Raw genomic sequence first — 214,925 nt, 5'->3', positions numbered from 1 at the left:
TTGTAAAAGCCTTGTAGGTTTTGGTTTTGATGTTGGTTTTGATGTTGGTTTTGACGTTGGTTTTGAACTCGATGTCGATCACGACGAGGCAGTTTTCTCGCGCAAAGCGAGCACGACCATCTCGCTGGTTCCAAGGCTTGGCTTGGTCTTGACCTTGAATTCCGCATAAAAAGATCGCTGCCAAAAACCGGGTGCGGCAAGAGGATCAGAAGCCCGCACTGTCTGAGCGTAGCGAGTTTGCGGGCTTCCCTCTTGCCGTACCCGGTTTTTGGGAACCCGTAGGGCAGCGGTCTTGCGGTCGCCTTTTTCTTGGTTACTGCTTTTTGGCGAAGCAAAAAGAAGTGACCGGCTGCCGGGCCGCACCCGGCTTGCATCAACGGAGCGCAACCCGTTTTAGCTACCGAAGAAGGCAGACGGCAGACGGCGGACGGCCAACCGCCAAGGAAGCTTGACGCATGTTGGGCTTCGCAGCCCAACCTACGATCGGCGGTTCCGGAACCGGCCACCGGCCCATTTCCGAATCGATGACGAAGCACTAACCAACCAAAGGAAAATGATGAGCATGTTGGGACAATACATATTCAACGGACTGATGCTCGGCGTGATCTACGCCATGGTCGCCGTTGGCTTCACGCTGTTTTTCGGCGTCCTCGACGTGATCAAGTTCTCGCACGGCGACACGCTGATGGTCGGCGCCTTCGCCGGTCTGGCCACCTCGCTGTGGGTCACCTCGCTGGGCATCACCTCACCCTGGGTGCAACTGATCGCAGTCGTGATCAGCGCCGTCTGCGTCACCGGATTGCTCGGCGCAGTGATCGCCCGCTTCCTGATTTTGCCGCTGCATAAAGCGCCACCGCTCAACACGCTGCTGGCCACGCTGATGCTGGGGACGGTACTGCGCGAAGCGGTCCGGCTGTTTTATCCGGATGGCTCGAACCCGAAACCGTTCCCGGCATTGCTGCCCACCGGCGCGATGCAGTTCGGCAGTTTTTCATTGCGTGCCGATAGCGTGATCCTGCTCGTCAGCGGCATTGCCGCCATCGCCGGCGTGCACTTCCTGATTACCCGCACCCGCCTAGGCATGGCGATTCGCGCCGTGGCGCAGGATGGTGAAACCGCACGTCTGATGGGGATTAATTTCGAGGCAGTGGTGCTGATGACCTTCGCACTCGGCTCGGGCCTGGCCGCACTGGCCGGTGTCATGAACGGCCTGTATTACAGCGAGATCAATTTCAATGTCGGCCTGCTGCTGGGTGTGATCGGCTTTGCCGCCGCCATTCTTGGCGGGCTAGGCAATATCTACGGTGCGATCCTCGGTGGCTTCCTGTTCGCCGCGCTGCAGGTCTTCGGCAGCGCCGCACTGCCTGCACTGTTTCCCCATATCGCCAGCGCCTACAAGGATGTGTTTGCCTTCGCGGCAGTGATCATCCTGATGGCCTGGAAACCCACCGGCCTGATCGCCGAGAAATCCAGCGAGCGCGTCTGATGACTACTTCCCCGACTTCCCGCCGCCCTGCCCTCGTGCTGGCACTTGCGACCATCGCAATCACCGTCTACATGTGGCTGTTCCTGCATGCCGAAACCCAGCTCGGCGTGGCCATCCTGCTGATCACCGCCGTCGCCGCGACCGTCCTCAGTCGCCGCTCCGGTGCGATGCATCAGATCGAACACGCTGCCGCCCACCGTCCCGGCATGGCACGCCTGTGGGCGCTCGGCGGCATCCTCGCGCTGATCGCGGCTTTCTACAATGCGCACTTTGCCCTGCTGATGATCTGCGCCGTGCTGCTCTACACCACCGCCTGTCTGGGCCTGACGCTGCAGTTCGGTTTTTCGGGCGTGGCCAACTTTGCCGGTGCGGCGTTCTTCGGCATCGGCAGCTACACCACGGCCGTGCTGGTCACCCATACCGGCCTGCCGCACCTGCTGATCATCGTGCTGTCGGGCGTGATGGCGGCACTGATCGGCTCGATGCTGATCCTGCCGGTGCTGCGGACCCGCGGCCACTATGCGGCGCTGGTGACGATCGCCTTCGGCATCCTGTTCAAGACCTTCATCGAAGTCAACGATGTGCTGGGCGGGCCGCAAGGCTTGCAGGTACCCGGCATGACGCTGTTCGGCTATGCGTTCAATGACGGCTTCAGCCTGTTCGGCATCGACTTTTCGTTTTACGTCAGCTATGCACTACTCAGCCTGGCGATGGCGTCCGGTGTGTTCGTGATCGTGAAAGCACTGGAACGCTCGTGGATTGGTCTCAGCATGGATGTGGTGCGCACCGATGAAACCGCCGCCGCGACCTTCGGCCTGCACATCGCGCGCTGGAAAGTGGTGGCCTTCATGATGGGCAATTTCTTTGCCGGAATCGCCGGCAGTGTCTACGGCATGCTGACCGGTTTTGTGGCACCGAACAACTTCACGTTTGCCGATTCGCTGCTGATGCTGTCGATCGTGATTCTGGGTGGACTGGGCAATCCGCTTGGTCTGATCCCGGCCGCCGTGATCGTGCTGGTGCTGCCGGAAAAACTGCAGTTCATCCAGGAGTACCGCTACCTGTTCTACGGCGCACTGGTGATTGCGATCCTGCTGTTCCGGCCCGATGGCTTGTTGCCGCGCAAGACCCGACTGTTCTTTCAGACCAAGGCCAAGCCATGATTACCGTCACCGACCTGACCATGCGCTTCGGCGGACTGACTGCGCTGGACCACCTGAACCTGACCATCCACGAGGGCGAAATCCTCGGCCTGCTCGGACCGAACGGCTCCGGCAAGACCACCTTCTTCAACGTGCTGACCGGCTTGTACAAAGCCAGCGGCGGCAGCATCACGCTCGATGGTGCCGAGGTGATCGGCAAGTCGCCGCAGGACATTTATCGCAGCGGCGTCGCGCGCACGTTCCAGCGTTCGCGCCTCTCGTTGCCACTGACCGTGTTCGATAACATCGTCATCGGCGACTACCAGCACATGCAGCACGGGCTGGTGTTCAACCTGTTCCGGCGCAAGGCTTTTCGGGCCGAATACGATGCGTATGTCGAGAAAGTGACCGCGCTGCTGAACATCTTCAGCCCGCCGCTGGTGGCGCAATTGTTCGAGCCGGTCGAGACGTTTTCGATGATAGACCGGCGCCGTATCGAAGTCTGCCGTGCCCTGATCAGCCAGCCGCGCCTGCTGCTGCTGGACGAACCTTCGGCCGGCATGACCCACGATGAAACCGATGCGTTGATGGACGATATCCTGCAGGTCCGCAGCAAACTGCCCAGCCTGTCGGTGGTGCTGATCGAGCACCAGATGAATGTCATCAAGCGCATTACCGATCGCTGCCTGGTACTGAACTACGGCAAAAAAATCGCCGAAGGCAGCTACGCGGAAATCACCGCCAATCGCGATGTCCAGACCGCCTATCTCGGAGAGGAAACCGCATGACCACGCTGACCGCACTCACCGTCAAGGGACTCACGACCGGCTACGACAAGGTCAATGTGCTGCACGATGTCAGCATCGATGTCGCCCCCGGCAAGATCACCTGCATCCTCGGCGCCAACGGTGCCGGCAAGAGCACGCTGATTCGTTCCATCCTCGGCCTGACGCCGCCACGCCAGGGCACCATTCACTGGCAGGGTCGCAACCTGGCCGGTGAAAAAACCCACAAGATCATCGGCAGCGGCATCGCCTGCATCCCGGAAGGCCGCAAGGTATTTCCGCGCATGAGCGTGGCCGAAAACCTGGCGCTGGGCGCGTTCCTGGAAACCAATGCGGCGCGCGTGCGCGAGCGGCTGGCGCGCGTGTATGAAATTTTCCCGCGCCTCAAGGAACGTGCCACCCAGCTGGCCGGCACCATGTCGGGTGGCGAACAGGCGATGGTCTCGATCGGTCGCGGCCTGATGGCCGAACCGACCCTGCTGATCATCGATGAACCGTCGCTCGGCTTGTCGCCGCTGTTCGTGCAGGAGAACTTCAATGTGATCAAGCAGATCAACACGCTCGGCATCACCGTGCTACTGGTCGAACAGAATGCGCGCCAGACTCTGGCGATTGCGCACTACGGTTACGTGCTGTCGCAGGGCCGGGTGGTGGCACAAGGATCGGCGGCAGAACTGGCCGGCAATGACGAAGTACGCGCCGCGTATTTCGGCTGACAAGGAGACCAGACTATGAACAAACTGCTTGCACTGCCCCTGCACGAACTGGTGCGCAAGATCAGCGCGCGCGACATCACTGCCGAAGCGGTGGTACGCGCCTGCATCGCACGCATCGAGGCCGACGAGCCGCGTATCCGGGCCTGGCAATTTTTTGATCCGGCGCTGCCGTTGCAGCAGGCCCGACTGCTCGATGCCGGTGCTGCCAGCGGCGCGCTGCACGGGCTGCCGATCGGCGTGAAGGATTTGATGGATACCGCCGACATGCCGTCCGGTTACGGCTCGCCGATCTATGCGCAACACCGACCTGCCACCGATGCCGCCTGCGTGGCACTGAGCCGGGCGGCGGGCGCAATCGTCATGGGCAAGACCGTCACCACCGAGTTCGCCACCTTCAAACCGGGACCGACCTGCAACCCGCGTGCGCCGGTCGAGACGCCGCACACGCCGGGCGGCTCGTCGAGCGGTTCGGCGGCGGCAGTCGCGGCGGGCATGGTGCCGGTGGCGTTCGGTTCGCAAACCGCCGGCTCCATCGTCCGGCCAGCGGCGTACTGCGGCATCGTCGGCTACAAACCGACCCACGGCACCTTGCCACTGGCGGGCATCAAGCCGTTGTCGCCCAGCCTCGACACGGTCGGTGTACTGGCCCGCAGCGTCGAGGATGCGGCGTTCTTCGTCGGGTCGCTGGCGCGCCTGTCGTTGCAGGCCTTCGATCATCCGCGCCTGCGCATCGGTATCTGCCAGACCCCGCACTGGGAACGCGCCGGCAGCGACACCCGCGCCGCGATGGCGACTGCGGCACGCCTGCTCGAACTGGGTGGTGCGGCAATCGGCGAACTGGTTTTGCCGACTGCCTGCGCCGGCTTGACCGAAGCGCAAATCGCCATCATGGGGTATGAAGCCAGTGCCGCGTTTGCGCCCGAACTGCGGTCGCACGCAGATGGACTGAGCGCAGCGTTCACCACCCTGCTGGCATCCGGTCAGGCAATCGATGGCCAGCGGTTTTTTGCGGCACAACAGCTGGCGGCCAACGCGCGCCATGCTTTCGATGCATTGTTCGAGCAGGTCGATATCGTGCTTGCACCCAGTACCGAGGGCGAGGCACCGGCCGGCCTGAACGCCACGGGCGACCCGATTTTCAATCGCATGTGGACCCTGCTCGGCAACCCGTGCGTGCATGTGCCGCTCGGCACCGGCGCCAACGGCATGCCGGTCGGCGTGACGCTGATCGGACCGCGCTGGGGCGATGCACAGACACTGGCTGCCGCACGCCAACTTGCGCGGCTGTTTTCATGACCTCACCACGACATCACCGGAGACTTTCTTGAACCTACCTCATAGCGTCGCCGAACGCGCCCAGGACCATGTCAACAACGACCGCCTGCAAGCCGCGATTGCCGCACTGGCACGTTTCGGTGGCCGCGATGATGGCGGGGTTGCGCGCGAAACACTGACCGAGATCGATCTGGCGTCCCGCCGCCACCTGATCGACTTGGCCCGCGCACTCGGTTGCGAAGTCAGCATCGATGACTGCGCCAATCTGTTCTTCCGCCGCCGCGGCAGCACCGACCTGCCGCCGGTCCTGACCGGCAGCCACGGCGACACGCAGCCGGTCGGTGGCAAGCTCGATGGCGCCTATGGCGTGCTGGCCGGGCTGGAAGTCATCGCCGCGCTCAACGATGCCGGTATCACAACGCTGCGCCCGATCGACGTCGTCGCATGGACCAATGAAGAAGGCAGTCGCTTCGGTCCCGGTGCGATGGGTTCCAGCGCGTATGTCGAACCGGCGCGCCTGGCGCAGTACCGCGAATCGCTGGACCGCAACCAGATCAGTTTTGGCAGCGCGCTCGATGCGGCGCTGGCGGCCGTCGCCGATGTGCCGCGACGGCCGATGCAGCAGCCCATGGCGGCCTGCGTCGAGCTGCATATCGAACAGGGCCCGGTGCTCGAACGCGCCAGTGTGCCGCTCGGCGTGGTCACCGGCATTCAGGCAGTACGCTGGTTCGAAGTCACCTGCACCGGCATGGCCGCACATGCCGGCACCACCCCGATGGACGAGCGGGCCGATGCCATGGCGGCAGCGGTCGGCATCGCCCAACGCCTGTACAGCCTCGCCGCGCGCGAAGCGACCAGCCAGTTGCGATTGACGCTGGGTCGCTGGCAGGTCGGGCCGAATTCCATCAACACGATTCCCGGCAAGGTCACCTTCAGCGTGGATGTACGCTGTGTCGACGATGCGGTACTGGCGCGCTTCGAACATACCCTGCGCACCATGACGCAGGCCGCCGACTGGCGCGGCAGCATGACGGTCGCGTGCATCTTCCAGCGGGCGCCGACACTGTTCCCGGATGGCATGCTGAGGCTGATCGAACAGGCCTGCACCCGTGCCAGCCAGAGCCCGCCACTGCGCCTGACCTCGGGGGCTTTTCATGATGCGATGTATCTGGCCGAGCACTGCCCGACGGCGATGATTTTTGTGCCCAGCAAAGGCGGCATCAGCCACAATGCCGCCGAAGAGACCGCGCCGCATGAGCTGTTGCTCGGCGTGCAGGCGCTGGCCTATACGGTAGCGGCACTGGCCAATCAGTAAATTTCGAGGAGGATCGCTTGACGACTTTGCGCAAACGGGTAATGGCATTGGACTCTGCTACACCGGGCACGCCGGGCACCACCAAAGCGGTGGCGACGACGCTCGGCCTGAAGCTACATCACGCCCGGCTGGTGGCCGGTTTCACGCTGCTGCAACTGGCGCAGAAAGCCGGCTGTTCGGAAAGCCTGATCTCGAAAATCGAACGTGGCCTGGCGACACCGTCGCTGACCATGCTGCACAAACTGGCCGTCGCACTCGACACCAACATCGGCATCCTCACCAGCGAAGAAATCCCGACCAGCGGTCCCATCATTCGTCACAACGAACGTCCGGTCATCAAGGCTGGCGGCATCGCGCTGGAGCGGCTGGTGCTGCCCAAGCGCGGAGGCCTGCTGCAGGCCAATATCCACATAGTCTCGCCCGGCGAAGGCAGCGACGGGCTAATCGAACACAGCGGCGAAGAAGTCGGCTATGTGCTCGAAGGCACACTCGAACTGACCCTGGGCGAGGTGCGGTACGACATCGGGCCGGGTGATGCGTTTTCATTTCCGAGCAACGTCCCGCACGGCTACCGGAACACGGGCAGCGATATCGCCCGGGTACTGTGGGTGAATTCTCCGGCAACCTTCTGACACAGCGATGAACTATCTGGCCTTGCCAGCCGGACGGGCTTCGCGGATACCGGCCTTGGCCAGAATCTCGACGTACGCCTCATTGCCACCCTTGCTGGCGACGGTATCGAGATGCGCCATCAGCTCGGCCAGCGGCACTGACTTGGCGGTTTCCTTGCTGGCACCGAAGCGGCAATCGAAGTCCAGGAAGTCGGCGTCTTTCGGCAGATCACGGCTGCGTTCACGCTTGAGATACTTGCGGATGTCGTGTTTTACGGCGTCGAGCACGCGGTCACGGTGCAGGCCCTCTTGGGTCAACTGGAAAATTTTTCTCATGATGGTCGGATGCGCGTGCCGCGCTGGTAAAAGGATGAAGGGCGCGATTATACGCGTCAGGGTATTCTGAGCGGCATATGACAATCCACGAACAACTCCCCACCCGGAGCAAGGAAGAAATCGCCCTGCTCGACCCCTTCGAACGCCTCGGACTCGACCGCATCGTGCTGATAAAAACCGCCGCACAAGCGCGTGAAGCCTGTGCAGCACTGAGCGACCACGCAGTCTGGGGCTTCGATACCGAATCCAAGCCGACCTTCTTCAAGGACCAGGTGTCAGATGGTCCGCACATCGTCCAGCTCTCGACGGTCGAGCGCGCCTGGGTATTCCAGTTGCACGACCCGGATTGCTGCGCGCAGGTCGCTGCCTTGCTGGCGCACGGAGGACATGTCAAGGCCGGATTCGGACTGGGTGACGATACCCGGCGCATCATCGCCAAACTGGCCATCCGGCCAGCCGGAGTGCTGGACCTCAATAGCGTCTTTCACGCGCGTGGCTATCGCAAGGACATGGGTGTCAAAGGGGCGGTAGCCGTGCTGTTTGATCGGCGCTTCATCAAATCAAAAAAGGCCGCGACATCCAACTGGGCCAATCAGAACCTGACGGATGCCCAGTTAATGTACGCGGCCAATGATGCGTATGCCGCAGCGCGGGTGGTTGCCGCGCTGGGATTGGACTGATCAGAAGTCGACCGTGACACCCGCGCCGATGCTCTTGTGCGAGTAGTTGTAATCGATCAGCGTCTGGCCATAGCCGGTGAAGGCCTGGACATAGCCTTTCAGATTACGGGTCAGCGGGAAGGCCCAGCCTAGCTGCGCCGCGCCACGATTGGTCGAGAAGTTCTGGCGTGCGACGATCGAAAAATCATGACCTCCCTGGCGGTAATCGGCTTGTATATCGCCATGTCCCATGTAGGCAATGATGTCCGGATTGTCATCGTCCGTGCCGCCGCCATCGAGCCGTTTCCAGACCCGCGCCAGCACCGTGAACCCGCCCTCTTCCAGCCCGATCTGGGCATAGGCCCGATTCCAGCTGCGTGACAGCGTGCCGGTCTGGCCGTTCGACTGATGCACCACGCCGAAGTTGAGGAAGCGCGCAGTCATGCCCGGCAAACGAAAATTGACCGGTACCACGGCCATGACTTCAGGCTGGTAGTTGGTTTCGCGGAACGGGCTGGAGGCCATCTTGTTGAATGCCTGCCAGTAGCTTTGCTGGGTATAGCCAAACCAGAGGTCGAACGGGCTGCCTGCCACATTCTCGACCATCTTCATTTTGAAACCGAGCTGGAACGTCAGTTCGGCATGTTTGATGCGGCGACCTTCCAGACCGGCATCACCGGCGGCGGTTTTGAATGGCGCGTAGTTTGGTGCACCGCTGTAATTGGCCAGCAAAAGATAGTTGGCGCGGTACGGACGGAAGTTGTAAGTACCCCGATTGAGGTCGTTGCCCAGTTCCCATTCCTGCGCCAGCAGCGAGGTCTGCCTGGTGGCAGGTTCATCGGCTTTGAGCAGCGCCGGTGCTGGCACTGCCACGGCCGGCGCGACCGGATCGACCTGCTTCATGGCACCCGCACTAAGACGATCAAAACAGGCAAGACGCTTGTCGGGATCAGCCAGCTGCGAGCAAATTGCCAGCGTACTGATCTCGATGGCGGCGTGGGTGGTCAGTGGCAACAGGAGGCCGAGGATCGGCATTGCAAAGCGAAGAGTCGAGGTCATGATGGGCGCCGGGATGGTTTCTGAATTGGAATTGCGCCGAATTTTCGCATGTTCTTGGCATGCACGCCGGTCATCAATTGCGCACTACCGTGTATTGCTTGTGTGAGGTGGTATTCCAGCATGGCTTGCGGATCACTTTACACGCTGCTTCACCGGCACCGTCGCCAGCAACACGCCCGCCAGCGCCAGCGCAAAGGCCAGCAACTGTATGCCGCTCAAACGTTCGCCCAGCACCAGCACGCCGACCAGCGCAGCACTGATCGGCAGCATCACGGTAAACACGCCGGCCTGCGCGGCTGGCACGGACTTCAGGCCGGTCATCCACAACCATACCGTCCAGACGCTCGCGGCCAATCCGTAGAACACCAGCAGCGCCCAGATCGGCATGCTCACTGCGGCGAAATCAAAGCGCCATGCCGCGATCACGCCCATTGGCGTCATCAGCAAAAAGCCCCACAGATTGATGATCGCGCTGATGCGTTTCGGGCTGAGTACGGTCGTCAATTTTTTACCGATGACGGCGTAGGCGGCTTCGCAAATGACCGCGCCAAAAATCAACAGGTTGCCCAGCCAGGCTTGCTGGTGGGCGGCATCCGGCGCGGCCGATTTCGATAGCGCCAGCAAGCTGATCCCCAGCGCACCGCAAGCCACCGCAGCCCAGACGCGCAAGCCGATGCGCTCCTTCAAAAAGGTCCAGCTCATCAGGGCCACCACCGCCGGAATTGCCGACATGATGACGCCGGCCGACACCGCGCTGGTCATGCTGACGCCCGTGATCATGCACAGCGTGAACAGAAAATTGCCGAAGAATGATTCCAGAAAAACCAGCCGGCGCATAGGCCAGGACAGTGGCAATTCGGTTGCCGGCTTTTTCAGCCAGGTGATCATCGCCAGCCCGCCTATGCCAAAGCGCAGCCACGCCAGCAAAAAGACCGGAAATACCAGAACCAGCGGTTTGCTCAGGGCGACGTAACTACCGACCAGCGCCATGCTGAGGGCGAGGCAGGCGCAGGCGACGAGGCGGTTCGGGCCGGAGGTCATGGGGTGCATTCCGCAGGCGCTAGCGCGGCGGCCGGAATGCGCCGGCTTTCAGCTTGGGCTTCTTCGGCTTCTTGACAACCTGCCCGCTGGCATTGGTTTCCGGCACCCGATGATCGGCTTCGAAACCGCGTTCCTCGATGCGTTGCAGATTCTGTTTGGTCAGCATTTCGATCGCCGCCAGCAACGGTGCTTCATCGGCACAAACCAGCGACACCGCGATCCCGGAAGCACCAGCGCGACCGGTGCGGCCGATCCGGTGGATGTAATCTTCGGCCACGATGGGCAAATCGAAATTCACGACGTGCGGCAAGTCGTCGATATCCAGTCCGCGCGCGGCAACGTCGGTGGCGACCAGTATCTGCACTTCGCCGGCCTTGAAACTTTCGAGGGCCCGCAGTCGCGCCGGTTGCGGTTTGTCGCCATGGATCGCATCGGCACGGATGCCTTGCGCCAGCAGGATATCGACCAGTTCATCGACCCCGCGACGCGTCTTGACGAAGACCAGCACCTGGCCCCAGCGGTGCTTTTTCAGCAGATGCAGGAATAGTTCGGGCTTGCGCTTCTTGTCGAGCGGGATGGCCCATTGCTTGATGGTCTTGACGGTGGTGTTGCGCGGGCTGATTTCGATGCGCACCGGGTCTTTCAGCAGCGTGGTCGAGAGCGCCCGGATCTCGTCGGAGAAGGTCGCCGAGAACAGCAACGTCTGGTGTTTTTTTGGCAGCGCCTCAAAGACTTCATTGAGCTCGCGCGAGAAGCCCAGGTCCAGCATCCGATCCGCTTCATCCAGCACCAGCGTTTGCAACTGCTCGAACTTGACCGCGTTCTGGCGATACAAATCGAGCAGGCGACCCGGCGTGGCGACCAGCACATCGAGCCCCTTGCGCAGCTTCATCATTTGCGGATTGATGCTCACGCCACCATACGCCACGTGGGTGCGCAATGGCAGCGACGCGCCGTATTCGCCGAACGCCTGATGCACCTGCTCGGCCAGTTCGCGGGTTGGCACCAGGACGAGGACGCGCACGCAATTGCTGTTGACTTGCGGACCTTCCATCGTCAGGCGCTGCAACAATGGCAGCGCGAAGCCGGCGGTCTTGCCGGTGCCGGTCTGGGCCGCGGCCATCAGGTCGCGTCCGGCCAGCACCGCAGGGATCGCCTGCGCCTGTACCGGAGTGGGCGTGCGGTAGCCCAGGGAGTCGAGATTGCGCTGCAACTGGTCGATCAGACCGAGCTTGGAAAATGTCATGGAGAGGTCGATTACTGCGCGATGAATGCGCTGTTGGTACGATGAGGGAAAAACACTGCGCGGAGGTGTTCGCTGGCACGCGACCACCTCCGTTGAAATCTATCTGCGCGCCTGCTGATGCAAGGCCACGAACAACTTCGCCAGTGCCGCCAGCACCGCGTCGAAATGCTGTTCCGGTTCGATGCGGTCCCAGATGTAATGCATCATCACGGCTTCGAAGCGATTGCCGCGGCGCTTGTTGCTGGCTGCATGGGCACGCGAGATCGCCTTGATGAACTGGCGCCGCATGTTCGGCAACACCGGCACATGTTCGCTGTCATCGAGGAACTCGAAACCGGATGGCAACGCTGCGCCCTTGAAGTCGGATTCGATCAGCTCGAACACGCCGGCCGGCATTTTTTCGATCAGCTCGCAGGCGCTGGCTTCGAGCTTCAGGGTCAGCGTGAAACCGGCCGGATACACTGCGCCGTCGTCGTCGCGTTCCGGCAGGAATACCGCCATGCGCAGCGAGTACTCGGCGCCATGCGCATCATCCCAGGCACTGTGCTGCATCGTGCGGGTGCCGGGCCAGAAGAACATCGTGCCGGGCGTGCCGGGCTCATCCTTGTCCGGAAAAAATTCAACGGCCACATCGTCGGCTTCGGCACCGGCACTGGCCAGCATTTGCAGGACCGGCACCGCCAGGTCACTCAGCGTGGAGGCAGCAATCGCGGCGGTGGTCACCATGTCGGCGTTCGACAGGTCTTCGACGATATAGGTGTTGAGGGTAGTCAGCAGGGTGTTGGGCTTGAGTACGGAAATTGGATTCATGATCACAGTGGAAGGCTGTTGATAATTGACGGGAACGCTGATCGTAACCGATGAATGCGCTATCGGACGCTACTGGCAAAACGCAACCGGCAAATTAGGGGGCCGGAATAACGGGCCGAAAACGCAAAAGCCTGAACTCATGACAAGTTCAGGCTTTTATGTTTGGTTGCGGGGACAGGATTTGAACCTGTGACCTTCGGGTTATGAGCCCGACGAGCTGCCAGACTGCTCCACCCCGCGTCTGAGTCCAAGAGAATAGCAGAGATCACGAAAAACACCAGCATTCATTTTGGATCGACCACGTTCGCCGTCCTTATTTGCCGGCCAGCGGGTCCGGCAACGCACGGTCACGCAGTGCATCGAGTGCGAGCGCGTCGGCCAGTCCGGGCCCGTCAGTGCTGGGCTCGGCGTCATCCGTGTCGGGATTTTCCATGCTGCCGGAGGCCGGTAAAAAGCCGCCGGCCTGCTTGCTCCACAACTGAAAATAATTTCCGCGCTGGGCCAGCAATTGCGCATGCGTGCCGTCTTCGACGATGCGACCGCCATCGAACACCAGTATCCGGTCCAGCTGCGCAATCGTCGACAGCCGATGCGCGACCACGATGACGGTCTTGTTCTGCATGACCTGATCGAGCGTGTCCTGGATTAAGCGTTCAGTGATTGAATCGAGGCTGGACGTGGCTTCATCCAGGATCAGGATCGGTGCGTCTTTCAGGATCACGCGCGCAATGGCAATCCGCTGGCGCTGGCCACCGGACAATTTCACGCCGCGCTCGCCGACCATCGACTGGTATTGCTCGCCAATCTCGCTGATGAATTCATGCGCATGGGCTTGCCGCGCTGCTGCGATGACGTCGGCGTCGCTGGCGTCCAGCCGGCCATAGCGGATGTTGTCCATCAGCGAGCGATGAAACAGGCTCGGGTCCTGCGGGATCAGGCTGATCTGCTGATGCAGGGCATCCTGCTGCATGCGGCGGATATCCGCGCCATCGATCAGGATCTGACCACCCTGCACATCGTACAGTCGCAGGATCAGGCTGACGAACGTCGATTTACCCGAACCCGAAAAGCCGACCAGCCCGACCCGTTGTCCGGCCGGGATCGTCAGGCTCAGGTGATCGAACACGATGCGGTCGGGCGTATAGCCAAAGGTGACATCGCGCAGCACGATCTCGCCATGCCGGATCGGCGCATCGACGGCATCGGTAGCGTCGATCGCATCGACCAGTTCATGCGGACGCACGATCACGTTGACGCCATTGGCCACATTGCCGATATATTCGAAAAACTCCAGGAAGCGCCGGCTCAGGTTGCGTGCTTCATTGATGATCAGCAGCGCGAGGCTGACTGCCATCACGAAGTCACCGACCGAAATTTCACCCTTGCCCCACAGCGTTAGCGCGTAATACAGCACGCCGATCTTGAGGATCGCCGCGGCACTGAACTGGAACCAGCGCACCCGTTCGTTGTAGGCGTTCGAGGTACGGATCGCGCGCATTTCGGTACCGAGCGCGTGCTCCAGATTCTCGCGCTCGAAGCCGAGCCGCGCAAACAGCCGCGCACTGGTCAGATTGGTCACTGAATCGACGATGTGCCCGGTGGTATCGCTGCGCGCCGCCGAGGCTTTTAGTGCATACGGCTGGCAGCGGCGTGCCAGCAAATAACTAATGCCGATGAACAGCACCGACCACACCAGCACGAAGCCGGCCAGCTGGATGTGGGTTTGCAGCAGCAAGGTAATCGAGACCACGAACACGATCAGCACCGGATAGAACTCGGTGATCAGCGACCACAGCGTTTGCGTGACACCGAGCGAGGTTTCGCTGATACGGTGCGCCAGCGCGCCGGCGAAATTATTCCCCAGATAGCGCTGCGAATGATTCTGCAGATAGTGATACAGCGCCCGCGTGACGTTCTGACGCTGGCGCGGTCCGAGCCGGATCTGGATGCCGCCGGCGAGCCGCCCGAACACCAGTTCGCCGACACAAAATGCCACGAACAGCATCAGCGGCACATGCAGCGTGGCGACGATATCGGTCGCAGGGCCGGTCGCCGACGTGACCGCCTTGACGATGCGTCCGAGTGCGTACGGCAGCATGATGCCGCAGGTGGCGTTGACGGTTTCCAGCAGCACGATCGCCAGATACCACCAGCGATAGCGGCGCACAAAAAACAGGATGAAACGGAATGGCGTGTCCGGCAGCGCCGGGGTGCCGGGAGCGCGTTGCGCAGGTGTCGAAGTGGTCATGGCGATACGGCTATGGGAAGGCCTGCATTATCGGCGATGCCGGTGATTCGCGCCGCCGGTCATCACGACAGCGCCCGAAAAATGGCATGATGCGGCTCCTGCGTTTTTCCTTTTACATCGCCATTGCGGCCATTCCCATGACACTTCCTGCGCCAGTTTCTCTACCGTCGCACCTGATCCGCTTGCACGCCAGCGATGGTGCGCAAATCGCGGTCTCGCTGCACGGTGGCCATCTGTGCTCCTGGCGCTCTGCCGATGGCATCGAGCGCCTGTTTCTCAGTCGCCGGAGTGCGTGGCAGGATGGCGTCGCAATCCGTGGCGGCATGCCGGTGATCTTTCCGCAATTTGCCAACCAGGGACCGATGACCAAACATGGCTTCGCGCGTGACTTGCCGTGGACCTTGCTGGCCAGCGAAGTCGATGCGACCGGTGCCGGCGTGATGCGATTGGGCCTGACGGATTCGGCGCAGACGAGCGCGCTGGCAGGGCAATTTTCACTGGAATTGGTGCTGCGATTTTCAGGCAGCCAGCTGATCAGCACGCTGCAGGTCACCAATACCGGCACGACCGGTTTCAGCTTCACCGCCGCATTGCACACGTATCTGCAAACGCCGGTTGCCTCCACCCGGATCGGCGGACTGCATGGCCATCGCTATCGCGATTCCATCGATCAGGCACGTAGCAAGATCGAGATGCAAGCGGCGCTGCAGATCACGCAGGAAATCGATCGTATCTACACGCAAGTCACCGCGCCGGTCACGCTGACCAGCGACACTGGCCGCCTCGACATCGGCCAGACCGGCTTCGAGGATGTCGTGGTCTGGAACCCGTGGATCGACAAGGCCGCGAGCCTGTCCGACATGCAGCCCAGCGAATACCAGGAATTTGTCTGCATCGAAGCCGCGCTGATCGAGCAGCCGTGTACGCTGGCGCCGGGCCAGACATGGCAGGGCCAGCAAACGCTGCTGGCCAGCACCACACCTTTCACACCTGTTCAGGAAACCACACCATGAGTCATTTGTTTGCGCCGTACGCACTGGGTGCGCACCCACTGAAAAACCGTATCGTCATCGCACCGATGTGCCAGTACTCGGCCATCGACGGATTGGCGACCGACTGGCACATGATCCATCTGGGCCACCTCGCGCTGTCCGGTGCGGCCTTGTTATTTACCGAAGCCACTGCGGTCTCGCCCGAAGGACGCATCACACCGGCCGACCTGGGCCTGTATTCCGACGAAACCGAAGCGGCCCTGCGGCCGGTGCTGCAAGCGATCCGCCGTTACTCGCCGATCCCGGTGGGCATGCAACTGGCCCATGCCGGTCGCAAGGCATCGTGCGCGGTGCCATGGGAAGGCGGACAGTGCCTGAGCACCGCCGAGGGTGGCTGGCAGACCGTGGCACCATCGGCGCTGCCGCATGCCGCTACCGATACCATCCCGCTGGCGCTCGATACGACCGGCCTGCAGCGCATTCAGGATGCGTTTGTCGCCAGTGCCCTGCGCGCCCACGCGCTCGGGATCGATTTGCTGGAACTGCATGCGGCGCACGGTTATCTGCTGCACGAATTCCTGTCGCCACTGGCCAACCAGCGCACCGATGAATACGGTGGCAGCCTCGAAAACCGGATGCGCTTTCCGCTCGCGGTGTTCGACGCAGTGCGTGCCGCGGTGCCTGCCAGCATGCCGGTCGGCGTGCGGATTTCGGCCACCGATTGGGTAGACGGTGGCTGGGACATTGAACAGAGCGTGGCGTTTTCACGCGCACTGGAACAGCGTGGCGCCGCCTTTATCCACGTCTCCAGCGGCGGCATCTCGACGCTGCAGAAAATCCCGGTCGACCCCGGTTACCAGGTGCCGTTTGCCGCCCGCATCCGCGAAGAAATCGAGATGCCGGTGATTGCCGTCGGTCTGATTACCGAAGCCGACCACGCCGAAAAAATCCTCGCCGACGGCGACGCCGATCTGATCGGGCTGGCCCGCGCCATCCTGTACGACCCGCGCTGGCCGTGGCATGCGGCAGCGCAGCTGGGCGAGACGGTGGACGCACCTCCGCAATACTGGCGCTCGCAGCCGCACGAGTTCAAGAAGCTGTTCGGGGATACCTCGCCGAAGAAAAAATAGGCCGTCAAAAGCAGCATGGAAGCACAAGCAAAAAAGGGACTTCTCCGGTTGGAGAAGTCCCTTTTTTCATGCGGCACGGCGACCTGCCGTGCGCGATTACTTCACCGGTGTCACGCGCCAGATCGTGTTGCCGACATCATCCGCCACCAGCAATGCACCCTTGCGATCAAACACCACGCCGACCGGGCGGCCCATCGCCTCACCTTCCGCATTCAGGAACCCTGTCAGCACATCATCCGGCATGCCGTTCGGTGTGCCATTGGCAAACGGCACGTGGATCACTTTATAACCGCTGCGTGGCTTGCGATTCCATGAGCCATGCTGGCCGACAAAGGCACCACCGGCATATTTTTTAGCCAGCAGGCTGCCTTCATCGAACGCGAGTCCCAGCGATGCGGTGTGGGAGCCCAATGCGTAATCCGGGACCAGCGCGGTGGCGACCAGCTCGGGGCGTTGTGGCTTGACGCGGATGTCGACATTCTGGCCGTAGTAGCTGTAAGGCCAGCCATAAAACGCGCCGTCCTTGACCGACGTGATGTAGTCGGGAACCAGATTGTTGCCCAGCTCATCGCGCTCGTTGACGGCGGTCCAAAGCGCACCGGACTGCGGCTCCCACGCCAGGCCGTTCGGATTGCGCAGTCCTGACGCGAACACACGCGACTTGCCACTGGCCGGATCGATTTCCAGGATGGCGGCACGCTGGTCTTCATTCTCCATGCCGTTTTCGGCAACATTGCTGTTCGACCCCACGGTGGCATAGAGCAACTTGCCATCGCGGCTGGCAATGATGTTCTTGGTCCAGTGATGGTTGATGGTACCGGCCGGCAGGTCTGCCACCTTGACGCCGGGTTCGTTGATTTCGGTCGCGCCCTCGGTGTAATTGAAACGCATCACTGCGTCGGTATTGGCGACATACAGGGTATTGCCTACCAGCGTCATGCCGAACGGCGAGTTCAGGCCCTGCAGAAACACCGTACGGGTGTCGGCGATGCCGTCACCGTCCTTGTCACGCAGCAGCATGATGCGGTTTGCACTCGGCACCCCGGCACCAGCGCGCTTCATCACCATTTTCATGATGAAGCCCTTGATGCCCTTGCCGTCATCCGGCTTGGCCGGTGAATTGGTTTCGGCGACGAGAACGTCACCGTTGGGCAGCACGTACATCCAGCGCGGATGGTCGAGCTGACTGGCGAAGGCATTGACGGCGAGTCCGGCGGCCGGCGTTGGCGTCACGCCTGCCGGCCAGCCTTTGGCCGGCGCGATATTCACGGTCGGGATGAAGCTGTCGACTGGCTGCGGCAACACCGGGTTCGGGCCGATGCCGGGATCGGCGGCAGCGTCTGCAGCCATCACGAACGGTGCATACACCAGCATGATCAAGAGCGGAATAATTCGGTAATTTGTCATGGCAGCTTTCGGTAAGGTGAACAAAAATGGCGCGACAGGAGAGGCAGTGCAATCGGCGAAACCGATGCACGGGCTCAGCCTCGACGGCTAGGCAGCCGACGGGATTCGCCCCTGCATGCGCCAGGTACGGCGACGGTCTCCCAGCAGACTGCGCAATTCGTCGAAACCAATCTGGGTGGCTTCGTGCATCAGAATAAGTACACCCCCGGCCACCGGTCGTCGTCCCTCGCGTATCTGGACAATCAGCGCACGAGAGATATGCAGTGCTTTGGACAGGTCGGCGTCACTGGTCAGGTTGAGATGCTCTTTCAGAAACTCAAGTAGCCGTTCAGGGTCGTAATGTGCGTGGGTCAACATAGCGGACGTGGTTGAAATCGTGACCAAGGTACAGGTCAATCGAAAGCGCGTCTGACGACTGGCGCACATAGCGCACCGAATTCGTCAACAAAGAATCGCACCTGCGGGCCGCCGCTCGCGCGCAAGGCCGCTCGGGAAATGTCATCAAACGGTCACGCGATCACCAGTATGATGCAGACTCACGCCTCAACGTCGAGATGCCACGCCGATGTATACCAATAACGACCGCCTGATTATTTTTGATGCCGACGGCACGCTGATCGACGCATTCAGCGCGATCGACCGCACTTTTTCTCTGAATGGCATGGACATCGGCAAACTGGAAAATTTCCAGCGGCGCCGCAAATTGCTGAAGTATTTGGGTGGGATCAAGGAGTTTCCGATTAATTTGCGCAAGCAGTTCGGCAAGCAGAATCGCAAGGCCTTGCGCGAGACGCTGACCGAGGTCTACCGCGAAGAAGCGCTGCTCTATCCGGGCCTGGCGCAACTGATGAAAGATGCGCTGGCCGTGCCCGGCCTGCGGGTCGGCCTGGTCACCCGCAACGTCACGATCGAACCGGCTGTCACGCTGGGAAGACTGTTCGCACGGCATGACATCGACCTCGACGCGCTGGATTACGTAGCGTATGTGCCGCTGGGCGAACCCAAGTCCACGGCATTTCGCGAAGCCCGCCAGCGCTTTGACATCAACCCGGCGCGCGCCTATGCCTGCGGCGACGAACACAAGGATTATCTGGCGGCGATCGAGACTGGACTTCATCCGTTCGTGGTCTCGTACGGATTCGAGGATCACCTGCGCCTTACCGAAAAATTCCTGGTGCCGGAAGAAGTGATTTCGCGCACACCGGCCGATGTCTGCGATTGCATCCGGCATGGACTTGAAATAACAAGCGGTGCATGATTGATGCCCTTTGATGTTCGTTGAATATCATGCAACAGGAGATCATGATGACACCGGTTAAAAAAGGCGGCCAGCCCGTCGACACCGCAATACATCCCCGGCCCGACCCGGCCGCCGAAGTCGACGATCCGACCAGAGAGTCTGGCGATCCATCGCAATTCACGCCCGATGAAGACGTCCTGGAATCCGAGGAGCCAATCGAAAACGCGCTGGAAAAAAGCTTTCCGGCGAGTCCAACGCGGAAGAAGACCTGAACAGGGAATGCGCAGCACGTGCAGCGCCACCCTTCGCGCATCGACAATGACGCGTGCACAGCGCCATTGCTCCCACCTTTCCTGTTGCCTGACTGCCCGCCATCGGGCGTATCAGTGCGCACCCCGGCCGTTCGGAGCCACATGAAAAGACCCCACCCAACCGCGCAATTCAGGCTGATCCTGTTCGTCGCCCTGACGTTGACGATTCCCGCTTTCTACCTGCTGCTGGTAGGCGCCACCACGCTCCAGCGCACCATGGGCAGCGTGCTGTATGGCATCAGCGCCGTGCTGTTTGCGGCCGATATCTGGCACCAGCAACGGCAGCACCGGGCCTCGCGCCGCATTGCCGCGCCATCGGCGCTCGATGTCGTGATCCTGCTGGGTGCGATCGCCAGCATCTGGCCATCAATGCCGACCTGGTCGCCCGTCGAGTGGGGTTGCCGCCTGGCGTTCAGTGCCCTGGTATTCCTGCGCTATCCGAAATTGCTGGTCAGCTGGATGTTTCCGCATCATCTGATGCAGGTGCTGGGCATGGCCGTGGTGTTGCTGGCGATTGCCGGTGGTGGTTTCTATTGGCTGGAACCAAAGGTGCTGACTTACGCCGATGGCTTGTGGCTGGCGTTCACCACCGGTGCGACGGTCGGCTACGGCGACCTGGTGCCGTCCACCCATGCCTCGCGCATCTTTGCAGTGTTCATCGTCCTGCTCGGCTATGCAGTTTTTTCGGTAGTCACCGCCAGTATCGCGGCGCTGTTTATCGGTGAAGACGAAAAGCGTTTTCAAAAAGAATTGCATGCGGACATACGGTCATTGCGGCACGAGATTGCCGGCTTGCGGGAAGAACTGCATCGGTCGACGACCGATACGCCAGCGAAGTAAGGCGCTGCGGGTCTGCGCCAGCAGACGTGCCAAATTGTCAAGACAACTGAAGGGCGATAAGCTCTTGCGAGAAAGAATTATTCCTTTACGCGAAAGCGCACCCGATGATGCTTTCCGTTTCCGGCACGACCTCCAGGGCGAGTTTCAGTGCGAACCTCAGCACGAATCTCATGCTGTACGACGCCGTCGCACTGACGCCCGCCATCATCCTGGCGTCCGTGCAGGAGCAGGACCTGCGGTGCCCGATGTTCGGTCGTTGCCTGCAAGGCAGACCCGCTTCAGACAGAGCAGCGAACAAATGGATTGCATCGCAAAAATGGCCTCTTTTACATGATTTCTGAATGGTATCATTGCATTTAAATAACTAAATGCTCTGCGCTCATGCAGGGACTATGAGAGCGCACAGATGATCTGGTCAATGGCTGAGCAGGGTACAAGGCGGTGCGCAATCTGGTTGAATGGCCTCGCCGGCCTGCCACGGCAATTAGCCCATCATTTCCGGGAAGACGCGCGCGCAGGTTTTTTTGCGGCCGCGCTGGCGGTGATTGCCGAGCATGTCGGGCTGCTGGCGATCCTGACGAAACTGTCATTGCTGGTGGTGGCCAATATCGCCGTCCAGCCCGCGGACAGCCTGACCGACCAGGGCCCGGTGGTCCTGTATCTGACGGAGTCGCACTGGCAGGACCGCTATCTGGAGCGCTCACCGCTGAACCGCTGCCTGCTGGCCGACGACCTCGGCACGATGCTGCAACGGCAGCCAAGAACACTCACTGTCGACTTCGACCTGTCTCCGGCAGCGCTTGACAGCGAACCGTCCTGCCAGCGCCAACTCGACGCCCTGCTCGACCAGCACGGCAGCACACTGGTGTTGCTGGCACCAATGAAGGTCTCATCGGATCGTCTGGTCGGATTGAAAAAAGCCTGGATGCAGGCCCGCTGCAGCGCCGGCGTGGCGTTCGGTGACGGCACGCTGGAAGAATCCCTGGGCGTGGTGATCGATGCCCATCCGGACGACAACAGCCTCGCCAGCATGGTCGCAAAGCGCAGCGAAGGCACCATCTGCAAAGACTTGTCGACTCTGGCCGGCGCTGAACAGTGGCTGAAAAAAACCGAGACGCCGCGCGAGGAAACGGAAGAAGCTCTGCCGATCAACTTTGCCAGCGCCAGCCAGCAACTCAGCACCTTGGCCATGGATGATCCGGCACTGGCCAACATCCGCAACTGGCATCAGCGCGACGTGCTGTTCGGTGGCTTTTACGGCGCCAGCAAGGATGACTCGTTCCTCACGCCGCTCGGTGCCTTGCCCGGCATTGCGGTACATGCAGCGCGGGTCGTGACGCAACAGCATCCCGTGACGTCGCCGCCGCACGGGGTAGGCGTGACAATCGATATCCTGATTGCGTTCTTGTTCTCGATCGGCATTACCTTGTTCTGGCACCTGTATGCCCATTTCCAGATTCGCGGCGTCGGGTTCCGGCGTGAATACGGCGCGTTGATGGTGACCGGATTCCTGATCTTTTACAGCGCCCTCGTGTATCTGTTCTTTGCGCTGGCGGCTGATTTGTTTGCCGTCGGTATTCTGATTGCGCCACTGCTGATTGCCGCCAGCATGCTGATTGATGGCTTTATTACCGGCCCGATCGCCGCGACCATCGACGTCGCCAAAGTGCCACGCGAACCCTACGTCACCAGCGGCAAGTTTTGTGTCTTCATTGGCCTCCTTGGCGCTATCGGGTTGTGCGCGGCCACCCTGCACGTCGGGTCCGCAGCGCTCATGGCTGTCGTCCTGGCACTGATTGCCGTACCGCTCGACCGTTACCTTTCCAGCAGCATCGCCGAAGCGCATCACGCCCATCAAGCCCACCACTCGCAGCCGGATGCCACGACTCCAAGGGTCGGCCTCGGCGTGCTCTGGCTGCTAGTGTTCGCGGCACTCCTGTTTGCGGCCAGCATGGATTGGTTGCTGCCGTTGTCACGCTGGTTCACCACGGCGTTCGTCGCGGTTCTGGGCCTGATGTGCCTGATGCTGGCAGTCGGACTGGTGATCGGTCTGCATAGGCCGCAGCGGCGACACGCGCCGCCCGGCACCACCGGAACACACCGCCTGCTGGGCCTGCTCGGCCTGCGCCTCGGTTCCGGAGCACGTCCGGCCGGCCCCGGGCTGGCCATTTATCTGATTCGGCAAACCCTGTTCTGGCTGACCATGTGCTACGCCACGGTTCTGCTGGTCAGTCACTAACCATCACTCCATGAGGAACCCCATGTTGCGACTTGTATTTGCCAGCTGTGGCCTGCTACTTTCACTGACCGCGCATGCGCAGTCGGACTGCCAGATCCCGGCATTACCGCAAAGCGAAAAGACACCGCAGGTCGCGGCGCTTGCAAAAACCTTGCGCGCTACCAATCCCTGCAAGGTATTGCCGGGCATGAATGCCAAGTCGCTCTCGACCGTCTGGGCCAGCCTGCTGTCGAACAAAAAACTGGGCGGACGCCGACTCGATACCGAAGCGCCGACTAGCCTGCCGCAAGGCGTCGTCGCGGGCGAAAAACGTCAGGTGCATTTCGACTTCAGCGAGAGCGCTGCCGAAGGCCTGGCCAGCCTGCGTATCGAGGTCGATGGCAAGCCGGTACTGAACATCAGCAACCCGCCGCCGCAATTCGACTTTCCGGTGGATCGCTACACGCCAGACCAGACCATGAGCTGGACGCTGGTGACGCGCATCGCCGCATACCGCGCGCAATTTACGCTGATGGCCGAGCCCGACCGCAAGGATCTCGAGCAGAAGCTGGCGCATCTCGCAGCCGAGCCCGTGGACCCGGTCACCCGACTGGTCTACAAGGCAGCGATTTACGACGAGGCCGATCTGTTCTCCGAGCGCGATCTGACCTTCCTCGAAATTCGGCGTCTGGTGAGCCTTTAAACAAGACAGTCCATCCGGATCTACCGGCAGGCGACGGCAAGTCAATGCAGTAAAGTCAATGCAGTAATCACCAGGGAAGTACGATGAAATTATCCTGTATGAAGAAATCGGCCAGCGCGCTGTTGCTGCTGTCGCTGCTATGTACGCTGGAGGTTGCAAAGGCAGGCGACGCCGACATGTCCGCGCCCGAATCACCGACGTCCGCCGCACCTGCAGACGCGGGCCCGAACATGCTCGATCGCGCCAAGTCATTCTTTGGCAAAAGCGACGCGAGTGGCGATGCGGCATCACCGCCCGGCGCAGCAGCGGAACCGGGGAAAGAAAAATCATTCTTTGGCGGACTGGGAAAAATGTTCAACCGCGACGGCGCTGATGCACCATCCGGCAAGCTCAAGATCAAATCGATCGATCTGGTGTTCACGAACTCCGCCACCGAATTCGATCCCGAATGCAAGTCGCTGGTCGAGCCCTTTGGCGTGACCGACAATATGGCGTCACTGCTCACGCTGGCAGCAAAACTGGCGCTGAACAATGCGTTGCAGCCGATCGCTGGCGGCGCCAAACAGGATCTGCGCAGCACCCTGCGCATGGCTGGAAAGAATCTTAACTGGCTACCGATGGAAGCCGAGCGACTACTGGGCGAGCGCATGCATCAGGAGCAACTGGCGTCGATCATGGACCCGGCGCGTGCCAGCGGAAAAAAACCGACGGACCAGGCCAATGCGCTCCTGAAAAAGATCGCGGCCCAGATTCAGGAAGAAACACCCTACCACTTCGAAATTTATGTCCGGCGCAATGCCGGCCACAATGCCAAAGCCTTGCCCGGCGGCTTTCTGTATCTCGACCAGAGCCTGGTCACCGACAAAAAAAATGACGACCTTGCCGCGTTTGCGCTGGCGCACGAACTGGCCCACGTACTGCAGCGCCACGAAACCCGCGCGACGCAGGCGCGCCTGACCGATGGCATCGACAGCGTCGACGGCATGCGCAAATTGCTCGAAGGCGCCAGTGCAAACCCGGCTGCGATCGTTGCTTATTCCAATGATTTGATGACCCGCTTCGTGACGTTTTCCAAAGCCCAGGAACTGCAGGCCGACGCTTGCGCGGTACGTCTTCTCGATGGCATGTATCCGGACAAAAAACGTCTGGCCCAGGTCATTCGCGGTTTTAAATCCAGCCTGGCACCGCCAGCGGTCGAAACAGCGGTCACGAATCAGCTGGAGATGTTTGTACAGAACATGCAGAAAATGGACAAACTCGATGAGCAGCATCCGAACTCGATCGAGCGCTCGGCGAATCTGGAGAAGATGCTGGCGGAAGTCGGTAAGCCGAAAAAAGTAGTCGCATCGAACGACAGTGGATCGGCCAAAGTGGGTGTCGTGCCACGCTAGAAAAACGGCAAGCGACGAGACCGGTTCGGGACGCCGTACGCCATGCAATCCGGACAACGTCAGCGGTCATAACACCGCCGACTGTCTGTTCCTATGACCCTTTCTGGTCGCTGGATTTAAACCGTGTCACTTCGTCGCCGCGCAACGCCAGATGCTTGGTCTTGCGTCCCGTGACACGCGCGCGCCACATCGTGAAGCTGGAGCGTTTCATGTGCTTGCGCATGAGCTTGATGACCTCGGCTTCGGCCACGCCAAACTGCGTCTTGATGGTGTCGAATGCGGTGCGATCTTCCCACGCCATCTGGATGATGCGGTCGATGTCTTCCGGCGAGAGCGTGGTCACGGCCATTGCGGCGGTCCTTCAAATGCATTGTGCGCGATCGAATCGCGCACAAGCGGGTTCAGTCAGGTAACGATTTTCGGGAACGCGTCCCGTCGATCGGCTTACTTCGAGTTCAACTGCACCCGAATTTCGCCACCCGGATGCGCGGCCGAATGCACGTTGACGTACATGTTGCCAGCCTGGTAGCTCGCATATTGTTCATCGGTGAGTTTCGCGCCGGCAGGCACGGAGAAGGAACCGTCTGCATTTTTGGTCAGGCCCACGATCACCGGACCATTGACACCCGATGCCGCCTGATGGATGTGCGCAGCCTTGCTGTCGATGCCGGTCGTGGTCACGGTACCAGTGACCGATTTGTCAGCCGCCACCATGATGGACGCGTTGCCGGACGCAGCGGTCATCACGGGTGGCACTTCCTGGCTGCCGCTGAGTTTGGCGCTGCCGCCGGGTGACATGCCGCCCATGCTGCTGCAACCTGCAGCGAGCAGAACAGTGAAGGTGAGTGCGGCAAGCGCTGTAAGTCGGTGCTGATTCTGTTTCATGTTTTTTCCTTTTGCAGTGCTGCTATGTTGACATGGGAGTGACCGACCTGTCGAACCGACAAGGGCCAGGAGACAGTCTAGATCAGATTTCGGAATGGCATACGGACCATGCACAGCAGCTGCAAACCGCAGCCGGCAACCCGATAACCGGGATCAACTGCGCGTGACAGTGCTCTCGGCAACACCGGACAGTTTGTCGGTAAGAAATTTACTGTTGAACGTAAAGTAGCCCGCCAAAAACAACGCCAGCGCGATCGCAAACTGCTTCCAGAAATTCTTGTTCATGGTGTGTTCCGTATCATCAAATTACCCCGTCAGTGCGCAATTGCGCGATCGCTGCGTCGTCATAGCCCAGCTGCTGCAGGACTTCGTCATTGTGCGCACCCAATGCCGGCCCGAGCCAGCGGGTGACACCGGGCGTAGCCGACAGCTTCGGTGAAATCGCCGGCAGCTTGACCGGCGTGCCGTCGGCGAATGCATGTTGTTCGAACATCTGGCGCGCCAGGAACTGCGGGTCGCGCATCATGTTGCGTACCGAATAAATCTTGCCGACCGGGACATCCGCGCCCTGCAACACCGCCAGCGCCGAATCGATCGTCTGTGTCGCGCACCAGGCCTGGATCGCGCCATCGATCTCGGCAGTGCGCGGCACCCGGCCATCATTGCGCACGAGCTGCGGATCGGCGGCCAGGTCGGCACGGTCGATGGCCAGCATCAGGCGCTTGAAAATGGCGTCGCCGTTGCCGGCGATGACGATGTTTTCTCCATCGCCGGTGGTGTAGGTGTTCGATGGCACGATGCCCGGCAAGGCACCACCGGTGCGCTCCCGGACGACGCCCGCATGGTCGAATTCAGGCACCAGCGATTCCATCAGGTTGAATACCGACTCATACAGCGCCACGTCGACCATCTGGCCCTGCCCGGCGATGCAGTCGTCGCCCTGCTTGCCATTCCAGCGACCACCGCTGACATCGCGATGGCGCAGCGCCATCATCGCGCCGATGACACCATGCATGGCCGCGACCGAGTCGCCGATCGAAATCCCGACCCGCACCGGCGGCCGGTCGGCGTGACCCGAGACGTAGCGCAGGCCACCCATCGATTCGCCGATGGCCCCGAAACCCGGCAGGTCTTTCATCGGTCCGGTCTGGCCGTAACCGGACAGGCGCACCATGATCGTGGCGGGGTTGAGCGCTTTGAGCTGGTCGTAGCCAAGCTGCCATTTTTCGAGCACGCCGGGACGGTAGTTCTCGATGATGATGTCGGCGTCCAGTGCCAGCCGGCGCGCAATGTCTTGCGCCCTCTTGTCCTTCAGGTTCAGCGTCAGGCTTTTCTTGTTACGCGCCTGCACCGACCACCAGAGCGAGGTGCCATCTTTTAGCACCCGCCACTGGCGGATCGGGTCACCGCCATCGGGCGATTCAATCTTGATCACGTCGGCACCGAATTCGGCCAGCATCCGCGCACAAAACGGGCCGGCAATCAGAGTACCAAGTTCCAGCACCTTGATGCCGGCCAGCGGACCTTTTGCGGTGTCCGTCATGTTGCCCGCCGGTCCAGCATCGCGCGCGCGATGGTGCCGGCGTCGACATATTCGAGCTCGCCACCGACCGGAACGCCACGCGCGAGCCGACTGACTTTCAGGCCGCGCGCTTTCATGGTTTCGGAAATGTAATGGGCAGTTGCTTCGCCTTCATTCGTGAAGTTGGTCGCCAACACCACTTCGGTGACGACGCCATCGCCGGCGCGCAGGATCAGCTTGTCGAGATGAATGTCTTTCGGGCCGATGCCATCGAGTGGCGACAAGCGCCCCATCAGCACGAAGTACAAACCCTTGTAGGTCAGGGTCTGCTCGATCATCAGCTGATCGCCGGGCGTTTCGACCACACACAGCAGGGTCGGATCGCGCTCGCTATCGAGGCAGGTTTCGCAGACCGGATTTTCGGTGAAGGTATTGCACAGGTTGCAGTGCCGGACCCGCTCGACCGCCTGCGTCAGTGCGCGCCCGAGCAAGGCCGCACCATCGCGGTCATGCTGCATCAGGTGATAGGCAATCCGCTGCGCCGACTTGGGGCCGACGCCGGGCAGGCGGCGCAATGTCTCGGTCAGGAAATCGAGACTCGAAGGCGTCTTCATCGATCTGGTTCGACTGAATTAGAACGGCATCTTGAAGCCGGGAGGAATCGGCATGCCCGCCGTCACGCCCGCCATTTTTTCCTGGGTCAGGGCTTCGGCCTTGCGCACGGCGTCGTTGAACGCGGCGGCAACCAGATCTTCCAGCATGTCCTTGTCATCGGCCAGCAGCGACGGATCAATGACGACGCGCTTGACGTCGTTCTTGCAGCTCATGGTGACTTTCACCAGACCTGCGCCGGACTCGCCTTCGACGTTGACCAGAGCCAGTTCGTCCTGCATTTTTTTCATGTCGTCCTGCATGGTCTGGACTTTTTTCATCATGCCAGCCAGTTGGTTCTTCATCATGGTGTTGCTCCTGTGGGTTCGTGAAAAGGGTCAGTGTGGTTTGATCGAGCCGGGCACGATGGTGGCGCCAAATTCACGCATCATCGACAGCACGAACGGGTCGGTCTGGATTTGTTCTTCGGCCAGTTGCTGGCGCGCTGCGCGCTCGGCTTCGGCGTTGGCATTCGCGGTGTGACGCGCGATACCGAGTTCGGTTGTGACACGCAGCGGTTGGTCGAAATGGGCCTGCAGCGCGGTGGCCAGCTTGTCGGTATTGGCCGGCGAGGCCAGCGTTTCGAGCGGTACGCGCAGGTGCAGGACGATGCCGTCGGTGGTGTCGCAGCGGACCAGTTCGGCTTGCAATGCCAGCTGCTGGACCACGCCGCGTACGGCCAGTTGCGCGGCCAGTTGCGGCCAGTCGCCGTCCCAGTTCAGTTCGGCTACCGGGATCAGGATCATGGGTGCAAGCGGCGCGACCACTGCACCTCGCGCAGCCCGCGGCGCGCTGACCACCGGAATGGGCGCTGCTGTCTGGGCTACGAGATGCGATTCAGTTTTTTTTTGAGCAGGCGCCGGATCGCTGTCAGCCGCATCGGGAAATTCTCCCATGGGTGGCATGTTGTCGTCCCATGGCGCAGGTGCCTGCTGTGCTTGCTGCGCTGGCCGCGCGACCGGCTTGGGTTCCGGTCTGGATACCGGCTTCGGTTCCGGCCGGGCTTCCGGTTGCCGCGCCGTCGACGGATTCGGCACACCACCGTTGGGCCGCGTCATCCCGCGCGCGGCTTCGAGCGCGGCCCGTGCCGGACTGATCGCACCGGCAGGACGGGCTAGCGGCACGCTGCTGGCGACTGCCTGTGCTGGTGCTGCGGCCAGACGTGCTGCGGGTGCTCCGGGTGTCGCCACTGCTGCGACCGGTTTCGCCACAGCCGGGATTGTCGACACAGCGGTCGACACAGCCCCCAGTGCCGCTGGCCGGAACGCCAGCATGCGCAGCAGCGTCATCGAGAATCCCGCGTACTCATCCGGCGCGAGGCCGAGTTCATTCCGCCCATGTACGGCGATCTGATAAAACAACTGCACTTCTTCGGTATCGAAAAGTCCCGCCAGACGCAAAATATCCGCGCGTTCCGGCAAGTCCTCGGGGACTGCCGCCGGCACCGACTGCGCCAGCGCGATCCGGTGCAGCAGACTGCCAAGATCCCGCAGGGCACCGTTGTACGACAGGCTGCGCGCGGCCATTTCATCGGCGATGGCGAGCAGACCGGCACCGTCCTGAACGGCCAATGCATCCAGCAGGCGCACCAGATACGACTGGTCGAGCGCACCGAGCATGCCTTGCACTGCATCCAGCGTGACGGTGCCGGCGGCATACGCAATCGCCTGATCGGTCAGCGACAGCGCGTCGCGCATCGAGCCATGCGCACCTTGCGCCAGCAAGCGCAGCGCCGGGGTTTCGAAGGCAATGCCTTCCTGGCCGAGTATGTCGTCGAGATGCGCGACGATATGCCCGGGCGGCATTTGCTTGAGGTTGAATTGCAGGCAGCGCGACAGCACCGTGACCGGAATTTTTTGCGGATCGGTGGTGGCGAGGATGAACTTGACGTGTTCGGGAGGTTCTTCCAGCGTCTTCAGCATGGCGTTGAAGGCGTGGTTGGTGAGCATGTGGACTTCATCGATCATGTAGACCTTGAAGCGCGCATTCGATGGTGCGTAGACCGCCTGTTCCAGCAGTTGCGCCATTTCTTCGACGCCGCGATTGGAGGCTGCGTCCAGTTCGATGTAATCAACGAAGCGACCGGCATCAATGGCGGTACATGCATCGCAGACACCGCATGGTGTCGAGGTAATGCCGCCGTTCCCATCGGCGCCGATGCAATTGAAGGACTTGGCCAGGATGCGCGACAAGGTGGTCTTGCCGACGCCCCGGGTGCCCGTGAACAGGTAGGCGTGGTGCAGTCGCTGCGTGTCGAGCGCATGCGTCAGTGCGCGCACCACGTGCTCTTGCCCGACCAGCGTATCGAAGCTGCGGGGGCGATATTTTCGGGCAAGAACTTGATAGGACATGGGAAATGGGTCGCGCGGCAAAGCGCAATTTTACCCCACATCCCGGCCCATTTTTAGCTGCTTGCTCAGATGTCCGCGCGACCCGACAGCAGGCTTTTCGAGCGCTGGTAAAAGCCCAGCTCGTTGATCGTGACGATGCCGCGATTGCTGGTGAAGAGCTTCTCGACCCGGGTCATCTGGGTCTTGGCCTGGGCGCTGGCACCGCGTTTGGCAGCAACGTAACCCAGCACCGCCCACGGGTAATCATCGTAACGACCGTCCTGCCAGTTCGGCGTAACACGGTTCATGTAATTGAAGGCCTTGTCGTAATACGACGATAGCTCACTGAGTCCGAACGCCTGCGGAAATACCTGGCAAGTGGCATCCGCATAAAACGCGGTACCGGCGCGAGTCTCCGCATCGCTCGACATGAAGCCACTGCGTGCGGTGTCGAACATGCTGGCGCTGATGCGCGCGACGATGCCATTGGCGAAACTGTCGTAATAATTGGCGTCGACGGCTTCACCACGCTCACGCAACAGCGCCGCGTAATCACGCAAGCCACGATAGACTTCGCAGTTATCCATCAGGTAACCGATCGAATTGGTTTGGCTGCGCGGCGACTGAAACACACTGGTCAGGCCATTGGCTTTTACGGCACACGTCAGATTGCGATATGCCATGGTTTTCAGCTTCGCCTTGTTGGCATCCCACCAGGCCCAGTTCTGGCTGGCGTGCAAATACCGGGCAACGACGGATAAGGTCGTCGCGGCATAGGAATCATCCGAATCCGCCAGTATCAATTGAAACGCTCCGGTCGGCGTGGTCGTGAAATTAATATCCTGAATCGCTGAATTGGCTTCCAGTCGGCGCAGATACAGGTCGAGATAAGTACGGATATACAGATCCAGATCCGTCGCGCTCAGATACTGAATGATCGGCAAAATACCGAGGTTGGTGAAATACCAGTTAATCCGTCCGGCAGGCGCAATCAGAAAGGCGCCAGTGAAGGTGCCGGATGGAATGCGGAGTTTTTTGATTTCAGCAACTGGATCGAGCAATCCCACGGATTGTGCAAAGCTTTCGGAACTGAAGCTCAGCAGCGAGGCGTTAAGCAGGACGGCAGCTGAGCTGGTGATAAATTGGCGGCGTTTCATGAATATTCCCATCGAAATAAAAAAGACGAATCAGTTCAGCGCAAGAGCGCGCGGTTTTTCGCATGCGGCGCCGGGTCGGCATGGTTCAGACATAGCGCGGCCCGGAGCGGGCGGAGAGCCCGTTCAACATGCGTCTTGTTAGCGGTAAGGTTGGTGGCGAAGAACCCGCTGCTTAATCGGAAAACTGCCTTGGTGGAAACTGTCTTGGTGAAAAGTGCTTGAGCTGGGTAAAACCGGATTAATAAAATTGGCGTTGCCTGCCAGACAAATACGTACTGATTATGGTCACCAGTTCCTTGTCCAACGGAGTGAACTGCAAGCCAAACTGTTAAATTACATGACTTATTTTAGTCACAGAATTTACCGAAGGCAATAAAACTCTTGGTAACCCGGAGAAATATTTATGCAAATCAACAGGAACTATTGAAACGTGTTTCGTCTATGAGCACTTCACTACGAGTTAGTCATATCAACTTCACATGTGATTATCCTGGGCAATGACTTTCAGGTAATTCATTGTGACTTTTTCAGTTTTTCAGGTGCATGATTGCGCATTGATTAACTCATTGCCCCACGTCATCTTCAACTGCAAAGATTGCTTTTTAGCCGGAGAAAACCATGACCACGCATGCTGTAACCAATCAGGTTACCGAATTAACGGATTACAACGTCTACCGCACCGACCCAATACTGCACGCGGCCATTTTGCGTAGCGATGCCGCCTGGATCGATGCCGACCTGCTGCGCTTTGGCGCAACGCTGGGCTCGGGCGAGGTCGCGCTCTGGGCGACACTGGCGAACCGGCATGGGCCGGAACTGGCCACCCATGATCGCAACGGCAATCGCATCGACCAGGTCGCTTTCCATCCGGCGTGGCACGATCTGCTTGGTCTGCTGCGGCGCGAGGGACTGCATGCGCTACCGTGGATCACGCCGCGCAAGGGCGTCCACATGGCGCGTGCCGCCGGCTATTTTTTACAGGCGCAAATCGAGTCGGGGGCGCTCTGCCCCACCACGATGACCTTTGCCGCCATTCCGGTCTTGCACAATGAGCCCGCGCTCTATAGCCAGCTTGCGGCGCAACTGCTGTCGCGCGAACACGATCCGCGCGATCTGCCGCTGGCGCAAAAGACGTCGATCCTGATCGGCATGGGCATGACCGAAAAACAGGGCGGATCGGATGTGCGCAGTAACACCACGGTGGCACAGGCAATGGGTACCGCCGGGCGCGGTCAGCCGTATGCGCTGACCGGCCACAAGTGGTTTTTTTCGGCGCCGATGGCCGACGCGCACCTGGTGCTGGCGCGTTGCGACGCGGGCCTGTCGTGCTTTTTTGTGCCACGCTGGCGCCCCGATGGCAGCAAGAATCCGATCCTGATCCAGCGCCTGAAAGACAAACTCGGCAACCGCTCGAATGCCAGCAGCGAAGTCGAGTTCGATGGCGCCTATGGGGTGCTGGTCGGTGTCGAAGGGCGCGGCATTCCGACCATCATCGACATGGCCAATTCCACCCGGCTCGATTGCGTGATTGGCAGCGCGGGCCTGATGCGACAGGCCTTCGTGCAGGCGGCCCATCATGCCCGCCACCGTATGGCGTTCGGCAAGCCACTCGATCAGCAGCCGCTGATGCGCAATGTACTGGCTGACCTGGCGCTGGAAAGCGAAGCCGCCACGCTGCTGATGCTGCGATTGGCCCAGGCCTGCGATAACCCCGACGATCCGCTGGAGCGTGCCTGGCGTCGCATCATCACGCCAGCTGCAAAATTCTGGATCTGCAAGCGGGCACTCGAATTCGCCGGCGAGTGCATGGAAGTCCTGGGTGGCAATGGCTATGTCGAGACCGGCGCCATGGCGCGTCTGTACCGCGAGGCGCCGGTCAATTCGATCTGGGAAGGTTCGGGCAATGTGATGTGCCTGGATGTGCTGCGTGCCATCGAACGGGACGCCGACGGCTTTGCCCTGTTGCTCGATAGTCTGGCGCAGCACGATCCCGACGTGAAGAACATGGCGATGGCGTTGCGCCTGGCGCTGGGCGCGACGCCCGATGAACGCGAGATGCTGGCGCGGCGGCTGGTGCAGCAATTGGTGTTGCTGGTCCAATGCAGCCTGATGCGCGAGCAGGCGCCGACCGCCAATGCCGATGCCTTCATTGCCAGCCGCATCGATGCGGGTTGCGGTCGGGTATATGGAACGCTGGGAACGCTGGGAACGCTGGGAACGCTGATGTCAGCGTCGGTGCAGCGCGCCATCCTGGAGCGCGCCTGGCCGGTTTAAGCTGACGACGTCGGAGCGACCCGGGTCGGATGTACCTGGCCCTGTGCTTCCATTTCCGCGCGATCGAACTGCATCGGCCCCGATCCGCTGAACCGGTCCAGCACCAGATAGATCACCGGGGTAATGAACAGCGTAATGACTTGCGACACCAGCAAACCGCCGACGATGGCGACACCGAGCGGCTGTCGCAATTCGGCGCCGGCGCCAAGGCCGAACGCAATCGGCATCGCACCCACCAGCGCCGCCAGCGTGGTCATCATGATCGGCCGGAAGCGCAACAGGCAGGCCGAACGAATCGCGTCGAATGGCGTGGCGCCCTGCTCCCGCTGGGCTTCAAGTGCGAAGTCGATCATCATGATCGCATTTTTCTTGACGATGCCGATGAGCATCAGGATGCCGATGGTGGCGATCAGGGTCAGCTCAAAATTGAATAGCCGCAGCGCCAGCAGTGCGCCGACCGCCGCCGATGGCAGACCGGCCAGGATGGTCAGCGGATGGATGTAGCTTTCGTACAGCACGCCCAGCAGGATGTAGATCACGACCACCGCCAGCAATAGCAAGGTCAGCTGGCTGCCCTGTGACGACTGGAACACCGCGGCGTCACCCGCGTACGAGGTAATCACCGTCGGCGGCATCTGCAGTTCGGTCTTGATCCGGTCTATCGCGGCGCTGGCGTCACCCAGCGGGACATCCGGCGCCAGGTTGAACGTCACCGTGACGGCCTGCAGCTGCCCCTGATGATTGACCGAAATCGCACCGGCAGTGCGCTTGACACTGGCCAGGCTCATCAACGGCACCAGTACGCCGCTCTTGCTGCGCACAAAAATCTTGCTCAGGTCGGCCTCGTCCTGCTGGCCCGATTCGCTGTCCTGCAGAATCACCTGATAGCTGTTGCTGCTCGTAAAAATAGTCGAGACCTGGCGGTCACCAAACGCGCTGTAAAGCGCGGTGCGGATATCCTGGATCTGCACGCCAGCCTCGTTGGCGCGATCGCGATTGATGTCCACCACGGCCTGCAAGCCGCGCAATTGCGAATCGCTGGTGACGTCACGGAAGATCGGATTGGCGCGCATGCGAATTTGCAGTTGCTCGGACCAGCCGGTCAGCTCGTCGGCCTTGACGCTCTGTAACACGTACTGGTAACGGCTTTTGCTGGAACGTCCACCCAGGCTCAGGTTTTGGACTGGCGTCAGATAAACCGACAGGCCGGGGATGGCGCTGACCTTGCCACGTAATTGTTCCAGCACGCCATCCATCGGGAGTCGCTCGCTGCGCAGCTTGAGTCCGATGAACAGCGCGCCACTGTTTCCGCCAGTCACACGTGAGGTGACGGAGAGCACGTTGCTGTCTTGCTGGATCACCCCTGCGGCGGCTTGTACCAGCTGCACCATGGCCGGATAGGAAATATCCTGCGGGCCTTCGATGGTGGCGCGGATCTGGCCGATGTCTTCGGTCGGGAAAAATCCCTTGGGAATCTCGACAAACAGAAAGCCGGTCAGCAAAAACGTGGCGAGCGCACCCAGCATGACGGTTTTTGTACGGCCAAGACACCAGTCCAGGCCAAGGCTATAGCCGTCCAGAACGCCATGAAATCCGCGCTCGAATTTTTTGCTGAGCCAGCTATCGTCCTCGGGGTCCGTGTGTTTCAGGAAGCGGCTGCATAACATCGGCACCAAAGTCAGCGACACCAGCGCCGACACCATGATGGCCAGCGCCACTACCGCGGCGAACTCGCGGAACATCAAGCCGATGACGCCCGGCATGAAAAAGATCGGAATGAACACGGCGACCAGCGAGATGGAAATCGACAAAATGGTGAAGCCGACCTCGCGCGACCCCTTCAAGGCAGCGGCCATCGGCGTCATGCCCTGTTCGACATAGCGCACAATGTTTTCCAGCATGACGATGGCGTCATCGACCACCAGACCCACGGCGATGGTGATACCGAGCAGCGATATGTTGTCGAGGCTGTAGCCGAACACGTACATCAATGCACAGCAGCCGATCAATGAAATCGGCAGCGTCACGACCGGAATGGCGGTCGCCGACAAGCGTTTGAGGAACAGGAAAATCACCAGGATCACCAGCACCACCGTCAGCACCAGCGTGTGCTTGACGTCGGCAATCGCGTCACGGATCGATACCGAGCGGTCGTTGAGTTCGCGGATCTCGATCGAGGCCGGCATTTGCGCCTTGAACTTTGGCAGCGTCGCCTTGATCGCATCGACCACCGCCACCGTATTCGCGTTTGGCTGGCGCTGTACCGCGAGCACGATGGACGGCTCGCCATTGGCCCAGCTGCCGCTTTTGGCGGACTCGACACTGTCTTCGACAGTGGCTACATCTTTCAGGCGGGTGGCGTAGCCATCGCGGCTACTGATGACCAGCTCGGAAAATTCGGCGGCGTTGCGCAGTTGCCGGTTGGCTTCCAGCGTCAGGCTCTGGCGCGGCCCGTCCAGCACACCGACCGGACCGTTGGTGTTGGCGGCACGAATGAGTCCGGCCAGTTCATCCAGCGTGATGTTGCGCGCCGCCAGTTCGTCCGGGCGCACCTTGACGCGCACGGCAAAACGCCGCTGGCCGTACACCAGCACTTGCGCTACACCGTCGATGGTGGAGAGCGATGGCGAAATCAGGTTCTCGGCATAGTCGTTCAGGTCGGCGAGCGACATCGACGGCGAGGTCAGCGCCACCAGCAGTACGGCGGCATCGGCCGGATTGACTTTGCGATAGGCCGGCAACGAGGTCAGCTCCACCGGCAGGCTGCGTTGTGCACGCAGCAGCGCCGCCTGCACATCCACGGCGGCGGCATCGATATCGCGATCGGAATTGAATTCGAGGGTGATGGACGTATTGCCCAGCGTGTTGCTGGAACTGATCGTAGCCAGCCCGGAGATGGTGGAAAACTGTTTTTCGAGAGGCGTCGCAACAGACGCCGCCATGATCTCCGGACTGGCACCCGGTAGCGCGGCGGTGACGTTGATGACGGGCGTGTTGTAGGTCGGCAGTGCGGCGATGGGCAACTTGGCGTAGGCAAACAGACCAATCACCACGATGGCAATCGATAACAGCACGGTCATGACCGGGCGGCGGATACACAGTTCGGAAATATTCACGATATCAGTTCAGAAGTGATGCGGTCGGGGAGCAGCGAAGGCGGTGTTGCTGGTGCGATTAACGCCGCCATTGCTCGCGTCAAATTCAAGGCAAATCCGCTTCAGGGTGCCGGCGCGCGTGGTGCGCTGGTGTCGCCAGTGCCACCGCCACCCGCACCGGTTGCAGCAACTTGCAACTCCTTGACCTTGATGCCAGACCGCAAATTCTGGGCGCCTTCGACGACTATCCGGGCACCTGCCACAATGCCGCTCACGGCAGCTTTGCCGTCTTCGATCGCGACAACATCCACCTTTTGCATGAGGACACTGTCATCGGACTGCACCAGATAGAGGAACTTGTCGACCGGGCCTGTCACGATCGCCTGAGCCGGCACCACCACCGCATCCGGCAGCGTGCGCGACACCAGCCGCACCGACACGAACGTGCCTGGCCACATGAGGCGATCAGGATTGGTAAAACGGGCTTTCATGCGGATCGTGCCACTTTGCGCATCGGCTGCATTGTCGATAAAAATCAACCGGCCCGCGACTTCCTTGCCACTGGCAAGACGAGCCAGCACGGGCGCATCGCCATTCGGATAGGTCGTGCGTAGCGTGCCCAGCTCACGCTCGGGCAAGGTAAAACTGACGGCGACAGGATCGAGCTGGGTGATGGTCATCATCGCAACAGCAGCAGGTTGGGCGAGACTGCCAGGGTGGACATTGATGATGCCGATGCGGCCGCTGATGCTGGCTTTAATCAAATTGTAGTCGAGCGAGATACGGCTCGATTTGACCGCAGCCTGGCTGGCAGTGAGCGCACTGCGCAGCACCTCAACCTTGCTGCGCGCGGTATCGACTACCGCCTGTGCCACAAATTTGCGCCCCAACAATTCTTCATTACGCTTCAGTGTCACATCGGCATCGAGCAAATCGGCGCGATCGCGTGCCACCTGGGCCAAAGCCTTGTCGACACCCGACCCGTCGAGGCGCTGATCCAGCGTAATCAGCAGCTGGCCTGCGCGTACCTCCTGCCCTTCTTTGACGTGTACTTCTCGCACGATATTTTGTACCTGAGGCCGTACGTCGACGGTATTGATCGCAGTCACGTAGCCGTTGGCGAGCAGGTTGATCGGCATCGACTTTTGTTCAGCCTGGCTGATACGGACCAGTTGCGTTGTGTCAGCTTTCGGCTTTTTTGCGCCGGCAATTTTGGCCTGGTACCAGACATAACCAGCGCCGCACGCACCGGCTGCGGCAAACAGGATGAGAGTGGTTTTTAATTTTTGGTGCATGGACAATCGCTGGTCAGGTTGGTACATCGAACCGGCGGACCTGGCTCAATGAACGAAGTAGCTGGCGCCCTGTGCAGGTTACGTGCCACAGGACAGGCTACTTATTATTACGCATTTGCTGCGTTGACGCGTTAAGCGCCGGGTGTCACGTCGAGCTCTTGTGCGTGAGGGAAGAAAACGTCGAGTGTGAGGTAGTCATTTTTTTCATCTCTGCCGTGAACCTGAAGGTCCGGAACTTCACCGGCAAAAATCATTCTTGCTTTTTAAAATGGACCAATCGCCGCCGAATTTTGGAAGGCTTTTGAAAACCCGGCTCTACTTGCGATACAGCGGAGCATTTGCTCGTCGTATGGTCACGGGAACGACTGCGCGGGGCGCGGGGCGAGGGCCAAGGGACAAGGGACAAGGAGCGAGGTCATCACCTGCTAACAAAAAGTAATTTCTAAAAATATTGCCATTTACATAACCAAAATACGGGAATGTTGTCTGCATTTTGTGATGGTGGTCAACTGGAAAAACCAGATGATTGAGAACTCTGTTTCTGGAAGTTTCTGAAATATCTGGCGCAGACCGCAGAATCTGCACCAACCGGTATTTATAAGGGGGGTCTCGCCAATAAAAATCCCGCATACGGACGCTGCCGTTGCGGGACTGAGAGGCAAAACAGATTGCACTCTGATTTTCAACAGATTTACTTGATGATGTACAGATCGCGATCTTTACCGGCTATCCAGCGTGGCGGCTTTCCGCGGCCGGACCAGGTTGAGCCCGACTCAGAATCGCGGTATTTCGCTGCAACCGGCTCTTTGGCTTTACTTGCTTTCTTGACGCCACCTGCGAGGCCGAGATCGGCCAGAGTAATGCCATAGTCTTTCATTTTTTCTTTAATATCAGCAATTGCATCGGCGATCTCGCTTTGACGAGCGTGCGCAGCCTGTTTTTGCAGAGTCTCGATTTGCGCTGTTAATTCTTTGTAAGTTGACATAGTGAAATTCCGGTGAGTGTAAAGTGATAATAAATATTCAGACAGCCTGATTTCAGTCATATGGATACATGCTGATGACACAAATCCGGATATTTGAAACTGTCTTTCGGTTTCGAAATCTGATTTATATCGTGAACATCGACCGATAATACGCGATTTGCTCCTGAGGTGCGTCAATCATTTGTACCGGCCATTTATTATGTTGCTGCTTTCACCTAAAAACATCCTCTAAAAAACCACATTTTTATTTCACATTGATCAAATGAATACCGGACTGCGACGACCACACTGGCTGATGTCCTGAATAGCGACATTACTTTCTTTGTTCCAGATTGAATGGAAACGCAATCATGACGCTGCGCTTGGTGCAGAAATACCATGTGTCTTGCAGAATTAACTTTTAACATCACAACTACACCAAAACTGAGGATTTATTTCCTCTACAGGTCATGCATAAAAAACCTCGCTGACGTTCCTAAAATAAATTAAGTGGCGCACGCAACCACGGCAAAGCGAATGACAGGAGCGGCCGGATAACTGGAATGAACTGCGATGATGGCTTGTCGCCTGAGCGTGCAGAGGCAGGAATCTCTTTTGGATTTGGTCATTGCAACGCCAACCAGTGCGGTTGAACACGCCGATGCGCATTGCCAAAAAAGGCACATTGGCGAGGTAATTGCTTATGCCGCGCAAAGATTGACTCAGTTGTTTACAGGCCACCACATTATTCTGGAATAGGACCAGTCAACCCGACACTGGCATGCAGTGACCCGCAAACGTTCTTCATTTGTACCGGTCAGCAGCATCCACGTCCTTGTCCGTCATACCGTGCCGCTTGGCGATCTCGAAAAAACTCGTCGTAACTCATCGGTATCTTGGTCGGATGTTCACGCTCCATGTGACTGAGATACGCGTCGTATTCGGGCAGACCCACCATTAACCGAAGGGTCTGCCCGAGATAACGACCCGCTTTGACAAGATCGTCCAGCATCGCTATCGCAGCCCTGAACGCAGCCCGCCCGGCTGGAGAACAGGCTGAATGCGCACTGACATCGCCTCGAACGGCACCTCATCCACGCTAGGGCGGTTCGCACGTCTCGCTGCGATCACCGTGCGTATGCTGAAAAACAGGACGCTGACCACCACCAGCATGAACACCATGGCCAATGTGGCGTTTATCCAGTCGTTGACGACGACATGTTGCATCTGCGCTAGTGATTTTGCGGGGGCGAGGATGGTACCGCTATCGATGGCCGACTCGTAGCGCGTTGCATGCGCAAGAAAGCCAATGTTCGGATTGGGATCGAATATTTTTTGCCAGCCTGCCGTCAGCGTACAGATCAGCAGCCAGAGGGTGGGTACGGCTGTGACCCATGCATAGCGATCGCGCTTCATCTTAAACAAAACACATGTTGCCAACATCAGGGCAATTCCTGCCAGCATCTGGTTGGAGATTCCGAATAATGGCCACAAGGTATTGATACCGCCCAAAGGATCGACGACGCCCTGATGCAGGAAATATCCCCAGCAAGCGACACAAATTGCGGTTGTAGTGACGTTGGCGAAGACCGAATCAGTCCGCTTCATGGATGGCGCAAAACTGCCAAGCAAATCTTGCAGCATGAAGCGACCGGCGCGCGTACCAGCGTCGACGGCTGTCAGAATGAACAGTGCCTCGAACAGGATCGCGAAGTGGTACCAGAAGGCCATCATGGATTTGCCGCCGATTACGCTGGACAGAATTTGCGCCATGCCGACGGCCAACGTGGGTGCGCCACCGGCACGCGACAGGATCGTTGTTTCCCCGACATCGATGGCTGTTTGATGTAATACATCGGGCGTGACAAAAAAACCCCATTGCGAGATGACTTGTGCCGCTGCTTCGGGTGTGGTGCCGATCAGCGCTGCCGGACTATTCATGGCGAAATAGATGGCTGGATCGATACATGACGCCGCCACCAGCGCCATGATGGCCACGAACGATTCCATCAACATTGCGCCGTACCCGATCAAGCGCACGTGTGTTTCATTGTCGATCAGTTTCGGCGTGGTGCCAGAGGCAATGAGCGAATGGAACCCGGATACAGCGCCACAAGCGATGGTAATAAACAGAAACGGAAACAAATTGCCTGACCACACCGGCCCTGAGCCATCGATGAATTTGGTCACCGCCGGCATCTGCAATGACGGTGAGACGATCAGGATGCCGATCGCCAGCCCAACAATGGCGCCGATCTTGAGAAACGTCGATAAATAGTCGCGCGGTGCCAGCAACAGCCATACCGGAAGCACTGAGGCGACGAAGCCATATGCGACCAGAAGCCAGGTCAACTGGACCGCAGAAAACGTCAACATGGGCCCCAGCACCGGATGCCGCTGCACCAGATCGCCCCCGGCTATCGCCAGCATCAACAGCACAAAACCGACGACAGAAATCTCGCCAATACGCCCTCTCCGGATGTAGCGCATATAGATACCCATGAAAATGGCAATGGGAATCGTGGCCATCACGGTAAACGTACCCCAAGGCGACGCCGCCAGCGCCTTGACGACAATTAGTGCCAGTACGGCGAGAATAATCACCATGATCAGGAAGGCACCAACGAGCGTGATGATCCCGGCCACTGGCCCGAGTTCCGATTTGATCAGGTCGCCCAGCGATCGGCCGTTGCGTCGCATGGAAATGAATAACACCATCGAATCCTGTACCGCGCCTGCAAACACCACGCCGGCGAGTATCCACAGCATGCCCGGCAAATATCCCATCTGCGCAGCGAGCACGGGTCCCACCAGAGGACCAGCACCGGCAATTGCCGCAAAATGGTGCCCAAACAGGACATACCGATTCGTCGGTACATAATCAAGACCGTCATTGAGTCGGTGGGCTGGCGTCATCCGATTCCCATCAAGTCCCATGACCCGCGTGGTAATGAACAAACTGTAATAGCGGTACGCAATCAGATAAACACAAATCGCCGCAACGACGATCCAGACTGCACTAATCGGCTCTCCGCGCTGCAAGGCAATGGTGCCCATCGCAAAGGCACCCAGTATTGCGAATAGAATCCAAGGTAAGTGATGTTTGATAATCGTCATGTCTCGCTCTCTTGTCGAAATCAGTGAGCCTCGGAAAACCTCAGCGGTTGATGGCGCTTCCGCGCCAATCTACTGGCTGTATATCAGCTGAGGAATGGTTTATCAGGCGCACCAAATGGGAAAAGCGCCGCAGACTGGCGCCGGTACAGAGCCTTTATCCTGGATAAACGAGTCGAGTCCCGATTCGCGTGAAAACGATTCAGGAAAGCACGTTTGACCGGTTAATTGGACTGCGACGACAACAGATACCACTACTGCAACGTGTCTCAACGATATAAGAACAACCAGAGTGACATTTGACTTAGCTCACCAGAACAGGCGATGACAGAAAATGGATTAATAAGCGGAGCCATTACGGCAGTCCTCGTGATGCACGAACAGGCGTCGCCACGCGAATAATCAATGAGAAGAAAATTGAAAGGGAGATGTTGAAGCGGAAGGAGCAACCGGTTTTTCTACCGGTATTTGTCGAATCGATTGATTCGACAAACTGATTATCCCTCATACACCAGAGAAAATCTGGAAAGATTTAAGGAAGGCGAGCCTTGTCTGCGGCACTTATGGGAAATGGCTGTGGCTGCTTCGTTCCCGACCTGACCAGGTTGGCCATGCCACAATGCGCAGGGGCCCGCCGGGGCGAATTTTACCAGCAAAGCTTTTGTCGTGGGCTTTTTAAACCAAGCAACATCAGCTTTTATCCGCAACCTTGCCGACCAGACTGCCAAGGTCAAGCTGATCCCATATGGCATCGACGCGCGACTTGACCTCGTCGCTCATGCTGATCGTGGTTCCCCACTCGCGATTCGTTTCCCCAGGCCATTTATTGGTCGCATCGATACCCATTTTGCTTCCTAGTCCGCTGACCGGCGAGGCGAAATCAAGATAGTCGATCGGCGTATTGTCGACCAGCGTGGTGTCGCGCAACGGATCGACCCGTGTCGTAATCGCCCAGATCACCTCTTTCCAATCGCGGATATCTACATCCTGATCCACCACAATGATGAACTTGGTATACATGAATTGCCTCAGGAAACTCCAGACCCCGAACATGACACGCTTGGCGTGACCCGGATACGATTTTTTCATCTGCACCACGGCCATCCGGTAACTGCATCCTTCAGGCGGAAGATAGAAGTCGGTGATCTCCGTGAATTGCTTTTGCAGCAACGGGATAAACACTTCATTGAGTGCAACGCCTAGAATGGCTGGTTCGTCGGGCGGCTTGCCGGTGTAGGTCGAGTGATAGATCGGATTCTTGCGCATCGTGATACGGTCGATCGTCAGGACCGGGAACATGTCCTGCTCGTTGTAATAGCCGGTGTGGTCTCCATACGGACCTTCCAGCGCATGTTCGTAACCTGACGGGTGTTGCGGATCAGGATAGATGTGCCCTTCGAGCACAATTTCTGCAGATGCGGGCACGCGCAGTTCGCTGCCAATTGCCTTGATCAGTTCTGTGCGGCTACCGCGCAGCAAACCGGCGAACTGATACTCGGACAAGCTGTCGGGCACCGGAGTGACTGCACCGAGTATCGTCGCAGGATCAGCGCCAAGAGCGACACAGATCGGATACGGCTGACCTTTGTTGACGAGCGCATGCTCACGAAAATCCAGCGCGCCGCCACGTTGCGCCAGCCAGCGCATGATGACTTTGTTGCGCGACAGAACCTGCTGCCTGTAAATACCGAGATTCTGCCGCTTCTTGTGCGGCCCTTTTGTGATCACCAGCCCCCATGTAATCAGTGGCGCGGCATCACCCGGCCAGCAATGCTGGATCGGCAGCTTGCCCAGATCAACCGCATCGCCTTCGTGGATCACATCCTGACAGGCCGCAGAGCGCAACTCTTTGGGTGCCATGTCCCACAAGGATTTCACTAGTGAGGTTAGCCCGAGCAAGTCCTTGAACCCTTTCGGCGGCTCGGGCTCCTTCAGCATGGCCAGTACATGACCAATCTTGCGCAACTCGCTGACTTCTTCCGCGCCCATGCCCAGGGCTACCCGTCTGGGTGTGCCAAACAAATTGGCAAGTACCGGGATCGATTGACCATCGACGTGCTCGAACAGCAGCGCCGGGCCACCGGCACGTAGGGTGCGATCACAGATTTCCGTGATCTCCAGATAGCTGGACACCGGGAAAGTGATACGTTTTAGCTCACCAATTGATTCCAATTGATTAACAAAATCCCTCAAATCCGAATATTTCATCTTTTTTTGCGCAGTTACACTGCGGCCTCTTCAATTTAGGGAATAAATACAAGTAGTTGATTTTGTTGAACTATGTACTAGCAGCTGGATTTGCTTTAGATCAAACTGTAATGCTTTCTTTCATTTTCAGTATTGACTCGATATAAAACCGCACCTAAACTCCGACGACTTGAAAAGGAAGGCACTTGGCGCGAAGTTCGCCCACTGCAACAGAAAACCAAATCATTTCACGGGGTCGGGGCCCCACACGACATTTTAAGGAGTGTTTTCAAAAGGCGTCAGCCTTACCCCCGCAAAAAGTTGTCTGCCACTGTAGCGGTGCGAAAGCATACCCACAGCATCAAGCAGCAGCTCCGACGTTGTCAGACCGCACCAAGCGGACGACAGCGATGTATCTGATTCACGACTTGTACGGGGGCCTGGCGGCAATTGGCCCGAAGCACCGTATTGAGTCGCGGCAATTCAGGAGGTTCAATTGCACAATCGATTTACCCGGACGACGCGCGACTGCGCCCGACACGTACAGAAGCATTCCAGCAGTATCAGCACCTTTGCCCGCGACACACTTAGCGGATTTTTCACCACTGCGCACCATACCCTGATGGTTTCGGGCATTGCCGCGCTATGCACCCTGGCACTCATGTTCTACCGTCCGGACATGATTCAAAAACTCAAATCGATGTCACCGTTCGGCGCTGGTGCGACCGTCGGCCAAACTACCGAAATACAGGTCGGCCAGGTGCCAATGGACACACCGCGCACCCCTTTTGGTTCGCGCGCCTACCTGCTTGATACCGCAGGCATCGAAGCGCAACAAAACCCATCAGAGCCCGCCACCAGCAAGGCAACAGGTACGGAGCGTCAGCAGCAATGGGTGACCAACTGGCTGTCCAAGCGCTACCGCGTAGCCAGCGACGCTACCGACATGCTGGTATCGGCTGCTTACACGACCGCCAAGGATATCAAGATTGATCCTCTGCTGATCCTCGCGGTGGTGGCAATCGAATCGGGTTTCAACCCGTTTGCCGAGAGTGCAGTGGGCGCACAGGGCCTGATGCAGGTCATGTCAAAAATCCATCATGAGAAATTCCAGAATTTGGGCGGCGTCAAGGCGGCGTTGAACCCGGTTGCCAACATCCGCGTCGGCTCGATGATTCTCAAAGACTATGTGTCCCGCGGCGGCTCGCTCGAAGCTGGCTTGAAAATGTACGTCGGCGCAGCAGCTTTTGACAACGATGCTGGCTACGGATCCAAAGTACTTGCGGAGTACAACCGGCTAAAGGCCGTTGCCACAGGCAAGAACGTCCCTACCGTGACCAATCCCGCTCCGCTGGTCATACGCATTGCGCCGAAAACCACAGACGTGGCAGAACCAAAAACGCCGGTGAACAATGGCGAGCAAGCCTCGGCGTCGGATCGCATGCACAATGCAGCGGGTACCGATGTTGTCGCAGCCATGTAAATAGCCGTTTGCTACATTGCGCTGTCGTTATTGCCGTGCGCTGAAATGAAAAAAGAGCTGAGCAGCTCTTTTTTTTCGTCCGGAAAAAGGCGCTTAGCTTCGATCAGGACTGACGACGCGCCTGAAAAAACACCTGCAGCCGGTGCACTGCCTCCACCAGATTGTCCATTGAGGTTGCATACGACAGGCGAATGTAGCCGTGCGCAGTCGATGGACCAAAGTCCAGACCCGGCACCAGGACGACGCCCGCGTGATTGAGCATGTCAATGGTCAGCTGATCGGCATCGTCAGACAGCTTGCTGCAATCGGCATAGACATAGAACGCACCATCCGGTACCACCGGCACCACGAAGCCAAGCTCCCGCAAGGCAGGCACGATGTAGTCACGACGACGGCGAAATTCATCCTTGCGCTGCTCGTAGAGTGCCAATGACTCCGGAGCGAAACAGGCCAGCGCTGCATGCTGGGCAATCGTGGAAGCACAAATGAACAAATTCTGCGCCAGCTTTTCAATCGCCGGCACCATCGCGGACGGGACGACCAGCCAGCCCAAGCGCCATCCGGTCATGTTGAAGTACTTCGAAAAGCTGTTGATGACAATAATGTCGTCGCCCAGTGATAACGCCGAAAACGGCGCGGCATCATAGGTCAGCCCCTGATAAATTTCATCGACGATCGTGAAGCCACCTTTCTCGCGGACGGTGGCAACGATGTCCTGCAGCTCCTGCTGCGGAATCGAGGTACCGGTCGGGTTCGAAGGCGACGCCAGCAATACGCCACGGGTAGAGCTGCCCCAGTGCGCCCGGACCAGTTCGGCCGACAACTGGAAGCGCTGCTCCGGACCGCAAGGAATCATCTGTGCCTCGCCATCAAAGGCCGCCACGAAATGCCGGTTGCACGGATAGGACGGATCGGGCATCAGGACTTTGGCACCCGGCTCGACCAGCGCTGCACAGGCCAGCAGCAATGCCGCAGAGGCGCCAGCGGTGACGACGATGCGCGCAGGATCGATCTCCAGCCCATAGACCTGCGCATAGTGGGCAGCGATCGCCTCGCGCAACGCTGGCAATCCGTTGGCGGAGGTGTATTGGGACTTGCCATCGGACATGGCCCGCGTTGCTGCGGCAACCACTGCTGGTGGCGCGGTAAAGTCCGGCTCGCCGATGCCCATGTGGATGATGGAGCGCCCTTCCCGTTCCAGCACGGCGGCCATCTTGGCCAGCTCCATGACATGGAAAGGATCGATATGGTCAACCCGTCCGGCCAGGCGCCGCATGGGCAGACTGGCATCCTGAGACGCGTCGCCGGCGATGTATGCCGTCAAGATTGGCGCGCTGCGCTGATTTCGACTTCGCGCGCCTTGGCGGCGAATTTGTCGAGCACGCCGTTGACGTACTTGTGACCATCGATACCACCGAAGGATTTGGCCAGTTCGACCGCTTCGTTGATGACGACCTTGTACGGAATCTCGATATGGTTCTTCAGCTCGAACGCACCGATCAGCAGGATCGCGTGTTCGATCGGCGACAGCAGGTTGAGCGGACGATCGATCAGTGGCAGCAGTTCCGTACGCAATGCGGGTGCCTGCTTGATCGTGCCGTACAGGAGTGCGTCAAAGTGTGCCGCGTCCGCCTTGTCGAAACCGTGCGCCTCGCGCAGATGGGCTTCAATCACGCCCGCGTCTTCATTGTTGAGCAGCCATTGATACAGGCCCTGCAACGCGAATTCACGTGAACGATGGCGTGGAGTGCGGCTCTTGTTCGGATTCGCGTGAAGCTCTTTTTTTGGGATCATGGTATTCAGACTGCACTGCCTTCGATAACCTCGGGCAAGCGAAATAAAACAAAAAACCGCGCGTGGACGGTTATCGCCAGTGCGCGGCCCGGGCAGTTGCGCCGCCCGGGATGAACTTGTCACTGCATGCGGTGTTGGCAGGATGCGGGCAACATGGCAGCGCGCCGGTCAACAACCGCGGCATTCACTCGGCCAGGCGAGCGAATGCGTTACTACTTACTCGTCGTCGACCGCCTCGGAAAGCTCATCGAGTGCCAGCACCAGATTCGCCATTTCCACTGCGGCCCGTGCTGCTTCGGCCCCTTTTTCGACCATGCGCGCCAGCGCCTGCTCATCATTCTCGGTCGTCAGGACAGCATTGGCGACCGGCGTGCCGAAGTCAAGTGCAACGCGGCTCATGCCGGCGCCAGACTCGTTGGACACCAGTTCGAAATGATAGGTCTCGCCGCGAATGACAGCACCCAGTGCGATCAGCGCATCGAATTGCATGGTCTCGGCCATTTTTTGCAATGCCAGCGGAATTTCCAGTGCGCCAGGCACAGTGAGCCGAAAAATATCTTCGTTGGCGACGCCCAGATTGTTCAGTTCAGCCAGGCACGCGCCGAGCAAGCCATCGCCAACAGCTGCATTGAAGCGCGCCTGCACGATACCGATGCGCAAGCCTTCGCCGTCAAAATTGGTTTCGTAAGTTCCTACTGTCATGATGATTCCTTTTGAATACGGTAGATCGAATGGGGTCGGAGCCGGTCTGATTCAATCGTTCGCCACGGTGCGGTAGCCCGTGACTTCGAGATCAAAACCGGTCATGGATGGCATTTTTCGTGGATTGGCGAGCAGGCGCATTTTGCCTACGCCGAGATCCTTCAGAATCTGTGCGCCTATGCCATAGGTACGCAGGTCCATGCTGGCAGCGCGCGCCGTCGGTCTGCTTTCCGGATTGGCAAGCGCAGTGAACTGGGCAAACATCTGCTCGGCCGATTCTTCGCAGTTGAGCAGGACGACCACACCGCGCTCGGATGCCTTGACCGCCGCCATGGCCGACGCCATATTCCACGAATGGGTAGTGGAGCGCGTCTCCAGCACATCGAGGATCGATACGGGCTGATGCACCCGCACCAGCGCTTCGAGGTCGGGCGACATATTGCCATGCACCAGGGCCAGATGCGCACCACCGCTGGGTGTGTCCCGATAGACGATGGCCTGGAATTCGCCATGCACGGTTTGCATGGTGCGCTCGGCGATCCGCTCGACGATGCTCTCGTTCTGACTCCGGTAGTGAATCAGGTCAGCGATCGTGCCGATTTTCAGGCCGTGAATCCTGGCAAATTCAAACAGGTCCGGCAGGCGTGCCATCGTGCCATCGTCATTCATGATCTCGCAAATGACTGCAGCAGGAGTGAGGCTGGCGAGCTCGCAGAAATCACAACCGGCTTCGGTGTGCCCGGCCCGCATCAGGACGCCGCCCTTTTGCGCTTTCAGAGGGAATACATGCCCCGGCTGCACAATGTCGGAAGGCTTGGCATTCCTGGCGACGGCAACCTGGATCGTGCGGGCGCGGTCGGCTGCGGAGATGCCGGTCGTCACGCCTTCGGCAGCCTCGATCGAGACGGTAAAGTTGGTGCCATAGGACGTGCCATTGCGCGTCGTCATCATGGACAGGTTGAGTTGGTCGCAGCGCTCTTCGGTGAGGGTCAGGCAAACCAGTCCGCGTCCGAACTTGGCCATGAAATTGACGGCTTCGGGAGTGACAAATTCGGCGGCCATGACGAGGTCGCCTTCGTTCTCGCGATCTTCTTCATCGACCAGAATGACCATGCGGCCGGCGCGTAATTCGTTGACGATTTCTTGGGTAGTTGCAATTGACATGGCGTGGATCCTTTGAGGTGCGCCATTTTAATGGATTTGGACCCCCAGCGACTTCCCATGCCCGCAGTAACATCAGAATTTTCGGTGCGCGTCATCCCACCACGGCCTGAAACGCTTACGGCAGCATCTGCCCTAAGCGTGCAATCCATATCTTGTCAGGCGGAACGCTGCGGGTCGGCAGTCGCACTGAGCATGCGCTCGACGTACCGCGCGATCAGGTCGATTTCCAGATTGACACGCACGCCCGCCTTCAAGTGCTTGAGCGTCGTGACCGCGATCGTATGGGGGATCACATTGATCGAAAAGGAGCACGCAGTCGCCGTATCCGCGATCCGGTTGACCGTCAGAGACACGCCATTGACGACAATAGAGCCTTTGTAGGCCAGATACTTCGCCAGTGCTGCGGGCGCATCGATCACCAGCTCCCAGGACTCGCCCACCGGCGCGAATTTCGTGACCGTGCCCAGTCCGTCGACGTGTCCCGATACCAGATGGCCGCCGAGTCGGTCGGCGAGCGTCAAGGCTTTTTCGAGATTGACTTCGGCACCTGGCGCATCGAGTCCGGCGGTGCAGTTCAGGCTTTCACGCGAGACGTCTACCGCAAACGTGGTGGTGGTCTTGTGCACGACGGTCATGCACGCACCATTGAGCGCAATCGAATCCCCCGGCATCACGTCCGCCAGCGGCAAGCCGCCGGCATCGATGGTCAGGCGCAAGCCCGACGCGGGCTGGTCGCCCGCGGGAGACATGTCAACAATTTTTCCTACGGCAGCAACAATTCCAGTGAACATGGCGAGTAAGTAGAGTGAGGGGTAAGAATGGAGTAGAAGGATCGACTCAGCAGAAGCGCGCAAGAATACGCAAATCCGCGCCGATCTGCTTGACCTCATGAAAAGCCAGCGTGCGCTTGCCCGTCAGGCTGGTCAGCGCCGGCAAGTCGAACAAGCCCTGCGCATCCCCGATCAGGCTGGGGGCCAGATATAACAGCAGTTCATCGATACAGTCTTCACGCACCAGTGATCCGTTGAGCTTGAAACCGGCTTCGACATGCACTTCATTGATCTGTCGCCTGCCGAGTTCGCGCATCAACTCCGGCAAATCGACTTTGCCGGCGGCGTTTGGCAGGCAGATAACGTCGTGGCCCATCGACTGCAGCATCGCACACTTGCCGGGATCTGCCTGCGCGCAGACGATCCAGACCGGTACATCCTGCAGGATGCGCGCCTGCAGATCGATATCGAGGCGACTGTCGATCACGATACGCTGCGGCTGACGCGGTGTCTCGACGGCGCGCACGGTCAGTTGCGGATCATCGGCTTTCACGGTACCGATACCGGTCAGCACGGCACAGGCACGGGCCCGCCAGGCGTGGCCATCATCGCGTGCCGGCGCTGCGGTAATCCACTGGCTCTGGCCGTTATGCAGTGCCGTCTTGCCGTCCAGGCTGGCTGCAGCCTTCATCCGGACCCAGGGCAAACCGGTACGCATCCGTGAAAAAAATCCGATGTTCATTTCCAGTGCTTCGGCCTGCAGTACATCGGTGGTCACCGCAATCCCGGCCGCGCGCAAACGCGCCAGTCCCTTCCCGGCAACCAGCGGGTTCGGGTCAGCGATGGCAGACACCACACGTCCCACGCCAGCGGCAATGAGCGCATCGGCACACGGTGGGGTGCGGCCATGATGACTGCATGGTTCCAGCGTGACATACAGCGTGGCGCCACGCACATCATGGCCGCCTGCCCGCGCATCGGCGAGCGCCTGAATTTCGGCATGCGCCTTGCCGGCGGCCTGGGTATGCCCGGCACCGATGACGATGCCATCGCGCACCACCACGCAGCCCACACGTGGATTCGGTGCCGTGATGAACATGCCCTTGGCCGCCCATTCCAGGGCGAGCGCCATGCCTTGCTGGTCGTTGATGATAGTCACTGGTTCTCTCGGATCGTGATCGGGCCATCGCTTCCTGTGTTCATCCGCATGCCGCGTCGGTGGCCGGATTGCATGCCCGCGGACGACCCAGGAAATTCAGGACAATGCGACGCTGCTGGTCACCGAACGACAACGCCAGATGACCTGCTTGTGGCGTCTGGCCATTCGCATCGGTGCGGGTACGGCCGCTTCCCGTGTAAGCAATGTACGGCCGTGCAGAGTCTGTCATGGCGGATTTTATGGTAATTCCACGCGCAACCAGTGATTGCGCGTGAATAATTTTCTCGCCCGGGTCCAGGCGCCGATTGCCGTTCTCGTCGACAAAAACCATCCATCCGTTGGCCCAGTCCTGCCCATCGGTCGGCACGAGATCAACCCGCTGGCTGCGGCGGATGGCTTCCGCACGCGTCAGCGTCACCGCCGCGAACAACTCGCCTGTGACAGTGGCCAATTGCTGCTTGCGTATCAGAGACTGAAAGCCGGGAACCGCAAGCCCGAGCACGATCCCGAAAATCGCCAGCACCACCATCAATTCGACCAGCGTGTAGCCCGCTGTCAGGGATCGATGCGCCACCCTGTCAGATCGCCATTGGACTGTCATGGCGTCACCAGCATCCGGGACTGTCAGCCGATCTCCGGCCCAGGCTATCGATACGCAAGGTGCCACAGCGTGCGTCGACAAATCCGGCATTGACCAACCCGGTTCCGGGGATTGCACTGATGAGCACGCAATCGGCCAGACGCATGCCGGCACACGCAGTGGCCGATATTTCGTACGCACTGGTCGCTGCAGTCTCACCGGAAAACCAGCCGAAGCGCTGCGCTTCAGGGTCAGTTGCATATGCCGAAAACGCGACATAGGTCATGCGCTGGCTGTAGAACTGCTCCTGTTGCTGCATGCGTTTCAACAACGCCGTACGGCCTTCGGCACGCTTGACTTTCAGAATCGCGGATTGATACGACGGCACCGCAATGGTAGCGAGAATCGCAATAATTGCCACCACGATCAGGGCTTCGATCAGCGTAAAACCCGCCTGACCACACCTGCACCATCTGATGGATAGATTGGGCATAGCGACCGGCCTAGTCCTGGCGGGAAGCATGATGTGCCTCCTGCCAGTTTGCGATTTCACGCCAACTGAGTCGACCCGCAGGCAACTCCGCCTTGACGCTCTGCGAGCCGCTGGCGGTACCAGTCGGTCGTCCGGAGTTCGAGCCTGGCACGCTGATATTCCTGGATACGACAACGCCACCTGTTGCATTGCGCGGCGACATGACATCGCTGTACATCAACATCAGCGGCAGTGGCGGCTCTGGCGCGGCCTGGCGCGTCGTACTCGCTGCTGCTGCCGTTATGGTTGCCGAAGTCGCATCAGCGCTGACGCCCGGCAATCCGCTCGACGCACCCACCAGATAGGTATGACCATCACCCCGATCGCAACCATCCACCGCTGGAATCAGGGACCGGAACGCGAGTTGTCCGGACAGAACAACGGCAGTGTCGACCTGTCGCTCGCCAGAGCGCTGCGCGTCCGGAAAATCCATGAACCATCCCTTGCGGCTGGTATTGCCGACACCATAATCCACTGGCGCACCCGTAATGAGGACGGTGCCCGCCTCAGATAGTCTGACTGTGCGCGCGGCAAGGTCGGAGCGAAGAACCGGACGCTCACCAGGAGTCGCCTGGTCGCGTATTGCATAAAAAGATTGCGCTGCGAAACCCGATGGCAGGCTGTCTTCGGGAGCGAGCAATTGCCCGGTGCCGAACAGGATCAGATAGCCCCCGCCAGGAGCAAAGACGACACGTGGCTGCGTCACGATGGGTTGTGGTTTGCCACCCTGACTGGCTGCGGAGAATAGCCGACGCGCAGGCTGCCATGGCGCGGCCCCGGAAAAATCGAAGCGCCATAGATTGCCTGCCAGGTCACCCGCGTAGGCAAACCGCACCAGCCCGTTATCCCCCGTCACCAGCGCCGGCGCAGCGAGTCCGGAGGGTGCCTTGCTCACTGGTGGAGCGAGCTTGAAGTAATTCACGTTCAACACCCAGGGTGCACCGGGTGGCTTGTCCAGTGCCAACAGGAACAGACGCCCCGGCGGCTTGCCGGACGACTGCCCTGTAGCGACGACAACAAAATAGCGGGACTGATTCAGGCTGGTGCTGAATCGACCGATCGCCGGCTCGGAGATGACCGGTCCCATCTCGGGATCGTCCGTCCTGCTGAACTCCCAAAGCGCGCCAGCTTGATCGCCCTGACCAAACTGGGCCGGTGCGCTGACATCGAGTGCCACAATACCGGCGCCACCCGCTCCGGCCGCACCGACCAGTATGGATTTGACGCCGCCACGAATCTCCACGTCCTGCACGAGCAATTTGCCATCAAACCCGGGCTGTGGCGGTAGTCCGGGAACCGTCAATTGCGCGAGTGACGGCACTAGAAATCCCGGAATATACGCAAACAGTTCGCGTCCATCCGATACCGAAAACGCATGCAACATGCCGTCGTTCCCGCCAACATAAATGGCGCCCGACGAGTCCTGCCGAATGCCCTTGCTCAACACCGGCGTGCTATTGAGGATCGCGCCCAGAATGGTCCGGCGTGGGCGAAAGATGCCATTGGCCTGGCCTGTTTCATCAGACCGTACGCCGCGTAAATACGCCACGCGCCGCTCCCCGAGTCCATCCGGATTGCCCTCGGTTGGCGACTGGCTCAGCCATTTCTGTTGTCGGGCAGACAGCGCGGACCAGGTGAATCCGATGGTTTTTCCAGAGCCCTCGTCGATGGTGTAGATGCTGCGGCCAGACGCAGTTGGACTCTGGCTGCCGGGATCGACAGCCCATTGGTTCGCTACTTCCCATAGCGACTCAGAAGCCAGTGCCAACGTACCGGCGCCTTCCCGACTGACCGCATATTTGCGCAAGCTGCCAGAAAAATCGACCGACTCGAAGCCGCCGCGAAACAGGAATCTGCGAGTCTCGTCGACGGTCTGTTGCGACACTGTCAGGCTGGCAGACGATGACGGAGGCACATTCAAACGTGGCCTGGCGCCATGCTGCGACATACTGCATTCGAAAAATTTTAATTGCGCGACGGCGTTCAAACTAACGCCAATCAACAGCAAGCCCATCAGCAAACTCCAGCGACAAATCATGATCCATTTCCCTTGCGGTAGTAAGACTGCAAGACAACCTGGCTAGTGCCACTGGCACCAAAGCCGATTGCCGTGATGCGATAGAAGTACTCCGGCTGCTCGGCACTTTCGCCGACCTGCCGATAACGCATCAGTTCGATCAGGTAGCGCGGCAGCCTGGCCGGCAACATGCCGACGCCAGTCTGCATGGAGCGCCCGGTGAAGCGGCCGTAGGCCACAGTCGTGGCGGCAGCTTCGTCTGACAAGTCGACCTGTTGCCAAGCCGGCGCTACGCTAGCGTCTGCCAGCCTGCACAAGCCCTGATAAGGATTGCGGCCACCGCGCTGACACAACGGCTCCTGTTCCTGCGGAAACCCCGCCATGCTGCGCCGGCCAAACAGTGCGCTACGCGACAGGCGCAGATCGGGTGAGTTTTCGATATCCATTTCTGCGTCGAGCAGTCCTGCCTCGGCGGCCTGAAGAGCGATATCCTGATCACGCTGACTTCGCGCTGCCTTCTGCTCCTGTAGTCCGATCTGTACCGCGGAAACAGCCAGCAGCGTGGCGACCATCAGCCAGATCAGCACGACGATCAGGGCGATACCGCGCTGTGACGAGGTCGTGATGGCCGTCATCGCGCCGGATTTCGAACGGGAATGGTTGTGCTGAACACCTTGCGTAAGCGCTTGCGGTCCTGAAGCGGCAGCATCGCTTCGTTGATACGGACACCCGGATCAATCGCCGCCATCGGCTCGCTGTACGCCGAACCAAACAGATCGTGTGTCAGATTTGTGTTGTCAGCCCGAACCGGGTCCGAACTGCGCAGCAGTAAGGCGATCTTGATTTCACGGATATTTTTCCAGTGCGTCTGGCGGTTTTTGTCTTGCTCACGCTGCTGCAGCGTCACACCACGCAACGTCAGTTGAGCATCGAGCGCGTTGACCTGCGTGGCAGTCAGATAACGAACCGGTCGCGCTGCGTCACGCGGCCCGATACCGTAGAGAACCTGAAACGATTCAACACCCCGGGCAATGGCGGTCGATGACCACGCCTGGCGGCCAAGGTATTTGCAGTACAGCTCAGGCTCGCCACTGCTGCCGCGCGCGACGTAAAAAATACTCCAGCCCGGATTCGCCGAATTGCCTGACGCGGTTGAACCCGACGTTGAACCCGATGCTGATCCGACAGCGAAACCGGCACAATCGACCACTGATCCATCGTCGGTGCCAGCAAAACGCACTGCCAGTACATCACTGCCGTTGACCGCCGCAGTGACGGCATTGTCGATACCGACCGTGGTGCTTTTCAGCGAACGTGCATCCAGCCCGCTGATGGCGGCTTTGTCAGAGTCGATGCCGAAGTCCAGCACGCTGGCCAGGCCCGGATCGACGAACCCCGCCTGCCGGACCGCACGAACAATGCGATCGATCCCGTAACGCCCGGTTTCCGACAGCTGTACGCTGTTCTCCTGCAGGACATAGGCACGCCGGCTTGCGAGGAAAACCGTGCCGGCAACGGCGATGACCAACACGCCCAGCCCGAGCGCGAGCAAGAGTTCGATCAGGCTCAATCCGGTTTGCCCGGAGTCGGGACGAGGGAGAGCGCTCGATCGGATCGCCATGGTGTTCATCCGGTACGCCTAATCAGCATGTAACGCCAACATCGGCGCAGAGGAATTACTGCCAGCCATGCGGTCTTGCCAGCCCAGCTTGATCCAGAGCGGCGCGCTGGAAACCCCATTGGCATCACAGTCCCAGCGCAGGGCCTTGATGGACTCTTGCCATGGCGTGGTGTCGCGGCAAATCCGCACTCGTCCGGCTGGCAGCCGCGCCTTGATTCTGGCTTTCCAGTCTTCCATGTTGAATAGCGCGAGTTGCGCAGTGCTGCAGGACGCCGCGAGTCCGTAGCAACTGACGGCGGCGCTGTCGGCGCTGTTGGCGCTATCGGGGGCTGCTGCATCGTAATCAAACCGCGCCATCAGGCTGACCAGGCTGGCATCACCGCGCAGTTGTTCCGCCAGTTCGGTGCCCAGACTGAATGCGACCGACTCGGCGTCGGCGTTCTGCGCAGCCCGCATGGTTGTCAGCAACAGGGCGAGCACGCCCAGCACACCAAGGGAAACAACGACCACCGAGATCAACACCTCGAGTAGTGAAAAGCCGCCAGGAGTCAGTCGCTGCATGAGTCAGGAAGAGAGTGGAAAGTGAGGCTCATGTTATGCAGAAATGCCCCAGGCAAACGCCTGCAAGTGCAGCGCTTGAGGAACATCAACGATCGCAAAACATGCACCAACGCTGACGTGGTGAATTAGAAACGCAATGCCCGACCAGTCCCGATATTTCGATCCGCCGCCGCTTCGGTACAATGGCGCCATGTCCGAATTCGATCTGATCGCGCACTACTTCACCCGCCCTGACCACAGCACCCCATCTGTCGTCCTCGGGATCGGCGACGACTGCGCCTTGCTGCAACCTGCGCGCCACTTGCAGGTAATTTCTACTGACATGCTGGTCGAGGGACGTCACTTTCTTGCGGGAGCAAATCCGTTTGCGCTTGGTCACAAATGCCTCGCAGTGAATCTGTCCGACCTGGCGGCGATGGGCGCCAAACCAGTGGGATTTACGCTGGCATTGTCGCTACCGTCAGTCGATGAAGCCTGGCTGCAAGGCTTTTCGGCCGGACTATTTGCACTGGCCGACCAGCATGGCTGTACGCTCGTTGGCGGCGACACGACCAAGGGTCCGCTGGTGATCTGTATCACGGTCTTTGGCGAGGTTACCGCCGAAGGCGCACTGCGGCGAGATGCCGCGCAGGCCGGTGACGATCTGTGGGTATCAGGCACGCTCGGTGATGCTCGACTGGCACTGGCCTACCGGCGCGGCGAGATCGACCAGGATAGTCAGTCACTCGCATTGGCAGCACCGCGCATGGACATGCCGACACCGCGCGTTGCGCTCGGCATGGCGCTGACCGGGATTGCCCGCGCTGCCATTGATATTTCCGACGGCCTGGGTGGCGATCTGAAACATATTTTGTCGCGCTCGTCAGTCGGTGCGACCCTGAACATCGATATGTTACCGGCTGGCCCAGCGCTGGCAACCCAATCGCCGGACCTCCGACGTGAATACTGCCTGGCGGGCGGAGATGATTACGAATTGTGTTTTACCGCGCCCGTTGCGCAACGTGCCGCCGTTCTCGAAGCAGCCAGCAGCGCGCAGACAGCGGTGACGCGAATCGGCCAGATTGACAGCGTGCCAGGCCTGCGTATCAGCGACAGCGAAGGTCGCGCCCTGACCTTGTCGTTTCCTTCTTTCGACCACTTCACCACACCATGACGACACTGGAGCAAGGCCAGGCGGCCCGCATCAAAAAACCGACCAGTCGCTTCATGCTGGCCCATCCCGCACACATCCTTGCACAGGGATTTGGTAGCGGCCTCTCGCCAGTCATGCCGGGAACCAGCGGTACGCTGTTTGCGTGGCTGTCATTCACTATGCTGAGTCAGCGCTGGCCGGATTTTTTTACTGCGTCCCATTGGGCACTGGTGATTTTGTTGTCCTTTGTCGTGGGCGTCTGGGCCTGCGAAAAAACCGGACGGGATCTTGGCGTTGCCGACCACGGCAGTATGGTGATTGATGAAATCGTCGCCTTCTGGATCGTGCTGTTACTCCTTGCACCGATGAGCTTCAAGACGCAATGCTGGGCATTCCTGTGGTTCCGCTTTTTCGATATGGTCAAGCCGCCGCCTATCGGTTATTTCGACCGCCATCTGAAGGGCGGATTTGGCGTGATGTGGGATGACATCGTCGCGGCATTTTTTACGCTACTGGTGTTCGCGCTGTGGCGAAATGCCATCCAGTAGCGCTTGTATCCGTGCTGCGTGCATCTGCGTCGCAGCTCACGCATCATTGGCCAGCGTGTGACTGGGCGACCAGTCGTTCTCGCAAGCAGAAGACGCCAGCTACTGACGCCTGCAACAACGACTGGTGACCGAAAGCCGGAACACTGGCTGGCGGAAAATGCTTATTTGTAGACGCCGCTACCGAGAATGACATCCCCCACTTTTTCAACGTAGCTGGCCTTTTGCTCCACCGCTTTTGTGACCGGATTAGGCCACTTGTAATCAACCCAGCCGTTGCCAGCCTTGCTATTGCCGACTTCGATGAAATTCTTGACGATGGCCTTGCCATCGGCATCACGCAAGTCGATCAGATTTTTACCGATCAGCTTCGCGTTTGCGCCGTGTGCAAGATTGGTACCGTCGCCGTTGGCGCTATAGGCAAAAATGTATAAATCCCGATCGACAAACGGCCCGTCCGGTTTGTTGAACTCGGCGAATGACTTCTCTTTCCCGTTTTCTTTCAGATAGGCTGCAGCCTTCTTGACCAGTGCGACTGCTTCTTCGCGTGACCCTTTTTCGGCTGCCAGGGCAGTGCCAGTCATGGTCAGTGCAAAGAGAGTCAACACCAGGCTTCTCAACAAATTTTTCATGGGGATTTTCCTTCATTTGAGGGTTGGTAAACATAGCGCATTGTTTGCGCCTTTTGCATCGTTAGAGCCAGATCCGGAGATTCGACCATCTCGATGCTAACGGACTGACTCGATTTCATCATGAGAGTTCATAAACCAAAGTACTTATTTGATCACCGAAGTCAGTGTTTTTTTTCGCCAACTCACCCCATGCACTGCCTTTTTTCTATTGAATGCGCTGTCATTTTGCCGATAAAGTACCGGCAACGTGCCAGGATTCCCGTCTCATGCGTTAACATGCAACAACTAAACTGCCTGGATCGTCCTGCCATGGATCAATCCGCAGTAACCCGCATGCGTCGATTTTATTCACGACATTTGATTAACACTTCGTACCGAACAGGATAGACATGACCAACATACCCGCAAAACCAAAAACCATCGACAGCAAAGCGGTCGTTCTGCCGCCGGCAAGGCAGGCAAAAATACCGATCGTGTCGTCCTCGCATCTGGCCTCGGGACGCAGTGCTGAACTGAGCGAGTTCGAATTCGGGATGATCATTGCCGGCAACGCATTCAATCGCTGGGCAGTGCGCTGTATTTCAGCGGTCGGCGTGAAAGACATGACGATTACCGATGTACTGGTTTTGCATCACATCAATCATCGTGCACGCGAGAAAAAACTGGCGGATATCGCCTTCATCCTCAACATCGAGGACACGCATATCGTCAATTATTCGCTGAAAAAATTGCAGGCACTCGGTCTCGTGAAGACCGAAAAACGGGGGAAGGAAGTGCTGTATTCCACCAATGAGCAAGGACAGGAAGTCTGCAAGCGCTATTTTGAAATTCGCGAGCAGGTACTGGTATCTGGCCTGACCGGCGACGGCACCGAGAGCTTCGAGCTGAGCGAACTGGCGCGTTTCCTGCGTATCCTGTCAGGCTTGTACGAACAGGCCGCGCGTTCGGCAACATCACTGTAAAGCGTCGGCAGGCAGGGAGCCTGCCGGACTAATACCCCAGCGCCCGTGCAGAGCGATAAAACACAAAGCTCACGACCCACGCCAGCGTCAACGGCCACACCAGGGCAAGCAGCGTGAACGACATGCTGCGGGACTCGGTACGAATGGTGGCGATGGTCGACAGGCACGGCGTGTAGATCAGCGTGAACAGCATGAAACTGTAGGCCTGCACCCAGTCGATCTGGGTCGCCATGGTGCTCATCAGCGCGCTGCCATCAAGTCCGTAAATAACTGCCAGCGAACCGATCACGATTTCCTTGGCAACGAAGCCGAAAATCAGCGCAATCGCCAATTGCAGGTTGATGCCGATCGGGTCCAGTATCGGTGCCAGACTATGGCCGAGCCAGCCGGCAACAGTGCCACTGCTGGCGGGTGCGACATTGGTTGGGAAATTGGTCAGGACGTACACCAGCACCACACCCAGAATGATGAATTTCGTGGCCCGATGCATGAAGTGATGCACTTCCTGCCAACCGCGCAGCACCAGTTGGCGCCATGTCGGAAAGCGGTACGGCGGCATTTCAAGTATGAAGGGTTCGCTGTTGACGAACTTCGATTTGAACAGCAGTGCGCTCAATAAAGTTGTGGCAAAACTCATCAGGTACAGGCTGAACAGCACCAGCGGCGCTTGCCGCGGCGTGAACAGCGCTGCGATGAAAAACACGAAGACCTGCAACCGCGCCGAGCAAAGCGAGAACGGTATCACCAGCATCGTCAGCAACCGCAACGGTCGCGAGCGCATCACGCGCGTTCCCATCAAGGCCGGCACGTTGCAGCCGAACCCCATCAGCACCATCACGAAACTGCGCCCGTCCAGCCCGAGCTTGGCCATCAGCGCATCCATCAGGAAGGCCGCGCGCGAGAGGTAACCGCTATCTTCAACGAGCGCCATGAACAGAAAAAACAGTACGATCAGCGGCACGAAACTGGCCACGGTGCCGACGCCATTGTAGATTCCGTCGAGTAGCAAACCAGTGATCGGCGCCGGCAGCCCTGCCATCAAGGGCTCAAGTGCCGAGGTACGAAAGAGTTGCAACAACCAGGCAACGCCATCCTGAACAGGCTTGCCAAGAATGAAGATGCCCTGAAAAAGCAGGAACATGATGAAGAAGAAAATCGGCATGCCCGCGACCGGGTGCAACAGAACCCGATCCATTTTTTGTGTCAACTGATCCGATGCGTGCGCGGGGATTTGCACCGAAGCGCCGACGATCTGCGCCATCGACGATTCCAGCTCGGCTTCGTTCAGCGGGCTGCTGGCAAGGTTGATGGAGACCGGCGGACGCGCGGTGCTCAGTGCCTTCTGAATCAGTTGGTAAGCGCCCTGGTAACCGTTACCGTATTTTGCGGAGACCAGCGTCACAGGACAGTCGAGCATCGTGGAGAGCTGCTTGGTGTCAATCGTGATGCCCAGTTTTTTGGCCTCGTCCGACATGTTCAGCAGCACCACCATCGGCACGCCGAGGTTTTTTAGTTGCAGCACCAGACTAAGCTGCCGTTCAATTTGGGCAGTGTTGAGGATCACCAGTGCGAGATCGACGGGATTGCTGGAGAGGAAACGGCGCACCACTTCCTCGTCCTCGGAAAACCCCTGCAGATCGTAAATGCCCGGCAAGTCGACCACGTCGACCATGCTGGCACCGATCAATACTTTTGCACCAAGCAGGTCGACGGTAATACCGGGCCAGTTACCCACCCGCGCTGAAGCGCCCGTCAGGCGATTGAAAAAAGTCGATTTGCCGGCATTCGGCATGCCCAGCAATGCAATGCGTTTCATGACGCTATCGACGCTCCGGCAGGAATGACCGCAGTAACTTGCACCCGCGCTGCTTCGGTTTTTCTGAGCATGATGTCGGTGGTGCCGACACGAACGTGCAATGGACCCGAGAAAGCCGCCGAGCGCAGCAATTGAACTTGCTTGCCGATCCGCAACCCCATTGCCGTCAGGCGCAGGTACAGCTCGTTTTGCGCATCCAGACCCGAAATCGTGGCGAATTCGCCGATGCGTAAGGTAGACAGGGAAAGAGCAGGATGCATGTGGATGCGCCTCAATGAGAATGGTTTGCATTATGCCACCAGCAGGGAAAAAAAGTAATCATGCTGTCGGGGACGAGATGGTGCCGACGCAAACAGGCATGAATGCTTTGGCAAAGAGGTACCTGCATGCAGTTCGGCAAACCTGATTCCGGGAGCCGCTCCGGTGAGCGCGCGAGGAAGCGGCGACGCTGGCGATAGTGGTGATCTAGGCGGCCATCCTGATTTACTTGTACTCAACCTTTTATAAAAACATTGGAACTGCGCGACAGCGCTTCGCCACAGAGTTTGTAATGGCGCTAACTATTAATACGTAAGCACCTCCGAAATATTCCGCAAATTTAGCGCTTCGACTTCAATGAGGTAGGTTATATGGACACTGTTAACGGGAGTTCACCGGTTGGGATAGCGCAAGTGTCACCGGCTGGAACTAGCGGCGAGCAGGTCCACGTCGCACCAGCGCAACCGGCTCCGATTCGACTGGGTTCATCACAACCTTTCAATGCACGACTTGGTGGCGGAAGCGACAACGGCGGTCGCAATCGCTTGCTTTCAGCCTGGAATAAAAACAAGAATTCGCAACCCAACATTACAACCGCCAATAACAAAACTAAAAAACCTGCTGGCTTACCCGCAACTAACAATAGCCAACAAGTCACGAACGTTCAAAATAGCAATACCAGCAACATTCCCACTGCAACCTCAGACCTGATCGCCGCATTTGGACAGAATCTTCGGCATGCTTTGGATATCGAGACCAAAGCCGCTGGCGACGTCGCAGCCCAGGCAGATGCACAGGCCGCACGCGCATCGAGATCATCGGACACCTGGAACAAGCATTAGTAGTGATCGCGGCAGCAAAAAATCCATTGACGCCATCACATCGTCGACATGCTGAAGGATTGCCGCGGACCAGGCGAATGGAGGGGCCGACGAAAAATGTCGGTAATTGCGGCCCTGACGACAAACTGATTAAATTTTTTGTCACAGCAATTTTTTTGATGTACCGCACTATTGGCAATACGCCAACATCATCAAACATGACGCCGATCAAATCGATCCGATCGCCGTCCACGCTACACCTCTACGCACTGCCCATCTGATTTTTACAGTCTTTTAAAAAGGCACCGCCATGGAATCCGTCAGCCCAGTGAGTCTTGCGCGTACTTCCCCCGTTGAACCATCGAATGTGCGGATCGAATACAACTCGCCCACTCGCGCCGATACGATGGCTTTCGAACAGGCCATGCAGCGCCACTTACCATCCGCGCCAGGCATAACCCCTGCCGATGCAGGATCAGACAAAACATCGTTGTCTGGTCGCATTGTCGGCCGGGCCACCGAACTGGCCAGCGAGGTGCAAAAGGATCAGCAATATGTCTCCAGAATGCTGGAGCATGCCACCCAGACCGGTGACCAGATGGTCATGATGAAGGCAATGCTGGCGCTCAACGATTATCAAAACCGCGTTCAGGTTGTTTCCAAGACCATTTCCAAGGCATCGACCTCGGTGGACCAGCTCACACGGATGCAATAAATCATGTGCCCTGTCCATCTCGCGCGACTCGATGCCATCTGTACTTTTCGTACAGCTACACGGTGGCTGCTACAGGCGGTCTTGCTCACACTGCTATGGGGTTGCAGCCAGATCGCCAATCTGGAAACCAATCTGCACGACACCGATGCCAATGAAATTGTTGCCTTGCTCAGGCACAACGGCATTGAGGCAAAGAAAGTCACCGCGAAAGAAGGCATAACGCTGACGGTACGCGAACTGGACGTCTCGCGGGCAACCGACCTCATGCGCGCCGCCGGATTGCCCAAGCGTTCGCTGTCGAATCTGGGAACGGTGTTCAAGAAGGAAGGCATGATCTCGACGCCGCTGGAAGAGCGCGTGCGTTACATCCATGCCTTGTCGCAGGAGCTGGAATTCACGTTGCAGCAATTCGATCATGTTGTCAGTGCACGGGTGCATGTCGTTCTGCCAGAGCGCATTGCACCCGGCGAGCCGATCCAGCCCTCGTCGGCCGCGGTGTTCATCAAATACACCGAACCGTTTGACGAGGACACCAACATTCCACGCATTACCAACCTGGTCGCATCCAGCATACCGGGCCTGTCGAGTATTGAAGGTCGCATGAAAGTCTCAGTCGTGCTGGCTCCTGCCGGCAAAGTACAAACCGGAATCGAGTGGGAGTCAGTCGGACCGTTCATGGTCCAGCGGGAATCGGCGGCAGGGCTGATGTGGGTCATGTCATTAATGGCATTCGTCGTCTTTCTGGCCTTGATCGCTGTGGCGTTGCTATTGCTGAACCGGCTCCCGGCAGGCAAAAAGCTCTTCGCTGCACTGGCACTGCGGTTCCCACGTAAAGCCAAGGTGGCCACGTGATGGTCACGGACGCCTTCATCGACTGGTGGTTTGCACCCTGGAACCATGCCGGTGAGGATGCGCCGCCCATTCCCGGCGACGATGCGGTCGGCAAGCGCGATGCCTATCGCAACTGGTGTGCGGAGGCGCATGTCGCGAGTGATTTTCCGCTGCAATTCGATCCGGCCTGGAGCATCGTCGCCGGCATCGAACAAGCGCAACTGCAGCACACGGCGAGTCTGTTCATGGGCTTGATTGCCGCACGCCAGCCAGACCAGTCGGTCCTGCGCAGTTTGCCTTTCGACGATCAGAAATGGTGCTTGTCGATTGCCGCCACGCAGCCATTGCAACCGTTTTCCGTGAACCATCCGCAGAGCCAGGACGACGTTCACACGCGCGGATTGGCGGAACTGGCGATCCGCCTGGAACAGGGGTTCCCGGGTCTCTGGTCACGCTTGCAGCTTGGATTGCCGCTAGCAATCCGGTCTGCTGTAGCAATCCGCATGCAAAATTGCTGGGCGGATCAGAATCAGATCGCCCGTTCATCCATCCGGTCGCAGCGCTGCTGGCGCTGGTGCCGTCAACGCAGCGAGGCCCATTCATGACATTCTGCATCGACACCATTGCGCATGACGCCGCCCTGCGGCCCGACCACGGCCTGTTGCGCATTGCCGCCCTGTGCGTCACGTCCGATGCCGACGCCAATGCGCGCCGACTCCATGATGAGGCGCGCGCCGCCGCCGACACGATCCTGCAGGAAGCGCATCAGCAGACCCGCCAGATCACCGAGCGCGCAGAGCAGCAGGCACTGGAACGCATGCGCGGTTTCATGGCGGCATTCGATACGCAGTACGCTGCGTTTTCGGAACGCTCGCAAGCATTGGTCATCCGGCTGGCGCTCGGTTTATTCGATCGGCTGATCCTGTCGATCACCGACCGCGAGCGCGTCGAGTCGCTGGTCAAGCGACTTGCGCTGGAAGCACCGGCAAAATTGAGCGAAGCCATGCTGCACCTGCATCCGTCGGATATGGCGCATCTGCCCAACCCTGAATGGCCAGTCAAAGCCGATACCGAAATGGCTCCCGGCACGGCCTTGCTGGTTGCCTCCAGCGGCGAGTGGCGCATGGAATTCGATGTCGCTGTTGCAACGCTCAAGTCGACACTGCAACGTGTTGCCGACGAATCGGTGCCACCCTGACACGCCCGCGACGCGCTGTCACGACACCTTCACGAGTGGTACAGTTGATCTGTCCGGAATGCGCGCGACTTGCATTCCGGAGGCACCCGAATCAGCGAACCCAAGGAGCTCGACGTAATGGACACGATCATCGATCTGGCGGCGCAAACTGGCCAGGCATTGCAGCAACGCGGACTTTTACTGGCAACGGCGGAATCCTGTACTGGCGGCGGCGTGGCCCAGGCCATCACTGAAATCGCCGGCTGCTCCGAATGGTTTGATTGCGGTTTCGTGACCTACTCGAATGCTTCAAAAATTGACTTGCTGGATGTGCCCGACGCACTCATCGCCCAGCACGGAGCGGTCAGCGAAGAGATTGCCGCGGCGATGGCCGAAGGCGCACTCGCCAGCAGCAATGCGCATGTCACGCTGTCGACCACCGGCATCGCCGGCCCCGGCGGCGCAGTGCCTGGCAAGCCGGTCGGTACTGTGTGCTTCGGCTGGTCCAAAGGCGACCTCACGAAAACCGAGCGACGCGTCTTTGCGGGTGACCGGGCGAGCGTCAGGGAACAGACCGTCGCCTACGCGCTGCAGGGATTGCTGCGTTTCCTGGGACCGGCCTGATGCTGGAAAATTTCCGTACCACCCAGTTCGATGTCAACGGCGTAACGATCCATTGCCAGCATGGCGGCAAGGGTCCGCCCCTGCTCCTGCTGCACGGATTTCCGCAAACCCATGTGATCTGGCACAAGATTGCGGATCGCCTGGCCGAGCACTACACACTGGTCATGCCCGACCTGCGCGGTTACGGAGATTCCTCAAAACCACCCGGCGAAACACACCACGCCAATTACGCCAAACGGGTGATGGCGCAGGACATGGTCGATGTCATGCACGCGCTCGGTCATGCGCAATTCCTACTGTGTGGACACGATCGTGGCGGGCGGGTCGCGCACCGGCTGGCACTGGACCATCCGCATGCAGTACAGAAGCTGATGCTGATCGACATTGCGCCCACCCGCACGATGTACGAAGCCACCGACAAGACCTTTGCGACGTTGTATTACCACTGGTTCATGCTGATCCAGCCGGCACCGCTACCAGAAACCCTGATCGGCAACAGCGCGGATTTTTTTCTGGACACCACACTGGGTGGCTGGGGTTCGGGCGGCACGTCCTTCATAGACCCGGCCGCGATGGCGCAGTATCGGCGCTGTTTTTGCACACCTGCCGCGATCCATGCTGCCTGCGAGGATTACCGTGCCTCAGCCGGCATCGACCTTGAACATGACCGCGAGCCCGGCAAGATCAGCTGCCCGTTGCACCTGATCTGGGGCAAGCACGGCGTGGTCGGGCGCCTGTTCCATCCACTTGAGGACTGGCAGGAAAAATCGACTGCCAGCGTCACCGGCGTTTCTTTTACCGCCGGGCATTTCATTCCGGAGCAATCACCCGACTTGCTGCTGACCGAGATGCTGACTTTTTTCAGCCAGCACCAGCACGATAGCGATTGATTTCGTCGCGGGTAGCCAGCGCGACGCGCTGCGCTGCCTGCGCAAAATCTTCGCCCGTTGCCGGATCCGGCGTCGCATACAAAATTGCCCGCGACGAATTGATCATCATGCCGCTGCCGTCGGCAGTTTTTCCCGCTGTTACCGTTGCCTGCACATCGCCACCTTGCGCGCCGATACCCGGCACCAGCAATGGCATGTTGCCGACAATGGCGCGCACCTGCGCGAGCTCGTGCGGAAAGGTCGCACCGACGACCAGACCACACTGACCGTTGCTATTCCACTTCTCGGCCACCAGACGGGCGACGTGCTGGTACAGCGGCGTGCCATCAATCTGCATGAACTGCAGGTCCGAGCCGCCCGGATTGGAGGTGCGGCACAGTACGATCGCGCCACGGTCCTTCCATTCCAGGTAGGGTGCGATCGAGTCATGGCCCATGTACGGATTGACGGTGACGGCATCGGCGCCATAGCGCTCGAAGGCTTCGCGTGCGTACTGCTCGGCGGTGGCGCCTATGTCGCCACGCTTGGCGTCGAGCACGATTGGCAAATGCGGATAGTGCGCACGCAGATACTCGCAGATGGCTTCGAGCTGGTCTTCGGCTCGCAACGCGGCGAAGTACGCAATTTGCGGTTTGAAGGCGCAGGCCGATGCGGCGGTTGCGTCAATGATGGCAATACAAAACTGCAGGATCGCATCGGGCTGGTTGCGCAGATGGACGGGCAATTTATTCAGATCGGGATCGAGGCCGACGCACAAGAGCGAATCATTGGTATGCCAGGCTTCGTTGAGTTTTTTGATGAAAGTCACGACAGGATCCGGGAGTGTTAATGCGCGCATTGTAGCGCGGCCCATGGGAGCGTTAGCCTGTCATCGCGTCAAAATGACACCTTGAGTTCGTTTCCATAGTTTGCTACCGTTGTTGTCACTTTTCACTTCCGGAGCGATTACATGTCCATGTCCTTGCGCGCAGTCTTCAAATGGTTGGTCATCAGTTTTTTTGTATCAACACTCAGCGCCTGCGGTTACAACGAATTCCAAAGCAAGGATGAAAGCACTCGCGCTGCCTGGGCCGAAGTCGTGAACCAGTATCAGCGTCGGGCCGATCTGATTCCGAACCTGGTCAACACCGTTAAAGGCTATGCCTCGCACGAACGTGAAACACTGGAAGCCGTCACCCGCGCGCGCGCCGCCGCCACCAGTTTCCAGATCACGCCAGAGGTGCTGAACAATCCGGAAGCCTTCAAGAAATTCCAGCAAGTGCAAGGCGACCTGTCTTCGGCGTTGTCGCGCCTGCTGGTGGTGTCCGAAAATTATCCGCAGCTCAAGGCAGATATCGGCTTCCGCGATTTGCAGTCGCAACTCGAAGGGACTGAAAACCGGATCACGGTGGCACGTCAACGGTATATCAAGACCGTCGAGGAATATAACGTGCTGGCACGCAGCTTTCCGACCAACCTGACAGCAAAAATGTTCAGTTACGCTGTCAAGCCTTCCTTCACGGTGGATAACGAAAAAGCCATCTCGACCGCACCCGCAGTCAATTTCGGCAAGTAGTGAAGATGCGGTCCCTGCATTTTTTGTTTGCTCTGATGCTGGCCTGTTGCCTGCCTCTGGCTACGGCACAGGAACTGGTCGCCGTTCCCGGACTGACAGGTCATGTGGTCGATAAGGCAGGCATGCTGGCAGCGCCAGAACGGGCCGCTCTGGATGACATGCTGTCTCAGTACGAAGCACGTACCGGCTCCCAGATTGCGGTGCTGCTGATCCCCAGCACAGCACCGGAAGCCATCGAGCAATACAGCATCCGCGTTGCCGACGCATGGAAACTCGGCCGCAAGAATGTCGATGATGGCGTGATCTTGCTGGTTGCCAAAGACAATCCGAAAGCATTGCGTCGCTTGCGCATCGAGGCGGGACGCGGCGTGCAGGGCTCGCTGACAGACCTGCAATCGAAACGCATTTTGCAGGATGTGATGGCGCCATTTTTTCAGCGCAATGATTTCAATGGGGGCCTGGCTGCTGGCGTGACGGCGATCATGGCGCTGCTGGACAAGGAACAATTCCCTGCCCCCCCTGCCGGCGCAGAACCGGCAACGGTCCAGAACGAGACGCCGGCTTCCTGGTTGCCGTTCTTGCTGCTGGGTGCATTCCTGTTGCTGGGCATGTTCAGACGAAGCAAGCGTGGGCGCGGCGGCAGCAATCTCGGCAATAACAGTTGGGGCAACACCGCCGGCGTCATCCTTGGCAGCCTGATCGCCAGTGGCGGCTCGCGCGGTTCGGGTGGTGGTTCGGGTGGCGGATTTTCTGGCGGCGGCGGCGGGTTTGATGGCGGCGGCGCCTCGGGAGATTGGTGATGCATTTGCTGAAACGACTATGGCGCCATGGCCTGACCACCTCTGCTGCAGGACGACGGGCGTTTCCACCAGCGACGCTGCGTGAAATCCAGACTACGATCGCCGGGGGTGAACGCGTCCACCGCGCCGAAATCAAAGTAATCATCGAAGCCGCATTGGATATGATGGACGTGCTTGAAAAAAAATCTGCGCGTGAACGTGCCCGCGAATTGTTTTCCGAATACCGGATCTGGGACACGGAAGAAAATTCGGGCGTGCTGCTTTACGTGAACCTGGCCGACCGCAAAGTGGAGATCATCGCTGATCGCGGCGTTAATACACTCCTGACGAGAACAGACTGGCATGCCGTATGCGCGATGATGACAAGCGGATTTGCCAGTAGTATTTTCCACGATAGTGTCATCGCCGCATTGAACGAATTGAACCGACTACTGCAACAGCACGCGCCCAGTCACAGTGCGACTGACAGTGGCGGCAATGATCTTTCCGATACGCCAGTGATGTTGTGACAAACGACCTGGGTGCCATGGGATGAACACTGTCACCAGCTTCCGTCCGCCCCATCAACTTGCCTGGCATCGATAGCAAATCGCCGACCATACATTGACGTTTATTAAACATCGCCGATCCATAACCAGTAGCGATAAAAAACTTACTGCAGAAGTAACGCGCTGAACCCTGAAAACTCTCTACAATCTGGCCCATGCGGAAAATGCAAGCAACTGTTAGTACAATTCTTTCTTTGCAATCAACCCTCACGCCGACCTTATTCGTCAGCCAGCATGTAGCCCACTATGATTAGAATTCTGGTAGTCGATGATCACGCAGTAGTCCGTGCAGGCGTCCATTATTTTGTTGACGATATTCCTGACATGGAAATTGGCGGCGAAGCCGGCACCGCCGAAGAGGCGATACGCCTGATTCGTGCCGAGGAATGGGATATCGTCGTGCTGGACATTGCAATGCCCGATAAGAGCGGCGTCGAAGTACTCAAGCAAATCAAGCGCGAAAAACCGGATCTGCCCGTACTGATTCTCAGCATGCATCCCGAAAATCGCTATGCGGTCCAGATCCTGCGCAGTGGCGCCAGTGGTTATGTCCAGAAAGAAGCGCTCGCCACCGAACTGGTGAATGCGATCCAGACCATCATGCGTGGCCATAAGTACATCAGCTACGCAGTGGCCGAATTGCTGACGATGGATCCTGACATCAACACCCAGAAGCCGCTGCACGAAACACTCTCGGCCCGCGAATACGAGATTTTCTACAAGCTCAGCCAGGGTGAAGGCGTCACCCGGATTGCCGATGAACTCTGCCTGAGTGTCAAGACCGTCAGCACTTACCGCGCGCGGGTATTGCAGAAAATGAATATGACCAGCAATGCTGACATTATTTATTACGCCATCAAGCAAAATCTGATCGACTAAACCTTCGTCGACACACAACGACGCAGACCACCGCCTGGATGCATGACAAGGACACTCCATTGAATCAACCGCTGTCACCACCACTACAGATCTTTTTGATCGAAGACTCCAGCCTGGTGCGTGAATTGGTCATCGAAAGTTTTGCAGAAATACCCGGCGTGCTACTCGCCGGGACTGCCGATTCTGAGGATGACGCGTACGCTCACCTCACTGTGCAGCCTTGCGATATTCTGATTCTCGATATCCAGCTTCGCCAGGGAAACGGCATCAGCCTGCTACGCCGACTGGGCAAGCCCGCAGCAGAGTCACGTCAAATCAGAATCATCTTCAGTAACAATGTCAGCAAAGGCTATCGTCGACTGGCAGAGCAACTCGGGGTGCAATTCTTTTTCGACAAGACTTGTGAATTCACCCAGATGCGCAGCTTGCTCGAGCAACTGGGTCTGGGCGGCAGCGCAGATGGTATCGCTGGCTAAAACAGGAACCTGTAAAACGAGCATCACGACGCCTTACATCAATTCCCTTGAAGTGTTTCCTGTCGGTGTAATCCCACACGGAAATGGGTGATGCGCTGATTAGAAAATCTTGCTCTCTCTGTAACCATGGCCCATCGAAATTCTCACCATCAAGAGGAGATACGCATGGCACAGGGACTCAACGTTTGCGCACCAAAGACACTGAACGCACGAACCACCGTGGGCAGTATCGACAGTTTGAAACATGCCGGCCGCGACCCACAGCGTACGGTCACGCGCGTGGCAGCCGCGGTCCGGATTGCCGGACTGTATGGCCATAATCCAAAACAGAACAACTTGCTGTCCGGCCTGCCGTCAGAGGACTATGAACGTATCCTGCCGCATCTGGAATTGATTCCCATGCCACTCGGCATGGCGGTATGCGAGGCCGGCGTCGAAATGGACTATGTCTATTTCCTGACCAGCAGCATCGTCTCCCAACTCTACGAATCACGCGACGGCACGGCAACGGAAACTGCGGTAATCGGCCACGAAGGCATCGTTGGTGTGACGCTCTTCATGGGCGGCGGAACCTCGCTCAATCGTGCTGTCGTAAAAAGCGCGGGGTACGGATTCCGCATGAAAGCGAAAGTATTGAAGGACGAGTTTTACCGCGGTGGCGCTTTGCAATCATTGCTGCTGCGTTACACCCAGGCTCTGCTTACCCAAATGTCGCAAACGGCCGTCTGTAACCGGCACCATAGCGTGGTACAGCAATTGTGCCGCTGGTTGCTGCTGAGTCTCGACCGTTTGCCGTCGAATGAAATGAGCATGACGCAAGAACTGATCGGCAACATGCTAGGCGTGCGACGTGAAAGCGTTGCTGATGCCGCGGGCAAACTGCAAGACGAAGGCTTGATCCATTACACCCGTGGCCATATTTCGGTCATGAACCGGCCCGGACTCGAAGCCCGTGTCTGCGAGTGCTATGCAGGTGTCAAAGCCGAATACGATCGCCTCTTGCCAGCGTCGAACAGAGTCTGATAACACAATGCCGACATCGCTCGGGCATTGATGCAAACCAAAGGCACAGCGACCGTAACACACGATGATCACTCGACGGCAAGCGCGAACAGCTTGGTCTGAACGCCCGGCATCCTTGAATCAAGGCTAGGAAAACCGGACAAAGGACAGCGACTCGGCCGTCGAACGTGTTACCTGAACCCACCTGAGGAGAAATCGATGAACTTCATTATCTGGATCGTGATCGGCGGCATTCTGGGATGGCTGGCAAGTATCGTGATGAAAACCGATGCACAGCAGGGCATGCTGCTCAACGTCATCGTCGGTATCGTCGGCGCCCTGCTCGGTGGCTGGATGTTGGCGCCGCTGTTCGGTACCGGAACCATCAACATGAATGATTTCAGTATTACTTCCTTGTTGGTGTCGTTTCTCGGGGCGCTGGCGCTGCTGGCCATAGTCAATTTGCTGCGACGAGGAAAAATACGCTAACAGATGGGAATGCCGGGAATGCCGGAGCGACAAGGGGAAGCAGCCAGGACTGCTTCCCCTTTTTTATTGGAAACAGCGCCGCCGGCAGCTGCACAAGATGCCCATGCTGATCGCACTATTGATGACAGCTCGGGCTCGCCGGGCTCACCGGAACGTCGTTGCGGGCACGCTATCTGGCCTCACTCCGCCAGTAATTCGACGTCGAGGTAGGAATATCGATCCACGCCATCGAGCCGTCCTGGCAGAAACAAGGTTTCCTGGAACATCGTCGCGACGCTCAATGCAAACTCCGTATCCAGTTCACTAACGTCGAGTTGCTCCACCCTGCTCACCTGACCAGAGGGTGCGACGTAAATCCGCAATCGTATGGGCAAGCCGGACACTGGCTTGACGCCGATCCGTTGCAAGTCGGGGGCGGATACCGGCGTGGGTCTGCGTTCCATCATCACGGACGGCAAATAGACAGGATCAGTACCTGGATCGGCGGCTGCACTGTCCGTCGCGACGTCTGCAGGCAGCGAGACATCACTGATGGCCGGCGTGCTGCGTTGTTGAGGCGAAACCGAACCCGCCACGGCATGTTGCAACGGCTCCTGCAGATCAGCCTGGCCGGACACCAGACTGACCTGCAGGAGCGGCGCTTCCAGCCCCTGCCTGGTCGTAACAGGCAATGGCACTATCACCAGAGCTGCCACTGACAGATGCAGCAGCACCGCCCCGGCGATCAACATCGCTGTACGGAAAAATCCGGGAATCACCGCAGCCGCATGTCAATTTGCCGTCGGCAATTCACGCCAGTTGAGTTTTTTGATGACGCTGGAAACCCGATCCGGGCCTTCGATATTACTCACCTGCAGCTGGTTATTCCCACCGAACAGTTTTATTTTCCCGTTGAGATTGGCGAAGCTGAGGTCGGTCACCACACCGCCCAGTTTGCTGGAAAATGCAATCTGCGTGCTCACCCCCGTGGCATCCGTGGTGGTCAGTATGCTTTGACCAGTACCGAAGTTGACGGCAAAAATCCGGTTCGTCCCCGACGGATTGCAGGCGTCACCATTCGGCAGGTTGGCGGCAAATGCCACCACACCATAGTTGACCGTCGGATTGACATTGATGCGCTCGGCAACCCTGTTTGCGTTCTGTGACAGATCGAAATACCAACCGAGCGGATTGGCCGGTGCCGAGCCAATTCCCGTGAGCAGACTGGTGTTGGCATTGAGATCTGCGCGTCCAATCGGAAAGGATTTACCTGTCGGCAAAGTGCTGCTGGTGTAAAAGTTGTCGATCCCTCCATCCGCAATCGCATAGAACGATTGAATCTGACTGTTCGCAATGTCGCTGTTGTCGAGCAAGCGACCTGTTCCGACCAGCACATAGCGTTTTTTGGAATCGGGCTGCAATTCAATGAGCGGTCGTGTGGTCACTGGCTGCACCTGACCTGACGGATCACGTAATACAGCGATGCGTTGCGGCGCGGAATAGCTTCCGGTCGTTCCACTCAAATCGAGACGCCAGACGTTCCCGTTCAGGTCGCCGGCATAGACCGCACTGGCTGTTCCATCGGAAAAGTCCGGCGTGTAGCCAGAGGCGTAAGTGAGTCCGGCCTGCGCCGAGGAAGAACCAAATCCGGTCGAGATTTTTTCCAGCAACGCGCCATTGGCAGGGTTGATGATAAAAAAGTAGCCAACGCCATCGGCATTGTTATACCCGGAGGTCAAAACGACGACCCAGCCATATTTTTGGGTTTTGAAGACATTGGCATCGCCATACGAATACCCCATGTCACTGTCGGTGAATTCCCAAAGTACCTTTTTGGCGAGTTCGCCTTCAGAGGTCCAGGCCGACGGATCAGTGACATCGATGGCGTAATACCCCTTGCCACCTTTGCCCAGACCGCCGATCAGGACCGAACGCCAGTTCGGTGCTGCGCTCTTGGTACCGCCGGTCCTGGCAAGATCCATATCGAATACCGCAGGTGTCTGGTCGACCAGATTGTGATGCACGAAATTCGGCGTGCCGAGCGAAGCCAGCCCTGATACAGGCCCGCTGGTCAAGGTACCGTAAGCAAAGCTCGGGACATACGCGAACAACTCCGTACCGCCTCCGCCGCTCTGCGATCGCGTGCCATCAAACGCATGCATCATGCCGTCGTTGGCACCGACATACACCACGGTCTTGCGATTGGCGTACGCAGTACGGAAGGCGCCAAAACCTGGATTGGTGCTTTCGGTCAGGATGGCTTCCGGCGGGCCTACTGCGGTCAGTTTCGAGTTCACGATATCGCCCAGCACGGTAGTCCGATTCCGATACACGCCATTGGTTTGCGCCAGCTCGCGGGTTCGGTTGCCACGCAGATAAGCAAGATAATTGACGGCCGACTGCGACGCTGTCGGCACGCCGGCTACGTTGGCGAAGGTCGCATAGTTGGTACGCAAATTCAGGATGCTACTCAGCGCCAGATTGATATCCTGAAAAGGCAGACCGGCTCCGGTAATCGTGCAGCAGGTGACGATTTTGCGCGACGCTTGCGCGTCAAGCACGTTTTTGGCATTCCACTCAACCGTGTAGGTCGGATTGCCGAGCGCATCGAAAACCGCACTGTTGCCAATGACATCACCAGACCACGATGCGGCGTCATATTTCGACTGGTAACTGGCATTGCCGGCGGTATTGACCCGGGCAGATGTGGAGGAAAATGCGGTGGTGGCTTCCTGCAGCTGGCTGGCAATACTGGCGAAAGCGGTTTGCAGGCCAGCGACCATTTTGTCGGCGGCACTGGCATCGTAATAGTTGTCTGGACGCTTGTCCGCGCCATAGGTATCGGCATTGTTATGCCACATCGCGTCTGTCAGCGGGGTCGTCGTGGCGCCGACCGTCAGCACGTTCGTCGTATTGGTCGTTGCATACGGCACGAACCCAGTTGGTACCTTGAAGCCGCCGTATTTGGTGGCCAGATAAAACTGGTTTTTGGCGGCGTACCCTGACTCCAGCACATCGAGCCAGAATGTGGAGACTGTCTGGATGCCGGTCTTGCTGCCATCCGCATTTTTAAAATCGCCTGGCCGTATGTCGCTGGTATGCGCATCGTAGGCGATTCCCGCCATGAAATCGGTAGGCTGGGTCCCGCGCGGGAGCACGTACGAACCAAGGTTGGCAAGCCCTTCGAGCTTGCCCACCATGTCGGTGGCAGTTTTGACATTGATACTCGCGTCTGCCGACACTTCGGACGGCATGGCTGGCTCATTGGTACGAATCGTACTGCCGGGCAAATTGGCATCGCGATGGGTGTTGGTGTCGCCGATACCCAGAACAAAGTTTTTTTGGCAGGAATACAAGATCGGATCGACCCAGTTGGTCACCACGGGAAAGCCATCCTTCCACGTCGCATTTGTACCCGCATTCCCACTCAAGGCTGAATACGAGGCAACATTTCCCTGATTCTTGAAATACCGGATCGCCGCATAGTACATTTCGCTGATCGGATCGTACGTTTTGTAGCTACCCGCGTCCTGTCCAAATTTGTTCAGGTAATTCAGCACGCCACTATTGGTCACGCCACTGGCAGTGGCATCGGAGGCATCAGGATTCACCAAAAATGTACCGTCTACCGACGACCATTCTGCCGCACTATTGGCGCTTGTTGGCTGACCAGGAACTGGCTTCATAGGGCCAACAAATTTCATTGGAGCACGTAAAACTCCGCCGTCTCGGTTGATGTTACCGTCATTAAGATAGCCAAATGCACCGTACCTGATCTTGGTGGCATATTGCTGCAACAATCCTTCCGGTTTGTAATTGCTACCGTATTGCCTGCAGTTGTTTTCGATACCGGGCGATGGTTTGCACACCTGAACGCGCATCACGATTTGATAGATCACCGTGGAGTCGGCAAGTAGCGCATCTTTTTTGCCGAGGTAGGAATTCTGACCGGCATAGACGACTGGCACCCCATTGGAAGGAAACGCACTCCCGGATATCCAGAGTTTATTGCCCAGACCCCATATCCGGCTGTTAACCGAAGCAAAATTGAACGGCGTCGCTCCAGCAACCGCGACCGTATCACTGTTTGACGTCGGCACCCTTTTGACCGGAGCGTTAGCGGATTCCGAGCCTTGTGTCGATCCCCAAGCTTTTTCCAGAATTGTCAGGTTTGCGGTATCGACATCACGATACCCGCCAGTCAGTGCGGCACGGAATGAATCGACCGTTTGCATCGATGCCCAATTGAGCCAGTTACCGCTCCACAACGATTTACTGGAAGAACTTACGCAGATATGCGTGGAAGACAGCACGCTAGGTTCGAAATAACTGCTGTCCGGCGTGGTCGAGTTATAGAGATAGCTGTAGCATTTGTTCGCATCAAAATAGCCCAGGTAGGTACTCGCTGCAGCATATGGTGTCGATGAAAATTTATACGATGAACTGATCGCAGTCGGAAATTCGACCGACAGCGCCAGCAGCAAATTGCCCGGCACCACACCGGTGGTCGCCAACGGCTGGTCGGCCAGGTTGACCACGCTCTGGGCGAACCCGAACAACGGCACCAATGCAAGGACGGCAAGGCAGCAGGAGCGTTGCAGAAGCCTGGCTGCCGCTTGCATTTCAAGGCGAATTGTCATGATGAACTCCTGTTGCCCGGCCTCAGACCGAAGGGATGATGCATTACATTGAAATGGTGGATTGCACGTAGGTCTGCGTGTTGCGCGGCCCGGTCACGCGGACACTGATCCGATACACCGGCAAGCTGTTTCCGCCTGCGCGCCTGATGTGCACCGTGCCTGCCTTGTCCTGACCTAGCGCCGAGATCGCGCAGTTCACGGTGCTTGAGGGACCTGCGCTGGTACACAATCGATCGATCACATAGCGCACCGTGACACCGGCAGTCGCATCGGTAATGTCATCACCGTCCATGCCGGCAGCAGTCCAGGCCGCATCACTGACAAGAATGGCCGGAATGCCGTGGCTGTCGGAGGCCAGTGTCGACGCTGAATAATTATTTGCCAGCAGATTATTCTGGCGCGTCGTTTCCGATGTCAGCGCACCGCCGACCTGCAAGGACGACATGACCGTGGCCACGCCACGTTCCGACTGATTCACCAGGTCACGTTTGAAGGCCATGTTTCCTGCCAGCGTGAGCGACGTATCGAGCGAACGTACCAGCGCAACACTGGCAATGAGTAACAGCACCACCGCAAGCAGCGTGAACAGGACAATGACGCCCTTCTGCCGTGACGGCAAACGGAGTGGGCGGTGACGACGTGGCAGCGGCGGATGCGGTAACGGATGCATGAGCGATCCTCAGTTCAGTAGCAACACGTTGCGTAGCGGGATCGTGGTCTCGATGGTGCGATACCGGAAATTTTGCTCAGCGGTGGCGAGTGTGCGGGTGTATTTCAGGGTTGCGCCCAGATCGCTGAACAGCGCCAGCGGCCCGGGTGTGACGGACGGCGTGGTCGCTTTTTCTGGCAGCTGGGTACGCAAGATCAGGCCGACCCGAATTGCCTTGATGGACCGCAAGGTACTGACCGAGGCGGTCGTACCGCTTTGCAGCGTCACCGCGTCATAACCCGCTGTCTTCGGATCAACCCAGATATCGACAGTACCGTTTCCGGTCGTATCGACGCCGTACAGCGCATGCATTTCAAAGATGCCGTCTGCCATCGCCTCGCTGGTGTTGAAGGTACCCATCTGCAACAGATCGTAGGTCATCAGATTGTTATTGTCACCGACGCCGACAATCACGAATGATGGTGGATTGCTCACCGTCCCGGAGCCAAGATTGGTCGCCATGGCGACCGTGGAATAGGCGGCAAGTGTTATGCCATTGATCGGATCGCCGGAGTAGGTACTGCCTGCCAGCGGCAAGGCGGTTGCGGTCCCGCCAGTCAGGAAGGACGAGGTAACCTGTTCGATCATGCACGGAGCAGGCCCGGTGGCGCTTGCGGTATCGGTCAGCAGCACCAGGTCATTGGCTTGAAACGAGACCGTGTTTTGCAGGTTGAGCTGCGTCAGCGCGCCGGTCGCGGTGAACAGCGTCGGCACTTCACCAAACCCGGCCGAACCCGACATGATGATGAGCGCATCCGAGCCCTTGCCACTGATATTGGGCGTTGTCGCATCCTTCACGATGATGACTGGTGCGAGGCGGTAACTTCCGCCAAGGCTGGTATTCATCGCAGTAAAAGGTGCTGCCATCGCCGCGGTGAATGGCAGGATTTGTCCTGGCGCGGTGCGCGTTGCAGTGAGCTGGCAACCGAACGTGAAATCCGCGCCTTGCGAAAATCCCGAACCCGCGCTACGCAGCAACTTGTCGAGCTGGTAGGCCGAAAAAATTCCGACCTGCGCGACGTCATTGGTCGCCGTCAGCGTGCGCTTGCGCCCCTCGCTGCTCGACAGCGTCGAAAAAATCGCCAGCGACATGACCAGCGCGATCGTGACTGCCACCATCAGTTCGATCAGCGACATGCCCTGTTGCAAAGCGCGCCCGGCCACCCTGCAACGGGGATGAGAAATGCGGGATCTCGACAGCAGACGGTTCATGGCATCAGCACCTGGGTGATGTACTGGCTGTCCGGTTCACCGGACTTGCGCGATGGCGCACGCCAGGTAATCGTGACGGTCACGATGCCGTTGGCATCGGGTGCACCAACGGTACCGCTGGCGCCGGGCAATCCGGACGCTGCCTGATTGATCACGCGCGCTTGCCAGTCCGAGACAACCGTCGACGACAGCGACAGGGTTTTCTGCGACCACATTGCGCTGACGATGTCATTGGCCAGCAAGGCGGCGCGGGATCGGTCTTCCGAATCCATCGACACTTGCACGGCCCGCGCCTGCATCCCGATCAAGCCGAGGAAACCGAACGAAAAAATCAGCATCGACACCAGTACCTCAATCAGTGTCATGCCGGCTTGCCGGCGCTTTGCGGGAAAATCCGGGTTCATGGCTAGCATCCGTCCGGTTGGGTTGCAGACAATGTGCGCGACCTGTCGCACATGCGTATTTTTCCGGCAGCGCTGACCTGCAACGCCAGCGTGCGGTCGGCGCCGGATCTGGTGACATCGAATACGACTGTCGGCGTGGGCGCCGCACAGGCAACGCCAAGTCCGGTAGCAGAATTGGTCACCACGCGTCCGACCGAATTGAAGCAGATCACGGCTGGACCGGTAATGGTGACGCCCGAGGTCTGATTTCCAAACGCCCCACCCTGCACATAAAAGGTGGCGTCGACGGCCTCGCTGGCAATGATCGGCAACATTTGTGCGTACCAGTTGGTGCCGTTGATCGCCGGTGTTGCCGACAGGGCCGGCGTCGCATTGGTCAGTACAAACGCGGTCTGACGGCTGCGACGAATCGCCTCGCCCTGCGCCAGGCGCAATCCGTTTTGCAGCCCCTCCGTCACCGACCGCACCTTGGCATTGCCGATCATGGTGCTGAACGATGGAACAGACAGGGCCGCCAGGATCGCGATGACAGCGATCGTGACGAGCAACTCGACCAGCGTAAAGCCGCGATCGGGACGCATGATTAGCACGTCGATCCATTTTTCATGATCCAGCACTGACTGGTCGCGCCGCCCCATGCGGTGCTGACGGTGGACGTGTGCAGATCGGTCTGGTTGATGGTGTAGACAAAGCCGGTGGTTGTTCCGCCGTTACCGGTGGCCGTCGCGGTATATCCGACGGCCGGGGCAGCCGAAAGGCTGCAGGTCATGGCGAAAAATTTGACCACAGGCTGGGTCGCCAGGCACGGCGAAACGATGGCCGCAGACACACTGGCATAAGTGCGGTTGTCCTGGTAGTACTGCTCCATCGCCAGGCGCGTGACCGTCAGACTATTGGTCGGGTCCACCAGCCTGCCACGCAAGACATAGTCGGTATAGCTCGGATAGGCAATCGCCGACAAGATGCCGACGATGGCGACGGCGATCATCAATTCGATCAGCGAAAATCCGGTTGTTTGTCGTGGCGAAAATGGGGTATTGATCATGGTGGCGCTCCGTGTATGGGCTAAGTATAAGCGAGTTTCTTTTGAGAAATCTGCTCGTGACCTGACCGTCGGGCGTGGGGATTTCGCCGCTCGTCAGGTTGATCGGGGCGCGTTGCGGACATGGCGCTGGCAAGCGTAGTAACTCGGGGTGATGCCGTCAGAACGCAGCCGGCATCGTCCGGTTATCGGTAAGTCACCAACCCGGGAATGCCGCCAGATTCAAGATGGGAATAATTGTTCAGGTAGCTCAGGCTGACCCGTCCGCCACTGTAGAGCAGTTTGGTCACACCGACATTGGCCAGGGTCCAGTTCAATGCGAAGACCTTGGGGTCCGGCAAATCCAGCACATGCTGGCAGAGGGTCGCAATGGTGCCACCCGACGTGAAAATGATGACTGTCTGCGCCGTTCCCGGTGCCATCAGCACACGCTGCAAGGCGGCCACGCAGCGCGACTGGAATGCCGGCCAGCTTTCGGTGTAGTCGGCGTCATGTTCGCCACCCATCCAGCGCGCGGTCGCCGCTTCAAACAGCGACTGGAAAGCCTGTCGCGGGTACTCGCTGCCACGCAGAAAATCGGCCAGCACCGCATGATCGGCAAACTCGGGTCGATACCGGGCAAAAATCTCGGCGTGGTCGTATTCGGCAAAACCGGCATCGGTTTCCCAATCGCCTTCCTTGCGCAAATTACGCGGTAGCGCACCCAGGCAAGCCACCGCCGTTTGCCGGTGCCGGTTCATGCCGCCGGTCAATACCCGGCTGAAGCCCTGTCGCCGTTCGGCATACCATTCTCCCAGCAGGCGCGCCTGCTGCACGCCCAGCTCGGATAACAGGTCGTAATTGGCAGCGCCAAAAGAGGCTTGCCCGTGCCTTACCAGATAGATTTGTCCCATGATCCTGAATTTTTCCTTTTATGCATCCGGCGCTGTCATCTGTTGCGGCTGGACCCAACGTACGAAATCGTCGGCACTCACGAAACCCAGCGCCAGTGCCGCCTCTTTCAGGCTGCTGCCGTCGTGATGGGCGCGTTTGGCAATTTGTGCGGCGCGATCATAGCCTATGTGCGGAGTCAGAGCGGTTACCAGCATCAGCGAGCGCGCCAGCAAGTCGTCGATGCGATCACGGTTCGGCATAATACCCTGCGCGCAATGGCGTTCGAAACTTGCCATGCCGTCGGCCAGCAAACGCACGCTTTGCAGGAAGCCGTGGGCGATCAGCGGCTTGAAGACATTCAGTTCGAAATTGCCGGACGCACCGCCCATCGTGATGGCGACATCGTTGCCGAAGACCTGGCAGCACAACATCGTCAGTGCTTCACATTGGGTCGGATTGACCTTGCCCGGCATGATCGAGCTGCCGGGTTCATTTTCCGGAATGCTGAGTTCACCCAGGCCGGAGCGCGGCCCGGACGCCAGCCAACGCACATCGTTGGCGATTTTCATCAACGCTGTCGCCAGTGTTTTCAGCGCACCGTGCGCGGCAACCAGTGGCTCGTGACCTGCCAGCGCGGCGAATTTATTATCCGCGCTGGTGAACGGCAAGTCGCATTCATGCGCCAGCACCGCAGCCACCCTGCCGCCAAATTCTGCATGGGTATTGAGTCCGGTACCGACCGCGGTGCCGCCGACGGCCAGCGCCTGCAGGCCAGGTAGCGTCGCGACGATGATCGTTTCGACAAATGCAAGTTGCGCCACGTAACCTGAAAATTCCTGTCCCAGCGTGAGTGGCGTGGCATCCTGCAAATGGGTCCGGCCAATCTTGACGATCTGCGCGAAGTCAGCCGACTTCTGCTGCAACGTCGTGCGTAACGCGCGCAGCGCCGGCAGTAATTTTTGTGTGATGCCGAGACTGGCAGCGACATGCATCGCGGTCGGAAAGATATCGTTCGATGACTGCCCGAGATTGACGTCATCGTTCGGATGCAGCAAGCGCCCGGCTCCGCGCGGACCACCCAGGATCTCGGAGGCGCGGTTTGCCAGCACTTCGTTCATGTTCATGTTGGTCTGCGTACCGGAACCGGTTTGCCACACCGCCAGCGGAAACTCCTGCGCATGCTGTCCGGCGATGATTTCATTAGCTGCACGAACGATCGCATCTGCCTTGGGCACCGGCAATTTACCGAGGTCGCGATTGACGATTGCACAGGCGCGTTTGACCGCTGCCAGCGCCACGATCAGCTCGCGCGGCATCAATTCGGCAGATATCTGAAAGAAGGCGAGTGAGCGCTGTGTCTGCGCACCCCACAGATGGGCGGCAGGGACAGCGATCGGACCGAAACTGTCGGTTTCGATGCGGGTAGGGGTCTGGACAGGGATCAAGGCAGAGGTCAACGCGGTACTCCCGGATAATCGGAAACGCTCATTCTGCGCCAAACAGGAAAGCGTATCGGCAGCATGCGCACAAGACGCACTGTGCATCGACAAACATCCGCTTAAATTTCAACGCTATTGCGATCAATCAAATACAGCACCCCCACCAGCAGCGCGGTGGCCCCAACGAAAAATACCGCACCGAATAGCCAGAACGCCAGCGGCACCGCACCGAACAGGGCACGCATGCCGATACTGTAAAACCAGCCAGCACGATTGAGTCGACGTGCAACGCTGGTCGGCGACAAGGTGCCTGTGGCCACCTCGATCGGCAAATTCACCATGAACATCACGTGATTCAGCAGCCGGATCGTCGTGGCAAACGCAAAAAAGGCGACGATCAACGTGCCCAGCAAGCTCACCACCTTGATGGTCCACCATGCCGGTGCTGCCGCGCTGCCAATATCGACTGCGTTGACTGCGTGCCACGCGTGTCCGAGATTGTCTGCCTGTCCTGACAAGGTCAATGTGCCAAGGATCAACAGCGCTGCCGACGAGCCTTTGAACGTCGCAGCCATGGCCAGGTTGCGCAGCGTCTGCACTGCAAGCAAATCCTTGCCCGGAGTCGACATGACGTGGTCGATCCACTGGGCGCGCGCGGTCTGGTTGACGCGGTGAATGCTGGTTTCGGGCGTACGCCGGGTTCGCCAGAACAGGTAGGCGTAATACCCCATCAACAAGGACACGCTGGCAATCAGTGCCAGCACATCAGGGTTGGTGAACAGTGTCATGGCAAGCTCCTGTGGTCATCACGCAGCGCGCCGGCTCACTTGAGCATGCATCCCTGCCCGGTGGCGATTTGCTGGACCTGAATCGTGGTGTGTCCGATCCCGTAGCGCTCGGTAAGTTGTTCGGCGATATCTGCCAAAAATGGGTCGCCGGGATGACCGCCCTGCATCACCAGATGGGCGGTCAGCGCCGCTTCGGTGGTACTCATGCCCCAGATATGCAGATCCTGCACTGCAGACACGCCCGGCAATGCCAGCAAAAATCCCTCGACCGTCGGCAGGTCAATGCTGGCCGGCACCGCACTCAGCGCCAGGCGGATGGCGTCGCGCAACAAACTCCAGGTACTCAGCAGGATCACCGCCACGATCACCAGACTGAGCAGCGCATCAATCCAGAACCAGCCGGTGCCCAGCATCACGAACGCGCCGATCACCACCGCCAGCGAGACTGCGGCATCGCCCGCCATATGCAGAAATGCACCACGAATATTCAGGTCATCCTTGCTGCCCTTGACGAACAGCCATGCTGACAATCCGTTGATCGCAATGCCGATCGCTGCCACCACAATGACCGTCATGCTGTTGACCTGTGCCGGCTGCGAAAATCGCTGGATGGCTTCCCATGCAATGCCACCGCAGGCAATCATCAGCAACAATGCGTTGGCCAGCGCAGCCAGAATCGAACTGCTGCGCAAGCCGTAGGTATAACGTCCGCTGGGCTGCCTGCGCGCCAGCACGGCCGCACCCCAGGCCAGCAGCAAGCCCAGAACGTCCGACAGGTTGTGCCCGGCGTCGGCAAGCAGCGCCGTGGAATGGGCGATGAATCCGTACGTGAATTCAACAGCAACGAACACCACGTTGAGTGCAATGGCGATCGCGAATGCGGCGTTGTGATCCGCGGGTAATGCATGGTGATGGTGGCCATGACCGTGGTCGTGGTCGTGGTCATGGCCATGGCCGTGGCCGGAATGGGCGGCGCCGCTATGTGAATGCTGTGCGTGCTCGGGTGAACTCACTGAAACTACTCCTTGTTGCGATCATGCGGGGATGATGTGAATCATGCGGCGAGGCCGGAATGATACGGCAAGCAACAAGACGCAGTCAGTTCATTTCTCTGGCGCGTTGCCGGGTTCCGGCAGCAAACAGGCGTCGACGACTTGCAGGTCATTGTCGCGCGCAAAGTCCATCACGAAGTGGTAGGCCAATGGCTCGATCTGACGCAAGGATTCATCCACCACGACGGACTTGACACCGTTGAGGACAATCGGCCGGACATACGGGGAATACTTGAGATGGGCATTGCGGCCACCGCTGCCCTCGGGGCGAAAACAGGACATTGCACCACACAGGCGTTCAGTCCAGTCGCTGGGCCGGAATTGCCGCCCCGCGCTGGTCAATCCCAGAATGAAGAATTCTCGGGCCATTGCTGGTTTGTTTTGAGTTGGGTCGGCCATGGATCTTGCTGATCTCGATAACGAATGTGGCGGATTAGCGCGGAGCTCGGCGGCCCCTCACAGTCATGCAAATTATATCTTATAGAAGAGTTCAACTGAAACCGCATCCCGCATTGCGCAAACATCATGGCGGCCACCTGCAGGCCGCCTGGTCCTCCGATCAGCTCAGCCAGACTGCCATCGAGAGCAACAACAGCAACAACATCCACAACAACAAGGCGCGCCATACCAGTCCAACGGTACTTTGCAGCGCGCGTGCGGTCGGTTCTTCTCCGGGTGAGACGTCGGACTCCAGCGGTGCCGAGTCGAGACTCGACGGATCGGTCGGCATCACATTGGCGGCACCCTGTAGCGGCGTGCCAAGCCGGATTCCCAGCGCCCCGCTGCCTGCCGCGAGAATGATGCCGACAGCCTCATCCTGCCAGCGGCTGGCAAAATTGCGCCAGGCGTAAATCGCATCTTCGAAATTGCCCACGATGGCGAAGGCAATCGCGGTCAGGCGTGCCGGAATCCAGTCGATCCAGTAGAACGCGCGCGCGGCAAACACGCCGAAGGCCTCATTTTTCATGTGGTCGGGCTCATTCCAGGCCCGCGCCAGATATTCGGATACGCGATACATCACTGCGCAAGCAGGACCGACCGGCATCAGGAACCAGAAGAAGACGCCAAAGACATTGCGATGTGTCGTGACCAGCGCCTTCTCGACTGCAATGCGGGCGATCTCGGCGGTGTCCATCGCGGCGGTGTCCTGCCGGGTCCATTCGGCCAGCAGAACGCGGGCCGTTGCTTCATCACCGCTGTTGAGAGCCGCCTGGATCGACGAATAATAATGACTGTAATGGCGAAACCCCAGCGTCAGATAGACAATCAGGATATTCCAGGCCAGCGCGGCCAGAGGGCTGATGCGGTATGCCAGCCAGTAAATGAGTGCCGTAGGCAGCATCAATCCGCCCATCACCAGAAACCAGCCGAGCCGGCCTTGTTGCGCATGCCCGGCATTGAACCAGCGCTCCATGCGCGTGGCCAACAGTTTGATGCTGGCGTAAATCGGATTATCGGCGCGCAACGGCTTGAGCTGTTCGATCAGCAGTGCGCACAGAATGGAAAGAAAAGTCATCAGAACGCCTTATAAAACTTCGTACTCGTACGATAGCGCAGCACAGTACCAGAAGCAAACCGCTGCAACACCACTTGAATGGCGCGACCCGCAGTCGGAATCCGGTTAAGCATCAGCACTGACAATGTTCTTGCCCGTAGTGTCAAACCCACGAACTCATGCTCGCAAAAAGTGGAACAGATTGCGCAGTATGCCCGCGGTGGCACCCCATATAAAAAAACGCTCATACGGCATCGCATAAAACAGTCGCCTTCCAGAACCGTCCGGCAGCATCACCGCGCGTCGTTCGTGATGCATGCCATTCATCAGGAATGACAGGGGCACTTCGAAAATTTCATCCACTTCGCCGGGCTCGGCACGCAAGTCGAAGGGTGGCTCGACCAGAGCGACGACAGGTGTGATCTGGTAGCCAGTCATGGTGATGTAGTCTGGCAAGGTACCAATGACTTCGATGTGGCGGCGGGCCAATCCAATTTCCTCTTCGGCTTCACGCAGCGCAGTATCGATCGCCGACAGGTCGCCAGCGTCGGCACGGCCGCCCGGAAAACTGATCTGGCCGGGATGGTCCGTCAGGTTGGCGCTACGCTGGGTCAGCAGCATGGTCAGACCCTGGCTGCGCGCAACGATAGGCAGCAGGACGGACGCCGGTCGTGGCACCCGGGCCGGCGCAGTGAACAGGTTTTCGTCGAGCAGCTCATGCGACCAGTCTTCCGGTACAGCGAAGCGTTGTCGCAACCAGAAGCTGGTCAGGTTTTCCGCGTTCACCGAGCGCTCACCAGCGATCGATTCAACGGGAATACGTTCAGGATCGAACATCATTTTTGGCACAGCACCTTCTTGAATGGTTATCGGGCAACTGTATCGCAATTCCGGCCCCGACCGGTGCGACCGCTTTGGTCTATCCGATTGGCTACGCCGTTGCGCTAGTCGACAGTGTAGCGACGCTGCTCCCAACAGCCGTTCAATACAAAAAGGGGCACCATGAGGCGCCCCTTGAAATACCTTACCGCAGCTCGGTGATTAAGCCGCTGCTTTTTTCGCAGCAACGCGACGGTTAGGCAGTTTTTCTTTGATACGCGCCGATTTACCCGAACGCTCACGCAGATAGTACAGCTTGGCGCGACGGACATCACCGCGACGCTTGACTTCGATCGAAGCGATCAATGGCGAGTACAACTGGAATGTACGCTCGACGCCTTCACCCGACGAGATCTTGCGAACGATGAAGTTCGAGTTCAGGCCACGGTTACGACGGGAGATCACAACGCCTTCATACGCCTGGGCGCGCTTGCGGGTGCCCTCGACGACGTTGACGCTGACAATCACGGTATCGCCTGGTGCGAAGTCAGGGATATTCTTGCCCAAACGGGCAATTTCTTCTTGCTCAAGTTGCTGGATCAGATCCATTTGAAACTCCTTATGCCATCTTGCTGACGCCGGGCGCTTGCACGCCGTCATGCCCAGTAGAGGATGGGATTAAACATGCGGGGGAACATGACTGTTTCTCCCGCTCGGTACTGCTTTTTTTACTGCAGACTACTCAAAAACTGTTCATCACTGCGGCTCAGCGCCCCGCTACTACGGGCGGCTTCAAGCAGGTCCGGCCGTTTCCGGAAGGTTGCCGCAAGCGCTTGCTCACGACGCCACTTCAGGATCACCGCATGGTTCCCGCCCATCAGGATCGCAGGCACCGGCAATCCATCGAACAGTTCCGGACGCGTGTAGTGCGGCGTATCCAGCAAGCCATTGACAAAGCTGTCCTCGACTGCCGATGCGTCATCATGCAACGCTCCCGGCAACTGCCGTATCACCGCATCCATCAGTGCCATCGCCGGGAGTTCCCCGCCTGACAGCACGAAGTCACCGAGACTGATCTCTTCGTCGACGTAACGATCGATCAAGCGCTGGTCCACTGCCTCGTAACGGCCACACAGCAGCACCAAACCGGGTTCTGCTGCGATCGCCATCACACGCTGGTGGGTTAGCGGTTTGCCTTGCGGAGACATATAGACCACCCGTGGCGCAGACAATCCCAGCTCAACCTGACGCGCCTTGGATGCAGCAATTGCCGCCTCCAAAGGTTTTGCCAGCATCACCATGCCGGGACCACCGCCGTAAGGCCGGTCGTCCACGGTCCGGTGGTTGTCGCTGGTGAAATCACGTGGATTCCATAGCGACAGCCCCCACTTTTTCTGATCAAAAGCCCGACGCGTAATGCCTGACTGAGTCAGCGCGGTGAACATTTCAGGAAAAAGTGTGATGACGTCAAATTGCATTGGTGGCTCCAGCCGTCAAGCCGCTAACTGGCACGCTAATAATCAAGGCCCCAGTCAACAGTGATCTTGCCGGACTTCCGATCAACTGTTTTCACGAACTGCTCGACAAACGGGATCAGGATTTCCGGCTGCTTGTCGTCTTCTGCGGCGCTTGTGTCACTGGTGTCACTGGCCACTGCTGTTGAGGCAGTGATGCGCAAGATCGGATGAGCTCCGTTATCCATCATGTCATGGACAATACCGATACTCTCGCCTTGCAGGTTATCAACCGCCAGACCGATCAGATCGACCCAGTAGAATTCACCGTCCGGCAGTATCGGGAAGTGGCTACGCGGAATTTGAACTGAAGTGCCTTTCAGCGCCTCTGCCGCATCCCGCCCTGACACACCCATCAACTGCGCAACCACGTCGCCGCTGTGCATTTTTGCCTGCATCATGCCGACATCGTGCAAAGCCGGCTTGTCCAGCCACCAGACGCGCGCATTGAGCAGTGCGTCACCGGTCGATGAAAATGGCTTGATGCGAACCCAGCCATTCAATCCGTAGGCACCAGACACATACCCTACCTGCACCAGGTCATCAGGAATCGAGACCCCCGAATCGCTTTTGTTTGGCAAATTAGCTGACAAACCTGAGACTGCTTAAGCTGCTTTTTTGCCGACCTGGGCGACCAGGCGAGCGACTGTCGGGGACAGTTGGGCGCCGACGCCTTCCCAGTATGTCAGGCGATCCTGCGCAATACGGACTGACTCTTCGGCACCGGACGCAACCGGATTGTAGAAACCAATACGCTCGATGAACCGACCGTCGCGGCGATTGCGCGAATCAGTAGCAACGATGTTAAAGAAAGGACGCTTCTTGGCGCCTCCACGAGCTAAACGAATAACGACCATAATATTTCCAATAAGTGTTTCGAACACGGAAAAAGCCGCGAATTATAGCCTGAACCAGACGCTGGTCGCAATACAAAATCCCACCTGCCGGTGATTACATGGTGATCACCGGCATTGCAAGCGCGCCAACGCTGGTGCACACTGCGCCTCGCCCGACTCGCAGGGCGTTGTTTTTGACTTGCGAGATGACGGACAGCATTACGCGGCCGACTTGAATCAACTTCAAACCATCAGCTTCTTTTCAATCAGGACGACCCTATTTCAATGGCCATCAGACACAAAAACAAAACCTTCGCCACCCTGTTAGCCACCGTTACCGGTGGCATCGGCCTGCACCGCTTTTATCTGCGTGGCGCCAGCGACAAATGGGGCTGGCTGCATCTTGCCAGCGTACCGCTGACGCTGCTGGTTGTCGCGCTAGGGATAGGCGAGCACGGGTTGTTCCAGGCAGGAGCTCTGGTGTTGTCCGTGCTCTGCGGCTTCCTGGAGGCACTGGTTCTCGGGCTTACACCCGATGAAAAGTGGGACCAGGAATTCAATCCAGGCTCCGGCAAGCACACCGCATCACGCTGGTGGCTCGCACTCCTGCTGGCGGTGACACTGGGCGTGGGCACGACTGCGCTGATTGCGACCCTGGCCCGCAGCTTCGACCTGCTCTTTACCGGCGGAGCATTCGGCTAACGAATGAACGCAGCCACCGGCCGACGATCAGAATTGGTCTTCGGTCAGCGCCATTACACCGGCGCTGCCCTCGACGATGGCAGCACGATAACCACTGGCCTGCGCCAGAAAGTGATCCGCAAAGAAGCGGGCCGTGCCGATTTTGGCGCGGTAGAAGCTGGCATCACCATCGCCTGCCTTCAGCTTTTTGTCGGCGACCAACGCCGCCCGGCCCATTTGCCAGCCACCGAATACGATCCCGGCCAGCTTCAGGTATAAGACACTGCCGGCAAACACGCCCTTGATGTCCGACTTCGCATTCGCAACGATGAAGTTGACGACATCTTCCAGCGCTTGTGCTGCTTCGCCCAGGCGCGCTCCGATGGCAGCCAGGTCAGCTGAATCCACTGCAGCCAACTCAGCTTCGGTCTGGCGCACTTGCGCGATGATGCCCTTGGCATTTGCGCCGCCATCACGCACGGTCTTGCGACCAATCATGTCATTGGCCTGAATCGCTGTGGTGCCTTCGTAAATCGTCAGGATGCGCGCGTCGCGGTAATACTGCGCTGCGCCGGTCTCTTCGATGAAACCCATGCCGCCGTGAATCTGCACGCCGGTCGATGCGACATCGATCGACAACTCGGTGGACCAGCCTTTGACGACCGGCACCATGAATTCATAAAACAGATTATTGGCTTTGCGAGTGACTTCATCGGGATGGTGATGCGATGCATCGTGCGCCGCAGCCGTGACGTAGGCAAGCGCCCGCGCCGCCTCGACCTGTGCGCGCATCGACATCAGCATGCGCCGTACATCGGGCTGGTGAATGATGGCTACAGGACCAGGGGAACCCGTCAGGTCACGCGACTGGACCCGATCCTTGGCATAACGTACTGCCTTCTGGTAGGCCCGGTCAGCGATGCCGATACCTTGCATGCCAACGGCAAAACGCGCCGCATTCATCATGATGAACATGTATTCCAGACCGCGATTTTCTTCACCGATCAGCGTGCCAATGGCGCCGCCGTGGTCGCCAAACTGCAGCACCGCAGTCGGGCTGGCCTTGATACCGAGTTTATGCTCGATCGATACGCACTGGACGTCGTTGCGCTCACCGGGTGAGCCATCGGCATTGACCAGCACCTTCGGCACCAGAAACAGCGAAATCCCCTTGATGCCTTCCGGCGCGGAAGGCGTGCGCGCCAGCACCAGGTGGATGATGTTGTCGGCCATGTCATGCTCGCCGTAGGTGATGTAGATCTTGGTGCCGAACACCTTGAACGTGCCATCCTCCTGCGGTACGGCGCGCGAACGCACCATCGCCAGATCCGAACCGGCTTGCGGCTCGGTCAGGTTCATCGTGCCTGTCCATTTTCCTGATATCAGGTTGGTCAGATAGGTCGCTTTTTGTTCTTCCGAACCGGCTGTCATCAATGCTTCGATCGCACCGTCGGTCAACATCGGACAGAGCGCAAAGGACAGGTTGGCCGCATTCAGCATTTCGAGACAGGGTGTCGCCACCAGCTTCGGCAACCCCTGACCACCAAACTCGACCGGATGCTGCACGCCTTGCCAGCCAGCCTCGCCGAATGCCTTGAAGGCTTCTTTGAAACCCTTGGTCGTCGTGACGTGGCCATCGTGCCAATGACTTGGCGACTTGTCGCCTTCCCAGTTCATCGGTGCAACCACTTCGCTACAGAACTTGGCGTTCTCTTCGAGAACCGCTTCCACGGTGTCCGGAGTAGCATCCTCACAACCCGGCAACGCATTGACATCGGCCAGTCCGGCGAGCTCGTTCAATACGAACTGCATGTCCTTGAGCGGGGCAACATAACTCATTTGTGACTCCAGAAAAAGTCAGGGCGGGATCCGTGCCACCGCAATGCGATACACGCTCCCGCCCTCGTTTGCATACGAAAAAAAGCGGGTTAGCCGAGCTCGGTCACAAGTTGTGGCACGACGTCGAACAGATCACCAACCAGGCCATAGTCAGCCACCGAAAAGATCGGCGCTTCCGGGTCCTTATTGATGGCAACAATGGTTTTTGAATCTTTCATGCCGGCCAGATGCTGGATGGCACCGGAGATACCGACCGCAATATAGAGCTGCGGCGCGACGATCTTCCCGGTCTGTCCGACTTGCCAGTCGTTTGGCACATAGCCGGCATCGACTGCCGCACGGGAAGCGCCCATCGCAGCGCCAAGACGATCTGCCAGTGGTTCAAGGATTTTGAAATTTTCACCCGAACCCATGCCACGCCCACCCGAAACGATGACCTTCGCAGCTGTCAGCTCCGGACGGTCCGACTTGGCCAGCTCACGCGAGACAAAGACCGACTTGCCGGAATCAGCAACCGCAGTCAGGTTCTCGACCGTCGCCGAGCCGCCTGCAGGTGCTGCGTCGAAACCGGTGGTGCGTACCGTGATGACCTTGATCGCATCCAGAGACTGCACGGTAGAAATCGCATTACCGGCATAGATCGGGCGCTCGAACGTATCTGGCGAATCAACCTTGATGATTTCGGAAATTTGTCCCACATCCAGACGGGCTGCCACACGCGGGGCGATGTTTTTACCGTAGGCGGTCGCTGGCGCAAGGATATGTGAGTAAGCCGATGCCATTGCCAGCACTTGCTCGGCAATGTTTTCGGCCAGTCCGTCGCCGAACTGCGCGCCGTCAGCGACCAGTACTTTTGCCACGCCGGCGATTTGTGCGGCAGCCTGAGCGGCGGCACCACAATTGTGTCCGGCGATCAGGACGTGGACCTCACCGCCGCACTCAATAGCGGCGGCGATGGTGTTAAGGGTGCTTGCTTTGAGCGAAGCATTGTCGTGCTCAGCAATGACGAGTGCGGCCATGATGGATTCCCGATTGAACGGCAGCCGCGCGATGCGCAGCAGCCGTGATTTATTGGATAACTTTCGCTTCGTTCTTCAGCTTGGAGACCAGCGTCGCAACGTCAGGCACCTTGATACCGGCCGAACGCTTCGGTGGCTCTGCCACTTTCAGGGTTTTCAGTCGGGGAGTGACATCGACACCAAGATCGGCAGGCTTGACGACTTCCAGCACTTTCTTCTTCGCCTTCATGATGTTTGGCAACGTGACATAACGCGGCTCGTTCAGGCGCAGGTCGGTCGTGATGATTGCCGGCAAGGTCAGCGAGAGTGTCTCAAGTCCACCATCCACTTCACGGGTGACATTCACCTTGTCGCCATCGACCACGACTTTCGAGGCAAACGTTGCCTGGGGCCAGCCCAGCAGCGCAGCCAGCATCTGGCCGGTCTGGTTACAGTCATCATCGATCGCTTGCTTGCCAAGGATGATCAACTGCGGCTGCTCTTTATCCGCCAATGCCTTGAGCAACTTGGCCACCGCCAATGGCTGCAACTCGACATCGGTTTCCACCAGCACGCCACGGTCGGCGCCGATGGCCATTGCAGTGCGTAACGTTTCCTGGCATTGAGTGACACCACATGAAACAACGATCACTTCGGTCGCCTTGCCGGCTTCCTTGAGCCGCATGGCTTCTTCAACGGCGATTTCATCGAATGGATTCATCGACATTTTGACGTTGGCGATATCGACACCGGTGCCGTCGGACTTGACCCGGACCTTGACGTTGTAATCCACCACACGCTTGACTGGAACCAGAACTTTCATAGGTCTGCCTTTAGAGAAAATCGAATTGACGTTAACGTAAACTGAGCAAGATTATAAGCGGAAAATCATCTTGACGGATAAATAAAGCACGACCGTACTATTGTGAGATCGAGTTTGAAAAATGAATTTATTCCACATCTTATCGGAAATGGTAACTGGGCTCACGGGCGCTTCCGGCTGTTATCAAATGCCGGGCCCATGACGTGCGAATGGCTTGGATTGGCGCTTGCTGCTGCTTGTTGCTGCTTGCTGCTCTTGCTTTCCTTTAATACAGATCGTCGCTACGATCCTACTTGCGCTTCATGAAAAAAACGAACTCCTTGTTTTCATCTGTCAGCGCCAGCAGTTCATTGCCGGTCTGTTTGGCGAAGGCCTGAAAGTCGCGCACTGCGCCGGGGTCGGTCGCGATCACTCTTAGCACCTGGCCAGTGACCATGTCGGCAAGCGCTTTTTTGGTTTTCAGGATCGGCAGCGGACAATTCAGGCCGCGTGCATCAAGCTCTTTATGGAAATCCATCGCCGTGTTCTCGAGTAAAGTTATTTTGTATCAACAAATTCTACCGGAAAAATGCACTACATTGACGCAGCGCAGCAGGTTGATGCGGGAGTGGCCTAAAAAAAACAAAATTCACACATCCGGACGCAATAACGATGTCATTTGCCAGCGGGTCCGAATCAACTCAACAAATCAGGAAGTGCGGCATACAGGGCGGCCAGCGCCACGCCTTTGATACCACCCCTCCGATACGATGCGATGCGAGCTCAAATTCCGGGCTACACGGAATCTGCGTCAGGCTTTGGCATCAACCCATCCGGCAACCGCTTGCAATGCGGCCGCCAGACCTGATGGATCGGTGCCGCCGGCTTGGGCCATATCCGGCCTTCCACCACCTTTGCCGCCCACTTGCAATGCCACGAAATTCACCAGCTCGCCGGCCTTGATGCGGCCGGTCGTGTCCGCTGTGACGCCCGCAATCAAGCTCACCTTGCCGTCGTTGACCGCAGCCAGCACGATGGCAGCGGTTTTCAGCTTGTCCTTCAGTTTATCCATGGTTGCGCGCAATGCCGCGACGTCGGCGCCTTCCATGCGTGCCGCGAGCACCTTGATGCCGTTGACATCCACTGCCTGGTCAAGCAGATCGTCACCCTGACTGGCAGCCAGTTTTGATTTCAGGACAGACAATTCCTTTTCCAGCGATCGGACCTGCTCCTGAACTTGCACGATGCGCGGGGTCAACTCTTCCGACGGCGCTTTCAGCAGCGCTGCAGCCTCGCTGACACGCTGGCTTAGTGCCTGCACCAATGCCAATGCACCTTCGCCAGTGACGGCTTCGACCCGGCGGATACCAGCGGCCACGCCACTTTCGGCAGTCATCTTGAACAAGCCGATGTCCCCGGTACGAGTCACGTGTACACCGCCGCACAATTCTTTTGACGACCCGATGCCCAGAACACGGACTTCATCGCCGTACTTTTCGCCGAACAGCGCCATGGCGCCGTATTTGACGGCATCATCGTAAGCCATCACCTTCGCTTCGGTAGCGATGTTGGCGAGGATCTCGCGATTGACGATGACTTCGACCTGGCGAATTTCATCCGCGCTCAGCGGACCGTTGTGGCTGAAATCAAAGCGGGTCTTGTCGGCATCGACCAGCGAGCCTTTTTGCGATACATGCGCGCCCAGCACCTCACGCAACGCCTTGTGCATCAGATGCGTGGCGGAGTGATTGCGGATCGTGCGGCCGCGGGCCATCGCGTCCACGCTGGCGGTTAATGTGTCACCGACTGCGAGTACACCACTGACCAGCGTGCCGTGATGACCAAACACCTCGGACTGGATTTTCAGCGTGTCGACCACGTTGAATTCCATACCACCGGCACGCAGTACGCCATTGTCCCCGACCTGCCCGCCCGACTCCGCATAAAACGGCGTCACGTCAAGCACGACAATGGCATCCTGCCCTGCGCCCACGCGCTGTACCGCAACACCATCCACATACAAGGCGATGACGCGCGCGGCTTGATCCAGCAAGTCATAGCCAACGAAGCGGGTCTTGTCGCCGCTGTACTCGACGGCCGCAGCCATCTTGAACTTTCCGGCCGCCCGTGCGGTAGTACGCTGGCGTTCCATCGCCGTATTGAAGCCGGCTTCATCAAGGTCGACCTTGCGCTCGCGACAGATGTCGGCAGTCAGGTCGAGCGGAAAGCCATACGTGTCGTACAACGTGAATGCGGTCTGACCATCGAGTTGATGCGGACTCGACGCCAGCGCCACTTCAAGGATTTTCATGCCGTGTTCGAGCGTTTCACCAAAGCGCTCTTCTTCCTGCTTCAACACCTGTTCGACACGCGCCGCTGCATCGGTCAGTTCGGGATAGGCGGCACCCATCTCGATCACCAGATCCTGTACCAGCTTGTAAAAGAACGGCTGGGTCTGTCCCAGTTTGTGGCCGTGCCGCAGAGCACGGCGGATGATCCGGCGTAATACGTAGCCATGACCTTCGCTACCGGGAATGATGCCGTCGACGATCAGGAACGAGCAGGCACGAATATGGTCTGCAATCACTTTCAGTGAATTGTCGTTCAGGTCGGTGGTGCGGGTTTCACGCGCTGCGGCCTTGATCAGATTCTGGAACAGGTCGATCTCGTAGTTGCTGTGGACATGCTGCAAGATCGCAGCCAGCCGCTCCAGCCCCATGCCGGTATCGACGCACGGCTTTGGCAACAGCGGCATGTTGCCCTGCTCGTCGCGATTGAACTGCATGAACACCAGGTTCCAGATTTCAATGTAGCGGTCACCGTCCTGCTCGGCACTACCCGGTGGCCCGCCCCAGACATCGGGACCATGGTCATAAAAAATTTCGCTGCAGGGACCGCATGGACCGGTATCGGCCATTTGCCAGAAATTGTCCGATGCGTAACGCGCGCCTTTGTTGTCACCGATGCGAATGATGCGTTCGAGCGGAACGCCGATTTCATTGGCCCAGATGTCGTGTGCCTCGTTGTCTTCATGATAGACAGTGACCCACAACTTCTCTGGTGGTAGCAGATAGACCTTGGTCAGCAGTTCCCAGGCGTACTGGATCGCATCCCGCTTGAAGTAGTCGCCGAAACTGAAGTTGCCCAGCATCTCGAAAAATGTGTGGTGCCGCGCTGTGTAGCCTACATTTTCAAGGTCGTTGTGCTTGCCGCCGGCACGCACACAGCGCTGCACCGACGTCGCGCGGGAATAGGCGCGCTGGTCGGTACCCAGGAACACATCCTTGAACTGGACCATGCCGCTATTGGTCAGCAACATCGTGGGATCGTTACCCGGAATCAGCGGACTGGAACGCACGAGCGTGTGTCCCTTGGACTCGAAGAATTTCAGGAACTTGGCGCGGATTTCAGTAGATTTCATGGTGTCGTCGTATGGAAGAATGCGATTCAGCGAGCGCCCGATTATACGTGATCCGCCGACCGGGAATTTCGGCACGTGACAATGATGCCCATAAAAAAGCCCACCTGAAACAAGCGGGCAGATTGTTTGCATCATCACCGTGCTGTCCTGCCAACGGCCGGCTCCAAATCAGCTTTTGACCTGCTCACCATGACGCTGATGATGAATCTTTTGCGATTGGCGATTTTCAGAGCGCTGAATCCGCGCATGTTCGGTGGCGCTGACATGACCGTCGGACCCGGCCCGCGCTTGCTTGCGCGCGTCTGCTGCCTGCCCGCGCTCAAGGTGGGCCGCCTCGCGATTGGTCAATGACCCATCCTTGAGGCCGTTCAGGACACGCTGTTCCTGATTGATGTTGCGCTGCACATCCTGCTGCATGCGTTGACTGGATGCCGAAGCGGAGTTGCCGATTTGTGCGTCGTGCTTTTCTGCGCGGATGTCACGACTGACGTTGTTCTGCATGCGTTGGATGCGTGCCTTTTCTTGCGTTGTGATCGTACCGTCTTTCAGGACATTGGCCTGAGCACGGTCGATACGTGATTCTTTTCGCTCCAGTACAGCGGCTTCTCTGGTGGTGAGCTGTCCGCTCTTCAAACCGTTTTCGATGCGGGTCTGCTGATTAATGTCACGCTGCACACTGGTGGCGGGGGTTGCTTCAGGTGTGACATTTTGAGCATAAGCGCTGACTGACAGAATACTCATCAACAACGTCGGAATCACGTACAGGGTTTTCATGATCAATCCTTTGAGGTTATGGGAATAAAGTATTTTTCCCTGACTGATTAAACAGGATGTCCACTCTGAACTGGCCCAACTGAAGGTAACCAGCGTTACGGATTGTAAGAAACTTTCAGTTAAAAAGTACGCCAATCATATCAATACGATCGGTGCAAAATCCGTCAACTCCCCAGCGAAAGAGGTCATGTGCTCGCACGGCGTCATTGACTGTGAAACAAAACAGCCCATAACCTGCCGACTTGATCGCCTGCGCTTGTTTGACAGTCAGCGTTTTATGGTCGGTATGCAGCGCCACTGCAGTCAGTGCCTGCAGGCGCGCCTCCCAGTCCGGCGGAATTTTGTTGACCAGCAACCCGCGTGGAATAGCTGGCGCGACGTCTTTTGCCGCCATTAATGCATCGAACGAAAATGACGAAAACAGCGGCGGTCTCTGGTCACGCCCGAGCCACTCCTGTGTCAGTGCCGCAACAACGCTTCCGGTAATCTGCTCGAAGCCAGCGGCTGGCTTGATTTCGACATTCATCCAGATGTCATGCTGACGGCAAAACTCGAATGCCTGCCGGTAAGTAGGCACTGGCTCCCCAACAAATGCGGGACCGAACCAGCTGCCGGCATCCATCACCATCAACTCTGCCGAAGTCAATGTCGGGACCGCAGCGGATCCGGCGACCGTACGGCCGAGCTGTTCGTCATGCATCAGGACTGGCACCCCGTCATGCGCTAACATCACGTCAAACTCGACCGCATGAAAACCGTGCGCCAGTCCGCAGCGCAGAGCAGCCAGCGTGTTTTCGGGCGCCAGCAGGCCGCCACCGCGATGGGCGACGATGCGCGGGAAGGGCCAGTTTAATGCCATGCATTGCCTCCTGAGTGGTCTACTTTCCGAATGCCCTGCAGTGTAAAACGTCCGATCAACCAACAACCATTTTTTGAGGCGTCGCTTTCCATGCCATCCAGCCCGACCAAGTCTGCACTCGGACATCTGCGCATCCTGGACCTGACACGCGTACTGGCAGGTCCATGGTGTGCGCAGAATTTTGCCGATCTGGGCGCAGATGTGATCAAGATCGAACGCCCCGGCACAGGCGACGACACCCGCGCCTGGGGGCCGCCCTACTTGCGTGACACCGACGGTAACGATACGTCCGAGGCGGCCTATTATCTGGCCGCCAATCGCGGCAAGCGGTCTGTTACCGTTGACATCGCCACCAGCGAGGGACAGGCAATTATCCGTGAATTGGTCGCCCACTCCGACGTCGTACTGGAAAACTACAAGGTTGGCCAGCTACAGAAATACGGCCTTGATTACGCGGCCTTGAAATTGATCAAGCCAGACCTGGTCTATTGCTCGATCACTGGCTTCGGTCAGACCGGTCCGTATGCGCAACGTGCTGGTTATGACTTCATCGTGCAGGGCATGGGCGGCTTCATGTCGATCACCGGTGAGCGCGATGCCTTGCCAGGGGGCGGTCCGCAAAAGGCAGGCATTGCCATCACCGACCTGATGACCGGCATGTACGCCACCGTCGCGGTACTGGCGGCATTGAGTCATCGTGATCGTACCGGCGAGGGTCAGCACATCGACATGGCATTGCTCGATGTGCAGGTGGCGATGATGGCCAACATGGGCACCAACTACCTTGCCAGCGACAAGGCACCCGAGCGCTGGGGTAATGCGCATCCGAACATCGTGCCCTACCAGACCTTCGCCACCGCCGATGGGCACATCATCATTGCGGTCGGCAATGACCGCCAGTTCCGCAACTTTGTCGTTGCCGGTGGCTGTGCAGAACTGGCTGACGATGCGCGCTTTGCCACCAATCCGATGCGGGTGCAGCATCGGGATGTACTGATTCCGCTGCTCGCAGTCATGGTCTCCGGAAAATCGAAACAGGCATGGATAGATCGACTGGAACAGGCCGGTGTGCCGTGCGGTCCGATCAATAACCTGCAGGAAGTATTCGAGAATCCGCAGGTGATCGCACGCGGCCTGCGGGTTGACCTGCCGCATCCCAGCGGGGCGACCACGAAACTGATCGGCAGCCCGATGCGAATGTCGGAGACGCCACCCGACTATGCAACTGCGCCGCCGCTGCTGGGGCAGCACACTGACACCGTACTCAAGTCGCTGCTGGGGTATTCGGAGTCACAGATCGCGGCACTACGTGGCAGAGATATTCTGTAAGTCGATCCCAACAACGTTGCGTCGATCGTTCTTTGGACGCACACACCGAACCCGATGTCGGTGTCATGGTAATGTCCACAGTCCTCACATTTCAACGATGCTCAGACCATGGCAAAAATATTGGGAATTCTCGCACTTGTGTTATTTCTGGCGATACCGGCCGGACTGCTGCTCGCAGGGCAGGCCGGTCTGCTGAAGGGCCACAGACCGACCGATCTGGGATTGCATGATGGCTTGCTGAAGCCTCCAGTCCAAGAGTCATGGAATGTGGTCTCCAGCCATGCCAGACTGCAACCGCACACCGACTATCACGTCATCGCGCCGATCAGCTACAACGGCGATGGCAAAGCGGCGCTAGTCAAACTGACCGGCATCGTCCGCAACATGGATGGCGTCACCGTCGTCACCTCGGAACCGACGTATTTGTATGCCGAATTCCAGACACGCCTGCTGAAGTTTGTCGACGATGTCGAGTTCGTGTTGGACGAGCCCGCGGGTGTGATCCAGATGCGCTCCGCGTCGCGCCTGGGACGCAAGGATTTCGACGCCAACCGGAACCGGCTCGAAGCGATCCGGGCCCGTTTCAACGGATAACGCAATCGCGAATGCTCACGAGCATGCCGGCAATGCCAACGCCTGCAACACCTCGCCCTGATCCGACTGAACAAACGCAGCCACGCCCATCTGGTCAGGCCGACTGGACAAGGGCAAGTCAAGCACCTTTGTTACAGCGGCTGAGCCGCGCGTGAGCGCAACCGGTCCGATCCATTCGCGCACGACGCGATCATGGTGCAAGCGAACGCCGCTGTTTTCGCCACGGCTGACATCGCTCGATAACTTGTTTTCGTACAGCGCAACGTACAGACTCAAGTTTGCCGGAAGAGGCGAATTCGCCTTGACCGCAACCGGCACGTGGTGCCCGGCAACGCTACCCAGAGTGATCTCGATGGAAGCACGCGCGGGTTGTGCATTGATCCGCCGCAGCATCGCGGCCGTCTCGCCGCGCCAGTTACGAAGCTCGCGTCCCCCGACGAATACTTCGGGCGTGTACACCGTCCGCGATGCTGCAAGATCTGACAACCAGCGTTGACGCTGCGTGAAGAGCGGCCTCGAAAACGGGTCCTCCCAGCCGATGTGATTCCAGTAATCGACATGCAATGACAACGGCACGACGACATCATCGATCGCCCCGGCCGCAAGAGAACTCAGGTAACGATCCGCCGGAGGACAACTGCTGCAGCCTTCCGATGTGTAGAGTTCAAGCAGTGCAACAGTGTGAGCAGGACTTTTTCTGCTGCACACCTGTGCGAAGGCCGATGAAAATGTCCCGAGCAGAACAAGGACAAGGAATATCTCGCGAAAAACAGGAAGGTTCATGCCGGTCCCCTGTGCAGCGCCGGAATAGCGCTGCACTTGGTCTGCCTGCCTTATCAGAACTTACAGAAAAATCAGTTCGACTCCTTGATCAACCGTCCCCCACCAATCTGGATCGGACGCGCATTCATCGGATACAAGCGGGCGAAAATCGCGATCTGTTGAGACGACATCTGAATCGGCTCTTTCATGACCAGCCACAGGACACCTTCGTTGCAGGGTGGTGTACTCAACGACCCCATGTAGGTGTAGTACTCCCGGCGTACCGGCAGCAGCTGGTTCATGTCGATGAGTGCGATGGGTGACGTCGCCTCATTTTTTTCAAGCGGCAAATTATTCCAGACCATTTGCACCAGGTCGCTGGCAGCACCGTCGTTGATCATGACTGCGACGATCGCCAGTTTGCCATCGACATCCTTGTGCACGAGATGCACCACCATCGGAAAGCCCTTGCCATTGATGCGCTCTTCCGATGGCCGGTGAAAATGAAATTCCACCAGTTCATACATGCGACCCGAGACGGTCATGGTGTTTCCCGCACCGAGGTTGACTTGCACGGTGTGACCGGTATCTAGCACGCTGAAGCGTGCCGGTTTGTAGTCGATGCCAATCGGCTCCAGATCGACGCGGATACCGTCCCGAATATCGATCGGTGACTGGCGATTGCCGCTTTCACATTTGGCCCACGCGGGATTGATCCTGCCCCAGCGCAGCGGACCGCCCTCGCCTTCGTAATCCCAATTTTTAGTAGCGATGTCTTTAGCCGCTACGGATGGCTCCACAACTGTCTTTTGTACGCGCGCCTGCACCGGCCGTTTAGGCTGGGCCTGGCGCGCTGCGTTATTGGCTCTTTCCAGCCGGGCCAGGCTGGCTTTCAGACGCACACCCAACTCCTCCTCACGCTGGGCGGCCTCTCGCGCACGAGCTGCCTCGGCACCCGCCAAGACGGGCTCTCTGAGCAACGACGGCGTGGATTTGACCGGCTGACCGGCCTCCTTGATTGCTGCAGCGACACTACCGGCTTTGGCGGTCGGCTCGGTCGTAACCGGTTTGGCTGCCGGTTGCGCAGCTTCCGACGCAAAGACATGGCAACTCCACACCAGGCAACTCAGCAAGACCAAAATATTACGCATGAAAGACCTGTGAAAAAAATAGGGAGATGTGTCGATAACGGTTAAAGAGGCAGTTACTTTAGAGAAATTTAATCCATAAAAAAAGCACCCGAAGGTGCTTTTTTCATTGCTAAAGTCATGATCGACGCAGGCCGCAGCCCGCAGTCAATTAAAACTTGTGGCGGATACCGACGTTCAGAGCTTTGTCGCCTGAACCAGCCGATGTTGCATCGCCGACGGTGTAAAACGCGCCGTTTTCATTGTTGATGCGTGCATACGACGAGTACAGGTTGGTACGCTTCGACAACGCGTAGGTGTAACCGACAGCATATTGCTTGGCATCCTGGTTCAACGACGACTTGTCATTGCGACGGATGTACGAAGCCATCACAGCGCTGGCGCCGAATGGAACCGTCACACCAACCAGCATGCTATCAGCGTTGACAGTTGCGTCGTCTTTGGTTTTACCGTAGCCCAGGGCCAGCGTAGCAACATTAAAGTTGTACGAGAAGGTACCTTGTGTGAGCTTGGTGGTGTTGGTGTCTGTTGCGTTAGTAACGCGCTCATAAACCAGCTTGCCAATGATCGGGCCGTTGGAGTAACCGACCGAACCACCCATGGTACGGCTTGCTGCTGTGTTGCCAGCGACTTCGCCGAAACCGTAGATGGCTTCAGCAGTGATGCCGCCCATTTCTGGAGCAACGTACTTGAGCGAATTGTTGACGCGGGTTGCGCCAGTGATGAACAGGTTGGTTGACGAACCAGCCAAGCCTGTACCGAATGGATCAACTTCGTCCAGAGCGGAAAACAGTGGGTTGTATTGACGACCCAACGACACTGTACCGAAACCACCGTTCAGACCGACCCAGCTCTGACGACCGAATGCCAGACCACCTTGGCTGAAGCCGCCGGTATCAGCAGCGATACCTGTTTCCAGTTGGAACATAGCTTTCAAACCGCCGCCCAAATCTTCCGTACCCTTGAAACCCAAACGGCTGCCTGATTGAACGCCGTTGGCAAGTTTGGTAACACCACCACCAACGCCGCCCAGTTCGCGGGTGATACCCATGTCAACGATACCGTAGGCGGTAACTGACGATTGAGCTGAAGCAACACCAGCAAATGCACCGAAGACGGCTAAGGCAAGAAGCGATTTTTTCATGAAATATTCCTAGAGGTTATTAAGATTTTTACTTTGCAGTTACTGGGGATCAACTTGGGAATTACCAATATCCGCGAGATCTACAGCTAAATTTTTACTGCCTGAAAACGTTCGGCCCCTTTTTCACACTACACAGCATCATTAATGTTGTTTTAGAGTGAGACCATTTGACTTTGAACTACACGCGTTGGGAGCGATTCTGCAATGTTTCCAGTTTGACCTGAAACCTTGATCTTGTTTTTTACTATGCCGGCCTTCTATCTCTCCGGTCATTCCCGTCACCAGCCAAATCACAAACCGAATTCTACATATTTACTTACCAAATGGATGTATCGGATTGAGGGGACGTCGTTTGAAACCAACCACCACAACGCGATTTCCTGAACATGACTACGCCATCCAGCTGTTAATTCAAGAGCAATCTGGCCGCGAAAAATAACCAAAAATAGCAGTCACGAATGAAAATATCGAGATCACTCCACACCAAATGAATTGATAAATAACAATTTTTCAATTCATTTTAAGAGAAGATAAAGGAATTTATGGATATTTTTTGATTTTCAATGAAAATTTTTTGGACGAACAAATTCGTCAACAATCCGTCTCATATTGCAGACATCACAACAAAATTAACCGACCCGGCAAACTTCTGTTGAATGTTGCGTAACTGTCTCAATTGAACAACACTTCATCTGTAACGTGATTACTTCCAGTGATCAGCCACGCCATCCTGATGCAAAAACGGCTCCGCGTCGGACGACAACTGTCGCCGTCAATGCACGGCGCCCGTGATGGATGCAGCGTGTGTTCGCCAGTAGGACCAATAAGAGCCCACGACTCCCAGCGCGCGACAACAACGATAATTCGAACGCGCCTATCCAAGCTGTAGCGGTCAGCCCGAATGGCTACGGTAAAATGCGACGACTCCACTCCACAAGCTAGCGACCGCCTACTCATGAGCAATGATCACAACAGCAGTGCAGCGGCTGATCCAGCGCCGACCTCAAACTTTTTGCGCAGCATCATCGACAATGATCTAGCCAGGCAGACCTATGCCGGCCGCCTCGACGCTGATGGTCAGCCATTGCCGCAAGTTATCACCCGTTTCCCGCCGGAGCCGAATGGCTATTTGCACATCGGTCATGCAAAGTCGATCTGCCTGAATTTTGGCCTGGCACGGGATTTCGAGGGACGCGCCCATCTGCGCTTCGACGACACCAACCCGACCCGGGAAGAGCAGGAATATGTCGATACCATTCTTGATTCGGTAACATGGCTTGGGTTCAACTGGACTGCCAATGGCAAAGAGCATCTGTATTACGCCAGCGACTATTTTGAACAGCTTTACCAGATGGCCGAGTATCTGATCAACGCCGGCCATGCCTACATCGACAGCCAGTCAGCGGAAGACATGGCCAGCAACCGGGGCAACTTTAACGAACCTGGCAAGGATTCGCCGTTCCGCACACGCGCTGCAGCCGAATCGCTGGACCTGTTCCGCCGCATGCGTGCCGGGGAATTCGTCGATGGCCAGCACATCCTGCGGGCGCGCATCGATATGGCATCAAGTAATATGAACCTGCGCGATCCGGCGCTGTACCGGATTCGCCATGCGCATCATCACCGCACCGGCGATGCGTGGTGCATTTATCCGATGTATGACTACACGCACCCGATTTCGGATGCTCTGGAAAACATCACGCACTCTATTTGTACGCTGGAATTCCAGGACCACCGTCCGTTCTACGACTGGGTGCTGGCACGACTGGCCGAAGGTGGTTTTTTCACCCAACCCCTACCTCGTCAATATGAGTTCGCCCGTCTCAACCTCACCTATGTCATCACCAGTAAGCGCAAGCTGCGCCAGCTGGTCGAAGATCACATCGTCGATGGCTGGGATGATCCGCGCATGCCGACCATCGTCGGCATGCGCCGGCGCGGATTCACACCGGAATCGCTCCAGTTGTTTTGCGAGCGCACCGGCGTGACCAAATCCGATAGCTGGATCGACATTGGCACCCTCGATGGCTGTCTGCGCGAGGACCTCGATCCAACCGCACCGCGCGCAACCGCTGTACTACGCCCGCTGAAACTGATTATTGATAATTTGTCGGCCGGCGAAGTGATCGCGTGTCAGGCGCCAGTACATCCGCATTTCCCGGAACGCGGCAACCGCAGCTTTCCGATGTCGAATGCGCTGTGGATCGAACAGGAAGACTTCATGGAGACGCCAACCAAAGGATATTTCCGGCTGTTTCCAGGCAATAAAGTGCGACTGCGCTACGGCTTCGTGGTCGAATGCACCAGTTGCGACAAAGATGCCGATGGCAACGTCATTGCGGTTCACTGCACGTATTTTGCGGATAGCAAGTCAGGCACCGAAGGCTCGGCAAATTATAAGGTCAAGGGCAATATACATTGGGTGAGTGCCGCCCATGCGCTGCAGGCGGAAGTCCGTTTGTACGAGCGCCTGTTCACCGATCCGCAACCGGACGCTGGCGGCAAGGACTTCATGCTGGCGCTGAATCCGAACGCAAAGGAAGTCGTCCATGCCTGGGTCGAGCCAGGACTTGCGGTGGCGCAGCCCGATGACAAGTATCAGTTCGAGAGACACGGCTACTTTGTCGCTGACCGGATTGACTCGTGTGCCGGCAACCTGGTGTTCAATCGCATCACGACGCTAAAAGACAGCTGGGGCAAATAGCATTGCCGAATGCCGTATCAATCGGTCGCATGCCCTGGTAATTTGCGTTGCCAGGCTGCGCCCCGCCTAAAGGCATCTTCAGGATGCCTTTCCACCAGTTTGTTGATTACTGAATGCAGCACTCATGACCTTAGCTACCTGGCTCACCTTCGTCCTTGCCGCTGCCATTATTGCAATTTCGCCGGGCTCCGGTGCCGTACTCTCGATGGCGCACGGCTTGTCATATGGATTCAAGCGCACCAGCGCGACCATCCTTGGATTGCAGGTGGGCCTGCTGATGATCCTGACAATCGCCGGTGCCGGTGTGGGGTCCCTGTTGCTGGCATCGGAAGTTGCCTTCAATGCCGTCAAAATCATCGGCGCGTTGTATCTGATCTATCTCGGTATCAGTCAATGGCGCGCCAAAGTCGAGACGAATTCATCGCAGCGTGAGTCAATCGCGGTCACCGAAGTACCAAGCTGGCAGCGGCGCGTGATGACCGGATTCCTGACCAACGCAACCAACCCGAAAGGGATTATTTTCATGGTCGCGGTACTGCCGCAATTCATCACGCGGGATGCCGATCTGCTGCCACAGTTACTGATTCTGGCTGTGACGATGTGCACCATCGACCTGATCGTGATGCATAGCTACGCATTCGCCGCATCGTCGATGCAACGCTATTTCCGTAACGCCGGCGCAATGAAGAAGCAAAATCGCTTCTTTGGCGGAGTCCTGATCGCAGTCGGTGCGGCACTGTTTTTCGTCAAGCGCAGCCCGTCCTGATTGATCCTGTTACTGGCACGAATGGTCGTTGCAGAATCGCCGACCGCTAAAACTGGTGCGGGTTCTTGCCGGTGATACCGGCATAAAACTGTTTGATTTCCTGCATGTCCACCTCGATATCCCCGCTCGGATGCAGCATTTTTCCTATGCCGCCGACCTTGCGCCGGAAATCAAGGAACGCCAGCGCCACCGGCACCTTCGCACCGACAGCAATGTAATAAAACCCGGTTTTCCAGTGCATCACCTTGTCGCGCGTTCCCTCCGGCGGAATGATCACGGCCAGTCGCTGGCTGCGTTCGAAGGCAGCTACCGTGCTTTGTACCAGATTGCTTGATTTGCTACGGTCGACCGCAATACCGCCAAGCCAGCGCATCACGCCACCAAACGGCCAGTTAAACAGACTGGCTTTGCCCATCCAGTAGACCTTCAGACCCAGAACCGAACACACCATCAGTGTCACCGGAAAATCCCAATTGCTGGTGTGCGGTGCTGCGATCAATACATATCTGGATTCGGTCGGAGCAACGCCTTCGACGCGCCAGCCCAGCAGGCGCAGAGCGCTGCGTGAAAGCCAGTACAGCAAAGTGTGAATGACTGGCGTATCGAAAATTGTCGTGTGCATGTAGCGAGTCTTTGACTGCAGTTAAGCGGAAGGATAAGCGGGTGATTAAACAGAAGCAGGTCACATCAGTTTTTCCCCGTGGGCACTTTACCCGAATTGAATACCCCGTAAAAGCTGCTGGGAAAAACAGCAATTAAAACCGCACGATTGCAACAAAGAAACAAATTAAAATTATTATAGTTGGTTGCAAATGCTATGATTTTTATCAATGATTGTTTTTATGTTCATGTTTTTCAACGATGATTTTTGAAAACACCGAGCCGATGACCTCCAAAGACTTCCGCCGTTTCCGCATCGCACCGCCATCTGGTCGTGCCATTTTCCAGTACAGCTGGATGACCATTATGGCCTGGCCGATAGCGTGCATGCTGCTCGCCGCAGTAGTCTGGATGCTGATACTCGGCATCATTCGTACCGATCGGACTTTCCTGGACAGCAGCGCCCGCAAGGATGCGTCCTACATTGCAACCTCCTATGCCCAGCACCTGACGCGCTCGTTCAAACAGGCCGACCAGGTAGCGTCACATCTGCGCTTCGACTGGGAACAGCCCAACCACAACAGACAGAGCGGCCTGCTGTCTGACGACAGCCTGATCCAGAGCCATGGCTTGCTGCATGCTGCCGTCATCGACAGTGACAGCAACGTCATCAGCGCCACGCGCAGCGAAGCAATCGGAGCCCACGTCGCTGAAATGGATTTTTTCAAGGTGCATCGCACGGCAGATACCGATCAGGCTTACATCAGCCAGCCGGTGACCAGCGCACTCTCTGGCAAGCCCGCGATTCACCTGACCCGGCGCCTGCGTGATGCCAATGGACGATTCAATGGTGTGGTGGTGGTCTGGGCCGATCCGGCGTATTTCAGTACATTCTTTGATCGCACGGGATCGGGAGAGGTAGATTTTCTGGCCTTCATGGGAAAAGACGGGATCGTGCGCAGTTCCCGCATCGGCAATATTGTATATCCGGCCAACAGCCCGGCCATTCGCAAGATTCCGCAGATGGTACCGGCCCAGCGTGGCGTCGCCAAAATTGACGATGCCAGTACCTTTGCCGATGGCGAAGTGCGTTACGTCGCCTGGCAGTCGCTCGCCGACTATCCCTTTGTCACGCTGGTTGGCATATCCGAAACACGCTTGCTTGCCTCGCATGCCGAAAGCTGGGAGACCTACCGGCAAGGCGCCACCGGCATCACGCTATTCCTGGCGCTGCTCTCGCTGGTTGGCATGCTCATGTCGATCCGGCTGTCGATGCGCCAGTATCAGGCAGAGGACATCAAGCGCACCTACCGGATGGCGACCGAGGGCGGCAACGAAGGCTTCTACATGCTGCGGGCGCTGACTGACAGTCACCAGAACACCGTCGATTTCCTGATCGAAGACTGCAATGAACGCGGCGCCTTGCTGATCGGCGCGAAGCGCGACGAATTGATCGGTGCTGCTTTTTCGGACTACTACAACGGCATTCAGAAAAAAATCATTCTGGATATTTTTCGCAAGGCGATGCTGTCCGGTTTTCATGAAGATGAATTCGAGGTCGGCGACGAAAGCCCGCTACGCGGGACCTGGATGCATCGCCGCCTGGTTCGTTCCGGCTCGGGTCTGGCGATGACGCTGCGGGACATTTCAGTCGCAAAAAACTATCAGGCAGAATTGGCACGCGTGGCGAACGAAGACACCCTCACCGCGTTGCCAAGCAGGCATTGGCTGACGGGCTACCTTCCCGACGCACTCGAACGCAATGCCCAGGCAGGGACGATGGTCGCGATGCTGTTCGTCGATCTCGATGGCTTCAAAAACGTCAATGACACGCTCGGGCATGCCGCAGGTGACGAATTGCTGCAACAGGCGGCCAAGCGACTGCAATCGGTACTGCGTCCCGGAGACCACGTGGTTCGGCTTGGCGGTGATGAATTTACGACCATTCTGGAATCCATCATGTGCGAAGCCGATGCCACCCGCGTTGCGGTACGTATCGTCGAGGCCTTCAACAAACCATTTGAACTGAGCCGTGGTGTCAAGACAGTCGGCACTTCGGTCGGCATCAGCCTGTTTCCGCGCGACGGCACCAAGCCTGAGGCGCTGCTGATGAACGCCGACACCGCCATGTACCGGGCCAAATCGGAAGGAAAGAACCAGTACCGGGTCTATCGCCAGCCGACCGAGCACAGCGAATCGTAACCGTACCGTGTCCGGCTGTACCGACGAACTACTGCCGTACGAAATGCGACCGGGTCGAGGCCGACAAGCGCTTTTCGTACCACTGCACCAGATGATCGAAGCGTTCCAGCTGGTTCGCTGGCAACGGGCTCGATGGCGGCTTCAGTTGCGCCGGATCGAAGGGCTTGCCGGTACGGCGTAATTCGTAGTGCAAATGCGGGCCGGTGGCCAGTCCGGTCATCCCGACCGTTCCCAGCAGATCGCCCTGACGCACCGGCATCCCCGCTTTCAGGCCTCTGCTGAATCCTTGCAAATGGCCGTAATACGTCGACAGACCATCCGAATGACGCACCGTCACCAGATTGCCATAACCACCGCGCACGCCGACAAACTCGACCACGCCATCCGCCGTGATGCGCACCGGCGTACCCGCAGGGGCAGCAAAATCAATACCGGTGTGGGCGCGCCAGAGTTGCAGGATCGGATGAAAGCGCGCCACCGAATAGCCCGATGTCATACGTGAAAAAAGAATCGGCGATTGCAGGAATGCGTGCTGCAGCGGCTTGCCATCCGCCGCAAAATACTGCGACCCGGCGGTGTCCGCCGCATCACCGAACAGGTACGCCGTGTGTGTGCGCTGCGGTGTCACCAGGCGTGCCGCCAGGATACGTCCGGGCCGACTGATCTGACCCTGCTCGATAAACATTTCGAACAGCACCGTGCCAGCCACGCCGTGCGCCAGATCGCGGTGGAAATCCAGTTCGCCCGAAAAGAGCGTCACCATCTGGTCGACAATGGCCTCCGGCAAACCGATCGTATCGGCAGCGACATACAACGCACCGCTGCTCGCAGCCGGCGCGGGCACGCCACCGTTGTAGGTGGCTTCACGGACCCGCAATTCGCCCTCGACATAGCGCGCCACCACCATTTGCCGCGCCGACAGCGAGTAGTAGACCGCCAGTGGCGTGCCATTCGTGCTCAACGCGACCCAGACCTTGCTGCCGCGCACCGGTCGCGATGGCCAGTCGCGCGCCTCGGTGCCGGTCAGGCTGTCGGTCCACGCAGTGGTCGGCACATGAAAGCGCGACAGGATGGTTTGCCAGGTGTCGTTGAGCGCCACCGTCAGCGGACCGCTCATGGACTGGCCGCCGGACGCGGTTTCACGCGCGCCGTCGTAGACGAAATCCTGCGGCGTGGCAACCGCGGCCGCGCCCCCGGCACTGCCATCGGCGACGCCGAAGCTGACCACCTCCAGCACCGGTTCGCCGGATGCCGCAATTGCATTGGCGCCCCACGACAGACATCCCATCAGCAGCAGACGCAAGCACTGCACGCGCACGTTCGTTACCGTATTGATCAAGTCAGCTTTCTGCAGCATCCCAAGGACCGACCATCCTAACGCCATTCCCGAAATCGGGTGCGATGTGGATGCCGCCCTCACCGCGTTTGCGTTTAGAATCGCCAGCTATCGTGACAGAACTGAAAGGTGATTCATGTTAACCAACGAGCCCACTCCGGGCGATACCGGAGCATCCTGGCGGATGCCGCGCGATGCCATGCAACCCGACGATCCGCTGGCGCAATGCCTGGTCACGCTCACCCGGTTGCGCAACCAGCCGCATTCGCAGCAGGCGCTGACCGCCGGATTGCCGCTGGAAAACGGCTGCCTGACGCCCGAATTATTCCTGCGCGCAGCGGCCCGCGCCAATCTGTCCGCACGCATCGTCAAGCGACCGCTGGCACGCATCAGCCAGCTGACCCTGCCGGCCGTGCTGTTGCTGCGGGATGGCCAGGCATGCATCCTGACGCACAAAAACAGCAACGGCAACAGCGGCATGGTACGCATCATCCAGCCGGAATCAGGCGATGGCGAACTGGAGATCAGCAGCGACGAATTACAAGCTTCCTGCACCGGTTACGCAATCTTCGTGCGGCCGGTGTTCAAGTTCGACGCGCGCGCTGACAGGTCCGACGAACCTGCCGGAGGACACTGGTTCTGGACTCCGCTCAGGCAATCCTGGCGCATCTATGCCGAAGTCCTGATTGCCTCATTTTTAATCAACACGTTTGCACTGGTGCTGCCGCTGTTCACGATGAACGTGTATGACCGCGTGGTGCCGAACCAGACATTCGAGACGTTGTGGGTACTGGCGCTCGGCGTGGCCATCGTGTTCCTGTTCGACTTCGTCATGCGCAGCCTGCGTGGTTATTTCATCGACATCGCCGGCAAGAAAATCGACGTCACCCTGTCCTCGGCCATTTACGAAAAAATCCTCGGCATCCGCTTGTCCTCGCGACCGAAATCCGTCGGCGGCTTCGCCAACAGCCTCACCGAATTCGAGTCGTTCCGTGAATTCCTGACCTCGGCCACCATCACCACGCTGATCGACATGCCGTTCACGCTGTTGTACCTGCTGATCATCTGGTGGGTCGGCGGCTGGCTGGTACTGGTACCGATCGTCGCGATTCCGCTGATCCTGATCCCCAGCCTGCTGCTGCAACGACCGCTGGCGCGCGTGATCAACCAGACCTTCACGGTCGCGTCGCAACGCCAGGCCACGCTGATCGAAACCCTGGCCGGACTCGATACCATCAAGGCCATGTCGGCCGAAGGTCCGGCCCAGCGGCGCTGGGAACAATTGATCGGCCAGATCGGCAAGCTCAGCCTGCGTGCGCGCCTGCTGTCGGCCGCCAGCATCAACGCCGGTGTACTGTTCCAGCAGCTGGCCAATGTCGCGCTGGTCATCGTCGGGGTCTACCTGATTGCCGACAAGGCCCTGACGGTCGGTGCCCTGATCGCCTGCACCATGCTGGCCGCCCGCACGCTGGCGCCACTGTCGCAAGTCGCGGCACTGGCCACCCGGTTTCATCACGCCCGCACCGCGCTGATGGGGCTGGACCGCATCATGCATTTGCCGGTCGAGCATCCCCCCGGAAAAAGCTTCGTAAACCGACCCGACTTCAAGGGCGGCATCGAATTCCAGAACGTCAGTTTTGCGTATCCCGAGCAGCCCGTCGATGCGCTGGCCAAGGTGTCATTCAAGATCGCTCCCGGTGAGCGGGTCGGCATCATCGGCCGCATCGGCTCCGGCAAATCGACCATCGAAAAACTCATCCTCGGCCTGTACCAGCCGGGCGAAGGCGCCATCTGGATCGATGGCGTCGACCAGCAGCAGATCGACCCGGTCGACCTGCGCCGGCACATCGGCTATGTGCCGCAGGACCCGGTGCTGTTCTTCGGCAGCGTCAAGGACAATATCGTCATGGGCGCGCCGCATGCCGACGATGCCGCGATGCTGCGCGCCGCCGACATCGCGGGCGTGACCGAATTCGTGAACCGGCATCCGCAGGGTTTCGACCGCGCAGTCGGCGAACGCGGCGACGGCCTGTCGGGAGGCCAGCGGCAATCGGTGGCGATCGCCCGTGCGCTCTTGCAGGACCCGAACGTGCTGGTGCTCGACGAGCCCACCAATTCGCTGGACAACCGCTCCGAAGACAACTTCAAGACACTCCTGTCCCAGAGTCTTGGCGACAAGACCCTGATCCTGATTACCCACCGCGCCTCGATGCTGACGCTGGTCAATCGCCTGCTGGTAGTGGAAGGCGGTCGCATCATCGCCGACGGTCCGAAAGAACAAGTGCTGGAAGCTTTATCCGGAGGGAAACTGCATGTTTCAAAAGTGTAAATCGCGTATTCAGCAACTGCTGCTGCCGGCCGGTACCGATGATGCCGAAAAGCGCGCCGACACCGAATTCATGTCCGACAGCAGCGCGGCACTGGTCACCGGCGCGCCGCGCTTTGGCTCCATGATCATTCGTGGCACGGTCCTGTTCATCGTGGCTGCGGTCATCTGGGCCACGTTTGCACCGATCGATGAAATCACCATCGGAGAAGGCAAGGTCATTCCGTCCGGCCAGGTGCAGGTGATCCAGAATCTGGAAGGCGGCATCGTCGCCGCGATACCGGTCAGCATCGGTGATCTGGTCCAGAAAAACCAGGTGGTACTGGTGCTCGACAAGACCCGGTTTTCGTCGTCAGTCGATGAAGTCAAGGCCAAGTACGAAGCCCTGCAAGCGAAGATAGCCCGCCTCACCGTCGAGACCAATGGCACGGCTTTTCAGGCACCCGCCGACCTGGTACGCGACAATCCGAAAGTGATCGAGGAAGAACGTCAGCTGTATCAGAACCGCCAGCGCGAACTCGATTCGGCCCTGACGGTACTGCGCGAACAAGCCAACCAGCGCACTCAGGAACTGCGTGAAAAACGTGCCCGCATGACGCAGCTCGAAGAAAGCCAGCGCCTGGTCACGCGTGAACTGACCATCAGCAAGCCACTGGTGGCGCAAGGCGTGCTGTCCGAAGTCGAAGTGCTGCGCCTGGAACGCCAGGTCAGCGACTTTCGCGGCGAAGCCGACGCGGCGCGCCTGGCGATTCCGCGCATCGAGCAAAGTATCGCCGAAGCGCACGCCAAGGAATCCGGTCAGCTGGCCAAGTTCCGCTCCGATGCCGCCACCGAACTGAACTTGGCGCGCTCGGAGTTCGAGCAATCGCGTGCCTCGGGCGTGGCGATGGCCGACCGGCTGGCGCGCACCGAAGTGCGCTCTCCGGTGGCAGGACTGGTCAAGACCCTGAAAGTCACGACCGTCGGCGGCGTGATCCAGCCCGGCATGGACGTGATGGAAATCGTACCGATCGAAAACAACCTGCTGATCGAAGCACGGGTGCGTCCCGCCGACGTGGCCTTCCTGCATGCCGGCCAGGACGCCACCGTCAAACTGAGTGCGTATGATTTTTCGATCTATGGCGGGCTGGAAGCGAAACTGGAAAACATCACTGCCGACTCGATCACCAATGACAAAGGCGAGAGCTTCTATCTGGTACGGGTGCGCACCGTCAAAAACAACCTCGGTGCGGGCGACAAAAACCTGCCGATCATTCCCGGCATGATGGCTACCATCCACATCCGCACCGGCAAAAAAACCGTCCTCAACTATTTGCTCAAGCCTGTCATCAAAGCCAAACAGGAAGCCTTGCGTGAGCGCTAGTGCATCCGGGATGGCCGATGCCGGTACAATCGCGCCATCTTTTTTCCGCTGAAAGTCACCGTGGCCGATCCCGCTGTCCTGCTGCAATACCTGCTGCCCAAACAGGCCATCACCTGGTTCGCCGGCAAGGTCGCCAATGCCCGGGCCGGCACCATCACGACCGGCATCATTCGCCGCTTCATCGCCCGCTATCAGGTCAACATGGCCGAGGCCGCCAACCCCGACATCACCAGCTACGCCAGCTTCAATGCGTTCTTCACGCGGGCCTTGCGCAGCGATGCGCGACCACTGGCAGCGGCCGATTACATTTGTCCGGTCGATGGCGCGATCAGCCAGTTCGGCCCGATCGAGCGCGACCAGATTTTCCAGGCCAAGGGGCATCAGTATTCGACCACTGCACTGGTCGGCGGCGACCGCACGCTGGCCGCGCAATTCGAGGATGGCCAGTTCGCCACGATCTACCTGAGCCCGAAGGACTATCACCGCATCCACATGCCCTGCGATGGCCGCCTGCTGCGCATGATTTATGTGCCGGGCGCGCTGTTCTCGGTCAATCCGGCCACCGCACGGGGCGTACCGGGCCTGTTTGCGCGCAACGAACGCGTGGTCTGCGTCTTCGACACGGCTGACGGCCCGTTCGTGCTCACGCTGGTGGGCGCCACCATCGTCGGCAGCATGGCCACGACCTGGCATGGCGTGGTCAATCCGCCGCGTACGAAGGCAGTTCGTGAGTGGGATTACAACGACCAGCAGATCGTGCTGAAAAAGGGCGACGAGATGGGACGCTTCCTGCTGGGGTCGACGGTGGTGATGCTATTTCCGGCGCGCCGGCTGGGCTTCAATCCGGGCTGGAAACCGCTTCAACCGGTGCGACTTGGCGAAGCCATGGGCGACAAGGTAAAGGCGAACTGAATTGCCATGTTCTGGGCACTAATCAGCGGCAAGGACTGGCGCTTCGACGTGCCGGATGCACTCTCGCTGATGGAAGCGGCGCGCCTGGCCGGCATCACGCTGCCGAGTTCGTGCCGCAATGGCACCTGCCGCACCTGCCTGTGCCGCTTGCACAGCGGATCGGTGCATTACCGGGTCGACTGGCCGGGACTGAGCGCCGATGAAAAGCAGGCCGGCTACATCCTGCCCTGCGTGGCGCTGGCGCTGTCGGATGTGGTGATCGACGAGCCACGCGCAAGCAAGCCCGCGCCCTGATCAAATCACGCCCAGCAGCTTTAATCCCAACGGCAGCAACAGCGCCGTCAATATCCCCGAGACGCCCATCGCCAGACCGGCAAAGGCACCCATTTCTTCGCTGACCTGAAACCCGCGTGCCGTACCGATGCCGTGCGCGGTCACGCCCAGCGCAAAGCCCATCACGCTGTGGTCGGTGATTTTCATGAACACCAGGATGCTGCGCGCCAGCGTTGCGCCTAGGATGCCGGTGGCGATCACCAGCACCGCAGTCAGTGACGGCAAGCCGCCAATCTTTTCGGCGATCCCCATCGCAATCGGCGTCGTCACTGACTTCGGCGCCAGCGACAGGATGGTGGCTTTGGAGGCACCCAGCAACCACGCCACGCCGAGCGCGGTGGTGATCGCGGCGGTGCTGCCGGCCAGCACGCCCATGAGCAGCGCAAACCAGTCGCGCTTGAGTTTCGCCAATTGCTGATACAACGGAATCGCCAGCGCGACGGTGGCCGGACCCAACAGAAAATGGACGAATTGTGCGCCATCGAAATAGGTCTTGTAGGGGGTGCCGGTGAGCGTCAGGATCGTCACCAGCACGGCCACCGAGATGGCGACAGGGTTCGCCAGCGGATTGAATTTTGCGCGCTGATACACGGTCCATGCGAACTGATAGGCCAGCAAGGTCGCGGTCAATCCGAGCAACGGCGACGCCGCCAGATACACCCAGATTTCGTTGAGCTTCGGCGTCATTTCTGCAACCAGCGCACGACGGCAGCAGTCACTGCAATCGAGACCACGGTACTGGCCAGCAGCGCTGCCGTGATCGGCAACCACTCGGCGGCAAGCAACCGGGCATGCACCATGATGCCCACGCCAGCCGGCACGAACAGCAGCGACAGATGGCGCAGCAGCTCCATCGAAGTCGGCGCGAGCTTGTCGACCGCACCGTTCTTCATCATCAAGTACAGCAGCAACAGCACCATGCCGATCACCGGCCCCGGAATCGGCAACCCCAGCGCATAGGCCAGGCCTTCGCCGATGGATTGAAACACCAGCAAGGTAGCGAGGGTAGCGATCATGGCTGATCCATTCAGGAAAGTGTGTGTTGCAGTCTAGCAGTTGGGGCCCCCGCCCCGGGCATGTTCAGATCGTGGCGCCGCACGAGCCCGCTTAATTTGGCAGCCCCCATAGCGCACTGACAAGCACTTGCCGCAACGGTGAAACCACTACGATCAGTGCAATCACATTGGCCGCTACAGTAATCCAGAATACTTGACGAAATTCTTCTTTAACGGTCTTGTGACGGAAAATTTGCTGGGCAATCAAGGCGCCAGGCCAACCGCCGCTGAGCGCCAGCAGGTGCAACGTACGTTCCGATATGCGCCTGCCTCCGTTCCTGGAATACCATTTATCCAGCGCGTAGACAACGAACGTTGCGGCGCTGGTTGCGAGGTATACCTCTCCTACCCATAGCGGCGGCCGCCACAAAATAGTCATGACAAGGTAAAGCAGCAGGAAAGCAGGAAGACTGACCAATGCAGCGACACCCCATCGAGCGCGGTTTGCTCGCCCGGACCGCCTGCGTAGCGGCCTCGCCTGAATAACCTGAACCTTTATCGCCCGCTTGCCTTTGGGACCGCTCTCGACTTCGTACGAGACGAGCTGCTCAAGCGTTGGTCTGGCTGAGCCTTTGGACCAGGCGGAGACATGCACGAAGATCGGTTCGCCACCTTGTGTCGAGTCGATGGTGCCAAAGCCGCGGCTATCGTTCCAGTTTCTTAGAATGCCATTGAATCGCATGTGAAGGCCGTTGAATGTGTTGAGACTACGGGATGAGTCATCCGGCAAGTCCCCCAGACGGATCGAAAAACCAGCACGATAGCGAGGATAGCGGTTTTATTGCATTGCACGCATCCCATCCCGAAGTCGTAGAATGCGACCCCGACCATCGCGTTCCACATCTGGGTGCCGTACCAATGATTTCTTTCCCAATACATCGCCGGTTCGTCGGCTTGACGGCGATCCTCTTGCTGGCGTTATCCAGCCAGGCCGCCCTCGCCGCAGCCCCTACCCTCGAAGACAGCATCGCCCAGCGCGCCGTGGCCTGCATCGCCTGTCACAACATCGACGGCAAACGCGGCGCGGATGGCTACTACCCGCGCATCGCCGGCAAACCGGCCGGTTACCTGGCCAACCAGCTGATCAATTTTCGGGAGGGACGGCGCGCCTATCCGCAGATGATTTACATGGTCGACAATTTATCCGACGACTACCTGCATGAACTGGCCGGCTATTTCTCCGCACTGGAAGTGTCGTATCCGCCGCCGCCGCTGGCGGTTTCCGCTGCCGTGGCGGCACGCGGACAGGCTCTGGTGCAGCATGGCGATGCCGCCAAAAACATCCCGGCCTGCATTGCCTGCCACGGCAGCGCATTGACTGGCTTAGCGCCCGCCATTCCGGGGCTGCTCGGTTTGCCGCGTGATTACATCGCCGCGCAGTTCGGTGCCTGGCGCAACGGCACGCGCCGCGCCGCCGCGCCCGATTGCATGGGAAAAATCGCGCAACAACTCTCGACCGATGACGTCGGTGCCCTGGCCGCCTGGCTGTCCGCGCAACCTGTTCCTGCGCATGCCAAACCCGCCACCAGCCTGCCGGCTCCCTTGCCGCTGGACTGCGGCAGCGTTCCTCACTGAATCCGATGACCATGAAACGATTGTTCCTGATTGTGTTACTCCTGCTGCTGGCCGTCCCGGTCGTGCTGATTACGAAGGAATTCGTTCACGAGCCGGATCGCGACGCGGTCGGCGTGCCGATCACCGGCTCTGCGGCGCAGGTCGCGCAGGGCAAATATCTCGCGCTGGCGGGCAACTGCATGGGCTGCCATACCGTGCGTGGTGGCGCGCAATACGCTGGCGGCAGAGCCATTGCCACGCCGTTCGGTACGCTGTATTCGCCCAATCTGACGCAGGACAAAACCAGCGGTCTGGGCAACTGGTCCGCCAATGACTTCTGGCGCGCGCTGCATAACGGCAAGTCGCAGGACGGCAGCTTTTTGTACCCGGCGTTTCCGTACACGAACTACACACGCATGACGCGTCCGGATTCGGATGCGCTGTTCGCCTACTTCAAAACCCTGACCCCGGTAGCGCAAGCCAACCGCGCCAGCGAACTGCGCTTTCCGTATAACCAGCGACCGCTGATGGCGGTCTGGCGCGCGCTGTATTTCACGCCGGGTGTGCAAAAAACCGATCCCGCCAAAAGCGTGACCTGGAACCGCGGTGCCTATCTGGTCGAAGGTCCGGGCCATTGCAGTGCCTGCCATTCCTCCCGCACCACGCTGGGCGGCAGCAGCGGCTCGCTCGAAGGCGGCCTGATCCCGGTGCTGAACTGGTACGCACCGTCGCTGACATCGAGCAATGAAGCCGGGTTGGGCGACTGGCAGCAATCCCACATCGTCGATCTTTTGCAAACCGGTATTTCGCAGCGTAGCGTGGTATTTGGCCCGATGGCCGAAGTGGTGCGAGGCAGCCTGCAGCACCTGTCGGAACCGGACTTGCAGGCGATGGCCGAGTACTTGAAATCCCTGCCGCAAATCGATACGCCGTCACCCGTGCCGGTGGCACTGGATGAACGCACCCGCGTCCTCGGCAGCAAGCTCTACGAGAAGCATTGCGTGAACTGTCATCGCGCCGACGGCACCGGTATTCCGCCGAACTATCCGCCATTGGCGGGCAATCGCGCCATCACGATGGATTCGGCCATCAATCCGGTACGCATGGTGCTCAATGGCGGCTTCCCGCCCAGCACCCATGGCAATCCGCGTCCCTACGGCATGCCGCCGTTTGCGGCCGTGCTCAATGACGAGGAAGTCGCAGCCGTCGTGTCATTTACCCGCAATGCGTGGGGCCATCGGCAGGCTGCCGTGACTCCGTTCGAGGTCAGCCGTTACCGGGCGGTTCCGGGCGATTGATTGCCCGGGCCAGCACCGGTCGACGGGCAGAAAACTCCCCACGGCACGTGGTCGTGGCGGATTCTGTTGCGCAAGACCGGTGTCGGGCGTGGACGACATGCTACCCTCACTTTCTTGCGCCAGGAAAGATGGTGCCACGTGCGGCATTGAGCACCCTTCTTCCATCTGGCAGCCGCGTTTGACGGACGCTTTCCTCGCGCTCACCACGCCTTCATCACCAGCCGCCGCTCCACTGAATTGACTCCCTGATGACACCCTCGCTGCCCGCATCACCCCGTTCCGACATCCTGCATGGACCATCACGACCTGACCTGATCCGCACCGAAGTCCTGGCCGACCTGTTCGAAGACAGCGCCCGGCGCGCACCGGGCCAGATTGCGCTGATGACGGGGCAAAGTCAGCTGACGTATCGTGAACTCGACGCCGCCGCCGACCGCGTTGCCGCCGGCCTGATCGCCAGTGGCGTGGGCGCGGGCCAGTTGGTCGGGCTGTGGTTGCCACGTGGCATCGACTTGCTGATTGCCCAGCTCGGGATTGCCAAGAGTGGCGCTGGCTGGTTGCCGTTCGATGCGGACACGCCAGTCGACCGGATCGCCATCTGCCTCGACGATGCGAACGCCGCCGGCATCGTCAGCTGTGCGCACTTTGCAGCGCAACTCACGGCCGTCCCGTGTCCGGCCTGGACCATCGAAGCCTTGCTGGAGACCACCTCGACCGAGCGGCGCGGCGCCGTGCAGGCAGGCCATCCGGCTTACGTGATCTATACCTCCGGCTCGACCGGCAAACCGAAGGGGATCGAAATCAGCCAGGGCGCGATCTGCCATTTCCTGCGCGCTGAAAATGCGGTGCTGGGCGTGCTGTCCAGCGACCGTGTCTATCAGGGGTTTTCGGTTGCCTTCGACATGTCGTTCGAAGAAATCTGGATCAGCTATCTGGTGGGTGCCACGCTCTGGCTGGCACCGAAGGAACTGGCCGCCGATCCGGAAGCGCTGCCGCGCGCGCTGGTCGACAACCAGGTCACGGTGCTGCATGCCGTACCGACCTTGCTGGCGCTGTTCAGCCAGGACGTGCCGGGTCTGCGCATCATCAATCTGGGCGGCGAAATGTGTCCGCAGGCGCTGGTTGCGCGCTGGGCCAGACCGGGTCGCCAGCTGTTCAATACGTATGGTCCGACCGAAGCCACGGTGTCGGCCAGCCTGGCGCCAATGCAGCCGGACGAGCCCGTCACGATCGGGAGGCCACTGCCCAATTACGGCTTGCTGATCCTCGACCCCGATCCCGCCAGACCGCTCACGCTGCTGCCACGCGGCGCGCTCGGCGAGCTCGCCATCACCGGTCCCGGCGTCGCGGTCGGCTATCTCGGCCGGCCCGATTTGACGGCCGAAAAATTTCTCGACAATCCCTGGTCCGAGAGCGAGCACGACCGCCGCCTGTACCGCACCGGCGACCTCGCCCGCATCGATGAACATGGCTGTGTCGAGTGCCTCGGTCGCACCGATTCGCAAGTCAAGATCCGCGGCTTTCGGGTCGAACTGGGCGAGATCGAAGCCGTGCTGGCGCAGCAGGCCGGCATTGGTACCGCAGCGGTCTTGCTGCGCAAGGAAAGCGGACTCGATCAGCTGGTCGCCTTCCTGATCGCCGAGCCGCAATCGGTGCAAACCACAACGACCCTGCGCGCTGCATTGATGCTGGTGCTGCCACCGTACATGGTGCCGGGACATTACGAAACCCTCTCAGAAATGCCGCGCCTGACTTCCGGCAAAATCGATCGCAATGCGCTCAAGGCGCGACCGCTGACCTTCATTCAGGTCGATGCCGCGTCCTCGGACGCACCGCAGAACCTGGCCGAAGAAGCCTTGTTCGGCGCGCTGGCGACACTGTTCCCGGGCCAGCCGATCCGCCGCACGATGGATTTTTTCAATGACCTCGGCGGACACTCGCTGTTTGCGGCGCGGCTGGCGTCGGCGCTGCGCACCGATCCGCGTTTTGCGCACGTGACCGTCAGCGATATCTACAAGAACCGGCTGGTCGGCCGGATTGCCGATGTGCTGGCCGAAGCGCCGCCGGCCACCGTCGCACCCGATCTGAACTGGACCCCGCCCGCTGCCTGGCGGCGCTGGCTGTGCGGCACCGGCCAGGCCGCCGCGATCCCGGCGCTGGTGGCGTTGCGGATGGCACAGTGGCTGGCGCCGTTCTTCACGTATCACTTCTTTACCGGCGACCCGGGCGACTCGATCGTGCGGGCCATTGCCGCCTCGGTCGGCGTGTTCATGCTGGCGACATTGCTGGAGTTCGGCCTTGCGATCATGGCCCATGCAGTGCTGGTACGACGCCTGAAGCCGGGGCGCTATCCGCTCTGGGGGATGACGTATTACCGCTGGTGGCTGGCCGACCGCGTGATGGAATCGGCGCCTACCTATCTGCTGAGCGGTTCATCGCTGTACAACGCGTGGCTGCGTGCGCTGGGTGCAAGGATCGGACGTGACGTGATGATCGGCTCGATGACGCTGCGCGTGCCGCACCTGCTGACCATCGGTGCGGGCAGCAGCATCGGCAACGCCACCAATTTCGAGAACGCACGGGTCCAGCATGGCGAACTGATCATCGGTGCGATCACACTGGGCCAGAACACCTGCGTTGGCTCGTACGCGATTTTGGAAGGCAGCACCACCATCGGCGACTTCGGCCACCTGGAGGCGCAATCAGCGCTGGGCAATGGCATGGCAATTCCCGCCGGACGCGTCTGGAGCGGCTCACCGGCAGGCGATACAGGACCGTTCGACCGGTCCTCGAATCCGCCGCGCCAGGCGGTCTCGAATCTGCGCCTGACCTGCGAGACGGTGTACTTCATCTTCGGTGCCTTGCTGATCACGACGCTGTTTTTCCTGCCGGTGTTCCCCAGCTTCATGCTGATCGACTGGCTCGATGACGCCGACCGCTCGCCATGGCTGCAGAGTTCGAACGAAGCTTTCCAGCTCACCAAATATTTCATCCTGGCCTTTCCGGCGACCGCAGTGATGATCCTGTGCACCGCCCTGTTGTCGTCCGGTATCCGCTGGGGTTTGCTACCCAAGCTCAAACCGGGCAGTTTCCCGGTGCACAGCAATGTGTATTGCCGTAAATGGCTGGTCAACCAGATCCAGGAATCGAGCCTCAATGTCCTGCATGGCGTCTATGCCACTGTCTTCGCGCCGATCTGGTACCGCATGCTGGGCGCTAAAGTCGGCCGCGATGCCGAGATCTCGACCGCACTTGGCGTAGTCCCGGACATGCTGACGCTGGGCGATGAAACCTTCATCGCCGATGCGGTCCTGCTGGGTGACGAACAGATCGACGGCGGCTGGATGACGATGCAGCCCACCGTGATTTCCCGTCGCAGTTTTGTGGGTAACGGCGCCTACATTGCCGACGGCACGGTGCTGCCCGAGAACGTGCTCATTGGTGTCTTTTCGCGCGCGCCCGAGAACCACCTGATGCGCAATGGCGATACCTGGTTCGGTTCGCCACCGATCAATTTGCCGGCGCGTGAAACCGTCAGCGGCTTTCCGGAGAACCTGACCTTCCGGCCATCGCCGCAGCGCCGCATGGCACGCGGCCTGATCGAAGCATTCCGCATCATCGCGCCGCATGCCATCGTCACGTCAGTCGGCTATACGGTCGTGCTGGACCTGATGCCGCTGGCTGGCGCGGGCGTCTGGTGGCCGGTCTTGCGCAACCTGGCGTTGACCGGACTGGCGTATGGCGCCGGCAGTTTCCTGTTCGTGGCACTGCTGAAATGGCTGCTGCTGGGCCGCTACAGCCGGCGCAGCGTACCGATGTGGACGCCGTTCGTCTGGCTCTCGGAAGCGGTAACGAACCTGTATGAAGGCGTGGCGGTGCTGAACTTCATGAACTACCTGCGCGGTACGCCGATGCTGCCGATGGCCTTTCGCCTGCTCGGTGCCAAGATCGGCCGCGGCGTCTATCTCAACACCACCGACATCACCGAATTCGATTGCGTCACCATCGGTGACTACAGCGAACTCAATGCGCTGGCCTGCCCGCAAACCCATCTGTTCGAAGACCGCGTCATGAAGATCGATCACGTCACCATCGGCAAGCGCGTCTACATGGGACCGCGCAGCCTGGTGCTGTACGGCGCGGTGGTCGGCGACGATGCCCGACTGGGTTCGCTGACGCTGGTGATGAAGGGCGAATTCATTCCGGCCGGATCGAGCTGGCGTGGTTGCCCGGCGGCGCCAGCGATTTTTTGAGATTGCCGCGATGAAGCTGGCGGTAACCGCGTGGCCAGCACCACTGGTGGTCCCTGCTTCAGGTCTGGTCGTACTCCGTGTGTGCACGCCCTCCGGCGATGACCGTACGAACGCGCGACGGCTGATTCGTGCAGCGTTACTGGATGCGCTCGGCCAATTGGTGCCGGTGCCCGCTACGCTGGTTCAACTTCCGGCAAAGGGACTGCATGTTGCCGGTTCGGACGTCGGCTTGTCGGTATCGCATGCATCCGGTTTGTCGGTCTGCGCGATCAACCTGCACGGTGCGGTCGGCATCGATCTGATGCGACTGGATGACGGTGAACCCTGTTTGCCGGATTGGGACATCGTGGCGCGAGATTATCTCGGGCCGGCGGCAACGCGGCGCATTGCCACGGTTGCGGTTGCCCGGCGTGCGCTGTGTTTTGCGCAGGAGTGGACGCAGCGCGAGGCGCAGTTGAAATTGCAGGGACGGGGACTGACGGAATGGATCGCCGTGCAAGACCATCCTTGCACGACGCTGGGACTGGACTTGCCGGAGGGTTTTGTCGGCGCGGTCAGCCTGCCGCGTGACTAAAATCGATTACCACGCGTGACGGTACATCGCCCTTTTCCAGCCGCTCGAAGACCGTATTGATTGCCGAGAGCGGTTGCAATTCGATGTCAGCCTTGACCTTGCCGGATGCCGCAAACGCCAGCGCTTCGGCCATGTCCTGGCGCGTACCGACAAACGAACCACGGATCGTGATGCAGTTGGCGACCACATCGAACAGCGGCGTCGGGAATTCGCCCGGTGGCAGTCCGACCAGCACACAGGTACCGCGCTTGCGGGTCATCGCCACGCCCTGCTGGAAGGCGATCAGCGACGGCGCGGTAATCAGCACGCCATGGGCGCCGCCGTCGGTGGCCAGCCTGACTGCCTCAGCCGGATCAGCCTTTTTAGCATTGACCACCGCTTCCGCACCAAGACGAGTGGCGTGGGCCAGCTTGCCATCATCGATATCGACCGCGCAAACGCGCAGCCCCATTGCGATGGCGTACTGCACAGCCAGATGGCCGAGGCCACCGACGCCCGAAATGGCAATCCACTCGCCTGGGCGGGCGCCGGTTTCCTTGATGCCCTTGTAGGTAGTGACACCGGCACAAATGATCGGTGCAGCCTCGACCGCGGACAGGCCCGCCGGGATGTGGGCGACGTAATTCGGGTCGGCCAGAATGTATTCGGCAAAGCCACCGTTCTTTGTATAGCCGCCAAACTGGGCTTCTCCGCAGACGGTTTCCCAGGCGGCCAGACAATGCTCGCAATGGCCGCATGCCGAGTACAGCCACGGCACGCCGACCCGCTCGCCTTCCTTCACGCTGGTCACGCCTTCGCCCAGCGCCACCACCAGACCGATGCCTTCATGGCCCGGAATAAACGGCAGCGCAGGTTTCAATGGCCAGTCGCCGCGCATGGCGTGCAGGTCGGTGTGGCAGACGCCACAGGCTTCGGTCTTGACCAGAATCTGGCCCGGGCCGGGTGTCGGGATGTCCCACTGTCTGATGACCAGTGGCTGGCCAAACGCTTCGACCATCGCTGCTTGCATGGTGTTAGTCATGTCGATTCCTTTGCTTGTTGTGCGGGATCAGGCGTTGTGGCGGATGACCCATGCGGCGAACTGATCCATCCAGGTTTGCAGGAATTTCTTGCTGTCGGGGCCGATGTCGCCGGCGGCATCGAACAAGCCGTCCTTGGCCTGAATGAAGGCTTCGGGTTGGCCCAGCGTCGGCACGTCCAGATAGGCCAGCACATTGCGCAGATGCTGCTGCGCCATGGCGGTACCGATGGCGCCGACCGAGACACCGATCACACCGGCAGGCTTGCCCTGCCAGGCACTTTGACCGTACGGGCGCGAGGCATGGTCGAGCGCGTTTTTCAGGACGCCCGGTATCGAGCGGTTGTATTCCGGCGTCAGGAAGAGCAAGCCGTTGGCGCGGGCGATCTCGCCTTTCAGTCGCAGCACCGATGCAGCCTGATGCGCGTCATCGTCCTGGTTATACAGCGGCAGGTCGCCAATCTCGACCTGCTGAAACGTGAATCCGGGCGGCCCCAGCCGCGCCAGCGCGGTGGCCAGTTTTCGGTTGTACGAATCCTTGCGCAAACTGCCGACGATCACGGCGATGTGAGTGTTGCTCATGTCGATCTCCTGAAAGGTGTTAGTCAAAAAAAACCGTTTCGATACAGTCCCTGATCCCTATTCCTTCGGAAAGTCGGCGCCGCGCGAGACGGTTTCCCACTCTGCAAATTCCTTGCGCAGCTCGTCGAGCTTGGACATCGCTCCCTCGAAAGCCGCGTTACCGAGTGGCAGCCGGTGCGGTGGCTTGGCCGCCAGCACCGCATTGATGATGGCGTGTGCGGCCCGCTTCGGATCACCCGGCTGATGACCGGACGCCTTGCGCACCTGAGCGCGCCAGGCGCCTGCGGTCTCGGCGTAATCGGCGATCGGTTGCTTGACCTCATTGGCTGAACGACCGGCCCAGTCGGTACGAAATCCACTTGGCTCGACCAGCATCACGCGTATGCCGAGCGGCTCGACTTCCTGCCAGAGTGCTTCCGACAGGCCTTCGACCGCGAATTTGGTGGCGTTGTAGTAGCCGACTGCCGGGAATGCCCGTAGCCCGCCGATCGACGACAGGTTGACGATGAAGCCAGAGCGGTTGTGGCGCATCGAAGGCAAGACAGCATGGATCATGCGGCTAACGCCAAACACATTGATCTCGAACATCCGGCGCACTTGCTCTTCATCGCTTTCTTCGACAGCAGCGAAGTAGCCGATACCGGCGTTGTTGACCAGCACATCGATGCGCCCGAATTGTTCGATGGCGGCGGCGACGGCAGCGTCGACCTGTTTCTGGTCAGTCACGTCCAGCTGCAGCACCAGCGCTTCTCCCAGCGCCGCCAGGTCCTTGATCTCGTCCGGCTTGCGTGCCGTCACGACTGTGCGATAGCCCTGCTCCAGCGCCTGGATCGCCAGTTCGCGGCCAAAGCCCGTCGAACAACCCGTGATGAACCAGACTGGCTTGTCATTGACTGCATCCACTGCTGCGCCGTTTGTTCTCGTTACCATTGTGAGTCCTCCTGTGGGGTGGGGTCGGTTCGCCAGATTGGGGAAAATTCAAAGCAAAACCTTCGCGGGGCGAAGCGACCTTGATGTGCGGCATACGGTGCGAGCCGAGGGCTGCAGCGCCGTACGAATAAGAATTTTTACAATAGCGAATTGCCAACTATTGGTCTGTACGTTGTGCCGCTTACCCGGCCCTTTCAAGTTGGGCGTTGGGCTGCAAACATCAATTTGATACCCGGTTGTGGCCGGCCTGGCAGCCGATTTCAAGCGCGAAATCGGTCATGTTGCCGGATTGCAGGTTGTCTGGATGGTAAATTTGTAGCCCAAAGCCCAGCTTGAAATGGCTGGCTTTGCGGTTCAACGATTCTGAACCTTCATGCAATCGCGGTGGCCCTGTCGTGTATTTGAGGCTCCGTTCTGGCGGCGGAATCGCCGACGCCAAACCATTTGCAGACGGGTTTGTGCCCTGCAAAGAAGGGAGTTTGCGGCCCTCCCTTTCGGCCCCTGATTCGTTAGAGAAATCAACTCAGCCAACAATCCGCTTTTCAAATTTCCGGGTCCACGGTACCCGTCAGCCGTGCACCCATCCCGTTCGATAGTGACGTGATTTTGTGCGCCAGGCGTTCCACCAGTACCCTGTCATTTGCATCCATGCCACTGAGCACTTCAGCGGCCGCGGCCGGTATCGCAGCAGCTACCTGATGCGACACATCAATGGCCAGTTTCAGCAAATAGTGGGGTGCCACGCCGAGTGTTTTCGCCAGCGCATCAATGTGCTCGCGCGTTATCTTGCCTGGATCTGACTCGCCAGCGATCGCGAATGCGAACTGGGCGCCGAATCCCGAATAAACCCGGGTGCACATGAGATCGTAGAAAGGTGCGAGGCGCAGTCCGGCTGGCGTGGCGATCATCGACAGGTTTTTTGCATGGGAATCGTTATTGCCGATGCACAGGTTGAAAAACAACCAGCGCAGTAGTTGCAGACGGTCGACCGCAGGCTGCGTTGATTGCTTCAGCAGATCGAAGCAGTCCTTGAAGGATGGACCGCCGTCGTGTTCGTATTTCTCATCGGACTGTTTTCCCATCATCTGGCAAAAATCAGCCTGCCAAAGACGGCGCAATGAACCATCCGGCAAAAGTTGTCGATCGTAACGCTGTACCAGACAGGCTTTCGTCGTCAATTGGTAGTCGACACGTGCCGAATTGAGTCCGCATTTGGCAGCGGCGCGCATCACGATCGTCTCATTGGCTGCAGACGCAAAAATTGCGATGTCGCTGCGCAAGATGTCGGGTTTGAGAATATGGGTGGAAGGAGCATTGCCCATCGGCCGGGACGGAACGCCAGCGGCATCCACGTACACCAGGATTTTATATTGCGCCCCTGAGATCGACATCCTGGGTTTTGGCATCCCCTGCGCGGCACGTTCAATCTCTTCTCGCTCGGCGGACTGTGCGGCGTTGGCGTGCGCAATCACATTGACCTGATTCCAGGTAAGCGTCTGGTAGATTGGTGCTTGCAGCAAATCGCCCTCGGGCACCAGCGTATAAGCACCGGAGCTCTCGCCGGCCACACACGACAGCAAGCCGAAGACGGAAGTGACCTTTTCACGCATGCTGATTAATCTGCGCGGCGCGCCTTCTGGCAGCAAATTCTCAAAAAATGCAGCGACGAATGCAGTGTGATTCGGAGTGTGATTCGGAGTGTGATTCGGTCCGCCAGACAGTGGTATCTCGGGATGAAGCGGACTAGCAGCTGGGTTGGAAAGCCAGTCATCCCCATACACAAACGATAGTGGCTCCGTCGGGTAGAGCGTGCCCACCAATCCATCCGAGCCATAGACCCAGAGCGCTTTTGGGAGAGTGCCTGACGTGGCCATCACAGTTTCTTCCTGATTACAACTTCCAGACCAAGCAGGCTCAGCACATCAAGCACTTTTTGCATCTGCAGTGTTGCCTTGCCCTTCTCCAGGTCGATCACGAACCGGTTGCTCAATCCTGCCAGGCCGGCCACATCGAGTTGCGTTAGCCCCTGAATTTTGCGCACTGAGCGTACGAGTTCGCCAACTTCGATCGTCGAACTTAATGTAGCCAGCGGAGTAGCCGTATTTCCTGACATTCCCATGATAGCTCTATGTGATAGCTCAATCACATATTAGCACCCACCATCGTTCGACACTAAAAATATGAATGAGCAGTCACTAATCCGACTCAAAAGCCGATCAAAAGATTAACTATGTATGACCTGGCACTTTTTTCAAGATCAACAAAAACGGCTTGAATGCCAGGGAGCAAGTTCACCGATCGCAAGACGCCAAGAATCTCTTGGCGAAAGAAAGTGACCGGCTGCCTCGCCGCATCCGGCTTGGTCTGAAACCTTTGATTACCGCGGCTACCCGCAATGCATGTCCAGTTGGCCTTCATTTCAACAGACTGAATAAGCTTGTCATGGATCTTCATCTAAATTAGAATCATTCGCAATTGAAGCATTCACCCACAAAACTTCCTCTACATGCACCTCATTTCTGATATCGCCGCGCTACGCAGCCGGCCCATTATTCTTCTGCGTGCCGCCGCGATCTCGACCCTGGTGCTCCTGTCAGGCTGTGGCGGTGGTGGCGGCAGCACCGCACCGACAGCAACCAACACTCCGGTTCCCGTTCAGCTCGCCACACTGAGTACTACCGCACAACTTGGCCAGAAAATTTTCAAGGACACCTCACTGTCCGCGTCCGGCAATCTGGCCTGCGCCACCTGCCACAATCCCGACAATGCCCATGCCCAAAGCAATCATCTGGCTGCACAGTTGGGCGGCGCAGATGGAACGCAAGCGGGTTCCCGCGCCGCGCCTTCGCTGCGTTACGCCAACCTGACACCCGCGTTTTTCTTTGACAAGGAAGGCACGCCGACCGGCGGGTTCAACCATGACGGGCGCGCAGCGACACTGTCCGAACAGGCACAACGCCCGTTTCTCGCCGCGCATGAAATGGCCAATGCCAGCAAGGCCGATCTGATCCAGCGCCTTACCCGTACGGCCTACGCCGAAGAATTCCGGCGCGCATTTGGTGCGGGTATCTTTGATCAACCCGAACAGGCGTTCGACCGGATCGGTTTCGCCTTGCAGCAATACCAGAAAGAAGACCGGGATTTTTTTCCGTACGACGCGAAATATGACCAGTTCCTGGGCGGCAAAGTGGCGCTGACCAGTGCCGAACTGCGCGGCCTGGCGCTGTTCAACAATCCGGCCAAGGGTAATTGCGCCGCTTGCCACGCCAGCGCCAAGGGTGCGGATGGCAGCTCACCCCTGTTCACGGATTTCACTTACGACAACGTCGGTGTGCCGCGCAATCCGGCCATTCTCGCCAATGCCGACCCGGCCTATTTTGACCTCGGCCTGTGCGGACCGGATCGCACCGACCTCTCCGGGCGGATCGAATTGTGCGGCGCATTCAAGGTGCCGACACTGCGTAACGTGGCCACCCGCAAGGTATTTTTTCATAACGGGCGCTTCGACAATTTGCGCGACGTGATCGGCTTTTACGTGCGTCGCGATACCAATCCCGAAGAGTGGTATCCGCGCAATGCCGATGGCAGCATCAACAAATTCGACGACCTGCCTGCGGCGTACAGGAACAACGTCAACCGTACTGAAGGCCCCTACAACCGCCAACCCGGCATGGCGCCCGCCCTGTCGGCGCAAGAGATCGAGGATGTGATTGCCTTTCTTGGCACGCTGACCGATGGCGACCAGATCAACCGATAACTCCAGAAAGAACACATCACCATGACACCGACCATCCTCGCCCGCGCCATCGCAATTGCCCTGTGCGCCGCACCGATGCTGGCTCAGGCCAGCGAAGCAGACCTGATCCAGCGGCTCGACAAACTCGCTGCCGAACTCAATCAGGTCAAGGCCGAACTGGCCGCCAGCAAACTCAAGACCGATGCGGTCGAAGCACGCCAGCAAACCATGCCGGCTGCATCAGGATCAGCATCAGCATCAGCATCAGCCAGCATCAGCAGCGAACCGCAAACCGTCCTGTCCGGCTATGGCGAAGTCAACTACAACCGTCCTAGCAAGGATGCCAGCCAGGCCCAGACCGATGTGCGTCGCGCCGTCATCGGTATCCAGCACCGCTTTGATGCCAAGACCAAGCTGGTTTCCGAATTCGAGTGGGAACACGCCGTCACCTCGGCCGACGACAAGGGCGAAGCCGCCGTCGAACAACTGTATGTCGAACGCGAATTCGACAATGGCTTGCGGGCCAAGGCCGGTCTGTTTCTGGTGCCGGCTGGCTTGCTCAACACCAGCCATGAACCAACCGCCTTCTATGGCGTGGAACGCAACTTCGTCGAAACCGCCATCATTCCGTCAACCTGGCGCGAAGCCGGTATCGGCCTGTCGTCGACGATGGATAACGGTCTGACCTGGGATCTCGGACTGACTACCGGCTTTGATCTGAACAAGTGGGACCCTGCCACCGGCGACGGGCGCGAATCGCCACTGGCCAGCATCCACCAGGAAGGCCAACTGGCCAGATCGCGCGACCTCGGCATGCATGCTGCGGCCAACTGGCGTGGCGTTCCCGGGTTGCTGCTGGGCGGCTCGGTGTTCACCGGCAAAGCCAGTCATGGCACGGCAGAGTTCGCTGCGCCAAATGCACGCGTCACGTTGTGGGACCTGCATGCGCGCTACACCCCTGGCAAATGGGACCTGTCAACGCTCTACGCACGCGGCACCATCAGCAACACCGCCGCACTGAACCAGACCTTCGCCGGCAATCCGACCCCGATTCCTGCGTCATTCGACGGCTGGTATGTGCAGGCGGCCTATCAGGCCTGGAAGTCACAGGACTACGTGCTGTCGCCGTTCGTCCGTTATGAGCAATTCAATACTGCACGCAGCTATGCCGAGATGCCGCAAGGACTTGGCGTGGCAACGGCACCCACCGAAAAAGTCAGCACCGTGGGTGCCAACCTGCGGGTCGGTGAAGGCGTCGTCCTGAAAGCCGATTACCAGAAATTCAAGGAAGAGCCGAACCGCGATCGTCTGAACCTCGGTGTGGGTTACGCATTTTGAATACCTTTCTGCTGACGGCGGCACGCACTACCTGTGCCTTGACGGCATTGGCCAGCGGCAGTGCGTTTGCGACCCAGTACTTGTCGGCCGACGAAGCGCAGCGCGCCATCTTTCCGGAAGCGACCACGTTCAAGGCACAGCCGCTGGATTTGAACGCCGAGCAAATGAAAGAGGTGCAGAAGGTTTCCGGCCTGCCGGCGCGCTCGGTGCAATGGCGGGTCAGTTCGGCGTGGCGTGGCGACACCTTGCTGGGGTATGTCGTGCTGGACGAGGTGATCGGCAAATACGAATTGATTTCGTATGCCGCAGGCGTGAATCCGGATGCCACCATCCACCAGATCGAAATCCTGACCTACCGCGAAAGTCACGGCTTCGAAATCCGCAACGCCGCCTGGCGCAAACAGTTTGTCGGCAAATCAGCGCAGGCCGGCCTGGCCATCGGCGAAGGCATCACCAACATCAGCGGCGCGTCGCTGTCATCGGCACATGTCACTGACGGCGTGCGACGCATCGCCGCGGTCGTCCAGGTCGCACTCAAAAAATGAACTGCCGGGCACAGCCCTGGCTGGGCACGCTGGTCGACGTGCGCATCGCCGACCCGCTGTCTCCCGCGTCGCTTGCTGCAGCCTTCGATGCGGCATTTTCGCGTATCGCGCTGGTCCACCGCCTGATGAGTTTTCATGCTGCCGAGAGTGACGTCTCGCGCATCAACCGCGCTGCACCGGACACGTCCATCGCCATCGATCCGCACACGGCCCGTGTGCTCGACGCGGCCCTGATGCTGCAACAAGCCAGCGCATGGATTTTCAATATCGGCTGCGGCACCCGACTGGCGCAGTGGGACTATCTGCCGTTACCGGCACAGACTTTGCCGGCGTATCAGTCGCAAGATAGCGGACTGCTCCTCGGCACCAATGGCACGGTACGAAAAACCCGCGACGTGCTGATCGACCTCGGTGGCATCGCCAAAGGCTACGCAGTGGATGTGGCCATCGATGCGTTGCGTGCAATCGGTGTGCAATCGGCCTGCGTCAACGCCGGCGGTGACGTGCGGGTGCTGGGCAGCGGCACGTTTGCCATTGCCATCCGCGACCCTGCCAGGGTTACCGGCACAGGCGCCGAAGTGGCTTTGGGCGACGCTGCGCTGGCCACGTCGGCGACGTATTTTTCACTGCGACAGACTGGCTCGGATCAGGTCAGTGCGCTGGTCGATGGCCGCAACGGCGCCGCGATCACGTCGGCCATCAGCGCTTCCGTGCTCGCGCCCACCTGCATGATCGCCGACGCGCTGACCAAGATCGTCATGGCGACCGGCGATGCACAGCATCCGCTACTGGCAAGGTTCGCTGCACGCGCGCTTATACTCTGAACGATGAATTTACCGAAACACTCCCTGCATCATCCGTCACGCGCCACGCCAGCGGCCGGCATCCGGCTCGAACGCTGGCAGCGCCAGACGCTGTACTGGAGCGTCATCGCGCTGACCGTCAGCGGCCTGCTCTGGGTAGTCGCGCACTACTTTCTGCGCCCGGTCACCGAATTCGGCGAATCGGTCAGCCCGTACGAACCGTGGTCGATGAAATTGCATGGCGCCGCAGCGATGGCCGTGCTGTTCCTGGCAGGATCGTTATTGAACGGCCATATTTTGCGCGCCCTGCGCGGAACCCGGAATCGCACTTCCGGATGGGCAATGATCGGCCTGCTCGGCGTGCTGGTGCTGACCGGGTACGGCTTGTATTACCTCGCCGGCGAGGCGTCGCGGCCAGCATGGTCGGTCCTCCATTGGGTGCTTGGCATCGGCTTTGCAGCCGGACTGCCGCTGCACATTGTGCTCGGACGGAGTGCACAATCCCGACGGCGCGATCAACAAACCGGGTAGCCCGTGGCGAGCCCGGCATCAACAGTGAACACCGCAACCTGTTAGACTCTCGCCCTTTTTACCGAAATAGAACCACTTTTCGGAGAACTACGCTGCCGACGCCTCAGTCCTGACATCGTCGCTCCTGCGCATTCCTGCGACAGCAACTCATCCGGACATCCCATGCAACTCATTTTTTCCGCAGGCTCCATCCTGGCCATCGTGTTATGGGGGCTGCTGTCCCCGACCTCTCTCAGTGCCGTATTCGACCAGGCACTGGCGTTCATTACTCATAACTTCGGCTGGCTCTACCTGTGGGTCGTACTTGGCCTGGTGATCATGGCCGTGGTGCTGGCGTTCAGCCGGTACGGCAGTATGAAACTGGGCGCCGAAGACGACGAACCCGAATTCTCGGTCGGCGCCTGGTTCGCGATGCTGTTCGCCGCCGGCATGGGCATCGGCCTGGTGTTTTGGGGTGTGGCAGAACCAATCTCGCATTACGGCTCAGCGCCACCGGGCATTCTGGCCAATTCGCCAGAGTCGGCCAATGCCGCGATGCGCTACAGCTTTTTCCACTGGGGATTGCATCCCTGGGCGGTGTACAGCATCGTCGCGCTGGCGATTGCGTTTTTTCAGTTCCGGCGCGGTGGTGCGGCGCTCATCAGTACCTCCATCGAAGCCCTGCCCTGGCAACTGGCAAAGCGCTCGGCCATCGTGGTCAATGTGCTGGCAGTGATCGCCACCGCATTTGGCGTCGCGGCCTCGCTGGGCATCGGCGCACTGCAAATCAATAGCGGCCTCAACGCGCTCGCCGGCCTGCCGGTCAGTGACCTGTCGCAAGTCGGGATCATCGTGGTCACGACCGCCCTGTTCATCACCTCGGCCGTCACCGGAGTCAGCCGCGGCATCAAGTGGCTGTCAACCGCCAACCTGATCCTGGCTGCCGCGCTTGCCATGGCCGTCTTTATCCTCGGCCCCACCGTGGCGATCATCGATACCTTTACCAACACGCTGGGCAGTTACCTCAGTGAATTCGTGCGTATGAGTCTGCGCATGACGCCTTTTCGCGAAAACGGCTGGGTCGGCAGCTGGACCATTTTTTACTGGGCCTGGTGGGTATCCTGGTCGCCCTTCGTTGGCCTGTTCATTGCCCGCGTCTCGCGCGGACGCACCATACGCGAGTTCATTATCGGTACCGTGCTGGCACCGACATTGGCGGCGTTCATCTGGTTCTCGGTCTTTGGCGGTACCGCGCTGTATCTTGAAATCTGGCAAGCGGTCCCGATCGCCGAGGCCGTGAAAGCCGATGCGTCGACTGCGTTGTTCACAATGTTCAGTGCACTGCCATTCGGCATGCTGATGTCGGGCGTGGCCACGCTGCTGGTGATGGTCTTCTTCGTCACTTCGGGGGACTCGGCCACGCTGGTGCTGGGCATCATGAGTACCGGTGGCAATCCGAATCCGCCAAACCGGGTCAAGGTCATGTGGGGCGTCCTGGTAGCCGGGATCGCCATCAGCCTGATGCTGGCCGGTGGCCTGAAGGCGGTGCAGACTGCAACCATCGTGTTCGCGTTACCGTTCACGCTCGTCATCGTGCTGATGGCGCTGTCATTGTGGCGGGCAATCCGCGAAGACTGGCTGGTTGAACAGCACCAGGAAAAACTGCTGCGCCGTAAAATGCGCGACCTGGCAGCGCAGTCCGCCGCCCCGCGCTGACATGGCCGTCGAACTCCTGCTGGCGTTGGGAAAAAGCTTCCTGTTCGTGCTGGCAGCACTGCTGCCGATTCTTAATCCGGCGGCCACAGCACCAATCTTCCTCAGCCTGACCGAGGGCGCGTCGGCCACCACGCGGGCGCTGCTCGCGCGCCGCATCGCCGGCAACATGTTTGCGCTGATGACGGGCTCGATGCTGGTCGGGTCGTTCGTGCTGGACTTTTTTGGTATCGCGCTGCCGATCGTGCGGGTCGGTGGCGGCATGATCGTCGCGGCCAACGCCTGGCGCCTGCTCAATGCCAGCCAGGCCACCGATGACCGTCGCACCGAACTGGCAGAGGCGTTCTCGCACGAGCAGTCATTGCGGCAATCGTTTTATCCGCTGACCTTTCCATTGAGTTGCGGGCCGGGCTCGATTGCGGCGGCCATCACGGTTGGTGTGGCATTGCACGACCAGCGCATGACGCTGTCGATGGCGCGCATGGGTGGTGGCGTGCTGGCGTTACTGGTCATTGCCGGAGTGCTGTATCTGGCGTTCCGGTATGCACAGAGTTTGCTGAAACCGCTGGGCGAAGCGGGCACCGTCATCTTCATGCGCTTGTCGGCATTCATCCTGCTGTGCCTGGGCGTGCAAATCGTCTGGGACGGCGCCAGCGAATTGCTGCGCAGCGTATTGATTCCGGTCGGCGGGTAGCCGGGAAGTCAGAAACTCAGGCCGGCGCAGTGTCCAAAGAAGCAGCGCGCAGGGTCGTAATCAATACCCTAACCGCTGCGCGGCGAACCGAATGCGATCGCCCATTCCCGGTAACGTACTCCCCGTCGCACTGCGTCGCGCAATCGCGTGCGCCGTAAGATGAGGGTAAGTAACGACTGATAGTCTTCGGACAACGATTACAGCGAAAGACTCGACGAAGTCCTGCATCCGATGCCGCGTGCGACACCGCGCCCTTCCCCGCGAAACAGCCCCGTCTCGTCTGACTGACGACACCAGCGCAGCAGTACATCAAGCGCCGCAAGCCACCGAATTCACCAATCCACAAAAACAGGAGACAACCTTGGAAGACAACCTCGTTGAGCGCATTCAGGCCAACCCCAACTATCAAAAACTGGTCGCAACACGCTCGTCCTATGGCTGGTTAATGACCTGGGCCATGATGATCGTGTACTACGGTTTCATTCTGCTAATCGCTTTCGACAAGGAATTGCTCAGCGCCAGAATGGGCGCAGGCGTGATGACCTGGGGCATGCCGATCGGCCTGTTCGTGATTGTGTTTACCGTCATCATTACCGGCATTTATGTTCGACGCGCCAACAGCGAGTTCGATGATCTGACCGCCGCTATTCGCAAAGAGGTACTGTAAATGTCGAACCTGAAAAATATTTTCCTGGCGCTGGCCGGATTGGCCGGATTGGCCGTCGCCGGCACGGTGCACGCCGCCGGTGCTGATCTGGGTCAGGCAACGCAGCAACCGACCAACTGGACCGCAATTTCCATGTTTGCCGCCTTCGTGATCTTTACCTTGTTCATTACCAAATGGGCCGCATCAAAAACCAAATCGGCCTCCGACTTCTATACCGCGGGCGGTGGCATTACCGGCTTCCAGAATGGCCTGGCGATTGCCGGCGACTACATGTCGGCCGCATCCTTCCTCGGCATTTCGGCAGCCGTGTATCTGAATGGTTATGACGGTCTGATCTACTCGATCGGCTTTCTGGTCGGCTGGCCGATCATTACCTTCCTGATGGCAGAACGCTTGCGTAACCTCGGTCGATTCACTTTTGCAGACGTGGCCGCCTATCGCTTCCAGCAAGCACCGATCCGCATTTTTGCGGCATCCGGCACGCTGGTGGTGGTGGCGTTTTATCTGATCGCCCAGATGGTTGGCGCTGGTCAGCTGATCAAACTTCTGTTCGGTCTGGAATACTGGATCGCGGTGGTCGTAGTCGGTAGCCTGATGATGATCTATGTGCTGTTTGGCGGCATGACCGCGACCACCTGGGTGCAGATCATCAAGGCAGTGATGTTGCTGGCGGGTGCCACCTTCATGGCGTACATCGTGATGCAGCAGTTCAATTTCAGTCCCGAAGCGCTGTTCGCAAAGTCGGTCGAAATCCACGACAAGAAGCAATCCATCATGGGACCGGGCACCTTCATCAAGGACCCCATCAGCGCCATCTCGTTCGGCATGGCGCTGATGTTCGGCACCGCTGGATTGCCGCACATCCTGATGCGTTTCTTCACCGTACCGAATGCCAAGGAAGCGCGTAAATCCGTGTTCTGGGCCACCACCTGGATCGCCTATTTCTACATCCTGACCTTCATCATCGGCTTCGGCGCGATCGTTCTGGTGAGCACCAATCCCGAGTTCAAGGATGCTGCCGGCAAGCTGTTGGGCGGCAATAACATGGCGGCGATCCATCTGGCCAAAGCGGTTGGCGGCAATGTCTTCCTGGGCTTTATTTCGGCAGTCGCCTTCGCCACCATTCTGGCGGTTGTCGCTGGCCTGACGCTGTCGGGTGCCTCGGCGGTATCGCATGATCTGTATGCCACCGTGTTCAAAAAAGGCAAAGCCACCAGCGCCAACGAACTGCGTGTGTCTCGCATCACGACGATCGGATTGGGCATCATTGCGGTCGTACTGGGCATCCTGTTCGAGAAGCAGAACATCGCCTTCATGGTCTCGCTGGCATTCGCAATCGCGGCCTCGGCCAACTTCCCGGTGCTGTTCATGTCGGTCCTGTGGAAAGACTGCACGACCCGCGGTGCAACGATCGGTGGCTTCCTCGGCCTGATTACCGCGGTGGGCCTGACGGTGGTCTCGAAGTCGGTATGGGTCGATGTACTGGGCAATCCGACCGCGATTTTCCCGTACACGTCACCGGCCTTGTTCTCGATGACGGCTGGCTTTGTCGGCATCTGGCTGTTTTCGATACTCGATACCAGTGACCGTGCCCGCCTGGATCGGGCCGGGTATCCGGCGCAGAAGGTGCGTTCGGAAACAGGCATCGGCGCCGAAGGAGCTTCGGGCCACTGAGTGACCGGATCGATGTGATCAATAAAAACCCCGGGACCGAATCCCCGGGGTTTTTTTATGGGTGGCGAGTAACGTGATCCTGAGGTCGTGAGGAGGGCGAGATGAGGTCAACCCGTGCGAGATCGGCGGTTGATACATACGCCAAATAACCTATTAAACTAGGATATTTACGACATATCCTACTTTAACCCTCAGGATTTCTGCGGTACTCTAGGCGCTGCAGCAGAATATTTCCAACAGTACCTACTGATACAGGGTTTTACACACAATGCGTACCCTCCTGCAGCTATCGCAAGCACTCCGCGCCCGCTTGAAGCAACATCAGATCACGCAAGACGCATTGCGGTCGCGGGTCGGTGTCTCTCGTCAAACCCTGACCAACATCCTCGGCGGCAGTTCCGACTACAAGGTGACGAATCTGCTGGCCATTTGCGACCAGCTCGGCCTCGACCTGGTCCTGATGCCACGTGAATTGAATCAGGCAGGGATGGAGGCGTCGCGCGACGGGGTTATCAAAACAGTCGTCCAGAAAGCGCTGGACGGCATTTCGGACTCCGGGAACGGCGGCGTGCCATGAACGTCAAGGCCTTGGGCATTTATCTCGGGCGCACGCAGCGCGTCGGCGTGCTGTTTCAATATGCCTTGCCTGGCGCGGACGTGATCAACCGCTTTGTGGCCGATGATGGCTTCATTGCACTGGCGGCGGCACAGCCCACGTTGTCGGCATCCCTGCTTGCAGCGACACCCGACGAGCAGGCGTTGCTGTGGCGCGATGTCGCCGCGAGGGAGTTCAATGGTGCGTACTCCCACAAAGGCAAAGCGTGGCTCCTGCCGGCATTTTTTCAAAACCTCTTGCCTGAAGGCGTGTTTCGGGACCACGTTGCCGCGTTGCGCGGCTGCGAGCCGACCGACCATTTCGAACTACTGGCGGCCTGCGGCAAAGACTTGCCGGGTAACGTGTTTGCGTTACCCGTGGTGCTGGCGCGCGATGCACTGGCCCGCTATGTCACCCAAAACGGCGACGCGCTGGAGATGAGCGTGACGGCAGATCCGCTGGAAGAAGGGGTTTCGCTATCTGGCGTACAGGCAAAATTGGGGGTGATCAAGGACGGCGAGCGGTACGTGGCACGCACCAGAGACCGGGATACGCATATCATCGCCAAACTGCCCGTCGTTGGCCAACCGTTGTTGCCCGAACTCGAATATGTCTCCTTGCGACTGGCGAGTGCGGCCGGCGTTTCCGTGTGCCAGGCAACGCTGGAGCCGCTCGAAAAACTGGCAGTCGAGCATGGGTACGACCTCGGTGATGCCGATGCGCGTACGCATTTTCTGGCAGTGGTGCGCTATGACCGCTTGCCGACCGGGCGGGTGCACTGTGAAGACTTCGCGCAGGTGCTCGGCGTGATGCCGGAAAACAAATACTCCGGGCCGCGCGCAAGCTATCTCGCGGTGGCCGCAACGTTGTTAGCCTTGCCCGGTGCGGGTGAGCCGGCCGTGCACGAGCTGTTGCGGCGCATTCTGGTCAACGAGATGCTGGGCAATCCGGACATGCACCTGAAAAACATGGGACTGTGGTACCCGGACGGCATCCATGCAGCGTTGCCTCCGGCCTACGACATCGTCGCCTGCGCGTCGATGAGCCAGCGTATCGGGCACGCGTTGCCGATCCTGCCTGATGCCTTGATGCCTCGGGTCAGCGCAGGTGCAAAGCTCCCCAAACCCTCCCTGACACCCGGCATGTTGCGGGCGTTCACAGCCGCATTGGGCCTGGCCGAAAAGCCCGCAACCGCAGCACTGACCGAGTGTGTCAAAAAAGCGGGCGCCTTGTGGCCGGAGATGATCAGGGCTTCGCCGCTGACTGCACAACAAAAGTCCAGGCTTTTGGCGCACTTCAACGCGCATCCTGCTGTCGCCTCACTGGTTCGACGCCAGGACAGGGCTGCGGCGCAGCGGCCCGGTCAAAAAAACCAGGCCATGAAAGAGGCATGCAAATCCGTCCGGAAGCGCTATTCGCAAACCAAGTCCTAGCTTGCTAAACCCGCTGTCGATGCGGCACAACCCCAGGCCCATGCCGTCGAATTCCGGGAAACGTTGCCCCTCGGTTTCTTGCGCAAGATCACCCCGGCGTGGCGCAAAGTGTTCATGCTTCAATAACGGACGAACGCTGGCGAGGCCGCAAGCTCTCGCTGGGACTGCATGGAAAGGTCACAGTCGAACCGGCGCGTCGTCCGGCGTCGTCCGTCCTGACAAGTCAATTGGCGCATTGCTTTCACGACAATAGCGGTGGCGCAATTTCAGCTGAATAAGCTGCTTCGGCAAACGCTGAACACAGTCATTCCAGTTAAACGACTGTTGATTTTTTCACTGGAAGTGCTATTTTCAACAAATGCTGAAATCTAATCATTCAATGAAAAACATCGAGGGCCAAGCTACGCAGGTACTTCGCCTGCTGCTGGAACAAGTGCCTGCAATCAGGCAGGTCGACATTCGGTACGAGGTGCACGAATCTGCCCAAGGTGCGCATCTCGTGGCACGTATCAACTTGTCTGGCAGGCACCACGTGCTCGTCTGTGAAATGCAGTCCACGGGCCAGCCGCGCCATGTGCGTATGGCATTGCTCCAGTTGCGCAGCTACATCGCACACCATGCGCAAGATGCCACGCCTGTTTTCATTGCGCCTTATCTGTCATCTGACGCTCAGGCACTGTGCCGTGAGCAAGGTGCAGGCTTTCTGGACTTCGAAGGCAATGCGCGCCTGGTCTTCGACAGCGTCTTTATTGAACGCCAGGTCGCGAGCAAACCCGTTGTCGATCGGCGTGCATTGAGGTCGCTATTCAAGCCGAAATCCGCGCAGGTATTACGCGTGATGCTGCGCAATCCTCGCCAGGCATGGCGCGTCACGGATCTCGCACAAGCCGCCGCTGTCAGCATTGGTCACGTAAGCAACGTTCGTGTCGGCTTGCTCGACAGAGAGTGGGCGCAAGTCGCTGAAGCAGGTTTGTTTTTATCCGAGCCTGAGGCACTGCTGGATGCATGGCGCGATGCCTGTGAACCTCCCGTTGCGAAGCGCCTGGCTTTCTATACAACCCTGCACGGCAGCGCGTTTGAAGAAGCTGCGCGGCGAGTACTGCGCTCGGATGGCGAGGCCAGTCCAGCTGCATTTGCCTCCTTCTCGGCGGCGCATTGGCTCGCGCCGTATGGCAGGACAGGTACCCACTATTTCTATGCGGACGAGGCAGGTCTTGAACGACTGCAGTCAGCCTTGAAGTTATCCCCGAGTTTCAAAGGCGAAAACGTCGTGGTATTTCTCCTCAAGGATTCCGGCTTGTTGCGCGACACGGAGGAACCGGCGCCCGGAGCAATCTGTACCAGCCCCGTCCAAACCTATCTTGATCTTGTCAACGCAGGCGAACGCGGGCGAGAGGCTGCAGATCATTTGCGACAAGAAAGGCTGACGTGGCCGAAATGACACCCGGCGAGCCGCAGTCCGCCGCCGATTACGACGACCGCACGACAACAGCCGTCAAAACGGTGCTGATCGAGATCGGCCAGATTCTCGGAAGTTTCAAGGGGAAATTCGCCATCGTTGGCGGCGCCGTACCGTGGCTGCTGCTTGGCAACGAAGATATGCCACACGTCGGCACACTCGACGTGGACCTGAGTCTCGATGCGAAGGCTTTGGGCGACGGCGAATACGCAACGCTCATTGCAGCGCTGCAAGGACACGGCTACCAGCAGCGTCGAGAGCTTCGCCGCTTTCAACTCGTTCGCCAGGTTCCGACCGAAGACGGCGGTGCGCCGATTGACATCATTGTCGATTTCCTGATGCCCCGCGACGCCGAGATCGTTAAAAACGTGCCGCCGCTGCTCAGTGACTTCGCCGTGCAAAGAGCAGACGGTGCCGATTTGGCGCTTCGCTTCCACCAACTCGTTGCGATCAGCGGTCCGATGCCCGCTGGTGGTGTAAACCGCGTCGAGATCGCGGTTTGTTCGATCCCGGCCCTTTTGGCGATGAAGGGGCATGCAATTGAGGGACGCTATAAACAGAAGGACGCCTACGACATCTATTACTGCATCCGGAACTATCCCGGAGGTCCGGAGGTGCTCGCCGAAGCATGTCGGCCACTACTCGATCATGCCAGTGGTGCAGGGGGATACGGTTTCATTGCCGGCAAGTTCGATTCAGCTGATGGTTTCGGGCCGACATGCGTGCGCCGCTTCGTCGAAGATACGAACGTGCTGGGGGACCGCACCCCGGAGCAATGGCAGCAGGACGCTTTCGGACAGGTAGATGCCTGGCTGCGGGCGCTTGGTTTGAGAAGATGAGCGCCATGACAACAACCGCAGTGATTCGCAAACTGACAATCCAGCATTTCATCTGAATCCGATTACTGGCAACGCGACAGCACACCTGATTTCGTCATCGAGGCAATCATGACCTTTGTGAAGGATACGGGTATCGGTTTGCCGCTGAACTTTTCCTGGCGTTGGGCTTGGAACTGCACCAAACCGCACCCCACATCGCCAGCGTCACGAAACCCACCTTGAGCCAAGTATAATCACCCCTCCTCTTCCCCTATTGGCCGCACCCGTCATGCAAGAAAAATACACCCCAGCCGACGTCGAAAAATCGGCCCAAGACCACTGGCAAGCGACCGACGCCTACAAAGCCGTCGAACACGCCAAAGACCAGCACGGCAATGACAAGAAAAAATTCTATGCCTGTTCGATGCTGCCGTATCCATCGGGCAAGCTGCACATGGGTCATGTGCGCAATTACACCATCAACGATGTGATGTATCGCCACCTGCGCATGAACGGCTACAACGTGCTGATGCCGATGGGCTGGGATGCGTTCGGCATGCCGGCCGAGAATGCGGCGATGGCCAATAACGTGCCGCCGGCGCAATGGACCTACGCCAATATTGCGCACATGAAGCAGCAGATGCAGGCCATGGGACTGGCGATCGACTGGTCGCGCGAGATGACCGCCTGCAAGCCGGATTACTACAAATGGAATCAGTGGATGTTCCTGAAGATGCTGGAAAAAGGCATCGTCTACAAGAAGACCGGGACCGTCAACTGGGACCCGATCGATCAGACCGTGCTAGCCAACGAGCAGGTCGTCGATGGCCGCGGCTGGCGCTCCGGTGCGCTCATCGAGAAGCGCGAAATCCCGATGTATTACGCCCGCATCACCGATTACGCCGAAGAATTACTGGACCATGTCGACAATAAATTGCCGGGCTGGCCAGAGCGCGTGCGCACCATGCAAGCCAACTGGATCGGCAAATCGGTGGGCGTGCGCTTTGCGTTCAAGCACACCATCACCGATGGCGACCAACTCATCGATGACGGCAAGCTGTGGGTCTTCACGACCCGTCCCGACACCATCAAGGGCGTCACGTTTTGCGCCGTGGCACCGGAACATCCGCTGGCCACCTTCGCTGCCAAAACCGATCCCGAACTGACGGCCTTCATTGCCGAGTGCAAGCTCGGCAGCGTCATCGAAGCCGACATGGCGACGATGGAAAAGAAAGGTATGCCAACCGGCCTGCTGGTGTCGCATCCGATCACCGGTCGCCAGATCGAAGTCTGGGTCGGCAATTACGTGTTGATGACGTATGGCGATGGCGCGGTGATGGGCGTGCCGGCGCACGACGAACGCGACTTTGCGTTTGCCCAGAAATACGTGCTGCCCATCGAGCAGGTCATCGACGTCGACGGCAAGGTATTCAATCCCGAGCAATGGCACGACTGGTACGCCGACAAGGAAAACGGTCGCTGCATCAATTCCGGCCGTTTCGATGGCATGGGCTTTGCCGACGCTGTCGATGCAGTCGCCAGGGTCGTCTCCGAGCTCGGTCTCGGCGAAAAGAAAATCACCTATCGCCTGCGCGACTGGGGCATCTCGCGCCAGCGTTACTGGGGCACGCCGATCCCGATCATTCATTGCGACAGCTGTGGCGCCGTGCCGGTCCCTGAAAAAGATTTGCCGGTCGTCCTGCCGGAAGATTGCGTGCCCGACGGCACCGGCAATCCGCTCAACAAGCATGAACAATTTCTGCACGTCGATTGCCCGACCTGCGGCAAACCGGCACGCCGCGAAACCGACACCATGGACACCTTCGTTGATTCGTCCTGGTATTACATGCGCTATTGCTCACCCGGCAGCACCGAATCGATGGTCGATGCGCGCAACGATTACTGGATGCCGATGGACCAGTACATCGGCGGCATCGAACATGCGGTGATGCATTTGCTGTATGCGCGCTTCTGGACCAAGGTCATGCGCGACTTCGGCCTGATCACGTTCGACGAGCCATTTACCAATCTGCTCACGCAGGGCATGGTGCTCAACGAAACCTACTTCCGCGAAGATGCCGTCGGCAAAAAGACCTGGTTCAATCCCGAAGATGTCACGCTGACGCTGGACGACAAGGGCAGGCCGGTTTCGGCTACGCTGACATCAGATGGCGCAGCCGTGCACATCGGTGGCACCGAAAAAATGTCGAAGTCGAAGAACAACGGCATCGATCCGCAAGCACAGATCGACCTGTATGGCGCCGACACTGCACGCCTGTTCACGATGTTTGCGTCGCCACCGGAACAGACGCTGGAATGGTCCGGTACCGGGGTCGAGGGCGCCAATCGCTTCTTGCGCCGGGTCTGGGCCTTCGGTGTGGCGCAGGCTGGCCGCATCGAAAAATCGGTCACCCGCAAACTGGTCACCGCCGACCTCGGCGACAGCCAGCGCGCCTTGCGCCGCGAAGTCCACAAGATCCTGCAACAGGCCGATCACGACATCAAGCGCATTCAATACAACACGGTGGTGTCGGCCTGCATGAAAATGCTCAACACGCTCGAAGCCGCGAAGCTGGATGGCTCGGTGGTATCGGATGCCGTGATCACCGAAGGCTTCTCGATCTTCTTGCGGGTGCTGTATCCGATTGCGCCGCACATCACATTCGCGCTGTGGCAACAGCTCGGCTATGCAGCGGTCCATGGCGACTTGCTCGATGCGGCCTGGCCGCAAGTCGATCCGGGCGCGCTGGAACAGGCCGATATCGAGATGATGATCCAGGTCAATGGCAAACTGCGCGGCAGCATTACCGTCGCCAAGGGTGCCGACAAGGCCAGCATCGAAGCCGCGGCACTGGCCAACGAGAACGTGCAAAAGTACCTCGACGGCACGCCGAAAAAAATCATTGTCGTACCCGGCAAGCTGATCAACATCGTGGTCTGACCTGAAGACGGAAACCCGCTCATGAATCGACGTACCTTCCTGGCCTATTCCGCCATTACTGCCACCATGGCCACGCTGTCGGCCTGCGGTTTCCGCTTGCGCGGCTCTAACGGCGAAGCCAATTTGCCGTTCAAGACCATGGTGCTCGGCTTTGGTGACACCTCGCCGCTGGGGGCGGAACTGCGGCGCAATATTCGCGCCAATGGCACCGCCGTCATCACCGACCGCAAGCTCGCCGACGCCAGTCTCGACGTGCTGTCCGAGACCCGCGAAAAAGTTATCTTGTCGCTCAACAGCGCAGGCCGGGTGCGCGAATTCACGCTGTATTACAAGTTCCGCTTTCAGGTCGTGGACAACACGGGCAAGCAATTGCTGGCGCCTACCGACATCATTCTGAAGCGCGAAATCAGCTTCAACGAATCTGCCGTGCTGGCCAAGGAAGCCGAAGAAGGCTTGCTGTACCGTGACATGCAAAGCGACCTGGTACAGCAGATCCTGCGCCGCCTCGCCGCACTCAAGCCAGCGACCTGAGCGACGCCATGCAACTGCGCGCCGACGCCCTCGATGCCCACCTCGGCAAGCCGCTGGCGCCGCTGTACGTCATCACCAGCGACGAGCATCTGCTGGCGCTCGAAGCGGCCGACAAGATCCGCCGGACCGCGCGCGCGCAGGGCCTGAGCGAGCGCGAGGTACTGCAGGTCGACCGCAGTTTCAAGTGGGGCGAACTGAATGCCGCCAACAATGCCCAATCGCTGTTCGGCGACCGCAAGTTGATCGAGCTGCGCATCCCGACCGGCAAACCCGGCAAGGATGGCGGCCAGGCACTGCAGCACTACGCCGCCAGTCCGAATCCCGACAACGTCACGCTGATTACCTTGCCCAAGCTCGACTGGGCCACCGCCAAGGCGGCGTGGGTCGGCAGCCTGCAACAGGCTGCTGTCTACATCGACATTGCACTGGTCGAGCGCAATCAGTTACCAGGCTGGATCGCTACGCGCCTGGCAGCGCAGGGCCAGAGCGCCGACAAGGAAGGCATCAACTTCATTGCCGAGCGGGTCGAAGGCAACCTGCTGGCGGCGCACCAGGAAATCCAGAAGCTCGGCCTGCTACATCCGGAAGGCAAACTGCGCTTTGAACAGATCCATGACGCGGTCATGAACGTGGCGCGTTACGATGTGTTCAAGCTCAATGAAGCGATGCTGGCGGGCGATGTGGCGCGACTGGTGCGCATGCTCGACGGTTTGCAGGGTGAAGGCGAAGCGCTGCCGCTGGTGTTGTGGGCCGTCGCCGAAGAAATCCGCACGCTGCTGAAAATCAAGGCAGGCATGGAGCAAGGCAAGGCCGTCGGCATGCTGCTCAGGGAATACCGCATCTGGGGCCCGCGTGAAAAACTGATGGAACCGGCCCTGCGGCGGCTCTCGCTGGCAACCCTGGAATCGGCCATCCAGCAAGCCGCGCAAGTCGACAAGCTGATCAAGGGCTTGCGGGCCAAGGCATTTGCGGGCGATGCCTGGGATGCGATGCTGCAGCTGGCCCTGAAGGTGGCGCGCGGACGCTAAGCGTACAGACCGACCACCGCCAGCCCCGAAACAACGACACTGAAACGACCACGATGACCCTACTCGATACCATGATCCAGCTCGGCAAGAACGCCCGCGCCGCTTCCCGCGCGATGGCCAAAGCCTCGACCGCCACCCGCAATCAGGCCCTGCTGCTGATCGCCGCCGCAATCCGGCGCGACGCCGCCGTGCTGACTGCCGCCAACCAGCGCGACCTGGCAGCGGCTGCCGCCAGCGGTCTGGATGCGGCCATGCTGGACCGCCTGACGCTGTCCGACAAATCGATCGCGGGCATGGCCGAAGGGCTGGAGCAGGTGGCCGGATTGCCCGACCCGATCGGTGAAATCTCGAACATGAAGTTCCGTCCCAGCGGTATCCAGGTCGGCCAGATGCGCGTGCCGCTGGGCGTGATCGGGATCATTTACGAAGCCCGCCCGAACGTCACCATCGACGCCGCCGGCCTGTGCATCAAGAGCGGCAACGCCACCATCCTGCGCGGTGGTTCGGAAGCCATCCACTGCAATCGTGCACTGGCCAGACTAGTGGCCGAAGGATTGTCCGGCGCCGGCCTGCCAGCCGACGCGGTCCAGGTGGTCGATACCACCGACCGTGCTGCGGTCGGTGCGCTGATCACGATGCCCGAGTACATCGACGTCATCGTGCCGCGCGGCGGCAAGGGCCTGATCGAACGCCTGATGCGCGAATCGACGGTGCCGATGATCAAGCACCTCGACGGCATCTGCCACGTCTATATCGACGACAAGGCCGACCTCGAAAAAGCCGTCAACATCGCCTTCAATGCCAAGTGCCACCGCTACGGCACCTGCAACACGATGGAAACCCTGCTGGTTGCCAGCGCGATCGCGCCGCAGGTCTTGCCATTGCTGGCGGTGCGCTACGCCGGCCAGCAAGTCGAGCTGCGCACCGATGCCCATGCCGCCGCCATTCTGGCCGGCTACCCGCATCTGACCGACGCCACCGACGCCGACTGGAGCACCGAATACCTCGCGCCTATCCTGGCGGTGAAGATTGTCTCCGGCCTCGATGAAGCGATCGACCACATCAACACGTACTCGTCCAAGCACACCGACGCAATCGTGACCGAAGACTATAGCCGCGCCCTGCGCTTCCTGCGCGAAGTCGATTCGGCCTCGGTGATGGTGAACGCCTCGACGCGCTTTGCCGATGGCTTCGAATACGGCCTCGGTGCCGAGATCGGCATCTCCAACGACAAATTGCATGCACGCGGCCCGGTCGGTCTGGAAGGCCTGACCTCGTTGAAATACGTGGTGTTCGGTCACGGCGAAGTGCGTCAGTAACCCGTCAACAACAGCTCGTTCGATCACGCCTCACCCCACCAAGGAAATACCCATGCTCTGGATTAAAACGCTGCACATCGTCTTCATTACTTCCTGGTTCGCCGGCCTGTTCTACCTGCCTCGCCTGTTCGTCAATCTGGCCGACGTGAAGGATGTCGCCACCACCGAACGCCTGCTGATGATGTCGCGCAAGCTGTATCGTTTCACGACGATCCTGATGATTCCTGCGTTGATTTTCGGCTTGATCCTGTGGCTGGGCTATGGCATCGGCAAGGGTCCGGGCAATGGCTGGATGCATGCCAAGCTGCTCTTCGTGGTGCTGGCCATCGGTTACCACCATGCCTGCGGTTCAATGCTGAAAAAGTTCGAGCGCGGCGTCAACAAGCGCGGTCATGTGTTCTATCGCTGGTTCAATGAAGTGCCGGTCGTGCTGTTGCTGGCGATCGTTGCGCTGGTCATCGTGAAACCGTTCTGACACTCTTTACCGGACCAACAGGAGACTCCATGGGCAAGACTTGTGACTATTATTTTGCACCGCAATCGCCGTTTGCCTACCTCGGCCACGCGCGCTTCGTGGCACTGGCCAAAGAGCATGGCGCCCGCGTCGAACTGCGCCCGTGCGACATCGGCAAGGTGTTCAGTGTCACCGGCGGTTTGCCGCTGGCGCAGCGCGCACCGCAACGGCAGGCGTACCGGCTGGCCGAACTCAAGCGCTGGAGCGAATTCCTGCAACTGCCGCTGAATCTGCAACCGGCATTTTTTCCGGTGCCGGCGGATGCGGCGGCAAAACTGATCATTGCCTGCCAATTGGCCCATGGCACCGAGACCGCGCTGGCGCTGACCGGCGCGATCATGCAGGCAGTCTGGGCCGAGGACAGGAACATCGCTGATGACGACACGCTGGCGTCGCTGGCGACGATGATGGAACTCGACGGCAAGCTGCTGCTCAAAACCTCGTCCACGCCAGCAGTACAGGCGGAATACGAACGCAATACCGAAGCCGCAATCACGGCCAATGTGTTTGGTGCGCCGTGGTACGTGGTCGATGGCGAAGGCTACTGGGGTCAGGACCGGCTGGATTTTGTCGGGCGCGCACTGGCCAGATAAACACGCAGCAAGTGACGGCAGCGATCCGCCGTCACGCCGCACGCAATGTGCAACATCACCGCAACATCGGCAATCCAGGCGGATTGCCGCATCACGCAACCACGGACAAAGGGCTCCCCATGGCACAAGCATCACACTCCTATTTCTGTCCCTGCCCGCGCGGCATGGAAGCCGCACTGGCCGAAGAACTCGGCGAAATCGCCCTCAAAAGCCCGACCCTGAAAGTCCACAATCAGGTGCCCGGCGGCGTGCATTGCTCGGGCGAGCTGATCGACGCGTACCAGGTCAACCTGCATTCGCGCATCGCCTCGCGGGTGCTGATGCGCATGGCGCATTCCAGCTACCTCAATGAAAACGACGTCTACGACCTGGCGCTGGCACAGCCGTGGGAAGACTGGTTCGGCGTGCACCACACGATCCGCATCGACATCACCGCGATCAAGTCACCCTTGCGCAGCCTGGAATTCACCACCCTGAAAATCAAGGATGCCATCTGTGACCGCTTCCGCGAACAGTTCAACGAGCGCCCATCCGTCGACACCAAAGAACCCGACATGCGCATCGTCGGCTTTCTGGATGCCCGCAACGTGACCCTGTATCTCGACACCTCGGGCGAAGCGCTGTTCAAGCGCGGCTGGCGACTCGACACCGGCGATGCGCCCTTGCGTGAAAATCTGGCGGCCGGCCTGTTGCGGGTGGCGGGCTGGAAACCGGGCATGGTGCTGTTCGATCCGATGTGCGGTTCCGGCACCATCCTGGCCGAAGCCGCGCAAATGCTGACCGGCATTCCGTCGGGCGCACGGCGCAGCTTTGCGTTTGAAAAATTCCACGGTTTCCTGTCAGCCGAATGGGCTGCGATCAAGGCCGCCATCAAGGCCAATCCGCTCCCGGCCGAGCCGACGATTTTTGGCAGCGATATTTCAGGCGATGCCATCGTCATGACGCGCAGTAATCTGAATCAGGCCGGCATCCCGTTCGAGGTGCCGCTGAAACAGATTGAAGCGCAGGAAATCAAACCGCCCACCGACGTGCCGGGCATCATGCTGACCAACCCGCCATATGGCGAACGGATCGAGCTGCGTGGCGATGCCGCTGTACCGGAAGATGAACTGGCGAAGACCTTCTTCAGTGCCTTCGGCACCACGCTCAAGCAACGCTTCCCGGGGTGGAAAGTGTTCCTGTTCACCGCCGATCTTGGTGTGCCGCGTTTGCTGCGCCTGAAAGAAGCGCGCAAGACGCCGTTCTTCAATGGCGCGCTAGAATGCCGGCTGTTTCGCTTTGACATGGTGCAGGGATATAACCGCCGCGAAGAAGCGAAGCCGAAGGATGCGGCGTCCTGATGGCGGGCACGTATTCAGCTGAGTTACGTGCTGCATCACCGGTCATCTTCCTCAATAGCCGGTAACGCCCCATGGACCTGACCACCCCTGCCCTGCTGTTTCCGGCGATCTCGCTGCTGTTGCTGGCCTACACCAACCGCTTCATGGTGCTGGCACAGCTGATCCGGCAATTGCACAGCCAGTACCAGGAAAACCTGAAAGACGTGGTGATCCGCCAGATCGCCAACCTGCGCGTGCGCATCACGCTGATCCGGCGCATGCAGGCCTTCGGCGTGACGAGCTTTATCTTGTGTGCATTGTCGATGCTGCTGGTGTTCATCAACCTAATCATTGCGGCGCAAATCGTGTTCGGCGCCAGCCTGTTACTGCTGGTGCTGTCGCTGGTGTTCTCGCTGATCGAAATTGCGATCAGCACCAAGGCGATCGAAATCGAGCTGGAAGATATCGAGCAGAATCTGAAGCGGCATCAGTGACACGGACCAGCGCAAGATTGCGTGATCACCACCTCACGTTCAACCCATCAAATGCCTGTTCCTCTATCCTGGGGCAACGATCAAAAATCGTAGCTTGGGCCTTCTCCCGCGACAACGATCAAAAATCGTAGGCTGCGAAGCCCAACATGCGTCAGATTGCGTTGCGGGTCGCCACTGCGCGCGGTCGTCGGTAGCTAAAACGGGTTGCGCTCCGTGGAGGCAAGCCGGGTGCGGCCCGGCAGCCGCTCACTTTTTTGCTTCGCTGTCGTAGGTTGGGCTGCGAAGCCCAACATGCGTCAGGTTGCGTTGCAGGTCGCCACTGCGCGCGGTCGTCGGTAGCTAAAACGGGTTGCTCTCCGTTGATGCAAGCCGGGTGAGGCCCGGCAGCCGGTCACTTCTTTTTGCTTCGCCAAAAAGCAGTAACCAAGAAAAAGGCGACCGCTAGACCGCTGCCCTGCGGGTTCCCAAATACCGTGCCCGGTCCGGGGGAGGGCCGCAAACTCGCTACGCCACCGTCCGTTGGGCTGCGAAACCCAACATGCGTCAGGTTGCGTTGCGGGTCGCCACTGCGCGCGGTCGTCGGTAGCTAAAACGGGTTGCTCTCCGTGGAGCCAAGCCGGGTGCGGCCCGGCCGCCGGCTTGCCTCCACGGAGCGCAAACCGTTTTAGCTACCGCAGCCCGACGACGCTACACCGATTGCGCGATCATCACAGCACGTTCAGCCAATCAAACAGCTGTTTTTTCTTCCCGCGGCAACATCAGCGTAAAGCGCGCACCATCGCCCGCTACGCTCTCGACCTCCAGCGTGCCGTCGTGCGCCTCGGCCAGTTGCCGGGCAATATACAAGCCCAATCCCAAACCATCGCGCACGGCATTGGTACCGGCACGTTCGTAAGGCGCAAAGATGCGTTTCTGGTCATTGGCAGCGATGCCAGCGCCTTGATCGCGTACCGTGATCAGGATCTGCGTCGGGGTCGCGACCAGCGACACCGTTACCGGTTTCTGGCCACCGTAGCGCAGCGCGTTGGTCAGCAAATTCACGATGATCTGTTCAACCCGGAAATCATCACACCAGCCCCTGATGCCGCCCGGTGCCTGCAGCGAGATCGGGCTTTCGGCCACCTCGGCCTGGTGCGCCATGTCGCTGACGATCTGCTGCAACAGCAACGACACATCGACCACGGCGGCGCGGATCGACAGCTTGCCGCTGCGGATGCGCGATACATCGACCATGTCCTGGATCAGGCGGATCATGCTTCTGATCTGGCGCGCGTCGCGCGCGACCATGCGCTGCAGCTGCTCCGGGCCGAAGGCGTCGGTGCTGGCCCGACCCAGCTGGATGCCGCGCAGCTGGTTTTCCAGCAGCAGTGTGTTGAGCGGCGTGCGCAGTTCATGCGCCACCATCGACATGAAGTCGTCGCGCATTTGCAGCGCATGGCGCAGTTCGGTCCGGGTGGCCTGCAGTTCCTTCTGGCTTTGTTCCAGCGCGGCCATCTGGCGCGTCATTTCGTCTTGCTGTTTGCGTAGCGCGACGAAGACATTGACCTTGCTTTGCACAGCGACGATATCGAGCGGCTTGTACAAAAAGTCGACCGCGCCGGTCTCATAACCCTGAAATGCGTGGTTGAGTTCCTTGCCGGCGGCGGTGACAAAGACGATCGGAATGTGCCGGGTGCGCTCAGTACCGCGCATCAGTTCGGCCAGCTCGAAACCGTCCATGTCGGGCATCATCACGTCGAGGATCGCCAGCGCAAATTCGTGCTCCAGCAGCAGCGCCAGCGCGGCTTCTCCCGAGCTGGCCTGATACACGATGCGATCTTCCTGCGCGATGATGGTCGACAGCGCCAGCAGGTTTTCCGGCAGGTCGTCGACGATCAACAGCTTGATACCGGGCACGCTCGCCAGCGGTACGTCACGGGGATGGTTCATAGGTGATTCATGGTTGACTCATGGGCGATTCAGACGGTTTTTCGGTAGAGCCGTTCGACCTTCACGATCGCATCGAAGCGGCTGGCATAGGCCGAAAAATCAATGCTCTCCTTGCTGCCGAGTCCCAGAAAACCGCGGTGACACAGCGACTCGTGGAACAGACCAAGGGCACGGTCCTGCAGCGCCCGGTTGAAATAGATCAGCACGTTGCGACAACTCACCAGATGGGTTTCCGAGAACACGCTGTCGGTGGCCAGGCTGTGATCCGAAAACGTGATCCGCTCGTACAGCGTCGGATCAAAACGTGCCCCGCCATAGGCCGCCGTGTAGTAATCCGATAGCGCGCCGGTACCGCCCGCCTGCAGGTAATTGGCGGCGTAGTGCGGCATCTGCTCGAGCGCGAACACGCCCTGGCGGGCGCGTTCCAGCGACTGCGGATTGATGTCGGTGGCATACAGGATGGAGCGTTCCAGCAAGCCGGCTTCGCGCAGCAGGATCGCCATCGACACCACTTCTTCGCCGGTGCTGCAACCGGCAATCCAGATCTTCAGCGACGGGTAAGTGGTCAGGACTGGTACGACATGCTCGCGCAAGGCCAGGAAGTACGACGGATCGCGAAACATCGCGCTGGTCGGAATGGTCAGGAACTGCAGCAACTGCGCGAACGCTTCCTCGTCGTGCAGTACGCGCGACTGCAGTTCGGAAATCGTGGCACAGCCCATCTGCGCCATCGCCTGTCCGACACGCCGCGCTTGCGACGCTTCCGAATAGTCGCGGAAATCGTAGCTGTAATACTGATAAATGGCCTCAATCAGCAAACCGGTTTCGATCTGTGCGAGCGATGCATTCAGCAGCGGTACCTCCACGCGCACATCGACCGCCATCAGAGCCGCTCCATGCTCGGCAGCCAGACCCGCAGCAGCGAATACAGGCGGTCCAGATCCACCGGTTTGGCCAGATAATCCGACGCGCCCGCCTTGATGCAATTTTCCTGATCGTCCTTCATGGCCTTGGCAGTAATGCTGATAATCGGCAGCGTACGGAAGCGCGAATCGGACCGGATCCGCCGGGTCGCTTCCAGCCCGTCCATGCCCGGCATCATCACATCCATCAGAATCAGGTCGATCTCGGCAAACGCATCGAGCTGACTGATCGCCTCGGCCCCATTGCGCGCCACCACCACGGTCAGGCCCTGATGTTCCAGTGCGCTGGTCATCGAGAAAATATTCCGCACATCGTCATCGACCAGCAGCACGGTGCGGCCCTCGAAGACCCGGTCGCGGCTGCGCGCGGTCTTCAGCATGCCTTGCCGTTCGACCGACAGTTCGGATTCGACCTTGTGCAGGAACAGCGTGACTTCGTCAAGCAGGCGCTCGGGCGAGCGGGCGCCCTTGATGATGATGGAGCGCGAATATTGTTGCAGGTCGGTTTCTTCGTCCCGCGTCAGGTTGCGGCCGGTGTAGACAATCACGGGCGGAAAGGCGCAGATATGGTCGGTACCCATGCGTTGCAGCAGTTCGTGGCCCTGCATGTCGGGCAAGGCCAGGTCGATGATCATGCAATCGAAGACCACGCTCTGCAGTAGCGCCATGGCTTCTTCACCGGACGCCACCGCCGAGATATCGACATCGGCGTCGCCAATCAAGTGCATCACGCTCTCGCGCTGGCGGTCGTCGTCTTCGACCAGCAGCACCCGCTTGACACGGTGGGTCGCGCTGCCATCGATTTGCTGGAAGACCTCGGCCAGCCGGGCGCGTGTAGCGGGCTTGGTCACGTAACCGGCGGCACCCTGCTGCAGCGCCGCGCGCGAACGGTCGGAGCCGGAAATGATGTGCACCGGAATATGCCGCGTCACCGGATCGGCTTTCAGGTGCTGCAACACCGCCATGCCGGAACCGTCCGGCAAGCCGAGGTCGAGCAGAATCGCATCCGGCAAATGATCGGTGGCAGCCTGCAAGCCATCGGCCGCACCATGCGTGACCACGCACAGGTAATGCATCTCGTGCGCCAGGTCGAACAGGACACGGGCGAAGTCGGGGTCGTCCTCGATCACCAGCACCGAACGCGTGTCGACAACTATGCGCAGGCGGTCATCGATAAAGGAAGGCAACAGCGCCGGGCTGGCTGCCGGCTCGATGGTGCTGCGCGGTGGCACCTTCGCCGGAGCAAATGGTGCCGACAACCTGGTTGGCAACACCATGGACAACATCGGCGGCAGAATCAGCGGCACGGCCGTGGCCGTTTCGGGCAGCAGCAAGGTGAACACGCTGCCGTGACCAGTTTCGCTGGACAGATGGATCGCACCGCCCAGCAAGCCGGCCAGGTCGCGTGAAATCGACAGACCAAGACCGGTTCCGCCGTAACGCCGGCTGGTCGTGCCATCGGCCTGGCGGAAGGCCTCGAAGATCAGCTCTTGCTGATCCGGCGCGATGCCGATGCCGGAGTCCGAGACGCTGAAGGCGACCACGCCGTCGGCATGCTTGCGCACCACCAGCGCGACGCGACCAGCATCGGTGAACTTGACCGCATTCGAAAGCAGGTTCTTGAGAATCTGCTCGACCCGCTGGCGGTCGGCAAATATCGAGGCCGGTGCATCGGCATCGATCTGTATCACAAACTCCAGATGCTTTTGCCGCGTCATCGGTTCGAACGTCATGCGCAGCGACGCCACCAGTTGCGTCAGCAAAATCATGTCCGGTGCCAGTTCCATCTTCCCGGCCTCGACCTTGGAAATATCCAGGATGTCGTTGATCAGGTCGAGCAGATCGTTCCCGGCCGAATAAATCGTCTGGGCAAAGCGCACCTGCTCAGCATTCAGGTTGCCCGGTGCATTTTCTGAGAGCAGCTTCGACAGGATCAGCGAACTGTTGAGCGGCGTGCGCAATTCATGCGACATGTTGGCCAGGAATTCGGACTTGTAATTGCTGGCGCGCTGTAGCTCCAGCGCACGGGCTTCGAGCTCGGACTGGACCACACCGAGCGCAGTATTTTTCTGGTCCAGTATCAATGCCTGCATGCCCAGCTGCTGATTGGTCTGTTCCAGCTCCGCCTTCTGGTTTTCGAGGATGGACTGGGTCACTTCCAGCGCGCGTGACTGCGCTTCGAGTTCCTCATTGGAAGCCCGCAACTCCTCCTGCTGCGTCTGCATTTCTTCGTTGAGCTGCTGGGTTTCTTCCAGCACGTCCTGCAGACGCGAACGCAGCAACGCGGCATGCACGGCATTTCCGATGTGCGATGACAGCAACTCCAGCAATTCGATATCGCGGTCGGCCGGCAGATGCAAAAAGCCCAGCTCGATGACGCCATTGACCTCGTCGTCGTGGCTGACCGGCACCAGCACGACGTGACGCGCGACGGCATCGCCCAAGCCGGAACTGACTTTCAGGTAGTGATCGGGAATCTGTTCCAGACGCAGCAGGCGATTGGTCAACGCCACTTGTCCGACCAGGCCTTCACCTGCCGCAAGACAGTGCGCCAGCAGCGCGCTTTCCTTGCTGAACCCGTAGTTCGCAATCCGCAGCAGACTGCCATCGAGCTGGCGTACATACAGTGCGGCCACCGCGACATCGATCGTGCGCGCCAGGAAGTCGAGCACGCTGCGACCCAGCTGCGGCATCGGCATCTGGCCGAGATTCTTGCTGGCAAGCTGGCTTTGTCCGTTGCGTTGCCACGCCTGCCGTTCCAGCTGCTCGCCGTGCAATTTGTGTTGCGACAGCGTGGCACCGTAGACGTCCGACAAACGCTGCAATTCACGCCGGCCAAAAAACGCCAGCAATCCGGTCATCGACAGACTCAGCAACAGATAGAGCCCGACCACATTGATCGTCGCATCCTTGGCATCGCTGCCGCGTTCACGGCGCAGGCGTTGCTCGACCGCCAGAAACGTGCTCAGTTCAGAGCGAATTACATCGAACTGCAGCTTGCCGGAACCACGACGGATGATTTGTTGCGCATCCTCGCCGCGCCGCCGCAGCGCGATGGTGTCCAGCGCAAAAATATTCCATTGGTCTTGCAGGGAATCGATCAACCGCAGGCGGGCCACCTGCATCGGATTGTCCTCGACCAGCGCAATCAAGGCGGCGGTCTCGACCTTGATTCTTGGCTTGGCAACCGTATAAGACGCCAGAAAACTGTCGTCACCCGTGATCAGGAAACCGCGCATGCCGGATTCCATGTCGACGGACAGCTTGCTGATTTCATTGGCATTGCCGATGACGGTTTCGGAATGTTCGACCGACTTCAACACTGACAACAAATAAAAGATCAGCCCGACAAACACCAGCGCGTTGAGCACACCCACGGCGAGCGGCAAGGTGATGTTGCGATTGAGGATGCGACGGAAACTGGTCTGGTCAAGGGCAGATACAGCAGTCATGGTGGTCTCTTGTAATTTTCTGGCGGATGCGGCGAAGTTTATCGTACAAAAACGTAAGCAACGAGAAACAACCATGAAACAGAACGGGACTTGCAGTACCTGTTGTTATCGACTGAATGTTATGGCTGGCGATGGACTGGGATAGCGAAAGGAGCGTGACTCCAGGCGTGTGAGTTGGGCTGCGCAGCGAGCTCTTTCAAGGCGGACCTTGGGTGGCGGACAATGCGTTTTGGTCGTTGCCGAATTGTGGGTTGGGGCGCTGGGCGCAACGTGCGTCAGGTTTCCTGCGCGGTTGGTGGTTGGTGGTTGGTGGTTGGTGGTTGGTGGTTGGTGGTTGGTGGTTGGTGGTTGGTGGTAGCTAAAACGGGTTGCGCTCCGTTGATGCAAGCCGGGGGCGGCCCGGCAGCCGGTCACTTCTTTTTGCTTCGCCAAAAAGCAGTAACCAAGAAAAAGGCGACCGCAAGACCGCTGCCCTGCGGGTTCCCAAAAACCGGGTACGGCAAGAGGGAAGCCCGCAAACTCGCTGCGCTCAGACAGTGCGGGCTTCTTATCCTCTTGCCGTACCCGGTTTTTGGCAGCGATCTTTTTACGCGGAATTCAAGGTCAAAACCAAACCCAGCCTTGGTGATTGAATGACGGTCGCGCTCGCTTTGCGCGAGAAGGCTGGCTCGTCGATATCGACATCGACATCGAGTTCAAAACCAACGTCAAAACCAACGTCAAAACCAACGTCAAAACCAACGTCAAAACCAACGTCAAAACCAACGTCAAAACCAACGTCAAAACCAACGTCAAAACCAACGTCAAAACCAACGTCAAAACCAACGTCAAAACCAAAACCTGCAAGGCTTTTTCAAGCCATCTTTCTCGCGCAAAGCGAGCAAGACCATCACTCAATTACCAAGGCTGGGCTTGGTTTTGACCTTGAATTCCGCATAAAAGGCCGCTGCCAAATACCGTGTCCGGGCAGGGGATAAGAGGGCCGCACTGTCTGAGCGTAGCGAGTTTGCGGCCCTCCCCCTGACCGGGCACGGTATTTGGGAACCCGCAGGGCAGCGGTCTAGCGGTCGCCTTTTTTTGCTTACTTTATTTGGCGAAGCAAAAAAAGTGAGCGGCTGCCGGGCCGCACCCGGCTTGGCTCCACGGAGCGCAACCCGTTTTAGCTACCGCAGAGCGCAACCCGTTTCAGCTACCGCAGAGCGCATCACGTCGTGATGCCACGCCCCCCACCCTACGCCGCCAACGCCGGATAGTCGGTATACCCCACCGCATCCGGATGATAAAAAGTCGCCGGCACAGGCGTGTTCAGCGGCGCGTCAATTGCAAAACGCTTCGGCAGATCCGGATTGGCGATGAACAGCTTGCCGAACGCAACCGCATCGGCAACACCGTCGGCAACGATTTTGGTCGCATCGTCGCGGGTCATCTGTTCATTGGCGATGTAGACGCCGCCAAAGGCTTTTTTCAGTTGCGGCCCAAGGCTGTCGGCACCCTGTGCTTCACGGGCGCAAATGAAGGCGATACCGCGCTTGCCCAGTTCGGTGGCGACATAACCGAAGGTCGCGGCCGGGTTCGAGTCGCCCATGCTGTGGGCATCGCAGCGCGGCGCCAGGTGCATGCCGACGCGGGAGGCGCCCCAGACAGCGATACAGGCGTCGGTGACTTCCAGCATCAGACGGGCGCGGTTTTCGATCGAGCCACCGTAGATGTCGGTGCGATGGTTGCTGCCATCCTGCAGGAACTGGTCGAGCAGGTAGCCGTTGGCACCATGCACTTCCACGCCATCGAAGCCGGCGATCTTTGCGTTCTCGGCACCCTTGCGGTACGCCGCGACGATGCCCGAAATCTCTTCCAGTGCCAGCGCGCGCGGTGTCGGGTAATCGCGCAATGGGCGCAACAGGCTGACGTGGCCTTTGGCAGCAATGGCGCTGGGTGCGACCGGCAGATCGCCATCGAGCAAGTCGGGGTCCGAGATGCGCCCGACATGCCACAACTGCAGAAAAATCCGGCCGCCGGCGGCATGGACCGCGTCGGTGACCAGACGCCAGCCAGCGGTTTGCTCGTCGGACCAGATGCCCGGCGTGTCGGCGTAACCGACGCCCTGCAGGGTCACGGACGTGGCTTCGCTGATGATCAGTCCGGCCGAGGCGCGTTGCACGTAATACGCCGCCATCAGCGCATTCGGCACGCGGGCACTACCGGCGCGAGCGCGAGTCAGCGGCGCCATGATGATGCGGTTCGGCAGGTCGAGGTCGCCGATGCGGATGGGGTCAAACAGGGTGGGCGCTGCGGTTGTCATGAAATGCTTTCGTAAAAATACAGTGTCCGGATAGCGGGCACGTCAGAAGGGACAGGCGCACTGGGCGTCGCCGATGCGTGCAATTCGGGCCTGACTACAAACCACCATGCAGCTGATCCAGAAAAGCCTGGATCACTGCTTCGTCACGCCGGAAAAAAATCCATTGGCCGACCCGTGTCGCGCTGATCAGCCCGGCTTTCTGCAAATTGGCCAGATGCGCCGAGACGGTCGATTGCGACAGACCGGTGCGCTGGTCGATCAGACCGGCGCAGACGCCGATGTCCAGCGGATACACCTGCATGTCGAAATAGGCCGCAGGTGTTTTCAGCCAGACCAGAATATCCCGTCGCACCGGATTGGCCAGGGCCTTGTGGATGGCGTCGACATCGAGAACGGGCCGGGGGATTTTTTTGGGCATGTGTTTCGTGGTTTGACGATGTGTATATCGTAGTTATCCGAATTGCGAATCGGGATTGTACGATGGATTCGCAGGCGATGCCGGACGCTTCAGAACTGCAACGTGAACAGGCTCTGGAACTGCCGCAGCGTCCCCGACATCGGATCAGTAAATTCCAGTGACTTCGCCAGTAATTGCAACGGTTTGCTGTAGTCGGGCACCTCGCCGGGGGCGGGCTCCGCCGCATGATGCGGATAGATCTGGTCGTTCAGGATGGGAATGCCGAGTCCTTCCATCTGCACCCGCAACTGGTGGCGCTGGCCGGTCGCGGGATGCAGGCCGTAGCGGGCCAGCGCGCCCTGCACTTCCAGCAGTTCGATCCAGGTATCGGCATTGGGCTCGCCCTCGACTTCACACATTTTCATGAAGGAGGCCGCTTCAACCAGCCGGCTGCGCAGCCGCATCGGCAAGGCCAGTTCGGGCCGCCACGGCGCAATGGCTTCGTAGTGCTTGGTGACGGCGCGGTCGCGAAACAGCGCCTGATACACGGCGCGCGTGGCGGGCTGGACCGTGAACAGGACCAGCCCGGCGGTTTCACGATCGATCCGGTGCATCGGCGCCAGCGTGTCGATACCGAGCTTGCGCTTCAGGCGCACCAGCAGGGTTTCCTGCAGGTAGCGACCGGCGGGTGTGACCGGCAAAAAATGCGGCTTATCGACCGCGATCAGGTAATCATCGCGGAACAGTACGGTTTCTTCGAACGGAATCGGTGCTTCCGCGGCGAGGCTGCGAAAGTAGAAAATTTTGGTATTGGCACGGTACGGCGACGTCACATCGAGCACCGCACCAGTGCCATCGAGGACATCGCCTGCGGCCATGCGCGCACCCCATTGGTCGCGTCCGATCACCGGAAACTGCGCCGCCAGAAAGTCCAGCAGCAGCGGCCACGACCCTGCGGGCAGCGCCACCGAGCTGGCGCCAACGCCGTCACGCGAAGGCGGTGGTGTTGCGGCGCGCTTCACGGGCCGATTCACCGTCACCTACTGCCCCGACTGGTCAAGACGCCGGGCCCGCTGCAAGCGCCACTCGCCATCCGGTTCGCCGTCATAGACATCGTCCAGCGTGGTCTCGGTTTCCTGCAGCGTGGTGTCGAGCGCGATGCGGTTATCAAAAACGAAGCACTCGCCCTGCCAGTCCTTCTCGGCGTCCGGCATGGTCCGGAAATAATTCAGGATGCCGCCTTCCAGCTGATAAATTTCGATGCCCATGTCGTGCATCCAGGCGCTGGTTTTTTCGCAGCGGATGCCGCCGGTGCAGTACATCGCGACGCGCTTGCCGGCCGCTTGCCAGGCTGGCGCATTGGCCTCGATGTATTTCGGGAAGTCACGGAAATTGGCGACCTGCGGATCGACCGCATTGTTGAATTTGCCGAGTCGGTATTCGAAGCTGTTGCGGTTGTCGATCACCACCACATCATCGGCCGCGATCAGCTCGCGCCATTGCTGCGGGCTGACCGCAATGCCGGTCTGGCGCAGTGCGTCGACACCGTCGACACCCATGAAGACGATCTCGGTTTTGCGATGCACTTTCATGCGGCCGAAAGGCGGTGTACTGCAGGGGCTGCGCTTGAAATCGATGCCGGTAAAACGCGCATCGATGCCGAGTGCCTGCTCGAAAGCGTCCACCGCTGCAGCGCTGCCGGCCAGCACGCCGTTGATGCCTTCTTCGGCGACCAGGATGCTGCCCAGCAGCGCATGCGTCAGTGCCCGCAACTGCAGGACCACGGCATCGGGGTCATCGAGACGGACGAATTTGTAAAACGAGATATGGACCAACGCGCCAGAGGGCGGCTGTCCTGAAACGGAAATTGGATGCATGGTGCGCAGATTGTCGCAGATTCCCTTTGCGACGCCTGCCAATCTGCGGCAACAGCAACGTCGATTGACGACTCAGTTCGAAAAATCGAGGATCGCATTACCCGGCGCCGCCACCACGAATGGCCATTCCCGATAGGAAGTGCGGCCCTCGAAGCCGATGAACTCGCTGTCGAAATTCGCCAGCCGGATCGGTCGTGCCGGCGACAGGCTGTGCACGCCCTGGAAACCCTGCCCTGCGGGTGACGGTATCAGCGCCCACTGGCTGTTGCCCGTCATCGGATCGGCATACAGCTTGCGCAGATGGCGTCGCAGCAGCGGCGTGCGCGGGTCTTTCAGCAAATCCTGCAGGGTGTTCGGGTACATCGGCTGACCGGCAGGCGTGGAGCTGATGTAGCTGCCGAGCGCTTGCTGGAATTCATGGCCGATCTCAAGCAGCGCATCTTCGGCCGCGCGACGCTGCGCCACGACGCCCAGCATCACGGTCGCGCTGGCGGCAAGCGCCATCAGCGCGAGCACGATGAGCAGACTGATGAAGGCAAATCCCCGCTGCCGGAGCGTGCGCGTTGCCATCGGCTACAAGGCGCCGAACGGCGTGCCGTTGCGGTCGCGTCCTTCGGCGCCGCTGCTGATCCCCGCGACCCGGCCACGGGCCGGCTCGTCGGGCGCAGCCAGAATCCAGGTCGTCCGGCTCTCCGTGATCGGATCGAGCGGTACCGTACGCAGGTATTTTTTGTCGACCAGCTCGTCGAGCGAATCCGGGTAGCTGCCCGTGTCGGCATAAAACTTGTCGATGGTGTCGCGCGTGAGGCGCAGGTTTTCCAGCAGCACGGCTTCCTTGGCGGTGTCGATGCTCTGGAAATATTTTGGCATGGCCAGGGTTGCCAGCACGGCGATGATGGCCAGCACCACCAGTAGTTCGATCAGCGTAAAACCGCGTCGTGAAGAATGCTTCATCGGTTCACCATAGCCGGTACGGTACGCCGTTCAGCCCGGTCTTCGGCGAGGTCGACACCACATCGTAGACGTCCGCGCCTTCTTGCGGATCGGCCGCTTCGCTGGCATAGCTGCGCTTGCCCCACGAGGCTGCTGCATCGAGCGTGGCATCGGCCTGCATCGGGTCACGCGGAATGCGACGCAGGAAAAACAGCTTGCGGCGGGCCGGATCGCGCTGGTCGGCAGCGCCACCGACCAGTACGTCGAGCGTGGCCGGGTAGCCGTTGCTGTTGATGGCTTTCGCAATCCGTCCCTCGTCGCTGGCTTTTTTGTAGGCATCCAATGCACGCCGGATGTCGACCAGGGCGCGTCGCAAATCCTGCTCCCGCGCACGCTGCAGCGAACCCTGCGCCACCGGCACCGCCAGTGTCGCCAGCACGGCCATGATGGCCAGCGTGACCAGCAGTTCGATGAGCGTAAAGCCGTGACGGTTACGATGCCGCATGCTTATTTGACGAGCACCTGGAACGCCGGCCCCACCGCCGCCGGCAACGCCTTGCCGGCCAGTCCGACCGGCGCACTGGTCAGCAATTGCACCCGTGCCGCCGGGCTGGCCGCGAGTGCCTTGAAGGTGATCGTCGCGACCTCGCCCGGTGCACTGGCCCCGCTCTCGCCGCTGCGGGTGCCGCTCAAGAGAATCTGGCCGCCGGCATCGATGCGGCTGGTGAACGTGGCCTGGCCACCGCCTTGTTTGAGGAAGCCGCCTTCGCCGACGCTGATCACCTGTAGCGCCGCGCTGTCGTAACTGAGCGCCATCGGCAAGCTGGTGACGGGCTGGTCGGACTGCATCAGCAGTTGCAATGCAAAGGTCTCGCCAACCTTGAGTTCGGTCGGGCCTTGCCACTGCACTTGCACGCCACCGGCAGGCGGCACGAGGTCAGCAGGCACGGCAGGCACGGCCGGAACGGCTTGCGTGGTACGTGCATTCGCCACCGGTGCCGGCGATGGCGCGATGATGCTGTCGGGCCGGCTGCGAAAACTGTTGTCGGTGCCCGAACGGAATTCGGCCAGCGCCGCGTCCGGGCGCTGGATATTGCGGATCAGGTGCGGCGTGATCGACAGCACGATTTCTGTTTTCTGGCTGTCATCGACGCCGCTGCCAAACAGGCGACCGAGGATCGGCAGCTCGCCGATGCCCGGCACCTTGTTGCCGGAGCGCCGGTCTTCATCGTTGATCAGGCCGGCCAGTACCTGTGTCTCGCCATCCTTGAGGCGCAACACGGTGCTGGCGGTGCGTGTGCCGATCTGGTAGGCGACGGTGCCGGACTGGGTCCGCAGCTGGCTGACGATGTTGCTCACTTCCATCTGCACCTTGATCGCGACATCGTTATCGAGGTAGATGGTCGGCTCGACATTCAGTGTCAGGCCGACATCGACATAGTTGATCGACTCCGACACAAAGCCAGTCGAGGTCGCCGTGGTGGTGATGTTGGGTACCCGCTCGCCGATCAGAATCCTGGCTTTTTCGCGGTTGCGGGTACGGATGCGCGGATTGGCCAGCAGCTTGGCGTCGGCGTCTTCCTTGCGCGCTTTCAGCGTGACCGGACCGATCCCGGCACCGAGCGTGTTGCTGTTCTGGTTGCGCAAATCCTGCAGTGTCAGGCCGCCGCCGAAACTGCCGCCCAGTGGCAGCGGCGTCAGGCTGAGGCTGTTGGGCCACTGGATGCCCAGCTCCAGCAAGCGGGTGCGCTTGACTTCCAGGATCTCGACTTCCAGCATCACTTCCGGCTCGGCCACGTCGTGCAACGCGACCAGTTTTTCGGCGATGCGGATGGCTTCCGGATTGTCGCGTAGGATCAGCATGTTGAGCTTTTCGTCGACCACGATATCGCGTGACTTGAGGATGGTCTTGAGCGTGTTGGCAACCACCTTGGCATCGGCATTGGTAAGGAAAAACGTGCGCACCATCAGCTCCTGGTAATCGCGCTGCTTGGCGGCCGTGTTCGGATAGATCAGGATCGTGTTCGCATCCAGCACGTGCTGTTCCAGCTGGTTGGTCAGCAGCGTGAAATGCACGGCCGATTCGATCGTGCTGTTCTTCAGAAAAATCGAGGTCTTCTGGTCGGTACGCACATCCTTGTCGAACAGGAAGTTCAGGCCGGAGGTACGGGCAATCACTTCGAACACCTGCTTCAAACTGACATCCTTGAACTCGATCGAAATCGGTTTCTGGTAGGCCTTCGAGAGCGCCGTCACCGGGGCCGGCTGGACCAGGTCGGCGATGGCCTGCTGCAGCGCCAGTGCCCCGGCGTTTGCGGGGTCTTCATTGAGTACCGGACGCAGTCTGGCGCGCGCGGTGGCGATGTCTTTCTTGTCGAGTGCGGCACGGGCTTCGGTCAGCGCCTGCGCATGACGGGCCTGCATGTCGAGCGTGCGCAAGCCGGTGCGGGCGCGCTCGTTGGCCGGATCGATCGCCAGCACACGCTGGTACAGTTTGTCGGCCTCCGGCTTGCGGCCGGCAGCGGCCTGACGGTCCGCCAGTTCGAGGTAGGTGTAGGCGGCGCGCTCGCGGGTTTGCAGCACGGCCTGGCGGTATTCGGGATTGCCCGGGTCCTGCGCCAGCGCCTGCTGGAATTTATCCAGGCCCAGTTCGACCTGGTCGCTGGCAACCAGCGCCTTGCCGTCGCGATAGGCCATCCGGGCGGCGCAACCTGACAACAGCAGGACGCCCGTGACCAGCAAGGCAAGCAATGAAACAGCAGGGGTGCGCCTTGGCATCAGTTCATGCCTCCGATGGTGAGTGTTTGGATGTGCCGAAGCGGCAGGTAGGTGATCGACATCTGCGGTGGCGTGATCGCCTCGATGCGGTACACACCGTCGATGACCGATTGTTCATGCACGATGAAGGTCTGTTCGCCGCGCGCCAGGAAAACCTCCCAGCGGCCGTCTTCCATTTTCTTGCCGAGATACGTAAACGGCAACGGCGGCGCTTGCGGAGGTGGCGCGGGCAACGGCTTGACGACCACCGGTGGCGGTGGCGGTGGCATCCAGCTCTGGCTACCGAACAAGGCATCGGGCTTGCCGCTACCGGCGCCACCGATCAGTGCCTGGCGTGGCTGGAGTACGAGGATGGCGCCGACGACCGGAGCCACCGGGCGCGGGGTGGCTGAACCCGCCAGCATCGGCACCGGTGCCCGCGTCACCGGCTCCGCAATCCCGGTATCGGCGGTCTTGTCGCCGAACAGCGCCAACCCGGCCGCAACGACCAGCGCGGCCGCCATCAGCCAGTGCAGGCGCGTCATCGCAGCCGCTCCGGTGCCGCCGCCGGCACGACCGCGAGATACAGCGTGAAGCGCAAGCGCGCGTCCAGGATCGGACTGGCAATCGACTCGCGCTGCAGGCGCACTTCATCCAGCGATGCGAACGGAATGGCCAGCAACGCCTGCCCGGCAAACTGGCGCAACGCCGGATAGGTGGCTTTCACCGGCAATACGATCTGCCACGCAAGAACGCCACTGTTCTTGTCGACCACGCTGCGGTATTCGGCGGCACTGAGTTGCAGGCCATTTTTTTGGGCCAGCGCGAACAGGGTCCGGAGCTGCTCGTTGGCATGCCGCTTGTTGCCGAGCATCGCATGAAAATCCGCCAGCGGATCGCGTGGCTGCACGGGCAGTGCGGCCTGCGGCGCCTGCGCCATCGCGACCGCGTTCGCCAGCTCCCGCTGGTCGTCCACGGCCTGCCGCCGCAGCCACGGCAAGCCCGCGCTCCAGGCCACAATCGCGACACCGCACAGCAGGCAGGCCAGCGCGCGCATCCAGCCAAAGCGGCCCAGCGCCAGGCGCGTGCGCAGGATCAGGATCAGGGGCGCCGCCGTCATGGTCCGAACGCCTGCCATTGCGCTTCGAACTGGAAGCGCAGCGGCTTGTTGGGATCCTGCTCGCTGGTTTCGTGGCGCAGCAGCACCACGCCGGCGAACAGCGGTTGCTGCTGCAACGCATCGAGGTAGCCGATCATGGCCTCGCTGTTTTTGGCTTCGGCAGTGACTTTGAGCAGATGACGGCGCGCGTCCGGCTCCAGCGCCAGCAGCGCAATCGCGGGTGGCGTCGCGCTTTCGATGGCGTCGAAGACGTCACGCCAGGGCAGATTCAACCGGGCGATCGTGCCATTGATGGCATCGACCTGCGCCGCCGGCAGTGCGGCCCGTTGCGACGCTGGCACGGGCGCCATGCGGCGTTGCTGCAGCGCGTGGACCTGCTGCAAGGCGGTCCGGCTGTGCGCATGCTGCGCCATCAGCATGTCGGCATTGAACGCGGCCAGCACGCACGCCAGCAAACCAATGCTGGCAGCCGACCAGGTCAGTGCACTGGTGCGTGCCAGCGTGCGCACCAGTGAACCCGGCGCAAAATCGATCTGCAACGCCTTCATGCAGGCACCCCGGCTTGTGCCAGCGCCGCATCGGGCGAGCGCGCCGGTAATTTATTGTCGACCAGCGCGAGGCAGGCAATGCGCTGCGGCGCAATGCCGGTCCACGGTTGCGGTACCTCGCCGCAGAGCTGGACGCGCTGTGGCGCCGGCAGGTTCAGGCGCAGCGCCTCGCGTTGTACGTACTCCGTCAGCCAGGCGGGATTTTTCATGTCGGCCTGGTCGATGGACTGGCGTCGCAGCGCGATCATGTTCGCGCCATCGAGGATGAGCAGGCTCAGCATGCCGTCGTGCGCGACGCCGAACCAGTCGCCGTTTTTCAGTGCACCATGCCAGCGGTTCCACGCCGCCACGCAGTGCGGCAGGATGGCCACCCAGCGCAAGCGCAGTTCGGTGCCGATGTCGTGCAGCGCAGCCTGCAACGTGCGCGGCATCGCGGCGACCAGGAACGGCGCGCCGGCCTGCCAGCCAGGCTGCAAGACCCAGTCGGTCGCGTCATTGCCATAGAGCTGTCCGAAGCGCATCGCCACGGCCGCATCGAGATCGCGCTGTTGCGCAGCATTCGACGGCGGTGTGACGACAAACAGCCGGAACCAGTCATCGGCCAGCGTCATGCTGACGGTCGCGCCAGCGCAGTGCGCCTCGGCCAGCGCGGCGCGCAACTGCTGCGCCAGCAACGCCGCCGAGCCGGGTGCATCCAGCAAACTGCGTTCGATCGGAACACCGGCATGACGACCGAACCGGTCGCGCCGCAACAGCGCCAGACCGGTCGTCGAGCAACCGAGGTGCAAGCGGGGTGCCAGGAAGTCAAGCATGCAGGGTCACCCGCTTGATCTCGGCCACGGTGGTCTCGCCGTTGCGCACCAGTTCCAGTGCGGCCTCGCGCAGCGTGCGCGTGCCGTTGCGGCGAGCGGCCTCCTTGACCAGACGGATCGGTTGTTTGTCGATGATCATTTCGCGGATCTCGTCGGTCAGCGTGAGGATTTCGGCGATCGCCTTGCGGCCCTTGTAGCCGGTGCCGCGACAGTCGCCGCAACCGCTGCCTTGCCGGAAACGGTAGTCGCGCACGTCGTCCGGCATCAATCGCACGCGTGCCAGTTCGGCCTCGCCCGGCTGGTACGGCGCGGCGCAATGGGGGCAGTTCAGGCGCACCAGCCGCTGCGCCCAGATGCCGTTGAGTGCCGACACGAACGCGTACGGATCGATGCCCATGTGCGTGAAGCGGCCGAACACGTCGAAGACGTTATTGGCATGGACGGTGGTCAGTACCAGGTGCCCGGTCAGCGCCGACTGGACGGCGATCTCGGCGGTTTCGCGGTCACGGATTTCGCCGACCATGATCTTGTCGGGATCGTGTCGCAGGATGGACCGCAGCCCCTTGGCAAAGGTCAGTCCCTTTTTTTCATTCACGGGAATTTGCAGGATGCCGGGCAACTGGTACTCGACCGGGTCTTCGATGGTGATGATCTTGTCGCGGCCGTTGTGGATTTCGGTCAGCGCCGCATACAGCGTGGTGGTCTTGCCGGAGCCGGTCGGGCCGGTCACCAGCAGCATGCCGTATGGTTCTTCGGCCAGCATGCGCAGGCTGGCCAGCGACGGCGCGTCGAAGCCCAGCGCTTCGAGCGTCAGTGCGCCGTAGGCTTCGATCATCGCGCGCTTGTCGAGGATGCGGATCACCGCATCTTCGCCGTGGATGCTGGGCATGATCGATACGCGCAGGTCGATGTCGCGACCGCCGGCCTCGACCCGGAAGCTGCCATCCTGCGGCACGCGCCGCTCGGCGATATCCAGTTCGGCCAGCACTTTCAGACGCGAGATGACGTGCTCGGCGACTTCGGTGCCATTGACCGCGGTGGCATGATCGAGCACGCCGTCAACGCGATACTTCACCGCCAGCCCGGTCGGCGTGCTTTCGAGATGGATGTCGGACGCACCGGCCTTGAGCGCGTCATACAGCGTCGAATTGACCAGCCGGACCGCCGGGCTGGCGGCTTCGCTGACCGAGGCGAACGAGAGCACGGTGGCCTGCTTGCCGTCGCGTCGCGCCTCGCTGGCGGTCGGCTGCAGGTTGTCCACGGCGCGCACCGATTCTTCCTGTTTCGAGAGGTAGGCCGCCAGGTCCGCCGGCAATGCCAGACACAGCACGAGCGGCGCGCGCGCCTGGGTCGCCAGCCAGGTCTGCAGGTCGGCATCGAAGGCATCATCGACCACGCCGGCGAGCTGCTGGTCCGGCCCGCGCAACAGCACGCAACGGCGCTGCATCGACAACGACAGCGGCAGCAGGTCGAAGGCCGGTGCCAGCGCCAGCATGTCGGTGGTTTCCATGGCGCGCAAAGCGAACAGTGCGGCAATCTCCTGCACCTGCGCCCGCGGTGCAAGGTCCGACAGCAGCGCCAGTTCGGCCATCACGCTCTGGCCGCTGGCGGCCGATTGTGCACGGGCGCGTTGCAGCACTGCCAACGCGAGTGGCTCGGCAGGCATCGTCATGACAGGCTTCCGGCCAGATCGAAAATCGGCATGTACAACAGGATCACGATGCCACCGACGATCAACCCGATGGCCGCCATCAGCAGCGGCTCGAAGGTGCGCGTGAAGCGGTCGATCCAGCGGCTGATTTCGCCGTCGTAGAACGCCGCCGACTGGGTCAGCATCGCGCCCATGTCGCCGGTGCGTTCGCCCACGCGCAGCATGCGCAGCGAGATCGGCGTGGTCAGGTGATTGGTATCGAAGGCGAGGGACATCGGCATGCCGGACTGAATCGCCAGCGTGGCCTGCTGCAGGCCGGCGCGGATATCCGGCGAGACCATGCCCTGCACGGTCTGCAATGCCGGCACGATGGCGATCCCGCCTTCGAGCAGCATGCCCAGCGTGAGATACAGCCGAGACAGTGCATAGATGCGCACCCGTTCACCGACACCCGGCAAGCGCGCCAGCACGCCGGCAACGCCACCGCCAGCGGCCAGCCTGCGTGCCAGCCAGATCAGCATAGCCAGCAGCAAAGCCAACCCGGCCAGCAGCGTTGCGGTGTGGGCCGCAGCGAAGCGGCCCCAGTCGAGCATGAGTTGCGACAGCCACGGCAAGGCACGACCGGTGCCTTCGTAGACCGCGGCGAAGCGCGGCACCACGTAAGCGATCAGGAACAGGCTGACCGCCCCGCCCACCACCAGCAGGATCATCGGGTAGATCGCGGCGCTGATGATCTTGCTGCGGACCTGGTCGATGCGCTGCTGATAATCGATGAAGCGGGTCAGTGATTGCGGCAGGTCGCTGGTGCCTTCGGCGGCGCGGATGATGCCGACGTACAGCGCCGGAAACAGCTCCGGCTGCGCGGCCAGCACGCTGGAAAAACGCTGGCCGTCACGCAAGCCGGCCAGCAGGCGCGAGAGGACCGCGCTGGTGCTGCCGCCACCCTCTTTTTCCAGCAACGCTTCCAGCGCTTCGACGATCGACAGGCCGGCGTTGAGCAGCGCCAGCAACTCCTGGCTGAACAGCACCAGTGCCAGCCGGGCTGGCTTGACCGAACGTGCGCCACGCAGCGGCGTGACCGAGGCGACAAACAGACCGCGCGCAGCCACCTGCCGGCGCGCCTCGTCGGCATCGCGGGCATCGATGGTCAGTTGCGTGACCAGTTGATCGGAAGTCAGGGCGCGCACGGCGAATTGCATCAGGAGTCGGTGCCGGATCAGTTGGTGATGTCGGCATCTTCGCCGCTGCCGCCGGGCTGGCCATCACGGCCGAACGACAGCACCTCGAAGTCACTCTTGAGACCCGGCGACCGATATTGATAGGGCTGGCCCCACGGGTCTTTCGGCAAGGCCTTGCGCAGATACGGGCCGTTCCATTTTGCGGCACTGTCGGGTTTTACCAGCAATGCGGACAGCCCCTCTTCGGTGGAGGGATAGCGGCCAAGGTCAAGCCGGTAGGTATCCAGCGCTTTTTCGAATGCATCGATCTGGGCGCGCGCCACCACCACTTCCGATTTGCCGAGCTGGGCAAAATATTTCGGGCCGACGTACGCGGCCAGCAAACCGATGATGACGATCACGACCAGCAGTTCAAGCAAGGTGAAGCCACGATTTTTTGCAGTATGCAGAGGCATGGGGAAGGTGCTTTTCTAGGGCTGGCCGAGGTTGCGGATAACCTGCGCACGCGCCAGGACGGCGGCGACGTACAGCAGGGTTTCGCGGTAAGGTGGAATGCGTTGGCCGTGGCGCAGGACCGCACCTGAGCCGGCATTGTAGGACGCCAGTGCCAGCGCTTCGTTACCCTCGTGGCGGGCCAGCAAATCTTTCAGGTAGCGGATACCGGCGTCGATATTTTGCACCGGCCCGGCACGCTCGGCGATGCCGTAGCGCCGGGCGGTATCGGGCATCAATTGCATCGGCCCGAAAGCGCCTTTGGGCGACAGCGCCTGCGCCCGAAAGCGCGATTCGACCTCGATCACGGCCAGCACCAGCACGCTGTCGACACCATGCCGGTGCGCCAGCCGCAAGACGTCCGGCTCCAGTACTGCTTGTGCCGCACTGGTGCCGGCACGGGTCCTGTCACTGGTAGCTGCGACCCGTTCGCCGGGCAGGTACAGCACATAGCCGGGATCGAGCCGCTGGCTGGCGAAACGCACGCTGCCGTCGGCCAGTTCGGCGCGATAGATATTGACCACTGCGTTAGCCGAATCGGGCGTCGCAGCAGCGGCCGCAGCGCACAAACCGACACCGGCAATCATGCCCGTTATACCCGTCGCTAAACGCCATCGCATTACTAGTCTGATCACCCGAAGATTCCTTTATTTCTGCGCGCAAGCGTAGCACGGCAATGTGTGTCGTAACAGCAATTTCCGGCCCGGCAACCGCTGCTTTTCTTGCGGCCGTTACCGTGCTGACGCGGCAGTCTGTCCAGCGCTGCCACGCAAAAAATCCGCGCACCTCACGGTGCTCAATCCAACTGGTTCTGCTGCCTTGACGATGACGTTTGTGCGGGCGATCATGCAGTCAATCGAACCCGCCAGGAGCTCACCTTGGATGCCATCGCGTCGCACTTGCGTCCCCGCCGGGCCGCACTGGTTGCCCTGCTGTCGCTGGGCCTTGTACATTTCCCGCTAACAGCCGCCGAAGCTCCGGCGGGCGACAGCGCTGCCACGCTGCTGGCACACATCAACACCACCATCGGCGAGGCTGCCTGTACCAGCAACGCCCAATGCAGCACCATCGCCCTCGGCGCCAAGTCCTGCGGCGGTCCTGAGTTGTTTCTGGCATGGTCGAACGCCAGGCCCATCTGGCCGGAACTGCATCAACTGGCCTATCGGTACACGGCCATCCGCAAGGCACAGATCGCGGCCTCCGGTGAGCTGTCGGACTGCCGGATCGTGGTCGACCCGGGAGCGATTTGTCGACTCTCCGTGCCCGGCCAGGACGGTCACTGCGCACTGCAATCCGGACCAGGCACAACGCCTGCCGATCCGCGCTGACACCCGTTGCCGCTATCTGTTTGCCGCATTAAAAAAGGGCTGCTCACGCGCGCAGCCCTTTTGCGAGTCGTCCGGCGCACCCGCCGGACGACTGATGCGGTGCCTTATTGCGGTGTCGCACCGGCCGAACTCACGCTGCGCTGCGCCGTCGTTGGCGGCAGCGGATCGGTGGTTTCGACCAGGATCGTCGTGGTGGCTTGCGGCACGCCGGCAATCATGTAACGCACTGCACCGAGGTAGCGAGTGGACGGTGCCAGGGCCGACCAGCTCATGCCGACCGTGGCGGTGCCGCCCAAGTAAGCCGTGCCAGGAAACATCACCTTGAAAGCACCGGCAGCATCGGCCGGCGTGACCACCCAGGTCGACAACGTAAAGGTCGACAACTCGTCAAAGGCAGGCGCATACCCGATGACGCAGACGCGGTAGGTGCCGGCAGCAGGATTGGCCAGCTGCACCATTTCAGAGGCGGTCGCGCCACCGCTGCTCCCGACCGACTGGCCGGCACTATCGATGACCAGCAGGTCGAGGTCGTCAAAACTACCGCCTTTGTAGCCACTGGTGTCTTCGTCATACAGCGCGAACCGCGCCGCCAGCGCACCGGCCGGCACCGTGACAGTGACTGCCTTGACGCTGCTGCTGCCGCCAGCCTTGCACTCGGCAACCCCACCGTCAGCAGAACTATTGGCGCCGACCGTATCGGTGCTGCGGGTTGCGGCTTTCAAACCGCCCTTGATCGACGACATGGCGCCAGCAAACCCGGTACCGATCGTGTAGATCTTGCTGCCCGTCGCCGCTTCGCTGAACAGCGTCAGAGGAGCTGCCAGCAGTGACGGCTTGGCCGTCAGCGGACTACGCACCTTGTGCACGCCGTCATTCCATTCCAGCGAACCGTACTGCCAGACATCAGCAGCGGCATCGGTACGGGTCAGCGTGACGCTGAACTGCGCGGTCGCGCCTTTGGCCAGCGACAGGGTCGATGGCGAGACCACCGTCGTAAAACCGGGTACCGAGGCAGTGGCACTGTAGGTCGACGCCGTGGCACCGACGTTAGTGACGGCACGGGTCAGCGTGATCTTGCCCAGCACGTTCGAGGCTGTCAGCGAAGGCAGGTTCAGGTTGTAGGCCTGCACGGGTCCGATCGATGCGCAGAATGCGGAACTGAGCCCCGGTGTGTTGATGCCACACAGAAAACGGTAATGATCCAGCGGCGTCATGTCATACACCAGGCCCGGATTGGCAGCCAGGTTCGGCGTGACATGGCCTGCGCCCTGCGCCCATGGCAGCCTGCCATTGGCCAGGCCCGCTTTGCCATCATTGAAGGTGGTCGCGCCGGTGGTCATCAGCGCCGATTTGATGGCCGCTGGCGACCAGGTCGGATTCTGCTGTTTCAGCAGCGCTGCCAGGCCGGCCACATGCGGGCTCGACATCGACGTACCCTGATAGAAGGCCCAGTCCGGCGCTGGTACCACGCTGCCATTGGCAATCGCATCGCGCTCGGCTGGCGTCTGCGGCGGCGTGACACCGGCCAGGATATCCACCCCGGGTGCAGTCAGATCGGGCTTGAGTACGTTCAGGTTGCCCTGGTTAGGACCGCGCGACGAAAAGTCGGCCATCACTGGCGCCGGCGTCGTGCCTTTGGTCGATGTGAAAACGCTCAGCGCGGCGGTCGGTCCGGTCGGTATTGCGACGCTTGCAACCGCGTAGCTGAGCGGCGTGGCGTCAGGGCTCTTGGCTTGGGTTGCTGCGACGGCAGCAACCGCGTAGCTGCGCACCGCATTGGCATCGCTGACCAGCAGATGCACGGTGGGCACCGCATGAACCTCGGCTACCAAACCTGCGCCGTTATCCAGCAGCACCATCCCCACTCCGCCGGCTTCCTTGACGGCCAGGCTCTTGTTGACGCGGGCTGTCGTACCACGTGTGCACACCACGATTTTTCCGGCGACCTTGGCCGGATCCAGCACCGTATTGCCATCCGAGGCGCCGTAGCACAAGCGCAGCAACGACGGCGATGCATCAGGCAGGCCGGCATCCGTCGACAGGATCAATGCAGTCGCCGGCAGCGCCGAGACATTCAGCGACGCGCCCAGATAACTGGCGCCATTGCCCAGCGTGACGGTGGCGCCATTGAGGCGGTCATGGGTCGACGCAGCCACGGTCGTAAGCCATGGGCTGATGTGGGCGACCTGATTGGCCGGGCCGCTGTTGCCCGCCGAAGCAGCAACAAAAATACCGGCATTGGCGGCGCCCAGGAAGGCCAGTTCGACCGGATCGGTCACGCTGGTCTGGCTGCCGCTGATCGAATAGTTGATGACGTTGACGCCATCCTTGGTGGCCTGTTCGATGGCGGCAACGCTGTCACCGTTGAAACAGGAATTTTTGCCGGCGCCCGGAATTGCCGGGTCCGGGTACGTCCAGCACACCTTGTACATGGCGACGCGGGCACGCGGTGCGATACCTGATACCTTGCCCATCGGGATACCGCCTGCGGTAGCCGGTACGCCATTGTTGCCGCCTGCGGTCGACGAGGTATGGGTGCCATGGCCGCTCTGGTCGCGTGGCGAGACAAAATCACTCCAGTGGATCGGCAAGCCGGTGCTCTTGAAGCTCTTGTTGAAAAAGCGCGCGCCAATCAATTTATTGTTGCAGTTGGCCGCCGTGAAACCTTCGCCGCTCTCGCACAGTCCTGTCCAGCCAGCCGGCGCTGCACCGTAAGCCAGCGTGCCGCTCGGATCGAAGGTCGGAACGCCATTGGCGTCGACGCGATCAGCGAAGGCGGCATTTTCGGGCCAGATACCGCCATCGACGATACCGATGACCATGCCTTCACCGGCGGCGCCCTTGCCACCGGCGCGCTCCCAGATTCCGCCCGGGACCTTGTCGAGTCCAAGGAAGGTCGGCGTGTAATTGGTCAGCATCTGGCGCGCTTCATCGACCGTGATATTCGCCACGCCACTGTTCTTTTTGAGCTGCCGCACCTGGGTATCGGTCAGCATCGCCGAGAAACCATTGAAGACCACCGTGTACTGGTGGGTCACGTTGGCCGCGCCAACGGTAGCGAGCACCGTCGATTGCTTCTGGTCGAGGTAGCTGATGTAGGCTTGCACGTCGGCCGCGCCGACATTGAGCTGCTTGCCCGCCGCAGGCTGGGTGGCCTTCAGGCCGGAGACCTCACCGGTGTACGACGCGGCCGGTTTATCGACCAGCTGGATGATGTAGGGATGACGAGCTTCTTGTGCATGGGCAGTGGCGGATAAGCCGGAGACCAGCATCAGCGCAGCCCAGGGGGCGAGGCGGAGGTTCATTGTGGTGAATTCCTTGGCGAAATGGAGGAAATGTGCAGGCGAAATGCAGCGAGACCGGTAGCGCACTCAGCGCGAACGGCGGCGACGTGCTGCACCTGCCAGTACCATCAGCCCCAGACCCATCATGGCGTAGGTGGCTGGCTCGGGCACGGCAGAGACGTTCACGTTATCGAGCGCGAACTGGGCTTGATTTCCAGAAGGCAAGACACAACCTCCCTCACCATCGAACAGGCAGGCGTTGACCGACACGCTACGGAAAATTGCGCTGCTGAAGGTGGGACCGAGCGCCCAGGTCGAGAACGCATACGCACCGTTGATCTGCTCCGGGAAATCACGCGACAAGGAAAACAGGCCGCCAGCCTGTGTCACGCCACTGAGCTGCAACCGGCCAACGCCGCCAAAGATATTTCCGGTGACCGGTGCCAGAAACGCAAAATCCAGCGAAGTCATTTTGAAGCCGCCCGCGTCGGATCGGGCAAAGCTGATGGTGCTGTCGTTGAGGCCGGCATAGTAATGCGAGCTGTTACCGACCGGGCACGCCGCAATGAAACAGGCGTAGGGATCGGCACCATCGAGAATGGCACCGGCAAAACCATCGCCAAGAACCGACATCGTGAATTTATTTTCAGAGAACGTATCACCTGCCCCGTAGATATCCGGGCCGATGCTGTCGAAATTCACCGTAGCCTGCGCCAGCGGCATCGCCAGCAAGGTCACCGCACCAAGCAGCGCTGTCGACAACATCGTTGCCATTCTGCTGACCGGCCTGCCGTTTTGTCCGCCTGACAAACCGGACTGCTCCACCACTACCTGATTGCGCTTCATACCGCTCCCATTGATTTAGCGTATCGATCGGCCTGTTGCAAGGCCAGTTTGCTTTCCTGCGCTTTGCAGTTGGCAAAAACTATAGACGAATAAGCAATCTAAATGGAAACATTTCCTAGATTAAATTGAACCTTTTTACAAACAGGCAGTCAGGAAAATTTTGTATGGACTTATTGGACGATACATCGCAAAACAACCGCCATGCAGGGCGATGAGTCAGGTATCCGGCATGCGGCAGTGCAACCAGAATAAACCCGACATGCGCTGCTAGCACCTTGCACCTGCCTGGCGCGTGTGCTTGCAACCGTACCTCATATTTCGGCCGGCATGCCCACCCCGAAACCCTGCACGCCATCGATCTTCAGCGTGGTCAGCATGGCCCATTCTTCCGGCGTCTCGATCGATTCGGCGATGACTTTCAGGTCCAGCCCATGCGCGATCTTGCAAATCGAATCGACCAGGAACTGGTTGTCGCGATGCTGTTCGATGCCGCGAATATAGCTGCCGTCGATCTTGATGTAGTCGAGCTTGAGCGTCGACAGATAGCCGAACGAAGAAAATCCGCGGCCAAAGTGATCGATGCCGAACTGACCGCCATGCCGCCGCACCAGCGCCACCAATGTGCGCAACGCGTCGAGGTTGTCCAGCGCACCGTATTCCGAGACCTCGAAAGCGATCCGGCTGGCGGCGTCCGGATTGGCCTGCAGGGCACTCCCCAGCCATGCCATGAATGCCGGGTCCTGCACCGTCGCCGGGAACAGATTGACCGCCACCACCACCCGTCCGTAGCGATGATCGCGCAAGCGTGCCAGCACTTCGGCGACCACCAGCCGGTCGATTTGCTGGATCAGTCCGAGCCGCTTGGCCATCGGCACGAACACCACCGCCGGAATGAGCTGGCCATCCTCGCCGACCACCCGCAACAGGGTTTCGTAATGCAGCAAGGTGCGCTGGTTCGCGCTGTCGAGCACCGGTTGCATGTGGAGGATGATATTTTTGCGCTCGATCACGTCGCGCAGGAATTCGCTCCAGCGCGTCGCCGAAAACGCCACCGACGGCGCCACGCTGCTGGCATGCAGGTGTACTGCATTCTGGCCCTTCATTTGCGCCGCGCGCAGTGCCATGTCGGCTTCGGACAGGAACTGGCTGGCATTCTGCTGGCGGTACATGGCAATGCCGACATGCGCGATATCGGGCGCATCGACCAGACCGCGCTGCTGCAATTGCTGCAGTACCGTCGCCAGCCGTTCGCCGACGGCAACTGCATCGGCTTCATTGGCATTCGGTAGTACCACCGCAAAATTGGCGCCGGCCAGATGAGCGGCAAAAAAGTCGACCGGCGCATCGTCGCGCGCCACGTCCTCGATCATGCGTGCGGTGGCGCGCAGTAATTCATCGCCGGCCGCGTAGCCGAGCCGCTGATTGATGCCCTTGAAATCATGGAGTTCGACCAGCAGCAGGGCGCCGCCCTGAAAGTCATCGGCCGACGTGAGCAGCTGCTGCAAATGCATGTCGAAATATCGCCGGTTGGCCAGCCCGGTCAACGCATGCCGGTAACTATCGGCGCGCAGCCGGCTGATGGCATCGGCCTGCACCTCGAACATCTGGCGGATCTTGGTCGTCATCCGGTTCATGGCGACGACGACGCTGCGCAATTCGACGGTCCATGGCAGCTTGTCCTGGACCGGATATTCGCGGTCACAAATCGCCCGTGCCTGTGCTTCGACGCGCCGCAACGGCCGCAAGACCACATGCAGCGCCAGCATGCCGAGTAGCGATGTCGCTACCAGCGCAACAAAAAACCACCAGAAGGTTTTTACGCTGCTGGTCCACAGCGTGGCATAGGCTTCGCCGGGATTGGCCGCAACCGTGATGGTGCCAGCCTGCCGCCAGCCCGCCATGATCAGCGCTTCGCCACGCGGCGTCGCGATCGGAAACAGGCGCACAAACCAGGCCGGCACATCAGGAATTTGTGCCGGCGCCAGACGCTGCACCAGCGGCTTGCCATCCAGTCCGGCGACCGTCACTTCCTGGTAAAACCCGCTGTCGAAAATCAGGTTCACCTTGCTTTCGACGATGATCATTTCATTGTCGGCAAAGTGCGGCGACAGCGACAAGCCGAGCGAGGTTGCCGTGTCCTGCGAAATGGTCTTGAGCTGGCTGTCGAGATAGCCGCGCGCATCCGAGACGCTGATGGCGACGGTGCCGGCGAACAGCAGCAGGAACAGCGCGATGATCACTGCAGTCAATTGTCGCAAGAGGGTCATGGTTTCCTTGGATGTCCTTGGGTTGGCCGGGGTTGAGTGGGCTTGCGTGGTGAGCTTAGTCGAACTCTTTACCGATGCGCGCGACCAGATCGCGCCACAGGCTGATATTACCGGAGCCGCCCTTGACGGCCTTGCCATCGCCGCGCGCCTTGGCCAGCCACAGACCGTCACCGTTGAAGCTGTAGACCGGTGTCAGGTCGGGGCGCTGCGAGGCCGGTTTGATCTCGGGGATGAGGTTATCGAGTACCAGCGGTTCGGCGCCCGGCGTCGTGTAATAGGTCAGTACCATGTGGGCCTGGCTGACCGGATTGACGTCACGCGCCTTGACGTAGGTGATGCGCAATTTGTCGACCGACACGCCCAGCGCCACCAGTGAAAAATACTTGGCAATCGAAAAATCCTCGCAGTCGCCGCCATTGCTGGCCAACATCTCGGCCGGCGTGGCCCAGTAATCCTCGCGCTGCCAGTGATCGATGTCGGAGACAAACGGAATCGTATTGAAAAAATCATTCACCAGCCGCAGTTTGTCGGCCTCGCCGCGCCCCCTTGCACTGCCGATCAGCTGCCGCCAGGCCAGCAAGCGCTGGCGCGCTTCGACGCCATACTTGCGTTCGGCGCCGGCCAGCATGCGTTCCGACAGAACGATATCGGTATCGAACGACCAGACAGTAACGACGCCCGATAGCAGGCAGGCCAGCAGCAATGCGCACTGGCAGGCAAGCCGGCGCAGGCGCGACCACTCAGGCATCGTGCAACGCAAAAGAAGACGTGGAAAAGAAAAGGGAGAGACTCCCGGCAGCAGCCGGGATGGACAGCCTGAAGACAGTGACGAAAATGCTATCGTGCATGCGGCCTGCCCTGTAAAAAAATCACCCTGCCCTCGGTCGGGGCAGCGCCAGCGGCCTGCCCCGATTTATTTGCCTGCGCTGGAAGCGTCGGAAGCGCTGGATGAATTCAGCACCACCACGCTCTCGGCCACCGGCGCCACACCCAATGCACTGAGCAGCTGCCCCATGTCCGCCAAAAGGCGGTACTTGGCAAACACTTCCAGATACTGGCCGTTGAGGAAATTCGACGCTGCCGTGTAAGTCTCGTTTTCTGCGTCCAGCATGTCCAGCAGTGTACGCTGACCTATGCTGAATTGTTTCGTATATGCATCACGCGTGAGCGCGCTGGATTCGGCATGCTGGCGCAGTGACGGCAAACGAATCTGTGCCGAGGTCATCGCATTCCAGGACAAGCGCGTGCTCTGATCGACCTGGCGCTGGGTGCGGTTCATGATCTCACGGGCTTCGCCGGACAGCGCCACGGTTTCGTTGACGCGCGCCGTATCCGAGCCGCCGTTGTACAGATTCCAGCGTAATCGCAGCATCGCAAAGCGATCGTCCGTGGGACCCGGCACACCACTGACGTCGCGGTTCATCGTTGCACCGAGTTGCAGGTCGAGCCGCGGTGCCATGGTGGATTTGGCGCCCATGATTTGCGCGTTCGCCGCATCGAAGTCGGCACGGGCGGATTTCAGGGTCGGGTGATTGTCGAGCGCGCTTTGCAATGCGGTCTCCAGCGATGGCGGGATCAGGCTGGCAGCCGGCCCGTCGACTTTCGTGAGATTGACTGGCGCTACCCCGACGATACGCAGGAAGTTGATTTCGGCATCGCGCAAATTCGCTTCGGCGGAAGTCAGGTTGGCTTTTGCCAGGCCCTGGCGCGCGCTGATCTGTTCGAGATCCGCCTTGCGTCCGACACCACTGTCGCTGCGGATCTTGATCTGGTCGAAGGTGCGCAGGTGCACGTCGGCATTGGCACTGGTGAGTACCACCAGGTCGCGGTTACGCAGCACTTCCAGATACGCCTCGATGGCACGCAACGCGGTTTGCTCCGAGGTGCCGCCAACACGGTTGGCAGCCGACACCACCCGTGCCTGATTCCGGTCGACTTCGCTTTGCACCTGGTCGCCATCAAACAGCATCTGGTTCAGCGTCAGCGACGCCTCGTTACGCGTCAGCAGCGATGTGCCGCCTGCTGCGCGCGTGGTGACGTTATCGCTCCACTCGCGGCCCACACCCAGCGCCAGATCCACTTTCGGCAAAAAACCACCGCGCGCGGCCCGTAGCGCCTGGTCGGTCGACAGACGCCGGCTGGCATCGGCCAGTACATCGGGATTGGTGCGCAAAGTCTGCTCGACGGCGGCCTTCAGCGATTGGGCAGAGGCAGGTCCGGCCAGAACAAATCCGGCGGCGAGGAGGAGTGTGGAAAACGACATGCGGGTGACAGGGGACATGGGGGGTACTCACCTTCCGAAAGGGTGAAACAACGGCTACAAAAAAACCAGCTGAATTGCTAATTATGGAATCGTTAGTCTTTTACAGTTGGCAGGTCGTCGGCAAATATATCAGATGTTTTTTTTAATAGAAATGGTGCAGGCGCATCAAATCCGCTTTTTTGTAGACAAAATGCTCATTTTTTTTTGCACTGCGTACCAGAACAGTTGACAGATTTGATCCAGTGAAATCGGCGACTGACATCGCAGAGGTTGCGGTCGTTGATTCGGCGCGCCAAAATGAAAAAGCACACCCATGCAGTATCGGTGTGCTTCAGGTACGGCAGTTGGCAGCATCAAGCCAGACCGGCATCCGGTGAAATCAGACCGAGCAGGCCATTGAGATCGGGTCCGCAGCCGGCCAGCGTACCGATCTCGAACAACTGGTGATGGGCAGCGTCTTCCAGCATGACGCGCACGATGGTCGTGCCGGGCAGGCTCTGGTGATCAAAGACCAGAAAGCCGCCCTCACCGGATAAACCGCCGCCCGCGTCGAGCAGGTCCGCCAGGTGCAGCGCGCTGCCGGCGCTGATCCCGGCTGCGACCGGAACAAGCAGATTGTCCGTATCGAACACCGGCAGCGAGACGCTATTTTCCGATAGCAGATCAGCCGGCAATAACTCACTTGCGCCGCCTTGCAATGGCCCATCGTTGTTGGCACTCATGGCAGGATCAGACGCCATGGATCTGATGATTTCCCAGCAAACTGTCGAGAGTCGCACCGACACCGTCGAGTGTCACCAGCGGCACCGCGGCCACCGGTGCGGCTCCGGGTCCATCCAGATCGATATGAATCGTGGTGTTGCCACCGACGATATCGACCTTCAGGAAGTCTGCTTCGTGCCCGGCAAAGTCGGCATGCTTGACGCCCGCGCCCGAGAGCAGATCGCTGATATCGAGCACATCGCCGACAGTCGGGGCAGTCCCGACCTGAAAGCCGGTGATGTGATCGCCGATGACCGTGCCCTGCAAGTCACCGGTCTTGTAGACGAAGGTGTCGCTGGCGAGCGTGGCGCCGAGAATCTCGTCACCCGGGTTGCCGTTGATGATGTCATTGGCCACCGTGGCGTAATTCAATGAAAATTCATGGGTAGCCAGCGTGCCCGGCGTGGTGGATGTTTCTGTCGCCGCAGCCGTCATCGTCACGTTCATGATGCCGCTCGAACCCGTTGGTGCGGTGACCGAGAGGTTATTCAGATTCCAGTTGCCCGCCAGGTTGTCGCCATTGAAAACCTCCAGCGTATGCAAATCCGCCGTCGCTGAAAATTGATGCACGCCGTCCGACACCACGGCACCGGTCGTCAGTCCACTGAGCTGGATCGAATGATGTTCGCTATGGTCCAGCGTGTCGCCGAATGTCGCGGCAACGGAGGGCAATAACGCAGCCTGTCCCTCGTAGGCATTGGCCACCTGTTTCAGGACAATGTTGTCGAGCAGGCCGCCGAGCGTGTTGACCTGTCCATCGAGCGCACGGAACTCCACCACGTCGGCCCCGCCAGTGCCCACAAATGCAAAAGCATGATGCGCGAAACCGAATGTTGCGCCGCCGGCCAGCGTGCCGATGACTTCGCCATTGACCAGGACTTGCAGCGTACTGTCAGCGCCGACGGCGTTGCTGCGGGTAGAAAAATCGAGATCGAGCTGATAGACAGCGCCCTTGTTGGTGTCGAAGGCCTGGTGCAGCGAGTTGATCCCCGCAGTGGATTCGACTTCGAGCACCAGGTTTGTGGTCGAGGTACCGCCGTACGTTTTTTCGCTCAGGATTTCGATGGCACCGGTCGCCCCAGTGTTGGTATTGCTGGCAATCCAGCCGGGTGCCGTACCGGTATCGAAGCTATCGGTATGGGACAGAACCGATGGCGGACCAACCTGCAGCGCCACTGCATCTGCGACTGGCGTGATGTTGACGCTGATCGTGGCCGGCGCACTGGCATCGGTCACGCCGTTCGCGACATACGTGAATTGGGCATACGTCGCGTGCTGGTCACCAACACCCGCCGTCGAATACTTGTCACCACCGGACTCATTGGCGTCCGGCTTGAATACCAGCGTGGCATGGTCCGCCAACGCAGTGATCTTCATGCCTACAGTGACCGCGGTGCCATTGGCCAGGAATAGCAGGCCATCCAGCGGCAATGACTTGATCACAAAACTGCTGACATGACTGCCGGTTTCACTACCGGTCAGGATGATGCTCAGGGACGTGTCTTCGGTACCGACCACCGTGGCGCTGCTTGCCGCAACCAGCGGATCGACTGACAGCGTGACCGTGACCGGCCGATCGCTGTTGGCGCTTCCGTCGTTGACGCGGTAAGTGAAGCTATCCGTACCGGCATAGCCGCTGGCTGGCTTGTAGACGAACGACCCATCGGCAGCGAGCGTCAGCGTGCCATGCCTGACATTATTCTCCAGCACCGCCGTCAGGGCAGAGCGAGGCGTCTCGATGTCACTGTCATTCTTCAGCACGCCATTACTGTTCGTCACGCTCAGTGTGCTGCCGGCGGTGACGCTGTACTGATCCTTGACACCGATGGGTAAATCATTAACCGGGGTAACACCGACGTTGACGGTCGCGGTGGACGTGCCACCCTGACCATCGCTGATGGTGTACGTGAACGAGGCAGGACCGTTGTAGTTGGTGGCAGGCGTGAACACGACAGCGCCATCGACCAGCGTAACCGTGCCATTGACACCGTTCTGTACCGAAATAATGCTCAGCGGATTGCCATCGACATCGGTGTCGTTGGCCAGCAGGCTGGCCGCTGTGAGTGTGATGGCCGTGTCTTCACTGGTCGTCGCGGCATCGGCAACGGCCACCGGCGGATCGTTGACCGGCGTGACACCAACATTGACGGTCGCCGTCGACGTGCCACCCTGGCCATCGCTGATGGTGTACGTGAACGAGGCCGGACCGTTGTAGTTGGTGGCAGGCGTGAACACGACAGCGCCATCGACCAGCGCAACCGTGCCATTGACACCGCCCTGTACCGAAATAATGCTCAGCGGATTGCCATCGACATCGGTATCGTTGGCCAGCAGGGTGGCGGCGGTAATGGTGATGGCCGTGTCTTCACTGGTCGTCGCGGCATCGGCAACGGCCACCGGCGGATCATTGACTGGCGTGACGCCCACGTTGACGGTCGCCGTCGACGTGCCACCCTGGCCATCGCTGATGGTGTACGTGAACGAGGCCGGACCGTTGTAGTTGGCGGCAGGCGTGAACACGACAGCGCCATCGACCAGCGCAACCGTACCATTGACACCGCCCTGTACCGAAATAATGCTCAGCGGATTGCCATCGACATCGGTGTCGTTGGCCAGCAGGGTGGCCGCTGTGAGCGTGATGGCCGTGTCTTCACTGGTCGTCGCGGCATCGGCAACGGCCACCGGCGGATCGTTGACCGGCGTGACACCGACGTTGACGGTCGCGGTGGACGTGCCACCCTGGCCATCGCTGATGGTGTACGTGAACGAGGCAGGACCGTTGTAGTTGGTGGCAGGCGTGAACACGACAGCGCCATCGACCAGCGTAACCGTGCCATTGACACCGTTCTGTACCGAAATAATGCTCAGCGGATTGCCATCGACATCGGTATCGTTGGCCAGCAGGGTGGCGGCGGTAATGGTGATGGCCGTGTCTTCACTGGTCGTCGCGGCATCGGCAACGGCCACCGGCGGATCATTGACTGGCGGGACGCCCACGTTGACGGTCGCCGTCGACGTGCCACCCTGACCATCGCTGATGGTGTACGTGAACGAGGCCGGACCGTTGTAGTTGCCGGCAGGCGTGAACACGACAGCGCCATCGACCAGCGCAACCGTACCATTGACACCGCCCTGTACCGAAATAATGCTCAGCGGATTGCCATCGACATCGGTATCGTTGGCCAGCAGGGTGGCGGCGGTAATGGTGATGGCCGTGTCTTCACTGGTCGTCGCGGCATCGACAACGGCCACCGGCGGATCATTGACTGGCGTGACGCCCACATTGACGGTCGCCGAACTGCTATTCCCGTCAGCGTCAGTCAGCGTGTACGTAAAACTGTCGGGACCATTGAAGTTGGCATTGGGCGTGTAGGAAAACGACCCATCCGGATTGACCACGACGGTACCGTTGGCAGCACCGGTGTCGAGTGACCAGACGTTGCCGCCCGCCGAACCGGGCGTATCGTTGGCAGCCACGGAGCCCGTCAGTACCGTATCTTCCGGCGTGCTGAAGCTGTCGGCCACAACCGCAGGCGGTGTCGCTGGCGGAGCTGGCGGAACAATCTGCTCGGGCGGAACTTCTCCCGCAGGCTGCGGCTGGGCGATCTGATCCAGCAAGACGACCGGTGGCGGCGCAAACGCACCTGCCGTGTCAAAACCGCTGGTGACATTGCCGCGTGCCGCGTTCTGGTCGACCACCACGAAACTGCTGCCGCCCTCATCGCCTGCACCACCTGCGCCGGCGGCAGTCGCCGGTACCAGCGTGGTCGGATCGGCACCGGCCGCGATCGCGGCCTGAATCGCGGCGACGTCAGCCTGGTCGGTCGACGCCTGACGCGGATCGAACACGGTGCTGTCGAGCGCGATCTGCGAGGAACGGCCGAGGTCAAGATGGGTATTGTCGGCGAACTGGATGTCGACCGCACCGGCTGCGGACGTCTGGATCACGTCATTGGCGTTGACACGATCTCCTTCGCTCAGGACGCGCTGGACACCGCTCTGGTCCGTTGCAGTGACGACACCGACAACCAGTTTGACGATGCCAATGGCACCTGCTTTGCCGGCATTGGCAACGGGTTTGACGGAGGTAGCGGAGGTAGGTGAGGTAGTGGCCATGGCGATCCCGGGAAAGTGACGAGGTGGTGACGAGTGGGATGATGATAGCGAACCAGAGCGGGTTAGCTATTGGCCTAAAGTACTAGACGGTCAACCTGCACAGATAGCGGTACCAGCGTGCCGTGCCGATCCGGGCCTTAGCTGGCGCTATTTTCCGGTGACAAACAACGCCAGCTGCAAACGGTCCGACAGTCCCAGCTTCTGAAAGATCGCGCCGAGATGTGCCTTGACCGTGCGGTCCGTGATGCTGAGTTCGCGCGCGATCAGCTTGTTGCTGACGCCGCTACCGATCAGCCGGGCAATCTGCCGTTCACGCGGCGTCAGGTTGATCAGACGTTCGCCGTGAACAGGTGCCGCGACCGGCACCGGCACCGGCGCAGACAGCGTGCCGCGTTCCTGCATTTGCTGCAGCAACAGCGGCATCACCGCATGCGAAATCCAGACGCCGCCGTCGAGCACCATGTCGATGATGCGAATGATGGTGTCATGCGTGAGCCTGGCGCTGCAGCAACCAGCCACACCGGCGCCCAGCAATGCCAGCTCCGCACTGGTCGAAAAGTCATCCTGCAGCACCAGCACTTTGGAGGCGGGTGACAGGCGGCGGATTTCGGACAGGGCAAACGCCGCGTCGAGCGAGGACAGACCGAGATCGAGCACGATCAATCCTGGCGCTACGCCAGACAGGCGCTGCCACAACGCCGACGGCGAATCAATCACGTTCACCACGCCTTTTTCCATCAGCGTGTCATGAAATCTGGCTATGATGGCAGCGGAGTCCGAGAGCAACACAAGCATGGGCATATCAACTTTGGCAACGATGTGCTTTTTTAACATACCGGATTTGGAATAGCCATTGTAGTTTCAGCCCAACCAATACCAACCCCACTAACGGTTCGCCATGCCCTATATTCAACGTGATGCCACCGGCAGCGTGATTGCCCTGTTTCGCGATGCGCCCGCCCCCGACACCGAGCGTCTTTTTGCCGACCATCCCGACGTGCAGATATTCCTGGCGCTCGATGGCGTTCCGGCCACCGGCAGCAGCGATCCGCGCGACGTCCTCGCCAGCCTCGACAGCGCGATGATCCGCGTGGTCGAGGATCTGGTGGATGTGCTGATTCAAAAGCACGTCATCATGCTCACCGACCTGCCCGAACAGGCCCAGCGCAAAGTGCTTGGCCGCAAAGAGACGCGGCACTCCCTGTTTGGTGATCTCGGTGACCTCGGCGACCTCGGTGCCGGCAACGACGACATCCTGTAGACGATGACGAAACCGACAGGCCTGTTGGTTCTGAGCGTTTCCGCCGGTGCCGGCCACGTGCGCGCAGCCGAAGCGCTCTGTGCGCAAGCCACGCTGGAACACCAGCCGATCAGCGCCACCCATCTTGATGTGATGCAGTGTGTCTCCAGCACATTCCGCAAGCTATATACCGAGTTTTACCTGACGCTGGTGAACAAGCACCCGGCCTTGTGGGGTTATCTGTACCAGGTGACCAACGAAGCCCAGCCCGACAGCTCGCTGCAAAAACTGCGCCGCGGCATCGAGCGCCTGAGCACCCGTGCCTTGCTGCGCGAGATCGATGCGCGACGCCCGGACATGATTATCTGTACCCATTTCCTGCCGGCCGAAATCCTCTCCGGCCTGATCGCCAGCGGCCGCGTGCAATGTCCGGTCTGGGTTCAGGTCACCGACTTCGACGTGCACCGGATGTGGATACAGAAGGGCATGCACGGCTACTTCGTGGCCAGCGACGAAATCGCGTTCCGGATGCAAGCGCTCGGCATCGCTGCCGACAAAATCCACGTCACCGGCATCCCCATCATGCCGGCCTTCAGTCAGCCTGGTTCACGTGCCGACTGCGCCGCGCAGCATGGCATCGATCCCGCGCGCCTGACCATCCTGCTGATGGGCGGCGGCGCCGGACTCGGCAGTCTGGACGCCATCGCGGCGCATTTGCTGCGGCTGCCGGCAGAGTTTCAGCTGATCGTCATGGCCGGTAAAAACCAGTTGCTGCTGCAGGCGCTACAAACACTGGCGACGCAGTTTCCGGGACGCCTGCTGGCACAGGGATTCACGACGCACGTCGAGCAACTGATGGCCTGTGCCGACCTGGCGATCACCAAACCGGGCGGTCTGACGACCTCGGAATGTCTGGCCATGGGCTTGCCAATGATCGTCAACAATCCCATTCCGGGACAAGAAGAACGCAATGCCGACTTTCTGCTGGAACAGGGCGTCGGCCTGAAAGCCATCGATGCCACCACACTGGATTACCGGATACGCAGTTTGATTGCGCATCCGGACAAACTGGCCGATATGGCATCAAAATCCCTTGCACTCGGCCGTCCCGATGCCGCCCGCGCCGCGTTGCGCATCATCATGTCGGATCTCGCATGAACCAGACCAGCCACATCGTTACCCTCACCCGCCGCCCGCTGCACATCATCATGACCGTGGTCTGGGTGTGCCTGCTCGGCCTGTTCTTTGCACAGACCGAAATCCAGATCGAAGGGGCCAGTGGCTGGGCCACCAACCTGCCGACATGGCGCGTGGAAAAGCACTGGCTGCTCGATATTTTCTGGGGCGGGCGCGCCATGACCGGCTATCACGCCTGGGTGTTCCCGTTCATCACGTTGTTCTTCCATTTCCCGCTGCTGTTCGTCGGCCACTGGTCGTGGCGTGCCGAGTCGCGGGTAGTGGCTTGCATCATGATTTTCTGGGTCAGCGAAGACTTCCTCTGGTTCGTGCTCAACCCGGCATTCGGCCTGGCCCGGTTCAATCCGGTCGATGCCTTCTGGCATAAACACTGGTTGATGGGCGCACCGGTGGATTACTGGTTTTTTTCGGTGCTGGCGATGGTGTTGCTGTGGCTGTCGTATCGACGGGATTGAGAACGCGGTTTGCAAAGCGTGGGATGTTCAACAAGCATGTCAGCAGTCATGCTGCGCTCGCAAGGCGCCCATAAGCTCCACGCAATGCGAGCCTTGCCATCGGTTGCATTACCAAGCTTTTGATTAGCTCTCGGGAAGGTCCGGCGAACGCACCACCATCAGCCCGGCCCGCAATCCGATCCGCACCGACGGATTCGGAAACACCACCAGCTCTTCATCATGCCCCACCCGATACACCACCTCGCCATCGGTGGCGATCACGTCGCCACGCTGCATGGCCGTGAAGTTTTGTGTCGCGCCATCAAAATGCATCCGGAATGCCTCGCTGTGCTTGATGATCTCCTGCACCACCTCGAACACCAGCGGCGCTGGCATCGCGGGATGCACCAGCACATCACCGCGCAGCAACGCCGACAAGGTGCGCGACGCGGCAGCAAAGACACTGACATCGTTCGCTCCCAGCGCACTGACCCGCCCCAGTTCGACGGTCGAACTGGTCGCCCCACACTGTTCGGCCGTGAAGGCACTGAACGTGCCAGCGGAAGTCGGATTGATAATAACGGCAGCGATGCCGGCGTGACCCAGCAGGCTGGTCAGCGCCCTCTGCTGCGCCGCTGCAATGCTAGCAGGGAGGATCGCGAAGGTGGGATACACCGAGGCCCGGATCGCAGTGTGCAGATCGAGGTGCCAGCACGCACCAGCAGCACTGTCGAAAAATGCCGTGGTAGCGGCCATGATGGCATCGGCGCGGGCGGCTTCCGCAGTCGCCGCCAGTGCGCCGCGGTCGGGTCGGAACAGCCGGTTCAGGTCGGCATCGATGAACCGGCGCGACTGCCGGATCGCGTCGATGTTGCCGACCACGAGCAACAGGTTCACGCCCAGCTCCTGCGGCGTCAGCGCCAGTTCAGCGAGCAGTTGCGCCACCAATTCGATCGGTGCGGTTTCATCGCCGTGGATGCCGACCGACAGCAGCACGTTCGGGCCGGACGCGCCCCGCTGGAGCTGCAGGGTGCCCGGTGCAGGTTCGTCCACCTGACATCCCGCCGCCGCAAACGCCGCCGCAAGGGCACTGAAATCTCCGGCCACGAAGGCCGACACGGCCGTCAACTTGTCGCGTGTCGCCAGCGTCATGCGGCGACCGCCACGGCGTCGGCCATCGCCCAGACCTGCAAGACCACATTGTCAAGACTGGCTTCCACCAGCACCGGCGCCAGGTCGAGCTGGACGAGGGTACTGGAAATAGCCTGCTCGCCGTGCGCACCGAGCTGCGGCAACACATGGCCCAACAGGCGCTGCTGGGTACGGCGCAGTGCCTGCAGCGCATGCCCGCGCAGCGCTTCCTGGGCGGGTCCTACGCTGGCTTGCATCAAGGCGCGCTCCAGCAGATCGATGCCGGATTGCCGGCGCAGTTCCATGCCGGCTTGCAGCAAGACCGGCAGGCTCATGCCTTCTGGCCGATGCACCAGCAAGGCGGCAAACAGGAAATCAGCCATGCCTTCGAGCGCATCGACCGCCGCGACCGCCGCCACGAAATCGGTCGGCAAGTTACTGTCGCCGCCCAGCGTGATTGCGTCGCCGGGCGTGAGCGTGCGGGCCGCCGCGGTGTCGGCGAACAAACAGGTCAGTTCATCCATGCTGCCGGCGCTGCGACGCTGTGCTTCGGGTATCGACAACACGCCGCTGGTGACCGCCTGTTGCAATGCGCGGGTGCGGCGGTCGACGGCTTTCGAGATCGCTACCGGTACCGTCAGCGCATGGGCGTCGAGCGTGTCGAACAGTGGTGCCAGGCTGAGTGCCGCCCAGGCCTGGGCCCAGGCGCACACCACGTCGGTCTCGCTGACATGGTGCTGGCGTGCCAGCATCGCGACCTGCAACGGGCCGCAACGATTGACGACTTCATTGGCCAGTACCGTCGCCAGGATGGCGTTCGCCAGCGGATGCGCAAGCGCATCGCGGGTCGCCACCAGTGGTGCCGGAAAGTACGGCGTGAGCAGCGTGGCAGCCCAGCTTTCGTTGACCAGTGCAGAGCGCGCCAGCAGCGCCTTGTAGCGGTTCTTGACGTTGGCAATCACCACCGCCAGTTCGGGTGCGGTCAGGCCCTGGCCGATCGACTGGCGCCGTACCAGCTCGACCGCGCTGGGCAGCTGTTCGAGCTCGCGCGACAACACGCCCTCCTGCTCCAGTTCGACGATCAGTTCGGCATAGGCGTTCTGCACCGTGACATCGGACTGGGCCTGGGTTTCACGCGTCAGCAGATGGGTTTGCAGGGTGTTGTCACGCAGGACCAGGCGTTCGATATCGAACGTGATGTCGGTCAGTACCTCGTTACGACGGGCTGCGGTCAGCGTGCCGGCATTGACTTCGGTATCGAGCCAGATCTTGACGTTGACTTCATGGTCCGAGCAATCGACACCGGCCGAATTGTCGATCGCGTCGGTGAAAATCGCACCACCCGCGATGGCAAATTCAATCCGGCCGGTCTGGGTCGCGCCGAGGTTGCCGCCTTCGGCAACCACCTTGCAGCGCAGCGCATTGCCATTCACGCGGATGGCGTCATTGGCGCGGTCCTTGACCTGCGCATGGGTTTCGGTCGAGGCCTTGATGTAGGTACCGATACCGCCGTTGTAGAACAAATCGACCGGCGCCAGCAGGATCTGGTGCAGCAGTTCTTCGGGGGCCAGGCTGGTCGCCTCGATGCCGAGTGCCGCTCGCGCTTCGGGCGACAGGTTGATGCTGCGCGCCGAACGCGGCCAGACCCCGCCACCCGCCGAGATCAGTGCCTTGTCGTAGTCCTCCCACGAGGAACGCGGCAGCGCGAACAGGCGCTGGCGTTCGGCAAACGAGGTCGTCACATCCGGCGTCGGATCGATAAAAATATGCCGGTGGTCGAACGCCGCCACCAGCTTCAGCTGGCGTGACAGCAGCACGCCATTGCCGAACACATCGCCCGACATGTCGCCCACGCCGACCATCGTGATCGGCGTGGTGTTGAGATCGTGACCGAGTTCGTAGAAGTGGCGCTTGACCGCCTCCCATGCGCCCTTGGCGGTGATGCCCAGCTTCTTGTGATCGTAGCCATTCGAGCCACCCGAGGCGAACGCATCACCCAGCCAGAAGCCGCGCTGCACCGCAATCCCGTTGGCGATATCCGAGAACGTCGCGGTGCCCTTGTCGGCCGCCACCACCAGGTACGGGTCGGCATTGTCGTAGCACACCGTATCGGCCGGCGGCACGATCACACCCTGTACGCGGTTGTCGGTCAGGTCCAGCAGACCGGCAATGAAGAGGCGGTAGACAGCCTCGCCTTCGGCCGCGATGACGTCGCGCGCGGCGTCCTTGGGCATCATCTTGCAGACAAAACCGCCCTTCGCACCGGCCGGCACAATGACCGCGTTCTTGACCATCTGGGCTTTCACCAGTCCCATGACTTCGGTCCGGTAATCCTCCATCCGGTCGGACCAGCGCAAGCCACCGCGGGCCACCGGGCCGCCGCGCAGATGCACGCCTTCGAAGCGGCGGGCAAACACGAAAATTTCACGGTAAGGGCGCGGCTCCGGCAACAGCGACAGTGCGCTGGCATCGAACTTGAGCAGCAGCGTGCCACCGACCCGACCGCCCTGAAAATACGAGGTCCGCAAGGTCGCCAGCATCAGGTCGGCGATGCTGCGCAGGATGTCTTCGGTATCGGCGTGGTTGACGTCGAGCAGGTTGGCGCGCAATGCGGACAGCGCGGCAGTGCCGGCGGCCCGCTGTGCGGGATCAAGCTTCGGATCGAAGCGACTCTGGAAGCTTTCGATCAGCGTACGAACATGGCCCGGCTGCTTGCGCAGGCAATCGGCGATGTAGCGCAGGCTGAAGCGGCAACCGGCCTGACGCCAGTAACTGGCATAGGCGCGGATCACCTGGACTTCGCGCAGGCGCAGACCGGCTTCGATGGCAAGGCCATTCATGCGGCCGTCTTCGGCCTGGTCATTGAACAGGGCTTCGAACAATTCCTGCGCAGCGGCAGCGACTTGCGGCTGCGCCAGCTTGGCGGCGCTGAGGGGATCGACACTCAGGCTGGTGATGAAATAGTCCGGGCCATCGGTGACCGGAATCTTGTAGGTATGTTCGCGCTCGATTTCAACCCCGGCGTTGTGCAGTGCCGGCAAAATCATCGATAGCGACGGCACGCTGTTGATCGAAAACAGCCGGATGCTGACGCCGCCGGCGACATCGATGCGCACCGTCACCGGCGCGGCACTGGCAGCGCGCTGCAGGTTGAGCATGTCGCGATAGGCCACCGGAGCGACGGTGGCGGCGACGTAGTTGACCGACAGCGCGCCGCGCAGCTTGTGCAGGTCACTGCGCACCGTCGCATCCGCGGTGCTGTCGACCAGCCGGTCAAAGCTGGTATGCCAGCCTTCGACCGCATCCACCAACGGCTGGCGGATGACGGTATCGAGATCGAGGTTGGCGCGCGCGGCAGTGGCGATCAGGTAGATGCGGGCCAGCGGGCCATCGCTGACCTGCGTTTCGGCGCGCACATCGGTGGCACCCGAGACCGACTTCAGGGTCTGTGAAATGGTCTTGACGATCGCCGCACTGAAGCGTTCGCGCGGCAGATAGACGATGACATTGAGGTGGCGGTTGTAGACGTCGCGTCGGGCAAACACCTTGGTTCGTGGCTGCTTGTAGAGCGACACCACGTTATTGCACAGCACCGCCAGCCACGCCGGATCGGCTTCCAATGCTTCAGTGCGCGGCAGCGATTCGAGGATTTCGAGGAATTTTTCGGCACGGAAACCGTGTTGTCGCACGCCTGCCAGCGTCAGTACCTGCTGGATGCGGCCACGGGCAAACGGCAAGCGTCCCAGTGCCGTGGCAGCGGCTGCCCGCGTGAACAGGCCGATGAAGCAATGCTCGCCTTGCAAATTGCCTTTGGTATCGACATCGCGCACCCCGATGAAATCGAGGTGCAGTTCGCGATGCAGGGTGGACTCGACATCGGCCTTGACCACCGACAGCGTGTCGTTGCGCGCGGCCAGCGTATCGAATTCGCCGGGAATACCTGCCAGGCAGGTGTCATACACCGGATGCGACAAATTGCGCAGAACACCGCTGCGACTGCTGACATCACGTACCAGTTCGCGCTCACCCGGCGAGGCCCGGTAATACGCATAACCGAATGGCTCGAAGCCGCCATCCCGGGCCCATTCAATGAAGGCCGCGACTTCGCGTCCTTCCTCGGTGCCGTTGGCGGCGGCCAGTGCCGAGACGCCGGTCATCCTGGTTTCCAGCATGGCGGCGTCGCGCTGCACGCTGGCGGCGTCCCCGGCAGCCATCCGGATGCGTGCTATCAGCGCGGCCAGCGTGGCCGTGTCCAGCGCATCCGACAGCAGGCACAACACATACGATTCCAGCGGATTGGTCCCCGAGCGGGTCGGCAGCGCACTGATGATCCGGCCGTCGGCGTCGCGCAGAACCGAGAGCACCGTATTGAGTACCGCGCGCGAGCCAACGCCCTGTTTGCGTAACGCCATCACGATCGAATCGACCAGATATGGCATGTCGGCATTGAGGACCAGTAATGCAGTGGCTTTGCCACCGAGGTCTTCGTTGTAGTCGACTGCTTCGATCTGACAGCCATCGGTGCTGCGTTGCGCAGCCCCCGTGAAAGCCTGCCAGAGAGCCGACGCCAGACTCTGTGGCGTCAGGCCATCGAGGTCTTCCTCGTTCAGCGAGGTCAGCCAGACATCGATCAATGCCGCCACCGGCGTCGAGCGCGCAGCGCCGGCATCGGCCAGCACCAGTTCCAGGGTTTGTGTACGCAGGTCTTGTGACATTTCTTTCATGAAATCCTCAAACGGTCAATGGGGCAGGTGCAATGGCACGGCGTCGGGCCGCTCCGTTACTGCGATGTCGGGAAGTGCGTGGCGATGTCCACATGCCTTTGACGACAGGCATCGTGGCAACGCATACCAAGTCTAAAAGACTCGCTACCGTTTCTTGTCTTGAATATACGCTTTTGACCACAGCTTATTTGCCACCTCTGCAGCGTCGCGGTTGTTTAAAAAAAAAGCCTCCGAAATCAGAGGCTTTTTGTGGTTCCGTTGCAAAACGGGGTAACTGACGACGAACTTAATTAAAGTTGTACTTCGCTGAAAAGTCCAGCCGGCTCATTTCGCCGGTTTCTCCAGCCAGCGTCTTGCGCTTGCCAAACACGAATTCGGTACCGATATCGACGTTCTTGACCGGGTTCCAGATAAAACCAAGATGGCTCTGCCACACCGTTTCATTGACGCCATAACGACCGCTGTCGAGGCCATTGGCCCGGGCGAATTCGGTGTACTCGTTGTTGTAGTTCTTTTGCGCGCCGACCGAGGCGTTATAGCGCAGCGTTGGTGACGCCTTGATCTGGTAACCGACCACGATGCCGAGCGCTTTTTCCATCAGGATGCGGTTGGCAGCCGGATCGTAGAACGCGCCTTCGATGTAGTTGAAGTAGCGGCCGATACCGGTGCCACCCGTGACGTTCCAGGTCAGGAAGTCGTCGCCGACGGTCTTGTACATACCGCTGGCAGCAACGCCAAAGCCGCGTCGCGAGGCCTTCACACCAGCGCCATCATCGAGCCGGTGCTCATGCGACACCACCCGAAAACTGACCGCGCCGAAATCGAACGGCTTGTCCCAGCGACCGACCAGATCGGGCACGCGCGAAAAACCGGCGGTGGTGACCGAGCCGGTCTTGTCGAGCACATAGCTGACCGAATTTTCGGCCGCGACCGTGAAGGTACCGTAGTCCTTGGTCGGGTACGCGTAGCGGATCATCGGCTGGCGAATGAAAGTGGAGCCGATCGGGCCGTTGAAGTCGACGGTCTCCGGTGCGTTATCGACATCCATGAAGGTCGACCAGGTCTGGCCGATCAGCAGGCCGCCGAACGTACCGTAGGCCTGGCGCAGGCGGAAATCGTAGCTGTTGGTGGCTTGCTGGGTGTAGATGCTGGCGATCGAACCCGACACGGCGGCATTGCCGGTGCGTGGCTCATTATTGAAATCGCCTTCGATCTTGATGCCCATCGGACCATATTGGGTCGGCGTGCTGGCCTCGATACCGAGGCGCGACGTACGCGCATGGACATAGGTGCGGCCACTCTTGTTGGCGCCGGCCGAGCCATTCAACGGCGCGTACGGCACGAAGCTGGCGTAGTCGGTATCGGTATTGTCGGCCTTGAACTCATGCACCATGTTCAGTTCGGCAAAACCGTAGATGCGCAGCGAGGTTTCGGAATTCGGCAGGCGGAACGAGTTCGGGATATCGCCGACCACAACGGCGTCTTTGGCGCGCAGTTCGACTTGCTCGACGCGATCGGCCAGCTCGGTGTTGAGCGGCGCTGGTGCAGGTGCTGGTGCAGCCGCGACCGGTGCCGCCACGACAACTGGTGCCGCCTTCACTGCTTTCAAGGCATCGAGTTCTTCGCGCAGGCGCTTCATTTCGGCGCGCATTTCCTTGAAATCTTTGGCAGTTTGCGCCTGGGATGGCAGCGAAACAGCCGCCAGTGACAGCAGGATGGCAGTACTCAGGGTGGTGCGCTTCAGATACATGGTGTTCTCCGTGGGTGGTGTTTTATTGGTGCCGCCGGACGCTTGTGGCGCTGACGGTTTTTTTATCGTTTTTTTTGCTGACGATGTTTAACGTAATCAATTGCCGATCTTGCCAAGGAATGCACTGATACGTTCATTGCCGCACTCGCCGAAAAATTCTTCGGGTGGTGCTTCATGCAGGATCTGGCCTTTTTCAAAAAAGATGACCCGGTCCGCGACTTCACGGGCAAAGCCCATTTCATGCGTGACGACAATCATCGTCATGCCGGAACGGGCCAGGTCTTTCATGACGTCCAGCACTTCCTTGATCATTTCCGGATCGAGCGCGCTGGTCGGTTCATCGAACAGCATGACCTTTGGCTGCATCGCCAGCGAGCGGGCGATGGCCACGCGCTGTTGCTGTCCGCCCGACATCTGGTGCGGATACTTGTGGGCATGCTCGGCCAGGCCAACCTTGCCCAGCAAATCCATCGCCACCACATTGGCCTGCGCCCGCGTCATGTTGCGCAGGCGGCGCGGCGCCAGCGTGATGTTGTCCAGCACGGTCAGATGCGGGAACAGGTTAAAACTCTGGAACACCATGCCCACCTCGCGCCGTACCGCGTCGATGTTCTTGAGGTTGTGGTTCAGTTCGATCCCATCGATGACGATGGTGCCGCTGTCGTGGGTTTCGAGCCGGTTCAGCATGCGCAGGAAGGTCGACTTGCCGGACCCGGAGGCCCCGATGATGACAGTGACTTCGCCCTGATAAAAATGCGACGACACATCGCGGATCACATGGAACTGGCCGAAGTGCTTGTTGACCTTGTCGGCGGTGATCAGCGGCAGTTTGCCGTCGGCACGAACAGGCGGTTGCAGGGTTGTCATTGATGGCGCTCCACATCCAGTTGACGCTCGATCGCGCCGGAAATCTGCGTCATCACGCTGGTCAGGATCAGGTAGATCGAGGCCACCGTGATGAAGACCGGAATCGGCTGGAACGTTACCGACTGAATCCGGTTGCCGATGTTCGATAGCTCGACCACGCCAATCACGTAGGCCAGGCTGGAGTCCTTCAATAACGAGACAAAATTGTTGACCAGCGGTGGCAACGCAATGCGCATGCTCTGCGGAAAAATCACATCGCGAAAGGTCTGGAACGGACTCAGTCCGAGCGAGCGCGCCGCTTCCGTCTGGCCCTTGTGCACGGCCAGGATGCCGGACCGAATCGCCTCGGCGTTATAGGCGCCGGCATTGAATGCCAGTGCCACCACCGCAGAATAAAAGTCCGACAATTGCAGGCCCGGCACCAGTGCCGGCAGCGCCAGAAACACGAACAGCACTTGCACCAGCAATGGCGTACCGCGGATCACCCAGATATAAAAACTGGCGAACCAGCGCACCGGCAGGAACGACGACAGTTTGCCCAGTGCCGCCAGCATGCCGAAGATGATGCCGATCACGCCAGCCACCAGCGTCAGCGACACGGTGACGCGCGCGCCTTCGGCAAATTGCAGTGCGGCCGGACCGATCGGCTCGGGCAGCAAGGCCATCGGAATGGCCATGAACCAGAGAAAGACCAGCAGGCCGGTGATGGCCAGCGCGATCGTGACCGCACTGCGGCGCTGGCGTGACCAGCCCCGCGGCAGAAGTGTGAATGCTGCTTTCAAGGTATTCCCCTAATTGTCATGCGCCGGGCTGGCGTGGGCCGCCCGGCTGTCAATTCGACTGGCTAGCCAATTACGACTTGCAGCGAATATCTTCCTTCAGGAATTTTTCGGAGATCGTCTTGTAGGTGCCATCCGCCATGACTTCGGCAAGCGCCTTGTCGACAGCGGCAGCCAGTGGCGCATTGCCCTTCTTGACGGCAGCGGCGATGCGCTCGACGAACAGGTAGTCGCCGGTTTTCAGGCCCAGACCCGGATTGCTTTCGGTTGCGGACTTGACCACAAAACGGTCACTGACCCAGGCATCGACCCGACCGGCGACCAGCGCAGAACGTGCGTCAGTATCCTGCGGGAAGTTCTTCACTTCCTTGACGCCGGCCAGTTTCTTGACGTTTTCCATGTAGGTCGAACCGGTCTGCACGGCCACGGTTTTTCCGGTCAGCGAGGCGGCATCCTTGATGGCGGCATCCTTCGAGACGATCACACCACCGCTGCAGTAGTACGGGCTGGTGAACAAAACCGCTTTCGCGCGCTCATCGGTGACACCGAATGAGGCCATCACCATGTCCCAGCGATCTTGCCGCAGGCCGGCCAGCAGGGCATCGAACGACAGCGCTTTCCATTCCAGTTTCAGACCCATTTTCTTGACCATGGCTTCGGCCAGTTCGACTTCGAAGCCGCTCAGTTTGGCGCCCTGGAAATAATTGAACGGGGCGTACGCACCTTCGGTGGCGACGATGATGGTGCCGGCGGCTTTGATCTCGTCGAGGGTGCGGGCCTGGACCGCGCTACCGGATATCAGGCCGGTGATGACTGCATAAGCTAACAGGAAACGTTTCATGAGGTGGTCTTCTCCATCGGGTAATGGCTTGTTGTATGCCTTGTTATATGCCGGTGCCTGTGTTGAGGCGCCGGTCGCTTTTTTTCTACGAATTTGGTGCGGCATTATCGCCGCTCTGGAAAGGATAGAGACAGGACAATCCAAGAATTTTTGTGAGTTCATCCAGCGCCGTCTCGACCTCGATGGCCAGTTGCGGATCGACCAGATCGGCCGGTGCCAATGCATCGCGATAATGACGCAAGACCCATGCCACGAGTTTTTCGTACAAGGGCTCGGTCATGATCACTTGCTGGTGCATCGCGGCGGCTTCGGCATCGGTCAGGACCACCCGCAAGCGCAGGCAAGCCGGCCCGCCACCATTGCGCATGCTCTGGCGCAGATCAAAACTGAGCAGCTCGTCGATCGGCCCGCCGCTACCGGCCAGTTCATCGAGATAGCGCGCCACGGCGGCGTTTTCGCGGCATTCCTGCGGCACCACCAGCGCCATCCTGCCATCGGGTTTGGTCAGCAACTGACTGTTGAACAGGTAGCTGGCGACCGCATCGGCCATCGGCACATCGCTGCGTGCCACCCGCACCGGCAGCAGCGCTGCGCCGACACCGGCCATGCTGTAGCGCAGTGCGGCCAGCGTGTTGGCTTCATCGTAGAAGGCCTGCTCGTGATAGAACAGCACGTTGCCATTGCCGACCGCGATCACGTCGTTGTGAAACACGCCCAGATCGATCACCGCCGGGTCCTGCGCCACGAATACGGTGCGCGCTGGATCGAGTCCGTGCAGGCGGGCCACCGCCTGACTGGCTTCCAGCGTCTGGCGGGCCGGAAAGCGTTTGGGTGCCGGTGCGTCGGGATTGAACTCGACCCGACCATAGACAAACATTTCGACGCCGGCTGCGCCATGCGCGTTGCCGAGCCGCGTGTGATTCGCCGCGCCTTCATCACCGAACGCGGGGGTACCAGGCAGCGCGTCATGCACCGCAAAGTAGCGCTCGTCGCTAAACAGCGCCCGCAAAGTGCGGGCGGTTTGCTGGTGCTCGTACGAGCGATGCAGTTTGCTGTTGAGGTTGGCGACCGTGAAGTGGGTGCGGCCATCGGCGGTGTCGGCCGAGGGGCTGACCGTGGCGGCGTTCGCGCTCCACATTGGCGCAGCGGAATAAGCCGAAGCCAAAATCGCCGGGGCATCCCGGAATGCCTTCGCAATCACGTCGGCATCACTCCCGCCAAAACCGATACTGCGCAACAGCGCAAAGTTCGGCCGTGCCTGCGGCGGCATCACCGCCTGCGCAAACCCGCGCGCCGCCAGCGCCCGCATCTTGGCCAGTCCCTGCAAGGCCGCCTGCTTCGGATTCGAGACGCTCTTGACGTTGTTGAACGAGGCGACATTGCCGAACGAGAGGCCCGCATAGTTGTGGCTGGGGCCGACCAGTCCGTCGAAGTTGTATTCGCGTGCGGTAGGCATGACGGATTGCATGGCGGAGTCCGTGGTGGGGTTGATCGAATCAGTCAAAGTGCAGGCCCGGCGATAGTTGCGCCGGCAGCGCCAGCACCGGGTTCTCGATCGAGGCGACCGGATACGCGCAATAGTCGGCGGCGTAATAGGCACTGGCGCGGTGGTTGCCGGACTTGCCGATGCCACCGAATGGCGCGGTGCTGGCCGCACCGGTGGTCGGCCGGTTCCAGTTGACGACACCGGCACGCGACTGGTTTAAAAAGCGCGTCCAGAGTGCCGCATCATCCGACAGCAAACCGGCCGCGAGGCCGTAGTCGGTGGCGTTGGCCACCGCCATCGCACGATCAAAATCCGGCACCCGGATCACCTGCAGCAGCGGTCCGAAAAATTCATCATCGGGAATTCCCGCCACCCCGGTCACATCGACGATGCCCGCTGACAGCAAGCCGGTATCGGCCTGCAAGTGCCGCATCGCCAGCAGCGCCGTGCCGCCACGCGCAATCAGGTCGGCTTGCGCCGCTAGCAGCTTGCCGGCAATCGCTGCCGATACCACCGGCCCCATGAACGGTGCCGGCTCGGCAGCGGGCGCACCGACCGTGATCCTGCCTGCAACCTCGACCAGCCGTGCGATGAAAGCCTCGCCACGTGCGCCCTGCTCCACGATCAGCCGGCGCGCGCAAGTGCAACGCTGTCCGGCACTGACGAAAGCCGAAAAAATCGCATGGTGCACGGCCGCGTCAAGATTGGCCGCCGCCGTGTCCCACACCACCAGTGCATTGTTGCCACCCATTTCCAGCGCCAGCATCTTGCCCGGTTGACCGGCGAACTGCCGGTGCAGTAGCGCGCCGACCTGATAGCTGCCGGTGAACAGGATGCCGTCCAGCTCAGGGTGTTGCGACAGTGACGCACCAGTGTCACGACCGCCATTGACCAGGTTCAGCACGCCCGCCGGCAGGCCTGCCTCCAGCCACAACTCGACGGTTCTGATGGCGGTTTGCGGTGCGTATTCGCTGGGCTTGAAGACCAGCGTGTTGCCGGCAATCAGCGCCGGCACACTATGCCCGTTCGGCAGATGTCCCGGAAAATTGTACGGACCGAACACGCCAAACACGCCATGCGGACGATGCCGCAATACCGCATCGCCGTCCGCCACGGTGCTGCTGACGATGCCGGTGCGCGCCGCGTGCGCCTGCAGCGAAATAGTGACTTTGCCTGCCATCGATGCGACTTCGGTGCGCGCTTCCCACAACGGCTTGCCGACTTCCTGCGCGATGGTCTGCGCCAGTGAGGCGCTGTTGGCGATGAGCAGGTCGCGAAAGCGCATGGCGATGGCACTGCGCTGTTCCAGTGGCGTTGACGACCAGCCGGCAAACGCGGCCCGGGCCGACCGACAGGCGGCATCGATCTCGCCGGCGGTGGCGTGCGTGCCCTGCCAGACTGGCTGGCCATCGGCGGGGTTGACGACGACCAAAGCGGGACCGTCACCGGCACTCCAGGTGCCATCGATATAGTGACTGCGGTGCGAATTCTGCATGTTCATTTCCGGTGGCTATTGAGGGACATCGTGCGTACCGGATCGCCCGGCGCACACGCCAGCATCTGCCGATCCTGCTCCGACAAGGCGATGCGATCCTGCGCCGTGCCCGACTGCGCGGCAATCACGCGGAAGTCGTGCAGCGTGGTGTTGGCAACCAGGATGACCGGATCGATGCTGGCGAATTCGGACGGCGCGGCCGCATCGACGATCGCCAGCGTGCTCTCGCGCAGCGCGCGCAAGCCGCTGATGCGCGCCTGCAGTACCGGGCCGGCATCGAAGATATCGACATAGCCTTCGTAATGCAGGCCTTCCTGTTCCAGCAAACGCCGGGCCGGTGCAGTGTCGACATGCACCATGCCGATGACTTCCTGCGCGGCTGGCGGCAGGTAAGCCACATACAGCGGATGGCGCGGCATCAGCTCGGCGATGAAGGATTTTTTGCCGAGGCTGCTGAGTTCATCGGCGCGATCGAAATCCATCTTGAAAAAATGCTGGCCCAGATGATCCCAGAACGGCGAGGTCCCATCGGCACGCTGAAAACCACGCATCTCGGCAATCAGGCGGGGCGGAAACAGGTGCGGGAACTGCGCGATGAACAGGAAGCGACTCTTCGAGAGCAGCTTGCCGTTGCTGCCGGTGCGGTAGTCCGGATGCAGGAACAGCGAACACAGTTCGGCACTGCCTGTCAGGTCATTGGACAGGTACAGCGTGTCCATGCGCGAGAAGATTTTCAGCTCGGAACTGGAATGCACCAGCGTGCCGATGCGGTAGTTATAAAACGGTTCATCCAGCCCGACCGCACCCTTGATGGCGCAGACACCGACCAGCCGGCCAGTACTGGTGTCTTCCATCACGAACAGATAATCACGGTGCTCGGGAGCGATCTGTCCGGCGAACGAGGCGCAGGCGATATCGACGCGTTCGGTGAGCATGGCCAGGTCGGGTTTGAGCGTGGTCATGCCACCGCCGACCTGGGTTGCCATGGTCATCAATGCATCGAGATCGCGTTCCTGGATGGCGCGGACGACGCAGGTGTTGGTATTGGGATTGGTCTTCATAACGTCACGCACTTCACGGTGTCGCCGACGACCACTTGCAGGCGGTGTCGCGCATCCGCCGACAGCGCGATGCTGTCCGACAGATCGAGCGCGGGGGCATCGAACAGGATGGCGCGGAACTGATTGTCGGAGGTGGTACTGACGAGGTAGGTGACGGTGGCAGACTGGCTGGCCGGTTGCTCATCGGCTGCCGCCACGCGCCGCGACAGCGCTGCCGAAAACGAGCGCAGCGCATGCTTGTGCGCCTGCAGGATTGGTCCTCCATCAAAGATATCAATGAACTCGTCCGGCTCGAAACCTTCATCCGACAGGATCTGCAACGGTAGCTCGCCTTCGCCATGCACCTGTCCCATCGCGGCTTGTGCATCACCGGGCAACAGCGGCACATACACCGGATAGTGCGGCATCAGTTCGATGATCAGGCTGCGGTTGCGACCGCCTTCGATGAGCCGTTCTGCTTCCAGAAAATCGATCTGGAAAAACTTGCGACCGAGCGCTTCCCAGAACGGCGAATGGCCGTCGGACCCGGTGACCCCGGCCAGCGAGGCAAAGAAGCGGTCGCCAAAACGCTGCGGTGCGATGGCGGCAAACAGCAGCCGTGCCCGCGACAGCAAGGCGGCTGCGGCTTCATCGATACCATCGCCACCGTCGACATAAAAACTCGACAATTGCGAATGCCCGGTCAGGCCCGAACACAAGGTCAGCGCATGCACGCTGTGGCTGATATTGAGGTCGCGCGAGACCTGTTGCATGACATCGTTACGGAATGCAAAGAAGGTGCCGTTGATACCGGCCATGGCCGCCAGTGCGGCACTGCCGATGACGCGCCCGGTGGCGCTGTCTTCCAGCACGAACGTGTACGATTCTTCGCTGGGCAGGTCGACACGGGCGGCGAACGATGCGATGGAACGCTGTACGGCACGCTCGATGGCATCACGGTGTTTGGGCAAGGTGTGGACGCCAGCGGTGGCGCCGGCGGCAAGTGCTTCCAGCGCGGGTATGTCGGCTTCGGTAACCGGACGCACCAGCAACGTGGATGGCGCCGTCATGCGCTCGCCAGCAGTGTGTCGAGGGCGGCGCGCAGCATGCCGTCGGCCTGGACAATCTGCGCATCCGAGACGATCAGTGCCGGCAAATAGCGCAGCACATCCATGCCGGCGATCAGCACCATCAGGCCTTCGGCTTCGGCCGCCTTGCTGATCTCTTTGGCGCGGCCACGAAAGCCATCGGCCAGCACCATGCCGAGCATCAGGCCGCTACCGCGTACGCTGGCGAAGACCTGCGGGTAGTCGGCCGCGATCGCTTCAAGCGACTGCAACAACAGCGCCGAGGCTTCTTTCACGCGACCCAGGAAGGCTGGCGTATTGATGGTCTCGATCACCTGCAACGCCACCGCGCAGGCCAGCGGATTGCCGCCATACGTGGTGCCGTGCGAGCCCGGACCGAAGTGGCGGGCAATCGCGGTGGTGGTCAGCATCGCACCGATCGGATACCCATTGCCGAGTGCCTTGGCAGTGGTCAGGATGTCCGGTACCACGCCGTAGTTCATGTATGCATACAGCGCGCCGGTGCGACCGACGCCACACTGGACTTCATCAAAAATCAGCAGCGCGCCGGTCTGGTCGCATAACTCGCGCAGTGCTTGCAGATACTCGCGCGTGGCCGGCATCACGCCACCCTCGCCCTGCACCGGCTCGACCACGATCGCGCAGACATCATCACCGGCGGCAGCGCGGGCCGCCGCAATGTCATTGAACGGAATATGAAAGATCGCACCGGGCAGTGGCTCGAAGCCTTCGGTGTATTTGGGCTGTCCGCCGACGCTGACGGTAAACAGCGTACGGCCATGGAATGCATTCACGCAGGACAAGATGCGCGACTTGTGCGGACCGGCTTGTTCATGCGCGTATTTGCGGGCCAGCTTGAAGGCGGCTTCGTTGGCTTCGGCACCCGAATTGCAGAAAAACGCCCGCTCGGCGAAGGTGGCATCGGTCAGCGCCTGCGCCAGTTTCAGCACCGGCTCGTTGGTGTAGCCGTTGCCCAGATGCCAGAGCTGGCTGGCTTGCTGGCACAGTGCATCGACGACGGCCGGATGGGCATGACCGAGGCTGGTCACCGCGATCCCGGCAGTGAAGTCCAGATACTGCTTGCCGGACTGGTCCCACAGGTCCAGCCCCAGCGCACGCACCGGCACCAGCGGGGCGGGTGCGTAGGTGGGCACCATCACGGTATCGAAGGTCTGGCGATTGACGGCTGCGTGGGGGGTGTCGTGCAGCGAGCGTGGGTGGTCGTTCATGCGTTACTCCATCGTGTGGTTGCAATCAGTATAAGCAGGTGCCTGGCAAACTACTTTTCAAAATGGGACGTGGTTTTTCGTAAACCTGCGGGTTGGGAGTTGGCAGGCAGCGCGATGGGTTGCGGCGGTGGTTGTGGTTGCGGGTCGCTACGATACGGACGTCGGCAATGGAACTCGACGGGTACATCGGGTCACATCACAAAGTGCTTCACCGCACGGCCAACTGATGCTGATGCCTGCGTGGCAAGCTCACTCCAACCGTGACCCTTGCGCGAATTCCATGGCGGCTCTGTACGCAGTCGAACCCGCCTTTCAGGCGCGGCTGTTGCCCGCCACAACAGTGCTGCAAGACGGTGGTGTGACGCCCGACCAGATGACGCTGCTAGCAGCAGGTCTCTCCGTAGGAGAGGGCGCCGCATTGTGCTTTTTCCCTGAACACAATGCGCTGTGGCACGGTCTACTCTTTTTCCTGTTTTTCATAATGGCACTCAACGCCATCGATGGCCTGCTGCCAAGACTTACAGTCTGCAGTCAAAGCACGGTGCGTTTCTGAATGACTTGGTGGTTCGTCACAGCGGAATTTGCATACACAGTCATGTTCGGCACCAGCGTCCCGGACGTCGTCCTGGGTGTGGTCAGCTTCATTGCATTCAAGGAGTTTCTTTCGTGACTACCAACACGACGCGCAGATTATGGCGTTCTGGTGTTGACCCACTAGACCATTCTGTTCCAGTTCTACTGGGCCTGCATCGGGTGGTACGGCACGTTCATCATCTTCATCCCTGTCTATGCCTTTCTGTTGCTGACCATGCGTACTGCCCTGGCCGTTGACACCCGGGGCTTTCCGAACTTGGTAGGCACATCGGTGCGTTTTATGGGGAGGCCAAGACAGTTGGGCAGCGCAACGGGTGCAAGCGTTTTATGTGCTCTGATCCCGGTTGCGTTGCTCGGGTGCTAGCAATGTCAGCCCGGCGCTCTGACAAAGGCTGGGCCACCTTCGTGCCGTTTCAATGGCCAGAAGTGACGTGCTGCGGCGACTGCATCTGACTGCCATGATGCCTCCAAGTGTCCAGCACTGGTGAAGTGCTTGCAGCGCCGTCAGACCCGGCAACGCGTTAATTCCCCTCGACAAAAATCTTCAGCTTGTCGGAGCGGGACGGGTGGCGCAGTTTAACTAGTGCCTTGCTTTCGATCTGGCGTATCCGCTCGCGCGTGACTTCGAATTGCTTGCCAACTTCTTCCAGCGTGTGATCGGATTGCGTATCGAGGCCATAGCGCATGCGCAGGATTTTTGCTTCGCGTGGCGGCAGCGCATCCAGCACTTCCTTGATGGCAGTACGCATCGAGGCATCGACCGCCGCGTCGAGCGGCGCGGCCGTGGTGCTGTCCTGAATGAAGTCGCCGAGTTGCGAATCACCGTCGTCACCCACCGGCGACTCCATGGAAATTGGCTCGCGCGCGATCTTCATGATCTCGCGCACTTTTTGTTCGGTCAGTTCCATGTGCAGCGCCAGCGTTGCGAGGTCGGCTTCGACGCCAGTTTCCTGCAGGATGCGGCGGGCGATGCGGTTGAGCTTGTTGACCGTTTCGAGCATGTGCACCGGCACGCGGATGGTGCGGGCCTGGTCGGCAATCGCGCGCGACACGGCCTGGCGTATCCACCAGGTGGCGTAGGTCGAGAATTTGTAGCCGCGCCGGTATTCGAATTTATCGACCGCTTTGAGCAGGCCGATATTGCCTTCCTGGATCAGGTCGAGAAACTGCATGCCGCGGTTGATGTATTTCTTGGCGATCGACACCACCAGCCGCAAATTGGCCTCGGTCATGTCACGCTTGGCTTGCCGTGCGCGCAGCTCGCCGGTCGACATCTGCTTGGCGACGCGACGCAGTTCCGGCAGCGGCAAACCGACCCGTGCCTGCAGTGCGATCAGGCGCACCTGCAATTCCTTGATGGCCGGAATCTGCCGTGCCAGCGTGACGCAATAGGCTTGCGTGCCGGAGACCGCCTGGTCGATCCAGTCGAGATTGATTTCATTGCCCGGAAATACCGAGATGAACAGACTGCGCGGCATGCCGCCTCGATTGACCACCAGATCCAGCACCTGTTTTTCGATCGCGCGCATGTCACCCATCTGGGCGCGCAGCGATTCGCTCAGCTTCTGGACCATCTTGGCGGTAAATCGCATGCGCAGCAATTCGCGTGACACGGTCGCTTGCGCTTCGGCATACGCCGCGCAATGAAAACCGTCGCTGGCGGCCGCCGCCAGCATCAGTTCGCGATGCTGCGCGATGGTGGCGAAACGGGCCAGGCTAGTGCGCTTCAAGGTCGCCAATTGCGCGGCAGACAGGCTGTCGCTGTCGGCGACGCTAACCACATCGGCGGCGGTATCAGCTTCTTCGGTGTCGTCGGCTTCGCTGACTTCCTCGACTGCTTCGGGCTCGACCTCGGCCTGTTTTGCGGAGGCAGTGGGCACATCGGCTTCGCCATCGACGACATCGTCGATCGCCATTTCATCATTGGCTATTTTTTGCGCCACCGCGAGCAGTTCGGCCACCACCATCGGGCAAGCGGAGATCGCCTGCATCATGTCGGCCAGACCGGCTTCGATACGCTTGGCAATCGCCACTTCTTCGGCGCGGCTGAGTAGCGGAGTCGAGCCCATTTCACGCAGATACATCCGGGTCGGATCGGTGGTGCGGCCAAAGTCGGCGTCGATCGATGACAGGGCCGTCGCCACAGCAGCTTCGGCGCCATCATGGCTGGAAGCGACTTTGTCGGATAACAGCAAGGTGTCGGCATCCGGTGCTTTTTCGTAGACGGCAATACCCATGTCATTGAAGGTCGCAACAATGCGATCCATCGATTCGCCTTCGGCGACTTCGTCGGGCAAGTGATCGTTGATTTCGGCATGCGTCAGATAACCACGATCACTGCCGATGGCGATCAGTGTCTTGATCTTCAGCAGACGCAATTCCTGTTCCGCCACGCTGAGCGCCGGTGTCGGAATCGTCGAACGGGATGCGGCGTCCTTGCTGCGGGTCGCTCGCGGTGCCGCGAACGCGGCCATGACGCCAGGTGTCAGAACAACCGGTGGCTTGGCCAACGATGTCGCAGTCGGGGCAGTCGAGACAGTTGAGACAGTCGACGACGCTACGCGGGAAACCGGTGCGCGCGCAGCAGTCAGCGACGGTGCCGACACAGCGCGCGGCGATACAGCACTCTTTTTGGTTGTGGTGACTGGCGATGCCAGCTTGACGGTTTTTTTGGCGCGGGCCAGCGAATGGGCTGGTTCGGCAGGCATCGCCACCGGCGCTGCGACCAGGCTCGATGGCAAGACCACGGCGCGCCGGACAACTTTCTGCACGACCACCGGAGCGACGACTACCGGCTCGCCGACCACTGCGGCCTCCTGCGTTGTCGGCCGGAGCACGGCACGACGGGCGACCTTCTGGATCACCACCGGCGGCGCAGCAACTGGCTGCGATGCCACGGTGTCACTATCGGTGTCCACATAGAACAGTGCCTGCGCGACTGGCTGTGCGTTCTCACTGGTATCGGTATCGGCTTCGGTATTAACTTCAACTGCGACATCCGCGTCGGGCGGCGCAACGAATTCGGCAACCGGAACGTCGACACTGGCGGCCGCGACTTCCGGCTGCACTTCCGCGACGACCGGCATGACTGGCGCTGGCGCTGGCGCTGGCGCTGGCGCTGGCGCTGGCGCTGGCGCTGGCGCTAGCGCATGATCAGCACCGGCATCCGCGTCCGCAACGGCACTCACCTCGACAGCCACAACACGATCATCGACCACGTTGTCAGCGGCGGCGACGACCTCCGCTGGCGCACCGACATCGTTCGACGCACAGCTTGCCGGCACATCCACGCGAATCGCCCGCGTCTTTCGCACCACGATCAGCGGACCAACAGACGGTTCGGTCGACAGTGCTGCCACCGGCTCGGCGGATGCAGGAGTTTCTGCGTGGGCAGGCGAGGCAATGCGCGGCTTCAACGACAACGTTTTAATGCGGAGAGTCATGTTCTGAATTCGGGGTTGATTCGGTAGCGACGTGGGCGGATGCGTCGATCAAAACAACTTCCGGTTACGAACGGTCGGGTGCGTAGCGGGAAAAGTGATGGCGAAGCAGGAGGGGCCGGATTATAGCAAAGAAGCGACCACGCAAGCCGATCGTCTGGAGATGCTCGAACTGCATCGCCATGACTGCTCGGGATTGTGGCGTCGTCAGTTGCCGTCAAAACAGCCTGTCCCATTCAAGGTATGCTCTGCCCACAAAAATCATTCGTGGAGAGACCCATGTCACAGACCCCAGCGCTCAAACTCAACGACCCCACCCTGCTGCGCAGCCACGCCTATCTGAACGGCGCATGGATCAGCGGCACCAACAATTTTGAGGTCACCAATCCGGTCGATAACAGCGTCATCGGCACCGTCCCCAACCTCGGCGCGGATGCAACCCGCCAGGCCATCGCCGCCGCCGCTGCTGCCTTCCCGGCCTGGTCGGCGCGTACCGGCAAGGACCGTGCCGCGATCCTGCGCAAGTGGTTCGACCTGATGATGGAGCATGCCGACGATCTGGCCGCACTGATGACAGCCGAGCAAGGCAAACCGCTGGCCGAAGCCAAAGGCGAAGTCATGTACGGCGCCAGTTTCATTGAATGGTTTGCGGAAGAAGCCAAGCGTGTCAGTGGTGACGTGATGGCGTCGACCTGGAGCGACAAGCGCATGGTCGTCCTGAAGCAGCCGATCGGTGTCTGTGCCTCGATCACGCCGTGGAATTTTCCGATTGCGATGATTACCCGCAAGGTCGCGCCGGCAGTGGCCGCCGGCTGCACCATCGTCATCAAGCCTGCCGAACAAACGCCGCTGTCGGCGCTGGCGATGGCCGAACTGGCGCACCGCGCCGGGCTGCCAGCCGGTGTCATCAACATCATTACCGCCGATGCCGACAAGTCGATCGAGGTCGGCCAGGTCCTGTGCGCCAGCCCGATCGTGCGCCATCTGTCGTTCACCGGATCGACCCCGGTCGGCCGCATCCTGATGCAGCAATCGGCACCCACGATCAAGAAGCTGGCGCTCGAACTCGGTGGCCACGCGCCGTTCATCGTGTTCGATGATGCCGACCTGGATGCCGCTGTCGAGGGTGCATTGCAATCGAAGTATCGCAACGCCGGTCAGACCTGTGTCTGCACCAACCGCTTTTATGCCCACACCTCGATCTATGACCGGTTCGTCGAAAAGCTGGCCGCCGGAGCAGCCAACATCAAGGTTGGCAACGGTGCCGAAGCCGGTGTCGCGCAAGGTCCGCTGATCGACGACCAGGCCATCGCGAAGGTCGAAGACCATGTGCGCGATGCGATCGCAAAAGGCGCGACTGTCGTCACGGGTGGCAAACCCCACGCACTGGGCGGCCACTTTTATGAGCCCACCGTGCTGTCGAACATCACCGCCGACATGAAAATCATGCACGAGGAAACCTTTGGTCCGGTCGCTGCCGTGATCCGGTTTTCTACCGAAGACGAGGTCATTGCCGCCGCCAACGATACGGATTTCGGGCTGGCCAGTTATTTCTATTCACGCGATATCGGCAGAGTCTGGCGCGTGGCCGAGAAGCTGGAATACGGCATGGTTGGCATCAACACCGGCCTGATTTCAAATGAAGTCGCGCCATTCGGTGGCGTCAAGCAGTCCGGATTGGGGCGCGAAGGTTCGCGCTACGGGATGGATGAATATCTGGAAATCAAATATCTATGCATGGGCGGGATATAAAACGCGAAACTGCTGACAGTCCCCGCGCGCTGTATTGCGCCCTGAATCGGCAGAGATGCCATGCATGTCTGCCGAAAAACGATGCATCTCGTCACACGCACAGGACAATTACCACACGGAAATTAACCAGCGTTAGCCTATAATCGGTGGCGCTGGTTTCGATTGCGAAGCCTATTTTCAGATGGCGTCTCCACGGCTACATTTTTCCTCTTGCGACGCCTTGTAGTGACCGTCGTGGTCGCTCTGTGCAGCACCGTCCAGGCACAAACGCCATCAACACTGGTCATCGGAGTAGCCCCGCACAGCAGTGCACGTGCCATTCTCGACATGTACCAACCGCTGCGCAAACACCTGCAAAAATCACTCGCCGTCACTGTCGACATCGTCACCGCGCCCGACTTCACCGAGTTTGCCCGCCGCATGCTGCACCAGGATTACGACCTGGCCATCACGACTGGCCACCAGGCACGCCTGAGCCAGACCGATGCCGGTTACCTTACCTTACTGACCTATCGTGCCGAATTCCGCACGATTGCATCTGCCTTGACGCGGGGATGGATGACTACATTTCCAAGCCACTGGATATTGATCGCCTGTATGCGGTGTTGGCGGCAATATTGCGTGCGATGGCTTGAGTCACCGGGGCTCAAATCGGCACCCAAAATCGGCGCTTAAAACCGGCACGCCACATTCGCTGAACTGACGCTGCGTCAACTTGGTTGACCGCCACTCGATCTGCGCTGATCGTCCAATTGTCTGATCCGCTGACCTTCAGACCATCAACTGCCCTCGCCCTTTTCCCGTCAATACCCGCCACTGCGCATGCACAAGCGGTGCACTCCACACCGCCAAATGCAACCGTGACAGCGCCAGCGGGTTCTGCAACAACAGGCCGGCCTGCGCTGGCGTCAACGCATCCGGTCCTTCCAGCAGCGCCCTGTCCACGAGCGCCGCATGCTGCGCCCGGGTCGTCAGCGGCAAACCCGGCCGCGCCGTAGCGCAGGCGCAAACCAGCGCATTCAGACGCGGATCAACGACTGCGTCGGCAAAGGTGGGCGGCGCAAGCGACGCAGCGAGATGGGCGGTGGTGGCGCGCAATGCCGGCGGCGGTTGCACTTCTTCCGGGATCAGGAACAGGCGCAAGCGCCGCAAGGTGCGTCCCGGCGCAACGCGGCTCGACAGGACCGAGAGCGGCACCGAGATCACCAGCGCACCGACAATCGGCAGCAACCACAGCAGATACGAGGGGTTGAGCCAGTACACACCGCCACCCCATACCAGCCCGAGCAGCGTCTGGCTGCCATGCTTGCGCAGAGCTTCCGACCAGCCGGTTTCGGCGTTGTCACGCGGTGGCGACTTCCAGCGCATTTCCCAACCGAGAAACGCGGCCGCCACAAAGCGCGAATGAAACAGCATCCGCACCGGCGCCAGCAACGCCGAAAATACCATCTCTATGAACATCCCGAGGGTTAGCCGGAGCACGCCGCCGTACCCTTTTGCGCCCTGCACACAGACCAGCAGCACGCTCAGGATTTTTGGCAGGAACAACAGCGTGGCCGTGGCGGAAAACAGCGCGACGGCTTTTTCGGGATGCCATTCCGGCCAGGTCGGAAAGAGCTGGCGCGGCATCGTGAAATACTCCGGTACCGTCAACGTATGCGTCGCCAGCATCGAGGTCGACAGCCCCAGAAACAAAAACCACAGCGGCGCCGAGAGATACGCCATGACGCCGGTGGCGAACACCGTACGGTGTACCGGATGCATGCCCTGCGCCATGAACAACCTGAAATTCATCAGATTGCCATGACACCAGCGGCGGTCGCGCTTGAGTTCGTCGAGCAGGTTCGGCGGCATTTCTTCGTAACTGCCCGGCAGGTCATAGGCAATCCAGACCGCCCAGCCGGCACGGCGCATCAGCGCGGCTTCCACAAAGTCATGCGACAGGATATCG

At 59.8% G+C, this 214,925-nt stretch carries 198 protein-coding genes, 1 tRNA gene, 1 other RNA gene and 1 pseudogene (1 of these 201 running past the window's edge); 81 read left to right on the top strand and 120 right to left on the bottom strand.

From position 1 onward, the window contains the following. The first annotated feature begins 556 nt into the window (after positions 1 to 556). Genes ABD720_RS16675 through ABD720_RS16645 form a run of 7 tightly spaced genes read left to right on the top strand, consistent with a single transcriptional unit; the run spans position 557 to position 7,351 of the window. The gene (locus tag ABD720_RS16675; protein ID WP_344764961.1) at positions 557 to 1,486 is read left to right on the top strand and encodes a branched-chain amino acid ABC transporter permease; all 930 of its coding nucleotides are present in this window, start codon (positions 557 to 559) and stop codon (positions 1,484 to 1,486) included. After that, positions 1,486 to 2,649: a branched-chain amino acid ABC transporter permease gene (locus ABD720_RS16670; RefSeq protein WP_344764959.1), complete on the top strand. Its 1,164-nt coding sequence runs from the start codon at positions 1,486 to 1,488 to the stop codon at positions 2,647 to 2,649. The genes ABD720_RS16675 and ABD720_RS16670 overlap by 1 nt, the downstream gene beginning before the upstream one ends. Further along, on the top strand, positions 2,646 to 3,416 hold the full coding sequence (locus ABD720_RS16665; protein WP_344764957.1) for an ABC transporter ATP-binding protein: 771 nt from the start codon (positions 2,646 to 2,648) through the stop codon (positions 3,414 to 3,416). The genes ABD720_RS16670 and ABD720_RS16665 overlap by 4 nt, the downstream gene beginning before the upstream one ends. Before the next feature lie 5 nt (positions 3,417 to 3,421). Then, positions 3,422 to 4,129 (top strand): ABC transporter ATP-binding protein, encoded by a 708-nt coding sequence (locus ABD720_RS16660; protein ID WP_344764985.1) that lies wholly within the window; start codon positions 3,422 to 3,424, stop codon positions 4,127 to 4,129. A gap of 15 nt (positions 4,130 to 4,144) precedes the next feature. Beyond that, positions 4,145 to 5,425 carry an amidase gene (locus ABD720_RS16655; protein WP_344764955.1) on the top strand — a complete coding sequence of 427 codons (1,281 nt, stop codon included), beginning with the start codon at positions 4,145 to 4,147 and terminating at the stop codon, positions 5,423 to 5,425. 28 nt (positions 5,426 to 5,453) lie between these two features. Continuing rightward, positions 5,454 to 6,719, top strand: coding sequence for a M20 family metallo-hydrolase (locus tag ABD720_RS16650; RefSeq protein WP_344764954.1), 1,266 nt, complete (start codon positions 5,454 to 5,456; stop codon positions 6,717 to 6,719). A 41-nt stretch (positions 6,720 to 6,760) separates the two neighbouring features. Continuing rightward, positions 6,761 to 7,351 (top strand): helix-turn-helix domain-containing protein, encoded by a 591-nt coding sequence (locus ABD720_RS16645; protein WP_344764983.1) that lies wholly within the window; start codon positions 6,761 to 6,763, stop codon positions 7,349 to 7,351. Between the two features lie 12 nt (positions 7,352 to 7,363). Here the strand turns inward: ABD720_RS16645 and ABD720_RS16640 are convergent, their stop codons facing one another. After that, on the bottom strand, positions 7,364 to 7,666 hold the full coding sequence (locus ABD720_RS16640) for a DUF6172 family protein (RefSeq protein WP_344764953.1): 303 nt from the start codon (positions 7,664 to 7,666) through the stop codon (positions 7,364 to 7,366). 77 nt (positions 7,667 to 7,743) lie between these two features. Here ABD720_RS16640 and ABD720_RS16635 point away from each other — a divergent pair, with 77 nt between their 5' ends. Beyond that, positions 7,744 to 8,346: a 3'-5' exonuclease family protein gene (locus ABD720_RS16635; RefSeq protein WP_344764952.1), complete on the top strand. Its 603-nt coding sequence runs from the start codon at positions 7,744 to 7,746 to the stop codon at positions 8,344 to 8,346. Here the strand turns inward: ABD720_RS16635 and ABD720_RS16630 are convergent, their stop codons facing one another. The 6 genes from ABD720_RS16630 to ABD720_RS16605 form a co-directional block, all read right to left on the bottom strand. Continuing rightward, a complete protein-coding gene (locus tag ABD720_RS16630) occupies positions 8,347 to 9,384 on the bottom strand; it encodes a phospholipase A (protein ID WP_344764951.1) in 1,038 nt (345 codons plus the stop codon). It abuts the gene before it with no gap. A 132-nt stretch (positions 9,385 to 9,516) separates the two neighbouring features. Beyond that, positions 9,517 to 10,425: a DMT family transporter gene (locus tag ABD720_RS16625; protein WP_344764950.1), complete on the bottom strand. Its 909-nt coding sequence runs from the start codon at positions 10,423 to 10,425 to the stop codon at positions 9,517 to 9,519. 19 nt (positions 10,426 to 10,444) lie between these two features. Beyond that, positions 10,445 to 11,671 carry an RNA helicase RhlE1 gene (rhlE1, locus tag ABD720_RS16620; protein ID WP_344764948.1) on the bottom strand — a complete coding sequence of 409 codons (1,227 nt, stop codon included), beginning with the start codon at positions 11,669 to 11,671 and terminating at the stop codon, positions 10,445 to 10,447. 99 nt (positions 11,672 to 11,770) lie between these two features. Further along, a complete protein-coding gene (locus tag ABD720_RS16615; RefSeq protein WP_344764945.1) occupies positions 11,771 to 12,481 on the bottom strand; it encodes a hypothetical protein in 711 nt (236 codons plus the stop codon). A 163-nt stretch (positions 12,482 to 12,644) separates the two neighbouring features. Further along, positions 12,645 to 12,721 (bottom strand) — tRNA-Met (locus ABD720_RS16610). Positions 12,722 to 12,794: 73 nt separating this feature from the next. Then, positions 12,795 to 14,729, bottom strand: a complete 1,935-nt coding sequence (locus tag ABD720_RS16605) for an ABC transporter ATP-binding protein (RefSeq protein ID WP_344764943.1) — start codon at positions 14,727 to 14,729, stop codon at positions 12,795 to 12,797. Between the two features lie 86 nt (positions 14,730 to 14,815). Here ABD720_RS16605 and ABD720_RS16600 point away from each other — a divergent pair, with 86 nt between their 5' ends. After that, on the top strand, positions 14,816 to 15,742 hold the full coding sequence (locus tag ABD720_RS16600; RefSeq protein ID WP_344764942.1) for a D-hexose-6-phosphate mutarotase: 927 nt from the start codon (positions 14,816 to 14,818) through the stop codon (positions 15,740 to 15,742). Then, entirely contained in the window at positions 15,739 to 16,851 is a 1,113-nt protein-coding gene (locus ABD720_RS16595) for an NADH:flavin oxidoreductase/NADH oxidase (protein WP_344764939.1), read from the top strand. The genes ABD720_RS16600 and ABD720_RS16595 overlap by 4 nt, the downstream gene beginning before the upstream one ends. A 96-nt stretch (positions 16,852 to 16,947) precedes the next feature. On the opposite strand, the gene ABD720_RS16590 is transcribed toward ABD720_RS16595, so the two are convergent. Further along, a complete protein-coding gene (locus tag ABD720_RS16590) occupies positions 16,948 to 18,258 on the bottom strand; it encodes a PQQ-dependent sugar dehydrogenase (protein WP_425547990.1) in 1,311 nt (436 codons plus the stop codon). A gap of 87 nt (positions 18,259 to 18,345) precedes the next feature. After that, the gene (locus tag ABD720_RS16585; protein WP_344764937.1) at positions 18,346 to 18,615 is read right to left on the bottom strand and encodes a hypothetical protein; all 270 of its coding nucleotides are present in this window, start codon (positions 18,613 to 18,615) and stop codon (positions 18,346 to 18,348) included. A gap of 208 nt (positions 18,616 to 18,823) precedes the next feature. Between ABD720_RS16585 and ABD720_RS16580 the strand changes: the two genes are divergently transcribed. From ABD720_RS16580 to ABD720_RS16550, 7 genes are all read left to right on the top strand, one after another. Then, complete coding sequence (locus tag ABD720_RS16580; RefSeq protein ID WP_344764935.1) at positions 18,824 to 19,516, top strand: HAD family hydrolase; 693 nt, start codon at positions 18,824 to 18,826, stop codon at positions 19,514 to 19,516. A 47-nt stretch (positions 19,517 to 19,563) separates the two neighbouring features. Then, on the top strand, positions 19,564 to 19,770 hold the full coding sequence (locus ABD720_RS16575; RefSeq protein ID WP_344764933.1) for a hypothetical protein: 207 nt from the start codon (positions 19,564 to 19,566) through the stop codon (positions 19,768 to 19,770). A gap of 141 nt (positions 19,771 to 19,911) precedes the next feature. Then, positions 19,912 to 20,649: a potassium channel family protein gene (locus ABD720_RS16570; protein ID WP_344764929.1), complete on the top strand. Its 738-nt coding sequence runs from the start codon at positions 19,912 to 19,914 to the stop codon at positions 20,647 to 20,649. 104 nt (positions 20,650 to 20,753) lie between these two features. Next, positions 20,754 to 20,990 carry a hypothetical protein gene (locus tag ABD720_RS16565; protein WP_344764927.1) on the top strand — a complete coding sequence of 79 codons (237 nt, stop codon included), beginning with the start codon at positions 20,754 to 20,756 and terminating at the stop codon, positions 20,988 to 20,990. A 113-nt stretch (positions 20,991 to 21,103) separates the two neighbouring features. Beyond that, the gene (locus ABD720_RS16560; protein WP_344764925.1) at positions 21,104 to 22,888 is read left to right on the top strand and encodes a hypothetical protein; all 1,785 of its coding nucleotides are present in this window, start codon (positions 21,104 to 21,106) and stop codon (positions 22,886 to 22,888) included. Positions 22,889 to 22,910: 22 nt separating this feature from the next. Continuing rightward, a complete protein-coding gene (locus ABD720_RS16555; protein ID WP_344764923.1) occupies positions 22,911 to 23,570 on the top strand; it encodes a hypothetical protein in 660 nt (219 codons plus the stop codon). A gap of 83 nt (positions 23,571 to 23,653) precedes the next feature. Beyond that, entirely contained in the window at positions 23,654 to 24,961 is a 1,308-nt protein-coding gene (locus ABD720_RS16550) for a M48 family metalloprotease (protein ID WP_344764921.1), read from the top strand. A 91-nt stretch (positions 24,962 to 25,052) separates the two neighbouring features. Here the strand turns inward: ABD720_RS16550 and ABD720_RS16545 are convergent, their stop codons facing one another. From ABD720_RS16545 to ABD720_RS16510, 8 genes are all read right to left on the bottom strand, one after another. After that, positions 25,053 to 25,310 (bottom strand): TIGR03643 family protein, encoded by a 258-nt coding sequence (locus ABD720_RS16545; RefSeq protein ID WP_344764919.1) that lies wholly within the window; start codon positions 25,308 to 25,310, stop codon positions 25,053 to 25,055. Between the two features lie 95 nt (positions 25,311 to 25,405). Further along, complete coding sequence (locus ABD720_RS16540; protein ID WP_344764917.1) at positions 25,406 to 25,846, bottom strand: CHRD domain-containing protein; 441 nt, start codon at positions 25,844 to 25,846, stop codon at positions 25,406 to 25,408. Between the two features lie 153 nt (positions 25,847 to 25,999). Continuing rightward, on the bottom strand, positions 26,000 to 26,131 hold the full coding sequence (locus ABD720_RS16535; protein ID WP_344764915.1) for a hypothetical protein: 132 nt from the start codon (positions 26,129 to 26,131) through the stop codon (positions 26,000 to 26,002). A gap of 16 nt (positions 26,132 to 26,147) precedes the next feature. After that, positions 26,148 to 27,389 carry a CaiB/BaiF CoA transferase family protein gene (locus ABD720_RS16530; RefSeq protein ID WP_344764913.1) on the bottom strand — a complete coding sequence of 414 codons (1,242 nt, stop codon included), beginning with the start codon at positions 27,387 to 27,389 and terminating at the stop codon, positions 26,148 to 26,150. Continuing rightward, positions 27,386 to 27,982: a recombination mediator RecR gene (gene recR, locus ABD720_RS16525; RefSeq protein WP_344764911.1), complete on the bottom strand. Its 597-nt coding sequence runs from the start codon at positions 27,980 to 27,982 to the stop codon at positions 27,386 to 27,388. Before recR ends, ABD720_RS16530 begins: the two co-directional genes overlap by 4 nt. An 18-nt stretch (positions 27,983 to 28,000) precedes the next feature. Next, on the bottom strand, positions 28,001 to 28,327 hold the full coding sequence (locus tag ABD720_RS16520; RefSeq protein ID WP_344764908.1) for a YbaB/EbfC family nucleoid-associated protein: 327 nt from the start codon (positions 28,325 to 28,327) through the stop codon (positions 28,001 to 28,003). Between the two features lie 30 nt (positions 28,328 to 28,357). Continuing rightward, positions 28,358 to 30,370 (bottom strand): DNA polymerase III subunit gamma/tau, encoded by a 2,013-nt coding sequence (locus tag ABD720_RS16515; RefSeq protein ID WP_344764907.1) that lies wholly within the window; start codon positions 30,368 to 30,370, stop codon positions 28,358 to 28,360. Positions 30,371 to 30,435: 65 nt separating this feature from the next. Then, positions 30,436 to 31,506, bottom strand: a complete 1,071-nt coding sequence (locus ABD720_RS16510) for a hypothetical protein (RefSeq protein ID WP_344764905.1) — start codon at positions 31,504 to 31,506, stop codon at positions 30,436 to 30,438. A gap of 618 nt (positions 31,507 to 32,124) precedes the next feature. Here ABD720_RS16510 and ABD720_RS16505 point away from each other — a divergent pair. Next, positions 32,125 to 33,780 (top strand): isovaleryl-CoA dehydrogenase, encoded by a 1,656-nt coding sequence (locus ABD720_RS16505; protein ID WP_344764903.1) that lies wholly within the window; start codon positions 32,125 to 32,127, stop codon positions 33,778 to 33,780. Here ABD720_RS16505 and ABD720_RS16500 read toward each other — a convergent pair. From ABD720_RS16500 to ABD720_RS16490, 3 genes are all read right to left on the bottom strand, one after another. Then, positions 33,777 to 36,896: an efflux RND transporter permease subunit gene (locus ABD720_RS16500; protein WP_344764902.1), complete on the bottom strand. Its 3,120-nt coding sequence runs from the start codon at positions 36,894 to 36,896 to the stop codon at positions 33,777 to 33,779. The two genes, ABD720_RS16505 and ABD720_RS16500, sit on opposite strands and share 4 nt — an antisense overlap. Positions 36,897 to 36,997: 101 nt before the next feature. Next, entirely contained in the window at positions 36,998 to 38,170 is a 1,173-nt protein-coding gene (locus ABD720_RS16495) for an efflux RND transporter periplasmic adaptor subunit (protein WP_344764901.1), read from the bottom strand. Between the two features lie 691 nt (positions 38,171 to 38,861). Then, a complete protein-coding gene (locus ABD720_RS16490) occupies positions 38,862 to 39,155 on the bottom strand; it encodes an H-NS histone family protein (protein ID WP_344764899.1) in 294 nt (97 codons plus the stop codon). Positions 39,156 to 39,710: 555 nt separating this feature from the next. Between ABD720_RS16490 and ABD720_RS16485 the strand changes: the two genes are divergently transcribed. Further along, entirely contained in the window at positions 39,711 to 39,893 is a 183-nt protein-coding gene (locus tag ABD720_RS16485) for a hypothetical protein (RefSeq protein ID WP_344764896.1), read from the top strand. Between the two features lie 58 nt (positions 39,894 to 39,951). On the opposite strand, the gene ABD720_RS16480 is transcribed toward ABD720_RS16485, so the two are convergent. The 4 genes from ABD720_RS16480 to ubiD all read right to left on the bottom strand — a co-directional run bounded on the left by ABD720_RS16480 (position 39,952) and on the right by ubiD (position 44,456). Then, complete coding sequence (locus ABD720_RS16480) at positions 39,952 to 40,146, bottom strand: YbdD/YjiX family protein (protein WP_344764895.1); 195 nt, start codon at positions 40,144 to 40,146, stop codon at positions 39,952 to 39,954. A gap of 2 nt (positions 40,147 to 40,148) precedes the next feature. Beyond that, positions 40,149 to 42,251, bottom strand: a complete 2,103-nt coding sequence (locus ABD720_RS16475) for a carbon starvation CstA family protein (protein WP_344764894.1) — start codon at positions 42,249 to 42,251, stop codon at positions 40,149 to 40,151. A 534-nt stretch (positions 42,252 to 42,785) separates the two neighbouring features. After that, an RNA gene (ffs, locus tag ABD720_RS16470) (signal recognition particle sRNA small type) lies at positions 42,786 to 42,884 on the bottom strand. Between the two features lie 54 nt (positions 42,885 to 42,938). After that, on the bottom strand, positions 42,939 to 44,456 hold the full coding sequence (gene ubiD / locus ABD720_RS16465; protein WP_344764892.1) for a 4-hydroxy-3-polyprenylbenzoate decarboxylase: 1,518 nt from the start codon (positions 44,454 to 44,456) through the stop codon (positions 42,939 to 42,941). A gap of 475 nt (positions 44,457 to 44,931) precedes the next feature. Here ubiD and ABD720_RS16460 point away from each other — a divergent pair, with 475 nt between their 5' ends. Next, positions 44,932 to 45,918 (top strand): transglycosylase SLT domain-containing protein, encoded by a 987-nt coding sequence (locus tag ABD720_RS16460; protein WP_425547989.1) that lies wholly within the window; start codon positions 44,932 to 44,934, stop codon positions 45,916 to 45,918. A 103-nt stretch (positions 45,919 to 46,021) separates the two neighbouring features. Here the strand turns inward: ABD720_RS16460 and ABD720_RS16455 are convergent, their stop codons facing one another. The 12 genes from ABD720_RS16455 to pilV (ABD720_RS16400) all read right to left on the bottom strand — a co-directional run bounded on the left by ABD720_RS16455 (position 46,022) and on the right by pilV (ABD720_RS16400) (position 56,818). Beyond that, positions 46,022 to 47,194: a pyridoxal phosphate-dependent aminotransferase gene (locus ABD720_RS16455; protein WP_425547992.1), complete on the bottom strand. Its 1,173-nt coding sequence runs from the start codon at positions 47,192 to 47,194 to the stop codon at positions 46,022 to 46,024. Positions 47,195 to 47,238: 44 nt separating this feature from the next. Further along, positions 47,239 to 47,712: a transcription antitermination factor NusB gene (gene nusB, locus ABD720_RS16450; RefSeq protein WP_344764891.1), complete on the bottom strand. Its 474-nt coding sequence runs from the start codon at positions 47,710 to 47,712 to the stop codon at positions 47,239 to 47,241. Positions 47,713 to 47,928: 216 nt separating this feature from the next. Continuing rightward, positions 47,929 to 48,414 carry a 6,7-dimethyl-8-ribityllumazine synthase gene (ribH, locus tag ABD720_RS16445; protein ID WP_344764889.1) on the bottom strand — a complete coding sequence of 162 codons (486 nt, stop codon included), beginning with the start codon at positions 48,412 to 48,414 and terminating at the stop codon, positions 47,929 to 47,931. Between the two features lie 51 nt (positions 48,415 to 48,465). Next, positions 48,466 to 49,578 carry a bifunctional 3,4-dihydroxy-2-butanone-4-phosphate synthase/GTP cyclohydrolase II gene (gene ribBA / locus ABD720_RS16440; protein WP_344764888.1) on the bottom strand — a complete coding sequence of 371 codons (1,113 nt, stop codon included), beginning with the start codon at positions 49,576 to 49,578 and terminating at the stop codon, positions 48,466 to 48,468. A 155-nt stretch (positions 49,579 to 49,733) separates the two neighbouring features. Beyond that, positions 49,734 to 50,369, bottom strand: coding sequence for a riboflavin synthase (locus ABD720_RS16435; protein ID WP_344764886.1), 636 nt, complete (start codon positions 50,367 to 50,369; stop codon positions 49,734 to 49,736). Positions 50,370 to 50,415: 46 nt separating this feature from the next. Beyond that, a complete protein-coding gene (ribD, locus tag ABD720_RS16430; protein ID WP_344764884.1) occupies positions 50,416 to 51,507 on the bottom strand; it encodes a bifunctional diaminohydroxyphosphoribosylaminopyrimidine deaminase/5-amino-6-(5-phosphoribosylamino)uracil reductase RibD in 1,092 nt (363 codons plus the stop codon). A 40-nt stretch (positions 51,508 to 51,547) separates the two neighbouring features. Then, positions 51,548 to 52,081 carry a GspH/FimT family pseudopilin gene (locus tag ABD720_RS16425; protein ID WP_344764882.1) on the bottom strand — a complete coding sequence of 178 codons (534 nt, stop codon included), beginning with the start codon at positions 52,079 to 52,081 and terminating at the stop codon, positions 51,548 to 51,550. 31 nt (positions 52,082 to 52,112) lie between these two features. Continuing rightward, on the bottom strand, positions 52,113 to 52,580 hold the full coding sequence (locus ABD720_RS16420) for a type IV pilin protein (RefSeq protein ID WP_344764880.1): 468 nt from the start codon (positions 52,578 to 52,580) through the stop codon (positions 52,113 to 52,115). 10 nt (positions 52,581 to 52,590) lie between these two features. After that, positions 52,591 to 54,657: a pilus assembly protein gene (locus ABD720_RS16415; RefSeq protein ID WP_344764878.1), complete on the bottom strand. Its 2,067-nt coding sequence runs from the start codon at positions 54,655 to 54,657 to the stop codon at positions 52,591 to 52,593. Next, the gene (locus tag ABD720_RS16410; protein WP_344764876.1) at positions 54,654 to 55,271 is read right to left on the bottom strand and encodes a pilus assembly PilX family protein; all 618 of its coding nucleotides are present in this window, start codon (positions 55,269 to 55,271) and stop codon (positions 54,654 to 54,656) included. Before ABD720_RS16410 ends, ABD720_RS16415 begins: the two co-directional genes overlap by 4 nt. Beyond that, on the bottom strand, positions 55,268 to 56,257 hold the full coding sequence (locus ABD720_RS16405) for a PilW family protein (protein WP_344764874.1): 990 nt from the start codon (positions 56,255 to 56,257) through the stop codon (positions 55,268 to 55,270). Before ABD720_RS16405 ends, ABD720_RS16410 begins: the two co-directional genes overlap by 4 nt. Before the next feature lie 18 nt (positions 56,258 to 56,275). Continuing rightward, positions 56,276 to 56,818 carry a type IV pilus modification protein PilV gene (pilV, locus tag ABD720_RS16400; protein WP_344764872.1) on the bottom strand — a complete coding sequence of 181 codons (543 nt, stop codon included), beginning with the start codon at positions 56,816 to 56,818 and terminating at the stop codon, positions 56,276 to 56,278. 190 nt (positions 56,819 to 57,008) lie between these two features. On the opposite strand from pilV (ABD720_RS16400), the gene thiL reads away from it, so the two are divergent. Both thiL and ABD720_RS16390 read left to right on the top strand, forming a co-directional pair. Further along, positions 57,009 to 57,971, top strand: a complete 963-nt coding sequence (gene thiL / locus ABD720_RS16395; RefSeq protein WP_344764870.1) for a thiamine-phosphate kinase — start codon at positions 57,009 to 57,011, stop codon at positions 57,969 to 57,971. Next, complete coding sequence (locus ABD720_RS16390) at positions 57,968 to 58,498, top strand: phosphatidylglycerophosphatase A family protein (protein ID WP_344764868.1); 531 nt, start codon at positions 57,968 to 57,970, stop codon at positions 58,496 to 58,498. The genes thiL and ABD720_RS16390 overlap by 4 nt, the downstream gene beginning before the upstream one ends. 161 nt (positions 58,499 to 58,659) lie before the next feature. On the opposite strand, the gene ABD720_RS16385 is transcribed toward ABD720_RS16390, so the two are convergent. Continuing rightward, on the bottom strand, positions 58,660 to 59,127 hold the full coding sequence (locus ABD720_RS16385) for a cache domain-containing protein (RefSeq protein WP_344764867.1): 468 nt from the start codon (positions 59,125 to 59,127) through the stop codon (positions 58,660 to 58,662). A 389-nt stretch (positions 59,128 to 59,516) separates the two neighbouring features. On the opposite strand from ABD720_RS16385, the gene ABD720_RS16380 reads away from it, so the two are divergent. Then, positions 59,517 to 60,089: a winged helix DNA-binding protein gene (locus tag ABD720_RS16380; protein ID WP_344764866.1), complete on the top strand. Its 573-nt coding sequence runs from the start codon at positions 59,517 to 59,519 to the stop codon at positions 60,087 to 60,089. Between the two features lie 28 nt (positions 60,090 to 60,117). Here ABD720_RS16380 and feoB read toward each other — a convergent pair whose 3' ends face one another. Together feoB and ABD720_RS16370 are read right to left on the bottom strand one after the other, a co-directional pair. After that, entirely contained in the window at positions 60,118 to 61,905 is a 1,788-nt protein-coding gene (gene feoB / locus ABD720_RS16375) for a ferrous iron transport protein B (RefSeq protein WP_344764864.1), read from the bottom strand. Further along, the gene (locus ABD720_RS16370; RefSeq protein ID WP_344764862.1) at positions 61,902 to 62,165 is read right to left on the bottom strand and encodes a FeoA family protein; all 264 of its coding nucleotides are present in this window, start codon (positions 62,163 to 62,165) and stop codon (positions 61,902 to 61,904) included. Before ABD720_RS16370 ends, feoB begins: the two co-directional genes overlap by 4 nt. A gap of 369 nt (positions 62,166 to 62,534) precedes the next feature. Here ABD720_RS16370 and ABD720_RS16365 point away from each other — a divergent pair, with 369 nt between their 5' ends. The 7 genes from ABD720_RS16365 to ABD720_RS16335 all read left to right on the top strand — a co-directional run bounded on the left by ABD720_RS16365 (position 62,535) and on the right by ABD720_RS16335 (position 67,221). After that, complete coding sequence (locus tag ABD720_RS16365) at positions 62,535 to 63,005, top strand: hypothetical protein (RefSeq protein WP_344764860.1); 471 nt, start codon at positions 62,535 to 62,537, stop codon at positions 63,003 to 63,005. A gap of 289 nt (positions 63,006 to 63,294) precedes the next feature. Continuing rightward, complete coding sequence (locus ABD720_RS16360; protein WP_344764859.1) at positions 63,295 to 63,699, top strand: EscI/YscI/HrpB family type III secretion system inner rod protein; 405 nt, start codon at positions 63,295 to 63,297, stop codon at positions 63,697 to 63,699. Between the two features lie 3 nt (positions 63,700 to 63,702). Then, positions 63,703 to 64,551, top strand: a complete 849-nt coding sequence (gene sctJ / locus ABD720_RS16355; RefSeq protein ID WP_344764857.1) for a type III secretion system inner membrane ring lipoprotein SctJ — start codon at positions 63,703 to 63,705, stop codon at positions 64,549 to 64,551. Beyond that, positions 64,551 to 65,135: a hypothetical protein gene (locus tag ABD720_RS16350; protein WP_344764856.1), complete on the top strand. Its 585-nt coding sequence runs from the start codon at positions 64,551 to 64,553 to the stop codon at positions 65,133 to 65,135. The genes sctJ and ABD720_RS16350 overlap by 1 nt, the downstream gene beginning before the upstream one ends. Then, entirely contained in the window at positions 65,132 to 65,728 is a 597-nt protein-coding gene (locus tag ABD720_RS16345; RefSeq protein WP_344764855.1) for a FliH/SctL family protein, read from the top strand. Before ABD720_RS16350 ends, ABD720_RS16345 begins: the two co-directional genes overlap by 4 nt. 117 nt (positions 65,729 to 65,845) lie before the next feature. Continuing rightward, on the top strand, positions 65,846 to 66,331 hold the full coding sequence (locus tag ABD720_RS16340) for a CinA family protein (RefSeq protein ID WP_344764853.1): 486 nt from the start codon (positions 65,846 to 65,848) through the stop codon (positions 66,329 to 66,331). Continuing rightward, entirely contained in the window at positions 66,331 to 67,221 is an 891-nt protein-coding gene (locus ABD720_RS16335) for an alpha/beta fold hydrolase (protein ID WP_344764851.1), read from the top strand. The genes ABD720_RS16340 and ABD720_RS16335 overlap by 1 nt, the downstream gene beginning before the upstream one ends. Here ABD720_RS16335 and pyrF read toward each other — a convergent pair. Beyond that, complete coding sequence (gene pyrF, locus ABD720_RS16330) at positions 67,193 to 68,029, bottom strand: orotidine-5'-phosphate decarboxylase (protein ID WP_344764849.1); 837 nt, start codon at positions 68,027 to 68,029, stop codon at positions 67,193 to 67,195. The two genes, ABD720_RS16335 and pyrF, sit on opposite strands and share 29 nt — an antisense overlap. Before the next feature lie 141 nt (positions 68,030 to 68,170). Between pyrF and ABD720_RS16325 the strand changes: the two genes are divergently transcribed. From ABD720_RS16325 to ABD720_RS16295, 7 genes are all read left to right on the top strand, one after another. After that, positions 68,171 to 68,776: a LemA family protein gene (locus ABD720_RS16325; RefSeq protein WP_344764847.1), complete on the top strand. Its 606-nt coding sequence runs from the start codon at positions 68,171 to 68,173 to the stop codon at positions 68,774 to 68,776. Positions 68,777 to 68,781: 5 nt separating this feature from the next. After that, positions 68,782 to 69,576: a TPM domain-containing protein gene (locus ABD720_RS16320; RefSeq protein ID WP_344764845.1), complete on the top strand. Its 795-nt coding sequence runs from the start codon at positions 68,782 to 68,784 to the stop codon at positions 69,574 to 69,576. Continuing rightward, on the top strand, positions 69,576 to 70,085 hold the full coding sequence (locus tag ABD720_RS16315) for a TPM domain-containing protein (RefSeq protein WP_344764843.1): 510 nt from the start codon (positions 69,576 to 69,578) through the stop codon (positions 70,083 to 70,085). Before ABD720_RS16320 ends, ABD720_RS16315 begins: the two co-directional genes overlap by 1 nt. Positions 70,086 to 70,370: 285 nt before the next feature. Then, positions 70,371 to 71,003 (top strand): response regulator, encoded by a 633-nt coding sequence (locus ABD720_RS16310; RefSeq protein WP_344764842.1) that lies wholly within the window; start codon positions 70,371 to 70,373, stop codon positions 71,001 to 71,003. 59 nt (positions 71,004 to 71,062) lie between these two features. Further along, the gene (locus ABD720_RS16305; protein WP_344764840.1) at positions 71,063 to 71,479 is read left to right on the top strand and encodes a response regulator; all 417 of its coding nucleotides are present in this window, start codon (positions 71,063 to 71,065) and stop codon (positions 71,477 to 71,479) included. 165 nt (positions 71,480 to 71,644) lie between these two features. After that, a complete protein-coding gene (locus tag ABD720_RS16300) occupies positions 71,645 to 72,502 on the top strand; it encodes a Crp/Fnr family transcriptional regulator (RefSeq protein ID WP_344764838.1) in 858 nt (285 codons plus the stop codon). A 198-nt stretch (positions 72,503 to 72,700) separates the two neighbouring features. Then, positions 72,701 to 72,970 (top strand): GlsB/YeaQ/YmgE family stress response membrane protein, encoded by a 270-nt coding sequence (locus ABD720_RS16295; RefSeq protein ID WP_344764836.1) that lies wholly within the window; start codon positions 72,701 to 72,703, stop codon positions 72,968 to 72,970. Between the two features lie 179 nt (positions 72,971 to 73,149). On the opposite strand, the gene ABD720_RS16290 is transcribed toward ABD720_RS16295, so the two are convergent. The 18 genes from ABD720_RS16290 to rpsP all read right to left on the bottom strand — a co-directional run bounded on the left by ABD720_RS16290 (position 73,150) and on the right by rpsP (position 89,793). After that, a complete protein-coding gene (locus tag ABD720_RS16290) occupies positions 73,150 to 73,728 on the bottom strand; it encodes a hypothetical protein (RefSeq protein WP_344764834.1) in 579 nt (192 codons plus the stop codon). Between the two features lie 12 nt (positions 73,729 to 73,740). Further along, entirely contained in the window at positions 73,741 to 77,589 is a 3,849-nt protein-coding gene (locus ABD720_RS16285; protein WP_344764833.1) for a pilus assembly protein, read from the bottom strand. A 43-nt stretch (positions 77,590 to 77,632) separates the two neighbouring features. Further along, positions 77,633 to 78,259: a hypothetical protein gene (locus tag ABD720_RS16280; RefSeq protein ID WP_344764830.1), complete on the bottom strand. Its 627-nt coding sequence runs from the start codon at positions 78,257 to 78,259 to the stop codon at positions 77,633 to 77,635. 9 nt (positions 78,260 to 78,268) lie between these two features. After that, positions 78,269 to 79,510 (bottom strand): PilW family protein, encoded by a 1,242-nt coding sequence (locus ABD720_RS16275; protein ID WP_344764829.1) that lies wholly within the window; start codon positions 79,508 to 79,510, stop codon positions 78,269 to 78,271. Continuing rightward, the gene (gene pilV / locus ABD720_RS16270; RefSeq protein WP_344764827.1) at positions 79,507 to 79,914 is read right to left on the bottom strand and encodes a type IV pilus modification protein PilV; all 408 of its coding nucleotides are present in this window, start codon (positions 79,912 to 79,914) and stop codon (positions 79,507 to 79,509) included. Before pilV (ABD720_RS16270) ends, ABD720_RS16275 begins: the two co-directional genes overlap by 4 nt. Before the next feature lie 2 nt (positions 79,915 to 79,916). Continuing rightward, positions 79,917 to 80,495, bottom strand: a complete 579-nt coding sequence (locus ABD720_RS16265) for a GspH/FimT family pseudopilin (RefSeq protein ID WP_344764825.1) — start codon at positions 80,493 to 80,495, stop codon at positions 79,917 to 79,919. 2 nt (positions 80,496 to 80,497) lie between these two features. Next, complete coding sequence (locus ABD720_RS16260; RefSeq protein WP_344764823.1) at positions 80,498 to 80,959, bottom strand: type IV pilin protein; 462 nt, start codon at positions 80,957 to 80,959, stop codon at positions 80,498 to 80,500. Positions 80,960 to 81,141: 182 nt separating this feature from the next. After that, positions 81,142 to 81,849 (bottom strand): histidine phosphatase family protein, encoded by a 708-nt coding sequence (locus ABD720_RS16255; RefSeq protein WP_344764821.1) that lies wholly within the window; start codon positions 81,847 to 81,849, stop codon positions 81,142 to 81,144. An 18-nt stretch (positions 81,850 to 81,867) separates the two neighbouring features. Then, positions 81,868 to 83,286 (bottom strand): class II fumarate hydratase, encoded by a 1,419-nt coding sequence (gene fumC / locus ABD720_RS16250; protein WP_344764819.1) that lies wholly within the window; start codon positions 83,284 to 83,286, stop codon positions 81,868 to 81,870. A gap of 101 nt (positions 83,287 to 83,387) precedes the next feature. Beyond that, a complete protein-coding gene (locus ABD720_RS16245) occupies positions 83,388 to 84,056 on the bottom strand; it encodes a DUF599 domain-containing protein (RefSeq protein ID WP_344764818.1) in 669 nt (222 codons plus the stop codon). Positions 84,057 to 84,091: 35 nt separating this feature from the next. Continuing rightward, positions 84,092 to 85,069: a cation diffusion facilitator family transporter gene (locus ABD720_RS16240; RefSeq protein WP_344764817.1), complete on the bottom strand. Its 978-nt coding sequence runs from the start codon at positions 85,067 to 85,069 to the stop codon at positions 84,092 to 84,094. Between the two features lie 90 nt (positions 85,070 to 85,159). Continuing rightward, entirely contained in the window at positions 85,160 to 85,507 is a 348-nt protein-coding gene (locus ABD720_RS16235; protein ID WP_344764816.1) for a DUF3579 domain-containing protein, read from the bottom strand. A 160-nt stretch (positions 85,508 to 85,667) separates the two neighbouring features. Next, positions 85,668 to 86,624 (bottom strand): CobD/CbiB family protein, encoded by a 957-nt coding sequence (locus ABD720_RS16230; protein WP_344764815.1) that lies wholly within the window; start codon positions 86,622 to 86,624, stop codon positions 85,668 to 85,670. 156 nt (positions 86,625 to 86,780) lie between these two features. Continuing rightward, a complete protein-coding gene (locus tag ABD720_RS16225) occupies positions 86,781 to 87,440 on the bottom strand; it encodes a CoA pyrophosphatase (protein ID WP_344764814.1) in 660 nt (219 codons plus the stop codon). Positions 87,441 to 87,644: 204 nt separating this feature from the next. Then, the gene (rplS, locus tag ABD720_RS16220; RefSeq protein WP_344764813.1) at positions 87,645 to 88,031 is read right to left on the bottom strand and encodes a 50S ribosomal protein L19; all 387 of its coding nucleotides are present in this window, start codon (positions 88,029 to 88,031) and stop codon (positions 87,645 to 87,647) included. Between the two features lie 119 nt (positions 88,032 to 88,150). Next, positions 88,151 to 88,900, bottom strand: coding sequence for a tRNA (guanosine(37)-N1)-methyltransferase TrmD (gene trmD / locus ABD720_RS16215; protein ID WP_344764812.1), 750 nt, complete (start codon positions 88,898 to 88,900; stop codon positions 88,151 to 88,153). Between the two features lie 35 nt (positions 88,901 to 88,935). Then, on the bottom strand, positions 88,936 to 89,517 hold the full coding sequence (gene rimM, locus ABD720_RS16210; RefSeq protein WP_344764811.1) for a ribosome maturation factor RimM: 582 nt from the start codon (positions 89,515 to 89,517) through the stop codon (positions 88,936 to 88,938). A 24-nt stretch (positions 89,518 to 89,541) separates the two neighbouring features. Beyond that, positions 89,542 to 89,793, bottom strand: coding sequence for a 30S ribosomal protein S16 (rpsP, locus tag ABD720_RS16205; RefSeq protein WP_344764975.1), 252 nt, complete (start codon positions 89,791 to 89,793; stop codon positions 89,542 to 89,544). Between the two features lie 264 nt (positions 89,794 to 90,057). On the opposite strand from rpsP, the gene ABD720_RS16200 reads away from it, so the two are divergent. Continuing rightward, positions 90,058 to 90,474, top strand: a complete 417-nt coding sequence (locus tag ABD720_RS16200; protein ID WP_344764810.1) for an NINE protein — start codon at positions 90,058 to 90,060, stop codon at positions 90,472 to 90,474. Positions 90,475 to 90,501: 27 nt separating this feature from the next. Here the strand turns inward: ABD720_RS16200 and ABD720_RS16195 are convergent, their stop codons facing one another. The 7 genes from ABD720_RS16195 to ugpQ all read right to left on the bottom strand — a co-directional run bounded on the left by ABD720_RS16195 (position 90,502) and on the right by ugpQ (position 99,146). Next, positions 90,502 to 92,292 (bottom strand): acyl-CoA dehydrogenase, encoded by a 1,791-nt coding sequence (locus ABD720_RS16195; RefSeq protein ID WP_344764808.1) that lies wholly within the window; start codon positions 92,290 to 92,292, stop codon positions 90,502 to 90,504. An 89-nt stretch (positions 92,293 to 92,381) separates the two neighbouring features. Then, complete coding sequence (locus ABD720_RS16190; RefSeq protein ID WP_344764807.1) at positions 92,382 to 93,311, bottom strand: electron transfer flavoprotein subunit alpha/FixB family protein; 930 nt, start codon at positions 93,309 to 93,311, stop codon at positions 92,382 to 92,384. A gap of 49 nt (positions 93,312 to 93,360) precedes the next feature. Then, on the bottom strand, positions 93,361 to 94,113 hold the full coding sequence (locus ABD720_RS16185) for an electron transfer flavoprotein subunit beta/FixA family protein (RefSeq protein WP_344764806.1): 753 nt from the start codon (positions 94,111 to 94,113) through the stop codon (positions 93,361 to 93,363). A 289-nt stretch (positions 94,114 to 94,402) separates the two neighbouring features. Further along, a complete protein-coding gene (locus ABD720_RS16180) occupies positions 94,403 to 94,630 on the bottom strand; it encodes a sulfurtransferase TusA family protein (protein WP_344764805.1) in 228 nt (75 codons plus the stop codon). 273 nt (positions 94,631 to 94,903) lie between these two features. Next, positions 94,904 to 97,513, bottom strand: a complete 2,610-nt coding sequence (alaS, locus tag ABD720_RS16175) for an alanine--tRNA ligase (RefSeq protein ID WP_344764804.1) — start codon at positions 97,511 to 97,513, stop codon at positions 94,904 to 94,906. 168 nt (positions 97,514 to 97,681) lie between these two features. Then, complete coding sequence (locus ABD720_RS16170) at positions 97,682 to 98,422, bottom strand: hypothetical protein (protein ID WP_344764802.1); 741 nt, start codon at positions 98,420 to 98,422, stop codon at positions 97,682 to 97,684. After that, a complete protein-coding gene (gene ugpQ / locus ABD720_RS16165) occupies positions 98,403 to 99,146 on the bottom strand; it encodes a glycerophosphodiester phosphodiesterase (protein WP_344764800.1) in 744 nt (247 codons plus the stop codon). The genes ABD720_RS16170 and ugpQ overlap by 20 nt, the downstream gene beginning before the upstream one ends. Before the next feature lie 90 nt (positions 99,147 to 99,236). Between ugpQ and ABD720_RS16160 the strand changes: the two genes are divergently transcribed. Continuing rightward, positions 99,237 to 100,475, top strand: a complete 1,239-nt coding sequence (locus tag ABD720_RS16160) for a CaiB/BaiF CoA transferase family protein (RefSeq protein ID WP_344764798.1) — start codon at positions 99,237 to 99,239, stop codon at positions 100,473 to 100,475. Positions 100,476 to 100,583: 108 nt separating this feature from the next. Next, on the top strand, positions 100,584 to 101,069 hold the full coding sequence (locus ABD720_RS16155; RefSeq protein WP_344764796.1) for a DUF1499 domain-containing protein: 486 nt from the start codon (positions 100,584 to 100,586) through the stop codon (positions 101,067 to 101,069). A gap of 15 nt (positions 101,070 to 101,084) precedes the next feature. On the opposite strand, the gene ABD720_RS16150 is transcribed toward ABD720_RS16155, so the two are convergent. The 3 genes from ABD720_RS16150 to ABD720_RS16140 all read right to left on the bottom strand — a co-directional run bounded on the left by ABD720_RS16150 (position 101,085) and on the right by ABD720_RS16140 (position 104,123). Continuing rightward, entirely contained in the window at positions 101,085 to 101,852 is a 768-nt protein-coding gene (locus ABD720_RS16150) for a DUF1223 domain-containing protein (RefSeq protein ID WP_344764794.1), read from the bottom strand. 71 nt (positions 101,853 to 101,923) lie between these two features. Then, positions 101,924 to 102,982: a carbonic anhydrase gene (locus tag ABD720_RS16145; protein ID WP_344764793.1), complete on the bottom strand. Its 1,059-nt coding sequence runs from the start codon at positions 102,980 to 102,982 to the stop codon at positions 101,924 to 101,926. Between the two features lie 148 nt (positions 102,983 to 103,130). Beyond that, on the bottom strand, positions 103,131 to 104,123 hold the full coding sequence (locus tag ABD720_RS16140; protein ID WP_344764792.1) for a porin: 993 nt from the start codon (positions 104,121 to 104,123) through the stop codon (positions 103,131 to 103,133). A gap of 955 nt (positions 104,124 to 105,078) precedes the next feature. On the opposite strand from ABD720_RS16140, the gene ABD720_RS16135 reads away from it, so the two are divergent. Then, entirely contained in the window at positions 105,079 to 106,827 is a 1,749-nt protein-coding gene (locus tag ABD720_RS16135; protein WP_344764790.1) for a glutamine--tRNA ligase/YqeY domain fusion protein, read from the top strand. A 124-nt stretch (positions 106,828 to 106,951) separates the two neighbouring features. Beyond that, positions 106,952 to 107,593 (top strand): LysE family translocator, encoded by a 642-nt coding sequence (locus tag ABD720_RS16130; RefSeq protein ID WP_344764788.1) that lies wholly within the window; start codon positions 106,952 to 106,954, stop codon positions 107,591 to 107,593. 46 nt (positions 107,594 to 107,639) lie between these two features. Here the strand turns inward: ABD720_RS16130 and ABD720_RS16125 are convergent, their stop codons facing one another. Further along, positions 107,640 to 108,215 (bottom strand): lysophospholipid acyltransferase family protein, encoded by a 576-nt coding sequence (locus ABD720_RS16125; protein ID WP_344764786.1) that lies wholly within the window; start codon positions 108,213 to 108,215, stop codon positions 107,640 to 107,642. Positions 108,216 to 108,478: 263 nt separating this feature from the next. Between ABD720_RS16125 and ABD720_RS16120 the strand changes: the two genes are divergently transcribed. After that, the gene (locus ABD720_RS16120) at positions 108,479 to 110,395 is read left to right on the top strand and encodes a diguanylate cyclase domain-containing protein (protein ID WP_344764784.1); all 1,917 of its coding nucleotides are present in this window, start codon (positions 108,479 to 108,481) and stop codon (positions 110,393 to 110,395) included. Between the two features lie 28 nt (positions 110,396 to 110,423). Here ABD720_RS16120 and ABD720_RS16115 read toward each other — a convergent pair whose 3' ends face one another. Continuing rightward, positions 110,424 to 111,752, bottom strand: coding sequence for a M23 family metallopeptidase (locus ABD720_RS16115; RefSeq protein ID WP_344764781.1), 1,329 nt, complete (start codon positions 111,750 to 111,752; stop codon positions 110,424 to 110,426). A 115-nt stretch (positions 111,753 to 111,867) separates the two neighbouring features. Between ABD720_RS16115 and ABD720_RS16110 the strand changes: the two genes are divergently transcribed. The 4 genes from ABD720_RS16110 to ABD720_RS16095 are packed head-to-tail and all read left to right on the top strand — an operon-like array spanning position 111,868 to position 116,626. Then, positions 111,868 to 114,060 (top strand): type I secretion system permease/ATPase, encoded by a 2,193-nt coding sequence (locus ABD720_RS16110; protein ID WP_344764779.1) that lies wholly within the window; start codon positions 111,868 to 111,870, stop codon positions 114,058 to 114,060. Then, complete coding sequence (locus ABD720_RS16105) at positions 114,044 to 115,420, top strand: HlyD family type I secretion periplasmic adaptor subunit (RefSeq protein WP_344764778.1); 1,377 nt, start codon at positions 114,044 to 114,046, stop codon at positions 115,418 to 115,420. The genes ABD720_RS16110 and ABD720_RS16105 overlap by 17 nt, the downstream gene beginning before the upstream one ends. A gap of 60 nt (positions 115,421 to 115,480) precedes the next feature. Continuing rightward, entirely contained in the window at positions 115,481 to 116,332 is an 852-nt protein-coding gene (gene asd / locus ABD720_RS16100) for an archaetidylserine decarboxylase (RefSeq protein ID WP_344764777.1), read from the top strand. Between the two features lie 6 nt (positions 116,333 to 116,338). Further along, on the top strand, positions 116,339 to 116,626 hold the full coding sequence (locus ABD720_RS16095) for a 2Fe-2S iron-sulfur cluster-binding protein (RefSeq protein ID WP_344764776.1): 288 nt from the start codon (positions 116,339 to 116,341) through the stop codon (positions 116,624 to 116,626). On the opposite strand, the gene ABD720_RS16090 is transcribed toward ABD720_RS16095, so the two are convergent. From ABD720_RS16090 to ABD720_RS16080, 3 genes are all read right to left on the bottom strand, one after another. Continuing rightward, a complete protein-coding gene (locus ABD720_RS16090; RefSeq protein WP_344764773.1) occupies positions 116,627 to 117,352 on the bottom strand; it encodes an LrgB family protein in 726 nt (241 codons plus the stop codon). Continuing rightward, a complete protein-coding gene (locus tag ABD720_RS16085; RefSeq protein WP_344764771.1) occupies positions 117,349 to 117,681 on the bottom strand; it encodes a CidA/LrgA family protein in 333 nt (110 codons plus the stop codon). The genes ABD720_RS16090 and ABD720_RS16085 overlap by 4 nt, the downstream gene beginning before the upstream one ends. Before the next feature lie 91 nt (positions 117,682 to 117,772). Beyond that, positions 117,773 to 118,402, bottom strand: coding sequence for a DUF1294 domain-containing protein (locus ABD720_RS16080; RefSeq protein WP_344764769.1), 630 nt, complete (start codon positions 118,400 to 118,402; stop codon positions 117,773 to 117,775). 176 nt (positions 118,403 to 118,578) lie between these two features. On the opposite strand from ABD720_RS16080, the gene ABD720_RS16075 reads away from it, so the two are divergent. From ABD720_RS16075 to ABD720_RS16060, 4 genes are all read left to right on the top strand, one after another. Then, positions 118,579 to 119,295, top strand: coding sequence for a c-type cytochrome (locus ABD720_RS16075; protein WP_344764767.1), 717 nt, complete (start codon positions 118,579 to 118,581; stop codon positions 119,293 to 119,295). A gap of 11 nt (positions 119,296 to 119,306) precedes the next feature. Continuing rightward, positions 119,307 to 120,572, top strand: a complete 1,266-nt coding sequence (locus tag ABD720_RS16070; protein ID WP_344764766.1) for a c-type cytochrome — start codon at positions 119,307 to 119,309, stop codon at positions 120,570 to 120,572. Positions 120,573 to 120,820: 248 nt separating this feature from the next. Further along, positions 120,821 to 124,825, top strand: coding sequence for a Pls/PosA family non-ribosomal peptide synthetase (locus ABD720_RS16065; protein WP_344764765.1), 4,005 nt, complete (start codon positions 120,821 to 120,823; stop codon positions 124,823 to 124,825). A 10-nt stretch (positions 124,826 to 124,835) separates the two neighbouring features. Continuing rightward, on the top strand, positions 124,836 to 125,399 hold the full coding sequence (locus ABD720_RS16060) for a 4'-phosphopantetheinyl transferase family protein (protein WP_344764763.1): 564 nt from the start codon (positions 124,836 to 124,838) through the stop codon (positions 125,397 to 125,399). On the opposite strand, the gene ABD720_RS16055 is transcribed toward ABD720_RS16060, so the two are convergent. The 7 genes from ABD720_RS16055 to ABD720_RS16025 form a co-directional block, all read right to left on the bottom strand. Further along, the gene (locus ABD720_RS16055; RefSeq protein ID WP_344764761.1) at positions 125,380 to 126,420 is read right to left on the bottom strand and encodes a zinc-dependent alcohol dehydrogenase; all 1,041 of its coding nucleotides are present in this window, start codon (positions 126,418 to 126,420) and stop codon (positions 125,380 to 125,382) included. The genes ABD720_RS16060 and ABD720_RS16055 overlap by 20 nt on opposite strands. A gap of 27 nt (positions 126,421 to 126,447) precedes the next feature. After that, positions 126,448 to 126,999 (bottom strand): NADPH-dependent FMN reductase, encoded by a 552-nt coding sequence (locus tag ABD720_RS16050; RefSeq protein ID WP_344764759.1) that lies wholly within the window; start codon positions 126,997 to 126,999, stop codon positions 126,448 to 126,450. A gap of 57 nt (positions 127,000 to 127,056) precedes the next feature. Beyond that, positions 127,057 to 127,929: an oxidoreductase gene (locus ABD720_RS16045; RefSeq protein WP_344764757.1), complete on the bottom strand. Its 873-nt coding sequence runs from the start codon at positions 127,927 to 127,929 to the stop codon at positions 127,057 to 127,059. 220 nt (positions 127,930 to 128,149) lie between these two features. After that, complete coding sequence (locus ABD720_RS16040) at positions 128,150 to 128,287, bottom strand: hypothetical protein (protein WP_344764756.1); 138 nt, start codon at positions 128,285 to 128,287, stop codon at positions 128,150 to 128,152. A gap of 184 nt (positions 128,288 to 128,471) precedes the next feature. Further along, positions 128,472 to 129,803: a type II toxin-antitoxin system HipA family toxin gene (locus ABD720_RS16035; RefSeq protein ID WP_344764754.1), complete on the bottom strand. Its 1,332-nt coding sequence runs from the start codon at positions 129,801 to 129,803 to the stop codon at positions 128,472 to 128,474. Further along, positions 129,803 to 130,048: a type II toxin-antitoxin system Y4mF family antitoxin gene (locus tag ABD720_RS16030; protein ID WP_344764752.1), complete on the bottom strand. Its 246-nt coding sequence runs from the start codon at positions 130,046 to 130,048 to the stop codon at positions 129,803 to 129,805. Before ABD720_RS16030 ends, ABD720_RS16035 begins: the two co-directional genes overlap by 1 nt. An 86-nt stretch (positions 130,049 to 130,134) precedes the next feature. Continuing rightward, entirely contained in the window at positions 130,135 to 130,383 is a 249-nt protein-coding gene (locus ABD720_RS16025) for a hypothetical protein (RefSeq protein ID WP_344764750.1), read from the bottom strand. A 52-nt stretch (positions 130,384 to 130,435) separates the two neighbouring features. Between ABD720_RS16025 and ABD720_RS16020 the strand changes: the two genes are divergently transcribed. The 22 genes and pseudogenes from ABD720_RS16020 (at position 130,436) to ABD720_RS15915 (ending at position 152,653) form a co-directional block, all read left to right on the top strand. Then, positions 130,436 to 131,686 (top strand): cytochrome-c peroxidase, encoded by a 1,251-nt coding sequence (locus tag ABD720_RS16020; protein WP_344764748.1) that lies wholly within the window; start codon positions 130,436 to 130,438, stop codon positions 131,684 to 131,686. A gap of 21 nt (positions 131,687 to 131,707) precedes the next feature. After that, on the top strand, positions 131,708 to 133,003 hold the full coding sequence (locus ABD720_RS16015; protein ID WP_344764746.1) for a porin: 1,296 nt from the start codon (positions 131,708 to 131,710) through the stop codon (positions 133,001 to 133,003). Further along, positions 133,000 to 133,548 carry an FMN-binding protein gene (locus ABD720_RS16010; RefSeq protein ID WP_344764744.1) on the top strand — a complete coding sequence of 183 codons (549 nt, stop codon included), beginning with the start codon at positions 133,000 to 133,002 and terminating at the stop codon, positions 133,546 to 133,548. The genes ABD720_RS16015 and ABD720_RS16010 overlap by 4 nt, the downstream gene beginning before the upstream one ends. After that, positions 133,545 to 134,372, top strand: coding sequence for an FAD:protein FMN transferase (locus ABD720_RS16005; protein ID WP_344764742.1), 828 nt, complete (start codon positions 133,545 to 133,547; stop codon positions 134,370 to 134,372). The genes ABD720_RS16010 and ABD720_RS16005 overlap by 4 nt, the downstream gene beginning before the upstream one ends. A 3-nt stretch (positions 134,373 to 134,375) precedes the next feature. After that, a complete protein-coding gene (locus tag ABD720_RS16000; protein WP_344764741.1) occupies positions 134,376 to 134,882 on the top strand; it encodes a DUF4405 domain-containing protein in 507 nt (168 codons plus the stop codon). A gap of 162 nt (positions 134,883 to 135,044) precedes the next feature. Further along, positions 135,045 to 136,577: a BCCT family transporter gene (locus ABD720_RS15995; RefSeq protein WP_344764739.1), complete on the top strand. Its 1,533-nt coding sequence runs from the start codon at positions 135,045 to 135,047 to the stop codon at positions 136,575 to 136,577. 1 nt (position 136,578) lies between these two features. Further along, positions 136,579 to 137,268, top strand: coding sequence for a MarC family protein (locus tag ABD720_RS15990; protein ID WP_344764737.1), 690 nt, complete (start codon positions 136,579 to 136,581; stop codon positions 137,266 to 137,268). A 361-nt stretch (positions 137,269 to 137,629) separates the two neighbouring features. Then, positions 137,630 to 137,935 (top strand): DUF485 domain-containing protein, encoded by a 306-nt coding sequence (locus tag ABD720_RS15985; protein WP_344764735.1) that lies wholly within the window; start codon positions 137,630 to 137,632, stop codon positions 137,933 to 137,935. Then, positions 137,936 to 139,609: a cation acetate symporter gene (locus ABD720_RS15980; protein WP_344764733.1), complete on the top strand. Its 1,674-nt coding sequence runs from the start codon at positions 137,936 to 137,938 to the stop codon at positions 139,607 to 139,609. 268 nt (positions 139,610 to 139,877) lie between these two features. Continuing rightward, the gene (locus tag ABD720_RS15975; RefSeq protein WP_344764731.1) at positions 139,878 to 140,186 is read left to right on the top strand and encodes a helix-turn-helix transcriptional regulator; all 309 of its coding nucleotides are present in this window, start codon (positions 139,878 to 139,880) and stop codon (positions 140,184 to 140,186) included. Then, positions 140,183 to 141,637: a type II toxin-antitoxin system HipA family toxin gene (locus ABD720_RS15970; protein ID WP_344764729.1), complete on the top strand. Its 1,455-nt coding sequence runs from the start codon at positions 140,183 to 140,185 to the stop codon at positions 141,635 to 141,637. The genes ABD720_RS15975 and ABD720_RS15970 overlap by 4 nt, the downstream gene beginning before the upstream one ends. Beyond that, a pseudogene (locus ABD720_RS15965) lies at positions 141,638 to 141,855 on the top strand (integrase); the annotation flags it as partial. It lies immediately after the preceding gene. A gap of 140 nt (positions 141,856 to 141,995) precedes the next feature. Continuing rightward, on the top strand, positions 141,996 to 143,078 hold the full coding sequence (locus ABD720_RS15960; protein ID WP_344764727.1) for a hypothetical protein: 1,083 nt from the start codon (positions 141,996 to 141,998) through the stop codon (positions 143,076 to 143,078). Further along, complete coding sequence (locus ABD720_RS15955; protein ID WP_344764725.1) at positions 143,066 to 143,935, top strand: nucleotidyl transferase AbiEii/AbiGii toxin family protein; 870 nt, start codon at positions 143,066 to 143,068, stop codon at positions 143,933 to 143,935. The genes ABD720_RS15960 and ABD720_RS15955 overlap by 13 nt, the downstream gene beginning before the upstream one ends. Positions 143,936 to 144,203: 268 nt before the next feature. Further along, positions 144,204 to 146,855 (top strand): leucine--tRNA ligase, encoded by a 2,652-nt coding sequence (gene leuS, locus ABD720_RS15950; RefSeq protein ID WP_344764723.1) that lies wholly within the window; start codon positions 144,204 to 144,206, stop codon positions 146,853 to 146,855. A 21-nt stretch (positions 146,856 to 146,876) separates the two neighbouring features. Next, positions 146,877 to 147,386 carry an LPS-assembly lipoprotein LptE gene (locus ABD720_RS15945; RefSeq protein ID WP_344764721.1) on the top strand — a complete coding sequence of 170 codons (510 nt, stop codon included), beginning with the start codon at positions 146,877 to 146,879 and terminating at the stop codon, positions 147,384 to 147,386. 8 nt (positions 147,387 to 147,394) lie between these two features. Then, the gene (gene holA / locus ABD720_RS15940) at positions 147,395 to 148,414 is read left to right on the top strand and encodes a DNA polymerase III subunit delta (protein WP_344764720.1); all 1,020 of its coding nucleotides are present in this window, start codon (positions 147,395 to 147,397) and stop codon (positions 148,412 to 148,414) included. Positions 148,415 to 148,467: 53 nt separating this feature from the next. Further along, positions 148,468 to 149,733: a glutamate-5-semialdehyde dehydrogenase gene (locus ABD720_RS15935; RefSeq protein WP_344764718.1), complete on the top strand. Its 1,266-nt coding sequence runs from the start codon at positions 148,468 to 148,470 to the stop codon at positions 149,731 to 149,733. Positions 149,734 to 149,785: 52 nt separating this feature from the next. Next, positions 149,786 to 150,208 (top strand): CopD family protein, encoded by a 423-nt coding sequence (locus ABD720_RS15930; protein WP_344764716.1) that lies wholly within the window; start codon positions 149,786 to 149,788, stop codon positions 150,206 to 150,208. Between the two features lie 29 nt (positions 150,209 to 150,237). Then, a complete protein-coding gene (locus tag ABD720_RS15925) occupies positions 150,238 to 150,840 on the top strand; it encodes a 2-hydroxychromene-2-carboxylate isomerase (protein WP_344764714.1) in 603 nt (200 codons plus the stop codon). Positions 150,841 to 150,959: 119 nt separating this feature from the next. Further along, positions 150,960 to 152,180 carry a THUMP domain-containing class I SAM-dependent RNA methyltransferase gene (locus ABD720_RS15920; protein WP_344764712.1) on the top strand — a complete coding sequence of 407 codons (1,221 nt, stop codon included), beginning with the start codon at positions 150,960 to 150,962 and terminating at the stop codon, positions 152,178 to 152,180. 71 nt (positions 152,181 to 152,251) lie between these two features. Continuing rightward, a complete protein-coding gene (locus ABD720_RS15915; protein WP_344764710.1) occupies positions 152,252 to 152,653 on the top strand; it encodes a DUF2721 domain-containing protein in 402 nt (133 codons plus the stop codon). Positions 152,654 to 153,379: 726 nt separating this feature from the next. Here ABD720_RS15915 and ABD720_RS15910 read toward each other — a convergent pair. The 3 genes from ABD720_RS15910 to ABD720_RS15900 are packed head-to-tail and all read right to left on the bottom strand — an operon-like array spanning position 153,380 to position 158,957. Next, positions 153,380 to 154,582, bottom strand: a complete 1,203-nt coding sequence (locus tag ABD720_RS15910) for a hybrid sensor histidine kinase/response regulator (RefSeq protein ID WP_344764708.1) — start codon at positions 154,580 to 154,582, stop codon at positions 153,380 to 153,382. Positions 154,583 to 154,611: 29 nt separating this feature from the next. After that, the gene (locus ABD720_RS15905; protein WP_344764706.1) at positions 154,612 to 155,466 is read right to left on the bottom strand and encodes a CheR family methyltransferase; all 855 of its coding nucleotides are present in this window, start codon (positions 155,464 to 155,466) and stop codon (positions 154,612 to 154,614) included. Then, positions 155,466 to 158,957, bottom strand: coding sequence for a response regulator (locus tag ABD720_RS15900; RefSeq protein ID WP_344764704.1), 3,492 nt, complete (start codon positions 158,955 to 158,957; stop codon positions 155,466 to 155,468). The genes ABD720_RS15905 and ABD720_RS15900 overlap by 1 nt, the downstream gene beginning before the upstream one ends. 628 nt (positions 158,958 to 159,585) lie before the next feature. Between ABD720_RS15900 and ABD720_RS15895 the strand changes: the two genes are divergently transcribed. Beyond that, positions 159,586 to 159,879, top strand: a complete 294-nt coding sequence (locus tag ABD720_RS15895) for a hypothetical protein (RefSeq protein ID WP_344764702.1) — start codon at positions 159,586 to 159,588, stop codon at positions 159,877 to 159,879. 309 nt (positions 159,880 to 160,188) lie between these two features. On the opposite strand, the gene ABD720_RS15890 is transcribed toward ABD720_RS15895, so the two are convergent. The 16 genes from ABD720_RS15890 to ABD720_RS15815 form a co-directional block, all read right to left on the bottom strand. Beyond that, on the bottom strand, positions 160,189 to 161,256 hold the full coding sequence (locus tag ABD720_RS15890) for an alkene reductase (RefSeq protein ID WP_344764700.1): 1,068 nt from the start codon (positions 161,254 to 161,256) through the stop codon (positions 160,189 to 160,191). A gap of 94 nt (positions 161,257 to 161,350) precedes the next feature. Further along, entirely contained in the window at positions 161,351 to 161,674 is a 324-nt protein-coding gene (locus ABD720_RS15885; protein ID WP_344764698.1) for an ArsR/SmtB family transcription factor, read from the bottom strand. An 89-nt stretch (positions 161,675 to 161,763) separates the two neighbouring features. Next, complete coding sequence (locus tag ABD720_RS15880) at positions 161,764 to 162,675, bottom strand: pseudouridine synthase (protein ID WP_344764696.1); 912 nt, start codon at positions 162,673 to 162,675, stop codon at positions 161,764 to 161,766. An 18-nt stretch (positions 162,676 to 162,693) separates the two neighbouring features. Continuing rightward, positions 162,694 to 163,530, bottom strand: a complete 837-nt coding sequence (gene trhO, locus ABD720_RS15875) for an oxygen-dependent tRNA uridine(34) hydroxylase TrhO (protein WP_344764694.1) — start codon at positions 163,528 to 163,530, stop codon at positions 162,694 to 162,696. Between the two features lie 72 nt (positions 163,531 to 163,602). Then, positions 163,603 to 164,100, bottom strand: a complete 498-nt coding sequence (locus tag ABD720_RS15870) for a type II secretion system protein (RefSeq protein ID WP_344764692.1) — start codon at positions 164,098 to 164,100, stop codon at positions 163,603 to 163,605. A gap of 3 nt (positions 164,101 to 164,103) precedes the next feature. Continuing rightward, positions 164,104 to 164,484, bottom strand: coding sequence for a type II secretion system protein (locus tag ABD720_RS15865; RefSeq protein WP_344764690.1), 381 nt, complete (start codon positions 164,482 to 164,484; stop codon positions 164,104 to 164,106). Positions 164,485 to 164,488: 4 nt separating this feature from the next. After that, positions 164,489 to 164,968, bottom strand: coding sequence for a type II secretion system protein (locus ABD720_RS15860; protein WP_344764688.1), 480 nt, complete (start codon positions 164,966 to 164,968; stop codon positions 164,489 to 164,491). 2 nt (positions 164,969 to 164,970) lie between these two features. Beyond that, positions 164,971 to 167,241 (bottom strand): secretin N-terminal domain-containing protein, encoded by a 2,271-nt coding sequence (locus tag ABD720_RS15855; RefSeq protein ID WP_344764686.1) that lies wholly within the window; start codon positions 167,239 to 167,241, stop codon positions 164,971 to 164,973. After that, the gene (locus ABD720_RS15850) at positions 167,241 to 167,765 is read right to left on the bottom strand and encodes a hypothetical protein (protein ID WP_344764684.1); all 525 of its coding nucleotides are present in this window, start codon (positions 167,763 to 167,765) and stop codon (positions 167,241 to 167,243) included. The genes ABD720_RS15855 and ABD720_RS15850 overlap by 1 nt, the downstream gene beginning before the upstream one ends. Then, on the bottom strand, positions 167,762 to 168,340 hold the full coding sequence (locus tag ABD720_RS15845) for a hypothetical protein (protein ID WP_344764683.1): 579 nt from the start codon (positions 168,338 to 168,340) through the stop codon (positions 167,762 to 167,764). The genes ABD720_RS15850 and ABD720_RS15845 overlap by 4 nt, the downstream gene beginning before the upstream one ends. Beyond that, entirely contained in the window at positions 168,337 to 168,888 is a 552-nt protein-coding gene (locus ABD720_RS15840; protein ID WP_344764681.1) for a PilN domain-containing protein, read from the bottom strand. Before ABD720_RS15840 ends, ABD720_RS15845 begins: the two co-directional genes overlap by 4 nt. Then, positions 168,885 to 169,700 carry a hypothetical protein gene (locus ABD720_RS15835; protein ID WP_344764679.1) on the bottom strand — a complete coding sequence of 272 codons (816 nt, stop codon included), beginning with the start codon at positions 169,698 to 169,700 and terminating at the stop codon, positions 168,885 to 168,887. The genes ABD720_RS15840 and ABD720_RS15835 overlap by 4 nt, the downstream gene beginning before the upstream one ends. Then, positions 169,693 to 171,366 (bottom strand): GspE/PulE family protein, encoded by a 1,674-nt coding sequence (locus ABD720_RS15830; RefSeq protein WP_344764973.1) that lies wholly within the window; start codon positions 171,364 to 171,366, stop codon positions 169,693 to 169,695. Before ABD720_RS15830 ends, ABD720_RS15835 begins: the two co-directional genes overlap by 8 nt. Positions 171,367 to 171,368: 2 nt before the next feature. Beyond that, positions 171,369 to 172,550: a type II secretion system F family protein gene (locus tag ABD720_RS15825; protein ID WP_344764678.1), complete on the bottom strand. Its 1,182-nt coding sequence runs from the start codon at positions 172,548 to 172,550 to the stop codon at positions 171,369 to 171,371. A gap of 17 nt (positions 172,551 to 172,567) precedes the next feature. Next, positions 172,568 to 172,984: a type II secretion system major pseudopilin GspG gene (gene gspG / locus ABD720_RS15820; protein WP_344764676.1), complete on the bottom strand. Its 417-nt coding sequence runs from the start codon at positions 172,982 to 172,984 to the stop codon at positions 172,568 to 172,570. Between the two features lie 15 nt (positions 172,985 to 172,999). Continuing rightward, a complete protein-coding gene (locus ABD720_RS15815) occupies positions 173,000 to 173,656 on the bottom strand; it encodes a lytic transglycosylase domain-containing protein (protein ID WP_344764674.1) in 657 nt (218 codons plus the stop codon). Between the two features lie 243 nt (positions 173,657 to 173,899). Here ABD720_RS15815 and ABD720_RS15810 point away from each other — a divergent pair, with 243 nt between their 5' ends. Then, entirely contained in the window at positions 173,900 to 174,349 is a 450-nt protein-coding gene (locus ABD720_RS15810; RefSeq protein WP_344764672.1) for a hypothetical protein, read from the top strand. Positions 174,350 to 174,453: 104 nt separating this feature from the next. Here the strand turns inward: ABD720_RS15810 and ABD720_RS15805 are convergent, their stop codons facing one another. The 8 genes from ABD720_RS15805 to ABD720_RS15770 form a co-directional block, all read right to left on the bottom strand. Continuing rightward, a complete protein-coding gene (locus ABD720_RS15805) occupies positions 174,454 to 177,654 on the bottom strand; it encodes a S8 family serine peptidase (protein WP_344764670.1) in 3,201 nt (1,066 codons plus the stop codon). 66 nt (positions 177,655 to 177,720) lie between these two features. Next, positions 177,721 to 178,479: an NF038120 family PEP-CTERM protein gene (locus tag ABD720_RS15800; RefSeq protein WP_344764668.1), complete on the bottom strand. Its 759-nt coding sequence runs from the start codon at positions 178,477 to 178,479 to the stop codon at positions 177,721 to 177,723. Between the two features lie 311 nt (positions 178,480 to 178,790). Beyond that, a complete protein-coding gene (locus tag ABD720_RS15795; RefSeq protein WP_344764666.1) occupies positions 178,791 to 180,746 on the bottom strand; it encodes an EAL domain-containing protein in 1,956 nt (651 codons plus the stop codon). Positions 180,747 to 180,801: 55 nt separating this feature from the next. Then, entirely contained in the window at positions 180,802 to 181,494 is a 693-nt protein-coding gene (locus ABD720_RS15790; protein ID WP_344764664.1) for a transglutaminase-like cysteine peptidase, read from the bottom strand. A 165-nt stretch (positions 181,495 to 181,659) separates the two neighbouring features. Continuing rightward, entirely contained in the window at positions 181,660 to 183,027 is a 1,368-nt protein-coding gene (locus ABD720_RS15785; protein WP_344764662.1) for a TolC family outer membrane protein, read from the bottom strand. Between the two features lie 335 nt (positions 183,028 to 183,362). Further along, positions 183,363 to 183,749 carry a hypothetical protein gene (locus ABD720_RS15780; RefSeq protein WP_344764660.1) on the bottom strand — a complete coding sequence of 129 codons (387 nt, stop codon included), beginning with the start codon at positions 183,747 to 183,749 and terminating at the stop codon, positions 183,363 to 183,365. Further along, a complete protein-coding gene (locus ABD720_RS15775; RefSeq protein ID WP_344764658.1) occupies positions 183,739 to 187,887 on the bottom strand; it encodes a retention module-containing protein in 4,149 nt (1,382 codons plus the stop codon). Before ABD720_RS15775 ends, ABD720_RS15780 begins: the two co-directional genes overlap by 11 nt. Before the next feature lie 147 nt (positions 187,888 to 188,034). Continuing rightward, positions 188,035 to 188,682 (bottom strand): response regulator transcription factor, encoded by a 648-nt coding sequence (locus tag ABD720_RS15770; RefSeq protein ID WP_344764657.1) that lies wholly within the window; start codon positions 188,680 to 188,682, stop codon positions 188,035 to 188,037. Positions 188,683 to 188,785: 103 nt separating this feature from the next. On the opposite strand from ABD720_RS15770, the gene ABD720_RS15765 reads away from it, so the two are divergent. Genes ABD720_RS15765 through ABD720_RS15755 form a run of 3 tightly spaced genes read left to right on the top strand, consistent with a single transcriptional unit; the run spans position 188,786 to position 190,779 of the window. Further along, complete coding sequence (locus ABD720_RS15765; protein ID WP_344764655.1) at positions 188,786 to 189,148, top strand: hypothetical protein; 363 nt, start codon at positions 188,786 to 188,788, stop codon at positions 189,146 to 189,148. Positions 189,149 to 189,151: 3 nt separating this feature from the next. After that, positions 189,152 to 190,285: an MGDG synthase family glycosyltransferase gene (locus ABD720_RS15760; RefSeq protein WP_344764653.1), complete on the top strand. Its 1,134-nt coding sequence runs from the start codon at positions 189,152 to 189,154 to the stop codon at positions 190,283 to 190,285. Beyond that, positions 190,282 to 190,779: a hypothetical protein gene (locus tag ABD720_RS15755; RefSeq protein WP_344764652.1), complete on the top strand. Its 498-nt coding sequence runs from the start codon at positions 190,282 to 190,284 to the stop codon at positions 190,777 to 190,779. The genes ABD720_RS15760 and ABD720_RS15755 overlap by 4 nt, the downstream gene beginning before the upstream one ends. A 123-nt stretch (positions 190,780 to 190,902) precedes the next feature. On the opposite strand, the gene ABD720_RS15750 is transcribed toward ABD720_RS15755, so the two are convergent. The 11 genes from ABD720_RS15750 to astC all read right to left on the bottom strand — a co-directional run bounded on the left by ABD720_RS15750 (position 190,903) and on the right by astC (position 207,188). Next, a complete protein-coding gene (locus ABD720_RS15750) occupies positions 190,903 to 191,910 on the bottom strand; it encodes a succinylglutamate desuccinylase (protein ID WP_344764650.1) in 1,008 nt (335 codons plus the stop codon). After that, positions 191,907 to 196,613 (bottom strand): NAD-glutamate dehydrogenase domain-containing protein, encoded by a 4,707-nt coding sequence (locus ABD720_RS15745; protein ID WP_344764648.1) that lies wholly within the window; start codon positions 196,611 to 196,613, stop codon positions 191,907 to 191,909. The genes ABD720_RS15750 and ABD720_RS15745 overlap by 4 nt, the downstream gene beginning before the upstream one ends. A gap of 286 nt (positions 196,614 to 196,899) precedes the next feature. Further along, complete coding sequence (locus tag ABD720_RS15740; protein WP_344764646.1) at positions 196,900 to 198,363, bottom strand: DcaP family trimeric outer membrane transporter; 1,464 nt, start codon at positions 198,361 to 198,363, stop codon at positions 196,900 to 196,902. A 96-nt stretch (positions 198,364 to 198,459) separates the two neighbouring features. Beyond that, positions 198,460 to 199,230, bottom strand: coding sequence for an amino acid ABC transporter ATP-binding protein (locus ABD720_RS15735; RefSeq protein ID WP_344764644.1), 771 nt, complete (start codon positions 199,228 to 199,230; stop codon positions 198,460 to 198,462). Beyond that, on the bottom strand, positions 199,227 to 200,012 hold the full coding sequence (locus ABD720_RS15730) for an amino acid ABC transporter permease (RefSeq protein ID WP_344764643.1): 786 nt from the start codon (positions 200,010 to 200,012) through the stop codon (positions 199,227 to 199,229). Before ABD720_RS15730 ends, ABD720_RS15735 begins: the two co-directional genes overlap by 4 nt. A 70-nt stretch (positions 200,013 to 200,082) precedes the next feature. Then, the gene (locus ABD720_RS15725; protein ID WP_344764641.1) at positions 200,083 to 200,850 is read right to left on the bottom strand and encodes an ABC transporter substrate-binding protein; all 768 of its coding nucleotides are present in this window, start codon (positions 200,848 to 200,850) and stop codon (positions 200,083 to 200,085) included. Between the two features lie 85 nt (positions 200,851 to 200,935). Continuing rightward, positions 200,936 to 202,306, bottom strand: a complete 1,371-nt coding sequence (astB, locus tag ABD720_RS15720; RefSeq protein ID WP_344764971.1) for an N-succinylarginine dihydrolase — start codon at positions 202,304 to 202,306, stop codon at positions 200,936 to 200,938. A 40-nt stretch (positions 202,307 to 202,346) separates the two neighbouring features. Next, on the bottom strand, positions 202,347 to 203,831 hold the full coding sequence (gene astD / locus ABD720_RS15715) for a succinylglutamate-semialdehyde dehydrogenase (protein ID WP_344764640.1): 1,485 nt from the start codon (positions 203,829 to 203,831) through the stop codon (positions 202,347 to 202,349). Positions 203,832 to 203,833: 2 nt separating this feature from the next. Continuing rightward, a complete protein-coding gene (gene astA / locus ABD720_RS15710) occupies positions 203,834 to 204,892 on the bottom strand; it encodes an arginine N-succinyltransferase (protein ID WP_344764638.1) in 1,059 nt (352 codons plus the stop codon). Beyond that, positions 204,889 to 205,941: an arginine N-succinyltransferase gene (locus ABD720_RS15705; RefSeq protein WP_344764636.1), complete on the bottom strand. Its 1,053-nt coding sequence runs from the start codon at positions 205,939 to 205,941 to the stop codon at positions 204,889 to 204,891. The genes astA and ABD720_RS15705 overlap by 4 nt, the downstream gene beginning before the upstream one ends. Continuing rightward, a complete protein-coding gene (astC, locus tag ABD720_RS15700) occupies positions 205,938 to 207,188 on the bottom strand; it encodes an acetylornithine/succinylornithine family transaminase (RefSeq protein ID WP_344764634.1) in 1,251 nt (416 codons plus the stop codon). Before astC ends, ABD720_RS15705 begins: the two co-directional genes overlap by 4 nt. 280 nt (positions 207,189 to 207,468) lie before the next feature. Here astC and ABD720_RS15695 point away from each other — a divergent pair, with 280 nt between their 5' ends. Further along, the gene (locus ABD720_RS15695) at positions 207,469 to 207,741 is read left to right on the top strand and encodes a hypothetical protein (protein WP_344764632.1); all 273 of its coding nucleotides are present in this window, start codon (positions 207,469 to 207,471) and stop codon (positions 207,739 to 207,741) included. A 562-nt stretch (positions 207,742 to 208,303) separates the two neighbouring features. Here ABD720_RS15695 and rpoD read toward each other — a convergent pair. Further along, complete coding sequence (rpoD, locus tag ABD720_RS15690; protein WP_344764630.1) at positions 208,304 to 211,225, bottom strand: RNA polymerase sigma factor RpoD; 2,922 nt, start codon at positions 211,223 to 211,225, stop codon at positions 208,304 to 208,306. 276 nt (positions 211,226 to 211,501) lie between these two features. Here rpoD and ABD720_RS15685 point away from each other — a divergent pair, with 276 nt between their 5' ends. Further along, on the top strand, positions 211,502 to 212,974 hold the full coding sequence (locus tag ABD720_RS15685; RefSeq protein ID WP_344764629.1) for an NAD-dependent succinate-semialdehyde dehydrogenase: 1,473 nt from the start codon (positions 211,502 to 211,504) through the stop codon (positions 212,972 to 212,974). Between the two features lie 210 nt (positions 212,975 to 213,184). Then, positions 213,185 to 213,649, top strand: a complete 465-nt coding sequence (locus tag ABD720_RS15680; RefSeq protein WP_344764627.1) for a PhnD/SsuA/transferrin family substrate-binding protein — start codon at positions 213,185 to 213,187, stop codon at positions 213,647 to 213,649. A 96-nt stretch (positions 213,650 to 213,745) separates the two neighbouring features. Here ABD720_RS15680 and mdoH read toward each other — a convergent pair whose 3' ends face one another. Next, positions 213,746 to 214,925 carry the 3' end of a glucans biosynthesis glucosyltransferase MdoH gene (gene mdoH / locus ABD720_RS15675; RefSeq protein WP_344764969.1) on the bottom strand. Its footprint extends 1,439 nt past the window's final position, so only the last 1,180 of its 2,619 coding nucleotides appear in the window; its start codon lies beyond the right edge, outside the window; its stop codon occupies positions 213,746 to 213,748.

The sequence above is a fragment of the Actimicrobium antarcticum genome, assembly GCF_039536745.1.
Taxonomy (GTDB): domain Bacteria; phylum Pseudomonadota; class Gammaproteobacteria; order Burkholderiales; family Burkholderiaceae_D; genus Actimicrobium; species Actimicrobium antarcticum.
The sequence above is the reverse complement of the archived record's forward strand: the minus strand, read 5'-3'. Positions and strand labels throughout refer to the sequence as shown.

Bases quoted from the DNA above. Each gene is read 5' to 3' on its own strand.
- ABD720_RS16155 (WP_344764796.1), top strand. From the start codon at position 100,584: ATGGCAAAAATATTGGGAATTCTCGCACTTGTGTTATTTCTGGCGATA.
- ABD720_RS16135 (WP_344764790.1), top strand. From the start codon at position 105,079: ATGAGCAATGATCACAACAGCAGTGCAGCGGCTGATCCAGCGCCGACC.
- gspG (WP_344764676.1), bottom strand. From the start codon at position 172,984: ATGCCTCTGCATACTGCAAAAAATCGTGGCTTCACCTTGCTTGAACTG.
- ABD720_RS16670 (WP_344764959.1), top strand. From the start codon at position 1,486: ATGACTACTTCCCCGACTTCCCGCCGCCCTGCCCTCGTGCTGGCACTT.
- ABD720_RS16585 (WP_344764937.1), bottom strand. From the start codon at position 18,615: ATGTTGACCCACGCACATTACGACCCTGAACGGCTACTTGAGTTTCTG.
- nusB (WP_344764891.1), bottom strand. From the start codon at position 47,712: ATGATCCCAAAAAAAGAGCTTCACGCGAATCCGAACAAGAGCCGCACT.
- ABD720_RS16070 (WP_344764766.1), top strand. From the start codon at position 119,307: ATGAAACGATTGTTCCTGATTGTGTTACTCCTGCTGCTGGCCGTCCCG.
- ABD720_RS16385 (WP_344764867.1), bottom strand. From the start codon at position 59,127: ATGAAAAATTTGTTGAGAAGCCTGGTGTTGACTCTCTTTGCACTGACC.
- ABD720_RS16095 (WP_344764776.1), top strand. From the start codon at position 116,339: ATGTTCTGGGCACTAATCAGCGGCAAGGACTGGCGCTTCGACGTGCCG.
- ABD720_RS16185 (WP_344764806.1), bottom strand. From the start codon at position 94,113: ATGAAAGTTCTGGTTCCAGTCAAGCGTGTGGTGGATTACAACGTCAAG.
- ABD720_RS16615 (WP_344764945.1), bottom strand. From the start codon at position 12,481: ATGAATCCAATTTCCGTACTCAAGCCCAACACCCTGCTGACTACCCTC.
- ABD720_RS15920 (WP_344764712.1), top strand. From the start codon at position 150,960: ATGGCACAAGCATCACACTCCTATTTCTGTCCCTGCCCGCGCGGCATG.
- ribBA (WP_344764888.1), bottom strand. From the start codon at position 49,578: ATGTCAATTGCAACTACCCAAGAAATCGTCAACGAATTACGCGCCGGC.
- ABD720_RS16435 (WP_344764886.1), bottom strand. From the start codon at position 50,369: ATGTTCACTGGAATTGTTGCTGCCGTAGGAAAAATTGTTGACATGTCT.
- ABD720_RS16335 (WP_344764851.1), top strand. From the start codon at position 66,331: ATGCTGGAAAATTTCCGTACCACCCAGTTCGATGTCAACGGCGTAACG.
- ABD720_RS15695 (WP_344764632.1), top strand. From the start codon at position 207,469: ATGGCGGCTCTGTACGCAGTCGAACCCGCCTTTCAGGCGCGGCTGTTG.
- ABD720_RS15870 (WP_344764692.1), bottom strand. From the start codon at position 164,100: ATGGCAACGCGCACGCTCCGGCAGCGGGGATTTGCCTTCATCAGTCTG.
- ABD720_RS16030 (WP_344764752.1), bottom strand. From the start codon at position 130,048: ATGGGAATGTCAGGAAATACGGCTACTCCGCTGGCTACATTAAGTTCG.
- astB (WP_344764971.1), bottom strand. From the start codon at position 202,306: ATGCCTACCGCACGCGAATACAACTTCGACGGACTGGTCGGCCCCAGC.
- ABD720_RS15970 (WP_344764729.1), top strand. From the start codon at position 140,183: ATGAACGTCAAGGCCTTGGGCATTTATCTCGGGCGCACGCAGCGCGTC.
- ABD720_RS15945 (WP_344764721.1), top strand. From the start codon at position 146,877: ATGAATCGACGTACCTTCCTGGCCTATTCCGCCATTACTGCCACCATG.
- ABD720_RS16120 (WP_344764784.1), top strand. From the start codon at position 108,479: ATGACCTCCAAAGACTTCCGCCGTTTCCGCATCGCACCGCCATCTGGT.
- ugpQ (WP_344764800.1), bottom strand. From the start codon at position 99,146: ATGGCATTAAACTGGCCCTTCCCGCGCATCGTCGCCCATCGCGGTGGC.
- ABD720_RS16490 (WP_344764899.1), bottom strand. From the start codon at position 39,155: ATGTCAACTTACAAAGAATTAACAGCGCAAATCGAGACTCTGCAAAAA.
- ABD720_RS15800 (WP_344764668.1), bottom strand. From the start codon at position 178,479: ATGAAGCGCAATCAGGTAGTGGTGGAGCAGTCCGGTTTGTCAGGCGGA.
- ABD720_RS16310 (WP_344764842.1), top strand. From the start codon at position 70,371: ATGATTAGAATTCTGGTAGTCGATGATCACGCAGTAGTCCGTGCAGGC.
- ABD720_RS16415 (WP_344764878.1), bottom strand. From the start codon at position 54,657: ATGATTTGTCGCTGGAGTTTGCTGATGGGCTTGCTGTTGATTGGCGTT.
- ABD720_RS16645 (WP_344764983.1), top strand. From the start codon at position 6,761: ATGGCATTGGACTCTGCTACACCGGGCACGCCGGGCACCACCAAAGCG.
- ABD720_RS15725 (WP_344764641.1), bottom strand. From the start codon at position 200,850: ATGAAACGTTTCCTGTTAGCTTATGCAGTCATCACCGGCCTGATATCC.
- pilV (WP_344764827.1), bottom strand. From the start codon at position 79,914: ATGAACCCGGATTTTCCCGCAAAGCGCCGGCAAGCCGGCATGACACTG.
- ABD720_RS16130 (WP_344764788.1), top strand. From the start codon at position 106,952: ATGACCTTAGCTACCTGGCTCACCTTCGTCCTTGCCGCTGCCATTATT.
- ABD720_RS16350 (WP_344764856.1), top strand. From the start codon at position 64,551: ATGGTCACGGACGCCTTCATCGACTGGTGGTTTGCACCCTGGAACCAT.
- ABD720_RS16370 (WP_344764862.1), bottom strand. From the start codon at position 62,165: ATGCATCCTGCTCTTTCCCTGTCTACCTTACGCATCGGCGAATTCGCC.
- ABD720_RS15995 (WP_344764739.1), top strand. From the start codon at position 135,045: ATGCAACTCATTTTTTCCGCAGGCTCCATCCTGGCCATCGTGTTATGG.
- ABD720_RS15935 (WP_344764718.1), top strand. From the start codon at position 148,468: ATGACCCTACTCGATACCATGATCCAGCTCGGCAAGAACGCCCGCGCC.
- ABD720_RS15775 (WP_344764658.1), bottom strand. From the start codon at position 187,887: ATGGCCACTACCTCACCTACCTCCGCTACCTCCGTCAAACCCGTTGCC.
- ABD720_RS16575 (WP_344764933.1), top strand. From the start codon at position 19,564: ATGACACCGGTTAAAAAAGGCGGCCAGCCCGTCGACACCGCAATACAT.
- ABD720_RS16110 (WP_344764779.1), top strand. From the start codon at position 111,868: ATGTTAACCAACGAGCCCACTCCGGGCGATACCGGAGCATCCTGGCGG.
- ABD720_RS16150 (WP_344764794.1), bottom strand. From the start codon at position 101,852: ATGAACCTTCCTGTTTTTCGCGAGATATTCCTTGTCCTTGTTCTGCTC.
- ABD720_RS15735 (WP_344764644.1), bottom strand. From the start codon at position 199,230: ATGACAACCCTGCAACCGCCTGTTCGTGCCGACGGCAAACTGCCGCTG.
- ABD720_RS16505 (WP_344764903.1), top strand. From the start codon at position 32,125: ATGACCACGCATGCTGTAACCAATCAGGTTACCGAATTAACGGATTAC.
- trmD (WP_344764812.1), bottom strand. From the start codon at position 88,900: ATGCAATTTGACGTCATCACACTTTTTCCTGAAATGTTCACCGCGCTG.
- ABD720_RS16605 (WP_344764943.1), bottom strand. From the start codon at position 14,729: ATGACCACTTCGACACCTGCGCAACGCGCTCCCGGCACCCCGGCGCTG.
- ABD720_RS15900 (WP_344764704.1), bottom strand. From the start codon at position 158,957: ATGACTGCTGTATCTGCCCTTGACCAGACCAGTTTCCGTCGCATCCTC.
- ABD720_RS15745 (WP_344764648.1), bottom strand. From the start codon at position 196,613: ATGAAAGAAATGTCACAAGACCTGCGTACACAAACCCTGGAACTGGTG.
- ABD720_RS16420 (WP_344764880.1), bottom strand. From the start codon at position 52,580: ATGCCCAATCTATCCATCAGATGGTGCAGGTGTGGTCAGGCGGGTTTT.
- ABD720_RS16265 (WP_344764825.1), bottom strand. From the start codon at position 80,495: ATGCGTCCCGATCGCGGCTTTACGCTGGTCGAGTTGCTCGTCACGATC.
- rplS (WP_344764813.1), bottom strand. From the start codon at position 88,031: ATGGATCTGATCCAGCAACTTGAGCAAGAAGAAATTGCCCGTTTGGGC.
- ABD720_RS16050 (WP_344764759.1), bottom strand. From the start codon at position 126,999: ATGAGCAACACTCACATCGCCGTGATCGTCGGCAGTTTGCGCAAGGAT.
- ABD720_RS16515 (WP_344764907.1), bottom strand. From the start codon at position 30,370: ATGTCCTATCAAGTTCTTGCCCGAAAATATCGCCCCCGCAGCTTCGAT.
- alaS (WP_344764804.1), bottom strand. From the start codon at position 97,513: ATGAAATCTACTGAAATCCGCGCCAAGTTCCTGAAATTCTTCGAGTCC.
- trhO (WP_344764694.1), bottom strand. From the start codon at position 163,530: ATGCATCCAATTTCCGTTTCAGGACAGCCGCCCTCTGGCGCGTTGGTC.
- ABD720_RS16360 (WP_344764859.1), top strand. From the start codon at position 63,295: ATGGAATCCGTCAGCCCAGTGAGTCTTGCGCGTACTTCCCCCGTTGAA.
- ABD720_RS16320 (WP_344764845.1), top strand. From the start codon at position 68,782: ATGCGGTCCCTGCATTTTTTGTTTGCTCTGATGCTGGCCTGTTGCCTG.
- ABD720_RS16390 (WP_344764868.1), top strand. From the start codon at position 57,968: ATGACGACACTGGAGCAAGGCCAGGCGGCCCGCATCAAAAAACCGACC.
- ABD720_RS16365 (WP_344764860.1), top strand. From the start codon at position 62,535: ATGGACACTGTTAACGGGAGTTCACCGGTTGGGATAGCGCAAGTGTCA.
- ABD720_RS15825 (WP_344764678.1), bottom strand. From the start codon at position 172,550: ATGCAATTCGCCGTGCGCGCCCTGACTTCCGATCAACTGGTCACGCAA.
- ABD720_RS16020 (WP_344764748.1), top strand. From the start codon at position 130,436: ATGCACCTCATTTCTGATATCGCCGCGCTACGCAGCCGGCCCATTATT.
- ABD720_RS16475 (WP_344764894.1), bottom strand. From the start codon at position 42,251: ATGACGATTATCAAACATCACTTACCTTGGATTCTATTCGCAATACTG.
- rpsP (WP_344764975.1), bottom strand. From the start codon at position 89,793: ATGGTCGTTATTCGTTTAGCTCGTGGAGGCGCCAAGAAGCGTCCTTTC.
- ABD720_RS15785 (WP_344764662.1), bottom strand. From the start codon at position 183,027: ATGTCCCCTGTCACCCGCATGTCGTTTTCCACACTCCTCCTCGCCGCC.
- astC (WP_344764634.1), bottom strand. From the start codon at position 207,188: ATGAACGACCACCCACGCTCGCTGCACGACACCCCCCACGCAGCCGTC.
- ABD720_RS15855 (WP_344764686.1), bottom strand. From the start codon at position 167,241: ATGCCAAGGCGCACCCCTGCTGTTTCATTGCTTGCCTTGCTGGTCACG.
- ABD720_RS16245 (WP_344764818.1), bottom strand. From the start codon at position 84,056: ATGACACTGTTCACCAACCCTGATGTGCTGGCACTGATTGCCAGCGTG.
- rhlE1 (WP_344764948.1), bottom strand. From the start codon at position 11,671: ATGACATTTTCCAAGCTCGGTCTGATCGACCAGTTGCAGCGCAATCTC.
- ABD720_RS16025 (WP_344764750.1), bottom strand. From the start codon at position 130,383: ATGAAGATCCATGACAAGCTTATTCAGTCTGTTGAAATGAAGGCCAAC.
- rpoD (WP_344764630.1), bottom strand. From the start codon at position 211,225: ATGACTCTCCGCATTAAAACGTTGTCGTTGAAGCCGCGCATTGCCTCG.
- ABD720_RS16325 (WP_344764847.1), top strand. From the start codon at position 68,171: ATGTCCATGTCCTTGCGCGCAGTCTTCAAATGGTTGGTCATCAGTTTT.
- ABD720_RS15885 (WP_344764698.1), bottom strand. From the start codon at position 161,674: ATGCCCAAAAAAATCCCCCGGCCCGTTCTCGATGTCGACGCCATCCAC.
- ABD720_RS16675 (WP_344764961.1), top strand. From the start codon at position 557: ATGAGCATGTTGGGACAATACATATTCAACGGACTGATGCTCGGCGTG.
- ABD720_RS15840 (WP_344764681.1), bottom strand. From the start codon at position 168,888: ATGAAGGCGTTGCAGATCGATTTTGCGCCGGGTTCACTGGTGCGCACG.
- ABD720_RS16380 (WP_344764866.1), top strand. From the start codon at position 59,517: ATGACCAACATACCCGCAAAACCAAAAACCATCGACAGCAAAGCGGTC.
- ABD720_RS15980 (WP_344764733.1), top strand. From the start codon at position 137,936: ATGTCGAACCTGAAAAATATTTTCCTGGCGCTGGCCGGATTGGCCGGA.
- ABD720_RS16630 (WP_344764951.1), bottom strand. From the start codon at position 9,384: ATGACCTCGACTCTTCGCTTTGCAATGCCGATCCTCGGCCTCCTGTTG.
- ABD720_RS16565 (WP_344764927.1), top strand. From the start codon at position 20,754: ATGATGCTTTCCGTTTCCGGCACGACCTCCAGGGCGAGTTTCAGTGCG.
- ABD720_RS16045 (WP_344764757.1), bottom strand. From the start codon at position 127,929: ATGGTAACGAGAACAAACGGCGCAGCAGTGGATGCAGTCAATGACAAG.
- ABD720_RS16195 (WP_344764808.1), bottom strand. From the start codon at position 92,292: ATGAGTTATGTTGCCCCGCTCAAGGACATGCAGTTCGTATTGAACGAG.
- ABD720_RS16000 (WP_344764741.1), top strand. From the start codon at position 134,376: ATGAATTTACCGAAACACTCCCTGCATCATCCGTCACGCGCCACGCCA.
- holA (WP_344764720.1), top strand. From the start codon at position 147,395: ATGCAACTGCGCGCCGACGCCCTCGATGCCCACCTCGGCAAGCCGCTG.
- feoB (WP_344764864.1), bottom strand. From the start codon at position 61,905: ATGAAACGCATTGCATTGCTGGGCATGCCGAATGCCGGCAAATCGACT.
- ubiD (WP_344764892.1), bottom strand. From the start codon at position 44,456: ATGAAATATTCGGATTTGAGGGATTTTGTTAATCAATTGGAATCAATT.
- ABD720_RS15960 (WP_344764727.1), top strand. From the start codon at position 141,996: ATGCTGAAATCTAATCATTCAATGAAAAACATCGAGGGCCAAGCTACG.
- ABD720_RS16065 (WP_344764765.1), top strand. From the start codon at position 120,821: ATGACACCCTCGCTGCCCGCATCACCCCGTTCCGACATCCTGCATGGA.
- ABD720_RS15850 (WP_344764684.1), bottom strand. From the start codon at position 167,765: ATGACGCGCCTGCACTGGCTGATGGCGGCCGCGCTGGTCGTTGCGGCC.
- ABD720_RS15830 (WP_344764973.1), bottom strand. From the start codon at position 171,366: ATGCCTGCCGAGCCACTCGCGTTGGCAGTGCTGCAACGCGCCCGTGCA.
- ABD720_RS16640 (WP_344764953.1), bottom strand. From the start codon at position 7,666: ATGAGAAAAATTTTCCAGTTGACCCAAGAGGGCCTGCACCGTGACCGC.
- ABD720_RS16180 (WP_344764805.1), bottom strand. From the start codon at position 94,630: ATGGATTTCCATAAAGAGCTTGATGCACGCGGCCTGAATTGTCCGCTG.
- ABD720_RS16255 (WP_344764821.1), bottom strand. From the start codon at position 81,849: ATGGGACAAATCTATCTGGTAAGGCACGGGCAAGCCTCTTTTGGCGCT.
- ABD720_RS16015 (WP_344764746.1), top strand. From the start codon at position 131,708: ATGACACCGACCATCCTCGCCCGCGCCATCGCAATTGCCCTGTGCGCC.
- ABD720_RS16545 (WP_344764919.1), bottom strand. From the start codon at position 25,310: ATGGCCGTGACCACGCTCTCGCCGGAAGACATCGACCGCATCATCCAG.
- ABD720_RS15765 (WP_344764655.1), top strand. From the start codon at position 188,786: ATGCCCTATATTCAACGTGATGCCACCGGCAGCGTGATTGCCCTGTTT.
- recR (WP_344764911.1), bottom strand. From the start codon at position 27,982: ATGAAGACGCCTTCGAGTCTCGATTTCCTGACCGAGACATTGCGCCGC.
- ABD720_RS16125 (WP_344764786.1), bottom strand. From the start codon at position 108,215: ATGCACACGACAATTTTCGATACGCCAGTCATTCACACTTTGCTGTAC.
- ABD720_RS16260 (WP_344764823.1), bottom strand. From the start codon at position 80,959: ATGATCAATACCCCATTTTCGCCACGACAAACAACCGGATTTTCGCTG.
- ABD720_RS16600 (WP_344764942.1), top strand. From the start codon at position 14,816: ATGATGCGGCTCCTGCGTTTTTCCTTTTACATCGCCATTGCGGCCATT.
- ABD720_RS16140 (WP_344764792.1), bottom strand. From the start codon at position 104,123: ATGAAAAAATCGCTTCTTGCCTTAGCCGTCTTCGGTGCATTTGCTGGT.
- ABD720_RS15740 (WP_344764646.1), bottom strand. From the start codon at position 198,363: ATGTATCTGAAGCGCACCACCCTGAGTACTGCCATCCTGCTGTCACTG.
- ABD720_RS16590 (WP_425547990.1), bottom strand. From the start codon at position 18,258: ATGACAAATTACCGAATTATTCCGCTCTTGATCATGCTGGTGTATGCA.
- ABD720_RS15890 (WP_344764700.1), bottom strand. From the start codon at position 161,256: ATGACAACCGCAGCGCCCACCCTGTTTGACCCCATCCGCATCGGCGAC.
- ABD720_RS16625 (WP_344764950.1), bottom strand. From the start codon at position 10,425: ATGACCTCCGGCCCGAACCGCCTCGTCGCCTGCGCCTGCCTCGCCCTC.
- ABD720_RS15925 (WP_344764714.1), top strand. From the start codon at position 150,238: ATGGGCAAGACTTGTGACTATTATTTTGCACCGCAATCGCCGTTTGCC.
- ABD720_RS16535 (WP_344764915.1), bottom strand. From the start codon at position 26,131: ATGAACAAGAATTTCTGGAAGCAGTTTGCGATCGCGCTGGCGTTGTTT.
- ABD720_RS16570 (WP_344764929.1), top strand. From the start codon at position 19,912: ATGAAAAGACCCCACCCAACCGCGCAATTCAGGCTGATCCTGTTCGTC.
- ABD720_RS16085 (WP_344764771.1), bottom strand. From the start codon at position 117,681: ATGATCGCTACCCTCGCTACCTTGCTGGTGTTTCAATCCATCGGCGAA.
- ABD720_RS15915 (WP_344764710.1), top strand. From the start codon at position 152,252: ATGGACCTGACCACCCCTGCCCTGCTGTTTCCGGCGATCTCGCTGCTG.
- ABD720_RS16495 (WP_344764901.1), bottom strand. From the start codon at position 38,170: ATGCACCAAAAATTAAAAACCACTCTCATCCTGTTTGCCGCAGCCGGT.
- ABD720_RS16595 (WP_344764939.1), top strand. From the start codon at position 15,739: ATGAGTCATTTGTTTGCGCCGTACGCACTGGGTGCGCACCCACTGAAA.
- ABD720_RS15790 (WP_344764664.1), bottom strand. From the start codon at position 181,494: ATGCCTGAGTGGTCGCGCCTGCGCCGGCTTGCCTGCCAGTGCGCATTG.
- ABD720_RS16005 (WP_344764742.1), top strand. From the start codon at position 133,545: ATGAACTGCCGGGCACAGCCCTGGCTGGGCACGCTGGTCGACGTGCGC.
- ABD720_RS15975 (WP_344764731.1), top strand. From the start codon at position 139,878: ATGCGTACCCTCCTGCAGCTATCGCAAGCACTCCGCGCCCGCTTGAAG.
- ABD720_RS15760 (WP_344764653.1), top strand. From the start codon at position 189,152: ATGACGAAACCGACAGGCCTGTTGGTTCTGAGCGTTTCCGCCGGTGCC.
- ABD720_RS15860 (WP_344764688.1), bottom strand. From the start codon at position 164,968: ATGCGGCATCGTAACCGTCACGGCTTTACGCTCATCGAACTGCTGGTC.
- ABD720_RS16295 (WP_344764836.1), top strand. From the start codon at position 72,701: ATGAACTTCATTATCTGGATCGTGATCGGCGGCATTCTGGGATGGCTG.
- ABD720_RS16300 (WP_344764838.1), top strand. From the start codon at position 71,645: ATGGCACAGGGACTCAACGTTTGCGCACCAAAGACACTGAACGCACGA.
- ABD720_RS16655 (WP_344764955.1), top strand. From the start codon at position 4,145: ATGAACAAACTGCTTGCACTGCCCCTGCACGAACTGGTGCGCAAGATC.
- ABD720_RS16115 (WP_344764781.1), bottom strand. From the start codon at position 111,752: ATGCTGCAGAAAGCTGACTTGATCAATACGGTAACGAACGTGCGCGTG.
- ABD720_RS15705 (WP_344764636.1), bottom strand. From the start codon at position 205,941: ATGACGGCGCCATCCACGTTGCTGGTGCGTCCGGTTACCGAAGCCGAC.
- ABD720_RS15795 (WP_344764666.1), bottom strand. From the start codon at position 180,746: ATGACCCTCTTGCGACAATTGACTGCAGTGATCATCGCGCTGTTCCTG.
- ABD720_RS16405 (WP_344764874.1), bottom strand. From the start codon at position 56,257: ATGGCGATCCGATCGAGCGCTCTCCCTCGTCCCGACTCCGGGCAAACC.
- ABD720_RS16280 (WP_344764830.1), bottom strand. From the start codon at position 78,259: ATGCATCCGTTACCGCATCCGCCGCTGCCACGTCGTCACCGCCCACTC.
- ABD720_RS15780 (WP_344764660.1), bottom strand. From the start codon at position 183,749: ATGGCGTCTGATCCTGCCATGAGTGCCAACAACGATGGGCCATTGCAA.
- sctJ (WP_344764857.1), top strand. From the start codon at position 63,703: ATGTGCCCTGTCCATCTCGCGCGACTCGATGCCATCTGTACTTTTCGT.
- ABD720_RS16105 (WP_344764778.1), top strand. From the start codon at position 114,044: ATGTTTCAAAAGTGTAAATCGCGTATTCAGCAACTGCTGCTGCCGGCC.
- ABD720_RS16340 (WP_344764853.1), top strand. From the start codon at position 65,846: ATGGACACGATCATCGATCTGGCGGCGCAAACTGGCCAGGCATTGCAG.
- ABD720_RS16060 (WP_344764763.1), top strand. From the start codon at position 124,836: ATGAAGCTGGCGGTAACCGCGTGGCCAGCACCACTGGTGGTCCCTGCT.
- ABD720_RS15685 (WP_344764629.1), top strand. From the start codon at position 211,502: ATGTCACAGACCCCAGCGCTCAAACTCAACGACCCCACCCTGCTGCGC.
- ABD720_RS16485 (WP_344764896.1), top strand. From the start codon at position 39,711: ATGGCTTGTCGCCTGAGCGTGCAGAGGCAGGAATCTCTTTTGGATTTG.
- ABD720_RS15835 (WP_344764679.1), bottom strand. From the start codon at position 169,700: ATGCTTGACTTCCTGGCACCCCGCTTGCACCTCGGTTGCTCGACGACC.
- ABD720_RS15930 (WP_344764716.1), top strand. From the start codon at position 149,786: ATGCTCTGGATTAAAACGCTGCACATCGTCTTCATTACTTCCTGGTTC.
- ABD720_RS16520 (WP_344764908.1), bottom strand. From the start codon at position 28,327: ATGATGAAGAACCAACTGGCTGGCATGATGAAAAAAGTCCAGACCATG.
- ABD720_RS16235 (WP_344764816.1), bottom strand. From the start codon at position 85,507: ATGGCCGACCCAACTCAAAACAAACCAGCAATGGCCCGAGAATTCTTC.
- ABD720_RS16160 (WP_344764798.1), top strand. From the start codon at position 99,237: ATGCCATCCAGCCCGACCAAGTCTGCACTCGGACATCTGCGCATCCTG.
- ABD720_RS15845 (WP_344764683.1), bottom strand. From the start codon at position 168,340: ATGACGGCGGCGCCCCTGATCCTGATCCTGCGCACGCGCCTGGCGCTG.
- astD (WP_344764640.1), bottom strand. From the start codon at position 203,831: ATGCAGAATTCGCACCGCAGTCACTATATCGATGGCACCTGGAGTGCC.
- ABD720_RS16555 (WP_344764923.1), top strand. From the start codon at position 22,911: ATGTTGCGACTTGTATTTGCCAGCTGTGGCCTGCTACTTTCACTGACC.
- ABD720_RS16090 (WP_344764773.1), bottom strand. From the start codon at position 117,352: ATGACGCCGAAGCTCAACGAAATCTGGGTGTATCTGGCGGCGTCGCCG.
- pilV (WP_344764872.1), bottom strand. From the start codon at position 56,818: ATGCAGCGACTGACTCCTGGCGGCTTTTCACTACTCGAGGTGTTGATC.
- ABD720_RS16455 (WP_425547992.1), bottom strand. From the start codon at position 47,194: ATGCGGCGCCTGGCCGGACGGGTTGACCATATCGATCCTTTCCATGTC.
- ABD720_RS16345 (WP_344764855.1), top strand. From the start codon at position 65,132: ATGACATTCTGCATCGACACCATTGCGCATGACGCCGCCCTGCGGCCC.
- ABD720_RS15865 (WP_344764690.1), bottom strand. From the start codon at position 164,484: ATGAAGCATTCTTCACGACGCGGTTTTACGCTGATCGAACTACTGGTG.
- ABD720_RS15750 (WP_344764650.1), bottom strand. From the start codon at position 191,910: ATGACGCTGGCGACACGCGACAAGTTGACGGCCGTGTCGGCCTTCGTG.
- ABD720_RS16230 (WP_344764815.1), bottom strand. From the start codon at position 86,624: ATGACTTTTCTTTCCATTCTGTGCGCACTGCTGATCGAACAGCTCAAG.
- ABD720_RS16410 (WP_344764876.1), bottom strand. From the start codon at position 55,271: ATGACGGCCATCACGACCTCGTCACAGCGCGGTATCGCCCTGATCGTC.
- ABD720_RS15770 (WP_344764657.1), bottom strand. From the start codon at position 188,682: ATGCTTGTGTTGCTCTCGGACTCCGCTGCCATCATAGCCAGATTTCAT.
- ABD720_RS15805 (WP_344764670.1), bottom strand. From the start codon at position 177,654: ATGAACCTCCGCCTCGCCCCCTGGGCTGCGCTGATGCTGGTCTCCGGC.
- ABD720_RS16480 (WP_344764895.1), bottom strand. From the start codon at position 40,146: ATGCTGGACGATCTTGTCAAAGCGGGTCGTTATCTCGGGCAGACCCTT.
- ABD720_RS16145 (WP_344764793.1), bottom strand. From the start codon at position 102,982: ATGCGTAATATTTTGGTCTTGCTGAGTTGCCTGGTGTGGAGTTGCCAT.
- ABD720_RS15755 (WP_344764652.1), top strand. From the start codon at position 190,282: ATGAACCAGACCAGCCACATCGTTACCCTCACCCGCCGCCCGCTGCAC.
- ABD720_RS16315 (WP_344764843.1), top strand. From the start codon at position 69,576: ATGCATTTGCTGAAACGACTATGGCGCCATGGCCTGACCACCTCTGCT.
- leuS (WP_344764723.1), top strand. From the start codon at position 144,204: ATGCAAGAAAAATACACCCCAGCCGACGTCGAAAAATCGGCCCAAGAC.
- ABD720_RS16035 (WP_344764754.1), bottom strand. From the start codon at position 129,803: ATGGCCACGTCAGGCACTCTCCCAAAAGCGCTCTGGGTCTATGGCTCG.
- ABD720_RS16550 (WP_344764921.1), top strand. From the start codon at position 23,654: ATGAAATTATCCTGTATGAAGAAATCGGCCAGCGCGCTGTTGCTGCTG.
- ABD720_RS16635 (WP_344764952.1), top strand. From the start codon at position 7,744: ATGACAATCCACGAACAACTCCCCACCCGGAGCAAGGAAGAAATCGCC.
- ABD720_RS16665 (WP_344764957.1), top strand. From the start codon at position 2,646: ATGATTACCGTCACCGACCTGACCATGCGCTTCGGCGGACTGACTGCG.
- ABD720_RS16540 (WP_344764917.1), bottom strand. From the start codon at position 25,846: ATGAAACAGAATCAGCACCGACTTACAGCGCTTGCCGCACTCACCTTC.
- ABD720_RS16080 (WP_344764769.1), bottom strand. From the start codon at position 118,402: ATGCGATTCAATGGCATTCTAAGAAACTGGAACGATAGCCGCGGCTTT.
- ABD720_RS16580 (WP_344764935.1), top strand. From the start codon at position 18,824: ATGTATACCAATAACGACCGCCTGATTATTTTTGATGCCGACGGCACG.
- ABD720_RS15990 (WP_344764737.1), top strand. From the start codon at position 136,579: ATGGCCGTCGAACTCCTGCTGGCGTTGGGAAAAAGCTTCCTGTTCGTG.
- ribH (WP_344764889.1), bottom strand. From the start codon at position 48,414: ATGACAGTAGGAACTTACGAAACCAATTTTGACGGCGAAGGCTTGCGC.
- ABD720_RS15910 (WP_344764708.1), bottom strand. From the start codon at position 154,582: ATGAACCATCCCCGTGACGTACCGCTGGCGAGCGTGCCCGGTATCAAG.
- ABD720_RS16055 (WP_344764761.1), bottom strand. From the start codon at position 126,420: ATGACTAACACCATGCAAGCAGCGATGGTCGAAGCGTTTGGCCAGCCA.
- ABD720_RS16200 (WP_344764810.1), top strand. From the start codon at position 90,058: ATGGCCATCAGACACAAAAACAAAACCTTCGCCACCCTGTTAGCCACC.
- ABD720_RS16510 (WP_344764905.1), bottom strand. From the start codon at position 31,506: ATGAAACGCCGCCAATTTATCACCAGCTCAGCTGCCGTCCTGCTTAAC.
- ABD720_RS15905 (WP_344764706.1), bottom strand. From the start codon at position 155,466: ATGGCGGTCGATGTGCGCGTGGAGGTACCGCTGCTGAATGCATCGCTC.
- ABD720_RS16225 (WP_344764814.1), bottom strand. From the start codon at position 87,440: ATGTTCGATCCTGAACGTATTCCCGTTGAATCGATCGCTGGTGAGCGC.
- ABD720_RS16275 (WP_344764829.1), bottom strand. From the start codon at position 79,510: ATGAACCGTCTGCTGTCGAGATCCCGCATTTCTCATCCCCGTTGCAGG.
- ABD720_RS16530 (WP_344764913.1), bottom strand. From the start codon at position 27,389: ATGACGGACACCGCAAAAGGTCCGCTGGCCGGCATCAAGGTGCTGGAA.
- thiL (WP_344764870.1), top strand. From the start codon at position 57,009: ATGTCCGAATTCGATCTGATCGCGCACTACTTCACCCGCCCTGACCAC.
- ABD720_RS16285 (WP_344764833.1), bottom strand. From the start codon at position 77,589: ATGACAATTCGCCTTGAAATGCAAGCGGCAGCCAGGCTTCTGCAACGC.
- ABD720_RS16075 (WP_344764767.1), top strand. From the start codon at position 118,579: ATGATTTCTTTCCCAATACATCGCCGGTTCGTCGGCTTGACGGCGATC.
- astA (WP_344764638.1), bottom strand. From the start codon at position 204,892: ATGAAGACCAATCCCAATACCAACACCTGCGTCGTCCGCGCCATCCAG.
- ABD720_RS16190 (WP_344764807.1), bottom strand. From the start codon at position 93,311: ATGGCCGCACTCGTCATTGCTGAGCACGACAATGCTTCGCTCAAAGCA.